The sequence below is a fragment of the Pseudomonas sp. 02C 26 genome, assembly GCF_002843585.1.
Taxonomy (GTDB): Bacteria; Pseudomonadota; Gammaproteobacteria; order Pseudomonadales; family Pseudomonadaceae; genus Aquipseudomonas; species Aquipseudomonas shirazensis.
In genome coordinates, this window is record NZ_CP025262.1 from 4,455,586 (window position 1) to 4,681,910 (window position 226,325).

The 226,325-nt window shown below is 61.5% G+C and carries 210 protein-coding genes, 1 other RNA gene, 7 pseudogenes and 1 riboswitch (1 of these 219 running past the window's edge); of the genes and pseudogenes, 97 read left to right on the forward strand and 121 right to left on the reverse strand.

Going from position 1 to position 226,325, the window contains the following annotated elements; translation table 11 throughout:
* Positions 1–142 precede the first annotated feature (142 nt).
* The 4 genes from dapB to grpE form a co-directional block, all read right to left on the reverse strand.
* The gene (gene dapB / locus CXQ80_RS20305) at positions 143–949 is read right to left on the reverse strand and encodes a 4-hydroxy-tetrahydrodipicolinate reductase (protein ID WP_101322167.1); all 807 of its coding nucleotides are present in this window, start codon (positions 947–949) and stop codon (positions 143–145) included.
* A 13-nt stretch (positions 950–962) separates the two neighbouring features.
* Positions 963–2,087 carry a molecular chaperone DnaJ gene (dnaJ, locus tag CXQ80_RS20310; RefSeq protein ID WP_101322168.1) on the reverse strand — a complete coding sequence of 375 codons (1,125 nt, stop codon included), beginning with the start codon at positions 2,085–2,087 and terminating at the stop codon, positions 963–965.
* A gap of 213 nt (positions 2,088–2,300) precedes the next feature.
* Complete coding sequence (gene dnaK / locus CXQ80_RS20315; RefSeq protein WP_101322169.1) at positions 2,301–4,229, reverse strand: molecular chaperone DnaK; 1,929 nt, start codon at positions 4,227–4,229, stop codon at positions 2,301–2,303.
* 100 nt (positions 4,230–4,329) lie between these two features.
* Positions 4,330–4,884 (reverse strand): nucleotide exchange factor GrpE, encoded by a 555-nt coding sequence (grpE, locus tag CXQ80_RS20320; protein WP_101322170.1) that lies wholly within the window; start codon positions 4,882–4,884, stop codon positions 4,330–4,332.
* Between the two features lie 193 nt (positions 4,885–5,077).
* On the opposite strand from grpE, the gene recN reads away from it, so the two are divergent.
* Positions 5,078–6,748 carry a DNA repair protein RecN gene (gene recN, locus CXQ80_RS20325; RefSeq protein ID WP_101322171.1) on the forward strand — a complete coding sequence of 557 codons (1,671 nt, stop codon included), beginning with the start codon at positions 5,078–5,080 and terminating at the stop codon, positions 6,746–6,748.
* Between the two features lie 175 nt (positions 6,749–6,923).
* Here the strand turns inward: recN and fur are convergent, their stop codons facing one another.
* Complete coding sequence (gene fur / locus CXQ80_RS20330; protein WP_101322172.1) at positions 6,924–7,328, reverse strand: ferric iron uptake transcriptional regulator; 405 nt, start codon at positions 7,326–7,328, stop codon at positions 6,924–6,926.
* A gap of 97 nt (positions 7,329–7,425) precedes the next feature.
* On the opposite strand from fur, the gene CXQ80_RS20335 reads away from it, so the two are divergent.
* Positions 7,426–7,956 carry an outer membrane protein assembly factor BamE gene (locus tag CXQ80_RS20335; RefSeq protein ID WP_101322173.1) on the forward strand — a complete coding sequence of 177 codons (531 nt, stop codon included), beginning with the start codon at positions 7,426–7,428 and terminating at the stop codon, positions 7,954–7,956.
* A 69-nt stretch (positions 7,957–8,025) separates the two neighbouring features.
* Here the strand turns inward: CXQ80_RS20335 and CXQ80_RS20340 are convergent, their stop codons facing one another.
* Complete coding sequence (locus tag CXQ80_RS20340; protein ID WP_101323113.1) at positions 8,026–8,460, reverse strand: type II toxin-antitoxin system RatA family toxin; 435 nt, start codon at positions 8,458–8,460, stop codon at positions 8,026–8,028.
* 163 nt (positions 8,461–8,623) lie between these two features.
* Here CXQ80_RS20340 and smpB point away from each other — a divergent pair, with 163 nt between their 5' ends.
* Positions 8,624–9,106 (forward strand): SsrA-binding protein SmpB, encoded by a 483-nt coding sequence (gene smpB, locus CXQ80_RS20345; protein ID WP_101322174.1) that lies wholly within the window; start codon positions 8,624–8,626, stop codon positions 9,104–9,106.
* Positions 9,107–9,265: 159 nt separating this feature from the next.
* Here the strand turns inward: smpB and CXQ80_RS20350 are convergent, their stop codons facing one another.
* A complete protein-coding gene (locus CXQ80_RS20350) occupies positions 9,266–10,033 on the reverse strand; it encodes an FCD domain-containing protein (RefSeq protein ID WP_101322175.1) in 768 nt (255 codons plus the stop codon).
* Between the two features lie 457 nt (positions 10,034–10,490).
* Between CXQ80_RS20350 and CXQ80_RS20355 the strand changes: the two genes are divergently transcribed.
* From CXQ80_RS20355 to CXQ80_RS25395, 19 genes and pseudogenes are all read left to right on the forward strand, one after another.
* Positions 10,491–12,161 carry a lactate permease LctP family transporter gene (locus CXQ80_RS20355; RefSeq protein ID WP_101322176.1) on the forward strand — a complete coding sequence of 557 codons (1,671 nt, stop codon included), beginning with the start codon at positions 10,491–10,493 and terminating at the stop codon, positions 12,159–12,161.
* Positions 12,162–12,230: 69 nt separating this feature from the next.
* Entirely contained in the window at positions 12,231–13,376 is a 1,146-nt protein-coding gene (gene lldD / locus CXQ80_RS20360; protein ID WP_101322177.1) for an FMN-dependent L-lactate dehydrogenase LldD, read from the forward strand.
* 75 nt (positions 13,377–13,451) lie between these two features.
* Complete coding sequence (locus tag CXQ80_RS20365; protein ID WP_101322178.1) at positions 13,452–16,262, forward strand: FAD-binding and (Fe-S)-binding domain-containing protein; 2,811 nt, start codon at positions 13,452–13,454, stop codon at positions 16,260–16,262.
* 352 nt (positions 16,263–16,614) lie between these two features.
* Positions 16,615–16,887, forward strand: a complete 273-nt coding sequence (locus CXQ80_RS20370) for a hypothetical protein (RefSeq protein WP_101322179.1) — start codon at positions 16,615–16,617, stop codon at positions 16,885–16,887.
* Positions 16,884–17,144 carry a DUF3077 domain-containing protein gene (locus tag CXQ80_RS20375; protein ID WP_101322180.1) on the forward strand — a complete coding sequence of 87 codons (261 nt, stop codon included), beginning with the start codon at positions 16,884–16,886 and terminating at the stop codon, positions 17,142–17,144. The genes CXQ80_RS20370 and CXQ80_RS20375 overlap by 4 nt, the downstream gene beginning before the upstream one ends.
* A gap of 105 nt (positions 17,145–17,249) precedes the next feature.
* Positions 17,250–17,543: a hypothetical protein gene (locus CXQ80_RS20380; RefSeq protein ID WP_101322181.1), complete on the forward strand. Its 294-nt coding sequence runs from the start codon at positions 17,250–17,252 to the stop codon at positions 17,541–17,543.
* 107 nt (positions 17,544–17,650) lie between these two features.
* Positions 17,651–18,042, forward strand: a transfer-messenger RNA (tmRNA) gene (ssrA, locus tag CXQ80_RS20385).
* A 187-nt stretch (positions 18,043–18,229) separates the two neighbouring features.
* Entirely contained in the window at positions 18,230–19,486 is a 1,257-nt protein-coding gene (locus CXQ80_RS20390) for an integrase domain-containing protein (RefSeq protein WP_101322182.1), read from the forward strand.
* Between the two features lie 947 nt (positions 19,487–20,433).
* Positions 20,434–21,414 carry an integrase domain-containing protein gene (locus CXQ80_RS20405; protein WP_101323114.1) on the forward strand — a complete coding sequence of 327 codons (981 nt, stop codon included), beginning with the start codon at positions 20,434–20,436 and terminating at the stop codon, positions 21,412–21,414.
* Positions 21,411–21,686: a hypothetical protein gene (locus CXQ80_RS20410; protein WP_101322184.1), complete on the forward strand. Its 276-nt coding sequence runs from the start codon at positions 21,411–21,413 to the stop codon at positions 21,684–21,686. The genes CXQ80_RS20405 and CXQ80_RS20410 overlap by 4 nt, the downstream gene beginning before the upstream one ends.
* Before the next feature lie 506 nt (positions 21,687–22,192).
* Complete coding sequence (locus CXQ80_RS20415; RefSeq protein WP_101322185.1) at positions 22,193–23,506, forward strand: restriction endonuclease subunit S; 1,314 nt, start codon at positions 22,193–22,195, stop codon at positions 23,504–23,506.
* On the forward strand, positions 23,506–24,711 hold the full coding sequence (locus tag CXQ80_RS20420; RefSeq protein ID WP_101322186.1) for an AAA family ATPase: 1,206 nt from the start codon (positions 23,506–23,508) through the stop codon (positions 24,709–24,711). The genes CXQ80_RS20415 and CXQ80_RS20420 overlap by 1 nt, the downstream gene beginning before the upstream one ends.
* Positions 24,712–24,838: 127 nt before the next feature.
* The gene (locus CXQ80_RS20425; RefSeq protein ID WP_101322187.1) at positions 24,839–26,446 is read left to right on the forward strand and encodes a type I restriction-modification system subunit M; all 1,608 of its coding nucleotides are present in this window, start codon (positions 24,839–24,841) and stop codon (positions 26,444–26,446) included.
* Between the two features lie 322 nt (positions 26,447–26,768).
* Positions 26,769–27,113 (forward strand): annotated as a pseudogene (locus CXQ80_RS25065) (transposase); the annotation flags it as partial.
* A gap of 273 nt (positions 27,114–27,386) precedes the next feature.
* A complete protein-coding gene (locus CXQ80_RS20430) occupies positions 27,387–29,786 on the forward strand; it encodes a class I SAM-dependent DNA methyltransferase (protein WP_101322188.1) in 2,400 nt (799 codons plus the stop codon).
* Entirely contained in the window at positions 29,779–31,080 is a 1,302-nt protein-coding gene (locus CXQ80_RS20435) for a restriction endonuclease subunit S (protein WP_101322189.1), read from the forward strand. The genes CXQ80_RS20430 and CXQ80_RS20435 overlap by 8 nt, the downstream gene beginning before the upstream one ends.
* Complete coding sequence (locus CXQ80_RS25070; protein WP_256585600.1) at positions 31,080–31,202, forward strand: hypothetical protein; 123 nt, start codon at positions 31,080–31,082, stop codon at positions 31,200–31,202. The genes CXQ80_RS20435 and CXQ80_RS25070 overlap by 1 nt, the downstream gene beginning before the upstream one ends.
* Positions 31,203–31,577: 375 nt before the next feature.
* A complete protein-coding gene (locus tag CXQ80_RS20445) occupies positions 31,578–34,595 on the forward strand; it encodes a type I restriction endonuclease subunit R (protein WP_101322191.1) in 3,018 nt (1,005 codons plus the stop codon).
* 1,249 nt (positions 34,596–35,844) lie between these two features.
* Positions 35,845–36,654 (forward strand): annotated as a pseudogene (locus tag CXQ80_RS25395) (HNH endonuclease).
* Positions 36,655–36,725: 71 nt separating this feature from the next.
* On the opposite strand, the pseudogene CXQ80_RS20460 reads toward CXQ80_RS25395, so the two are convergent.
* Positions 36,726–37,666: pseudogene (locus tag CXQ80_RS20460) on the reverse strand (helix-turn-helix domain-containing protein).
* A gap of 253 nt (positions 37,667–37,919) precedes the next feature.
* Here CXQ80_RS20460 and CXQ80_RS25400 point away from each other — a divergent pair.
* Positions 37,920–38,696 (forward strand): annotated as a pseudogene (locus CXQ80_RS25400) (CHASE3 domain-containing protein); the annotation flags it as partial.
* A 267-nt stretch (positions 38,697–38,963) separates the two neighbouring features.
* A pseudogene (locus tag CXQ80_RS25405) lies at positions 38,964–39,551 on the forward strand (methyl-accepting chemotaxis protein); the annotation flags it as partial.
* Between the two features lie 168 nt (positions 39,552–39,719).
* On the opposite strand, the gene CXQ80_RS20470 reads toward CXQ80_RS25405, so the two are convergent.
* On the reverse strand, positions 39,720–40,841 hold the full coding sequence (locus CXQ80_RS20470) for an endonuclease NucS domain-containing protein (protein WP_101322193.1): 1,122 nt from the start codon (positions 40,839–40,841) through the stop codon (positions 39,720–39,722).
* Positions 40,842–41,008: 167 nt separating this feature from the next.
* On the opposite strand from CXQ80_RS20470, the gene CXQ80_RS20475 reads away from it, so the two are divergent.
* Positions 41,009–41,821, forward strand: coding sequence for an HNH endonuclease (locus CXQ80_RS20475; protein ID WP_101322194.1), 813 nt, complete (start codon positions 41,009–41,011; stop codon positions 41,819–41,821).
* A gap of 53 nt (positions 41,822–41,874) precedes the next feature.
* On the opposite strand, the gene CXQ80_RS20480 is transcribed toward CXQ80_RS20475, so the two are convergent.
* On the reverse strand, positions 41,875–42,816 hold the full coding sequence (locus CXQ80_RS20480; RefSeq protein ID WP_101322195.1) for a helix-turn-helix domain-containing protein: 942 nt from the start codon (positions 42,814–42,816) through the stop codon (positions 41,875–41,877).
* Positions 42,817–43,467: 651 nt separating this feature from the next.
* On the opposite strand from CXQ80_RS20480, the gene CXQ80_RS20490 reads away from it, so the two are divergent.
* The 10 genes and pseudogenes from CXQ80_RS20490 (at position 43,468) to CXQ80_RS20530 (ending at position 53,359) form a co-directional block, all read left to right on the forward strand.
* On the forward strand, positions 43,468–44,526 hold the full coding sequence (locus CXQ80_RS20490; RefSeq protein ID WP_101322197.1) for a phenylacetaldoxime dehydratase family protein: 1,059 nt from the start codon (positions 43,468–43,470) through the stop codon (positions 44,524–44,526).
* Positions 44,527–44,619: 93 nt separating this feature from the next.
* Positions 44,620–45,486, forward strand: coding sequence for a transporter (locus CXQ80_RS20495; protein ID WP_101322198.1), 867 nt, complete (start codon positions 44,620–44,622; stop codon positions 45,484–45,486).
* Positions 45,487–45,522: 36 nt separating this feature from the next.
* Positions 45,523–46,047, forward strand: coding sequence for a group 1 truncated hemoglobin (locus tag CXQ80_RS20500; RefSeq protein ID WP_101322199.1), 525 nt, complete (start codon positions 45,523–45,525; stop codon positions 46,045–46,047).
* A 189-nt stretch (positions 46,048–46,236) separates the two neighbouring features.
* Entirely contained in the window at positions 46,237–47,751 is a 1,515-nt protein-coding gene (locus CXQ80_RS20505; protein ID WP_101322200.1) for an amidase, read from the forward strand.
* A 72-nt stretch (positions 47,752–47,823) separates the two neighbouring features.
* Positions 47,824–48,405: a nitrile hydratase subunit alpha gene (nthA, locus tag CXQ80_RS20510; protein WP_101322201.1), complete on the forward strand. Its 582-nt coding sequence runs from the start codon at positions 47,824–47,826 to the stop codon at positions 48,403–48,405.
* A 39-nt stretch (positions 48,406–48,444) separates the two neighbouring features.
* A complete protein-coding gene (gene nthB / locus CXQ80_RS20515) occupies positions 48,445–49,107 on the forward strand; it encodes a nitrile hydratase subunit beta (protein ID WP_101322202.1) in 663 nt (220 codons plus the stop codon).
* Entirely contained in the window at positions 49,104–50,360 is a 1,257-nt protein-coding gene (locus CXQ80_RS20520) for a GTP-binding protein (protein ID WP_101322203.1), read from the forward strand. Before nthB ends, CXQ80_RS20520 begins: the two co-directional genes overlap by 4 nt.
* Before the next feature lie 349 nt (positions 50,361–50,709).
* A pseudogene (locus tag CXQ80_RS25410) lies at positions 50,710–51,372 on the forward strand (PAS domain-containing protein); the annotation flags it as partial.
* Between the two features lie 30 nt (positions 51,373–51,402).
* Positions 51,403–51,657 (forward strand): annotated as a pseudogene (locus CXQ80_RS25415) (methyl-accepting chemotaxis protein); the annotation flags it as partial.
* 61 nt (positions 51,658–51,718) lie between these two features.
* Positions 51,719–53,359, forward strand: coding sequence for an AMP-binding protein (locus tag CXQ80_RS20530; RefSeq protein ID WP_101322205.1), 1,641 nt, complete (start codon positions 51,719–51,721; stop codon positions 53,357–53,359).
* A gap of 155 nt (positions 53,360–53,514) precedes the next feature.
* On the opposite strand, the gene dctA is transcribed toward CXQ80_RS20530, so the two are convergent.
* The gene (gene dctA, locus CXQ80_RS20535) at positions 53,515–54,822 is read right to left on the reverse strand and encodes a C4-dicarboxylate transporter DctA (protein WP_101322206.1); all 1,308 of its coding nucleotides are present in this window, start codon (positions 54,820–54,822) and stop codon (positions 53,515–53,517) included.
* A 103-nt stretch (positions 54,823–54,925) separates the two neighbouring features.
* On the reverse strand, positions 54,926–56,095 hold the full coding sequence (locus CXQ80_RS20540; RefSeq protein WP_101322207.1) for a mandelate racemase/muconate lactonizing enzyme family protein: 1,170 nt from the start codon (positions 56,093–56,095) through the stop codon (positions 54,926–54,928).
* A 100-nt stretch (positions 56,096–56,195) separates the two neighbouring features.
* Here CXQ80_RS20540 and CXQ80_RS20545 point away from each other — a divergent pair, with 100 nt between their 5' ends.
* Together CXQ80_RS20545 and cysC are read left to right on the forward strand one after the other, a co-directional pair.
* The gene (locus CXQ80_RS20545) at positions 56,196–57,083 is read left to right on the forward strand and encodes a LysR family transcriptional regulator (protein ID WP_101322208.1); all 888 of its coding nucleotides are present in this window, start codon (positions 56,196–56,198) and stop codon (positions 57,081–57,083) included.
* A gap of 120 nt (positions 57,084–57,203) precedes the next feature.
* Positions 57,204–57,767, forward strand: coding sequence for an adenylyl-sulfate kinase (cysC, locus tag CXQ80_RS20550; protein ID WP_256585601.1), 564 nt, complete (start codon positions 57,204–57,206; stop codon positions 57,765–57,767).
* Positions 57,768–57,809: 42 nt separating this feature from the next.
* Here cysC and CXQ80_RS20555 read toward each other — a convergent pair whose 3' ends face one another.
* From CXQ80_RS20555 to CXQ80_RS20610, 12 genes are all read right to left on the reverse strand, one after another.
* The gene (locus CXQ80_RS20555; protein ID WP_101322210.1) at positions 57,810–59,306 is read right to left on the reverse strand and encodes a TolC family protein; all 1,497 of its coding nucleotides are present in this window, start codon (positions 59,304–59,306) and stop codon (positions 57,810–57,812) included.
* Positions 59,307–59,358: 52 nt separating this feature from the next.
* Positions 59,359–67,263, reverse strand: coding sequence for an Ig-like domain-containing protein (locus CXQ80_RS20560; RefSeq protein WP_101322211.1), 7,905 nt, complete (start codon positions 67,261–67,263; stop codon positions 59,359–59,361).
* A 127-nt stretch (positions 67,264–67,390) separates the two neighbouring features.
* Complete coding sequence (locus tag CXQ80_RS20565) at positions 67,391–67,975, reverse strand: phage tail protein (protein WP_101322212.1); 585 nt, start codon at positions 67,973–67,975, stop codon at positions 67,391–67,393.
* A gap of 61 nt (positions 67,976–68,036) precedes the next feature.
* The gene (locus tag CXQ80_RS20570; protein WP_101322213.1) at positions 68,037–68,525 is read right to left on the reverse strand and encodes a GNAT family N-acetyltransferase; all 489 of its coding nucleotides are present in this window, start codon (positions 68,523–68,525) and stop codon (positions 68,037–68,039) included.
* 173 nt (positions 68,526–68,698) lie between these two features.
* Positions 68,699–69,682, reverse strand: coding sequence for a sulfotransferase family protein (locus CXQ80_RS20575; RefSeq protein WP_101322214.1), 984 nt, complete (start codon positions 69,680–69,682; stop codon positions 68,699–68,701).
* Positions 69,670–70,470, reverse strand: coding sequence for an aspartyl/asparaginyl beta-hydroxylase domain-containing protein (locus CXQ80_RS20580; RefSeq protein WP_101322215.1), 801 nt, complete (start codon positions 70,468–70,470; stop codon positions 69,670–69,672). Before CXQ80_RS20580 ends, CXQ80_RS20575 begins: the two co-directional genes overlap by 13 nt.
* 27 nt (positions 70,471–70,497) lie before the next feature.
* Positions 70,498–72,594: a biotin/lipoyl-binding protein gene (locus tag CXQ80_RS20585; RefSeq protein ID WP_178080797.1), complete on the reverse strand. Its 2,097-nt coding sequence runs from the start codon at positions 72,592–72,594 to the stop codon at positions 70,498–70,500.
* On the reverse strand, positions 72,591–73,904 hold the full coding sequence (locus CXQ80_RS20590; RefSeq protein WP_101322217.1) for an efflux RND transporter periplasmic adaptor subunit: 1,314 nt from the start codon (positions 73,902–73,904) through the stop codon (positions 72,591–72,593). Before CXQ80_RS20590 ends, CXQ80_RS20585 begins: the two co-directional genes overlap by 4 nt.
* On the reverse strand, positions 73,901–74,683 hold the full coding sequence (locus CXQ80_RS20595; protein WP_101322218.1) for an efflux RND transporter periplasmic adaptor subunit: 783 nt from the start codon (positions 74,681–74,683) through the stop codon (positions 73,901–73,903). The genes CXQ80_RS20590 and CXQ80_RS20595 overlap by 4 nt, the downstream gene beginning before the upstream one ends.
* Positions 74,684–75,036: 353 nt before the next feature.
* Positions 75,037–76,434 (reverse strand): GABA permease, encoded by a 1,398-nt coding sequence (gabP, locus tag CXQ80_RS20600; protein ID WP_101322219.1) that lies wholly within the window; start codon positions 76,432–76,434, stop codon positions 75,037–75,039.
* Between the two features lie 508 nt (positions 76,435–76,942).
* Positions 76,943–78,310 carry a glucarate dehydratase gene (gene gudD / locus CXQ80_RS20605; protein WP_101323115.1) on the reverse strand — a complete coding sequence of 456 codons (1,368 nt, stop codon included), beginning with the start codon at positions 78,308–78,310 and terminating at the stop codon, positions 76,943–76,945.
* 24 nt (positions 78,311–78,334) lie between these two features.
* Positions 78,335–79,684 carry an MFS transporter gene (locus CXQ80_RS20610; RefSeq protein WP_101322220.1) on the reverse strand — a complete coding sequence of 450 codons (1,350 nt, stop codon included), beginning with the start codon at positions 79,682–79,684 and terminating at the stop codon, positions 78,335–78,337.
* 326 nt (positions 79,685–80,010) lie between these two features.
* Between CXQ80_RS20610 and CXQ80_RS20615 the strand changes: the two genes are divergently transcribed.
* Positions 80,011–80,724: a FadR/GntR family transcriptional regulator gene (locus tag CXQ80_RS20615; RefSeq protein WP_101322221.1), complete on the forward strand. Its 714-nt coding sequence runs from the start codon at positions 80,011–80,013 to the stop codon at positions 80,722–80,724.
* 144 nt (positions 80,725–80,868) lie between these two features.
* Here CXQ80_RS20615 and CXQ80_RS20620 read toward each other — a convergent pair whose 3' ends face one another.
* The 4 genes from CXQ80_RS20620 to CXQ80_RS20635 all read right to left on the reverse strand — a co-directional run bounded on the left by CXQ80_RS20620 (position 80,869) and on the right by CXQ80_RS20635 (position 84,042).
* Positions 80,869–81,879, reverse strand: coding sequence for an NAD(P)-dependent alcohol dehydrogenase (locus CXQ80_RS20620; RefSeq protein WP_101322222.1), 1,011 nt, complete (start codon positions 81,877–81,879; stop codon positions 80,869–80,871).
* A gap of 40 nt (positions 81,880–81,919) precedes the next feature.
* Complete coding sequence (locus tag CXQ80_RS20625) at positions 81,920–82,510, reverse strand: HAD family hydrolase (RefSeq protein WP_101322223.1); 591 nt, start codon at positions 82,508–82,510, stop codon at positions 81,920–81,922.
* Entirely contained in the window at positions 82,507–83,376 is an 870-nt protein-coding gene (gene tesB, locus CXQ80_RS20630; protein WP_101322224.1) for an acyl-CoA thioesterase II, read from the reverse strand. The genes CXQ80_RS20625 and tesB overlap by 4 nt, the downstream gene beginning before the upstream one ends.
* A 96-nt stretch (positions 83,377–83,472) precedes the next feature.
* A complete protein-coding gene (locus tag CXQ80_RS20635) occupies positions 83,473–84,042 on the reverse strand; it encodes a GNAT family N-acetyltransferase (RefSeq protein ID WP_101322225.1) in 570 nt (189 codons plus the stop codon).
* A 126-nt stretch (positions 84,043–84,168) separates the two neighbouring features.
* Here CXQ80_RS20635 and CXQ80_RS20640 point away from each other — a divergent pair, with 126 nt between their 5' ends.
* Together CXQ80_RS20640 and CXQ80_RS20645 are read left to right on the forward strand one after the other, a co-directional pair.
* Positions 84,169–85,083 (forward strand): histone deacetylase, encoded by a 915-nt coding sequence (locus CXQ80_RS20640; RefSeq protein WP_101322226.1) that lies wholly within the window; start codon positions 84,169–84,171, stop codon positions 85,081–85,083.
* A gap of 152 nt (positions 85,084–85,235) precedes the next feature.
* The gene (locus tag CXQ80_RS20645; protein ID WP_101323116.1) at positions 85,236–86,474 is read left to right on the forward strand and encodes a TIGR03862 family flavoprotein; all 1,239 of its coding nucleotides are present in this window, start codon (positions 85,236–85,238) and stop codon (positions 86,472–86,474) included.
* Positions 86,475–86,520: 46 nt separating this feature from the next.
* Here the strand turns inward: CXQ80_RS20645 and CXQ80_RS20650 are convergent, their stop codons facing one another.
* From CXQ80_RS20650 to CXQ80_RS20660, 3 genes are all read right to left on the reverse strand, one after another.
* Complete coding sequence (locus tag CXQ80_RS20650) at positions 86,521–87,852, reverse strand: DEAD/DEAH box helicase (protein WP_101322227.1); 1,332 nt, start codon at positions 87,850–87,852, stop codon at positions 86,521–86,523.
* Positions 87,853–88,039: 187 nt separating this feature from the next.
* Entirely contained in the window at positions 88,040–88,519 is a 480-nt protein-coding gene (locus tag CXQ80_RS20655; protein WP_101322228.1) for an NYN domain-containing protein, read from the reverse strand.
* A 54-nt stretch (positions 88,520–88,573) separates the two neighbouring features.
* Positions 88,574–89,323 (reverse strand): DUF2076 domain-containing protein, encoded by a 750-nt coding sequence (locus tag CXQ80_RS20660; protein ID WP_101322229.1) that lies wholly within the window; start codon positions 89,321–89,323, stop codon positions 88,574–88,576.
* Positions 89,324–89,476: 153 nt separating this feature from the next.
* Here CXQ80_RS20660 and CXQ80_RS20665 point away from each other — a divergent pair, with 153 nt between their 5' ends.
* The 3 genes from CXQ80_RS20665 (at position 89,477) to CXQ80_RS20675 (ending at position 91,917) form a co-directional block, all read left to right on the forward strand.
* Positions 89,477–90,133 (forward strand): YciC family protein, encoded by a 657-nt coding sequence (locus tag CXQ80_RS20665; RefSeq protein WP_101322230.1) that lies wholly within the window; start codon positions 89,477–89,479, stop codon positions 90,131–90,133.
* 65 nt (positions 90,134–90,198) lie between these two features.
* Positions 90,199–91,296, forward strand: coding sequence for an endonuclease/exonuclease/phosphatase family protein (locus tag CXQ80_RS20670; RefSeq protein WP_101322231.1), 1,098 nt, complete (start codon positions 90,199–90,201; stop codon positions 91,294–91,296).
* 108 nt (positions 91,297–91,404) lie between these two features.
* Positions 91,405–91,917: a hypothetical protein gene (locus tag CXQ80_RS20675; RefSeq protein ID WP_101322232.1), complete on the forward strand. Its 513-nt coding sequence runs from the start codon at positions 91,405–91,407 to the stop codon at positions 91,915–91,917.
* Between the two features lie 10 nt (positions 91,918–91,927).
* Here the strand turns inward: CXQ80_RS20675 and hrpB are convergent, their stop codons facing one another.
* Complete coding sequence (gene hrpB / locus CXQ80_RS20680; protein WP_101322233.1) at positions 91,928–94,456, reverse strand: ATP-dependent helicase HrpB; 2,529 nt, start codon at positions 94,454–94,456, stop codon at positions 91,928–91,930.
* 116 nt (positions 94,457–94,572) lie between these two features.
* On the opposite strand from hrpB, the gene CXQ80_RS20685 reads away from it, so the two are divergent.
* Together CXQ80_RS20685 and CXQ80_RS20690 are read left to right on the forward strand one after the other, a co-directional pair.
* Positions 94,573–94,992 (forward strand): polyribonucleotide nucleotidyltransferase, encoded by a 420-nt coding sequence (locus tag CXQ80_RS20685; protein ID WP_101322234.1) that lies wholly within the window; start codon positions 94,573–94,575, stop codon positions 94,990–94,992.
* Between the two features lie 22 nt (positions 94,993–95,014).
* Positions 95,015–95,884, forward strand: coding sequence for a cation diffusion facilitator family transporter (locus CXQ80_RS20690; protein WP_101322235.1), 870 nt, complete (start codon positions 95,015–95,017; stop codon positions 95,882–95,884).
* A gap of 167 nt (positions 95,885–96,051) precedes the next feature.
* Here the strand turns inward: CXQ80_RS20690 and CXQ80_RS20695 are convergent, their stop codons facing one another.
* A complete protein-coding gene (locus tag CXQ80_RS20695) occupies positions 96,052–96,876 on the reverse strand; it encodes a DUF6515 family protein (RefSeq protein ID WP_101322236.1) in 825 nt (274 codons plus the stop codon).
* A gap of 390 nt (positions 96,877–97,266) precedes the next feature.
* On the opposite strand from CXQ80_RS20695, the gene CXQ80_RS20700 reads away from it, so the two are divergent.
* Together CXQ80_RS20700 and CXQ80_RS20705 are read left to right on the forward strand one after the other, a co-directional pair.
* Positions 97,267–97,743 carry an Lrp/AsnC family transcriptional regulator gene (locus CXQ80_RS20700; protein ID WP_101322237.1) on the forward strand — a complete coding sequence of 159 codons (477 nt, stop codon included), beginning with the start codon at positions 97,267–97,269 and terminating at the stop codon, positions 97,741–97,743.
* A gap of 55 nt (positions 97,744–97,798) precedes the next feature.
* The gene (locus CXQ80_RS20705) at positions 97,799–98,002 is read left to right on the forward strand and encodes a DUF2788 domain-containing protein (protein ID WP_101322238.1); all 204 of its coding nucleotides are present in this window, start codon (positions 97,799–97,801) and stop codon (positions 98,000–98,002) included.
* Between the two features lie 18 nt (positions 98,003–98,020).
* On the opposite strand, the gene CXQ80_RS20710 is transcribed toward CXQ80_RS20705, so the two are convergent.
* The 4 genes from CXQ80_RS20710 to CXQ80_RS20725 all read right to left on the reverse strand — a co-directional run bounded on the left by CXQ80_RS20710 (position 98,021) and on the right by CXQ80_RS20725 (position 103,952).
* Entirely contained in the window at positions 98,021–98,653 is a 633-nt protein-coding gene (locus CXQ80_RS20710; protein WP_101322239.1) for a pseudouridine synthase, read from the reverse strand.
* Between the two features lie 6 nt (positions 98,654–98,659).
* Positions 98,660–100,147, reverse strand: coding sequence for an AMP nucleosidase (amn, locus tag CXQ80_RS20715; RefSeq protein WP_178080798.1), 1,488 nt, complete (start codon positions 100,145–100,147; stop codon positions 98,660–98,662).
* 58 nt (positions 100,148–100,205) lie between these two features.
* Positions 100,206–101,858, reverse strand: coding sequence for an acyl-CoA dehydrogenase family protein (locus CXQ80_RS20720; RefSeq protein WP_101322241.1), 1,653 nt, complete (start codon positions 101,856–101,858; stop codon positions 100,206–100,208).
* A gap of 114 nt (positions 101,859–101,972) precedes the next feature.
* The gene (locus CXQ80_RS20725) at positions 101,973–103,952 is read right to left on the reverse strand and encodes a hybrid sensor histidine kinase/response regulator (RefSeq protein ID WP_101322242.1); all 1,980 of its coding nucleotides are present in this window, start codon (positions 103,950–103,952) and stop codon (positions 101,973–101,975) included.
* A gap of 264 nt (positions 103,953–104,216) precedes the next feature.
* On the opposite strand from CXQ80_RS20725, the gene CXQ80_RS20730 reads away from it, so the two are divergent.
* The 4 genes from CXQ80_RS20730 to CXQ80_RS20745 all read left to right on the forward strand — a co-directional run bounded on the left by CXQ80_RS20730 (position 104,217) and on the right by CXQ80_RS20745 (position 107,678).
* Entirely contained in the window at positions 104,217–105,014 is a 798-nt protein-coding gene (locus CXQ80_RS20730; protein ID WP_101322243.1) for a hydroxymethylpyrimidine/phosphomethylpyrimidine kinase, read from the forward strand.
* Between the two features lie 21 nt (positions 105,015–105,035).
* A complete protein-coding gene (thiE, locus tag CXQ80_RS20735; protein WP_101322244.1) occupies positions 105,036–105,659 on the forward strand; it encodes a thiamine phosphate synthase in 624 nt (207 codons plus the stop codon).
* Between the two features lie 15 nt (positions 105,660–105,674).
* Positions 105,675–106,958, forward strand: coding sequence for a glutamate-1-semialdehyde 2,1-aminomutase (gene hemL / locus CXQ80_RS20740; protein ID WP_101322245.1), 1,284 nt, complete (start codon positions 105,675–105,677; stop codon positions 106,956–106,958).
* 162 nt (positions 106,959–107,120) lie between these two features.
* Positions 107,121–107,678, forward strand: coding sequence for a tetratricopeptide repeat protein (locus CXQ80_RS20745; protein WP_101322246.1), 558 nt, complete (start codon positions 107,121–107,123; stop codon positions 107,676–107,678).
* A gap of 3 nt (positions 107,679–107,681) precedes the next feature.
* Here the strand turns inward: CXQ80_RS20745 and CXQ80_RS20750 are convergent, their stop codons facing one another.
* Positions 107,682–108,008: a DUF1820 family protein gene (locus CXQ80_RS20750; protein ID WP_101322247.1), complete on the reverse strand. Its 327-nt coding sequence runs from the start codon at positions 108,006–108,008 to the stop codon at positions 107,682–107,684.
* A gap of 208 nt (positions 108,009–108,216) precedes the next feature.
* Here CXQ80_RS20750 and CXQ80_RS20755 point away from each other — a divergent pair, with 208 nt between their 5' ends.
* The 4 genes from CXQ80_RS20755 to lnt are packed head-to-tail and all read left to right on the forward strand — an operon-like array spanning position 108,217 to position 112,061.
* On the forward strand, positions 108,217–109,209 hold the full coding sequence (locus CXQ80_RS20755; protein WP_101322248.1) for a PhoH family protein: 993 nt from the start codon (positions 108,217–108,219) through the stop codon (positions 109,207–109,209).
* On the forward strand, positions 109,202–109,690 hold the full coding sequence (ybeY, locus tag CXQ80_RS20760) for an rRNA maturation RNase YbeY (protein WP_101322249.1): 489 nt from the start codon (positions 109,202–109,204) through the stop codon (positions 109,688–109,690). The genes CXQ80_RS20755 and ybeY overlap by 8 nt, the downstream gene beginning before the upstream one ends.
* Positions 109,691–109,695: 5 nt before the next feature.
* Positions 109,696–110,535 (forward strand): HlyC/CorC family transporter, encoded by an 840-nt coding sequence (locus CXQ80_RS20765; protein ID WP_101322250.1) that lies wholly within the window; start codon positions 109,696–109,698, stop codon positions 110,533–110,535.
* 8 nt (positions 110,536–110,543) lie between these two features.
* Positions 110,544–112,061, forward strand: coding sequence for an apolipoprotein N-acyltransferase (gene lnt, locus CXQ80_RS20770; RefSeq protein ID WP_101322251.1), 1,518 nt, complete (start codon positions 110,544–110,546; stop codon positions 112,059–112,061).
* Between the two features lie 182 nt (positions 112,062–112,243).
* Here the strand turns inward: lnt and CXQ80_RS20775 are convergent, their stop codons facing one another.
* Together CXQ80_RS20775 and CXQ80_RS20780 are read right to left on the reverse strand one after the other, a co-directional pair.
* A complete protein-coding gene (locus CXQ80_RS20775) occupies positions 112,244–113,005 on the reverse strand; it encodes a YdcF family protein (RefSeq protein WP_101322252.1) in 762 nt (253 codons plus the stop codon).
* Positions 113,006–113,138: 133 nt separating this feature from the next.
* Complete coding sequence (locus CXQ80_RS20780; protein WP_101322253.1) at positions 113,139–113,453, reverse strand: hypothetical protein; 315 nt, start codon at positions 113,451–113,453, stop codon at positions 113,139–113,141.
* Positions 113,454–113,692: 239 nt separating this feature from the next.
* Between CXQ80_RS20780 and leuS the strand changes: the two genes are divergently transcribed.
* The 5 genes from leuS to CXQ80_RS20805 all read left to right on the forward strand — a co-directional run bounded on the left by leuS (position 113,693) and on the right by CXQ80_RS20805 (position 119,786).
* Positions 113,693–116,299, forward strand: a complete 2,607-nt coding sequence (gene leuS, locus CXQ80_RS20785) for a leucine--tRNA ligase (protein ID WP_101322254.1) — start codon at positions 113,693–113,695, stop codon at positions 116,297–116,299.
* Between the two features lie 61 nt (positions 116,300–116,360).
* Entirely contained in the window at positions 116,361–116,966 is a 606-nt protein-coding gene (gene lptE / locus CXQ80_RS20790; RefSeq protein ID WP_101322255.1) for an LPS assembly lipoprotein LptE, read from the forward strand.
* A 39-nt stretch (positions 116,967–117,005) separates the two neighbouring features.
* The gene (gene holA / locus CXQ80_RS20795) at positions 117,006–118,043 is read left to right on the forward strand and encodes a DNA polymerase III subunit delta (RefSeq protein ID WP_101322256.1); all 1,038 of its coding nucleotides are present in this window, start codon (positions 117,006–117,008) and stop codon (positions 118,041–118,043) included.
* 203 nt (positions 118,044–118,246) lie between these two features.
* Positions 118,247–118,411, forward strand: a complete 165-nt coding sequence (gene arfA / locus CXQ80_RS20800; RefSeq protein WP_101322257.1) for an alternative ribosome rescue factor ArfA — start codon at positions 118,247–118,249, stop codon at positions 118,409–118,411.
* A gap of 61 nt (positions 118,412–118,472) precedes the next feature.
* Positions 118,473–119,786, forward strand: a complete 1,314-nt coding sequence (locus CXQ80_RS20805) for a lytic murein transglycosylase (protein ID WP_101322258.1) — start codon at positions 118,473–118,475, stop codon at positions 119,784–119,786.
* 137 nt (positions 119,787–119,923) lie between these two features.
* On the opposite strand, the gene CXQ80_RS20810 is transcribed toward CXQ80_RS20805, so the two are convergent.
* The 13 genes from CXQ80_RS20810 to CXQ80_RS20870 form a co-directional block, all read right to left on the reverse strand.
* Positions 119,924–120,862 carry an LD-carboxypeptidase gene (locus CXQ80_RS20810; RefSeq protein WP_101322259.1) on the reverse strand — a complete coding sequence of 313 codons (939 nt, stop codon included), beginning with the start codon at positions 120,860–120,862 and terminating at the stop codon, positions 119,924–119,926.
* A 144-nt stretch (positions 120,863–121,006) separates the two neighbouring features.
* Positions 121,007–122,023 carry a lipoyl synthase gene (gene lipA, locus CXQ80_RS20815; protein WP_101322260.1) on the reverse strand — a complete coding sequence of 339 codons (1,017 nt, stop codon included), beginning with the start codon at positions 122,021–122,023 and terminating at the stop codon, positions 121,007–121,009.
* Positions 122,024–122,025: 2 nt separating this feature from the next.
* A complete protein-coding gene (gene lipB, locus CXQ80_RS20820; protein WP_101322261.1) occupies positions 122,026–122,673 on the reverse strand; it encodes a lipoyl(octanoyl) transferase LipB in 648 nt (215 codons plus the stop codon).
* Positions 122,673–122,948, reverse strand: a complete 276-nt coding sequence (locus CXQ80_RS20825) for a DUF493 domain-containing protein (RefSeq protein ID WP_101322262.1) — start codon at positions 122,946–122,948, stop codon at positions 122,673–122,675. The genes lipB and CXQ80_RS20825 overlap by 1 nt, the downstream gene beginning before the upstream one ends.
* Positions 122,949–123,022: 74 nt before the next feature.
* Positions 123,023–124,183, reverse strand: a complete 1,161-nt coding sequence (locus tag CXQ80_RS20830; RefSeq protein ID WP_101322263.1) for a D-alanyl-D-alanine carboxypeptidase family protein — start codon at positions 124,181–124,183, stop codon at positions 123,023–123,025.
* 217 nt (positions 124,184–124,400) lie between these two features.
* Complete coding sequence (locus tag CXQ80_RS20835; RefSeq protein ID WP_101322264.1) at positions 124,401–125,408, reverse strand: septal ring lytic transglycosylase RlpA family protein; 1,008 nt, start codon at positions 125,406–125,408, stop codon at positions 124,401–124,403.
* Positions 125,408–126,418 carry a lytic murein transglycosylase B gene (gene mltB, locus CXQ80_RS20840; protein WP_101323117.1) on the reverse strand — a complete coding sequence of 337 codons (1,011 nt, stop codon included), beginning with the start codon at positions 126,416–126,418 and terminating at the stop codon, positions 125,408–125,410. Before mltB ends, CXQ80_RS20835 begins: the two co-directional genes overlap by 1 nt.
* Before the next feature lie 17 nt (positions 126,419–126,435).
* A complete protein-coding gene (gene rodA, locus CXQ80_RS20845; protein WP_178080848.1) occupies positions 126,436–127,539 on the reverse strand; it encodes a rod shape-determining protein RodA in 1,104 nt (367 codons plus the stop codon).
* Positions 127,540–127,577: 38 nt separating this feature from the next.
* On the reverse strand, positions 127,578–129,467 hold the full coding sequence (gene mrdA, locus CXQ80_RS20850) for a penicillin-binding protein 2 (RefSeq protein WP_101322266.1): 1,890 nt from the start codon (positions 129,465–129,467) through the stop codon (positions 127,578–127,580).
* A gap of 17 nt (positions 129,468–129,484) precedes the next feature.
* Positions 129,485–129,952, reverse strand: a complete 468-nt coding sequence (rlmH, locus tag CXQ80_RS20855) for a 23S rRNA (pseudouridine(1915)-N(3))-methyltransferase RlmH (protein WP_101322267.1) — start codon at positions 129,950–129,952, stop codon at positions 129,485–129,487.
* 9 nt (positions 129,953–129,961) lie between these two features.
* Positions 129,962–130,384 carry a ribosome silencing factor gene (rsfS, locus tag CXQ80_RS20860; RefSeq protein ID WP_101322268.1) on the reverse strand — a complete coding sequence of 141 codons (423 nt, stop codon included), beginning with the start codon at positions 130,382–130,384 and terminating at the stop codon, positions 129,962–129,964.
* A 46-nt stretch (positions 130,385–130,430) separates the two neighbouring features.
* Entirely contained in the window at positions 130,431–131,123 is a 693-nt protein-coding gene (nadD, locus tag CXQ80_RS20865) for a nicotinate-nucleotide adenylyltransferase (RefSeq protein ID WP_101322269.1), read from the reverse strand.
* Complete coding sequence (locus CXQ80_RS20870) at positions 131,092–132,363, reverse strand: glutamate-5-semialdehyde dehydrogenase (protein WP_101322270.1); 1,272 nt, start codon at positions 132,361–132,363, stop codon at positions 131,092–131,094. The genes nadD and CXQ80_RS20870 overlap by 32 nt, the downstream gene beginning before the upstream one ends.
* Positions 132,364–132,637: 274 nt before the next feature.
* Here CXQ80_RS20870 and CXQ80_RS20875 point away from each other — a divergent pair, with 274 nt between their 5' ends.
* Positions 132,638–133,330 carry a DNA-3-methyladenine glycosylase gene (locus tag CXQ80_RS20875; RefSeq protein ID WP_101322271.1) on the forward strand — a complete coding sequence of 231 codons (693 nt, stop codon included), beginning with the start codon at positions 132,638–132,640 and terminating at the stop codon, positions 133,328–133,330.
* A 2-nt stretch (positions 133,331–133,332) separates the two neighbouring features.
* Entirely contained in the window at positions 133,333–134,649 is a 1,317-nt protein-coding gene (locus tag CXQ80_RS20880) for a bifunctional DedA family/phosphatase PAP2 family protein (RefSeq protein WP_101322272.1), read from the forward strand.
* A gap of 32 nt (positions 134,650–134,681) precedes the next feature.
* On the opposite strand, the gene CXQ80_RS20885 is transcribed toward CXQ80_RS20880, so the two are convergent.
* From CXQ80_RS20885 to CXQ80_RS20895, 3 genes are read right to left on the reverse strand one after another with little or no spacing between them, the layout of a single operon-like run.
* Positions 134,682–135,269 carry an LON peptidase substrate-binding domain-containing protein gene (locus tag CXQ80_RS20885; RefSeq protein WP_101322273.1) on the reverse strand — a complete coding sequence of 196 codons (588 nt, stop codon included), beginning with the start codon at positions 135,267–135,269 and terminating at the stop codon, positions 134,682–134,684.
* Positions 135,270–135,278: 9 nt separating this feature from the next.
* A complete protein-coding gene (locus CXQ80_RS20890) occupies positions 135,279–135,995 on the reverse strand; it encodes an LrgB family protein (RefSeq protein ID WP_101322274.1) in 717 nt (238 codons plus the stop codon).
* Complete coding sequence (locus tag CXQ80_RS20895) at positions 135,992–136,354, reverse strand: CidA/LrgA family protein (protein WP_101322275.1); 363 nt, start codon at positions 136,352–136,354, stop codon at positions 135,992–135,994. The genes CXQ80_RS20890 and CXQ80_RS20895 overlap by 4 nt, the downstream gene beginning before the upstream one ends.
* A gap of 146 nt (positions 136,355–136,500) precedes the next feature.
* On the opposite strand from CXQ80_RS20895, the gene CXQ80_RS20900 reads away from it, so the two are divergent.
* The 3 genes from CXQ80_RS20900 to CXQ80_RS20910 all read left to right on the forward strand — a co-directional run bounded on the left by CXQ80_RS20900 (position 136,501) and on the right by CXQ80_RS20910 (position 139,464).
* Complete coding sequence (locus CXQ80_RS20900) at positions 136,501–136,956, forward strand: MaoC family dehydratase (protein WP_101322276.1); 456 nt, start codon at positions 136,501–136,503, stop codon at positions 136,954–136,956.
* Positions 136,957–137,059: 103 nt separating this feature from the next.
* The gene (locus tag CXQ80_RS20905) at positions 137,060–138,793 is read left to right on the forward strand and encodes a C13 family peptidase (RefSeq protein ID WP_101322277.1); all 1,734 of its coding nucleotides are present in this window, start codon (positions 137,060–137,062) and stop codon (positions 138,791–138,793) included.
* Positions 138,794–138,819: 26 nt separating this feature from the next.
* Positions 138,820–139,464 carry an oxidoreductase gene (locus CXQ80_RS20910; RefSeq protein WP_101322278.1) on the forward strand — a complete coding sequence of 215 codons (645 nt, stop codon included), beginning with the start codon at positions 138,820–138,822 and terminating at the stop codon, positions 139,462–139,464.
* A gap of 28 nt (positions 139,465–139,492) precedes the next feature.
* Here CXQ80_RS20910 and CXQ80_RS20915 read toward each other — a convergent pair whose 3' ends face one another.
* The 4 genes from CXQ80_RS20915 to CXQ80_RS20930 all read right to left on the reverse strand — a co-directional run bounded on the left by CXQ80_RS20915 (position 139,493) and on the right by CXQ80_RS20930 (position 143,725).
* A complete protein-coding gene (locus CXQ80_RS20915) occupies positions 139,493–139,780 on the reverse strand; it encodes a YceK/YidQ family lipoprotein (protein WP_101322279.1) in 288 nt (95 codons plus the stop codon).
* Positions 139,777–140,406 (reverse strand): flavin prenyltransferase UbiX, encoded by a 630-nt coding sequence (gene ubiX / locus CXQ80_RS20920; RefSeq protein WP_101322280.1) that lies wholly within the window; start codon positions 140,404–140,406, stop codon positions 139,777–139,779. The genes CXQ80_RS20915 and ubiX overlap by 4 nt, the downstream gene beginning before the upstream one ends.
* Entirely contained in the window at positions 140,403–141,752 is a 1,350-nt protein-coding gene (gene mpl / locus CXQ80_RS20925) for a UDP-N-acetylmuramate:L-alanyl-gamma-D-glutamyl-meso-diaminopimelate ligase (RefSeq protein ID WP_101322281.1), read from the reverse strand. The genes ubiX and mpl overlap by 4 nt, the downstream gene beginning before the upstream one ends.
* A gap of 68 nt (positions 141,753–141,820) precedes the next feature.
* Positions 141,821–143,725 (reverse strand): sigma-54-dependent Fis family transcriptional regulator, encoded by a 1,905-nt coding sequence (locus tag CXQ80_RS20930; RefSeq protein ID WP_101322282.1) that lies wholly within the window; start codon positions 143,723–143,725, stop codon positions 141,821–141,823.
* 268 nt (positions 143,726–143,993) lie between these two features.
* On the opposite strand from CXQ80_RS20930, the gene CXQ80_RS20935 reads away from it, so the two are divergent.
* The 10 genes from CXQ80_RS20935 to CXQ80_RS20980 all read left to right on the forward strand — a co-directional run bounded on the left by CXQ80_RS20935 (position 143,994) and on the right by CXQ80_RS20980 (position 154,400).
* Positions 143,994–145,514, forward strand: coding sequence for an aldehyde dehydrogenase family protein (locus CXQ80_RS20935; RefSeq protein ID WP_101322283.1), 1,521 nt, complete (start codon positions 143,994–143,996; stop codon positions 145,512–145,514).
* 209 nt (positions 145,515–145,723) lie between these two features.
* Complete coding sequence (eat, locus tag CXQ80_RS20940; RefSeq protein ID WP_101322284.1) at positions 145,724–147,172, forward strand: ethanolamine permease; 1,449 nt, start codon at positions 145,724–145,726, stop codon at positions 147,170–147,172.
* 49 nt (positions 147,173–147,221) lie between these two features.
* Positions 147,222–148,616: an ethanolamine ammonia-lyase subunit EutB gene (locus CXQ80_RS20945; protein WP_101322285.1), complete on the forward strand. Its 1,395-nt coding sequence runs from the start codon at positions 147,222–147,224 to the stop codon at positions 148,614–148,616.
* Positions 148,617–148,624: 8 nt separating this feature from the next.
* Complete coding sequence (gene eutC / locus CXQ80_RS20950; protein ID WP_101323118.1) at positions 148,625–149,443, forward strand: ethanolamine ammonia-lyase subunit EutC; 819 nt, start codon at positions 148,625–148,627, stop codon at positions 149,441–149,443.
* Positions 149,444–149,551: 108 nt separating this feature from the next.
* Complete coding sequence (locus CXQ80_RS20955) at positions 149,552–150,016, forward strand: N-acetyltransferase (RefSeq protein WP_101322286.1); 465 nt, start codon at positions 149,552–149,554, stop codon at positions 150,014–150,016.
* Positions 150,017–150,237: 221 nt separating this feature from the next.
* Positions 150,238–150,885, forward strand: a complete 648-nt coding sequence (locus CXQ80_RS20960) for a DedA family protein (protein ID WP_101322287.1) — start codon at positions 150,238–150,240, stop codon at positions 150,883–150,885.
* 7 nt (positions 150,886–150,892) lie between these two features.
* Complete coding sequence (locus CXQ80_RS20965) at positions 150,893–151,708, forward strand: zinc-dependent peptidase (RefSeq protein WP_101322288.1); 816 nt, start codon at positions 150,893–150,895, stop codon at positions 151,706–151,708.
* 93 nt (positions 151,709–151,801) lie between these two features.
* Entirely contained in the window at positions 151,802–152,329 is a 528-nt protein-coding gene (ppa, locus tag CXQ80_RS20970; protein ID WP_101322289.1) for an inorganic diphosphatase, read from the forward strand.
* A 204-nt stretch (positions 152,330–152,533) separates the two neighbouring features.
* Positions 152,534–153,235 carry an XRE family transcriptional regulator gene (locus tag CXQ80_RS20975; RefSeq protein ID WP_101322290.1) on the forward strand — a complete coding sequence of 234 codons (702 nt, stop codon included), beginning with the start codon at positions 152,534–152,536 and terminating at the stop codon, positions 153,233–153,235.
* 268 nt (positions 153,236–153,503) lie between these two features.
* Entirely contained in the window at positions 153,504–154,400 is an 897-nt protein-coding gene (locus CXQ80_RS20980; RefSeq protein ID WP_101322291.1) for an alpha/beta hydrolase, read from the forward strand.
* A 20-nt stretch (positions 154,401–154,420) separates the two neighbouring features.
* Here CXQ80_RS20980 and CXQ80_RS20985 read toward each other — a convergent pair whose 3' ends face one another.
* Positions 154,421–155,410, reverse strand: a complete 990-nt coding sequence (locus CXQ80_RS20985) for a zeta toxin family protein (protein WP_101323119.1) — start codon at positions 155,408–155,410, stop codon at positions 154,421–154,423.
* A gap of 156 nt (positions 155,411–155,566) precedes the next feature.
* A riboswitch (FMN riboswitch) is annotated at positions 155,567–155,708 on the forward strand.
* Between the two features lie 79 nt (positions 155,709–155,787).
* On the opposite strand from CXQ80_RS20985, the gene ribB reads away from it, so the two are divergent.
* Positions 155,788–156,438, forward strand: a complete 651-nt coding sequence (gene ribB, locus CXQ80_RS20990) for a 3,4-dihydroxy-2-butanone-4-phosphate synthase (RefSeq protein WP_101322292.1) — start codon at positions 155,788–155,790, stop codon at positions 156,436–156,438.
* 60 nt (positions 156,439–156,498) lie between these two features.
* On the opposite strand, the gene CXQ80_RS20995 is transcribed toward ribB, so the two are convergent.
* The 3 genes from CXQ80_RS20995 to CXQ80_RS21005 are packed head-to-tail and all read right to left on the reverse strand — an operon-like array spanning position 156,499 to position 160,184.
* Positions 156,499–157,692: an SGNH/GDSL hydrolase family protein gene (locus CXQ80_RS20995; RefSeq protein WP_101322293.1), complete on the reverse strand. Its 1,194-nt coding sequence runs from the start codon at positions 157,690–157,692 to the stop codon at positions 156,499–156,501.
* A 1-nt stretch (position 157,693) separates the two neighbouring features.
* Positions 157,694–158,794, reverse strand: a complete 1,101-nt coding sequence (locus CXQ80_RS21000; protein ID WP_101322294.1) for an SGNH family hydrolase — start codon at positions 158,792–158,794, stop codon at positions 157,694–157,696.
* Entirely contained in the window at positions 158,781–160,184 is a 1,404-nt protein-coding gene (locus CXQ80_RS21005) for an MBOAT family protein (RefSeq protein ID WP_101322295.1), read from the reverse strand. Before CXQ80_RS21005 ends, CXQ80_RS21000 begins: the two co-directional genes overlap by 14 nt.
* Positions 160,185–160,439: 255 nt before the next feature.
* On the opposite strand from CXQ80_RS21005, the gene CXQ80_RS21010 reads away from it, so the two are divergent.
* From CXQ80_RS21010 to CXQ80_RS21025, 4 genes are all read left to right on the forward strand, one after another.
* Entirely contained in the window at positions 160,440–160,682 is a 243-nt protein-coding gene (locus CXQ80_RS21010) for an exodeoxyribonuclease VII small subunit (protein WP_101322296.1), read from the forward strand.
* Entirely contained in the window at positions 160,679–161,566 is an 888-nt protein-coding gene (gene ispA / locus CXQ80_RS21015; protein WP_101322297.1) for a (2E,6E)-farnesyl diphosphate synthase, read from the forward strand. Before CXQ80_RS21010 ends, ispA begins: the two co-directional genes overlap by 4 nt.
* A gap of 121 nt (positions 161,567–161,687) precedes the next feature.
* Complete coding sequence (gene dxs / locus CXQ80_RS21020; protein ID WP_101322298.1) at positions 161,688–163,583, forward strand: 1-deoxy-D-xylulose-5-phosphate synthase; 1,896 nt, start codon at positions 161,688–161,690, stop codon at positions 163,581–163,583.
* A gap of 45 nt (positions 163,584–163,628) precedes the next feature.
* Positions 163,629–165,506 (forward strand): TonB-dependent receptor domain-containing protein, encoded by a 1,878-nt coding sequence (locus CXQ80_RS21025; RefSeq protein ID WP_101322299.1) that lies wholly within the window; start codon positions 163,629–163,631, stop codon positions 165,504–165,506.
* Here the strand turns inward: CXQ80_RS21025 and CXQ80_RS21030 are convergent.
* From CXQ80_RS21030 to nrdR, 12 genes are all read right to left on the reverse strand, one after another.
* Positions 165,478–166,293 carry a cobalamin-binding protein gene (locus CXQ80_RS21030; RefSeq protein ID WP_101322300.1) on the reverse strand — a complete coding sequence of 272 codons (816 nt, stop codon included), beginning with the start codon at positions 166,291–166,293 and terminating at the stop codon, positions 165,478–165,480. The two genes, CXQ80_RS21025 and CXQ80_RS21030, sit on opposite strands and share 29 nt — an antisense overlap.
* A complete protein-coding gene (locus tag CXQ80_RS21035; protein ID WP_101322301.1) occupies positions 166,293–166,712 on the reverse strand; it encodes an MFS transporter in 420 nt (139 codons plus the stop codon). Before CXQ80_RS21035 ends, CXQ80_RS21030 begins: the two co-directional genes overlap by 1 nt.
* Complete coding sequence (gene ribA, locus CXQ80_RS21040; RefSeq protein WP_101322302.1) at positions 166,709–167,326, reverse strand: GTP cyclohydrolase II; 618 nt, start codon at positions 167,324–167,326, stop codon at positions 166,709–166,711. The genes CXQ80_RS21035 and ribA overlap by 4 nt, the downstream gene beginning before the upstream one ends.
* Before the next feature lie 124 nt (positions 167,327–167,450).
* The gene (locus CXQ80_RS21045; protein WP_101322303.1) at positions 167,451–168,200 is read right to left on the reverse strand and encodes an ABC transporter substrate-binding protein; all 750 of its coding nucleotides are present in this window, start codon (positions 168,198–168,200) and stop codon (positions 167,451–167,453) included.
* A gap of 14 nt (positions 168,201–168,214) precedes the next feature.
* Positions 168,215–168,718, reverse strand: coding sequence for a phosphatidylglycerophosphatase A (locus CXQ80_RS21050; RefSeq protein WP_101322304.1), 504 nt, complete (start codon positions 168,716–168,718; stop codon positions 168,215–168,217).
* Positions 168,715–169,680, reverse strand: a complete 966-nt coding sequence (gene thiL, locus CXQ80_RS21055) for a thiamine-phosphate kinase (RefSeq protein ID WP_101322305.1) — start codon at positions 169,678–169,680, stop codon at positions 168,715–168,717. Before thiL ends, CXQ80_RS21050 begins: the two co-directional genes overlap by 4 nt.
* 18 nt (positions 169,681–169,698) lie before the next feature.
* Positions 169,699–170,199, reverse strand: a complete 501-nt coding sequence (nusB, locus tag CXQ80_RS21060) for a transcription antitermination factor NusB (RefSeq protein ID WP_101322306.1) — start codon at positions 170,197–170,199, stop codon at positions 169,699–169,701.
* Positions 170,196–170,672, reverse strand: a complete 477-nt coding sequence (ribE, locus tag CXQ80_RS21065; protein ID WP_003255395.1) for a 6,7-dimethyl-8-ribityllumazine synthase — start codon at positions 170,670–170,672, stop codon at positions 170,196–170,198. The genes nusB and ribE overlap by 4 nt, the downstream gene beginning before the upstream one ends.
* A gap of 90 nt (positions 170,673–170,762) precedes the next feature.
* Positions 170,763–171,854, reverse strand: a complete 1,092-nt coding sequence (gene ribBA / locus CXQ80_RS21070) for a bifunctional 3,4-dihydroxy-2-butanone-4-phosphate synthase/GTP cyclohydrolase II (protein WP_101322307.1) — start codon at positions 171,852–171,854, stop codon at positions 170,763–170,765.
* An 18-nt stretch (positions 171,855–171,872) separates the two neighbouring features.
* Positions 171,873–172,538 carry a riboflavin synthase gene (locus CXQ80_RS21075; RefSeq protein ID WP_101322308.1) on the reverse strand — a complete coding sequence of 222 codons (666 nt, stop codon included), beginning with the start codon at positions 172,536–172,538 and terminating at the stop codon, positions 171,873–171,875.
* Between the two features lie 43 nt (positions 172,539–172,581).
* A complete protein-coding gene (gene ribD, locus CXQ80_RS21080; protein ID WP_101322309.1) occupies positions 172,582–173,712 on the reverse strand; it encodes a bifunctional diaminohydroxyphosphoribosylaminopyrimidine deaminase/5-amino-6-(5-phosphoribosylamino)uracil reductase RibD in 1,131 nt (376 codons plus the stop codon).
* Between the two features lie 2 nt (positions 173,713–173,714).
* A complete protein-coding gene (gene nrdR / locus CXQ80_RS21085; protein ID WP_101323120.1) occupies positions 173,715–174,179 on the reverse strand; it encodes a transcriptional regulator NrdR in 465 nt (154 codons plus the stop codon).
* 105 nt (positions 174,180–174,284) lie between these two features.
* Between nrdR and CXQ80_RS21090 the strand changes: the two genes are divergently transcribed.
* Genes CXQ80_RS21090 through trxA form a run of 3 tightly spaced genes read left to right on the forward strand, consistent with a single transcriptional unit; the run spans position 174,285 to position 176,316 of the window.
* The gene (locus tag CXQ80_RS21090; RefSeq protein ID WP_101322310.1) at positions 174,285–174,737 is read left to right on the forward strand and encodes a YbaY family lipoprotein; all 453 of its coding nucleotides are present in this window, start codon (positions 174,285–174,287) and stop codon (positions 174,735–174,737) included.
* Positions 174,738–175,397 carry a methyltransferase gene (locus CXQ80_RS21095; protein WP_101322311.1) on the forward strand — a complete coding sequence of 220 codons (660 nt, stop codon included), beginning with the start codon at positions 174,738–174,740 and terminating at the stop codon, positions 175,395–175,397.
* Positions 175,398–175,428: 31 nt separating this feature from the next.
* Positions 175,429–176,316 carry a thioredoxin gene (gene trxA / locus CXQ80_RS21100; RefSeq protein ID WP_101322312.1) on the forward strand — a complete coding sequence of 296 codons (888 nt, stop codon included), beginning with the start codon at positions 175,429–175,431 and terminating at the stop codon, positions 176,314–176,316.
* A 171-nt stretch (positions 176,317–176,487) separates the two neighbouring features.
* Here the strand turns inward: trxA and CXQ80_RS21105 are convergent, their stop codons facing one another.
* Complete coding sequence (locus CXQ80_RS21105; RefSeq protein WP_101323121.1) at positions 176,488–176,826, reverse strand: hypothetical protein; 339 nt, start codon at positions 176,824–176,826, stop codon at positions 176,488–176,490.
* Positions 176,827–176,958: 132 nt separating this feature from the next.
* On the opposite strand from CXQ80_RS21105, the gene CXQ80_RS21110 reads away from it, so the two are divergent.
* From CXQ80_RS21110 to CXQ80_RS21130, 5 genes are all read left to right on the forward strand, one after another.
* Positions 176,959–177,528, forward strand: coding sequence for a DUF2796 domain-containing protein (locus CXQ80_RS21110; protein ID WP_101322313.1), 570 nt, complete (start codon positions 176,959–176,961; stop codon positions 177,526–177,528).
* Positions 177,529–178,239, forward strand: coding sequence for an ATP-binding cassette domain-containing protein (locus CXQ80_RS21115; protein ID WP_101322314.1), 711 nt, complete (start codon positions 177,529–177,531; stop codon positions 178,237–178,239). It abuts the gene before it with no gap.
* Positions 178,239–179,504 carry an ABC transporter permease gene (locus tag CXQ80_RS21120; protein WP_101322315.1) on the forward strand — a complete coding sequence of 422 codons (1,266 nt, stop codon included), beginning with the start codon at positions 178,239–178,241 and terminating at the stop codon, positions 179,502–179,504. Before CXQ80_RS21115 ends, CXQ80_RS21120 begins: the two co-directional genes overlap by 1 nt.
* Before the next feature lie 9 nt (positions 179,505–179,513).
* Positions 179,514–180,056: a DUF3299 domain-containing protein gene (locus CXQ80_RS21125; protein WP_101323122.1), complete on the forward strand. Its 543-nt coding sequence runs from the start codon at positions 179,514–179,516 to the stop codon at positions 180,054–180,056.
* 106 nt (positions 180,057–180,162) lie between these two features.
* Positions 180,163–180,846, forward strand: a complete 684-nt coding sequence (locus CXQ80_RS21130; RefSeq protein WP_101322316.1) for an OmpW family outer membrane protein — start codon at positions 180,163–180,165, stop codon at positions 180,844–180,846.
* 49 nt (positions 180,847–180,895) lie between these two features.
* Here CXQ80_RS21130 and CXQ80_RS21135 read toward each other — a convergent pair whose 3' ends face one another.
* The gene (locus tag CXQ80_RS21135) at positions 180,896–182,089 is read right to left on the reverse strand and encodes an MFS transporter (protein WP_101322317.1); all 1,194 of its coding nucleotides are present in this window, start codon (positions 182,087–182,089) and stop codon (positions 180,896–180,898) included.
* 100 nt (positions 182,090–182,189) lie between these two features.
* Between CXQ80_RS21135 and CXQ80_RS21140 the strand changes: the two genes are divergently transcribed.
* Positions 182,190–182,657, forward strand: coding sequence for a helix-turn-helix domain-containing protein (locus tag CXQ80_RS21140; RefSeq protein ID WP_101322318.1), 468 nt, complete (start codon positions 182,190–182,192; stop codon positions 182,655–182,657).
* Between the two features lie 14 nt (positions 182,658–182,671).
* On the opposite strand, the gene CXQ80_RS21145 is transcribed toward CXQ80_RS21140, so the two are convergent.
* Both CXQ80_RS21145 and CXQ80_RS21150 read right to left on the reverse strand, forming a co-directional pair.
* Complete coding sequence (locus tag CXQ80_RS21145; RefSeq protein WP_101322319.1) at positions 182,672–183,604, reverse strand: NAD-dependent epimerase/dehydratase family protein; 933 nt, start codon at positions 183,602–183,604, stop codon at positions 182,672–182,674.
* A complete protein-coding gene (locus tag CXQ80_RS21150) occupies positions 183,597–184,481 on the reverse strand; it encodes a sugar nucleotide-binding protein (RefSeq protein WP_101322320.1) in 885 nt (294 codons plus the stop codon). Before CXQ80_RS21150 ends, CXQ80_RS21145 begins: the two co-directional genes overlap by 8 nt.
* Positions 184,482–184,655: 174 nt before the next feature.
* On the opposite strand from CXQ80_RS21150, the gene CXQ80_RS21155 reads away from it, so the two are divergent.
* On the forward strand, positions 184,656–185,495 hold the full coding sequence (locus CXQ80_RS21155; RefSeq protein ID WP_101322321.1) for an alpha/beta hydrolase: 840 nt from the start codon (positions 184,656–184,658) through the stop codon (positions 185,493–185,495).
* Positions 185,496–185,501: 6 nt separating this feature from the next.
* Here the strand turns inward: CXQ80_RS21155 and CXQ80_RS21160 are convergent, their stop codons facing one another.
* Complete coding sequence (locus tag CXQ80_RS21160; RefSeq protein WP_101322322.1) at positions 185,502–186,314, reverse strand: helix-turn-helix transcriptional regulator; 813 nt, start codon at positions 186,312–186,314, stop codon at positions 185,502–185,504.
* A 177-nt stretch (positions 186,315–186,491) separates the two neighbouring features.
* Here CXQ80_RS21160 and CXQ80_RS21165 point away from each other — a divergent pair, with 177 nt between their 5' ends.
* Positions 186,492–187,934 (forward strand): sodium:alanine symporter family protein, encoded by a 1,443-nt coding sequence (locus CXQ80_RS21165; protein WP_101322323.1) that lies wholly within the window; start codon positions 186,492–186,494, stop codon positions 187,932–187,934.
* A gap of 71 nt (positions 187,935–188,005) precedes the next feature.
* Positions 188,006–188,995, forward strand: coding sequence for an asparaginase (locus CXQ80_RS21170; RefSeq protein ID WP_101322324.1), 990 nt, complete (start codon positions 188,006–188,008; stop codon positions 188,993–188,995).
* 57 nt (positions 188,996–189,052) lie between these two features.
* On the opposite strand, the gene CXQ80_RS21175 is transcribed toward CXQ80_RS21170, so the two are convergent.
* Positions 189,053–189,973, reverse strand: coding sequence for a LysR substrate-binding domain-containing protein (locus CXQ80_RS21175; protein ID WP_101322325.1), 921 nt, complete (start codon positions 189,971–189,973; stop codon positions 189,053–189,055).
* A 119-nt stretch (positions 189,974–190,092) separates the two neighbouring features.
* Here CXQ80_RS21175 and CXQ80_RS21180 point away from each other — a divergent pair, with 119 nt between their 5' ends.
* Genes CXQ80_RS21180 through CXQ80_RS21195 form a run of 4 tightly spaced genes read left to right on the forward strand, consistent with a single transcriptional unit; the run spans position 190,093 to position 193,433 of the window.
* A complete protein-coding gene (locus CXQ80_RS21180; protein ID WP_101322326.1) occupies positions 190,093–190,986 on the forward strand; it encodes a sugar phosphate isomerase/epimerase in 894 nt (297 codons plus the stop codon).
* Complete coding sequence (locus CXQ80_RS21185) at positions 190,983–191,762, forward strand: SDR family NAD(P)-dependent oxidoreductase (protein ID WP_101322327.1); 780 nt, start codon at positions 190,983–190,985, stop codon at positions 191,760–191,762. Before CXQ80_RS21180 ends, CXQ80_RS21185 begins: the two co-directional genes overlap by 4 nt.
* 45 nt (positions 191,763–191,807) lie before the next feature.
* Positions 191,808–193,118, forward strand: coding sequence for an MFS transporter (locus tag CXQ80_RS21190; protein WP_224785599.1), 1,311 nt, complete (start codon positions 191,808–191,810; stop codon positions 193,116–193,118).
* 30 nt (positions 193,119–193,148) lie between these two features.
* A complete protein-coding gene (locus CXQ80_RS21195) occupies positions 193,149–193,433 on the forward strand; it encodes a YciI family protein (RefSeq protein WP_101322328.1) in 285 nt (94 codons plus the stop codon).
* 124 nt (positions 193,434–193,557) lie between these two features.
* Here CXQ80_RS21195 and CXQ80_RS21200 read toward each other — a convergent pair whose 3' ends face one another.
* The 3 genes from CXQ80_RS21200 to CXQ80_RS21210 form a co-directional block, all read right to left on the reverse strand.
* Positions 193,558–194,007 carry a hypothetical protein gene (locus tag CXQ80_RS21200; RefSeq protein ID WP_101322329.1) on the reverse strand — a complete coding sequence of 150 codons (450 nt, stop codon included), beginning with the start codon at positions 194,005–194,007 and terminating at the stop codon, positions 193,558–193,560.
* Between the two features lie 209 nt (positions 194,008–194,216).
* On the reverse strand, positions 194,217–194,783 hold the full coding sequence (locus tag CXQ80_RS21205) for a single-stranded DNA-binding protein (protein WP_101322330.1): 567 nt from the start codon (positions 194,781–194,783) through the stop codon (positions 194,217–194,219).
* A gap of 9 nt (positions 194,784–194,792) precedes the next feature.
* Positions 194,793–196,187: an MFS transporter gene (locus CXQ80_RS21210; protein ID WP_101322331.1), complete on the reverse strand. Its 1,395-nt coding sequence runs from the start codon at positions 196,185–196,187 to the stop codon at positions 194,793–194,795.
* Positions 196,188–196,316: 129 nt separating this feature from the next.
* Between CXQ80_RS21210 and uvrA the strand changes: the two genes are divergently transcribed.
* Positions 196,317–199,151, forward strand: a complete 2,835-nt coding sequence (gene uvrA, locus CXQ80_RS21215; RefSeq protein WP_178080799.1) for an excinuclease ABC subunit UvrA — start codon at positions 196,317–196,319, stop codon at positions 199,149–199,151.
* Positions 199,152–199,225: 74 nt separating this feature from the next.
* Here uvrA and bfr read toward each other — a convergent pair whose 3' ends face one another.
* The 36 genes from bfr to rpoB form a co-directional block, all read right to left on the reverse strand.
* Positions 199,226–199,690, reverse strand: coding sequence for a bacterioferritin (gene bfr, locus CXQ80_RS21220; RefSeq protein ID WP_101322333.1), 465 nt, complete (start codon positions 199,688–199,690; stop codon positions 199,226–199,228).
* 161 nt (positions 199,691–199,851) lie between these two features.
* Positions 199,852–201,291 (reverse strand): catalase, encoded by a 1,440-nt coding sequence (locus CXQ80_RS21225; protein WP_101322334.1) that lies wholly within the window; start codon positions 201,289–201,291, stop codon positions 199,852–199,854.
* Positions 201,292–201,461: 170 nt separating this feature from the next.
* Positions 201,462–201,848 (reverse strand): 50S ribosomal protein L17, encoded by a 387-nt coding sequence (rplQ, locus tag CXQ80_RS21230; RefSeq protein ID WP_003255451.1) that lies wholly within the window; start codon positions 201,846–201,848, stop codon positions 201,462–201,464.
* Between the two features lie 42 nt (positions 201,849–201,890).
* On the reverse strand, positions 201,891–202,892 hold the full coding sequence (rpoA, locus tag CXQ80_RS21235; RefSeq protein ID WP_003255452.1) for a DNA-directed RNA polymerase subunit alpha: 1,002 nt from the start codon (positions 202,890–202,892) through the stop codon (positions 201,891–201,893).
* 22 nt (positions 202,893–202,914) lie between these two features.
* Positions 202,915–203,535: a 30S ribosomal protein S4 gene (gene rpsD, locus CXQ80_RS21240; RefSeq protein WP_101322335.1), complete on the reverse strand. Its 621-nt coding sequence runs from the start codon at positions 203,533–203,535 to the stop codon at positions 202,915–202,917.
* A 15-nt stretch (positions 203,536–203,550) separates the two neighbouring features.
* Entirely contained in the window at positions 203,551–203,940 is a 390-nt protein-coding gene (rpsK, locus tag CXQ80_RS21245; RefSeq protein WP_012270237.1) for a 30S ribosomal protein S11, read from the reverse strand.
* A gap of 30 nt (positions 203,941–203,970) precedes the next feature.
* Positions 203,971–204,327 (reverse strand): 30S ribosomal protein S13, encoded by a 357-nt coding sequence (rpsM, locus tag CXQ80_RS21250; RefSeq protein WP_101322336.1) that lies wholly within the window; start codon positions 204,325–204,327, stop codon positions 203,971–203,973.
* Positions 204,328–204,458: 131 nt separating this feature from the next.
* Positions 204,459–204,575: a 50S ribosomal protein L36 gene (gene rpmJ / locus CXQ80_RS21255; RefSeq protein ID WP_011531897.1), complete on the reverse strand. Its 117-nt coding sequence runs from the start codon at positions 204,573–204,575 to the stop codon at positions 204,459–204,461.
* A 28-nt stretch (positions 204,576–204,603) separates the two neighbouring features.
* Positions 204,604–205,935, reverse strand: a complete 1,332-nt coding sequence (secY, locus tag CXQ80_RS21260) for a preprotein translocase subunit SecY (protein ID WP_101322337.1) — start codon at positions 205,933–205,935, stop codon at positions 204,604–204,606.
* Complete coding sequence (gene rplO, locus CXQ80_RS21265; protein ID WP_010220318.1) at positions 205,936–206,370, reverse strand: 50S ribosomal protein L15; 435 nt, start codon at positions 206,368–206,370, stop codon at positions 205,936–205,938.
* Between the two features lie 3 nt (positions 206,371–206,373).
* A complete protein-coding gene (rpmD, locus tag CXQ80_RS21270) occupies positions 206,374–206,553 on the reverse strand; it encodes a 50S ribosomal protein L30 (RefSeq protein ID WP_101322338.1) in 180 nt (59 codons plus the stop codon).
* The gene (gene rpsE / locus CXQ80_RS21275; protein ID WP_003255465.1) at positions 206,553–207,053 is read right to left on the reverse strand and encodes a 30S ribosomal protein S5; all 501 of its coding nucleotides are present in this window, start codon (positions 207,051–207,053) and stop codon (positions 206,553–206,555) included. Before rpsE ends, rpmD begins: the two co-directional genes overlap by 1 nt.
* A gap of 3 nt (positions 207,054–207,056) precedes the next feature.
* A complete protein-coding gene (rplR, locus tag CXQ80_RS21280; RefSeq protein WP_029614571.1) occupies positions 207,057–207,407 on the reverse strand; it encodes a 50S ribosomal protein L18 in 351 nt (116 codons plus the stop codon).
* Positions 207,408–207,417: 10 nt separating this feature from the next.
* A complete protein-coding gene (gene rplF / locus CXQ80_RS21285) occupies positions 207,418–207,951 on the reverse strand; it encodes a 50S ribosomal protein L6 (RefSeq protein ID WP_003255469.1) in 534 nt (177 codons plus the stop codon).
* 12 nt (positions 207,952–207,963) lie between these two features.
* The gene (gene rpsH, locus CXQ80_RS21290; protein WP_101322339.1) at positions 207,964–208,356 is read right to left on the reverse strand and encodes a 30S ribosomal protein S8; all 393 of its coding nucleotides are present in this window, start codon (positions 208,354–208,356) and stop codon (positions 207,964–207,966) included.
* A 203-nt stretch (positions 208,357–208,559) separates the two neighbouring features.
* Entirely contained in the window at positions 208,560–208,865 is a 306-nt protein-coding gene (gene rpsN / locus CXQ80_RS21295; protein ID WP_101322340.1) for a 30S ribosomal protein S14, read from the reverse strand.
* Between the two features lie 13 nt (positions 208,866–208,878).
* The gene (gene rplE, locus CXQ80_RS21300; RefSeq protein ID WP_101322341.1) at positions 208,879–209,418 is read right to left on the reverse strand and encodes a 50S ribosomal protein L5; all 540 of its coding nucleotides are present in this window, start codon (positions 209,416–209,418) and stop codon (positions 208,879–208,881) included.
* A gap of 20 nt (positions 209,419–209,438) precedes the next feature.
* Complete coding sequence (rplX, locus tag CXQ80_RS21305) at positions 209,439–209,753, reverse strand: 50S ribosomal protein L24 (RefSeq protein WP_003255476.1); 315 nt, start codon at positions 209,751–209,753, stop codon at positions 209,439–209,441.
* An 11-nt stretch (positions 209,754–209,764) separates the two neighbouring features.
* Positions 209,765–210,133, reverse strand: a complete 369-nt coding sequence (gene rplN / locus CXQ80_RS21310; protein WP_011063774.1) for a 50S ribosomal protein L14 — start codon at positions 210,131–210,133, stop codon at positions 209,765–209,767.
* 23 nt (positions 210,134–210,156) lie between these two features.
* Positions 210,157–210,423 (reverse strand): 30S ribosomal protein S17, encoded by a 267-nt coding sequence (rpsQ, locus tag CXQ80_RS21315; RefSeq protein WP_101322342.1) that lies wholly within the window; start codon positions 210,421–210,423, stop codon positions 210,157–210,159.
* 2 nt (positions 210,424–210,425) lie between these two features.
* Complete coding sequence (rpmC, locus tag CXQ80_RS21320; RefSeq protein ID WP_002555481.1) at positions 210,426–210,617, reverse strand: 50S ribosomal protein L29; 192 nt, start codon at positions 210,615–210,617, stop codon at positions 210,426–210,428.
* A complete protein-coding gene (gene rplP, locus CXQ80_RS21325; RefSeq protein ID WP_009397508.1) occupies positions 210,617–211,030 on the reverse strand; it encodes a 50S ribosomal protein L16 in 414 nt (137 codons plus the stop codon). Before rplP ends, rpmC begins: the two co-directional genes overlap by 1 nt.
* 12 nt (positions 211,031–211,042) lie before the next feature.
* A complete protein-coding gene (rpsC, locus tag CXQ80_RS21330; RefSeq protein ID WP_003255481.1) occupies positions 211,043–211,729 on the reverse strand; it encodes a 30S ribosomal protein S3 in 687 nt (228 codons plus the stop codon).
* A gap of 13 nt (positions 211,730–211,742) precedes the next feature.
* Entirely contained in the window at positions 211,743–212,075 is a 333-nt protein-coding gene (rplV, locus tag CXQ80_RS21335; protein WP_003103908.1) for a 50S ribosomal protein L22, read from the reverse strand.
* 11 nt (positions 212,076–212,086) lie between these two features.
* Entirely contained in the window at positions 212,087–212,362 is a 276-nt protein-coding gene (gene rpsS / locus CXQ80_RS21340) for a 30S ribosomal protein S19 (RefSeq protein ID WP_002555486.1), read from the reverse strand.
* A 16-nt stretch (positions 212,363–212,378) separates the two neighbouring features.
* Positions 212,379–213,203 (reverse strand): 50S ribosomal protein L2, encoded by an 825-nt coding sequence (gene rplB / locus CXQ80_RS21345; RefSeq protein WP_101322343.1) that lies wholly within the window; start codon positions 213,201–213,203, stop codon positions 212,379–212,381.
* A gap of 14 nt (positions 213,204–213,217) precedes the next feature.
* Complete coding sequence (gene rplW, locus CXQ80_RS21350) at positions 213,218–213,517, reverse strand: 50S ribosomal protein L23 (protein ID WP_010220306.1); 300 nt, start codon at positions 213,515–213,517, stop codon at positions 213,218–213,220.
* Complete coding sequence (gene rplD, locus CXQ80_RS21355) at positions 213,514–214,116, reverse strand: 50S ribosomal protein L4 (RefSeq protein ID WP_101322344.1); 603 nt, start codon at positions 214,114–214,116, stop codon at positions 213,514–213,516. Before rplD ends, rplW begins: the two co-directional genes overlap by 4 nt.
* A 12-nt stretch (positions 214,117–214,128) precedes the next feature.
* Positions 214,129–214,764, reverse strand: a complete 636-nt coding sequence (gene rplC, locus CXQ80_RS21360; protein WP_101322345.1) for a 50S ribosomal protein L3 — start codon at positions 214,762–214,764, stop codon at positions 214,129–214,131.
* Positions 214,765–214,845: 81 nt separating this feature from the next.
* Positions 214,846–215,157 (reverse strand): 30S ribosomal protein S10, encoded by a 312-nt coding sequence (gene rpsJ, locus CXQ80_RS21365; RefSeq protein WP_003186070.1) that lies wholly within the window; start codon positions 215,155–215,157, stop codon positions 214,846–214,848.
* Between the two features lie 142 nt (positions 215,158–215,299).
* Positions 215,300–216,493 (reverse strand): elongation factor Tu, encoded by a 1,194-nt coding sequence (tuf, locus tag CXQ80_RS21370; protein WP_101322346.1) that lies wholly within the window; start codon positions 216,491–216,493, stop codon positions 215,300–215,302.
* A gap of 31 nt (positions 216,494–216,524) precedes the next feature.
* Positions 216,525–218,672 (reverse strand): elongation factor G, encoded by a 2,148-nt coding sequence (gene fusA, locus CXQ80_RS21375; RefSeq protein ID WP_101322347.1) that lies wholly within the window; start codon positions 218,670–218,672, stop codon positions 216,525–216,527.
* A 30-nt stretch (positions 218,673–218,702) separates the two neighbouring features.
* Positions 218,703–219,173: a 30S ribosomal protein S7 gene (gene rpsG / locus CXQ80_RS21380; protein ID WP_008089143.1), complete on the reverse strand. Its 471-nt coding sequence runs from the start codon at positions 219,171–219,173 to the stop codon at positions 218,703–218,705.
* Positions 219,174–219,279: 106 nt separating this feature from the next.
* Positions 219,280–219,651, reverse strand: a complete 372-nt coding sequence (gene rpsL / locus CXQ80_RS21385; protein ID WP_003257088.1) for a 30S ribosomal protein S12 — start codon at positions 219,649–219,651, stop codon at positions 219,280–219,282.
* Between the two features lie 211 nt (positions 219,652–219,862).
* Complete coding sequence (gene rpoC, locus CXQ80_RS21390; protein ID WP_101322348.1) at positions 219,863–224,062, reverse strand: DNA-directed RNA polymerase subunit beta'; 4,200 nt, start codon at positions 224,060–224,062, stop codon at positions 219,863–219,865.
* Between the two features lie 64 nt (positions 224,063–224,126).
* On the reverse strand, positions 224,127–226,325 hold the 3' portion of the coding sequence (rpoB, locus tag CXQ80_RS21395) for a DNA-directed RNA polymerase subunit beta (protein WP_101322349.1). 1,875 nt of this gene lie beyond the right edge of the window; the window shows 2,199 of its 4,074 coding nt (coding positions 1,876–4,074); the start codon falls outside the window, past its right edge — the gene reads right to left on this strand; the stop codon is at positions 224,127–224,129.

Below are 226,325 nucleotides of genomic sequence, written 5' to 3' on the forward strand. Positions count from 1 at the left end.
CTACCGCGCATGTGTCGAAAATGCACACCAATGCGACAGGCACTTTAATTCCGAGTTGGACCCTTCGCGGATAAACCCGCTCCCACCGGGATCGCTGTGGGAGCGGGTTTACCCGCGAAGCAGACGCGGCCGACCTTACTGATCAGTGCAGTTCGAGCACATCCTGCATGTCGTACAAACCTGGCGCACGCCCGTCCAGCCACAACGCTGCACGCACCGCGCCCTTGGCGAAGGTCATGCGGCTCGAGGCCTTGTGGGTGATCTCGACGCGCTCGCCATCAGCGGCAAACAGCACCGTGTGATCGCCCACGATGTCACCCGCACGCACGGTAGCAAAACCAATGGTCTTGCGATCACGCGCGCCGGTCTGGCCTTCACGGCCATACACCGCCACTTCCTGCAGATCACGACCCAGCGCCTGAGCAACCACTTCACCCATGCGCAGCGCGGTACCCGACGGTGCATCGACCTTGTGCCGGTGATGCGCTTCGCTGATCTCGATGTCGACCTCGTCACCCATCACCCGGGCAGCGATGTCGAGCAGCTTCAGGCACAGGTTGACGCCAACACTGAAGTTGGCAGCAAACACGATCGGGATGTCTTTACCGGCTTCGGCCAGCAGCAGTTTCTCTTCTGCCGAGAACCCGGTCGTACCAATGACCATGGCCTTGCCCGCCTTGCGGCAGAACGCCAGGTTCTTCAGGGTCACCGACGGGTGCGTAAAGTCGATCAGCACGTCGAACTCATCGGCGACCTTGGCCAGGTCACCCGAGATGGTCACACCGATCCGACCCTGCGCCGCCAATTCGCCTGCGTCAGCGCCGACCAGCGAGCTGTCGGGCTTGTCGATGGCGGCCGTGAGGCCGGCGCTTGGCGCCTGTTGCTGCACAGCCTCGACGAGGATCTTGCCCATCCGCCCTGCTGCACCCATTACCGCAATACGTCGCATAGCCTGTTCCTTGTCAGAGATCGCCGAAGAAGCGCTTCACACCCTCGAACCAACCGTTGGCCTTGGGCGAATGGGAGCTGTCACCTTCGAGCGAGTCACGCAGCTCTTCGAGCAGCTCACGCTGACGACGGCTGAGGTTGACCGGGGTTTCCACCGCGACCCGGCACAGCAGGTCACCAGCACCACCGCCACGCACCGGCGCGACGCCCTTGCCACGCAAGCGGAACTGCTTGCCGGTCTGGGTGCCTTCAGGGATCCTCAGTTTGACCCGACCATCCAGAGTCGGCACTTCCAGCTCGCCACCCAGGGCGGCATCGGTGTAGCTGATCGGTACTTCGCAGTACAGATGCTTGCCGTCACGCTGGAAGATCGCGTGCTCACGCACGTTGATCACCACATACAGGTCGCCAGTCGGGCCGCCATGGGCACCCGCCTCGCCTTCGCCGGACAGGCGAATGCGGTCGCCGGTATCGACCCCAGCCGGGACCTTGACCGACAGCGTCTTGTACTCTTCGACACGGCCTTCGCCGTGGCACGAACCGCACGGGTCGGTGATGATCTTGCCCTGGCCATGGCAGCGCGGGCAGGTCTGCTGCACCGAGAAGAAGCCCTGCTGCATGCGCACCTGGCCGATACCGCCACAGGTCGGGCAGGTCGACGGGGTCGAGCCCTTCTTCGCACCACTGCCGTCGCATGGCTCGCAGTTGACCAGCGTCGGTACACGGATGTTGACCGTGGTGCCGCGCACGGCTTCTTCCAGGTTCAGCTCGAGGGTGTAGCGCAGGTCGCTGCCGCGTGCGGCGCCACCACGGCCACCACCCCGGCTGCCGCCGAAGAAGTCGCTGAACACATCACCAAAGATGTCGGAGAAGTTGGCGCCACCGAAGCCTGCACCGCCGCCACCCATGCTTGGGTCGACACCAGCGTGACCGTATTGGTCGAACGCTGCGCGCTTGCTCGCATCAGACAGCACTTCGTAGGCCTCGTTGGCCTCCTTGAACATGTCTTCGGATTCTTTGTCGCCCGGGTTACGGTCCGGGTGGTACTTCATCGCCAGTCGGCGGTAGGCCTTTTTGAGGTCACCTTCACTGGCGCCGCGCTCGACCCCCAGGACCTCATAATAATCACGCTTGGACATAGGTCATTTGCACTCTTGTGGGCGTTCGGCAAAGCTCTGCGCGTTCCGCGCCGTGCCGCCAGCACCTGCCGCTACACATGACTCATGCGCCCTGACAGATGCTGTAAAAATTCTCGTATTCCAGACACACCAACGCGGGAGCAAGCCCCCGCGCGGCGACATCCTACCAGCTCAACACCAAGCGGCGCTGAGCTGGCCGACAACTAGCAGGGATTACTGCTTGTTGTTGTCTTTCACTTCTTCGAACTCGGCGTCAACCACGTCATCGTGCTTGGCTTCCGGCTCGGCTTGCTGCTGGGCGCCGCCCTGAGGCTGTTCAGCCGACTGCTCGGCGTACATCTTCTGAGCAACTGGTGCGGAGACCTTGGACAGCTCTTCGACCTTGGCATCGATGGCAGCTTTGTCGTCGCCTTTGACAGCGGCTTCCAGAGCAACCACGGCAGCTTCGATCGCGGTTTTTTCTTCCGCGGTCACTTTGTCACCGGCATCCGCGACCATTTTGCGAGTCGAGTGGACCAGCGCGTCACCCTGGTTACGGGCAGCGGCCAGTTCTTCGAACTTGCGGTCTTCCTCGGCGTTGGCCTCGGCGTCACGCACCATGCGCTCGATCTCTTCGTCGGACAGACCGGAGTTGGCCTTGATCACGATCGACTGAGTCTTGCCGGTAGCCTTGTCTTTCGCGCCGACGTGCAGGATGCCGTTGGCGTCGATGTCGAAGGTCACTTCGATCTGTGGCACACCACGTGGTGCTGGTGGAATGTCGGCCAGGTCGAATTTACCCAGCGACTTGTTCTGACCAGCCTGCTTACGCTCACCTTGCAGCACGTGAATGGTCACGGCGTTCTGGTTGTCGTCGGCAGTCGAGAACACCTGCGACTTTTTGGTCGGGATGGTGGTGTTCTTCTCGATCAGCGCAGTCATCACGCCGCCCATGGTTTCGATACCCAGGGTCAGCGGGCTGACGTCCAGCAGCAGTACGTCTTTGACGTCGCCGGCCAGTACCGCGCCCTGGATAGCTGCGCCCATGGCAACGGCTTCGTCCGGGTTGACGTCTTTACGTGCTTCTTTACCGAAGAAATCGGTAACCAGCTTCTGGACCAGCGGCATACGGGTCTGGCCGCCGACCAGGATCACGTCGTTGATCGCGCCAACGTCGATACCGGCGTCTTTCAGAGCGATGCGGCAAGGCTCGATGGTGCGCTGCACCAGGTCTTCAACCAGCGATTCCAGCTTGGCGCGGGAAATCTTCACGTTCAAGTGCTTAGGACCGGTCGCATCTGCAGTGATGTACGGCAGGTTGACGTCGGTCTGCTGGCTCGAGGACAGCTCGATCTTGGCTTTTTCAGCGGCTTCTTTCAGGCGCTGCATCGCCAGCGGGTCACCTTTGAGGTTCATGCCGCTTTCTTTCTTGAACTCGTCGACGAGGTAGTCGATCAGGCGAATGTCGAAGTCTTCACCACCGAGGAAGGTGTCACCGTTGGTGGCCAGTACTTCGAACTGGTGCTCGCCGTCGACTTCGGCAATTTCGATAACCGAAACGTCGAAGGTACCGCCGCCCAGGTCATAAACGATCACGGTGTGATCGCCCTTGGCCTTGTCCATACCGTAAGCCAGCGCAGCTGCGGTTGGTTCGTTGATGATACGTTTTACGTCCAAACCTGCGATGCGGCCGGCGTCTTTGGTGGCCTGACGCTGGCTGTCGTTGAAGTAGGCCGGAACGGTGATGACCGCTTCGGTAACTGGCTCGCCCAGGTAGTCTTCGGCGGTTTTCTTCATCTTTTTCAAGATTTCAGCCGAGATTTGTGGCGGTGCCATTTTCTGGCCGTTTACTTCAACCCAGGCGTCGTTGTTGTCAGCCTTGACGATCTTGTACGGGACCATCTGAATGTCTTTCTGCACGACTTCTTCGTCGAAGCGGCGACCGATCAGACGCTTTACCGCGTACAGGGTGTTGTGCGGGTTGGTGACTGCCTGGCGCTTGGCCGACTGACCGACGAGGATTTCGCCGTCGTTGGCGTAAGCGATGATCGAAGGGGTAGTACGCGCGCCTTCGGCGTTCTCGATAACCTTGACGTTACCGTTTTCCAGGATGGAGACGCACGAGTTGGTGGTCCCCAGGTCGATACCGATGATTTTGCCCATGTTAACTCTCCCGAAACTGAATTAGCTGGCAGCGGCTACATTGGCCAACTGCGGTAATACTTGAATGCTTGACACTAAGATGGGGTCACCCAAACAGATTTCAAGCCTGTTCGTTGATCGAAGGTTGCGCTGCCGCAGGCGCCTTGCTGACCACCACCATGGCGGGGCGCAGCAGACGGCCGTTGAGCATATAGCCCTTCTGGAACACCTTGAGCACGCTGTTCGGCTCTACCTCGGCGCTCTCTTGCATGGCCATCGCCTGGTGATGTTCGGCGTTGAACGGTTCACCGTGCGGGTCAATGGCTTCGAGGTTGTAGCGCTTGAGGGTGTCGCTGAACATCTTCAGGGTGAGCTCGATACCATCGCGCATTGGCTTGATGGTTTCGTCGTCGGCGCTGGACAGTTCCAGGCCGCGCTCGAGGCTGTCGATTACCGGCAGCAGGTCGCTGGCAAACTTCTCCAGGGCGAACTTGTGCGCTTTCTCGACATCCTGTTCGGCCCGACGACGCACGTTCTGCAGGTCGGCAACGGCGCGCAGGGATTGATCCTTGGCCGCGGCCAGCTGCTCCTCGAGCACCTGAATACGGGTACCGAGATCCTCAGAACCTGCTTCTTCGGTGTTTGGGGTGTTTTCGTCCAGCTGTTCGTCAGCCATTGGGTATCTCCTCCGCAATTTCTGTTGTGCGAGCCTTGCTCGCTCCGTTGACGGCTATATGGGGTCGGAAAAATCAGCTTCAAGGGCTGAGGCGGTTTTCCATCGGCGCGAAAGCAATCTACCAATGGATATTGTCAGGCAGGCAAAAAGCACTGTATAAATATCCAGACCTGACCTTTCGGGAGCCGCCCTCATGCTGGTGCACCTGTCCATCCACAACTACGCCATCGTCGAACACCTGGACCTCGAGCTGTCTCGCGGCATGAGTGTGATTACCGGTGAAACCGGCGCGGGCAAATCGATCATGCTCGACGCCCTCGGCCTGGCCCTGGGCGATCGCGCCGACAGCGGCGTGGTCCGCCCCGGCGCCGACAAGGCCGACATCCTCGCCACCTTCGACCTGGTCGACATTCCCGAGGCCAGCGTCTGGCTGAAAGAACGCGACCTCGACGGCGAAGGCCTGTGCATCCTGCGCCGGGTGATCACCGCCGAAGGCCGCAGCCGTGGCTATATAAATGGCACGCCCTGCCCGCTCGGCGACCTCAAGGCCCTCGGCGAACTGCTGATCGACATACACAGCCAGCATGAGCACCAGTCGCTACTGAAAACCGACACTCACCGCCGCCTGGTCGACGAGTACGCCGGTGCCAGCGACCTCTCGCGCCAGGTGCAACTGGCGGCGCAGCGCTGGCGGCAAACCCGCCAGGAGCTGGAGCGGCTGTCCAACTCCGGCGACGAACAACGCGCCCGGCAACAGCTGCTGAGCTATCAGCTGGAAGAGCTGGACAACCTCGCCCTCGGCGAAAACGAGCTGGAGCAACTGGAGCAGGAGCACAAGAGCCTGACCAACGCCGAAGCCCTGTTCGGCATCTGCCGCCAGGTCATCGATCAATGCAGCGAGAGCGACTCGGGCAATGTGCTCAATGCCCTGACCGCCAGCCTCAACCGCCTCAGCGCGGTGACCGGCGGGCCGAAGGCGCTGGACGAAGCGGCGACCATGATTGCCAGTGCGCAGATCCAGGTCGAAGAAGCGGTCGGCGAGCTCAATCGCTTCCTCGACAACTTCGACGCCGACCCGATGCGCCTGCAAGCGCTGGAAGAGCGCCTCGATACTATTTATACGCTAGCGCGCAAACACCGCGTGCACCCGACCGAACTGCCGCACCTGCAACAGCGTTTGATGGAAGAGCTTGAAGGCCTCAACGCCAGTGACGAGTCACTTGAGCGCCTGGGTGAAGAGCTGGCCGCCTATGCCCAGCACTATCAAACCAAGGCCCGGGAACTCAGCGCCCTGCGCAAACAGGCGGCTGCGCAACTGGCCACAGCGGTCGAGCAGGAAGTGCAGCGCCTCGGTATGCCGGGTGGGCGTTTCTGTATCGAGCTGAACCCGTTTGAAAGTGCCGAGCCTTCGCCGCATGGCCTGGAGCAGATCGAACTGCTGGTCAGTGCCAACCCAGGGCAGCCGCTTAAAGGTTTGGCCAAGGTAGCCTCCGGTGGCGAGCTGTCGCGGATCAGCCTGGCGATTCAGGTGATCACTGCGCAGACCTCGCGCATCCCGACTCTGGTGTTCGACGAAGTGGACGTCGGTATCGGCGGGCCCACGGCGGAAATTGTCGGCCAGTTGCTGCGCCGACTTGGCGAACGCGGGCAAGTGCTGACCGTGACCCACCTGCCACAGGTGGCGGCGCAAGGGCATCATCATCTGTTTGTGCACAAGGTGCGTGACAGCGAGACCACGCACACGGCGGTGGCCAGTCTCGGCAAGCGTGAGCGGGTTGAGGAAGTGGCGCGGATGTTGGGCGGGATCGACCTGACCAAAGAATCGCTGGCGCATGCGCGCAAGATGGTCGTTACCAGCAAATAAGTGATTGGGGCCGCTGCGCGCCCCTTTCGCGACACAAGGCCGCTCCTACAGATGACCGTGTGCTTTCTGTAGGAGCGGCCTTGTGTCGCGAAAGGGCCGCAAAGCGGCCCCAAAAACACAACTGGCGGGCACGACCTCGAAAGATCGCCCCGCCAGCCGTCAACGATCTAAATCGTTACCGCTTCTTACGCACATAAAGAACCAGATTATGGTCCACGAGCTCAAAGCCATGCTCGGCCACGATCTCTTTCTGGCGCTTTTCGATTTCCGAATCGAAGAACTCGATGACTTCGCTGGTCTCCACGTTGACCATATGGTCGTGGTGACCGCCATCCGCCAGTTCAAACACCGCGTGGCCGCCGTCGAAGTTATGACGAACCACCAGGCCCGCTGCTTCGAACTGGGTCAAAACCCGGTAAACAGTGGCCAGACCGACGTCCTCGCCAGCCTCCATCAGCGCCTTGTAGACATCCTCGGCACTCATGTGTCGCTGCTCGGTAGAATCGAGCATCTGAAGGATCTTAACTCGAGGCAGTGTCACCTTGAGACCAGCTTTACGTAGTTCGCTATTTTCAACCATGGTCAGCTTTCTCGCCGATGCTGCTTCGCAGCTTCTCTTAATACGGGTATGATCGGGGTTTACGTTGTCCAGCCAAGATAGTGGAAGTCGCCCACCGATGCAAAAGTCCAAGCTCTTGCTAACCAGCCTCACCCTAGTGGGACTGCTCGCACTCGCCGGTTGCTCGTTTCCCGGGGTTTACAAAATCGACATCCAGCAGGGCAATGTCGTCACGCAGGACATGATAGACCAATTACGCCCGGGAATGACCCGTCGGCAAGTAAGGTTTATCATGGGCAACCCGCTGATCCAGGATACTTTCAACACCAACCGTTGGGATTATCTCTACAGCTTGCAGCCTGGTGGCGGTAAACGTCAGCAAGAGCGCATGAGCATCTTCTTCAATGAAGGTGATCAGCTGGTCAGTCTGTCCGGTGACTTCATGCCTGGCGTCAGCCGAGATCAAGAGATCCTCGGTGGCAGCGGTGATACTACCGTCAGCCCGGACGCTCAGCCTGGCCAACCCACCCAGCCAGAAGAAAAACCAGCTCGTCGCGGCTCGACCGAAGAATCGATCCAACGCGAAATCGACACCATCGAAGCCACACCGGTGCCGACTCCAGCTCCGCTGGATACCAATCCGCAGTAAGCAGATTGGCTCCAAGAAAAAGCCCGAACCTAGGTTCGGGCTTTTTTATGCCTGCGCTTTGCCAAATCGTCAGCCGTTGAGCTGCTTGGCACGCTGGCAGAAAGCATCGACCAGAGTATTCGCGGCCTGGTTGAACAGCGGCCCGAGGGTGGCGCGCACGATCGGCCCGGCATAATCAAACGACAGGTCGAGGCTGATCTTGCAGGCCTTGTCACCCAGCGGCTTGAACACCCACACGCCGTGCAACTGGCTGAACGGGCCTTCTTCAAGGTTCATCTCGATCGACTGCCCAGGCACCAGCACATTGCGCGTAACAAAGTGCTGGCTAAGCCCGCCTTTAGCCACTTCCAGCTTGGCGCGCATGCTCGTCTCGCTGCTCTCGAGCACCGTCGAGGCCGAGCACCACGGCAGAAATTCTGGGTAGCTGGCGACGTCGTTGACCAGGTCATACAGCGCCTGGGCAGGGTACGGCAGCAGGGCAGAGCGTTGAATATGGGTAGTCATCCAGGCATCGATTCCAAGGCTGGGCGGCAGCACTTCGCAGCTCACCGAAAACAGGTTCTGTGGGTTACACAGTGTGTCCATTGTCCGGGATTCACCCGGCAGGCTCAAGCGCACCGAAAACCCCGTAGCCGACAACGCCATGACTGCCTATAATGCGGCCCCTATGGCTAAGCAAAAGAAACATCCGACCGGGACCATCGCGCAGAACAAGAAAGCGCGTCACGATTACTTCATCGAACACAAGTTCGAGGCCGGGCTGGTCCTGTCCGGTTGGGAAGTAAAAAGCCTGCGGGCCGGTAAGGCACACCTGACTGACAGCTACGTGCTGCTCAAGGACGGTGAAGCCTGGTTGTTCGGTTGCCACATTGCGCCGCTGACTGCCGCCAGCACCCACGTCATCGCCGACCCGATCCGCACCCGTAAACTGCTGCTGAACAAGCGCGAGCTTGAGCGCGTGCACGCTGCCGTGGCGCAGAAGGGCTACACCTGTGTGGCCTTGTCGCTGTACTGGAGCAAGCACCTGATCAAGTGCGAAATCGCCCTGGGCAAGGGCAAGAAGGAATTCGACAAGCGCGACACCGAGCGCGAACGCGATTCCAACCGCGAGATGCAGCGGGCTGTGCGCAACAAAGGCAAGGAAGACTGATTCCTCGTTGATTTGTGGTGGCTGCTTTGGGGCTGCTTTGCAGCCCTTCGCGGGCAAGCCCGCTCCCACAGGGCACTAAGCTGCACTCAGATACCTGTGGGAGCGGGCTTGCCCGCGAAGGGCCGCAAAGCGGCCCCAGCCATCTCAAGCCAAACCCCATCACCGCCCACTGCGCCGCTCCGCCCGCGCCACCCGATGCGCCTCCTCCTGCGCCTCTTCGAGCACCTCCTGCACATACAGGATATGCCGACTCGACACCTCCCGCGCCTCCTCAGCCCTACCCTCAACAATCGCCTGATACAGCTCGCGATGCTGCCCAATCAACATATCCCGCGTCTCGCTACGCTGCTGATACATCCCGCCAATGTTGGTCACCACATTGCGCTTGAGCAAATCAAACAAGCCACGAATGGTGTGCAGCAACACCGCGTTATGGCTCGCCTCGGCAATCGCCAGATGGAACCGCGCATCCGCCGCGCCCTCCTCCGCCCGGCTCACCTCGGCCTTGCGTGAATAACAATCCTGCAGCTCATCAAACGCCGCCTTGAGCCGCTCACGGTCAGGTTCGGTCGCCCGCTGCGCCGCATAAAACGCACACGACGCCTCCAGCGTATGGCGAAACTCGAGCAAGTCCCGCTGCGCCTCCGGGCTGTGTTCAAGCAGCTGCAGCAGCGGGTCACTGAAGGTTGCCCCCAGCGACGCCGCCACATAATTGCCGCCACCCTGGCGACTCACCAGCAGCCCCTTGGCCACCAGCTTCTGGATCGCCTCGCGCAGCGATGGCCGCGACACGCCGAACTGCTCGGCCAGGGCGCGCTCGGCCGGCAGGCGCTCACCCGAGGTCAAAGTACCTTCAAGGATCATTCCTTCCAGGCGCTCGACAATGTCGTCGGACAGGCGCCGTTGGCGAACCTGATCAAAAACCATCACTTACTCTCCACAAACCCTCGCACACACAGCGAGGCCTACTATTTTGGCCTATCCAGGCTGCGCTCACACGTATCAGTTGCGTAATAAAAGCTGGGTATTCGTATGCCGCGCTGGCTTTGATCCTGGCGAGCATTGCCGGGGGCGCTTTGCGCCCCTTTCGCGACACAAGGCCGCTCCTACAGTTGACCGCGCTGTCTTGGCGTTGCGCGGTCGGCGTAGGAGCGGCCTTGTGTCGCGAAAGGGCTGCAAAGCAGCCCCAGCACCCTCAAGACAAACGCAACGCCCAAAAACACCCCAACCCCAAGCCGTTCATCGACATTCCACCAAAGTACAAGCCGAGACAAATTGACACAGGCCCAGCTGCGCTTTTAACCTAGCATCCGCACATTGTAAATTGGTCTTACCAATTACCCAGTGCCAGTGCTGACCAACAACAATTAGGGGCCAACCCATCATGCAAACCTGGCAACAAATCTATAGCCCATTGGGCAGTCTTGGCCTGTCCGCGCTGGCGGCAGTGATCCCGATCGTATTCTTCTTCCTCGCCCTGGCCGTATTCCGCCTCAAAGGCCACGTGGCCGGCAGCATCACCCTCGGCCTGTCGATCCTGGTCGCCATCTTTGCCTTCAACATGCCGGTCGACATGGCCCTGGCAGCTGCCGGCTATGGCTTCCTCTACGGCCTGTGGCCAATCGCCTGGATCATCGTTGCCGCGGTGTTCCTGTACAAACTGACGGTCAAGAGCGGCCAGTTCGAAGTGATCCGCAGCTCGGTGCTGTCGATCACCGACGACCAACGCCTGCAAGTGCTGCTGATCGGCTTCTGCTTCGGCGCCTTCCTTGAAGGTGCCGCCGGCTTCGGCGCACCGGTGGCGATCACCGCTGCCCTCTTGGTCGGCCTGGGCTTCAACCCCCTCTACGCCGCCGGCCTGTGCCTGATCGCCAACACCGCGCCAGTCGCCTTCGGCGCGCTCGGCATCCCGATCATCGTCGCCGGCCAGGTGACCGGCATCGACGCCTTCCACATCGGCGCCATGACCGGCCGCCAACTGCCGCTGCTGTCGCTGTTCGTGCCGTTCTGGCTGGTGTTCATGATGGACGGCCTGCGCGGCGTCAAAGAAACCTGGCCTGCCGCCCTGGTCGCCGGCCTGAGCTTCGCCGTGACCCAGTACTTCACCTCCAACTACATTGGCCCAGAACTGCCCGACATCACCTCGGCGCTGGCCAGCCTGATCTCGCTGACCCTGTTCCTCAAAGTCTGGCAGCCAAAACGCTCGATGGCCGTGGCCCAGGGCAGCGTCGGCGCCGCCGTGGTGCAGTCCAGCGGCAGCCAGCCAACCCCGTACAGTTTCGGTGAAATCTTCAAGGCGTGGTCGCCGTTCCTGATCCTCACTGTGCTGGTAACGATCTGGACCCTGAAGCCATTCAAGGCCGCGTTCGCCCCCGGCGGCGCGATGTACAACTTCGTCTTCAACTTCGCCATCCCGCACCTCGACCAGCTGGTAATCAAGACCGCGCCGATCGTTGCAGCCCCCACCGCCATGCCAGCGGTGTTCAAGCTCGACCCGGTCTCCGCCACCGGCACCGCGATCTTCCTCTCGGCACTGATCTCGATGTGGGTCCTGAAGATCAACTTCAAAACTGGTATTACCACTTTCAAAGAAGTGCTGTGGGAGCTGCGCTGGCCAATCCTGTCGATTGGCATGGTGCTGGCGTTCGCCTTCGTCACCAACTACTCCGGCATGTCCTCGACCATGGCCCTGGTCCTGGCCGGCACTGGCGCGGCGTTCCCGTTCTTCTCGCCGTTCCTCGGTTGGCTGGGCGTGTTCCTGACCGGCTCGGACACCTCGTCCAACGCCCTGTTCAGCTCGCTGCAAGCCACCACCGCACACCAGATCGGCGTCAGCGACACCCTGCTGGTGGCGGCCAACACCAGCGGCGGCGTGACCGGCAAGATGATCTCGCCACAATCGATTGCCGTGGCCTGCGCCGCGACCGGCCTGGTTGGCAAGGAATCGGACCTGTTCCGCTTCACCGTCAAGCACAGCCTGTTCTTCGCCACCATCGTCGGCGTGATCACCCTGGTGCAAGCCTACTGGCTCACCGGCATGCTGGTTCACCACTAAAGTGACAGGGGCCGGGCGCACTCGACTGCGCCCGGCAGCCACCCCTCACCACCTTTGCAGCGAGCATCCATGATCATTTCTGCCTCCACCGATTACCGCGTCGCGGCCCAGCGCAAGCTGCCACCGTTCCTGTTCCACTACGCCGACGGTGGCGCCTACGCCGAATACACCCTGCGCCGCAACGTCGACGACCTGGCCAGCATCGCCCTGCGCCAACGCGTGCTCAACAACATGTCCGAACTCAACCTGCAGACGCAGCTGTTCGGCGAAACCCTGAGCATGCCGGTCGCCCTCGCCCCGGTCGGCCTGACCGGCATGTACGCCCGCCGCGGCGAAGTGCAGGCCGCCCGCGCCGCCGCCGCGCACGGCATCCCCTTCACCATGTCGACCGTGTCGGTGTGCCCGATCGAAGAAGTCGCCCCGGCGATCGACCGGCCGATGTGGTTCCAGCTGTATGTGTTGAAAGACCGCGGCTTCATGCGTAACGCCCTTGAGCGCGCCAAGGCCGCCGGCGTTAAAACCCTGATCTTCACCGTCGACATGCCCGTCCCCGGCGCGCGCTACCGCGATGCCCACTCCGGCATGAGCGGCGCCAACGGCCCGATGCGCCGCGTGCTGCAAGCCATGACTCACCCACAGTGGGCCTGGGACGTCGGCGTGATGGGCCGCCCGCACGACCTGGGCAACATCTCCACCTACCGCGGCAACCCCACCGGCCTGGCCGACTATATAGGCTGGCTGGGCAACAACTTCGACCCGTCGATCTCGTGGAAGGACCTCGAGTGGATCCGCGAATTCTGGGACGGCCCGATGATCATCAAAGGCATCCTCGACCCGGACGACGCCCGTGATGCGGTCAAGTTCGGCGCCGACGGCATCGTCGTCTCCAACCACGGCGGCCGCCAGCTCGACGGCGTGCTCTCCAGCGCCCGCGCGCTGCCGGCGATTGCCGATGCGGTCAAAGGCGACATCAAGATCCTCGCCGACTCCGGCATCCGCAGCGGCCTCGACGTGGTGCGCATGATCGCCCTCGGCGCCGACAGCGTGCTGATCGGCCGCGCCTTCCTCTGGGCGCTGGCCACCCACGGCGAAGCCGGGGTGAAAAACCTGCTGGCCCTGTTCGAAAAAGAAATGCGCGTGGCCATGGTGCTGACCGGCGCCAAGTCGATCAGCGAAATCAGCCGCGACTCGCTGGTCCGCGAACTGGGCGCCTGACGCGCCCTACCCCACACCGCCTGATTGCCCGGGGCACGTTGCGCCACAGATGCGACGGCCCCGCGAGGAGATTGCATGAGCCTGCCTGCCGCGTTCCTCAGAGATGCCGAGCGCCTGATCCCCGCCAACCGCCGCTTCAGCGACCCGACCTCGACCCTGGCCTTTGGCACCGACGCCAGCTTTTACCGGCTGATCCCCCAGCTGGTAGTGCGCGTCGAATCGGAAGACGAAGTGGTCGGCCTGCTGCAACTGGCCCAGCGCGAACGCGTGCCGGTGACCTTCCGCGCCGCCGGCACCAGCCTGTCTGGCCAGGCTCTCAGCGACTCGGTGTTGATCGTGCTCGGCGACAGCTGGAACGGCAAGGAAATCCGCCGCCACGGCGAGCAGATCCGCCTGCAACCCGGCGTCATCGGCGCCCAAGCCAACGCCTGGCTAGCCCCGTTCGGGCGCAAGATCGGCCCCGACCCGGCCTCGATCAACGCCTGCAAGATCGGCGGCATCGTCGCCAACAACGCCAGCGGCATGTGCTGCGGCACCGCGCAAAACACCTACCACACCCTCGCCGGCCTGCGCCTGGTGCTGGCCGACGGCACCCGCCTCGACAGTGAAGACCCGGCCAGCGTCGCCGCCTTTGAGCAAAGCCACGCTACATTGCTAGCCGAGCTGGCCCGACTCGGCCAGGAGACCCGCGCCAATACTGAACTGGCTGCGCGAATCCGCCACAAGTACCGCCTGAAAAACACCACCGGCCTGTCGCTCAATGCCCTGATCGACTACGACCAGCCGCTCGACATTCTCCAACACCTGCTGGTCGGCTCCGAAGGCACCCTCGGCTTTATCAGCGCCGTGACCTACGACACCGTGCTCGACCACCCGCACAAAGCCTCGGCGCTGATCGTCTTCCCCACCGTAGAAAGCTGCTGCAAGGCCGTGACCGTGCTCAAGAGCCAGCCGGTGTCCGCCGTCGAACTGCTCGACCGCCGCAGCCTGCGCTCGGTCCAAGATAAACCCGGCATGCCGGTGTGGGTCCGCGCCCTGTCGGACAACGCCTGCGCCCTGCTGATCGAATCCCGCGCCGCCAGCCAGACGCTGCTGCACGAGCAACTCGGGCTGATCATGGCGTCGATTGCCGAGTTCCCGCTGGAGCAGAAGGTCGACTTCAGCGAAGACCCGACCGTGTACAACCTGCTGTGGAAAATCCGCAAAGACACCTTCCCCGCCGTCGGCGCCGTGCGTCAGACCGGTACTACAGTAATCATCGAAGACGTCACCTTCCCCGTCGAAGTCCTGGCCGAAGGCGTTAACCGCCTGATCCAGCTGTTCGACAAACACGGCTACGCCGAGGCGATCATTTTCGGCCACGCCCTGGAAGGCAACCTGCACTTCGTCTTCACCCAAGGCTTCAACAACGCCGCCGAAGTCGCCCGCTACCAGGCCTTCATGGACGACGTCGCGCAACTGGTCGCCGTCGAATTCGGCGGCTCGCTCAAGGCCGAGCACGGCACCGGCCGCAACATGGCGCCCTTCGTCGAGCTGGAATGGGGCAAAGACGCCTACCAACTGATGTGGCAACTCAAGCGCCTGCTCGACCCCAACGGCATCCTCAATCCCGACGTGGTGCTCAGCGAAGATCCGGACATCCACCTGAAAAACCTCAAACCGCTGCCCGCCGCCGATGAAATCGTCGACAAGTGCATCGAGTGCGGTTTCTGCGAACCGGTGTGCCCGTCCAAAGGCCTGACCCTCAGCCCCCGCCAGCGCATCGTCATGTGGCGCGACATCCAGGCGAAAAAGCGCGCCGGCGAAGACGTGCGCGAGCTGCTGCGCGACTTCCAGTACCAGGGCATCGACACCTGCGCCGCCACCGGCCTGTGCGCCCAGCGCTGCCCGGTCGGCATCAACACCGGCGAGCTGGTGAAAAAGCTGCGTGGCCAAGCCGCCGACCACGGCAAAACCGCCGACTGGCTGGCCGACCACTTCCAGGCCGCCCTGCGCGGCGCCCGCTTCACCCTCGCCGCCGCCAACGGCGCCCGCAAACTGCTCGGTGCCCCCCGCCTCGCACGTCTCAGCGCCTCATTAAGTAAAGCCAGCAACGGCCGCCTGCCGCAGTGGACCAGCGCCATGCCGCAGCCGCTGCGCGCCATCGACTTCGGCCCGGCCAGCAACGACGCCCGCCCCCGCGTGGTGTACCTCGCTGCCTGCGTGTCGCGGGTGATGGGCCCGGCCTACGCCGACCGCGAACAAAGCTCGCTGCTGGACAAAACCCAACGCCTGCTGGAAAAAGCCGGTTACCAGGTGGTATTCCCGGAAAACGCCGACAGCCTCTGCTGCGGCCAGCCATTTGCGTCAAAAGGTTACGCCGAGCAGGCCGAACACAAACGCCAGGAGCTGATCAACGCCCTGCTGTTGGCCACCCGCGGCGGCCTCGATCCGGTGTACTGCGACACCAGCCCGTGCACCTTGCGCCTGGTGCAGGACCTGGGCGAAACGCGGCTCGACCTGTACGACCCGGTGCGCTTCATTCGCACCTTCCTGGTCGACCGGCTGGAGTTCACTCCGCAGGAAGAGCCGGTGGCCGTGCACGTCACCTGCAGCACCCAGCACCTCGGTGAAAGCCAGGCGCTGATTGACCTGGCGCGGCGTTGCAGCAAGGAGGTGGTGATCCCCGAGGGGATTCATTGCTGTGGGTTTGCCGGCGACAAGGGCTTTACCACGCCGGAGCTGAACAGCCATGCGCTGCGCAGTTTGAAGGATGCGGTGCAGTACTGCAGCGAGGGGATTTCGACCAGCCGCACGTGTGAAATCGGGCTGTCGAGCAACAGCGGGATCGACTATCACGGGTTGGTTTATCTGGTGGATCGGGTGACTCGGGCGCGGGTGATCTGAATTTAGGTTTGGCGGTGTCTGGTTGCGGGTTTTCCGTAGGACATTTCCGAACCTGAAACCAAATGCTTCTAAACCGGGGCTCTTGGGAATTATCCTACGAGCGCTAACGCCGTTTCGCTGTTGTTGATCTTGGCCATCAGGGCTAATTTCCTCCGGTCGTCTTTTAGGCGATTTGGGTGTGAGAGCCCTGTGTCCGGAATCCCGCAGCGCTGCTATGGCAGCTGTGCGTGGGCAGGCTTCTGCCTGGCCGGTATGATCCTGGGCCCGGTCTCTCACCCCGCGTACGGCTGCCACCCTTGTCCTGTGAGAGGGATGCTGGAGGTAGCTCCTGTAAATGCCCGGGAGTTACATCATGAAAAAGTTAGTCCCCGATCCACCCCGCTTCAGAATGCTCAACAATCCATTCTTCTCGCTTCATACCGACCTTCCAACGCCTGACGCCCTCGCCCACTCCAGCGAATTGTTACGCGGTGTGATCGAAACCATCGACGAGCACTGCCGCCATCACGCCGGCGAGCCCGGCCTGAACATGCTCAGCAACGCCGCCCACGCCGCCGAAACCGCCCGCGCCCTGGTCGAACACGTGATGCGCCGAGCGACCGCAGAAGCAGGAGCGCCGCAATGACCCACGACCTCGACAGCTGGACCACCGTCGGCACCGAAACCTGCCACGACCTCTACCGCATCAAGCCCGGCGTTCACGTCGAGCGAGCCTTCCAGGAGCTGTCCGCGCTGTTGAGCATGGTCCGCCACCTCACCCAGCAAGCCGACAGAAACGACGACCCCGTCGCCCTCGAAGCCGCCCGCTACCTGAGCGCTCTAGCTCGGGCACTCGGCACCGACATAGAAAGTGGCAAAGCCCTACGCGACGCGATCCAATAACGACAGCCATGTCAGCAGGCCAGCATTTGCATTGAACCCTCGCGGAAACCGCGCAGTCCATCTTTACAGGCCCGCCTTCCAGAGGCCTTCCAGAAGGAGACACCCATGAAAGGTACTGCGCTTTCCGCTCTCTTCGCGGCTGCCACACTGCTGGCCTCGCCAGCGTTTGCTGCCGACGACCTCTGCGCGATCAACCTGCAGAAAATCGACGACAGCATGGCCACAGCCGGCGCCACCTCCGAAGGCCTCGACAAAACCCTGACCGAGCACGTCGACAAAGCCAAGGCCGCCCAGGCCAGCGGCGACACCAAAGAATGCATCACCATCACCAGCAAAGTGCTCCAGCGCCTTGAAAAAACCGACAAAGGCAGCGGCACCGCTGGCGGCAGCGGGACCTAAGCAACACGCGGCAAACGGACGACGGCACCCGCAGTCGACGTCGTCCGCATAAAGGCGTATACTCCGCCTTGCGTGCTGAAAAGCACGCTCAGCTCTAGAGCTGAGTTGGGGCCGATTAGGATTCGACGCCGGTCGCGAAACTCTAGGTGCATGCCGAGTTGGTAACAGAACTCGTAAATCCACTGTTGCAACTTTCTATAGTTGCCAATGACGAAAACTACGAGGGTTACGCTCTCGCTGCGTAAGCAGCTGAGCCCGCTCTCCTGGTAGCTTCGGCTCCAGCAATCACTAGGGGATGCCTGTAAACCCGAAGTGATTGTCATACAGAACAGGATCGTCGTGTAGCACGTTGGGGGCAAAGCGACTAAAACTTACCCAACTCGTCCAAAGCACCCTGCCACTCGGGCGGCTGCGGATTAACTTAGTTGAGATGGCTACGCATGTAGTACCGACAGCGGAGTACTGGCGGACGGGGGTTCAAATCCCCCCGGCTCCACCAAATGATCAATCAAAGACGTCCACGGACGTCTTTTTTTGTGCCTGAAAGCCAGTAAATACAAGGCTTCCAGCGCTTTTGCGGTCTTTCAAGAGTTTTTGAGTTCCAGCCATTCGGGTATTCCAGGCGGTATTCCAGCTCACCCAGTGCTAATCTTTGGAATACCGAATCAGTGCTTGAGGACAATCTCATGCCTGCTCAAAACCTCCGCCTCTCCGATCGACAGCTCAAGGGAGTCAAACCGGCGTCCAAGGATTACGTCCTTACTGACGGTGACGGTTTGCAGCTCCGAGTACGCAGCAACGGCTCATTGCTGTGGAATTTCAACTACCGCGAACCGGTGACCAAAAAGCGCATCAACATCGGCTTCGGGACCTACCCCGAACTGTCACTGGCGAATGCACGAAAGATGGCAGTCGATGCCCGCGAGCTGCTCGCCCAGGGCATCGATCCGAAGGTGCAGCGCAATACGCTGAATGAAGCCAAGCGCGCAGAAACGGAACACACCTTCGAGAACGTGGCCACCGCCTGGTTCGAGCTCAAGAAAGACTCGGTCACCCCTGCCTACGCCGAGGACATCTGGCGGTCGCTCACGCTGCACGTGTTCCCCGATTTGAAGACGACACCACTCACCAAAATCACCGCGCCGATGGTGATCGCATTGCTTCGCCCAATCGAAGCGAAAGGCAGCCTGGAGACGGTCAAGCGTCTTAGCCAGCGGCTAAACGAGATCATGACCTACGGCGTAAACTCCGGCCTGATCTTCGCCAACCCGCTCACCGGCATCAGGGCAGTATTCAAGAAGCCCAAAAAAGAGAACATGGCTGCGCTTCCGCCCGAAGAACTCCCCGAGCTCATGCTGGAGATCGCGAACGCCAGCATCAAACGCACCACCCGCCGCCTGATCGAATGGCAGTTGCACACGATGACTCGCCCCGCCGAGGCGGCGACTACTCGCTGGGCAGACATCGAATTTGAAAGGCATGTCTGGACAATCCCAGCAGAGCGGATGAAGAAGCGCCGCCCACACACCATTCCGCTGAGTGATCACGCTGTCGCACTGTTGGAGTCACTGAAGACGCACAGCGGCCATCGCGAATACGTCTTCCCGGCCGATAGAAATCCACGCACCCACGCCAATAGCCAGACCGCCAACATGGCGTTGAAACGTATGGGCTTCCAGGATCGGTTGGTCAGCCACGGCATGCGCTCGATGGCGAGCACCATCTTGAATGAACATGGCTGGGACCCGGAGCTCATTGAAGTCGCACTGGCGCACGTCGATAAGGACGAGGTACGCAGCGCCTACAACCGAGCCGACTACATCGAGCGCCGACGCCCGATGATGGCTTGGTGGAGTGAGTACATCCAGAAAGCCGCCACCGGCAGCCTTCTCGCCTCAGCATACGGGCAAGTCAGAGACAAGAACGTGGTGCCGATCCGCTAGCGCTATATAGGCGCAATAACAGCAGCGACAACAACTGAGCGTTCAAGATTCAGGGAAAGCAGCCTCGTTTATCCGCTTGTCAGCGCGGGTCCATCCAAACAGGGCTGCAAAGCCGCCCTGTTTGGATGGACCTCACTTTGAAGAGCTAAAAGCCACGACGTTGTCCGGGATTTACCATGGAATTCCACCAATGGATAAACGCTTTTCACCGTCCCCAAGAGCACTGAGTTTCGACCCTTGACCGGGTTTATCCACAGGCGTAGAACTGGCCGTGCAAGCGCTGTCGATGACAGCACCCCAGGCGGCCCGAACCTTAAAGGCCACGCCGCTCTCGCGGTGGTTCTCCCCAAGGGCGATTAGCATTCGGCAGCTCGCCCGGTCACTACCCATGTGATGGATGCTCTTACACATATAGCGCTCGTGCGCCAGATACTCCATACCTCGCTGCCCTGCAGCAACCTATCCACTTGGCCGAATATTGCGCCAACCTGTGCCCGTCTCTTTCTTCTGGAAAGAGACGGACACTTCTACCACTGCTGCAGCCCCCATCGCACAGGGCTTTGCTGCATTCACCCTCGTGACAATCGGCGTGACAAACGCCGATGTCACCAGCAACAACCATGTAGATGATGGTGCCGCAGACCAGGGAAAGGACTGCACCTGACTGACAGTCAGGCATGCCCCGGTCATCGCATTGCTGCGTTCACCCGGCTCAGGATCTTCAGGCGCTGGTTTAGTCAGCCAGCACTGCCTCCACCCGCCCACCGGCAACGGTGTTAAGGAGGCCAGATCATGAGATGCCCTAGCTCCCGGACGTAAGGAGCCGCCAGTCCCGCGTAGAGGACATTCCCCACAGGTCGCAGGGGCCTTGATCCCTGATAACACTCAGCATTCTTGGCGGGATGACGTGGGGCGAGGGTCGGAGAACGGAAGATGAGGTGACCGACATGGCATTGGTGGGCAGACGCGATGGCCGCAATTGCGGCTACGGCAGGCAATTGAGCTACGCAGGTCCGCAAGCGCTGAAAGACATGTTCGGCGGTGGCCACTACGGCACGGTCAAGGCGCACAGTGATCGATGGTTGGCATTCGTGAGGTGGTGCCGCTCCGAACAGGGGCCTGGCATCAATGATGCGCGGCAGATTGATCGGAAGGTGCTGGTCGGCTATGCAGCGTATCTGCGTGACCTGGTTAGCCGCGGCGAGCTCGCCGTCAGCACCGCACAAAACCGCCTGTCCAGCGTTAACAGGACCATGGCGGCGCTTCGCGGTGATCAGTGCGTGAAATTGCCAAGTCCGAGCAAGGCGTTGGGCATGCAGCGCACCGGGGTTCGTCACTCGGTGCCGCAGGGACAAGATCGCGAACAGGTTAAACAGATCGTCGATGCGCTTTGCCGGCATCATCAGCTACGAGCCGCTGCGATTCTTCTGTTGGCGCGAGCCACCGGCATGCGCTTGCGTGAGGCCATATTGGCTGACCTGCCACGGCTAATCCGTGAAGCTAACGATCTAGGTAGGATTAATATACAGGATGGCACCAAGGGTGGCCGCACCGGTGCCTCGACACCGCGGTGGATCGCGGTGGATGACCATGTTGGAGGTGCACTTACGTTTGCACGACAGGTGTCGCCTGCAGGTAGCCGCAACCTAATAGCGCCACACGAAAGCTATCTGAATGTTCTGCAAGAAATCATTCGCCCTGCGCGGGACATCCTCCATGGGCACAACCTCAAAGGCTTCCATGAGCTACGAGCGGCGTACGCATGTGAGCGCTACGAGCAGATAACCCAATACCCCGCGCCTATCAACAGCGGCCAATGTTGCCAGGTAGATCGGAACCTTGATCGTGAGGCCCGGTGGCAAATCAGCTATGAACTGGGACACGGTCGGATCGACGTGATCGCCGCGTACATTGGAGGGCGATCATGAGTAAACCTTTCGATATGGAACTGTTCTTGACGGGCATTCTGACCGGGTCGCAGGCAACGCGGAAACGGCATTTGCGCCAGGCAACGATCATGCAGGCTGGAATCGCGAAGCGCTGGCAACGAGAAACACCTTGGGCTTGGCAGAGAAAGCACGTGGCTTGGTTTCTGGAGCATCGCTTAGATCAGCACAGTGAAGCGACGCGGTATTACTTTTTGCTGAGCGCGCGTCTGCTCGCTCGCCGCTTGAAAAAAACATGGGAGTTCAATCTTTAGCGTGGATAGAGCTTTTGCGAGCCCTAAACGTCAAGCAATCGACCCATTACACTCAGCCATGGAAGAAAGAACCGGCAAAGCAGGCGGTTGCTTTAGCTCAATACCCATCTGCACACGTACCACTTCATCCTTGGTAAATTGATGCCGCTTTCAATGACGGATCCAAACATACAAGCTCTGGTTGCAGACCTCCAAGAACGAATGGGTTGGCCAGTGGGTAAAATGACCATCCTTAGCTCACGAATGCATCCAAGATGCTTTCAGTTACGCGTAAAGGGCGCACGAACGGAGTGGGCTACCCTAAGCGGTTAGTTTAGGGTGATTTTCTGCACAGCAGGCCTAATCAGCAGCGTTCTTTTTCAATAGGTACGTGGAAATTTTCCAGAGTCATGTTTTACTACAGGTCTCGTCTGATCCGCCTCAGGTAGTAGGCACCCAGATGAGAGAATCGCCACCTCGTCTCACGCAGGTCGCACAAGGTCGCGAAATTTCAGGACTCAGCGCGAATGAGTAAACCAAATACAACGAACGGCAACGAAAAAGCCAAAACTATACGTACTCCGAAATTACGATTTCCTGAGTTTAGGAATTCGAAGGGGTGGAAAAAGACAGAGCTCAGGATGATTGCCGACCCTGTTTTAGACAAAGCTAGTTCTGGCGAGAAGAATAACACCCTGAGTCTCTCTTCTGATAACAGCATAGTGCTTCAAAGTGAAATACTGGAAGGCAATGAGGCAAATAAATACTCCGAACGCTATATTAAAGTTATTCGCGATGACTTTATTTACATCGACAGAAACACAAGACTGCCTTTCTCAGGCACTATAAAAAGATTATCCAATCACTCTGTCGGATTAGTCCCTTCAGCTTACAAGTGCTTCCGCTTTCATGCAAATGAACACCCAAACTTTTGGGAGGGGTATTTTGAATCAGGCGCGCACAAAACTCAACTTACTAGACTTGCAAGCAGAGGTGCTGGGGAGGGGCAACTTAAAATTCCAGCCAATAAATTTTTCGCCTTAAACATATGGCGCCCGTGCGAATCGGAACAGAAAAAAATCGCGGACTGCCTGAAGTCATTGGAAAGCCTAATTTCGGCTCAATCTCAGAAAATAAAGGTGCTCAGAGTCCATAAGATCGGTCTGACCCTGCAGCTATTTCCACGCAAAGGTGAATCCAAGCCTCGGTTACGCTTTCCAAAATTCCAGAATACCGGCGAATGGAAAAAACTCCCATTCATCAGTGTAATGAAGGTAATTTCAGGAAAAGAGTTCAAGCCATCTGAGTACTCATCCGAGGGAATTAGATTAATACAATCCAAAAATATTGGATATAGCTCATTAAGTTGGAGCGATGATTCCTTTCACCTTCCTATGACCTACGCAGACAAGCATCCTGAATTACTACTACACGCTAATGACATTGCCTTTGCGCTCTATCGACCAATACGTGATGAAGAAATAAAGATCACCAAAATTAGCAAAAGTTATGAGAAATCTATTCTCAGCCACCATCTAGCCAAGTTGGAAATCATAACCGATTTACTTTATGCAAATTTTGCATTTCATTTTTGTCGACATTTCTTATCAGATTACGCACAAAGCAACTCTATCGGCCTCGGACAGACTAGGATATCGCTAAGGGAATTGAATAAACAGAGCATTACACTCCCATCGTTGCCCGAACAAATATGCATTGCAGGCTGCCTAGACTCACTCGACAATTTAATCATTTCGAACACACAAAAGCTTGAATCTATGAAAAAACATAAGGCGGCGCTTTTACAAAAGCTTTTCCCGTGGTCGGATGAGGCAAATTAATGAATAAACCGTTAGCACAATCAAACTTCAGATCTCTGAAATCGCTGGCCAGAAAGTTGCGCAAGGATTTGACAGGAGTTCGAGGAAGAAAAAAAGCAGGCGCACGAAAAGCACCCGCACCAATAAAAGGAAACGACTTTGTTCTGCTTTTTGCTCACAACGGCGTAGGCAAGACTCGTTTATCCATGGAATTTAAAGATCTTGGAAAAAAAGAGGACAAGAGAGACACCCTATACTTCAACGCTTTCACTGAAGACCTTTTTGACTGGGATAACGATTTCGACGAGGATAGAGAAAGAAGAATAAAATTCAAATCCCACTCTCAGTTCTTTAATGGGCTTGATGGCATTGGCATTGAAAGTCGAATTCGCCCCCACTTACACCGCCATACTGACTTTGATTTCACAATAAACTACGACGATGCAGAGATTAGCTTTTTTCGAGAAGAAATCATCGCAGGCAAAATCGAGACCCTTGAAGATATAAAAATATCACGTGGGGAAGAAAATATTTTTATTTGGTGTTTTTTTCTCGCCATACTTGAACTGGCCAGCTTAGCCGAACCAGGAGACCCATATTATTGGGTGAAATTTGTTTACATTGACGATCCTATTTCATCCCTTGACGAACACAACACAATTGCTGTTGCCTCCGGACTTTGCGCCCTTTTAAAAGAAGCCAGAAGCAATATAAAAATTATAATATCCACACACCACGGACTATTCTTTAATGTTCTTTTCAATGAACTTAAAGGGAAAAATGAGAAATCCTCTCGAAATGAGGATATCAGGAAAAAATCTTATATCCTGAACCGTCCCAATAAGTCCCAAAGCTACACGCTCCAAGACACAGGAGAGTCTCCATTCCTGAATCATGTAGCATCATTGCTAGAATTGCAGGCTGCAGCAAAGTCAGGCAACATTTCGCAGCACCATTTCAACTCTCTTCGAAGCATCTTAGAGAAAACGGCTATATTTTTCGGCCGACAGCATATATCTACTTGCTTTGATGGCAACCCAAATAAAAATTTATATGTCCGCTTCTTAAATATCCGCAGCCATTCAAAGTACTCCGTCTTTGAACCCGAGGCTCTGAGTCGCTCTGAGAAAAGAATGTTCCGAGATATTCTTAGCACATATATTAATCTCCACCCGTTCAACACAGCACTATTCCCGAAGTCACTAGCAACAGGCCCTGCAACATGATCGTCTCGAATGTCTACCAAATCCCTTTTTTTGTTCTGAGTCTCACTATAGCCAAGCACTCAAAATCACACCTTTCGCTCCCCTTTCATCGAGAAACCCTGATACCCTACCTACCAGGAGGTGAAAAATGACAGAATCAAATAAAACAATGCTTGGCAAGAGCCTCTGGAGCATTGCCGACCAACTTCGCGGACTAATGAACGCAGACGACTTCCGAGATTACATACTTTCACTCTTTCTCCTGCGTTACTTGTCAGACAATTATGAAAATGCAGCGAAGATAGAGCTTGGCGAGGATCACCCAAAAGTCGAAGATAAAGACTTTTGCGCACCACTTACGCTTTGGTACGCCAACAACCCGGAAGGTATTACCGAATTCGAAAACCACATGCGCAAGAAAATCCATTATGTGTTGCACCCGCAATACATATGGAGCAACATTGCGAACATGGCTCGAACTCAAAAAATCGAACTTCTCAGCACACTGCAAGGTGCCTTCCAATGCATTGAGCTTGAATCTTTTGAGCACACATTCCAAGGCCTATTTACAGCAATCAACCTCGACTCTGAAAAACTAGGCCGCACTTACGCTGAACGTAATAATAAACTATCTATCCTCATTCAGAAAATTTCTGAAGCACTAGCTGAGTTCTCCACTGACATCGATACATTTGGTGATGTGTATGAGTACTTGATAGGGCAGTTTGCCGCAGCTTCAGGTAAGAAAGCTGGTGAGTTCTATACACCACAGCATATTTCCGACATCCTTTCTTCCATTGTTACACTCGACAGCCAGGACCCCAAAAGAGGGTCAATACAGAGCTTGGGAAGTGTGATGGACTTTGCCTGCGGCTCTGGCTCGTTGCTGCTTAATATACGAAAACACGTCAAATCACGTCATACCGGAATTATATACGGACAAGAAAAGACCCTTACCACCTATAATTTAGCGCGCATGAACATGCTAATACATGGACTACATGACACTGAGTTTCAAATTCACCATGGCGATACATTGGCGAATGACTGGGCCATACTGCGGGAGATGAACCCCGGAAAGAAACCAGCTTTTGATATCGTAGTTGCTAATCCGCCCTTGAGCCTCAGGTGGGAGCCAACCGATTCCCTAAACGAAGATATACGCTTCAAAAACTATGAAGTCCCCCCTAAATCTTCCGCAGATCTTGCTTTTCTGCTGCATGGACTTCATTATCTAAAAAATGAAGGTGTGATGGCAATCGTTCAGCCCCATGGCGTCCTCTTCCGCAGCGGTGCCGAGGAGCGTATTCGGACTAAACTGCTGAAAGATGGCCACATTGATACGGTAATTGGGCTACCCTCAAACCTCCTTTATTCTTCAGGCATCCCAGTTTGCATTTTGATCCTTAAGAAATCTACTCGCCCGGATGATGTACTTATTATCGATGCCACTGAAAGCTTCGTTAAAGGCAAGCGACAGAATCAGCTATCCCACGAGCAAATAACCAAAATTATTGACACTTATAGGTTCCGTAGGGAAGAGTCCCGCTATGCCCGCAGAGTTACGATGGAGGAAATCAAGGAGAATGGCTATAACCTTAACATTTCTCGTTATATAAGCACGGCCAGTATCGAAGCCGAGGTTGACTTACAAAGCGTAAGTTGCGAACTAGCAACCCTGGAAAAAACCATTAAATCGGCCAGAGACAAACATAATGCTTTCCTTAAAGACCTAGGACTTCCGCCATTAGCTTGAATTTAAAAATAGCAGGCTATAAGTCCCGTCGAGCTGCCTCTCTTCAAGCAAGTGGCCCAAGACCTCAACCTTGCAAAAAAGGGCGTAGCAATTCGCTACGGTAATTGAGGCGTGCAGTTTTATGAATAACTAATCGTAATATTTTACCGAGGATGCCTGCGGCAGGCATTTCCAATGCGTGGTGCACACCACGCATAAAGCTCTCTGGCGGAGGCCGGAAGGCTGTCAGGTTCTAACTCCATCCAGCTAATGACCTACGCAATATTACTTAGCCCAGATTCTAGCTCGCGTAAGTAGGTAAAGTCGATCAAAGACAAGATTCGTAGCCCAACGCGACCTGATGTCTAACGGATCAGCCACGGCCGAGCCCTCGGCTACAACCAGATACGCTGGGTGCGGTGAAGTGCTTCCTCGATGATTAGACTGTGCCATTCGACAACAACCAGGTTGAGAACCAGGGACGGCCATGGGCACTGGGACGCTCCAACTAATCCTTTGCCAGACCGTTATGCCGCGGTAAACGGTCGACAGCAATCAAGAGCTTGATTTTGTAGGCAGGGAAGAATGAACACTATAAGTATGCCAGTTTAAAGGCTGTACTGACCCTGCCGACGCAGCGGGCCAAGGTGATCGTGAATTGCTACCGCATGAGCGGGTGCCGATGTGACTCGCGCAGGAGAGTTGGGCGGACGCTTACGATCAGCCATTGCACGCAATCGCAGATAGTTGATCGCAAAATCGCTCCTCTCGGCTCAAGCCCCTCCAACACCTTGTCACGAACGTCGTCTCCACTGTCGCCTGCCGGACTGCCCCCGCTTGCATCTCCGCTGCCAAAAACGCGGCTGCATTGGTTAAGATGCGCTCCCTAGCTTGTGCATGGGTGCGGTACAGCCGCCCTAGCAGCGCTGCCATTCAGCGCTTTGATTCGGAGTATCTACAGTTGAACCACGCGGTCCACAACAAACTGGTTTCATTTATCTGGTCGATCGCCGACGACTGCCTGCGCGATGTGTATGTGCGCGGAAAATACCGTGACGTCATCCTACCCATGGTTGTGCTGCGCCGGCTCGATGCCCTGCTAGAGGCCAGCAAGGCCAAGGTGATGGAAGAGCTGGCCTTTCAGCAACGTGAAATGAGCCAGACCGAACTGGACGACAGCGCCCTGCGTGCCGCTTCCGGTTATGTGTTCTACAACACCAGCAAGTGGACGCTAAGCCAACTGCAGAAGACCGCCACCAACAATCAGCAAATCCTCCTGAGCACCGTTGAGGAATACCTCGACGGCTTTAGCGACAACGTTAAAGACATCATCCGGCGCTTCAATCTCAAGTCGCAGATGCGCCATATGGCCAGCAAAGACGTGCTGCTTGACGTACTGGAAAAATTCACCTCGCCCACCATCAACCTCACCCCGCACGACAGCGAAGACCCACAAGGCAACCGCCTGCCAGCCCTGAGTAACCTGGGCATGGGCTATGTGTTTGAAGAGCTTATCCGCAAGTTCAACGAGGAGAACAACGAGGAAGCCGGCGAGCACTTCACCCCGCGCGAAGTGATCGAGCTGATGACCCATCTGGTCTTCGACCCGATCAAGGACCGCCTGCCCACCGTGATGACCATCTACGACCCGGCCTGCGGCAGTGGCGGCATGCTTACCGAGTCGCAGAATTTTATCGAAGAAAAATACCCTGACTCGACCATCCAGCGTGACATTCACCTCTACGGCAAAGAGATCAACGACGAGACCTATGCCATTTGCAAGTCGGACATGATGATCAAGGGCAACAATCCTGCCCACATCCGCCCCGGCTCCACCCTTTCGGTGGACGAATTCGCCGGCAGCCGCTTCGACTTTATGCTGTCCAACCCTCCATACGGTAAAAGTTGGGCCAGCGAGCAGAAATTCATAAAAGACGGCGGCGACGTGATCGACCCGCGCTTCAAGGTCAGCCTCGCAGACTATTGGGGAAACACCGAGCTGCAGGAGGCCATCCCCCGCTCCAGCGACGGCCAGTTGCTGTTTCTAATGGAAATGGTCAACAAAATGAAAGCTCCCGGCGACAGCGGCCTCGGCTCACGCATCGCCTCGGTGCATAACGGCTCCAGCCTTTTTACCGGCGACGCCGGCGGTGGCGAGAGCAATATCCGCCGCCACCTGATCGAAAACGATCTGCTCGATGCCATCATCCAGTTGCCCAACAACCTGTTTTACAACACCGGCATCACCACCTATATCTGGCTGCTCTCCAGCAACAAGGCGGCGCAGCGCCGAGGCAAAGTGCAACTGATCGACGCCAGCTTGCTTTACCGCAAACTGCGCAAAAACCTCGGCAACAAAAACTGTGAGTTTGCCCCCGAGCATATCGAGCGGATCACCAAAACCTACCTCGACCTGGCCAGCCTCGACCGCCCGGCCGGCGGTGATGGCATTGCCGCGCAAGTGTTTGATAACCGCGACTTCGGCTACCACAAAGTCAGCATCGAACGGCCAGACCGGCGCAAGGCGCAGTTCAGCGCTGAGCGCATCGAAGCCCTGCGTTTCGACAAGGCCCTACGCGAGCCCATGCAGTGGATACACCGAGAGTGGGGCGAGGCGGTGTATCAGGACGCTACCTTGGCCACCCATGAAAAAGCCATCCTCGCCTGGTGTGAAGACCAAGGCCTTGAGCTCAATACCAAGCAGCGTAAAAAGCTGCTGAACTTGGAGACCTGGGCCAAGCAGTCGCTGCTGGTCACAGTGGCCAACTACCTGATGCAGGCCATCGGCAGTGAGGAATATGACGACTTCAACCTGTTTACTAAACGGATGGACAAGGCGCTTAAACAACTTAGCAAAGAGGCTGGCATCAAGCTCGGTGCCAGCGAGCGCAATCAGGTGCTCAATGCAGTGAGCTGGTACGACGAAAGCGCCGACAAGGTTATCCGTAAAGTGGAGAAATTCGATCGCGCCCAGTTGGCCGCACTGCTGCAGCGGCTGGACTGCAGCGAGGCCGAGCTGTCCGATTTCGGTTATTACCCCAATGGCAAGGCCGGCGAGTTCATCACCTACGAATCCAACAGCGACCTGCGCGACAGCGAAAGCATCCCGCTGGCTGATTCTATCCATCGCTTCTTCAAAGCAGAAGTGCAGCCCCATGTTGCAGAAGCCTGGATCAATCTGGAGTCGGTAAAGATCGGCTACGAAATCAGTTTTAATAAATACTTCTACAAGCATCAGCCGCTGCGCAGTATGGAAGAGGTGGCACGGGAAATTGTAGCGCTGGAGCAGCGGGCGGAGGGGTTGATTGCGGAAATTCTTGGTATTAGCTTGAAAGAAATATCGGGTGCAACCAATGTTTGAAGCGCAAACCCTCGCTCAGGATAAATACACTAACTATAAACACTCTAGCATTGAGTGGCTATATGATATTCCTCACCACTGGAAGGTAGTGCGATTTAAATTTTTATCCTCCATAACAACTGGAAGTAAAAACACGGAGGATAAAGTAGATACTGGAATCTACCCTTTTTATGTGCGCTCGCAAACCCCCGAACTGATTAACTCCTATTCATTTGATGGCGAGGCAATTCTGACTGCGGGTGACGGCGCGGGTGTTGGAAAGGTCTATCATTATGTTAATGGAAAATTTGATTTTCACCAGCGAGTCTACAAGTTCAGCAATTTTAAGCATACCGCTGGAAGATTTTTATTTAGGTACCTGCAATCAAATTTCTTTAAAGTGGCAACTTTGGGAGAGGCCAAGTCTACCGTTGACAGTCTCAGACTGCCTTTAATCCAAGACTTTCCAGTCTGTTTCCCCGAGGATGAAGCCGAGCAAGCTAGAATTATCGAGTTTGTGGATCTGAAGTCAGAGCAAATAGAGCAAACGATCCGACTTAAGGAACGTCAGATTGAATTGCTTAAAGAGCGCAAGCAGATACTGATCCACCGTGCGGTGACCCATGGTCTTAATCCGCACGCCCCCATTCGGGATTCCAGTATCGAATGGATTGGCGAAATTCCGGCGCATTGGAGTATTCTGGCTAATCGCGCGTTGTTCCGTGAGCGGGTCGAGCCCGGACGAGAGAACTTGCCTTTGTTGTCGATTTCCATCCATTCCGGCGTATCCGAAGAAGAAATCTCCGAAGAAGAGAACGTTCGTGGTCGTGTAAAGATTGAAGATAAATCCAAGTACATCTGTGTGCACCGAGGCGATATTGCCTTCAATATGATGCGCGCCTGGCAAGGGGCGATTGGTGCGGTAAGTGTGGATGGAATGGTCAGCCCCGCGTATACAATTGCAGTGCCCAGTCCTAGCCTTGATGCCCGGTACTTCGAGTACCAGTATCGCACTGCCGGTTTTATCCAGCAGATGGACCGTTACTCCAAGGGCATTACAGATTTTCGCAAACGGCTCTACTGGGATGGTTTCAAGCAATTGATAAGCCTTGTTCCTCCGATTGAGGAACAGCGTGCCATCGTCGAGTTTATCGAGCAGGCCATGCTCAAGCAGAACGCTACCGTCACGCTGCTGGAACAACAAATCACCAAGCTCATAGAATACAAAGCCACTTTGATCAACAGCGCCGTCACCGGCAAGATCAAGGTGCCGGGCGTGGTGGAGCCGGATACCCAAGATAGGGAGTTGGCTTGATGGGTGCCCAGCAGCTCCTGCAGCGTTTGCTCGAGGCCGGCGGTGAAAGCGAGGTGTTGGATTTTAAGGATGTCAAGAACGGCTATGACTCACCAAACTCGGTAAAAACTTATAAGTCCTGAGCAACGAGGTCCAGCCCATAAGATCAAAAATCTGCTGCTCGCCTTGAAAAAACCAGGAGTCATCGAACCTATGGGCAAGCTTTGGCAAATTTCTAAAGGCAGATTACCTGACATTTTTCGAGGCCATGGGGCGGGTTTGGTGCAGACAAATAATGCCCAGTGGCATGGCATGAACTCATTTGACTGGACAGATGCGCTAGGCGAATATCCCAAGTTGTTAGACATTCCGCAGGCTTTCGGCCTGCTCTGTTAATAGTTGTGTTGTCAGGTGGGTAGCGGCGAATTTTGCTCCGTCCTCTGGATAGTGTTAGACATTTGCATCCCGCGCCGGCTCGCCTGGCAGAGATGAGAAAGAATAGGCACAAGGAAGCCGGCATGGTAAGCAAGACCAACGAACAGGCGCTGGAAGCTAGCATCGAGAAATACCTGACCGGCACTTGCCTGGAAGAGCAGGCAGTGGTAGCTGACAGCGCAGTGCCCGTGACGGCGGGCCTCAACCACGGGTATCAACTGGGCCTAACTCAGGATTTCAATGCCCGCTATGCCTTGGATAGCCGTTGCTTGTGGCAGTTTCTTGAGGCCAGCCAAGGCGATGAGTTGGAGCGTTTCAAGCAGCGCTACGATGATTGGGATTTGCGCATCCTCGAACGCTTCGACCGGCTGGCGAAGAAGTACGGCGCGCTGCACATGCTCAAGCGCGGCCTGGCAATCGACGATGTGCACTTCAACCTAATGTATCCCGCGCCGCTTGCCAGCAGTTCGGAGCGGATCAAACAGCAGTTTGAGGCCAATATCTTTAGCTGCACCCGCCAGGTGCGGTACTCCGCGAGTAATCCGCTGGAAGAGATCGACCTGGTACTATTTATCAATGGCTTGCCTTTCGCCACGCTGGAACTGAAAAACCCATGGACGGGCCAGAACGCCCGTTATCACGGGCAAAAGCAGTACAAACAGGACCGCGACACGAGTCAGCCGCTGCTGCAATTCGGCCGCTGCCTAGTGCACATGACGGTAGACACCGACGAGGTCTACATGACTACCAAGTTGGCTGGTGTCGCGACCTTCTTCTTGCCATTCAACAAGGGCCATAACCACGGGGCCGGCAATCCGCCCAACTCCGCCGGGCACAAGAGTTCCTACCTGTGGCAGGATATTTTCAGCCGAGGAAGTGTGGCCAACATCATCCAGCACTTTGTGCGCCTGGATGGCAGCAGCAAGATGCCACTCGCCAAACGTACGCTGTTTTTCCCGCGCTACCACCAACTGGATGTGGTGCGCCGCCTAGTGACGCATGCCAGCCAGCATGGTGTGGGTCAGCGCTACCTGATCCAGCACTCAGCCGGCTCGGGCAAATCGAACTCCATCACCTGGACTGCCTATCAGTTGATAGAAACCTATCCGGCTTCGCTGGAGGTTGTCGGCGCGCGCGCTCTAGATGTGCCGCTGTTCGACTCGGTGATTGTGGTGACTGACCGCCGCCTGCTGGACAAGCAATTGCGCGAGAACCTACGCGAGTTCTCCGAGGTGAAAAACATCATCGCTCCGGCGCTGAAGTCCTCTGACCTCCAGCGGGCACTGGAGCAGGGAAAAAAAATCATCATTACCACCATCCAGAAATTCCCGGTGATCGTGGATGGCATCGACGACATGGCCGGCAAACGCTTTGCCGTGATCATCGACGAGGCACACAGCTCGCAGGACGGTAGCAGCCACGGCACGATGAACAAGGTGATGGGCGGCGACGAGCAAGACGACACTCAGGAGAAGATCCTCAGCGCCATCAAGAACAGCAAGATGCGCGGCAATGCCTCGTACTTTGCCTTCACCGCCACGCCGAAGAACAGCACGCTGGAGAAGTTCGGCGAGCAGCAGGCCGATGGCCGCTTCGCGCCCTTCCACCTGTACTCGATGAAGCAGGCCATTGAAGAGGGCTTTATCCTCGATGTGCTGGCCAACTACACCACGTACCGCAGCTACTACGAAATTCAGAAGTCCATCGAGGACAATCCGCTGTTTGACACGCTGAAAGCACAGAAGAAGCTACGCGCCTATGTCGAACGCGACCAGCAGACCATCGACGTTAAGGCTGAGGTGATGCTGGAGCATTTTATTGAGCAGGTGGTCACGCCGAAAAAGCTTAAGGGTCAGGCCAAGGGTATGGTCTTAACCCAAAACATCGAAGCCGCCATCCGTTATCACAAGGCCATCAGCCGCTTGCTGGCAGCGCGCGGCAACCCGTTCAAGGCGCTAATTGCCTTCTCCGGCGAAAAATTGGTTGATGGTATCGAGTACACCGAAGCCGGTATCAACGGCTTCGCCGAAGCGGATACGCGAGACAAATACGACACCGACGAATACCGATTGCTGGTGGTGGCCAACAAGTACCTGACAGGCTTTGATCAGCCTAAGCTGTGTGCCATGTACGTGGACAAGAAACTGCAGTACGTACTCGCTGTGCAAGCCCTGTCGCGCCTTAATCGTGCCGCGCCGAAGTGGGGCAAGAAGACTGAAGACCTGTTCGTTCTGGATTTCTTCAATCAGGTGGACGACATCAAAGCCTCTTTCGACCCGTTCTACACGGCCACCAGCCTGTCCGGAGCAACGGATATCAATGTGTTGCACGAACTCAAGGACCAGCTGGACGAGGTCGGCGTCTACGAGTGGCCGGAAGTAGAGGCATTTGCCACGCAGTATTTCGACAACGTCGATGCTGAAAAGCTGGCTGTGTTGATAGATATCGCCGCTGAGCGTTTCGACGTAGAACTAGAGCTAGAGGATGAGGACAAGGTCGACTTCAAGATCAAGGCCAAGCAGTTCGTGAAGATCTACGGCCAGATGGCTTCGATCATGCCGTATGAGATTGTGGCCTGGGAAAAGCTGTTTTGGTTCCTCAAGTTCCTGATCCCGAAACTCAAAGTGCAGGACAGAGACTCCGACGAAATCGACGCTCTGCTTAACTCGGTTGACCTCGCGTCCTATGGACTGGAACGGGTCAAGTTGAACCACAGCATTGCGCTGGATGACACGGAAACCGAGCTGGATCCAGCGAACCCAAATCCGCGTGGAGTACATGATGTTGAGCAGGAAAAAGACCTGCTTGACCAAATCATCCAGAGCTTTAATGAGCGTTGGTTCCAGGGCTGGGGCGTGACCACGGAAGAAAAGCGTGTGAAGTTCCTGAGTATTTTAAAGGGCATTCAGGAACATCCGGACTTTGAGCCAAAGTACCAAAAGAGCCGGGACGAAGACCATCGTACACTGGCGTTCGAGAAGATTTTTGAAGAAGTGATGCTGATACGCCGCCGCCAGGACCTAGAGCTTTACCGGCTGGTAGCCAGTGATGAAGCGCTCAAATCTTCGTTGCAGCAGAGCATGAGGGGCATGCTGGGCTGAGATATGTGCAAGCTGGATGTGTCTAAGTATTTCCAGTCCATACGGCTAACGCCGACACGCCCCTTCGCTTGGAGCTTTAACCCCGAAGCTCTGGCGGGGCGTAACTCAAAAATGACCGTCCATCGAAAACCAGACCACGCAGCATTCCAGCGGGTATTCCAAGGAATTTATCGGATCAATTATTAGCCAATAAAAACAGCAGGCTACAAAGCCCTTTCAAATTATCCCGGCTCATGACATGAGTACGTGGAAAATCATGAATGCTTGGCTGTGACCCGACAGCGATTTGTAGCCCAGACATCAAGCGCAGTGCTTCACCACATCATCACCCATAGGCCCTCTATTAAACCCCGGAAATCGCTGTTTCAACCTGTCAATCGTCCAACGCCACTTCGATGTAGTCGGTCAACATACCGTATCCTGATTACCAAACATTCCAATCTCTCGCACAGCCTGCTCAGTCAGCACGGTTTGCAGCCACTTAACCAGCACAAAATAGTCACAGCGCTCCGGGTCATCAGCATTACTCTGCGTGACATTGAGCGCGTGTCGCCGCTTCAAGCACCGGCCGCTCCTGCCCGTTCTGCAACACCGTGAAGTCTTTAGCGGGAGTAGACGTGCCATCTACAAGCCCAACACCCATATACCCCTGCGAAGGGAGGTTCACCCAGACACGGTCACCTGGGGAGAACAGTTGCAGAGTCTTGCTGTACCACGCCCCTCCACCACCAGAAATAAATCCGAACTCGACGGCATCGGCCCATGATCGCGAGGTGGAGTCGCCAAATGAGCTGCGGAACTCACCGCTCCACGGCTCACTATGGCGCTCACTGGGGGTCACCGCATTGACTTGGTTTGCCCGGGATCGAGTAACCAAAATCCACTCAGATGCGCCCGCCATGCCAGTGCTTTCCTGTCTGCCGATCAGTATCCATTAATTAGAGAGAATGCTTGGGGTGTTGATGATCATCTCCTCCAGCAGCAATTCGCTGGGCAGTCAGCTTGGGTGCAGTTTGTTGGGCGTCAGGTCGACGGTCGAGATGTATGTTTTGATCGACACGCGTGGAGGTTTGCTTAGCACTACACGATAGCGGGCTGACAGGTCGTCGACAACTTCGGCCCGCGTCGTAGCCAGATCCTCGCTGGCCACGGCATAAGCAGCAGCGGCAGGATTACGAGCCGATCCGAAAAATCTGTAGAACGCCTCCTCTTTTGATAGGCTTTTTGCCATCAGTCTAGCGGAAATGGAATACCCGCCGTCATCGTCGAAAACGACACATCGCAGTGGGAAGACCAGACTGGCACCGTCTACCATTTTCCTAAGTGTTAACAGAACGTGCTGGTTCAGGGCGCGGAAGCGATCTATTACAAAGGGCGCATTCAAAATAAGACCTTTGGATCTGCGCGTCTCAGCAACGCTCCGCACTACTTTGCCAAGGCAAGTATCGGCAGGGTGTACCCACCCTGATAAAGGCAGCACGAAGGGCGACCTGTTTGCGCTAATCGAGGACTTCACCCCATTCATACAATCCGTTGCTGCAAAGGTTGACGGTGGATACCTCGAAACCATTCCCAGCAGTCGCCTCAGTAACTACTGGCGAGACGGCGTGCGGCCTATTTCCGTCGCTGATTACGATGCCATTCTGCATCGGGCTGAGCTTCAGCCAATCACGAGTGTCAGGCCGCCGAATCAAGCGCAGAAAGTGATTCGCTGATATTCGAATCAGCCAACGAGGGCAGCAAGCAGAGCTACTTCGGCACTCGATATGAACGACGAAAAGATTTAAGGCTTAAGGCCATCGCCATCCATGGCCTTGAGTGCAAAGCGTGCGGATTTAATTTTGAGGATGCCTACGGGGAACACGCCAAGGGCTTCATTCATATCCACCATGTCGTACCGATTTCGGACTTTGGTGGCGAAAAAGCTGTTAATCCCGAAACGGATCTTGTGCCCCTCTGCGCTAACTGCCACGCAGTGGTCCATCGCAAACGGGAGATGACTTTGAGCATCGATGAGCTCAAGGCAATGCTGCGCGGCCATTGGGTAAATGCGATATAGACACTGTCACTCAGCGCAGTGCATCAGGCATCCCAGCCCACAAGGCGTAGCGCCGACCGCGATCTTTCGGCTCAGGCGCCGTTGCGCGGCAACAAAGTATGCGGCGCCACCCTAAACGCCTTCCGAAACGCATGACTAAAATGCGAAAAATCCGAAAACCCAAACTCCAACGCCGCCTGCGACACACTCCTAACCTGCCCACACTCAATCGCCGCCCGGCTAGCATTCAGCCGCTCCTTCCAAATCTCCGCCACCGGCGACTTCTGATGCCGAGCAAACGCCCGGGTCACTGTCCGCGTGGACACATGATGCGCCACCGCAATCGTCTCAATCGACAACTCCGGCTCAGTCAAATGCCGCTGTATGTAGTTCATGATCCGCCCATACAAATCCAGCTCTTGATGGGTGGTCTTGAGGTCTTGCAGTTCCAGGCTGAGCACCAGCAAATCAATGATGGTGTTGGAGTAGCGCCGGGAGATGCCTTCATCCTGCAGCAGCGCGACTGAGCTGGCCGCCTGGCCGATCATCTGCCGCAGGGGGATCACGCCGGGGCGGGTTTCGTCGAGCACCAGCGCGGTGAAGTCGCCGATGCGCGGCAGGCGTTGCGCGAGCAGTGGGCGGGGGATGCGGATCAGGTGGTTTTCGGTACCACCGAGGCTGAAGCGGAACGGTTGGGTTGCGTCGTAAAGAAACAAATTGCCGGCGCTGAGGCTGGCTTTGCGGGTGTGTTGTTCGATTTCGCCGTAGCCGCCGTGGGTGAATCCGAGCCAGATATCTTCGGCGGGGTCGCTGCGCAAATGCTGCTCGGAGCGCACCCAGTGGTGCAACGGCGACGACAGCGTGGTGATGTCCAGGGGGCCAATTCCGCTGACCTGCAGCGCACCTTCGAAATCTCTCTGCGACGAGGGTTTGCTGTCTGCCGACAGGCAATGATGGCAGACCACTTCTCGCCAGTAATCAAAGCGGCGAGCGGTGATACGGCAAGGGTGGTGTAGTGGCTGGTCTCAGCCATGATGGCGCTCACCTTGACGCAACAACTTGAGAGAACGGGGCACTGTTACCGTTTGTGGGGCAGGCAATATGAATCGCCCCGAAGGTCCTATGGACGAGGCAAATCCGATACGAAAAATTGTACAAAGAACTTTCTCTGTACAACACACTCATACGGATTGATATCAAAACGTCACTATGCAAACGCTTCCCGCATTCCCATGCGTGGCAGCCCGCGTAGCACCCCCGCCAGGCCTTGAAAGGTAACACCCGCAATGTTCGACAATTTCAGCATTTCAAAAAAGCTGTACACCGGTTTCGGTCTGGTCCTGATCATAATTGCAGTCCTGGTGCTTTCTGCCTTACGCGGCTTCGACCAGGTCAGCAGCAGCGTCAAACGCAACATCCACAGCTACGACGTGCTCAACCGTTCACACACCATCCTGAACAGTCTCGTCGACATCGAAACCGCCATGCGCGGCTTTGCTCTGACTGGGCAAGACAGCTTTCTTGAGCCGATGCTGAAAGGTGAGGAGGCCTTCGCCAACTCGCTTGCGCTGGTCAAAAAAGCGACTCAGGACAACCCAGAGCAGCAAGCGCGGTTGGACCGCCTGCAGGTGGTTTACCAGCAGTGGCTGCAGCAGGACATGCTGGCCGCCATCACATTGCGCCGAGAAATCAACGCTGATCGCGCCCCGCTGACCAGCCTCATCAGCCAAATCAGCTCAGGGCAAGCCAAAGCCAAGATGGATGCAATGCGTGCAGTCATCACCGAGTTTCAAGATTCAGAAAAAGCGCTTCAAGAAGAACGCAGCACCCTCATGGACGACTCCAAATCCACGGCATTTACCATTCTGGTAGTTGGTGGGTTGGCCGCAGCGATCCTGGCAATACTGATAGCAACGCTGCTCACCAAGACCATTACCGGACGCTTGAGCCAAGCGGTCACCCTCGCTCGCAACATTGCTGATGGGCGCTTGGACAACAAGATAGAAGTTGCAGGCAACGACGAAGTGAGCACGCTTCAACAAGCCTTCCAGGCCATGCAAGACCGCCTACGCGCCATGATTCGCGAGATTGGCATCAGCGCGGAACAACTGGTGGGTGCAGCCGACAATATCTCGACCGCATCGCTGCAGCTGTCGACCTCAGTTCAAGAGCAATCCCACTCGGCGTCGTCAATGGCTGCCACCGTTGAGGAACTGACGGTGAGCATCAACCACGTTTCCGACAACGCCGTCGAAGCGCATGCCCAGTCCAGCGAGTCAGGCCGCCAGTCCAGTGAAGGCGGCAGCGTTATTCAAGAGACCCTGGAGCGCATGAACCTGATCGCGCAAACCGTAGAGGCCTCAGCATCGCAAATCAGCGACCTCGACAATCATGCTGAGCAAATCAGCAGCATCGTCAGTGTGATTAAAAGCATTGCGGACCAGACCAACCTGCTTGCACTAAATGCCGCGATTGAAGCCGCTCGAGCGGGCGAGCAGGGTCGCGGGTTTGCTGTCGTCGCCGACGAAGTCCGCTTGTTGGCACAGCGCACCGGCAACTCGACCCAAGAGATCACCGAGATGGTGAAAAGGATTCAACTGGGTACTCGTGATGCTGTGCAACAGATGGAGGTCGGTGTTACCCAGGTGAAAGGCGGCGTCGATATGGCGCAACGAGCGGGTGATGCGATCGTCGGCATTCGTCAGTCTTCGGGTGACGTGGTTCGCATGGTTGATCAGATCTCTCTGGCCCTACGTGAACAGACTGCAGCCAGCCAGGACGTGGCTCGCAATGTTGAACGGATTGCGCAGATGTCACAGCAGAATAGCCAGGCGGTGGAGCAGACCACCGAAACTGCTGGCACGTTGCAGCAGTTGGCCCAGGGCCTGCACAGGCAGGTGAGTGTGTTTAGGCTTTGAGTAATTAAGAGTATGTGCGTCTGAGGAGATAGCTTCGAACCTAGCTGGGCATGGCATGGCTACATTATTCCCGCCCTGCCCTGTTGGTGCTGTGCATCGCGATGTAGCTGGGGGAAAATCCCCCGGCTCATGTGACGATTAATACGCAGGCGACCTGCTGCCCAGACGTCAACCCCCATGCTCCGGTACTGCGGCATCTGCAGCCGCGCTGTCAAAGCCTGGAAACCGTTGCTTCAACCGCTCAATCGTCCAACGCCACTTCGGCGTAGTCGGCCTGCACACCGTATTCTGATTCCCAAACATCCCAATTTCCCGCACCGCTTGCCCAGTCGGTACAGTCTGCAGCCATTTAACCGGCACGAAGTAGTCACAGCGCTCCGGGTCATCAGCATACTCCGCGTGATACTGAGCACGTGTCGCCGCTTCCAGCACTGGCCGCTCCTCCCCGTTTTGCAGCACCGTGAAATCTTTAGCAGGTGTAGACGTGCCGGTGACAAGGCCGACGCCCACATACCCTTGCGATGGGATGTTCACCCAGACACGGTCGCCTGGAGACAGGAGCTGCAGAGTCTTGCTGTACCACGCTCCTCCACCACCAGAGATAAAGCCGAACTCGACCGCATCAGTCCATGAGCGTGAGGCGGAGTCGCCAAATGAGCAGTAGAACTCCCCATTCCAAGGCTCGCTATGCCCCTCGCTAGTGGTCACCGCATTGACTTGAGTTTGAACAGGATCGAGCAGCCAAGACCGACTCAATAACTGCTGCTCGCCCATCTGGAAAACCTGGAAGCAGAGTACGTTAATTGGGATGTCTCGCTTGCTGAGGTATTCCACAATGCGTTCGCTGCTGGCGTCCAGTTCGGTGGCGACGATGATCAGCTGGTGGCTTTGATTCAAATCGTCATCGTCTAAAGCACGTCCAAAGCGCGTGAGAAAGTCTGCATACAGGCTATGTCCCGGGCGGAAGCGTTGATAGATCGCGGCGATTTCGTTTTCTCGTAGGCCCTCAACCCAGACGGCGTAATCAAGCGCTTGAGCAACAACCTCGCGGGGGGTGCGATCGCGTTTGAGCTCAATCAGCACAAGGCTGCCGTCCGGGGCAATCGCCAGCAGGTCGATGCGCCCGCCCATGCCGGTGCTTTCTTGCCTACCGATCAGCATCCATTCATCAGAGAGGATGCTTGGCGAGTTGATGATCATCTCCTCCAACAGCAGCTCGCTGGGCAATCGACTTGGGCGCAGCTTGTTGGGCATCAGGTCGACCGTCCAGATGTCTGTTTTGATCGGCACGCGTGGAGTCCTCAGAGGTTTGCTTAGCGCTACACAGTAGCGGGCAGAAAGGTTGCCGACAATTGCGGCAGGCGTCGCTGCGGGAGCGACTACAAGTTCGCCTGAAAATCCTGTAGGACGATTCCTCTTTTTGATAGGCTTTTTGCCATCAGCCTAGAGGAAATGGAATGCCGGTCGTCATCGTCGAGAACGACACATCGCAGTGGGAAGACCAGACGGGTGCGGTTTACCACTTCCCCAAGCGCTACCAGAAATGGCTAGCTCAGGGCACCGAGGTGATCTACTACAAAGGCCGCATCCGGGACAAAGCCTTCGCATCTGCCCGCCTCAGCAACGCGCCGCACTATTTCGCTAAGGCACGTGTTAGCAAGATATATCCGGACAAGAAGAGTACCAAGGGTGACCTATATGCCCTGATCGACAGCTACATTCCATTCGAACATCCCATCCACACAAAAGTCGATGGCGACTACTTAGAGACCATCGCCCCCCCGCGCATCCGCCCGAAAAATTACTGGCGGGCCGCAGTCCGTCCCATTTCCAGGTCCGACTACGACGCGATTTTGAGCCACGCCACGCTTCTGCCTCCGCCGGTCGACGAGACCGCTGAGCCGAACGGTGAAGGCGATCCATTTATGTTCAAGTCAGCCAACGAAGGCAGTAAGTCGACCTACTTTGGTACTCGATATGAGCGTCGAAAAGACCTGAGAGTGAAAGCCATCGCCATCCACGGCCTTGAATGCAAAGCCTGCGGATTCGACTTCGAAAGGGCTTACGGCGAACACGCAAAGGGCTTCATTCATGTCCACCACGTGGTGCCGATTTCGGACTTTGGCGGAGAGAAAGCCGTTAACCCTGAAACCGACCTTGTCACTCTCTGCGCTAATTGCCACGCAATGGTCCATCGCAAAAGAGATTTGACGCTAAGCATCGATGAACTCAAGGCGATGCTGCGTGTGCGCTGGGTAAGTGCGCAGTAGAGCATCCAACGCCGGGTTTGCCGTGCCCTCCCCCTGCTCGCCCCCCCGAAACCTCACCCCCCACTCTTCGGCAACAACGTATGCGGCGCCACCCCAAACGCCTTCCGAAACGCATGACTAAAATGCGAAAAATCCGAAAACCCAAACTCCAGCGCCGCCTGTGAAACACTCCTCACCTGCCCACACTCAATCGCCGCCCGGCTAGCATTCAGCCTTTCCTTCCAAATCTCCGCCACCGGCGACTTCTGATGCCGAGCAAACGCCCGAGTCACTGTCCGCGTGGACACATGATGCGCCACCGCAATCGTCTCGATCGACAACTCCGGCTCAGTCAAATGCCGCTGTATGTAGTTCATGATCCGCCCATACAGATCCAGCTCTTGATGGGTGGTCTTGAGGTCTTGCAGCTCCAGGCTGAGCACCAGCAAATCAATGATGGTGTTGGAGTAGCGTCGGGAGATGCCTTCATCCTGCAGCAGCGCGACTGAGCTGGCCGCCTGGCCGATCATCTGCCGCAGCGGAATCACGCCGGGGCGGGCTTCGTCGAGCACCAGTGCGGTGAAGTCGCCGATGCGCGGCAGGCGTTGGGCGAGCAGTGGCCGGGGGATGCGGATCAGGTGGTTTTCGGTACCACCGAGGCTGAAGCGGAACGGTTGGGTTGCGTCGTAAAGAAACAAATTGCCGGCGCTGAGGCTGGCTTTGCGGGTGTGTTGCTCGATTTCGCCGTAGCCACCGTGGGTGAATCCGAGCCAGATGTCTTCGGCGGGGTCGCTGCGCAAATGCTGCTCGGAGCGCACCCAGTGGTGCAGCGGCGACGACAGCGTGGTGATGTCCAGGGGGCCAATTCCATTGACCTGCAGCGCACCTTCGAAATCGCTCTGCGACGAGGGTTTGCTGTCTGCCGACAGGCAATGGTGGCAGACCACTTCTCGCCAGTAATCAAAGCGGCGTGCGGGTGAAACGGCAAGGGTTGTGTAGTGGTTGGTCTCAGCCATGATGGCGCTCACCTTGATGCAACAACGGGAGAAAACGGGGCACTGTTACCGTGGGTGATACAGGCAATAAACACGCCAGCGGGTTGTGTTGGCGCGAGAGTGTCTACTGCGTGATTGCGCAAACGTGTGGCTGTTAACAGCGTCAACTTCTCTCCCCATTTCAGGGCAAAAGTCCTGTTTTACGTAGTGCGCCGCACCCTCTTGGTTCGTGCTCAAGCGGGTGTTTTGGTGCTGTCTTTTCCAACCAAACGGTTGTCCTTGCGAACAAAGCGGGGCTGGTGAGTCCTGCCTAACTTTGACCTTACGGCAAATCAGCAAACCGTGCCGATGAGGTGAGCCCATGCGATTCGAACAACAACAGCAGGTGGCAGATGAGTTGAGGTGGCTGCATATGCGTGACCTGGCGCCTGAGGAGTTTTTGTCTTGGGTGCTTGAGTGGGGGGGATGTGCGGTGCGGGCTCGGTTGGGGAGGGGCTTGCTTAATGCCATCGCTCTGAAAGCGAAAAATCGGGTTTGGTTTGAGTGCGTTGGGGGCTGCTTTGCAGCCCTTTCGCGACACAAGGCCGCTCCTACACGGACCGCGTCCAACAGGGCTGCTGTTCGGAGGAGTACTGAGCGTGTGCCTGAAATTAAAATAATGAGGAGCCTGTGATGGAGTCTGCAATCGACAAACACCTCAAGTGCCCGCGCACGTTGTCGCGCCGGGTGCCTGATGATTACCAGCCGCCCTTCCCGATGTGGGTGGGCCGTGCTGATGAGCAGTTGACTCAGGTGGTGATGGCTTACCTGGGCGTGCAATACAAAGGTGACGGCCAGCGTGAACAGGCCTTGCAGGCGATGCGTGACATCGTTGCCAGCTTCAGCCTGGCCGACGGCCCGCTGACCCACGACTTGACCCACCACACCGACAACAGCGGCTACGACAATCTGATGATCGTCGGCTACTGGAAGGACGCCGGGGCTTATTGCCGTTGGGTGCGTTCGGCCGAGGTGGAGGGTTGGTGGAGTTCGCCGCAGCGCTTGAACGACGGCCTGGGTTATTACCGTGAGATCTCTGCGCCGCGGGCAGAGCAGTTCGAGACGTTGTATGCGTTTCAGAGCGACTTGCCGGGCGTTGGCGCGGTGATGGACAACACCAGTGGCGAGATCGAAGAGCACGGTTACTGGGGCTCGATGCGCGACCGTTTCCCGGTGTCGCAAACCGACTGGATGAACCCCAACGGCGAGCTGCGGGTGGTGTCTGGCGACCCGGCCAAGGGCGGTCGGGTGGTGGTGGTCGGCCATGACAATATCGCTTTGATTCGCTCGGGCCAGGACTGGGCCGCGGCGGAGGCGGCGGAGCGTTCGTTGTACCTGGATGAGATCTTGCCGACCTTGCAGGACGGCATGGACTTCTTGCGCGATAACGGCCAGCCGTTGGGCTGTTACAGCAATCGCTTCGTGCGCAATATCGATGCGGACGGCAACTTCCTCGACATGAGTTACAACATCGGCCACTGGCGCTCGGTGGAAAAACTCGAACGCTGGGCGGAATCACACCCGACTCATTTGCGCATCTTCGTGACCTTCTTCCGGGTGGCGGCGGGGCTGCAGAAGTTGCGCCTGTACCACGAAGTGTCGGTATCGGATGCGAGCAGCCAGGTGTTCGAATACATCAACTGCCACCCGCACACGGGCATGTTGCGTGACGCGCAAGTAAACACCAACTAACAACCGAACTCCACGTTTAGCCCTGCACCTGCCGTTATTACGGCAGCGGGGCTCTTTTTGCCCGAATTTGGGCTCAAAATAAGGACTTGGTCCATGAAACAGCTCCGTTACCTGATGCTCGCGGTGGCCGCACCGTGCCTGTCTGCCCAAGCGGTTGAAGTTGCGCCGGGGGATTATGAAGTGCTGCCGGTGGGTGCAACCATCGGTGTGGTTTATTACCAGCACTCCACCACCGACAGTCTTTACGCCCAGGGTCACAAGGCCAGTTCGGACTTCAACTTGACCTCCAATGTCGGCATCTTGCGTTTGCTGCATGTGTACAAATTGACCGACCGACTGACCATCGAGCCGCAGTTTCTGTTGCCGTTCGGCCATGTCTCCAGCGGCGGTGACGCTTCGGCCCTTGGCAGCGCCAGCGGTATCGGTGACCTGACCCTGACCGCGCCGCTCAAGTACCGCCTCAACGAAGCCAACGACACGGTCGGCGCTACGGTTTATCTGGTCGCACCGACGGGCAACTACGACCGCAAAGACGGGCTCAACCTGGGCGAAAACCGCTGGAAGGTCGACTTGCAGGCGGCGTACATCAAGCACTTCGGTGAGAAGTGGGCAGTTGACATGGTGGGTGATGCGATCTGGTACGGCGACAACGACGACTTCGGCGCCAACTCGGTCCGACGTGAACAGGATACGTCCTACGCAGCGCAGTTGATGGGGCGCTACATCATCGACCCGGGCACGTCACTGGCCCTTGGTTTTGGCCACACCTGGGGCGGCGAAAACAAAGTCGACGGCAGCAACCAGGACGACCGCGGCGAGACCACCAACTTCCGCGTCACCGCGACCAAGTTCTTTACTGCTCAGGACCAACTGCAGATGCAACTGGGGCGTGACCTCGCGGTAGAAAACGGCCCGAAAGAAAACTTTCGCCTGAACCTCAGGTACGCCCGGGTCTTTTAACCGTCTGCCGATCCTCAGCTGAAATGGAGCATCCACATGACTGACCGAAACGCTTCCACCGAGCAACAACCTTCGCTGTACACCCGCCTGGGCGGCTACGACGTGATCTACCAGTTCGCCGGCGCGGTATTGCGCAAGACCATGGGCCACCCGGCCATTGGGCATATCTGGGCGCATATGTCCGAGTCGACCTTTCAGAAAGAGCACATCAACTTTGTCGACTTCCTCTCCCAGCACTGGGGTGGCAGCGCCAAGTACCGCGGCCGCGACATGGTCACCGCACACCGCGGCATGGGCCTGACCGAGGTGCACTGGCAAGCCACGCTGGATTGCCTGGAGGAGTGCTACAACGACTACGACCTGGCGCCGGAGCTGCGCAAGGAGGTCAACGATTTTCTGGTCAAGTTCAAACCTGCGGTGATCGGCAGCCCGTCCTACCGCGACGTGGTGCTGGCCAACCCTGAGATGGACCCAGCCAAGGGCATGAAGAGCGTCGGCGTGGTCTGGCCCGCACGCGGCGAAGCAGCGGCACAGGCCGCAGTACCCAAGCTCGAGTCGTAACACCGCTCGGCCACCTAGATGAGGCTCAGCACCTGGCGCAAGGCAGTCCTTCTCAACCAAGCGACTGTCCTGCTCAACCAAGTGCCGGCCACGCGCTGGCGCTAGCTTAGTAGCAGGCCCAGCCGCGGCGGGCCTCTCGCACAGCCATTTGCCAGGCCCTGAGGCCTGGCATCGGAAACAGGACACACCATGGCCATCACCCGCCCGACGCTCGAACAACTGCAGGCCCTCGCCGCGCGCCTGCATCTGCAGCTGACACCCGAGCAAGCCAGCGAATACCTGGCGCTCATGCAGCCCAGCCTGGACGCCTACGACCTGGTCGACGAGCTGCCCGATTTCACCCCGCTGGTGCGCTACGAGCGCACCGCCGGTTATCGCCCGTCCAGCCGCGAAAACCCGCTGAACGCCTGGTACTACCGCACCGAGGTGATGGGCGCCAGCTCCGGCAAGCTGCTCGGTAAAACCGTTGCCCTGAAAGACAACATCTCCCTGGCCGGCGTACCGATGATGAACGGCGCCGCGCCGCTGGCCGGCCATGTACCGGCGTTCGATGCCACCGTGGTCACCCGTTTGCTCGACGCCGGGGTGACCATCCTCGGCAAGGCCACCTGCGAGCACTACTGCCTGTCCGGCGCCAGCCACACTTCGGACCCGGCGCCGGTGCACAACCCTCTGCGCCCGGGCTTCAGTAGTGGTGGCTCGTCGTCGGGCAGTGCGGCGCTGGTGGCGGCCGGCGAAGTCGACCTGGCGGTGGGCGGCGATCAAGGCGGTTCGGCGCGTATTCCTGCGGCGTGGTGCGGCATTTATGGCCTGAAGCCGACTTTCGGCCTAGTGCCGTACACCGGGGTGATGGCGGTCGAGGCGACCTTCGACCATGTCGGCCCGATGACCAGCAATGTGCGCGACAACGCGCTGATGCTGGAAGTGATGGCCGGCGCCGATGGGCTCGATCCCCGCCAGGGCACGCCTGAAGTCGACGCTTACAGCCACTACCTTGATCGTGGTGTGCGCGGCTTGCGCATCGGCATCCTCAAGCAAGGCTTCGAGCTGGCCAACCTCGACCCGCGGGTTGCCAAATCGGTGCGCAGCGCCATCACTCAGTTCGAAGCGTTGGGCGCGGTCGTCGAGGAAGTCTCGGTGCCCGAGCACACCCTGGCCGGCACATTGTGGGGCCCGATCGGCTGCGAAGGCCTGACCATGCAGATGATGCACGGCAATGGTGCGGGGTTTAACTGGAAGGGGCTGTACGACGTCGGCCTGCTCGACAAACAGGTCGGCTGGCGCACCCAGGCCGACGCCCTCTCGCCGTCGCTCAAGCTGTGCATGCTGGTCGGCCAGTTTGGCCTCGACCACTACCACGGCCGCTACTACGCCAAGGCGCAGAACATCGCCCGCTTCGCCCGTGCCGGTTACGACAAGGCACTGGAGCAATACGACCTGCTGGTGATGCCGACCGTGCCGATCATCGCCCAGCCGCTGCCAGCGGCGGATTGCTCGATCACCGAGAACGTCTCGCGGGCATTGGAAATGCTAGGTAATACCGCCGCCCAGGACATCACTGGCCACCCGGCCATGTCCATCCCCTGCGGTTTGGTTGACGGCTTGCCCGTTGGGCTGATGCTGGTTGGCAAGCATTACGCCGAGGGCACTATTTACCAGGCGGCGGCGGCATTCGAAGGCGCGGTGGACTGGCGCACGCTGTAGCGCAAGCGACCAGCGCCACAGCCCCGAACAACAATTAGATCAACAACCGTGTTGAACGAGAGGAGTAATCCCATGACGGCAACCTCAACCCCGGGTGAGCGGGCACGGGCACTGTACGCAGTGCTGAAGAACAAAGACCTGATCCCCGAAGGCTACATCGAGCAGCTCACCCAGCTGATGGAACACGGCTGGAGCCCGGACAACGGCGCGCGCATCGTCGCCAAGGCCTGGGTCGATCCGGCCTTCCGCGAGCTGCTGCTCAAGGATGGCACTGCCGCCTGCGCGCAGTTCGGTTTCACCGGGCCGCAGGGCGAATACATTGTCGCCCTGGAAGACACCCCGCTGCTTAAAAACGTGATCGTCTGCAGCCTGTGCTCCTGCACCAACTGGCCGGTACTGGGCCTGCCGCCCGAGTGGTACAAGGGCTTCGAGTTCCGCGCGCGGCTGGTACGCGAGGGGCGCACGGTACTGCGCGAGCTGGGCACCGAGTTGCCGGAAGACGTGGTGATCAAGGTCTGGGACACCAGCGCCGAAAGCCGTTACCTGGTGCTGCCACAGCGGCCAGCGGGCTCCGAGCACATGAGCGAAGAGCAGCTGCGCCAACTGGTGACCAAGGACGTGCTGATTGGCGTCGCCCTGCCGCGTGTCGGCTGAGCAACGCGCCCAACCCCCTACCCTTGCGGAGTGTTCAAAATGGATGGCTTTCACGATCTCGGCGGTTTCCAGGGCTTTGGCAAAGTGCCCCACCGCATCAACAGCCTCAGCTACAAGCAGGTGTTCAAGCAGGACTGGGAGCACCTGGCCTACAGCCTGATGTTCATTGGCGCCGACCACATGGGCAAGTTCAGCGTCGACGAAATCCGCCACGCCGTGGAGCGTATCGATGTGCGCCAGCATGTCGGCACCGAGTACTACGAGCGCTATGTCATCGCCACCGCCACCCTGCTGGTCGAGACCGGCGTCATCACCCAGGCCGAACTGGATGAGGCCCTCGGCTCGCACTTCAAGCTGGCCAACCCGGCCCATGCCCAAGGCCGCGAAGCGATCACCGGGCGCCCGCCGTTCGAAGTCGGCGACCGAGTCATCGTGCGTGATGAATACGTCGCCGGGCATGTGCGCATGCCGGCCTATGTACGTGGCAAGCAAGGCGTGGTGCTGCACCGCACCACTGCGCAGTGGCCGTTCCCGGATGCGATTGGCCACGGCGACCGCAGCGCGGCGCATCAACCGACCTACCACGTCGAGTTCCGGGTAAAGGACCTGTGGGGCGACGCCGCCGACGATGGCCTGGTGGTGGTCGACCTGTTCGAAAGCTACCTGGACAAAGTCGACAGCCCGCGAGCGGTGCACGCATGACTGCCGGCGTCCAGGCAGGCCGACTGCCGGTGACGGTCCTTTCCGGCTTCCTCGGCGCAGGCAAGACCACTCTGCTCAACCATATCCTGCGCAATCGCCAGGGTTTGAAAGTGGCGGTGATCGTCAACGACATGAGCGAGGTCAACATCGACGCCGCCGAGGTGCAGCGCGATGTAACGCTGCACCGTGGCCAGGACGAGTTGATCGAGATGAGCAACGGCTGCATCTGCTGCACCCTGCGCGCCGACCTGCTCGAGCAGATCAGCGCGCTGGCGCGCCAGCAGCGTTTCGATTATCTGCTGATCGAGTCCACCGGTATTTCCGAGCCGATGCCGGTGGCCGAGACCTTTGCCTTTCTCGACACCGAGGGTTTCAGCCTCAGTGAACTGGCGCGGCTGGATACCTTGGTCACCGTGGTCGATGCCAGCCAGTTTCAGGCCCTGCTCGACTCGCCGGCAACCGTCGAGCGGGCCGACGCCACTGCGCCGCGGCGCCCGTTGGCTGACCTGCTGATCGAGCAGGTCGAGTACGCCAACGTGATTCTGGTGAACAAGTGCGACCTGATCGACGACAAGCAATACCAGACGCTGCGGGCGGTGCTGGCCGGGCTCAACCCCGGCGCGCAGATCCTGCCAATGGTCGCTGGCAATGTTGAACTGTCCACCATCCTCGGCACCCAGCTGTTCGACCTGCCCAGCCTGGCCGCCGCGCCCGGTTGGATGAAGCAGATGGACGCCGACGACACCCCGGCCGCCGAGTCGGACACCTACGGCGTGACCTCGTGGGTCTATCGCGAGCGTGCCCCGTTTCACCCGCAACGCTTGCTCGAATTTCTCTCCCGCCCCTGGAGCAATGGCCGCCTGCTGCGCAGCAAGGGCTACTTCTGGCTGGCCAGCCGCCACCGCGAAATAGGCCTGCTGGTGCACAGCGGCAGGCAGTTCCAGTGGGACTACGTCGGCCACTGGTGGAACTTCATCGACCCTTCGCAGTGGCCGCAGGACAAGTACCGCCTGCAAGGGATCATGGCCAAGTGGGACAGCATCGTCGGCGATTGCCGGCAGGAGCTGGTGTTCATTGGCCAGGACCTGGACACCGCAACGTTGCAACGCGAGCTCGACCACTGCCTGTTGAGCGCAGACGAAATCGCTACCGGCCCGTCGGCCTGGCCAGCACTGCCCTGGGCGAACGCCTTCGACAGCCTTGCCTTGTCGACCAGCCAGACGCCGCCATTACCGGCTGCTGCCGCTATCTAGTTGGAGATGTAGCATGCTGTTTTTCAATCGCACCAGCCGCTGGGTACTGGCCCCACTCGCCGACCGCCTCGACCAGCCCGATCAGCCGAGTACGCCGCTGTCATCGCGCAACCCGCTGCTGCGGCGCATCCTTACCGGCGTCGAGCAGTTGCTGCAGGAGCGGCGCACGCTCAAGGAGCAGGCTCGCGAACTTGCCGCGCAGGTGAGCCAACTGCAACAGCGCCTGGCTGAGCGCGACGAACAGGCGCAGCAGTTGCAAGCGCGCTGGACGCTGGTCACCGAAGGCGCCGATGAGTTGTTCTGGCAACTGCATATGCCTGCCTCAGGCACGCCTGCGCCAGACTGCGCGATGGAGTGGACGGGCTCGGCCGCGATCCATGCACCGCATCTGCCTGAGCTGGGCCAGTGGCACGAACAGCTGCATCCGGCTGATCGCCACGCCCATCAGCAAGCCCTCGCCCGGCACCTCGCCGACCGCAGCGGGCGCACACCGTTTGCACTGGACCTGCGCATGAAATTCACCGCCGGCGGCGACTATCGCTGGTGCCGGCTCAGCGGCAGTTCGCTGCGTGACGCCAACGGTGTTGCCATCGCCACGGCGGGCACCCTGCGGGACATCCACGAGCAACAGTTGCACATCCAAGAGCTTGAGCTGGCCGCCGAGCGTTTCGACATTTCCCGCGAAATGCTCCACGACGGCCTGTGGGATATCGAAGTGGTCGCCGGCGACCCGGCCAACCCGAGCAACACCATCTGGTGGTCGTCGCAGATGCGCAGGCTGCTCGGCTGCAGCACCGTCGAAGAATTCCCCAACACCCTGGAAAGCTGGACCTCCCGCCTGCACCCCGACGACAGCGCCCGCGCCATCGCGGCGTTTGTCGCCCATGTCGATGATCGCAGCGGCAACACCCCGTTCGATGTCGAGTATCGCCTGCGCCACCAAAGCGGCGCCTACCGCTGGTTCCGCGGCCGCGGGCAAACCCGGCGTGCTGCGGATGGCGCGCCGTTGCGGGTAGTTGGGGCTATAACTGATATCCATGCCCGCCATGAAGAAAGCACCATCCGCGAGGCGCAGGCGCAACAACACCAGGTGATGCAGGAGACCCTCGGCAAACTGACCCACATCGTCGCCACCATCCAGGGCATCGCCAGCCAGACCAACCTGCTGGCCTTGAACGCCGCCATCGAAGCGGCCCGGGCAGGCGAAGCCGGGCGTGGCTTTGCGGTGGTGGCCGACGAGGTGCGCAAGCTGGCCACGCGCACCAGTCAGGCAACGCAACAAGCAGCGCAGATGATCGACAGCTAACCCAGCGCCAGCGCGGCGTTAAAGATTCCAAACAATAACAATCAGGTACTTTATGCGCGATTACGACTCAGCAGTGACCTCCTTCAATTACCACCAGTTGGCCGCGCAAGACCTGCACGGCGAGCTGGCCGCGATGAACGCCTGCATCGAATGCTGTGACCGCCACGCCTACAGTGACGCCGTGGCGTTGTACTGCGAAACCCGCGATGGCCGTGCTACCCAGCACACCTTCAGCGAGCTGCAGATTCAGGCCTCGCAATTCGGTAACTTCCTGCGCAGCCAAGGCGTCAAGCCCGGCGACCGCGTCGCCGGGCTGATGCCGCGCACCGCTGAGCTGTTGATTGCCATCCTCGGCACCTGGCGCATCGGCGCGGTCTATCAGCCGTTGTTCACCGCGTTCGGCCCCAAGGCCATCGAACAACGCCTGAGCTGCTCGAAGGCGCGCTGGCTGCTCACCGACCCGCACAACCGCTCCAAGCTCGACGAGATCGCCGACTGCCCGAACATCATCGTCGTTGGCGCCGACCGGCTGGACCTGGACGACTTCGATTTCTGGGACGTGCTGTCCCAACATTCGGCTGACTGCCCGCCGGCGCTGCTCGACGGCAACGCGCCGTTTCTGCTGATGTGCACCTCCGGCACCACCGGCCCGGCCAAACCGCTGGAAGTGCCCCTGCGCGCCATCCTCGCGTTCAAGAGCTATATGCGCGACGCGATCGAGCTGCGCGACGACGACCGCTTCTGGAACCTCGCCGACCCCGGCTGGGCCTATGGCCTGTACTACGCCGTTACCGGCCCGCTCGCCTGCGGCCAGGCCACGCTGTTCTACGACGGCCCGTTCTCGGTCGAAAGCACCAGCCGCCTGATCAACAAATACGCGGTCAGCAACCTCGCCGGCTCACCCACCGCGTACCGCTTACTGATCGCCGCGGGTGCTGAATTCTCCGATGCCATACGCGGCAAACTGCGCGCCGTCAGCAGTGCCGGCGAGCCGCTCAATCCGCAGGTGATCCGCTGGTTTGCCGAAGAGCTTGGCGTGGTGATTCACGACCACTACGGCCAAACCGAAGTCGGCATGGTGCTGTGCAACCACCACGGCCTCAGCCACCCGATCCGCGAGGGCTCAGCGGGTTACGCCGTGCCGGGTTGTCGCATCGTGGTGCTGGATGAACAGCGCCGCGAGCTGCCACCCGGTCAGCCGGGCGTGCTCGCAGTCGACCGCAAGCGCTCGCCGCTGTGCTGGTTCGACGGCTATTACGGCATGCCGACCAAGGCCTTTGTCGACCACTATTACCTGAGCGGCGATATCGTCGAGTTGAATGACGACGGCAGCATCAGCTTTGTCGGCCGCAACGACGACGTGATCACCACCTCCGGTTATCGCGTCGGCCCGTTCGATGTCGAGAGCGCGCTGATCGAACACCCGGCGGTGGTTGAAGCCGCCGTGATCGGCAAGCCAGACCCGCAGCGCACCGAGTTGATCAAGGCGTTTGTAGTGCTGCACAGCGGTCATGTTCCTAGCCCTGAGCTTGCCGAAGTGCTGCGCCTGCACGTACGCAACCGCCTGGCTGCGCATGCCTATCCACGTGAGATCGACTTCGTCGAGCAACTACCGAAGACCCCGAGCGGCAAGTTGCAGCGGTTTATTCTGCGTAATCAGGAAATCGCCAAGCAGCAAACCGTCGTGAGCTGAACTCCAGGTATAAAGCGGTCGGCGTAGGAGCGGCCTTGTGTCGCGAAAGGCCAGCGCAGCTGGCCCGGCGATGTTAGCGGCGAAGCTAAGGGTTTGGGGCCGCTACGCGCCCCTTTCGCGAAACAAGGCCGCTCCTACACACACACGCGTGCGGCTTACTTCTGCGCCAGCAGGGCTTTCCTCGCCGCGTTCTCTTCCTTCATCGCAGCAATCTCGCGCTCACACGCTGCCACATCAAACGAGTTGTCCCACTTGGCAATCGCAATCGTACCAATCCCATTGCCAATCAAGTTGGTCACTGCCCGCGCCTCGTTCAGGAAGCGGTCAATCCCAAGCAGCAACACCAGCCCTACCAACGGTATCGAATGAATCGTGGTCAACGTCGCCGCCAGCGTCACAAAGCCAGCCCCCGCCACCCCGGCCGAGCCTTTCGAGGTCAGCAGAAACACCCCGAGCAAGATCATCTGATCCATGAACGTCAGCGGCGTATTGGTCGCCTGGGCGATGAAGATCGCCGCCATGGTCAGATAGATGCAAGTGCCGTCAGCATTGAAGGTATACCCGGTCGGCAACACCATCCCCACCACCGACTTCTTGCAGCCTAGCTTCTCCAGCTTGACCATCATCCGCGGCAGCACGGCTTCGGTTGAGCAGGTGCCGAGGGTGATCAGGATCTCATCCTTGAAGTAACGCAAGAACATCATCAGCGGCATGCCCGACCACCGGGCCACAGCGCCGAGCACCACCACGATGAAGATCAGCGTGGTGATGTACAGCGCGACCAGCAACTGCCCAAGCGAGAGCAAGGTGCCAATGCCGTACTTGCCGATGGTGAACGCCATGCCGGCACCGGCGCCGAGCGGGGCCAGGCGCATGACCATGGCGACGATCTTGAACAGACCCTGCAGGAACAGGTCGATGGTGTTGATCAGCGGCTTGCTGGTTTCGCCCATCTGCACCAGCGCCACACCCATCAATACCGAGAGCAGAATGACCTGCAGCATCACCCCATTGGAGAACGCGCCGACGAAAGTGCTCGGGATGATATTGAGGAAGAAGTCGACGGTGCCGCCCTGCTCGCTGGCAGCCTGGCTGTACTTACTGATGGCACTGCCATCGAGGCCGGCGGCATTGATGTTCATGCCTTCGCCGGGTTTGACCAGGTTGACCACGATCAGGCCAACGACCAGGGCGATGGTCGAGAGGATCTCAAAGTAGATCAGCGCCTTGACGCCGATGCGGCCGACTTCCTTGATGCTGCCCATCTTGGCGATGCCGACCACGACGGTGCCGAAGATGATCGGCGCCAGCAGCATCTTGATCAGTTTGATGAAGCCGTCGGCAAACGGCTGCAGCTTGGCGCCGATGTCGGGCACGAAGTAACCGATGGCGGCGCCGATGACGATGCCGATCAGCACTTGCACGTAGAGCTGGCTGTACCAGCGGGACTTGGACGTTTCCACGAATGCACCTCATTTTATTGTTGTGATGGGCGTGTGGCGTGGCGTCGGCGGGCGACGCCGGCGGCTGCGGTCTCTGTCGCGAGACCGCAGCGCGGGGGGTGGCTCAGCCCTCGCCCAGTTCGCGCATGACGGCGTACAGCGCGGACTTGGCTTCAAAGCCCACGCCTGGGATGTCCGGCAGGCCGACATAGCCGTTTTCAACCTGGATGCCATCGGCAAAGCCGCCGAATGGCTGGAACACGTCGGGGTAGGATTCGTTGCCGCCCAGGTGCAGGCCGGCAGCGATGTTCAGCGACATCTGGTGGCCGCCGTGGGGCACCACGCGGCGCGATGACCAGCCCAGGTCTTCCATCACTTTGAGGGTGCGCATGTACTCGACCAGGCCATACGACAGCGCGCAGTCGAACTGCAGGTAGTCGCGGTCGGGGCGCATGCCGCCGTGGCGCAGCAGGTTGCGTGCGTCCTGGTGCGAGAACAGGTTTTCGCCAGTGGCCATCGGCAGTTCGTAGTGGTTGGCGAGTTCGGCTTGCAGGGCGTAGTCGAGCGGGTCACCGACTTCCTCGTACCAGAACAGGTTGTACTTCTTGATCGCCTCGGCATAGGCGATACCGGTCTGCAGGTCGAAGCGGCCGTTGGCGTCGACCGCCAGGCGCTGGCCATCGCCAACCACTTCGAGCACGGCTTCGATACGGCGGATGTCTTCGTCCAGCGGCACGGCGCCGATCTTCATCTTGACCACGTCGTAGCCGCGGTCGAGGTAGCTCTGCATTTCGGCTTTGAGCTTGGTCTGGTCTTTACCGGGGTAGTAGTAGCCGCCGGCGGCGTAGACCCACACCTTGTCGTCGGCAACGCCATTGCGGTAGCGGTCAGCCAGCAGGCGGTACAGCGGTTTGCCTTCGATCTTGGCGACGGCATCCCACACGGCCATGTCGATGGTGCCAACAGCAACCGAGCGCTCGCCGTGGCCGCCGGGCTTCTCGTTGGTCATCAGGGTTTTCCAGATGGCGAACGGGTCGAGGTTGTTGTTCTCGTGGTCGATCAAGGTCTCCGGGTCGGCTTCGGTGATGCGCGCGAGGAAGCGATCGCGCATCAGCGCGCCCTGGCCGTAGCGGCCGTTGGAGTTGAAGCCGTAGCCGATCACTGGTTTGCCATCGCGAATCACATCGGTGACCACGGCGACCACCGAGCAGGTCATTTTCGAGAAGTCGATGTAGGCGTTGGCGATGGGCGAGGCAATCGAAACGGTTTTTTCACGAATGTCGACGATGCGCATGGCGGGGTTCCTGTTGTTGTTTGTGGCCCCACGTTAGGCGTTGCGAGGGTACCCGCCCAATGCTATTAATGCCGGACCCTATGCACAGGAGGCATGGCCCTTGGAACTGGTTTGGCTGGAGGATCTTTCCGCGTTGGCGGAGTACGGCAGCTTCGTCCGCGCCGCCGAAGCACGCCACGTTACCCAGCCGGCGTTCAGCCGTCGGGTGCGGGCGCTGGAGAACTGGATGGGCGTGCAACTGTTCATCCGCACCCCTCAGGGCGCGACCCTGACCGACGCCGGCCGGCAGATCCTGCCCAGCGCCCAGGACGCCGCCCGGCGCCTGTACCGCATGCGCACCGAGGCCCAGGAAGTGGCCGGCATGGCGGCCAAGTCGCTGCACTTTGCCGCCACCCATTCGCTGTCGTTCACGTTCTTTCCGAAGTGGCTGCGCAGTGCTGAAAACGGCGCGCCGATCGAAGCGGTGCAGCTGCATTCGGACAGCATGGCGGTGTGCGAGCAGATGCTGATCCATGGCCAGGTGCAGTTCATGCTCTGCCACCGCCATCCCGATGTACCGCCGCTGCTGGCACCGGACCAGTTCGTCAGCAAGAAGGTCGGCGAGGATGTGCTGGTGCCGCTGGCGAGTGCCTCGGCCAACTTTGGCACCTCACCCGAGGCGCTGCCTTATCTGGCTTACACCCATGAGTCGGGCCTGGGGCGCATCGTTGCCCACCGCTTGCGCGGCAAGGAGGAATACCTGCACCTGAAGCCGCTGTTCAGCAGCCACCTGGCGGCGGTGCTGATGTCGATGGCGCTGGAGAGCAAAGGCGTGGCCTGGCTGCCGCGCAGTTTGACCGAACAGGAAGTGACCGATGGCCGCCTGGTGCGGGCGCTGGATGAGAGCTGGGATATTCCGCTGGAGATTCACCTGACCCGGCCAACCGGGCCGATCAGTCAGTCGGCGCAGGAGTTCTGGGGGAAGCTGGCAGATCAGGCTGGGGCTTGAATGGCCTGCAGATCCCGCACTGCATGCGGGTGCTGCCTCAGCCAGCAATTGCTCTGCCACCGCCAACTCAGCAATAGTTCAGTAAACTCAGCATGCTCACCGGGAATGGAATCCAGCCAAGTGCAAACTGTCGCCACACCCCCTGCTGCTACCCCCCGCCGCCACCCCGGCGCGGTGATCTGGCTAACCGGCCTCTCCGGCGCCGGCAAGTCATCCTTGGCCACCGCCCTCGCCGAACAACTGACCGCTCGCGGCTACGGTTGTTACGTTCTCGACGGCGACGCCCTGCGCACTGGCCTTAATGCCGACCTGGGCTTCTCCCCCGCCGATCGCAGCGAAAACGTGCGCCGTGCCGGTGAGGTGGCGGCGTTGTTCGCGGATGCGGGGCTGATCTGCATCGCAGCGTTCATCTCACCCTACCGAGCAGATCGGGCGGCGGCGCGGCGGGCGTGCAAGGCGGGCTTTCATGAGGTGTATCTGAGCGCGGATCTGCAAGCGTGCGAGGGGCGTGACCCGAAGGGTTTGTATCGGCGGGCGCGGGCGGGCGAGCTGCCGGCGTTTACCGGGATCGATGCGCCGTATGAAGCGCCCGAGCAGCCGCAGTTGCAGTTGCAGACGGGCGCACAAACGCTTGGCCATTCGGCCGACCGCTTGCTGGCTTACGTGCTTGAAGCTTTGGTTTGAGGCTGGCTGCAACCCTGCGCGGGCAGGGTTGCAGGCCGGGCCTTACAGGCCGGGGGTGATGTCGCCTTGCTGCCAGCGGCTTTCATTGCTGCTGAGGGCCTGGGCGATGTCGGTCAGCGAGTCCGAGCGCAGTTTGGTTGGCAATGGGTCGAGGCCGGCGCTGGCGAAGACCTGGCCGTAGCTGTTGCGCAGCTCGGCGTAGGCGAGGTCGCGGCGCAGGTCGGCTTGCAGGGCATTCAGCTCGCCCTGGATCAGCTCCAGTTCACCGATGCCTTGGGCCTGATGGCGGTTGCGCAGTTGCTCGACGATCTGCCCATCCAGCGACACCAGTTGTTGGCTGGTGGCGAACTGGCGGCGAGCTTCGTTGTAGTTGGCGTTGGCCACGTACAGCTGGGCGAGCACGGCCATCGACATGGCCTGACGGCGGGCTTCGACCACTTGTTCGCCGGCCTTGGCGACGTTGATCGCGGCGGGCGCGGAGATCACGTTGAACAGGTTCCAGGTGATCTTGACGCCGTAGTCGGCCCAGCTCTGATTGCTCAGGAAGCTGTTGCTGTCGTAGTGGCCGCCGGCCGAGAACTCGAGGCCGGGGAGCATGCGCAGCATCGACTTGCGCACTTCGGCGGCGCTGATGCGCGCCTGGTAGTCCTGCTCGCGCAATTCAGGGCGCGAGGCCAGGGCTTGCTGTTCGAGGGTGGCGAGGTCGACCTTGAGCTCGGGCACGCTGTAGTCGTTGCTGGCGGCCAGGGTCAGTTTGCTGCCGGGCGCCAGGTTGATCAGAGCACCGAGCTCGGTCTTGGCCAGCGACAGCGCGCGGCGCTGTTCTTCGAGCTGGCGGGTGGCTTCGATCAAGGCGCGCTGATAGTTGAGCGTGGCGATCTGATCGCCCAGGCGCTGTTCGCCCAATTGCTGGCTGTTGGCCTTGGCCTGGTCGACGCGCGCCATCAGCGCGTCGATCTGGGCCAGCAGGCGTTCGGCGGCAACGGCACGCCAGTACGCCGAGCGCACATCCTGAATGATGGTCTGGACCACCTTGCGCCGGCGCTCCTGCACGATCAGACGCTGGTCGCCCTGCTGCTTGGCGTTGACGTAGCTGACGCCAAAGTCGAGCACGTTCCAGACCATGGTCAGATCCGCCACATCGCGGTCGCGGTCCTGTGAGGTGGACGGTTCCAGGGACTGGGTATTGGTGAGAATACTCTGGCTGCTGGAGGCGCTGACATTGCTGCGCCCGGCGTAGCCTGCCGACATGGCCATGCGTGGCAGCATGTCGAAGGTGGCGAGGTCGACCTGGCGCTGGGCCAGGGCTTCTTCCATGATTTTCAACCGTGCTTCAAGGTTGTACTTGACCGCGCGCGCCATGGCTTCGTGCAAGGTCAGTGGGCCTTGCAGGGCCTCCTGATTCTTGAACATGCTGGCCAGGTCGGACTTGGCCCGCTGCTCGCTGACGCCCGGCTCGATCGGCTGGGTCTTGACTGCGCAGCCGGTCACCGCCAACGCTAGAACACTTACCGCAAAAAACCTCGATGCTTTGCTCATCCCTGTCCGCCCCCTGGTACGGCACATATGAATCCTATGACTGCTTGCCCGCTCACACCTGAGGTACGCGTGCGTTGATCTGCCCCAGCGCCTGCGCCAGTTCCCTGGTCGGGCGTTGTTGATTGTCGGTGATGCCTTGCAACTGTTGGCCCAGGCTTGGTGCCGAGGTCATGCCCCTGCCCGCCCCGCCTTCGCCGCCCTGGCGCCACGGCTTGCCGCCGCTGAGTTCGTACTGGCCGCCGTCGTCGGGCATGGTCTTGCTGAAGATGCTGGCCAGGCTGCTGCTGCCGAACGCGTTGCCGTCGCTGCCGGCCAGGCCGAATACACCGCCAATGGCCGACGCGCCGCTGCTGCTGCTGGCGAATACCTGCGCCAGGTAGCTGGGCGCCAGCGCGCCGTTGTGGATAAAGATACTGCCCAGCGTGGCTACGCCGTTGCCCAGGGTCGGCACCTCGAACAGCGGTGCTGGCAGCAGCGGCGAGCGTGCGTCCATCGACGTCGCCAGCGGCACCTGCGGCACCAGCAATGGCTGCGCAGGTGCCAGCGGGCTGACCCCGGCGTTGGCGCGGAACTCGGGGTCGCCGTCGTTGGCGACCATGCTCTGGCCCTGGCTGCTGAAGCCGCCGCTGATCGGGTTGCCGGCGTTATCGGTAATCGTGCCGGCCGTGCCGTTGAGCGCCAGCGCCAGGCTGCCGGAGCCGCCCGTGCCGATAACATTGACCTGCCAGGTACGCGCATCGATCTGCACCAGCGACTGCAGGCTGCCGCTGGCGTTGCCGGTGGTGAGCAGGCTGAAGTCGGACAGTTGCACGCCGTTGACGGCTTCGCTGAAGGTCACGGTAAAGCTCATGCTGCCCGGCGCCGAAGGCGCGGCGACGATCGACTCGACCTGCGGCGCATCGGTATCGACGGTCACGCCGCTGCTGTCGGCGACATTGTTCAGGGCCAGTTGCATGGCGTTGCCGGCGGCATCGCGCAGGCTGCCACCGTTGCTCGACAAGCCGACCACCTGAATGCCGTTGGCGTCGTTGTCGCCGGCTTGCACGGTGTACTGGAACACCAGCGTCGAGCTACCCGAGCCGGCGACATAGTTGGCGAATACGGTGCGCCCGCCGATATCCAGCGCCAGCTGCGGCGTGCCGTTGACCAGCACGGTTTCGCTGGTGTTGACCACGAACGACAGGTTGTCGCCGGCGCTGTAGGTAACCCCGACCGGGACCGTCACGCCAGTGGTGACTGGCGCCACACGGTCGACGTTGTAACCCCCGCCGGTGATGCCGCCGCTGAGGGCGTTGCCGGCCTGATCGGCAATGCCGCTGGCAGCGCCGTTGAGGTTCAAGCTCAGGTTGCCGCTGCCGCTGATGCCACTAACGGTGACCACATAGGTGTTCGCATCCAGGCGTTGCAGACTGCTCAACGTGCCGCTGGCGTTGCCGGTCGCGAGCAGGGCGAAGTCGGCCAGGTCGACGCCGTTGACCGCCTCGCTGAAGGTCACGGTGAAGCGCACGCTGTCGGGGGTGTTCGGTGAACTGTCGACGCTGCTGACGGCTACGGTCGGCGCGCGACTGTCGACCGCAAAGGCATTCGAGACGCTGCTGCCAACGCCGCTGTTGCCAGCCTGATCGGTCACGCCGGCGTTGTTCAGGCTGACCAGGTTGCTGGCGGCCTCGACGCCTGCGGTGGGGGTCAAGGTTGCGGTCCAGGTAATCCCGCCGTCGCTGCTGGACAAGTTGGTAAGTGCGCCATTGGTGACGCTGAAGTCAGCCAGCGTCAACCCGCTTACGGGCTCGTTGAAGGTGATCGTGACCAGGCTGCTCTCACCACCGGTCAGCGCGCCGTCGGCGACCACTATGGTTGCGTTGGGGCGCACGGTGTCAATGCTGAACGCCGGCGAAGCGCTGCTGCCGGTGCCGCTGTTGCCTGCCAGGTCGGTGTAGCGGCTGTTGTCCAGGCTGATCAGGTTGCCGGCTTGCTCGACATTACTGGCGGGAGTGAACGTCGCCGTCCAGGTCACGCCGCCATCGCTGCTGGAAAGGTTGCTCAGTTGGCCATTGCTGACGCTGAAATCATCCAGCGTCAAACCGGTCACCGCTTCGCTGAAGGTGATGGTCACCTGCGAGGTCTGCCCTGCCATCAGTACCGAGTCGGAAAGGACGATGGTCGAGGTCGGGCGCTGGGTATCGACGGCGAAGGTATTCGAGTCGGTACTGCCGATGCCGCTGTTACCGGCCTGGTCGGTGACCCCAGCGTTGTTCAGAACAACGACGTTGCTGGTGTTGGCGATGTTGCTGGTCGGGGTCAGGGTGGCAGTCCAGGTAACCCCGCCATCGCTGCTGCTCAAATTGCTCAGCAGGCCAACGGTGACGTTGAGGTCGGCGGTGGTAAAGCTGCTCACCGCTTCGCTGAAGGTGATGGTGACGGTCGACGTTTCGCCGATGCTCAAGGCGTTGTCCGCGACTACGATAGTGGCGGTCGGGCGTTGGGTGTCGATGGCGAAACTGTTCGAGTCGGTGCTGCCGATGCCGGTATTACCGGACGCCCCCATCACACCGGTGTTGTCGAGGGTAATCAGGTTGGTACTGTCATCGACGTTGCTCGATGGCGTGAACGTGGCTGTCCAGGTAATACCTCCATCACTGCTGCTGACAGTGCTGAGCGTACCGTTGGCAATGCTCAAGTCGGCATTGGTGAAGCCGCTCACCGCCTCGCTGAAGGTGATTGTGACCAGGCTGGTTTCGCCGACCGCCAAGGCCGTGTCGGCAACCACGATGGTTGCCGTCGGCAGCACGGTGTTGACGGTGTAGTTAGGCGAGTTGGTCGTGCCAGTACCGCTGTTGCCGGCCAGATCGGTGATACCGCTGTTGTTCAGGGTGATCAGGTTGGTGCCGTCCTGCACCTGCAGCGTCGGCGTGAACAACGCCGTCCAGGTGATGCCGCCGTCGCTGCTGGTTACATCGCTGAGGGTGCCGTTGGCCACGCTCAGGTCATCGTTGCTGAAGCCGTTCACCGCTTCGCTGAAGGTGAAGGTCACCAACGTGCTCTCGCCAGCGCTCAGCGCCGTGTCGGCCATGCTGATCACCGCAGTCGGGCGCTGGGTATCGACAGCGAAGGTGTTCGAGTCGGTAGTGCCGCTGCCGTTGTTGCCGGCCAGGTCGGCAACGCCAGTGTTGTCCAGAACAATCACATTGCTGGTGTTGGAGATGTTGCTGTCGGGGGTCAGGGTGCCAGTCCAGGTCACCCCGCCATCGCTGCTGATGAAATTGCTCAGCTGACCAACGCTGACACTCAGATCGGCCCGGGTAAAGCCGGTCACCGCCTCGCTGAAGGTGACGGTGACGGTCGACGTTTCGCCGACGCTCAGGGCGCTGTCAGCGACCACGATAGTCGCAGTCGGGCGGTGGGTGTCGATGGCGAAATTGTTCGAGTCGGTGCTGCCGATGCCGGTGTTACCGGACGCCCCCGTCACACCGCTGTTGTCCAGCGTGATCAGGTTGCTGCTGTCCTCGACATTGCTTGTCGGGGTCAGTATCGCGGTCCAGGTGATGCCGCCATCACTGCTGCCGAGCCCGCTCAGGCTGCCGTTGGCAACGCTCAGGTCGGTGAGGGTAAAACCCGCCACCGCCTCGCTGAAGGTGATTGTGACCAAGCTGGTTTCGCCGACCGCCAAGGCCGTGTCGGCAACCACGATGGTGGCCGTCGGCAGCACGGTGTTGACGGTGTAGTTAGGCGAGTTGGTCGTGCCAGTACCGCTGTTGCCGGCCAGATCGGTGATGCCGCTGTTGTTCAGGGTGATCAGGTTGGTGCCGTCCTGCACCTGCAGCGTCGGCGTGAACAACGCCGTCCAGGTGATGCCGCCGTCGATGCTGGTTACATCGCTGAGGGTGCCGTTGGCCACGCTCAGGTCATCGTTGCTGAAACCGTTCACGGCCTCGCTGAAGGTGAAGGTCACCAACGTGCTTTCGCCAGCGCTCAGCGCGGTATCGGCCATGCTGATCACGGCAGTCGGGCGCTGGGTGTCGACGGCAAAGCTGTTCGACGCGGTAATGCCGATGCCGCTGTTGCCGGCCTGGTCGACGACGGCAGAGTTGCTCAGGTAAATGAAATTGACAGCGCTGGATACGTTGCTGGCTGGGGTCAGAGTTCCGGTCCAGGTGACCCCGCCATCGCTGCTGGTGAAGCTACTCAGCACGCCACCCGTGACAGACAGGTCAGCCTCGGTGAAGTCGATCACCGCCTCACTGAAGGTGACCGTAACGATCGAGGTTTCGCCGATGCCCAAGAGGTTGTCAGCGACCACGACAGTCGCGGTCGGGCGCTGGGTATCGATGGCGAAGCTGTTCGAGTCGGTGATGCCAATACCGGTGTTGCCCGCCTGGTCGCTGACTCCGCTGCTGTCCAGGCTGATCAGGTTACCGGTGCTGGTGATATCTGCGTCGGGGGTGAAGGTCGCCGTCCAGGTAACGCCGCCGTCGCTGCTGCTGACGCTGCTGAGCGAACCGTTGGCGACGCTCAGGTCAACGTTGCTGAAACCAGTCACGGCTTCGCTGAAGGTAATGGTGACCAGGCTGGTTTCACCGGCCCGCAGCGCCGTATCAGCAACCACAATGCTGGCGGTGGGCCGTGCCGTGTCGACGCTGTAGGCCGGCGACGGTGCCGAGCCGGTGCCGGCGTTGCCGCTCAGATCAGCAACCCCCGCCAAGTTGACGCTGACCACATTGGCGACGCTGGTCGAGTCTGCGGTCGGGGTCAACAGCGCGGTCCAGGTGATGCCGCCGTCGCTGCTGCTCAGACCACTCAAGGCGCCGTTGGAGACACTCAGGTCGGCCAGGGTGAAGCCGCTCACGGCCTCGCTGAAGGTGATGGTCACCACGGCGGTCTGGCCCGCGAGCAAGCTGCTGCTGGAGAGGCTCACCACTGCCGTCGGACGCTCGGTATCGATGGCGTAATTATTCGACTCGGTAGTACCGACGCCGGCATTGCCGGCGGCGTCGGTGACCCCTGCGTTATTCAGGGAAATCAGGTTGCTGCTGTCGGTGGTGGCGCTGCTGGGCGTGAGCGTGGCGGTCCAGGTGATGCCACCGTCGCCGCTGCTGAGGTTGCTCAATACGCCGTTGGCCACCGTGAAGTCGCCAACGGTCAGGCCGCTGACCGCCTCACTGAAGGTGATGCTGACCAGGGTGGTTTCACCGGCCAGCAAGGTGCTGTCGCTGACAACGATGGTTGCGGTTGGCGGCACGGTCTCGCGCACGGCAACCACGACGTTGGCGACGCTTGAGGTCGCGCCGTCACCATCGCTGACGGTCACGCTGAGCGTGCGGCTCGCCTGGCCAATCGCATTGCTGGCATTGCTGTTGTCGTAGGTCAGGTTGCGCACCAGCGCTTCGACCGCAGCGGCGTTGGCATTGGCGTTGAGGCTGACGACCAGATTGCTACCGCCGGTACCGCCGCTGAGCGTGCCGATCACGGTGCCGCCGTAGCTGACGCTGCTGCCACTGACGCCGATCTGGCCGGCACCGTTGCCTTGGTTGCGAATCGCCAGGCGATCTTCGCCCGGCGCGGCATTGCCCGAGACCGACACGGTCAACGCGCCACCGGCAAAATCGGTCGAGTCGCTGTCGCTCACCGTAGCGTTACCGCCGGCGTCAATCAGCACCGCGCCGCCACCTTGAGTGAAGGCGGCACTGTCGCCGTTGAGGTTGCCGATCACCGGCGCCGCATTCAGCGGCTGCACCACCACCAGCGCGGTGCGCGCGGTGCTGCCCATGTCATCGTTGACCCGCACTGTCACGCTGCGAGTGCCTGCGGTATAGGCCGGCGTGCTGTTGCTGTACTGCACTGCGGCCAGCACGGCGCGGTACTGGGCCAGCGTGGCGACACCGCTGAGGGCCAGTGTCGAGGTGCCCGAGCCGGTCACGCTGATGCCGTAGCTGGCAGCGGTAGCGAGCTGGCCGGCGCTGAGCAGCAGCACTTCGCTGTTGCCATCGAGGCTGCCGCTCAAGCTAAGGCTGGCCCCGCTGACCTGGGTGTCGCCGTCGCTCTGGGTGATGACGATGTTCGGCAGCAGCGTCACCGCGCTGCCGTTGAAATCGACGCTGCTGTCGTTACCGCCTGTAGTGCTGTCGAGGTCGACCAGCGGTGCGCTGTCGTACAGCACCTCGTAGGCACCGATATCCACCGCGCCGCCGCGCGGGCGCTCGAAGCCACGCAGGTCGGTGGTGGGGGCGCCCGCACTGGTGCCCTGGTTGATCGCATTGCTGGCGCTGGCCGCCAGGCGCAGGTCGCCATTGGCGGCGTCGACGAAGTTGACGGTGGTGCCAATCAGGTTGGTGGTGTTGGTGTAGGCGGTGCCAGCTTGCAGATTGGCATCAACGCTGTTGACCGTATTGCCGCTGATGATGGTGTTCTGCACGGCGATCAGGCCCGTCGCAGTTCCCGTCCAGCCGAGGCCGGCGCTGCTGATGCCGCCCGCGCCGGTATAGGTAAAGACGTTGTTGGCAATGGTGCTGTTGACGATCTGCACCGCGGCCGAGTTCAGGATCAGGATCCCCCCTGAAGCTACTGTGCCGCCGCCGGCATGGGTACCACTGTTGTTGTAGATCGCAACGTTCTCGAGCACATAACTACCGGTGCCGGCCAGCCGCACCAACGAGCTCATGGCGGTTGCCCCAACGATCGTGCTGCTGTTGTCGTGCAAGGTGCTGTTGCGCAGCGTGATGGCGGTGCCCACCGCCGTGGTGGAGTTGATCACGGTGCCCGAGTTGTTCTGGAAGTTCGAGTCTTCAACCGTCAGCGCGCCGCCGTTGGCACGCAGGACGCCGCCGTTGATGTTTCCGGAAAACCCGCGAAAATCCAGATTGCGCACCGTCAGTGCGCCGGAATTAATGGCGAGGCCGGAGGACTCCAGCGCGTCACGCGAGCCGTTGTTGTTGACGTCACCACTGAGGATGATGTCGCCGACGCCGTCGCCGTCGACATCACCGTTGATGGTGATCGTGCTGGTCACGGCCAAGGCGGTCGCAGATGACCAGCGAATGGTCTGGCCCTTGAGGTCCTGGTGGAAGACGATAATGTCACTGCCGCTGCCGGCCGCTGAGCCATCCACCGAGACATCGCCGTTGGCGGCCTGGATGGCCTCGGCGAGCGAGACCTTGCCGTTGACCACAGTCGACGAAGCATCGGTGTCGGTGACGGTGATGGTTGCCAGCGAGGTAGTAAACGCCGACAGGTCGCCGCGCTGTACGCCAACCCCGCTGGCGACTGCGCCAGCGACGGTTTCCAGCTGCCAATCCTCACCGGCACGGTTGCCGGTGGAATCATTCGAGGCGCCGACATCGGCGCCGGTCAGGCGCGACACTTCGTTGACGAACTGCTGGCCCTCGGCGCCTGCGCCGGTATTGCAGGCGAAGAAGCGCACATCACCGCCTTCCGCCAGGCTGGCACCGATGCGCGCCAGGTCGGCCGCATGGGCGTCTAGCTGATTGGTCCAGATCGCATCGCCGGCCAGGTAGATATAGCCCGCGTCGCCATGGCTGATGATATCGATCGAGGCAATGTCCTTGCGCCCGTCGAGGTAGTCGGCGATCTGCTTGAGGCCGTCCTTGCTGTTGTCCAGCACTACCACTTCGACGCCTTCGGGCAGGCCGGCGATCAGCTTCTGGTAATCGCTGACCGCCGAGTCGATGAACACCACTTCATGGCCGCCGGCGACATCCGCCGATGCGGTGGCCGGCGCTGCTGTGGCAGGTGCGGGGTCATGCTCGCTGGCGGCATCCTGGCTGCTGGCCGGGTCGTGCCCCGCGGCAGCGGCTGCGGCTTCGACGGCCAGCGCCGCTTGGTCGGCAACCACCGGCACCGAGGCGTCGAACATCATGCGCGGTTCGAGGGCCTGAATCAGGCTCGGCGAACTCACGGAAACGGTAGGTGGGGTGGTGCGCGTGCCGCGTTTCCAGAATGCCATGATGTCCTCGCTCAGCCTTGTGCTGGTGTTTCCAGCCGGCCTCCTGACGAAAACCGGCAATGTCCTTGGGAAGTTAAGGGCGCCTGCCGCAGCACCCTTGCTGCGGCAGGCGCCGTACCAGCCGGGCTTAGTTGCGCGACGGGAAAATACCTTCGGTCGCAATGATCATGCTCACGCCCAGATAAGGGTCGCGCAAGCTGACCGGGATCGAAGCGCCGCCAATCGTGGCCACCCCGGACAGTGGCGCCTGGAACGGTGCGAGCGTGGTCGTGGCGGCGCTTTCGCTGTAGATACTCACATTCACACCACTACCGTCGGCATCCACCGATTTGGCCAGCACACGGTTCGTCGCAGGCAGGTTGCTGTCAGCGTCACCGTTGGATACCGGCACAGCAACTGTGGCTCTCACCGCAGCCAGGTTGACTGCCATCGGCGGGAAGTTGTTCGCGGTGAGGCTCACCGATTCGCTGCCCGCTTTTTCGCCGATGTCGACGCCAGCCAAGCCAGGGCCTTGGCCGGTGCCGATCGGCGAACGACCGCGCAAGTCGGGCAAGCCGAAGGTGTTTACACCGTCGCCACCGTAAGCGGTGCCCAATAGAGAGAACAACGCCGTGTACTGCCGAATTGGCAGCAGTTGCCCCTGGCAGAATGCCCAGCCACGTGGCGCGAAATTGCCGGCAAACATTCTGACTTCACCAAGAAACGGATCCATTTACTGCGCTCCTTTGACTGCATGGGAAACCCGGGCCAGATGGCCCGCAAACAATGATTACTTACGCTGCGCTGAGCAAAGGTTGGCGCTGCATGTGCAGATACAAGCCGTCATCCGCGCTCGCTTGAAAACCGTGACGCAGGTACAGCCGCTGTGCCGGATTGCCGGCCAGCACTTGCAGGCTGACGAGCAAGCCGCTGGCATCGGCGCGGGCCAGCCATTGGCCGAGCAGCCGGGTACCGATGCCCTGCCCTTGCCAGGCCGGCAGCAAACTGATGTCGATGATGTGCAGCTGGGCTGCGCTCCAGTGCAGATAAGCGCGGCCGACAGGTTCACCAGCCGCCTCGATGATCATCTGCTGGGCGTCGCCATAGTGGCTTTGGTAGTGCTGCTGCTGAGCCGCGAATTGCTGGGCAACAAAAGCCTCGACCGCAGCCGCTGGCCAGCCCAGCTGGGCCATTTCAGCCGAGCGGGTGTGCGCGTACAGAGCACTCAGGAACGCCAGGTCGGCGTCCACACGCGGACGAAGAGAAACCTCGGGCGATGACATGGCGGGATTGCTTCCGTGCAATGTTTCCCCAAGCCGGGGCGCGCTTCCATGATGGACTGTCAGACAATATGGGCGGCAGCGTAGCCGAACTGCCAGCCCGCCTGCTAGCGCAGAAGAAGCCAAATGCCACTATTTTATCAAACGCCTGTATGAGGCCTTTTTGACACCTTGTTTCAGCTGCGCTGCAAGCGAATGGATTCCAAGGAAATATACGCTTCAGCCGCCCAGCGAGTGACCGCCTGACGTACCTCGGGGCTGGCGTCATCCCGCTTGCGCTGGCTGTCCGCCACGAAGGCCATGTACGGCTGCTTGGCATCGAATGCGGCAGTCTGCTGCAACTGCGCGTGGTCCTCGGCAGTGACCGCGAACAGCGGCGCGAGTCGCCCCCAACAGGCGTGCGGCAGCTCGTTGTAGTTGACCGCGACCGCACCGTGGCGCTGGCACAGCTCAAGGCCCGCGCACAGCACTTCGGCGATCATCCGGCAGGTGTACTGCAGCGGGTCCAAGCCTGCTGCGTCCGGCAGCAGTTGATCCAGCGCGGTCACGCCGAGCAGGCCTGGCACCCGCTGCATGCCGGCCTGACGCATCTGCGAAACGACGATTTCCAAGGGGTCGCGGTAGAGAAAAATCCTTGGTGTGTCTGGGTACAACGTGCACAGTTGCGCGCCCTCGAACACGTTCCAGGCATCCAGCTTGATCAGCAACTGCTGCTCGTCACCGCGGCGGCGCTGGCCATAGGCAGACAACAACGCCGACAGCGCGCGCGGCTGCCAGGCGCTGGCGTCGGCATCCACAAGATGCGCGCGCAGCAGGTTGTCCAGCGGTGGCGGCTCTGACAGCACGATGTTGCGCTCAAGCCCCGCCAGCAGTTGTGCGATCAGCGTCGAGCCACACCGCGAGGCATGAAACACCAGCGCGCTGGGACCGATGCCCGGGCTGCGCTGCTGCCAGTCGAGCAACGCCTGGAGGCCGGTTTCGCGGCGAAACGCCTGGTTGAACGGCAGGCGCAGCGCGGCATCGACGTCGTCACGCAAAAACGGTCTGGTCAGGCGCTGCTGGCCAAACCAGCACCAGTCAACCCGCCACTCGCCGGCGCGCTGCCAACTGCGGATCGGCAGCCAGCCGGTAAAATCCAGTTCGGGGTTCACACTCGCCATTGGTCGTTCCATGCTTGTTTGCCCTGGCGCATCGCGCTGCGCACGTCTGCCTCGGCGAAATACAGGCCCGCTGCGGCGCCCATCTGCCGGGTTTGTTCGATGAATGCCTGCGGCTCGGTCAGCGCCTGCAGGCTCGCGGCCAGCTCGGGCCGCGCCGTCAGCAGCAGGCGGAACTGAGCAAAGGCTTGCCCGGCGCGACTCGCCTGCAACTGCGGAGTTTGCTCAAGGCCTTGCTCGATCAGGCTGAGCAAGGCTGGCGTTGGCTCGCAGTCGAGGACCAGATTGATCCGCTCAGCCTCGCTGCTGTTATCCACCCGATGCGGCCGCGACAGGTCAAGGAACCAGCATTCACCGGGCTGCATCGGTACCTGCTGGTCATCGAGCAAAAACTCCACCCCGGCCGGGCTGAGTAACGGTACATGCAGGCGCAGGCAGCCGTCGGGGCGGCCAAGGTCAGGGTCGCGGTGCTCATGAATCCGCGCGCCCGGCCCCAGGCGCAGCAACCGCGCCGCGCGCAAATCACTGCCCAGGCTTTCGCGCAGGCTATGCCAGGCGGGCTCGTGCTGCCAGGTCTGCTGCTGCACCGGCGCACCGGCACCGGGCGCCAGCGGCAGGTGCGCATCGGCGGCGGCGATCAGGTCGATGCCACTCCAGTCACCCTGGTGATAAGCGGTGTTGAAGTGGCCTCGCCAGAGGCCACTGTCGACTTGCGCCAGGGCCTGCAACAGCGCCGCCAGATCTACCGCCAGCGGCAACCGCGAACACAGGGGCAGCGGGACTTCAGGCATGGTCACTCCTTACCGTTGAGCACAACTCTAGAAACCGCTTTCGCGCACACCCAGCGCTGCCAGGCGTCGCCACAGACCACCGAGCAACGACTCGCCAGCACCCTCCAGCACCACCACGCCGCGCCGTGGCTGGTCGACTTCCGCTATGTCACTCAGCGGGCTCAGGCGCACGCCATATTGGGCCTGGACCGGCTCGGCGCGGTGCTGAGCGTCGCGGCGTACGGCAATCGGGCCGTGATGATCGGAGGTGAGCGCTTCAAGCTCGACATAGCTAACGCCGGTGGCGTCGATTGTGTCCAGACGCACCTCGATAGCCGCCCGCGCCGGATCATCGGCAATGAAGCGCCCGGTGCTGCCAGGCGCGACCCGCCACAGCGAGGCTTCGGCCAGATAACCCCGCAAGCGCACGCCAGGCTCGACGATTCGGCCGAGGGTCTGGCTCGGGCTGAGCCACAGCCCGGGCGTCAACTCAGGCGGCAGGTCGCGCATTACCCCCGCTTGCGGCGCGCGGATCTGCAGGCGCTCGCGCTGAGCCGCCAGGCCGCGGTACTCGGCGACCGCCTCGGCCAGTTGCTGCTCCAGAATGCCCGCATCACCTGCGGTTTCGCTGCGGCTGGCCTGACGCCGTGACAGCAACTGCAGAATCTCGATTTCCCGGCGTACGATCACCTGCCGTGAATCCAGATCGGGCGACTCCAGTTCCAGCAGCAACTGGCCTTGGCTGACTACCTGGCCATCCTGCACATGCAGCGCGGTCAGGCGGGCGGCGACCGGCGCGTGCAATGCCGAAGTTCGTGAGGCTTCCAGCACTGCCGGCACTTCGACTGCGGTGCGCCACGGCAGCAACAACACCGCCAGCACGGCCAGCGAACCGGCGCCTAACCAGAACAACTTGTGCGGGGTCGCCTGAGCGCGCCGCTGCCACCAGTGGCGCAGTTCTTTGTACACCGGCAGGCCGATGAACCAGACCAGCTCTACCGCCATCAGAAATATCCCCAGCACCTTGAAGAACAGGTGATAGACCGCCAGGGCGATACCAAAAAACAGCACTGCGCGCCAGACCCACGAGCAGTAGCCCCACACCAGCAAACGTCGGCGCATCAACGTCGGCCACGGCTCCGGCGCAGGGTCGCCGTAGCCGAACAGCGTCTCGCGCAGCTGCCAGCGGCACAATGCAAACGAGCGGTTCTGCAGGTTCTCCACGCCCCACAGGTCGCTGACCAGAAAATATCCATCAAAGCGCATGAATGGGTTCAGGTTGATCAGCAAAGTGGTCACCCAGGTTGCAGTGGCCAGCATGAATGCCGCCGTGCGCGCCGGTCCGTCCGGCAGCAACGACCAGGCCAGCAGGGCCAACACTGCCAGCACCAGTTCGGCAAACACGCCACCGGCATCGATCAGCAAGCGCGAGCGACGGTCACTGACCCGCCAGGCATCGCTGACATCGGTGTAGAACATCGGCAGCAACACCATGAACGCCAGCCCCATGCTCTGCACTCGACAGCCCGCGCGCTTGGCCATGAACGCATGGCCAAATTCATGCAGCAGCTTGGCGAACGTCAACGCCACGCCAAACGCCAACACCCCGCCGAAGCTGAACAGGTGCGGAAAGGTCGCGATAAATCGCGACCAGTCACGCATCACCAGAAACAGGCCGAGGATGAACAGCAGCGGCAGGCAATAGCGCAGGATCCAGCCACCATTACGCTCAAGCACTGGCCAGGCACGACTGAGGAAAGCATCCGGACGCCACAGCGGGATGCGGAAAAACAGGTACTGGTGCAGCACCCGGGTACCCAGGCTCTGCCGGCTACCGGCGGCCTTGAGGCCATAGCTGGCGCGCTGGCGCGGGTCGAGTGCGGCGATCAGGTCGTGCTGGCCAAGAAATGTCAGCAGCTCTTCCAACAAACCTTCCTGCAGGGGGATCCCTGGCTCGGCATTGGCCGCTGCCAACACCCGCTGCGGATCACCCAGCGCCCAGTGCCGCAGCAACCGCACCGCCGGGCTGCCCAACTTGAAATAACGTCCGCGCAGCGGGTCGGCCAGGGTCCATTGCGGCGCGCCATCGAACGCCGGGGCGGCCGCTGACAGCTGCAGGTCTGCACGCAGCGCCGGCAGCATCAAACACCCAGCCCTTGGCGCAGCGCGGCCAGCGGTTTACGCAGCAGGTAATACACCAGCGGCGCCCGCGCGCCATAAAGCTTGGCCGTGCCGCGCAGGCCAATGCGCGGCGGGCTGTCGGCAAAACTGGCATCCAGCCGATAGGCCAGTTGTCCGGCGGCGGTCAACTGCGCTTCATAGGCCGCACGTTCCAGGCTGGCGACGTGACGCTGCAACGGGTCACTGTCGAGAAACAGCGCCACTTCAGCGCCGGGCTGCAACGCGATGGCATCGCCCACCGGCAGCTCCATACGAAGCTGCGCCTGATTGGGGTCGGCAATCTGCATCAGCCGTTCACCGGTTTGCACCGGCTTGCCAGTCCAGCGCTCGGCATCGGCAAATACCGCGATGCCGGCGCGTTCGGCGCGAATCTCGCTGCGCGCCAGCAGTTGCCGGGCATAGTCGAGCTCGGCGCGTTTCTGCTCTACCCGCGCGGCGAGCAGATCGAGGCGGGCATTGGACTGCGCATCGGAGAACGCACGCTGGGTGCTGGCCTTGAGCTCAGCCTCGGCCACGTCCAGCGAGCGCTCGGCGACATCGGCCTGGGCCTTGAGGGTGGTAGCGTCGAGCCGCGCCAACAGCTCGCCCGCCTCCACCCGCTGGTTGGGTTTGACCAGGATCTCGGCCACCACCCCATCCAGCGGCGCGGCCACCACACGGCCGCCCAACGGCACCACTTCAGCGGGGGCCAGCACGGCCTGGCGCACCGGTACCAGTAGCACCAGCAAAGCTGCGCCAAGCACCATGGCAATGCGCCGCCGTGGCCAGCGCAGCCGCCACGGCTTGCCCGGGCGCAACGCCAACCAGGCATGCGCGTATGTCTCGGCCAATTGCCCGAGCAAGGTCAGCTCGGCCTCGCTGAACGGCTGCTCGCGGGCCAGCCACAGGCCACCGAAGGTTTCCCCCTGGCGATCGTTCAGCGGTAACCAGCAGGCGTGGGCGGCTGACAGCGCCTGCCACTCACCGACCGTCTGCTCGTCCAGCTCAGCCGGATCAACCGGCCCGGCCTCGGCGCCACGGCTGTGCAAGCTGGCGGCGGCGCGCTCGACGAACGCCACGAACGGCGCGTTGGCCTCGACCACGCTGATGCCGGTCAGCGCCTGCACCTTGCCCGCGATCAACAGCGCGGCATGGCGAAAACCAAACAAGGCCTGGCCATCGTTGACCATGGTGAAGCCCAGCTGCTCGGCCGTGGCCGCCTGCCGGGCCTGGCGCTGCAAGCCGAGAAATACAGCGAACGCGCGCTCGACAGCGCCGCCCGCCGCCGCGGTCATTGCAGCTCCGCGAAGTGCGCCGAACCGCTCATGCCCGCCAGCAACCCGGGGGCCTGTTGCGGCAATGTGCCGATCAGCAGCAAGGTCTGGCTGCCTTCATCGATGCGCGCGCCAACCCGCTTGACCTGAGCCTGCAGCGGCTGGCCGGTTTCATCGGGGACGAACTCAAAGGCTTGTCCAGGCTTGAGCCGGCCGAGCCAGCGCGACGGCACCAGCAACTGAATTTCCAGCGAGCGGTTGTCGACCACTTCCAGTAGCGGCGTGCCGCTGGCGACGCTTTCGTGCGGCTGGGCGCGGCGCTGCACTACCCGGCCATCGAACGGCGCGGTGATCACGCAGCGTTTGACCTGCACCTGGTAGACCTGCGCCTCGGCCTGCGCCTGCGCTTGCTTGGCTTCGGCCAACGACACGGCAAACTGGCCGACCGACTTCAGCGCGGCCAGTTGCTTGTTGTGATTGAGTTCTTCGCGGGCGGCGCGCACCGCAGCCTGGGCGGCATTGAGCTGGGCCTGGTAGGCGCTGCAATCGAAGCGCGCTAGCACACTGCCCTTTTGAAAGGCTTCGCCGTCAGCGTAGGGCATCTCGACGATGCGCCCGGCCAGTTCGCTCGACAGCACCGCCTGGTCGCGCGCCCTGAGCACGCCGCGGGCGCTGGCCGGTGCCGCTTGCGCAGTGGCCTGGGGCGCGTCCAGCAGCGGATCTTTTGCAGGTTCGCTGGCCAGCGCCGGCACCAGATACAACATACCCATAACCACGGCCAATCCAGCAGCACGACGCATGTTGCGCACTCCATTGCGAACTCAGTGCGCGGAGTGTACGAAAAAAGTGATGGCACGGATACATCACGGCCATCGACTCTTTACGCCTGTTATCAGGGCAACTGCGATGAAGATGATCAACAGCCAGGTCAGGTCCGGGGGCAATCGCCGCATGAGTTCTGGGTGCAAGCTGAGGGCACTGACAAAGCCGCTCCAGACCGCGCACAGCAATGCCATGCACGGATCCCTGTAGGAGCGGCCTTGTGTCGCGAAAGGGTCGCGTAGCGGCCCCAAATTTTCCGCTTCGCCGCCAACATCGCCGGGCCAGCTGCGCTGGCCTTTCCGACCGGTCCGGCGCTCCGGCAAAGCCGCTCCTACAGGGGCAGCGCCTTGGCTGCGGCGGTGCGGGCGTGGCCGCGGGTAGTGATGATGCCAAGGAACGAGATGGCAATTGCCAGGCCCAGGGTTGCCGACACTTCAGCGCGGTGCTCGGGGGTGTACATCATCACGCTCAAGGCCGCGGCGATGAAGATGATCACCAGCCAGGTCAGGTACGGGAACAGCCACATGCGGAACTTGAGCTCGGTGTTCTCCCGCTCCAGGCGGCGGCGCATGCGCAACTGCGAGATGGCGATGACCATGTACACCAGTAGCGCGATGGCCCCGGAGCTGGCCAGCAAGAACTCGAACACACCGGCCGGAGCGAAGTAATTGAGGATGGCGATCGCCGCGCCGATCAAGGTGCTGCCGAACACAGCGGCACGCGGCACGCCGACCTTCGAGGTGTTTTTCAGCAGAGCCGGGGCGTCACCGCGTTTGGCCAGCGAATACATCATCCGTGAGGCGATGTAGATCGACGAGTTCATGCAGCTGGCCACGGCGACCAGCACCACGAAGTCGACCATGAACGCAGCGTTGGGGATGTTCATGATTTCCAGGGCGCGCTGGTACGAGCCTACCACCGCCAGTTGCGGGTCATTCCACGGCACGATCGAGATGATCACGAAGATCGACAGGATATAGAAGGTGCTGATCCGCCAGATCACCGAGCGGGTGGCCTTGGCGATGTTGCGCGACGGGTCGCTGGACTCGGAGGCGGCGATGGTTACGGCCTCGGTGCCGATAAAGCTGAACATCACGGTGATGAACGCGCCGATCACGGCCGACCAGCCTTTTGGTGCGAAGCCGCCGTACTCGTCTACCAACGTGCTGAGGCCGCTGACTTCGCGGTTGGGCAACCAGCCCAGCAACGCAGCAAAGCCCAGCCCGATAAAACCGAGGATGGCCACGACCTTGAGAATGGCAAACCAGAACTCGAACTCGCCGTACTTGGCCACGCTGAACAGGTTGGTGCCGGCCAGCAGAATGATCGAGGCCAGGGCAAAGATCCAACTGTCCACCTGTGGGAACCAGGCGTTGAGCACATGCCCGGCGGCAAGGGCCTCGATGGGGATCACCAGGACCCAGAACCACCAGTACAGCCAGCCGATGGTGTAGCCGGCCCAGCGGCCGATGGCCTGGTCGGCGTAGGTTGAAAACGAACCGGTGTCGGGGTGCGCGACGGCCATTTCGCCGAGCATGCGCATCACCAGCACCACCAGGGTACCGGCAACGAAATAAGAAATGATGGTGGCTGGGCCGGCTGCCGCAATGGCATGCCCGGAGCCGACGAAGAGCCCCGCTCCGATAATGCCGGCGATGGACAGCATCGTGACGTGACGGGGTTTGAACCCTTGCGCGAGGTTACTTCCAGCAGATCCCACGGTGTTCATTGATCTTGTTCTCTTTTTGCTGACACAAGGAAGGACGGGCAGGCGTAGGCGAAAATAATCTCCTTCGAATACAAGGGGGTAGGCACATTTCTTGTGCTCTTGGCGGGACGTTTTACACGCTTTGCAGAGCAGCGCGCCAGCTCGAATGCACATCCATTTAACCGGGCCAGAGCGGCTGGAAATTATGCGAGACCGCCTTGCAGGTGCGCGATCACGACAGCGGATATCGAATCGCGGCAAATGTCGTGAATGGCATATCTGATTGCGCCATGGCGCGCTGGAGGGGTAGCAACGGACAGGGTTTTCTGTCGGGTACAGCCGTGGATTACCGATGATGCGGGGTCTGTGTAGGAGCGGCCTTGCCGGGGCGCCGGACCGGTCGGAAAGGCCCGCAAAGCGGGCCCGGCGATATCGGCGGCGAAGCTCAGATCTGGGCCCGCTACGCAGGCCTTTCGCGACACAAGGCCGCTCCTACACAGACCGCGTCGCTGGAATGCTACACGGTCTTCTAGCGCACCAGGCAAGGCCGCTTGTTATCAAACTTCCAGCCCGGAATCAGGTACTGCATTGCCACCCCATCATCCCGCGCACCCAAACCCATGTTGCGATAGCACTCATGCGCCTTGGCCAACTGATCTTCATCCAGCTCCACCCCCAACCCCGGTCGCGCCGGCACGCGCACATGGCCATCGATAATCCGCAGCGGCTCACGGGTCAAACGCTGGCCGTCCTGCCAGATCCAGTGAGTATCAATTGCCGTGATTTCCCCCGGCGCCGCGGCCGCGACCTGAGTGAACATTGCCAGGGAAATATCAAAGTGGTTGTTCGAATGCGAACCCCAGGTCAGGCCCCAGTCATGGCACATCTGCGCGACGCGCACCGAGCCTTGCATGGTCCAGAAGTGCGGATCGGCCAGCGGGATATCCACCGACTGCAGCTGGATCGCATGGCCCATCTGCCGCCAGTCGGTGGCGATCATGTTGGTCGCGGTCGGCAGCCCGGTGGCGCGGCGGAACTCGGCCATCACCTCACGCCCGGAGTAACCGTTTTCGGCACCGCAAGGGTCTTCGGCGTAGGCCAGCACATGGTGCTGGTCACGGCACAGGGCAATCGCTTCCTTGAGTGACCAGGCGCCGTTGGGGTCGAGGGTGATGCGCGCTTGCGGGAAGCGTTCGGCCAGGGCGGTAACCGCTTCGATCTCGTCCTCGCCGCGCAATACCCCGCCCTTGAGCTTGAAGTCGCTGAAGCCGTAACGGGCCTTGGCGGCCTCGGCCAGGCGTACGATCGCTTCTGGGGTCATGGCTTTTTCGTGGCGCACGCGCAGCCAGTCGTCATCGGCATCGTGTTCGTTACGGTAGGCCAGATCGGTCTGCTGGCGGTCGCCGATGTAGAACAGGTAGCCGAGCATCTTCACCGCATCGCGCTGCTGGCCTTCACCGAGCAAGGCGGCGATGGGCACGCCGAGGTGCTGGCCGAGCAGGTCGAGCAGCGCTGACTCGATGGCCGTCACCGCGTGTACGGTAATGCGCAGGTCGAAGGTTTGCAGGCCGCGGCCGCCGACGTCGCGCCCGGCAAAGGTCTGGCGCATGGCGTTGAGCACGCGCTGGTAATGGCCGATGGGCTGGCCGACTACCAGGCTGCGGGCGTCTTCGAGGGTCTGGCGGATGGTCTCGCCACCAGGTACTTCGCCCACGCCGGTGTTGCCGGCGCTGTCGCGCAGCACGACGATATTGCGCGTGAAGTACGGGCCATGGGCGCCGCTGAGGTTGAGCAGCATGCTGTCGTGGCCGGCTACCGGCACCACGCGCAAATCGGTGACCACGGGGGTGCCATTGTGAGCCTGGGTGGCGTTCAAGGTGTCTGCTGGGTTATGCATAGTCATTATTGTTGTCCTGCCGGGTCAGTGGGTCTGGCTCAGGGCCGACTGCGGTTTGAGGTCATTGGGCGTGTTGGCCTTGGGGCCGGTGCGCACGAAGAACACCACGATCGCCGCCAGTACCGAGGTCACCGCCAGGCCATACAGGCCGCCCTGGATCGAGCCGGTGTGCTGCTCGAGCAAGCCGAAGGTGGTTGGCGCGACAAAGCCGCCGAGGTTGCCGACCGAGTTGATCAAGGCGATCACCGCCGCGGCGATGCGCGCATCCAGGTAGCCCTGCGGGATCGGCCAGAACAGCGCCGAAGCCGACTTGAAGCCGATGGCGGCAAAGCACACCGCGACAAAGGCGAACACCGGGCCACCGGTGGTGGACATGAACATGCCGATGGCGGCGATGATCAGCGCCGCGGCGACCCACGCTTGCTGGAACTTCCAGCGGGCAGAACCGGCGGCAAAGGCATACATGGCGATGATCGAGATCAGCCACGGGATCGAGTTGAAGAAGCCGACCTGGATGTCGGACAGATCACCCATACGCTTGATGATGCTCGGCAGCCAGAAGGTCGCGGCGTAAATGGTCAGCTGGATGCAGAAGTAGATGCCGCAAAACAGCAGAATCTGCCGGTCCTTGAGCAGGCGCCAGGCCGAGGTCTTGACCACCCCGCTCGCCTCGCGCTCACGCTGCTCGCGGTCGATGGTCTCGACCAGCGCGTCCTGCTCGGCACGGCTCAGCCACTTGGCGTCGTGGGGTTTGGAGTCGAGCCAGAACCACACCACAAAGGTCAGGCACACCGAGGCCATGCCTTCGATGAACAGCATCCATTGCCAGCCATGCATGCCGAAGCCCTGAATCTGCATGAGCATGCCGGCCAACGGCCCGGAGATCAGCGAGGCGACTGCCGAACCACTGAGGAATATCGCAATCGCCTTGCCACGCTCAGCCGCAGGCAACCAGCGGGTGAAGTAATAGATCACCCCCGGGAAGAACCCCGCCTCGGCCACGCCAAGCAAAAAGCGCAGCACATAGAACTGGGTTTCGGTCTGGACGAAGGCCATGGCGGTTGCCACCAGGCCCCAGGTGAACATGATGCGGGTCAGCCACACACGGGCGCCGACGCGCTGCAGGAGCATGTTCGACGGCACCTCGAACAAGGCGTAGCCGATAAAGAACAGCCCGGCGCCAAAGCCGTAGGCGGCGGCGCTGATGCCGAGGTCGCTCTCCAGGTGCGGGCGGACGAAGCCGATATTGACGCGGTCCAGGTAATTGACGATGAACATGATGACGAACAGCGGCAGGACGTGGCGTTTGACTTTGGCCACGGCGCTGGTCAACACGTCGTCACGCCGTGCGGACGGAGCGAGGGTGTCGTTCACTGCAGAATCTCCCACTAATTGTTTTTGTGCGGGTCGATGGCGGTCACGGCGGCGGGCAGCGCGCTTGGTTGTCTGACATGCCAATGGAGGCCAGAATAGGCCTCACGCAGTTGTACGACAAGATGCTGAACGGTTAGCAAAAAGCGAAATACAAGCTTATAAAGTGAATAAAATCGGCAAAAATAATGAATAGGGTTTAAACAACGACAGCACCTGTCTGATTTTTGCCGATGAAAATAATTTGAAATTTCAACTTGTCAGACAAGCTCTGGTGCTAATCTCGCCGCGAGCCCCTGGCACTTGTCTGAACCGTTGCGGAGCCGCCCATGACCGCCCCCGAAGCCATCGATCCCCCGCGTAAACGTGGCCACAGCCGCGCCCATGATCTGGTCTCGAGCCTGACCCAGCAGATTCTGCTCGGCACCTTCAAGCCCGGCGACAAGCTGCCCTCGGAAAACACCCTGGTACGCGAGCACGCCGTCAGCCGCACCGTGGTGCGCGAGGCGTTATCCAAGTTGCAGGCTTCCGGCCTGGTCGAGCCGCGCCATGGCATTGGCACTTTCGTTATCGAACGCCAGGCACAAAGCGGCCTGCGCGTCGGCGCCGAAAGCGCAGCCAGCGTGCGTGATCTGCTGGAATTACGGATTGGTCTGGAAGGCCAGGCTGCGGCGTTGGCCGCGCTGCGCCGAACTGACAGCCAGTTGCAGCGCATGCGCCAGGCACTGGATGACCATCAGGACCTCGCCGCCGCCGGCGACAGTTGCATCGAACCCGACCGGCGCTTTCACCTGCTGATCGCCGAGGCCACCGGCAACCTGTATTTCAGCGAGACCATGGCGCAACTGGGCAGCGGCTTGATCCCGCGCAACCGCATGGCCGCCGATGAGCGCTCGGGCGCCAAGCTGGCCCGGCATGCCTACCTGGCCAACCTGGAACATGAGGCGATCCTCAATGCCATCCGCCGGCAGGACCCGGATGCGGCGCGGGCAGCGATCTGCCTGCACCTGTCCAACAGCCGCGACCGCTTGCTGCCCGAGTGAAGAGTCGGGGACGCCGGGGGCGCTTCGCGCCCCTTTCGCGACACAAGGCCGCTCCTACAGGTGACCGCGTAAGTCGTTGGTACGCGGTCGTCTGTAGGAGCGGCCTTGTGTCGCGAAAGGGCTGCAAAGCAGCCCCCAACGTCCTCAAAACGTCAGGCAGATCTTGCCGAAGTGGCGATTGCTTTCCTGATGCTGAAACGCCTCGACGATCTGTTCCAGCTCGAAGTGCTTATCAACCACCGGCCGCAAGCCATTGGCGTCGATAGCGCGAACCATCGCCTGCTGCTGCGCGCGGCTGCCGACCAGCACGCCTTGCAGACGAATCTGCCGCACCAGCGCCTGCACCAATGGCAACTGCCCGGCGACGCCGGTAAGAATCCCGATCAGCGAGATATGCCCGCCAATCCGCGCCGCGATCATCGACTGCTCAAGGGTGGCCGGGCCGCCGACTTCGATCACATGATCGACGCCGCGATTGTCAGTCAGCTTGCGCACCTGCTCGCCCCAGGCTGGGGTGCTGCGGTAGTTGATGACATGATCGGCGCCCAGCGCCTTGAGCCGCTCCAGCTTGGCATCGCTGGATGAGGTGGCGATCACCGTAGCGCCGGCCAGCTTGGCGAACTGCAGAGCAAAGATCGACACACCACCTGTGCCCTGCACCAGCACGCTATCGCCGGGTTTGAGCTGATCATCGGCCATCAGTGCACGCCAGGCAGTCAGCCCTGCCGTGGTCAGGGTAGCGGCCTCGGCATGGCTGTAGCCACTGGGCGCATGGGTGAACGAGGTCGCGCGCGCAGTAACCTGCTGGCGCGCATAGCCATCGATACCATCGCCAGGCACGCTGGCAAAACCCTCGACCAGCGGCTGGCCGTCGAGCCAGTCGGGGAAGAACGTGCTGACCACCGCATCGCCGACCTTGAACTCGGTGACGCCCGCGCCCACCGCCGTCACTTGCCCAGCGCCATCGGCCATCGGAATGCGCCGCTCGCTCGGCCCCCACATGCCGCTGACCACGGCAAAGTCATGGTAGTTGAGCGAGCTGGCGTGCAGGCGCACGCTGATCTCGCCGGCCTGCGGCGCGGCAGCCTCGCAGGTGCCGATCTGGACGTTGGCGTAACCGCCGCCGGGCTGAACGTAGATGGCCTTGCTGGTCATGGCAGCTGTTCCTCTGTGAGTGGTTGGGGGGCTGTGCAGCTTAGCCGAGCATCGCCTGCAGCTGGCGGCAGTCGGCGGCGTGCCAGTCGGTCAGCTCTGGCCAGGGGTTGTCCGGCAGGTTGACCAGTACCGTGCGTGCGCCCGCGGTGCGGCCACATTCCAGGTCGATGCGGTAGTCGCCGACCATCACCAGCTCGCTGGGGTCGACGTCCCAGGCCTGGGCGATTTTCAGCAGGCCGTCGGGGCTTGGCTTGGGCGCGGCTTCATCGCGGCCGAGCACCAGCTCCTTGGCAAAGCAATCGGCCAGGCCGATGGCCTCGAGGGTGACGTGGGCCAGCTCGCGGGCATTACGGGTGAGGATCGCCAACTGGCAACCACGCCCGGCCAGCTCGCGCACCAGCTCGACCGCGCCCGTTGCGGCAGTCGACGCCACGGCCAGGTCACGCTCGTGTTCGAGCAACCAGGCGTGCTTGGCTTCGGCCTCGGCAGCAGGCAAGGCGGCCAGATGGGTAAGAATATCGTCCTCGGGCGGAATGCCCAGCGCTACCCGGATGGCGGCAAAATCATGCACCGCCACGGTCAGCGTGCCGTCCATGTCGAACACCCAGTTGCGTACTGTCGAGAGGCTCATGACCAGTCCTTGCGATGGCGAATCAGGCCTTCCTGGGCCGACGAGGCAACCAGTTGCCCGGCGCGGTTGTAGATGCTGCCGCGGCAGAAGCCACGGGCGTTGCCGGCCCACGGGCTGTCGGTGGCATACAGCAGCCAGTCATCGGCGCGCAGGTCACGGTGGAACCACAGCGAGTGGTCGAGGCTGGCAATCTGCATGTCCTTCTGCCACACCGACTTGGCATGGGGCAGCAGCGCGGTGGTCAGCAGGCCAAAGTCGGAGGCGTAGGCGAGCAGGTATTTGTGCAGCGCGGGCACGTCCGGCAGGCTGCCGCTGGTACGGAACCAGGCGTATTTGACCGGGTCGCCGGGCTTGGGGTTGAACGGGTCGCGCTCGGTTACCGGGCGCACTTCGATCGGCCGATCACACAGCACCTTGTCGCGGATGCGCTCGGGCAGTTGCTCGGCCATGGCGCTGGCCAGTTCGACTTCGCTGGGGAGGTTTTCCGGGCCGACCACATCGGGCATCTGCGCCTGGTGCTCGAAGCTTTCTTCGTCGTACTGGAACGAGGCGCTGCAGGTAAAGATGGTGTGGCCTTTCTGGATCGCAGTCACCCGACGGGTGCTGAAGCTGCCACCGTCACGCACGCGATCAACCGAATAAACCACCGGCAGGCTGGCATCGCCCGGGCGCAAGAAATAGCCATGCAGCGAATGCACATGGCGGGCGTCTTCGACTGTCTGGCTGGCAGCCGACAGCGCCTGGCCGAGCACCTGGCCGCCGTACAACTGGCGAAAGCCCAGGTCCTGGCTGCGGCCACGGAACAGGTTTTCCTCGATCGCTTCAAGGCTCAACAGGTCGACCAGGTCGTCCAACACGTGGCTCATGGGGGTGTTCTCCTAGCTAGGCAGCACGGCGCTACAGCATTTTTGAAAGACAAGATGATACAGAATTTGTCATCAGCGCTACGCATGCAGCGCCATTCAGCCGTGCAGGGTGTCCTGCCAGTGGGCGCGATCGATGCGGTACAGCACATGCCGGCGCAGCGGGTCATCGGCGGCAAGCTTGGGGTGGTCGAAGCTGCCGTCGAGGTCCTGCTGCATGCCGATGGCCTGCATGACCTTCTGCGACGCCAGGTTGCTCTCGCTGGTGAACGACACCACCTGCTCCAGACGCAGCTGGGCGAAGGCGCAGCGCAGGCAGGTCCAGGCCGCTTCGCTGGCAAAACCCAGGCCCCAGTGCCGGCGGGCCAGGCGCCAGCCGATTTCCACCGCCGGGGCGAACGGCGCGTCGAAGTTGACGTTGAGCAGGCCGGTCATGCCGATGAACGCGCCGGTGTCCTTGCGCTCCAGCGCCCACAGGCCGTAGCCGTATTCATTGAAGTGACCGCGCACCCGGCCGATCAGCGCAGCGGCCTCGACCCGGCTCAACGGCGCCGGGAAGTAACGCATTACCTGCGGGTCGGCAGACATCGCGGCAAACTCGGCGAGGTCTTCGTCGTGCCACTGGCGCAAGATCAGGCGGGCGCTCTCAAGTTTGGGGATCAGCGTCATCAGCCAGCTCCGAAAAGGTCGTATCGCATCTTACAGGGTAGGCCCAGCAACGCGGCGGCGCCCGGCAATAGCCCAACGGCCACCGGAGCTGGCACTATCCACACACATCTCTAGTGCGATCCCATCATGCCGTTGCCGCTGATCTACCACGACGACTACAGCCCGGAGTTTCCCGCCGAGCACCGCTTCCCGATGGACAAGTTTCGCCTGCTGCGCGACCACCTGATCGACAGCGGCCTGACCCGCGACGAAGATTTGCTGCGCCCCGGTATCTGCCCCAACGACATCCTCGCGCTGGCCCACGACCGCAGCTATATCGAGCGCTACATGAGCGGCGAGTTGTCCCGCGAGGACCAGCGCCGGCTTGGCCTACCCTGGAGCGAAGCGCTCGCCCGGCGCACCGTGCGGGCGGTCGGTGGCTCGCTGTTGAGCGCCGAGATGGCCCTGCGCGACGGCGTCGCCTGCCACCTCGCCGGCGGTACTCATCATGCCCACTACGACCACCCGGCAGGCTTTTGCATCTTCAATGACCTGGCGGTGATCAGCCGTTATCTGCTGGAGGCCGGGCGCGTGCACCGGGTGCTGATCTTCGACTGCGACGTGCATCAAGGCGACGGCACCGCACGCATGCTGCAAGACACGCCAGAGGCGATCACCGTGTCGCTGCACTGCGAGCAGAACTTCCCCGCGCGCAAGGCGCAGAGCGATTGGGACATCCCGCTGCCGCGGGGCATGGGCGACGCCGAGTACTTACAGGTGGTGGATGACGCGCTCAACTATTTGCTGCCGCTGTACCAGCCCGATCTGGTGCTGTACGACGCCGGAGTGGATGTGCACAAGGACGACGCGCTGGGTTACCTGCAACTGACCGACGAAGGCCTGGCGGCACGCGATGAAAAGGTCCTGCGGCATTGCCTGGGGCGGGATATCCCGGTGGTCGGGGTGATTGGTGGCGGCTACAGCAAGGACCGCCTGGCCTTGGCCAAGCGCCATGGCATCCTTCATCACACTGCAGCGCGTGTCATCAGTTGTTCACAATGACTGTGGAACCGCCTGTGGATAACCTGCTGGCAACCCGCTGCAGGCCTCTAGCTATATGGCCTGCAAAGCACTGATCATTTTTTGACCAGTGCTTGCGAAAGCGTGCTTGGGGTAGAATGCCGGCTCTTTTCCACAGCCCGTTGCCGCCGACCATGTCTGATCTTCACCCTGCTCGCCCTCCTCTGGTTGCCGTTATCGGTGCCGGCCCCGCCGGGCTGATGGCCGCCGAAGCCCTGGCGGCGTCGGGCGCAGCGGTGCAGGTGTTCGACGCCATGCCGTCGGTGGGGCGCAAGTTTCTCCTGGCGGGCGTTGGCGGGATGAACATCACCCATTCCGAGCCCTACCCCGCGTTTGTCGGCCGCTATGCCGAGCGCAGCCGCGAGATCGACGCGCTGTTACGCGACTTTGATGCCGACGCGCTGCGCCAGTGGATACATGATCTCGGCATCGAGACCTTTGTCGGCACCTCCGGGCGGGTGTTCCCCACCGATATGAAAGCCGCGCCGTTGCTGCGCGCCTGGCTCAAGCGCCTGCGCGACAGCGGCGTAGTTATCCACACCCGGCATCGTTGGTTGGGCTGGAATGCCGAGGGCGCGCTGCGGATAGCTTATCCACAGGGCGAACTGAGCGTACAGGCTGATGCCGTGGTGCTGGCGCTGGGTGGCGGCAGTTGGGCACGGCTTGGTTCGGACGGCGCCTGGCTGCCATTGCTGGCAGAGCGGGCTGTGGATATCTCGCCATTGCAGCCGAGCAACTGTGGTTTTGAAGTAGCAGGCTGGAGCGAACTGCTGGTGGGCAAGTTTGCCGGGGCACCGCTGAAGAACATCGCTCTGGCCATGCCCGGCAGCCCGCCGCGCAAGGGCGAATTCATCCTCACCGCCCAAGGCGTCGAAGGCAGCCTGGTGTATGCCTGGTCGGCGCCGGTACGGGAGGCGATCAACCGCGAGGGCCGCGCTACCCTGCTGCTCGATCTGCTGCCAGACAAGCCTGTGGACAAAATCGCCCAGGCCCTGGCCAAGCCACGTGGCTCGCGCTCGATGGCCAAGCATCTGCACAGTCAGTTGGGCATCGATGGCGTGAAGGCGGGGTTGTTGCGTGAGCTGACCGATCAGGCCACGTTTGCTGACACGCAGGCACTGGCGGCGGCGATCAAGGCGCTGCCGATCGAGCTGGTACGCACGCGGCCGCTGGACGAGGCCATCAGCAGTGCCGGTGGGGTGCGTTTTACTGGGCTGGATGAGGGCTTGATGCTGCGTCAGCTACCGGGGGTGTTCTGCGCTGGCGAGATGCTCGACTGGGAGGCGCCGACGGGCGGCTATCTGCTCACGGCGTGCTTTGCCAGTGGCTTGCGTGCGGGCAAGGCTGCGGCCGAGTGGCTCAACGCCCGCTGATGGAGAGTCGAGCCGAACGCAGGGTCTGCGCTCGGCTCTGATCAGCTTACGGCTTGCGCTTGCGCGGGCCACCGTTGAAGCTCGGCACCTTGCGCACGGCTTTCACCGCTGGCTTGGCGTCGGCCGAATCAGTGCTGTCCATCCATTTGCCCAGACCACGCTTGGCGCTGTTTTCCTTGGGCTTCTTGGGCTTTTTCGGTTTCTTGATCACTTGCCCGCTGGCGTCGGTCAGCGGCACCCGGTGCTCGGGGATGAAGTCCGGTTCTTCGTGGCGCGGCAGGGTCTGGCGGATCAGCGTTTCAATCGCCGAGAGCATCTGCACTTCATCGGCGCATACCAGCGAAATCGCCTCGCCTTTGTTGCCGGCCCGGCCGGTACGGCCAATCCGGTGCACGTAGTCTTCGGCGACGATTGGCATGTCGAGGTTGACCACCAGCGGCAGGTCGTCGATGTCCAGGCCACGGGCGGCCACGTCGGTAGCAACCAGCACCTGAATCTCGCGGGCCTTGAAGGTATCCAGCGCGCGCTGGCGAGTCGCTTGCGGGCGATCGCCGTGGATGCCGTCGGCCACTACGCCTTCGGCGAGCAGGCGCTCGACCAGGTGATCGACACCGTTACGGGTCTTGGCAAACACCAACACCTGCTTCCAGCGCTGCTTGCGCAGCAGGTAGCAGAACAGGTCGGCCTTGCGCTTCTTGTCGACCGGCACCAGCCACTGTTTGACGGTATTGGCAGCGGCGTTGCGCGGGCTCACTTCGATGCTCAGTGGGTCGTTCAGGGCAAGGCCTGCGAGCATGCGGATCTGCTCGGAGAAGGTCGCCGAAAACAGCAGGGTCTGGCGCTTGCGCGGCAGTGCGGCGTACACCGATTGCAGTTCTTCGGCAAAGCCCAGGTCGAGCATGCGGTCGGCTTCGTCGAGCACCAGCATCTGCACCTGGCCGAACTTGACCGCTTTTTGCCGGAACAGGTCGAGCAGCCGGCCTGGGGTCGCCACCAGCAGATCGACACCACGGCGCAGGCGCATCATCTGCGGGTTGATGCTGACCCCGCCGTACACGGCATAGGTCGAGACCGGCAGGTTTTCGGCGTACTGCTGGACGTTGGCATGGACCTGCTCGGCCAGCTCGCGGGTCGGCACCAGGATCAGTGCGCGGATCGAATTGCTGGCGACCTTCTCACCTTCCAGCGCCAGCCGCTGCAACACCGGCAGGGCAAAGCCTGCGGTCTTGCCGGTGCCGGTCTGGGCGGCGGCCATCAGGTCGCGGCCAGCCAGCACGGCGGGGATGGCCTGGGCCTGCACGGGCGTCGGGGTGGAGTAGTCGCGCTGCTGCAAGGTGCGCAGCAGCGGTTCGATCAGGCCGAGTTGGGCGAAATTCATTTCAATACCGTCAGGGGGGTTCAGCGAAGGCGGCAGTTTAACCTGAGATACGTCCCTGTAGGAGCGGCCTTGTGTCGCGAAAGGCGCGCGCAGCGGGCCCAGGATCTGTGCAGCACCACAGAATGGCGGGGCCGCTGCGCGACCCTTTCGCGACACAAGGCCGCTCCTACAGAGGGATCGCGCAGGGTCAGTGGCGCAACAACAGATGCCCCTCGATCGGCACATAGCGGCTGGCCGCGCGTATCAACGACAACGCCGTCAACCCCGGCGTGCCATACACCACTGCTTCTACCCCGTGACGCTGAATCGCCCGCTCCAGCAGCAGATCAAAGTCACCATCGCCAGACGCCAGCACCACCTGGTCGACCCGGCTGGCCGCTTCGATCACATCCAGGGTAATGCCGACATCCCAATCGCCCTTGGCCGAGCCATCGCTGCGCTGGATATACGGCTTGAGGCGCACCTCGAAACCGAGGTTGCGCAGAATCTGCTGAAACTGCTGTTGCTTGCTGTCGCCGCGATCAATTGCATAGGCCACCGCTTCGACAATGGTGCCTTCGCGACTCACTTCGGCCCACAGCGCTGCATAGTTGAAGTGGCAGCCGTGGGCCTGGCGGACGGTGTAGTAGAGGTTCTGCACGTCGGCGAACAGCGCGATTTTTTTCATCCAGGCCTCGGCTGAGCGGGCAGGCGCCCGCAAAGCTGAGCAGTATGCCAGCTGTCAGACGAAGCTGTCGTCGTCGCTGAAGAAGCCGCCATCGTCGCTGCCGTAGTCAGTGTCGGCGTAGCCGCCCTGGTCAGCGCCGTAGCCACCGTTGTCGGCCACCTGCTGCTGCGCGCCCTGGTCCTGCCAGCCGCCGCTGTCACTGGCCGGCGCTGGTTCTTCCTTGATCACCTCGACCACTTCGTCTGGCTGCGAGTTGTGGTGGAACATGCTGCTGATGCCCTGCGCCAGCAGCACGCCACCGGCAACTCCGGCTGCCGTCTGCATGGCCCCACCGAGAAAACTCGACGCACCCGAGCGGGCCGGCGCGGCGTTTAACGCCGACTGCTGCTGCGGTTGCTGGGCTGGTGGTGGCGCGTTGTACGCAGCAGGCGCAGGGTCACGCCAGCCACCGCCGGCGCTTGTCGGTGCTGCCGGGCGCTGCGGCTGCGGATCAGGGCTGCGGCTACCAGCACCAAAGATGCTCGACAGGAAGCCACCGCTGTTGGTGTTGCTGCGGGTCGCATCGACCTGGGCGCGGGCCTGCTTCAGCTCGGCCTCCAGCTGCTTGTTCTTTTCATCCAGCTGCTTGAGCGCAGCCTCCTGCACCAGGATCGCCTGGGCCATGTAGTACGGCGCCGCAGGTTGCGTGCGCAGGTGCGCTTCGATGCAGGCCTGGGCTTGGGCATCGCGCGGCTGGTTGGGGTCTTCGGCTTGCTTGATACGGCCAAACAGGCCATCGATCAGCGATTGTTCTTCGGTATTCATGCTTACCTCACGCGCTGGGCGGGACATCGGATGCGTCAAAGATGGGGGGTGGCGGCGCGGGATTCAATCGGCGCACGGGTGAAACTTTTTTCAGCAAGGGCCGGAGTGGGCTAAAGTTACGCCCCTGCTATTACTGCCATGCGATGTTGACTGATGAATCCGCTGAGCGTTCTGCGCGACTCCCTGTACTTTTTCCGCCGCCACCTGGCGAGCATCGTCCAGCTCTGCCTGCCGTTGATCGTGCTCGAGGCACTGGCCACCCAACTGCTCTATCGCCAGCTCGGCGACAGCGCCTCGCCGGTCTACGGCATGCTTGTCAGCCTGCTGCTGTACCCGCTGTACAGTGCGGCGCTGATCCTCTACCTGGACACCCGCAGCCAAGACCAGCACATCGCCAAGCGCGATCTGTTCGCCCGCGCCGTGCAGCTGTGGCCGCCGCTGGCCTTGCTGATCATGATCAGCACCTTGTTGATCATGGCCGGCCTGGCACTGTTCGTGTTCCCCGGCATCTGGATCATGATCAACCTGGTGTTCGCCGAGTACCTGCTGGTGCTGCGCGGCATGCCGTTGATGCAGGCCATGCGCGAAAGCGCGCGGATGACTACCGGCCATTTCATGCGCATTCTGGTCTGCGTGTTCGTTTCGCTGGCACCGGCATGGTTGCTCGATGGCCTGTTGCTGATGGCCTTCCCCGACCCCGCCGGCGGCGTGCAATTGGCCATGGACAGCCTCAGTGGGCTGCTGCAGTTGTTCAGCAGCGTGGTTCTGTTCCGCATCTTCATGCTGCTTGAGGCCAATGCTGGCGCCTGAGCCACGCTGACACGGCGCCACCACCTTGGGTATGCTGGCGCCATTCGCACCGACAAGCCGAGCCGATGATCCGACTACTGCGCAACGTCCTGTTGTTGATTTTCCTGGCGCTGGCCTTGCTTTGGTTGCTGGCCAACCATCTGGGCTGGCAACCTGCCCCGCGTGAAGCGCTACCAGTCGCCTGTCAGAACCCGGCGCCACTCTTGCAAGCCGGCCAGCCGCTGAAAGTGATGAGCTGGAACGTGCAGCACCTGGCCGGCAAGCGCTATGTGTTCTGGAACGACCAGGGCCAGGGCAGCGATACCCGCGCCACCGCGGAAGACCTGGCGTTCACCCTCGATGAGGTTGCGCGGGTGATCCGTGCCGAGCAGCCTGATGTGGTACTGCTGCAGGAGCTGGACAAAGACGCCAAGGCCAGCGATTACCAGGACCAGCTCGGCCTGCTCCACGAGCGTCTGGCCGACCTCTACCCGTGCAGCGTGCAGAGCTATCAGTGGCAGGCTGGCTTTGTCCCCGACCGGCATATCTTCGGCAGCGTGGGCCGCACCCTGGCTACCCTCAGTCGCTACTCGATCGCCAAGGCCGAGCGCCTGCAACTGCCCAATGACGTGAGCGGCCCGCTGAGCCGGCTGCTCGAGCAGCAACCGGCGTTGCAGGTCAGCTATCTGCCGTTGAGCGACGGCAGCCGGCTGGCGGTGCTCAACACCCAGCTGTCGCCCTACCGCGCCGGCAGCGACCTGCAAAGGCGGCAGATGAACCACGTCAGCAAGGTCGTCGACCGCCTCGAAAGCCAGGGTACGCCGTGGCTGCTCGGCGGCGACTTCAAGCAGTTGCCGCTAGGCCAGTATCGCCGCCTGCCGCCTGCCCAGCGTGGCAGCTACGCCCCGGACAGCGACCTGCACCTGCTCTGGGACAAGTACCCGATGATCCCCAGCAATGCTGAAGCCAGCGGCGCCGAGCGGGCACTGTGGCTGACCCACTTCCCCAACGACCCGGCCCTCAGCGGGCCCGATCGCAGTGTCGACTTCATCTTCCATAGCCCGCGCCTGCTGCGCTTGCAGGCCTATGTGCTGGGCAACGGCACCGAGCAGATATCCGATCACCTGCCCGTACGCGCCGACCTCGCCATGCCTGAGCCGCAGCGCCCGCCTCGGGGTGAATGAGCACAGCCAGGAAAGGCTTCAGCCTCCGTTGAGCTGAGCTCGCAACCTAAGGTGTAACGCCGCCCGGAACCGTGCGGCCCATACCCTAGGCACTGCGAGGCACACTCCATGAACCCAAGCATCATCGATACATACGCCAATTCATTTCGCGCCAGGCTGTATCTGCATGAAGAGGGTCGAAATACGCCACTGCGGCTGAGCCAGCCGAACGATAAGTTCTCTTGGGGCGTGAGCCCAGAAAACGACTGGCTGCAAACGGGGGGCAATGAACCTTCATTGATCATCTCCTTCGACTACCACTCCATGGAAGACAACCGCTTGCACTATCACTTGCACATCCCTGGCCGGAGCAAGCAAGTCCCCGGCCCGCAGGTACCGCGCAGACTGGGAGTCAGCACGAGCGGCTATCTGGGCTTCTACTGGATCGCAGAGGTGACCGATTACTGGAAAATTGAACCCCTGCAAGAGACCGACGAAGGCCTGCTGTGTCATCTGCGCGACCACCTCGGACACAGAGTCGGTACCTTGGAAGACACTCCCCATCACCAACCTGGCCGGTTCAACTACCTGAATATCAGCGAAAGTGAGATCGCCACCTTCCTCCTGCAAAAAACCAGCTAGCCCTCACTGCTCAGGTCCCTCGCGGTTTGACCCGCGCGGTGGCCTGCGCGATCAGCGGATCATCAGGCCAGTAGTGCTTGGGATAACGGCCTTTAAGGTCTTTCTTCACCTCGGCATAAGTCATGCGCCAAAAGTTGGCCAGATCCTGGGTCACCTGCACTGGCCGGCGTGCCGGCGACAGCAGGTGCAGCTTGACCTGCTGGCGGCCCTGGGCGATGCGTGGGGTGTCGGCCAGACCGAACAGCTCTTGCAGGCGCACCGCCAGAATCGGCGGTGTCTCGCTGTAGTCCAGGCGGATGCTCGAGCCGGAAGGCACATCCAGATGCTGCGGCGCCCACTCTTCCAGCCGCTGCGGCAGCGGCCAGGGCAGCAGATTGCGCAGGATCGACGACAGATCCAGTTGGGCGAAATGGCTGAGCCGCGAGACTTTGCCCAGATACGGCTGTAACCAATCTTCGAGGCTGTCGAGCAGGGCCTGGTCAGACAGATCGGGCCAGTCGCTGGCGCCGTTCTGTGCCATATCAAGCTGGCGCAGCAGAGCCACCCGCGCTCGCCACTGGCGCAGCTCCGGGGTCCACGGCAACAAGGCCAGGCTCTTGCGTCGGACCAGCCCGAGCAGCGCCTGCGCGCGGGCTTCATCGTTGAGCCCCGGCAGGGCTTCACGGCTCAGCACCAGCTCACCGACCTTGCGCTGGCGCTCGGCGCGCAGGACCTGCTCGCGCTCATCCCAGTCGAGCAGGTCGAGGGTTTGCACCTGTTCGGCGAGCACGCCGTCGAACAACTCAGGGTCGAACTCGGCAGCCAGATAGATCCGTTCTTCACGCTGGCCCTGGCGGCTGCCGAGGTCGGCAATCACCAGCCACGGGCACTTCATCAGCCCATCGACCTCGGCAAACAACGCTGCGCGACCATTGGCCAGACGGTACTCGGCACTGCCTTCACGGCGCTGTTGGGCAACCCGGTCTGGATACGCCAGCGCCAGCAGTGCACCGAGCCAGCGTGGATGCTGCGGGTCGACGACCGGCGTCTGCGCGCTGCCACGCAGCAGACCGCGGTATTGGCGCGCCAACTGGCGGGCACGCTGCACGCCGCCTTGCGCACCGCGCACTGCTTTGCTCTGGCCGCTGAGCAGTGCCAGCCGGCTGTGCAGATCAGCGCCGCCACCGCGCTGGATGTCACGCTCGCCCAGCAGCGCGGCGACGTCACAGGCCATTTCGCTCAGGCCCAGCTGCTGACCGCGCAGCAACAGATGGGCGATCCGTGGATGCGCGGGCAGTTCGGCCATGGCCTGGCCATGACTACTCAGGTTGCTGCGGCTGGCCGGTTTGAAGGCGCCAAGCCGGGCCAGCAGGTCTTGCGACTGGGCGTAGGCAGCGGCAGGCGGCTGGTCGAGCCAGCTCAACTGGTCCGGGCCCACGCCCCAGCGCGCTAGTTGCAGCGCCAGCCCGGCCAGGTCGGCCTGGAGAATTTCTGCGGTGCCGTGGGCGGCCAATTGTTCATGCTGCGCTTCGGACCACAGCCGGTAGCACACGCCCGGCTCCAGCCGCCCTGCCCGCCCGGCGCGCTGGGTGGCGCTGGCGCGGGAGATGCGTTGAGTGTCGAGGCGGGTCATGCCGCTGCCCGGGTCAAACCGCGGCACCCGCGCCAGGCCGGCGTCGATCACTACCCGCACGCCATCGATGGTCAGGCTGGTTTCGGCAATGTTGGTCGCCAGCACCACCTTGCGCTGGCCGCTGGCAGGCGGCTCGATGGCGGCGCGCTGGGCGTTCAGGTCAAGCTCGCCGTGCAGCGGGCAGAGGATGATGTCGGAGCGCTCGCCGACGGCTTCCTGCAAGCTTTGATGGACTCGGCGGATCTCGGCCTGGCCGGGCAGAAACACCAGCAGGCTGCCGCTTTGATCGGCCAGCGCCTGCAGCACGCAGTCGACCACCCGCGGCTCGACGAACTCACCCGGCTGCATCGGCCGGCCCCACTGGATCGTTACCGGGTGCATGCGGCCCTGGCTGCTGACCACCGGAGCGTCGTCGAGCAGGCGCGCCAAGCGCTCGCCTTCGAGGGTTGCCGACATCAAGAGGATTTTCAGCGCTGGCTCGTCGCGCAGCAGCGCCCGCCCGTTGAGGGTCAGCGCCAGCGCCAGATCGGCGTCCAGTGAGCGCTCGTGAAACTCGTCGAAAATCAGCAGGCCTACACCTTCCAGCGCCGGGTCCGACTGCAGCCGGCGGGTCAGGATGCCTTCGGTGACCACTTCGATGCGGGTGTTCGGCCCGACCTTGCTGTCCAGCCGAATCCGATAGCCGACCGTTTCCCCGACCTGCTCGCCCAGCTCGCTGGCGAGCCGCTCGGCTGCGGCCCGGGCGGCCAGCCGGCGTGGCTCGAGCATGATGATGCGCTGGCCGGCCAGCCACGGCTCGTCGAGCAGGGCCAGCGGCACGCGGGTGGTCTTGCCGGCGCCGGGCGGCGCTTCCAGCACGGCTTCGTGGCGCGCGCTGAGCGCCTGGCGCAGGGCGGGCAGTACGGCATCGATTGGTAATGAAATCATGGTGGTCCTCGAACGAGGCGCCGAGTATAACGGCGAACCGGGCGAGGCCCGATAGGTCATACTATCGGCAGCAGGCCGCTGGCCTGTTTCGTTGCGATTTTCCATCGGAGATTTACATGCGCATTCATTCCCGCGTCATCGGTGGCGCCCTGGTTGCCACCCTGCTGACCCAGCTGACGGCCTGCGGTACGTTGTTCTATCCAGATCGCCGTGGCCAGATCGAAGGCAAGGTCGACCCGGTGATCGTCGCCCTCGATGCCATCGGCATTCTGTTCTACGTGATCCCGGGCTTGATCGCCTTTGGTGTCGACTTTGCCACTGGCGCGATCTACTACCCCGGCGGCACCACCGCCCAGGTCGACCCGGCCAAGCTCAAGCCGGCGGTGAATGCCGATGGCAGCATCGACAACAGCAAGCTGCAGGCTATTCTCGAAAGCGAACTGGGCCAGCGCCTGCCGCTCAACGACCCGCGCCTGATCCAGCACCGCGGCAGCGTCGAGCAGTTGGCCAGCTACGGCCTGATCCCGGCCGCCTGACACTTCGCAGGATGCTCAACGCATGACGCCCACTGCCGAACAGCAACGCTTGCTCCGCCTGGCCACTCGCGCTTCGCTGGCTGTGGCCTGCATTCTGGTGGTGAGCAAGGCGATTGCCTGGTGGCTGAGCGACTCGGTCAGCCTGCTGGCCGGGCTGACCGACTCGGCGCTGGATGCGGTGGCCTCGCTGCTCAACTTGCTGGCAGTGCACTACGCCCTGCGCCCGGCCGACGACGATCACCGCTTTGGCCATGGCAAGGCCGAAGCGCTGGCCGGCATGGCCCAGGCCCTGTTCATCGGCGCCAGTGCGGTGCTGATCGGGGTGCAGGCGGTGAGTCGCCTGCAATCACCGCAGCCGCTGGGTGATACGGCGGCCGGTATCGGTGTGATGGTGTTATCGCTGGTGCTGACCGTGGCCCTGCTGGCGCTGCAGCGCAAAGTGATCAAGGCCACCGGCTCGACCGCAGTGCGTGCCGATTCCCTGCATTACCGCTCCGACCTGTTGCTCAACGGCAGCATCCTGCTGGCGTTGCTGCTGGCCGGTTATGGCTGGCCGCAGCTGGACGCGCTGTTCGGCCTGGGCATTGCCTTGTATATCCTCTGGAGTGCAGTGCAGATTGCTCGGGAAAGTACGGCGATCCTGATGGACAAGGAGCTGCCCGGCGATGTGGCCGAGCAGATGCTGGCGCTGGTCACGGCCATCCCCGGGGTGCTCGGCGCGCATGATCTGCGTACGCGCGTGTCCGGCAGCTACTGGTTTGTGCAACTGCACCTTGAGCTGCCCGGCACGCTGTCACTGCATGATGCCCATGAGCTGTGCGTGCAAGCCTCGGCAGTGATCCGCGAGCGCTACCCACAGGCGGATGTGATGGTGCATGCCGACCCGCTGTGATGTCAGTCAGGAAGCCAGGGGGCGCTCTGCGCCCCTTTCGCGACACAAGGCCGCTCCTACAGGGACCACGTAACGCCTGGCTTGCGCGGTCAACTGTAGGAGCTGCCTTGTGTCGCGAAAGGGCTGCAAAGCAGCCCCCGACATATTCGAATCAGAAACGAGCGCTATCAGTTGATGCTGTACCCACGCCCACTCAAACACGCCCCAAGCGAGCGCCGATACAGGTCGGCGACATTTGCCGCCGGCGCATAGCTGGCCTGGGCCGGATCAAAGCCGGACTGCTCGACAGCCCAGCGATGGCACTGATAGCGGTCCTGATCCTGCTGCTGTTGGTTTTGCCCGTAGCTTGGGTAAGCGACCACGTCATAACCACTGCTGGCCTGCAACGGCGGCACCGGTTGGCTGACCGGTGGATTCACCACCACGTACTCGCGACTGTCGGCCAGGTATTGGTAGTAGGTGTCAGCGACCAGAAAGAACAGCGCACCGCCGCGCCAGACTTCTCGCGCATACGGCGGCAGGTAACCGACGCGCACGCCGTAAGGTGGGCGCACCACTACGTAGCGCGGTCCCTGCGGCTGATACCAGTAGCCACCGGAGTAGAAATAATCGCGGCCGCGATAGGGCACTTTCCAGTGCTGCTCAGGGAAGCGGTCGATCGCCTGCCCGGGGTGGTACTGCGGGCCTGGCCCCCAACCGTTGCCGTGACCATCGGGGCGACCTGACCAGTTGTCACCGGGGCGCTGACCGGGGCCGCCCGCCTGCCAATGGCGATTGTCGGGGCCACGGCGCGGGATGTCCTGGTAATAACCCTGACGGGGTTGCTCGGTCTGGCGTACTTCATCCCGAGAATTCAATGACGAGCCGGAACTACCGCCGCCATTCGGGTCTTGTGGCCCACGGCCATCGCCAGGCCCTTGCGCCTGCACCGCGGCGCTGATAGCCATTGCCAGCACACCTACCCCTGCCAACTGCCAGCCGCGCGACCTCATGGTATTCCTCTCGACAAGTAAAACCGCAACTGCCGCCAGTTTACCGCGCAGCATGCGTGGGCAGATGAAAATCCAGCCATAAAAAAGGGAGGCCAAGTGGCCTCCCTTTGCAATTGTCGTCCGTGCTCGGCACTTGTGGCGCCGGCTCACCTCACCCCGTCTGGTAGACAGAGCGTAGCCCGGGGGCCGGCTGATCGTGTTGATCGCGGGCCGCGAGCGGCCTCCTGGGCCGGTCGCCGTGGACTGATGTCCGGGCAGTGATTCTGTTGATAAAGATACCGGCCAGAGCCCGGCACAGGATTGCGAAGATTGCTCAGATAAATAGCACTTGCGCAATTTTTAACCCTGGATTGATAATTCGCCGCAATCCGAACAGAAAAGGCCCCTTTCATGAGCAAGCTCGACCGCTACGACCTGAGCATCCTTGCCGAATTGCAGCGCGATGCGCGCATCTCCAACCAGGAACTGGCCGAACGCATCGGCCTGTCGCCCTCGCCGTGCTCGCGTCGGGTCAAGCAACTGGAAGACGACGGCTACATCTCGCGCCAGGTTGCACTGCTGGACCGCAAGAAGCTCGGCCTGAGCCTGACCGCCTATGTTTTGATCGGCATGGATCGGCATACTCCTGAGCGTTTCGAGACGTTTGAAGCCGCCGTGCGCAGCCTGCCGCAGGTGCTCGAGTGCAGCCTGGTGACTGGTATGGACGCCGACTATCAACTCAAGGTGGTGGTGCCGGACATGGACCATTACCAGAAACTGCTACTGGGCAGTCTGACCCGCATCGAAGGCGTTACCAGCGTGCGTTCCAGCTTTGTGCTCAACCAGGTTCTGGCCAGCACCGAGCTGCCATTGACCCACCTGCGTTAACAGCTGAGGGGCCCGGGCGTATACTCCGCCGCTTGAGCCTGCCTGGAGCGCACAGATGGATCCTGAAAAATTCGAAGAATGGATGATGATCATCCTGGTGACCATTCTCATCGGTTTCATGGGATTCATCGTCTGGGACCTGGCGAAAAAATCCAAGGCAGGCCGCTTCGGCACGCTGATCCTGTTCTTCGTGCTCGGCCTGGGCGTGCTCGCGTTCATCATCAAGAGCGTGGTGGTGGGAATGATCGAGGGCGTCTGACGCACACGCCCTGCTCAGCTACAGCTTGGGCGGTGCGTCGCGCCAGCAGCCCTGATCCAATCCGTCCAACGTCCAGTCGCCGATCTTCACCCGCACCAGACGCAAAGTCGGCAAGCCGACCGCAGCGGTCATGCGCCGCACCTGACGGTTGCGCCCTTCACGGATCACCAGCTCCAGCCAGGCCGTCGGCACGCTCTTGCGAAAGCGCACCGGCGGCTCGCGTGGCCACAACTGCGGCTCGGCCAACAGCCGTGCCTCGGCTGGCAAGGTCATGCCGTCATTGAGCTCGACGCCCTGGCGCAAGCGCTGCAATTGCTCCTCGCTGGGCTCACCTTCAACCTGGACCCAGTAGGTCTTGGCCAGCTTGTGCTTGGGGTCGGCAATCCGCGCTTGCAGGCGACCGTCGTTGGTCAGCAACAGCAAGCCTTCGCTGTCGCGATCCAGACGCCCGGCGGGATAGATCCCGGGGATATCGATGAAATCCTTGAGGGTGGCGCGGCCGTCGCCGTCACTGAACTGGGTCAGTACGTCGAACGGCTTGTTGAACAGCACCAGGCGCGGCTCGGCCGGTGGCGCCTTGGCCGGCCGGCGGGGGCCGGCAGGCCGCGGCGCTGGGGTGCGGCGCGGCTTGGAACGGGGTGGCAGGGGCATGGATCCTCAGCGGAACGGCGGCTCATCGAAGCTGCGCAGTTTACGCGAGTGCAACGAATTGAGCTCGGTACGCAGCAGATCCAGCGCGGCGATGCCGATTTTCAAGTGCTGGCTGACCGCGCGGTTGTAGAACGCATTGGCCGAGCCTGGCAGCTTGATCTCGCTGTGCAGGGGTTTGTCCGAGACACACAGCAAGGTCCCGTAAGGCACCCGCAGGCGATAACCCTGGGCGGCGATGGTGCCGCTTTCCATGTCGACCGCCACCGCTCGCGAAAGGTTGATCAGCGGCCGTTCCTGGGCCCAGCGCAGCTCCCAGTTGCGGTCGTCGTAGGTCAGCACGGTGCCGGTGCGCAGGCGTTTTTTCAGCTCGTCGCCGCGCTCGCCGGTGACTTGCGCCGCCGCTTCCTGCAACGCCATCTGCACCTCGGCCAGGGCCGGGATAGGAATGTTCGGCGGCACCACTCGATCGAGAATGCCGTCGCGGCGCATGTAGGCGTGGGCCAGCACGTAATCGCCGATGGTCTGCGACTGACGCAGGCCGCCACAGTGGCCGATCATCAGCCAGCAATGCGGGCGCAACACGGCCAAGTGGTCGGTGATGTTCTTGGCATTGGACGGGCCGACGCCGATGTTGACCAGGGTCACACCGTCGCCATCGGCGGCGATCAGGTGATAGGCCGGCATCTGGAAGCGGTGCCAGACCACGCTGGCCACCAGCGCCTGAGTCTCACCTTCGTTCAGGCCTTTTTCGATGACCACGTTGCCGGGCAAGACCATGCGCACAAAGCGCGGGTCGTCACGCAGCTGCTCAAGGCCATGGGCGATGAACTGGTCAACGTAGCGGTGGTAGTTGGTCAGCAGGATCCATGGCTGCACATGGCGCCAGTCGCTGCCGGTGTAGTGCACCAGGCGGCGCAGCGAGAAGTCCACGCGGGCGGCGTCGAACAGCGCCAGCGGCAGATTGTCGGCATTGCTCCAGTCCCACAGGCCGTCGGCGATATCGTCGGTGGCAGCCGACAGGTCGGTGCTGGGGAACACCCGCGCCAGGGCGGCGGCGGTGATGCCGGTGCCGGCCAGTTCATCGCCCTGCTCGACCACGTACGGGTAGGGGATGTTCTGCTCGCTGACGCCGACTTCCACGGTCACCGTGTAGTCGTGCATCAGGGGCCGCAACTGGTCGAGCAGGTAACTGCGGAAGGCTTCAGGCTGGGTCACGGTGACGCTGTAGGTGCCAGCGACCTGGACCTTGCCATAGGCACGGGTGGTGGCCGCGACTTCGCCGTTGCTGTAGTAGGTCAGGCGCAAGGCTGGGTAGCGGTACAGGGCGCGCTCTTCGGCGTCCGGTTCGGTGCGGTCCTTGAGGTAACGCTTGAGGGCCTGACTGAGGGCACCGGTGGCCTGTTCATGCAGGGCCGCCAGACGGTCGACGGCCTGTTCGGGGGTATCAACGACTACAAACGCTTGGCTCACGCTGGGCTTCCTGTTTTCTGTCATGCGTGCAGCCATCTTGCCTTGCTTCGGTAGCAAATACACCCCTGCGGATGCATTAGCCTCAGCACGGCCACGGCGGCGTCGCCCGCGCGACCAGCGCCTGCACGTCGACACCGCGCGGCAACCCGCCGTAGACCCTGCCCGAGCCGCCCAGGCGGCTGGCGATGAAGCCATCGCTGACCTGCGCATTGCCCGCTTCGAGGAGTAGTTTGGCCTGCACCGCCAGGGCAATGTCTTCGCTCAGCTGACGGGCGCGGTACTGGATGTCACTGGTGTCGGCCAAGGCGCTCTTGAGCCTGGCAATATGCACCGCCAGCCGCGGTTCGCCGTGGCCATCGCCCAGCTCGGCGAACAACGCGTCCTGAATACCGGGCTCCTTGCTCAGTGCACGCAGCACATCCAGACACTGCACATTGCCCGAGCCCTCCCAGGTCGAGTTGACCGGCGCCTCGCGGTACAACCGCGGCAGGATACTGTCTTCAACGTAGCCCGCGCCGCCCATGCATTCCGCCGCTTCGTTGATCATCGCCGGGGCGCGCTTGCAGATCCAGTATTTGCCTACCGCAGTCATCAACCGGGCGAAATGCGCCTGCTGCGGATCTTCGAGCTGGTCCAATGCCTGGCCCATGCGCAGGCTCAGCGCCAGCGCGGCCTCGCTTTCCAGGGCGAGGTCGGCGAGGACGTTCTGCATCAAGGGTTGCTCGCCCAGTAGGCGCCCACTGACCTGGCGATGGGCGCAGTGGTGCGCGGCCTGGGTCAGCGCCTGGCGCATCAGCGCGCTGGAGCCGACCATGCAGTCGAAGCGGGTCATCGCCACCATTTCGATGATGGTCGGCACGCCGCGGCCCTCTTCGCCGATCATCCACGCCAGGGCGCCGCGCAATTCGATTTCGCTGGAAGCATTGGAGCAGTTGCCCAGTTTGTTTTTCAGGCGCTGGATATAGAACTGGTTGCGGCTGTCATCGGGGCGATGGCGCGGCAGCAAAAAGCAGCTCAAGCCTTTGTCGGTCTGCGCCAGGGTCAGAAACGCATCGCACATCGGCGCCGAGCAGAACCACTTGTGCCCGACCAGCTCGTACGCCTGGCCGGGGCCACCGGCGCCGACCGGATAGGCCCGCGTGGTGTTGGCGCGCACGTCGGTGCCGCCTTGCTTTTCGGTCATGGCCATGCCGAGGGTGACACCGCCCTTGTGCCGGTCGCCGACATTGCGCGGATCGTAGTCGCGGGCCAGCAGCTTGGGCAGCCAGTACTCGGCAAGCTCCGGCTGCACACGCAGCGCAGGCACCGCGGCAAAGGTCATGGTCAGTGGGCAGCCGGTGCCAGCTTCAGCTTGCGAGTGCAGATAGGTCAGCCCGGCGCGGGCAACATGCGCACCAGGCTGCGGCGCGGCCCAGGGCAAGGATGGCAAGCCATGCTCGACAGCAGTGCGCATCAACTGGTGATAGGCCGGATGAAATTCGACCAGGTCGATGCGATGGCCATAGCGGTCGTGGCTGTGGAACTCGGGCTTGTGCGCGTTGGCCAGAAACCCCGCCGCCATCAGCGGCCCACCGGCCAGCGCGCCATAGCTGTCCAGCTGCGCCTGCGCCCAGCCGGCGCCAAAGCGCTGTGACCATTGCTGCAACGGCAGATCGAGCCGGTACAGGTTGGCGCCATCCAATGAAGGCGGCTGGTTGCTGACCTGGTGAGTCTCGGCGTACTGGTGCAGGTTCATGGGCGCGCTCCTGGTGCCGTGCTGGCCTTGGACTGCCAGTGAAGCACCGTTGCGCGGTCAGTCAAAGTGACGAATCGGCCTATCGCGGCGGCGCTTTACGACAACGCCGCGCACTCAGAACCTGGCAACGCGGCCCGGCGGCGCCTGAACCTGGGCCGCGCTCAGGTTCAGGGTCAGTTCGAAACGGCTGCCCAGTCCGCGGGTCGACTCATGCGACAGGCTCGCTTCAAGCAAATCGCCCAACTGCCGGCAGATCGACAGGCCGATGCCCAGCCCGCCATAGCGCCGGGTCATCGAGCCATCAACCTGGAAGAAGCGCTGATAAAGCGTGGCCTGATCAAGGTCATCAAAACCAATGCCGCTGTCACTGACGATAAACGACAGCGCCAGGCTGTGCGGGCCAACCCGGCGGCCACGGACCTTGATCATCACCCCACCCTGCTCGGTGAACTTCAAGCCGTTGTCGACCAGGCAACGCAGGCAGCGCATCAGCTTTGGCGCATCGCCGACCAGCTCGTCGGGCAGGTCGGCCGGGATATCCAAACTCAGGTACAGGCCTTTGCTCAAGGCCAGCCCGGCAAAGCTGGCGCGCAGTTCCTGCAACTCGCGGCGCAGGTTGAACGGCAAGGGATGCGCACGCAGCCTGCCCGCCTGCAGTTCGCTCAGGATGAGGATGTCGTCGACCATCACCATCATGTCTTGGGCGGAGCGTGTGGCGGTGTGTTGGTACTGGCTGAGTTCGCTGTCCATCGGCAGGGTCTGCATCAGCTGCAGCGAGCCGATCACGCCGTTCATCGGGGTGCGCAGCTCGTGGGTCACGGTCGACAGGAACTCGTCCTTCAAACGGTTGCTGCGGGCCAGTTGCTGGTTGAGCTGCTCCAGGGTCTGGCCGGTGTCGCGCAGGGTCTGCGCCTGCTGCTCGCGCAAGCTGTTGATGCGATCGGCCAGAGCCAGCGACAGCAAGGCGACTTCCAGCGCGGAGCCGAGCTGGCTGGCGTACATGGTAATGAACACGTTGGGCAGATAGCCCAGCACCATCAAGGTATTGACCAGCCCGCCGAGCAAAAACGCCGACCAGGCGATGATGAACCAGCGCGCCACCCGCAGCCCGCGCCACCAGGCATACAGCCCGGCGCTGAAGATACTCACGGTGAACAGCAGCGCCAGCACCGTGGCCATGCGCAGAGCCACGCCGTAGCGCAGGGTCACCGCCAGCACCATGACCAGCGCGCCGCCGAGCATCAGCACTTGCAGCAGCCGGTCGAAGCCGCGGCTGAGCAGGCCCATCTGCAGGAAGTGGCGGGCAAACTGGCAGCCGAACAAGCCTGCGGCACCGATGAACAGCGGTGTCGCCGCGTTTGCCCACCACGGGCTGTCCGGCCAGAAATACGCCACTCCGGCGCCGTTGACCGACACCTGGTACAAGCCGAACGAGGCTATATAGAGGATGTAATAGAGGTAGCTGACGTCGCGCACACTGATGTAGATGAACAGGTTGTACACCAGCATCACCAGCAACACGCCATAGATCATCCCCAGCACATACAGGCGGGTAGGCTGATCTTCCATGTAGGCATTCACCGACCATAGCGTCAGCGGCGCCTGAACCGAGCCTTCGCTCTGCAGGCGCAGATACACCGTGGTCGGCTGGCCGGGCTGCAGTGGTAGTTCGAACAGGTAGTTGTTCTGCTGGATTTGCCGGCTGGCATACGGCAGGGCATCACCGGTGCGCTGCGCCAGCTTGAAATGGCCGCGGGCGTCGGCCAGGTACAGCTCGAGGTGATCGAGCGGCGGGTAAGCGAGCTCCAGCAGCCATTGCCGGGCGGCCTGGCTGGCCGGCGCGACGTAGCGCAGATCAAGGCGCAGCCAGAACACCGAGTTGGAATAACCGGCGTTGAGCACGTCTTCTTTATGGGTGACAAAACGCTCGGCAAATTCCGCCGAGCTGACCTCGGCAATGGTCGCACTGGCCGTGCGGTCCTCATACACCTGCATGATTTTGCCTAGCGGCAGATGCCGGGTCGCGTCGTCAAAATCCACAGCTGCGGCGAGCACGGGCAAGCAGCCCAGCAAGATGATCAGCAAATAGCGCATTACAGCCCCAGCATGGCCCTTTCGGTTGCGTCGCGTTGGCCCCCTTTCCCTTTGAGGCGACGTAATCCGGTAGGGCCCGTTATCGAATTATTTGTGCACTCTAGCATAGCCATCAGTGATGGCGATCAAGTCCGCATGATTTCGACCGAACAGCTCTAGCACGCCATTTACAGGCGAAATAACCGTCCCATCCCGAGCAACGCCCTGCACTATCGACACGCGGGGCGCTTCGCCGAAATAGGTTTGGTGGTAAGCTCGCCGACCATGAATATCTACAGCTCCCGCCCCGTTGTCCTCTGTCTCTCCGGCCACGACCCCAGTGGCGGCGCCGGCTTGCAGGCAGATATCGAAGCCCTGATCGCCCAAGGCTGTCACGCCGCGCCCGCCGTGACCGCTCTGACCGTGCAGGATACCGTCAACGTCTCCGACTTCCGCGTGCTCGACCGCGAGTGGGTGCTGGCCCAGGCCAACGCCGTACTCAACGACTCGCAGGTGGCGGCGGTGAAGCTGGGCATGCTCGGCTCGATCGAAATGGTCGACACCGTGGCCGAGCTGCTGGCAGCGCACCCGCACCTGCCGCTGGTCTGTGACCCGGTACTGCGCGCTGGCGGCGGTGGTCGGCTGGGCAGGGATGAGGTCGGCTATGCCGTGCGCGAACGGCTGTTGCCGCTGGCGACCATCGCCACGCCCAACCTGCCCGAGGCACGCATTCTCGCCGAGCTGCCCGAAGGCAGTGCCGACGAGTGCGCAGCCAAGCTGCTGCCGTTCTGCAAAAACCTGTTGATTACCGGCGGCCACGGTGACGAAGACGCCATTCATAACCGCCTGTACAGCCGCGATGGCAGCAGCCAGACCTGGCTCTGCCAGCGCTTGCCGGGCAGCTATCACGGTTCCGGTTGCACCTTGGCCAGCGCCCTGGCCGGTCGCCTGGCCCTTGGCGAAGAACTGCAAAGCGCCGTACGCAGCGCCCTCGACTACACCTGGCGGACTCTGCGCGACGCCGAACAACTGGGCCGTGGCCAATTCGTGCCGCGCCGCCTGCCGCTGGATTTCTGCTCCTGAGCTACGCACACGAGGCCTGACATGAAGCTACGCGGTCTGTACGCGATCACCGACAGCCAGCTGCTCGCTGGCCGCTTTGAATCCCATGTAGAAGCGGCGCTGGCCGGCGGTGTGCGCCTGCTGCAGTACCGCGACAAGAGCGACGATGCGGCCAAGCGCCTGCGCGAAGCCGAAGCCTTGAAGGTGCTCTGCGAGCGTTACGGCAGCCAACTGATCATCAACGACGACGCCGAGCTGGCCGCGCGCCTGGGCGTCGGCGTGCACCTGGGCCAGACCGACGGCCCGCTGATGCCTGCCAGAGCCTTGCTCGGGCGCAATGCAATCATCGGCTCGACCTGTCACGCTCAACTCGAGCTGGCCGAGCAGGCCGCCCGTGAAGGCGCCAACTATGTCGCTTTCGGGCGCTTTTTCAACTCCGTGACCAAACCCGGCGCGCCGGCTGCCAGCCTGGAGTTGCTGGCACAGGCCCGTGCCACGGTGAAACTGCCGATCGCCGTGATCGGCGGCGTCACCCTCGACAACGCCCCGGCATTGATCGACCACGGCGCCGACCTGCTGGCCGTCATTCATGGCCTGTTTGCGGCTGACGACGCCCACGAAGTCACCCGCCGGGCCCGCGCGTTCAACGCGCTGTTCGCTTCCTGAATTCGAGAGAAAACCATGTCCCGTTCCGAACTCCTTTTTGCCCAGGCCCAGAAGCACATCCCCGGTGGCGTCAACTCGCCGGTGCGTGCCTTCAAGAGCGTCGGTGGCACGCCGCTGTTCTTCAAGCACGCCCAGGGCGCCTATGTCATCGATGAAGACGACAAGCGCTACGTCGACTATGTCGGCTCGTGGGGGCCGATGATTCTCGGCCACAGCCACCCGGACGTGCTCGACTCGGTGCGCAAGCAACTCGAGCATGGCTTGTCGTACGGCGCGCCGACCGCGATGGAAACCGAGATGGCCGACCTGGTCTGCTCGCTGGTGCCGTCGATGGAGATGGTGCGTATGGTCAGCTCCGGCACCGAAGCGACCATGAGCGCCATTCGCCTGGCCCGTGGCTACACCGGCCGCGACGCTATCATCAAGTTCGAAGGCTGCTACCACGGCCACTCCGACAGCCTTCTGGTCAAGGCCGGCTCCGGCCTGCTGACCCAGGGCGTGCCGAGTTCGGCGGGGGTCCCGGCAGACTTTGCCAAGCACACCCTGACCCTGCCGTTCAACGACCTCGCCGAAGTCGAAAAGACCCTCGCCGAAGTCGGCCAGAGCGTCGCCTGTATCATCGTCGAGCCGGTTGCCGGCAACATGAACTGCGTACCGCCGGCGCCGGGCTTTCTTGAAGGCCTGCGCGAGCAGTGCGACAAGCATGGCGTGGTGTTGATCTTCGACGAAGTGATGACTGGCTTCCGGGTATCGCTGGGCGGCGCTCAGGGTCATTACGGCATCACCCCGGACCTGTCTACCTTCGGCAAGATCGTCGGTGGCGGCATGCCGGTCGGCTGCTTCGGCGGCAAGCGCGCGATCATGGAATGCATCGCCCCGCTCGGCCCGGTGTACCAGGCCGGTACCCTGTCGGGTAACCCACTGGCCATGGCCGCCGGCCTGACTACCCTCAAGCTGATCAGCCGTCCGGGCTTCCACGATGAGCTGAGCCGCTTCACCAGCAACCTGCTCGACGGCCTGCAACAGCGCGCCGATGCTGCGGGCGTGCCGTTTGTTACCACTCAAGCGGGTGGTATGTTCGGCCTGTACTTCACCGGCGCGGACGATATCGTCACCTTCGACGACGTCATGGCCAGCGACACCGAGCGCTTCAAGCGCTTCTTCCACCTGATGCTGGAAGGCGGTGTGTACCTGGCGCCAAGCGCGTATGAGGCTGGTTTCACCTCGATCGTGCATGGCGATACCGAGCTGAAAATCACTTTGGATGCGGCCGAGCGGGCGTTTGCCAAGCTGAAGTAAATCAGCGCGGCTGAGGGCCTTTTCGCGGCGGTCCGCCGCGAAAAGGCCCCCGCAGACCCACCTTCAACAGAAAATCGAGTAAAACTTTGTAAGGTTGGCGCTGCTTATCCCATAATGTGCCACCAGAGACATCGGACAGCTTGCAGAGGTAAGTCGATCCCCATGAACCGCACCGGCCGCGCCCTGACCCTGGGCTGCCTGTTGCTCCTTCAGCCCCTGCTGGCCTTGGCAGAGGGCGGTAACTCGTTGCTGATTCCAGCGACGGGCCGCTGCACTCTCAACGTTCAGCCAGAGGACCTGCAGAACGCCCTCAAGGCGTGCGAGCACACTGCCGAGTCTGGGGATGCCCAGGCGCAGTACGAGCTGGGCGAGTTCTACTACAGCGGTAACGGCGAGCAAGCCGCACGCGACCTCAACAAAGCCCTCAACTGGTTCCAGCAAGCCTCGTTGCAAGGCCATGCTCAGGCCCAGTATCGGCTTGGCTCGATGTTCTTCCATGGTGAAGGGGTCAAGGCCAACAATGTCCAGGCGTACATTCTGCTGAAGATGGCCGCGGTCAACGGTGCCGAGGATGCCCTCGACCTGGCTGACGAAGTCACCGAGCAGATGCCCCGCGACGAACTCGAGCACGCCACCCAGGTGCTCGGCCAGATCTTCCGCAAATACCTGCTCGAACTGCAGAACGCCGAGGGCCGCAGCCCTTTCGCCCCGCTGCCGTAAGGATTATTTGGTAGGTATTGGCATCGGGAACGGCATCACGTTGCCGGTGATCTTGGCTTCGCTGATCTTCGCTGTACCCAACCGCTCGACTTCATCGATGCGCACGATCGAGTGCATCGGCACGAAGCTGCGGATCACTCCCTCAAACTGGGCCTTGAGCTTTTCTTCGCTCGGATCGACCACCACCTGGGTGCGCTCGCCGAAGACGAACTCTTCGATTTCGAGAAAACCCCAGAGGTCGCTCTGGAAGATCTGCTTGGCATACATTTCAAAGACCTGCCCCTGATTGAGGAAGATCACTTTGTAGATCGCGGGTTCGCTTTTGCTCATGATCGGCGTATAGGCACACTGGTCTGAAAATGGCCCGCATCATAGCAGAGCCCGGCCCACTGCGAGGCCTCACATGGCGCCGACGGCGGGTCAATTGGTCGGCAAAAGCGCCTGCACCGACCCTTGATCGTTTCAGTGCTTTCGCCACTGTCAGACAAGGGTTATTCTTGAGTTCACCTCTATAGCCGGCGAGCGGCCTAAAACGACCTTGAACGCACCCATAGAACCCCATCGTTTCATCCTCGAACCCTTCGAGGCCCATCGTTTCGCCAACCTGTGTGGCCAGTTCGACGAGCACCTGCGGCTCATCGAGCAGCGTCTGTCCATCCAGATCCGCAACCGCGGCAACCAGTTCGAACTGGTCGGCGAACCCAAGACCACCTCCGCTGCCGAACAGCTGCTGCGCCGTCTCTATCGTGAGACCAAGGCCACCGAGCTGTCGCCGGAAACGGTCCACCTGTATCTGCAGGAGTCGGCGGTCGAACACATCGCCAATCCGGCGGTCAACGAGGTCAGCGTTTCGCTGCGCACGCGCAAGGGCAAGATCACCCCGCGCGGTGCCAACCAGCAACGCTACGTCAAAGAGATCCTCGCCAACGACATCAACTTCGGTGTTGGCCCGGCCGGTACCGGCAAGACCTACCTGGCCGTAGCCTGCGCAGTCGATGCGCTGGAGCGCGAACAGGTGCGGCGCATCCTGCTGGTGCGTCCGGCGGTCGAAGCGGGCGAAAAGCTCGGTTTCCTGCCCGGCGACCTGTCGCAGAAGATCGACCCGTACCTGCGTCCGCTGTACGACGCTCTCTACGAAATGCTCGGTTTCGAGCATGTGGCCAAGCTGATCGAGCGTCAGGTCATCGAGATCGCGCCGCTGGCGTACATGCGCGGTCGCACCTTGAACAACAGCTTCATCATCCTCGACGAAAGCCAGAACACCACGCTCGAGCAGATGAAGATGTTCCTCACCCGGATCGGCTTCGGCTCGACCGCGGTGATCACCGGTGACATCACCCAGGTCGACCTGCCACGCGGCACCAAGTCGGGCCTGACCCATGTCATCGATGTGCTCAAGGACGTGCAGGGCATCAGCTTTACTCACTTCCAGTCCAAGGACGTCGTGCGTCATCCATTGGTGCAGCGCATCGTCGAGGCCTACGACCGTTTCGAGAGCCGCCAGGCCGAGGCACCCGCACGCGATGCTTGAACTCGACCTGCAACGGGCTACCGATGCGGCCAGCCCTGATGACGCCGACTTCCGCCGCTGGTGTGAGCTGGCCTTGCGCCAGCGCACTGCCGATTCGGAAATGACCATTCGCCTGGTCGATGAAAGCGAAGGCCGTGAGCTCAATCACACCTACCGTCATAAAGATTACGCAACCAATGTGTTGTCATTTCCTGCCGACGTCCCCGACGAACTGCTCGATATTCCCCTGCTGGGCGATCTGGTGATCTGCGTGGCCGTGGTCGAGCGCGAAGCGGCCGAACAGGGCAAGGCACTTGAAGCACACTGGGCACACCTGGTTATCCATGGTTGCCTGCATCTGCTTGGCTACGATCACATCGATGATGACGAAGCCGAAGAGATGGAAGCACTGGAACGAACATTGCTGGCAGAACTGGGTCACCCTGACCCGTATGCCGACGACCACCTCCCTACTACCGACATCAGCAAGGAACACGAGTAACCGCCATGAGCGAAGACCGATCGAGCAACGGGCAAAAGTCCTGGCTGGGCAAACTGACCCAGGCTTTTGCCCATGAGCCGAAAAACCGCCAGGAGCTCCTCGAGCTGCTGCGCGAAGCCCATCAGAACAAGCTGCTCGACAGCGAAGCGCTGACCATCGTCGAAGGTGCAATTCAGGTCGCCGACCTGCAGGTACGCGACATCATGGTGCCGCGCTCGCAGATGATCAGCATCAAGGCCAGCCAGACCCCGCGCGAGTTTCTGCCGTCGGTGATCGATGCCGCGCACTCGCGTTATCCGGTGGTCGGCGAAAGCCATGACGATGTGCTCGGGATCCTCCTGGCCAAGGATCTGCTGCCGCTGATCCTTCAGGAGAACGGCGACAGCTTCAACATCAAGGACCTGCTGCGCCCGGCCACCTTCGTGCCGGAGTCCAAGCGCCTGAATGTGCTGCTGCGCGAGTTTCGCGCCAACCACAACCACATGGCCGTGGTGATCGACGAATACGGCGGCGTCGCCGGCCTGGTCACCATCGAAGACGTGCTTGAGCAGATCGTCGGCGACATCGAAGACGAACACGATGTCGAGGAAGACAGCTACATCAAGCCGCTGCCAAGTGGCGACTTCCTGGTCAAGGCGCTGACGCCGATCGAGAACTTCAACGAGTTCTTCGACAGCGAGTTCTCCGATGACGAGTTCGACACCGTCGGCGGCCTGGTGATGAGTGCCTTCGGTCACCTGCCCAAGCGCAACGAAACCACCGAAATCGGCGCGTATCGCTTCCGCGTGCTCAACGCCGACAGCCGCCGCGTGCACTTGCTGCGCCTGACCCCGATTAGCCGTTAAGGAACACCATGCGTTGGATCACCCGCCCCGGCTGGCCCGGTAACCTGCTGGCCATGGCGGCCGGCGCGTCTACCCTGCTGGCCCTGTCGCCGTTCGACCTGTGGCCGCTGGCCCTGCTTGCCGTCGGCCTGTTCTACGCTGGCCTGCGCGAGCTGAGCCCACGCCAGGCCATGGGTCGCGGCTGGTGCTTCGGCTTCGGTCTGTACGGCGCCGGCACCAGCTGGATCTACATCAGCATGACCACCTACGGCGGCGCCTCGCCGTTGTTGGCGGTACTGCTGCTGGTGGCATTCTTTGCCGCCATTGCCTGGTTCTTTGCCCTGCCCGCCTGGCTCTGGGCGCGCTGGCTGCGCCGGAACGAAGCGCCGCTAGCCGACGCCTTGTGCTTTGCCGCGCTGTGGCTGCTGCAGGAGGCCTTCCGCGGCTGGTTCCTGACCGGCTTCCCGTGGCTTTATTCCGGTTACAGCCAGCTGCATGGCCCGCTGGCCGGCCTCGCGCCGCTCGGCGGGGTGTGGCTGATCTCGTTCGCCCTGGCCCTCAGCGCTGCATTGCTGTGCAACCTGCACCGACTGCGCGCACGCCCGGCATTCATGGCAGTTGGCGCACTGTTGCTGGTGGCGCCATGGGTACTCGGCATGGCCCTCAAGGACCACGCCTGGACGCGCCCTGCCGGCGAGCCGCTGAGCGTCGCCGCCGTGCAAGGCAATGTCGAGCAGGACCTGAAGTGGGACCCAGCACACATCGACGCGCAACTGGCGCTGTACCGCGACATGAGCTTTACCTCCAAGCGAGTGGATCTGCTGGTCTGGCCCGAGACGGCCGTGCCGGTCCTCAAGGATCAGGCCCAGGGCTACATCGACGTGATGGGACGCTTTGCCGCCGAGCGCAACTCGGCCTTGATTACCGGGGTACCGGTGCGCGAAGTGGTGCATCAGCAACGGCGCTACTTCAACGGCATCACCGTGACCGGTGAAGGCGATGGCACCTACCTCAAGCAGAAGCTGGTGCCGTTTGGCGAGTACGTGCCGCTGCAGGACATGCTGCGCGGGGTGATCGAGTTCTTCAATCTGCCGATGTCGGACTTCGCCCGCGGCCCGGACGACCAGGCGCTGCTGCAGGCCAAGGGTTATCAGATCGCCCCGTACATCTGCTACGAAGTGGTCTACCCCGAGTTTGCCGCCAGCCTGGCGGCGCGCAGCGATCTGCTCCTGACCATCAGCAACGACACCTGGTTCGGCACCTCGATCGGCCCGCTGCAGCACCTGCAGATGGCGCAGATGCGTGCGCTTGAAGCGGGCCGCTGGATGATCCGTGCGACCAACAATGGCGTTACCGCGCTGATCGACCCGTTTGGCCGCATCACCACGCAGATCCCGCAGTTCCAGCAGGCGATCCTGTATGGCGAAGTGGTGCCGATGCAGCAACTGACGCCCTACCTGCAATGGCGCTCGTGGCCACTGGCGATTGTTTGCCTGCTGCTGATGGGCTGGGCGTTGGCCGCCAGGCGCATAGCCAAAACCGTGTGAGCAAACCGCGCAACACCTGCCTGCGCGGCCCCCTGTAGGAGCGGCCTTGTGTCGCGAAAGGCCCGCAAAGCGGGCCCGGGGATCTCGGCGGCGAAGCTGAAATCTGGGGCCGCTACGCAGCTCTTTCGCGACACAAGGCCGCTCCTACAAGGGGCGGTGTAATGAGCGGAAGGCGCATTGCCTCAGTAGAACAGCCGATAACCGATCATACCCGCCACCTCATTGAGCAATTGCCCGCTCTGCCAGACTGCTCTGCTTTCAGGCAGCAGCCCGGCAAACGGCCGCGCATGATCCTGGCCGAGGAAGCCCACCGGCGCCGGCACTACCTCGAAGCCCGCCTGCTCGAAGCTCCAGCGCGAGCGCTGCATGTGCCAGGCCTGGGTCACTACCACCACCCGGCGAATGCCCAACGGCTGCAACAGTTGCGCGCTCATCTGGGCGTTTTCCCAGGTGGTACGGCTGGCCTGCTCCTGCCACTTCACCGTAACGCCAAAGTCATCGCGCAGCCGATCGGCCATCAACTGCGCCTCGCTGGGCGGGGTACCGTAGTGCAAGCCACCGCTGGTCAATACCGGCAAACCAGAGGCCTTGGCCAATTGCGCGGCGTAGCGCATGCGCTCCAGCGCGTGCCCGGTAGGCTGATCCTGACCACCCCAGGCAGGATCGCCGCGCTCGCGGCCGGCACCGAGTACCACGATCGCATCTGCCCGCTGGGCCAGCCCCGACCACTGCGCCAGGCTCAGCGGCGTTTCGGTTTCCAGCTGGCGCGCGACCTGCTCCACCACCAGCGGCAGGCTCATCAGCCATAAACCGCCCAGCCCCAACGTAAAGCAGGCAAATGCCAGCCGCGGCCGGCGCTTGCGCAACCACCACGCGGCCAGCAGCAAGATGAACAGCAAGCCAGGCGGCATCAGCCACTGCTTGATAAAGAATCGAATAGGCATTGCCTGCACCTCCTGTGAAGGCGTGCAGACTAAGAGGATCGACACCGAGCGACAAGTAGCGCCCGGCGCCGATCATGCTATGTAGATGATTGAACCGGCGCGCGGCGTTTTGCGCGCCAGCAGGCCAGCACGGCTACCGATGCGGCAGCGTCCTGGATCTGACCGGGGCGACGGAGCGCTTCCTGTCCTTGAGCCAGATGATCTTGGCTGAGCTCGGCTCCGCTGGTTTGACCGCAGCGGCGCTGGCAATGCGGCTCTCTGGAAAGATCTCCAGATAGGCCTTGATCACTTCGAACTCTGCGGGGCTCAGGCCACGCAACTCAAGTTCCGCTGGCATCTCGTCGCGCAATCGCACCGCCGTGCGGGCAGCTTCCAAGGCCAGCCCAAGGCGGTCGATCAAGCGTTCATACAGCTCCGGTTTGCTTGCGGGTAACTGCGACTCTCCCATCCGTTCACCTCATTGAAGATAACGATATCTCCCCCCACACCTGAGCTTAGCGGCGTTGTGCAAAGCAGCAGAGCGCTGCGACCAACGGCCCCCGGCGCCGCTGCGGGCCAATTGGGTTTCCCACGATACACAGCGCTCATGTATGCTACGGCGTTCACTCTCACCGACACCGGAGTGCCGGATGCAGCGAGGTTCCGCTGCCGGGAACAAGGTCTTCTCTCTCTCAGCCAAAAGTAGCCATGCACGAACAATACACGCCCCGTGACATAGAAGCCGCCGCCCAGAAATCCTGGGACGAGCAACAATCGTTCGCTGTTACCGAACAGCCAGGCAAAGACACTTTCTATTGCCTATCGATGTTCCCGTACCCGAGCGGCAAGCTACACATGGGCCACGTGCGCAACTACACCATTGGTGACGTGATCGCGCGCTACCAGCGCATGCTCGGCAAGAACGTGCTGCAGCCGATGGGCTGGGACGCCTTCGGCATGCCGGCGGAAAACGCCGCGATGAAGAACAACGTCGCCCCGGCCAAGTGGACCTACGAAAACATCGACTACATGAAGACCCAGCTCAAGAGCCTGGGTCTGGCCATCGACTGGTCGCGTGAAGTCACCACCTGCAAGCCGGACTACTACCGCTGGGAACAGTGGCTGTTCACTCGTCTGTTCGAAAAAGGCGTCATCTACCGCAAGAACGGTACGGTCAACTGGGACCCTGTCGATCAGACGGTACTGGCCAACGAACAGGTTATCGACGGCCGTGGCTGGCGTTCGGGCGCGCTGATCGAAAAGCGCGAAATCCCGATGTACTACTTCCGCATCACCGCATACGCAGACGAGCTGCTGGAAAGCCTCGACGAGTTGCCGGGCTGGCCTGAACAGGTCAAGACCATGCAGCGCAACTGGATCGGCAAGTCGCGCGGGATGGAAGTGCAGTTCCCCTATGACCAGGCAAGCATTGGTCATGCCGGCGCACTTAAAGTCTTCACCACCCGCCCCGACACGCTGATGGGCGCGACCTACGTCGCCGTCGCCGCTGAGCACCCGCTGGCTACCCAGGCTGCCCAAGGCAACCCGGCGCTGCAGGCGTTCATCGACGAATGCAAAGGCGGCAGCGTTGCCGAGGCCGACATGGCCACCCAGGAAAAGAAAGGCCTCGCCACGTCGCTGTTCGTCGAGCACCCACTGACCGGTGAGAAACTGCCGGTCTGGGTCGCCAACTATGTGCTGATGCACTACGGCGACGGCGCTGTCATGGCGGTGCCGGCCCACGACGAGCGTGACTTCGAGTTCGCCCAGAAGTACTCGCTGCCGATCAAGGCCGTGGTGCGCACCAGCGCTGGCGACGAAGTCGGCAGCACCTGGGAAGCCGCCTACGGCGAGCACGGCACCCTGATCAACTCCGGCGCCTTTGACGGCCTCGACTTCGCTGGCGCGTTCGACGCCATCGAAGCCGCGCTGATCAGCAAGGAGCTGGGCAAATCGCGCACGCAGTTCCGTCTGCGCGACTGGGGCATCAGCCGCCAGCGCTACTGGGGCTGCCCGATCCCGATCATCCACTGCCCATCGTGCGGCGACGTGCCGGTGCCGGAAGACCAACTGCCAGTCACCCTGCCAGAGAACGTCGTACCCGATGGCGCCGGCTCGCCACTGGCACGCCTGCCTGAGTTCTATGAATGCAGCTGCCCCAAGTGCGGCGCTGCGGCCAAGCGCGAAACCGACACCATGGACACCTTTGTCGAGTCGTCCTGGTACTTCGCCCGTTACGCCTCGCCGAACTACGAAGGTGGCATGGTCGACCCGAAAGCGGCCAACCACTGGCTGCCAGTCGATCAGTACATCGGTGGCATCGAGCACGCCATCCTGCACCTGCTGTATGCGCGCTTCTTCCACAAGCTGATGCGCGATGAAGGCCTGGTCACATCGAACGAGCCGTTCAAGAACCTGCTGACCCAGGGCATGGTTGTTGCCGAAACCTACTACCGCGTAGCCAGCAATGGCGGCAAGGACTGGTTCAACCCGGCTGATGTCGAGCTGGAGCGCGACAGCAAGGCCAAGGTCATCAGTGCTCGCCTCAAGACCGACGGCCTGCCGGTGGAAATCGGCGGCACCGAGAAGATGTCCAAGTCGAAGAACAACGGCGTCGACCCACAGTCGATGATCGACGTCTACGGCGCCGACACCTGCCGCCTGTTCATGATGTTCGCCTCGCCGCCGGACATGAGCCTGGAATGGTCCGATTCCGGCGTTGAAGGCGCAAGCCGCTTCCTGCGTCGCGTCTGGCGCCTGGCCCAGGCCCATGTGAGCCTCGGCTTGCCGGGCAAGCTGGACACTGCGGCACTGGATGACGGGCAAAAGGCGATCCGCCGCGCGATTCACGTGGCGATCAAGCAAGCCAGCAGCGATGTTGGCCTGCACCATAAATTCAACACTGCCATCGCCCAGGTGATGACCGTGATGAACGTGCTGGAAAAAGCCCCGACCGCTACCGCCCAGGACCGTGCCCTGCTGCAGGAAGGCCTGGAAGCAGTCACCCTGCTGCTGGCACCGATCACCCCGCACATCAGTCATGCGCTGTGGCAGCACCTGGGCCACAGCGAGGCGGTGATCGACGCCACCTGGCCGAGCGTGGATGAGAGCGCCCTGGTGCAAGACAGCGTGACACTGGTGGTACAGGTCAACGGCAAGCTGCGTGGTCAGGTCGAAATGCCCGCCACTGCCAGCCGCGAAGAAGTCGAAGCTGCGGCGCGCGCCAACGAAAACGTGGTGCGCTTCACCGACGGCCTGACCATTCGCAAGGTCATCGTGGTTCCAGGCAAACTGGTCAACATCGTCGCCAACTGATGGCAACGCTCGCCCGCAGGCACTGCGGGCGAGCGGAATCGGCCCACAAGGGAGCTTCAACATGATCAAACGCAATCTGCTGGTAATGGGCCTGGCCGTCATGCTCAGCGCCTGCGGTTTCCAGCTGCGCGGCACCGGCACTACCGAGCTGACCATCAAGGAACTTGATGTCAGCGCGCGTGACGCCTACGGCCAGACCGTTACCCAACTGCGCCAGGTACTTGAGCGCAGCGGCGTCAGCCTGCGCAGCGGTGCGCCGTATCGCCTGTCGCTCGACAACGAGCAGCAGACCCAGCGCGCAGTCACCTACAGCAGCGGCAGTCGCTCGGCCGAGTACGAACTCACCACCGTGCTCAACTACAGCATCAACGGCCTGAACAACGTGCCGTTGCTAAGCGACAAGCTCGAAGTGCGCAAGATCTACGTGCGTGACGGCGACAACATCACCGGTTCCGACCAGGAAGGCACCCAGACCCGCGACGAGATGCGCCGTGATCTGGTCCAGGCCATGGTCGTACGCCTGCAGATGCTGACCCCAGCTCACCTCGACGAACTGCAGCAGCAAGCGGATCAACGTGCCAAGGCTGAAGCCGAAGCCGCCGCAGCCGCGCAGCGCTATCGTGACGAAACCCCGCAGCAGTCGCCACTGGAAATCCCGGGCACCTAAGCCCGTGCGGGGCACCGCCAGGTGCCCCGACCTCTGCTCATGAAGCTCGCCCCCGCCCAACTCAACAAGCATCTGCAAGGTACTCTTGCGCCTGTCTATATCGTCAGCGGCGATGACCCGCTGCTGTGCCAGGAGGCCGCCGACGCGATTCGCGCCGCCGCCCGCCAGCAGGGTTTTGACGAGCGCCAGGTGTTCAGTGCCGATGCCAACTTCGACTGGGGTACGCTGCTGCAAGCCGGTGCCAGCCTGTCGCTGTTCGCCCAGCGGCGCCTGCTCGAGCTGCGCCTGCCCTCGGGCAAGCCTGGTGACAAGGGCGCGGCGGCGCTGATCGAGTACTGCTCGCGGCCCGCTGAAGACACTTTGCTGTTGATCAGCCTGCCCAAGCTCGACGGCAGTGCGCAGAAAACCAAATGGGGCAAGGCGCTGGTCGAGGGCAGTCAATGCCAGTTCATCCAGATCTGGCCGATCGATGCGCAGCAATTGCCGCAGTGGATCAATCAGCGCTTGGCCCAGGCCGGGCTGTCCGCCCAGCGGGATGCGGTCGACCTGATTGCGGCGCGGGTCGAGGGCAACCTGCTCGCAGCCGCCCAAGAGATCGAAAAGCTCAAGCTGCTCGCCGAAGGCAACCAGATCACCGTCGAAACCGTGCAGAGCGCGGTGGCAGACAGTGCTCGCTTCGATGTGTTTGGCCTGGTCGATGCCATTCTCAAAGGCGATGCGACCCATGCCCTGCGCATGCTTGAAGGCCTGCGCGGCGAGGGCGTCGAGCCCCCGGTGATTCTCTGGGCGCTGGCCCGCGAGCTGCGCCTGCTGGCGGGTATCGCCTTGCAGTTCAGCCAGGGCATCCCGCTCGACAAAGCCTTCAGCCAGGCGCGTCCGCCTGTCTGGGACAAGCGCCGGCCACTGGTCAGCAAGGCCCTGCAACGGCTGTCGGCGCAGCGCTGGGCGCAGTTGCTGCAGGATGCTCAGCGTATCGATGCGCAGATCAAGGGCCAGGCGCCTGGTTCGCCTTGGACGGGGTTGACGCGGTTGGCGCTGTTGATGGCTGGACAGCGATTGGTATTGCCTTCGGAATAGCCGGGGCCGCTTTGCGCCCCTTCGCGGGTGAACCCGCTCCCACAGGTACGGCGGCGCTGCAAAACACTGTGGGAGCGGGTTCACCCGCGAAGGGCCGCAGAGCGGCCCCAACAATCTCGACCATATACACAATCAATTGGCCCCACCCCGCGCCAAGCCCTAAAGTCCGCCCCGCACACCCACCCAAGCCGGGGAACCCCGCCATGAGCAAAAAGCCGCAAAAGCACCGCCCCAACAAAGCCAAGTCGATCATTGCCCAGCCGCTTTTTCGCAGCCGCCAGGAGCAACCAGACAAGGGCAAAGGCAGCTACCGCCGCGAAGCCTTCCAATCGAGAGATTGGGAGGTTTCTTACTTTTTGGCCGCATGAAAGCATCCAGCGCGCAGGCATGATATGGTCGCTACCTGACCTGTAATTCCTGGATCTGTGCATGTCCCTCAGTCTGTTCCCACGCTGGCAGCCACGCCAGCTGATCGCGGCCTCCAGCCTTATCCTGCTGGTCGCCTGTGCGGAAAAACCTACCGCCGCCGACGCCGTGCCACTGGCTCCTGCCCAGCCCGCACCGGTGGTTACCCTGCCCACCAGCAACGCCGACATCAACGCTGAAATCCAGCCAGTGCAGAGCTTTGCCCAGTGGCAGGCCGGTTTCCGTCAACAAGCGTTGCAGGCCGGCATTGATGCCGGGCTGTTCGACCGCGTGTTTGCCGGTGTCACGCCGGACATGGACGTGATCAAGGCCGATCGCAGCCAGCCCGAGTTCAGCCGCCCGGTGTGGGAATACCTCGACGGCGCGCTGTCGCCGCTGCGGGTGCGCAACGGCAAGAAGCTGCTGGAACAGAACGCCGAGCTGCTCACGCGCCTGGAACAACGCTATGGCGTGGACCGCCAGGTGCTGGTGTCGGTGTGGGGCATGGAGAGCAACTTCGGCCAGTTCCAGGGCAGCAAATCGGTAATCCGCTCGCTGGCGACCTTGGCCTATGAGGGCCGCCGCCCACAGTTTGCCCAGGACCAGCTGATCGCGGCGTTGCAGATCCTGCAGAACGGCGACATTCAGCCTGAGGCCATGCGTGGCTCGTGGGCCGGGGCGATGGGCCAGACCCAGTTCATCCCGACCACCTACAACACCCATGCCGTCGACTTCGACGGCGACGGCCGCCGCGACATCTGGAACAGCACAGCCGATGCCCTCGCATCGACCGCGCATTACCTGCAAAGCTCGGGCTGGAAGCGTGGCCAACCGTGGGGCTTCGAAGTCCAGGTGCCGGCCGATTTCGACTTCTGGATCGCCGATGGCGCCCAGCGCAAGACCGTCAGTGAATGGCTGCAACTGGGCGTCAAGCTGCCCAATGGCACCCAGCTGCCAGCGGGCAGCAATCAACTCTCGGCGGCGCTGCTGCTGCCGGCCGGCGCACGTGGCCCGGCGTTCCTGGTGCTGGACAACTTCCGCGCCATTCTCAAGTACAACAACTCGTCGTCCTACGCGCTGGCGGTAAGCCTGCTGGGCGATCGTTTCTCCGGTTGGGGCTTCATTGCCGGCAGCTGGCCCAAGGATGACTTGCCATTGAGCCGCAGCGAGCGCATCGAGCTGCAGAACCTGCTCAATGCGCGCGGCTATGACGCGGGCAATGCCGACGGCATCATCGGCGCCAATACCCGCAAGGCCATCCGTACCGCTCAGCAGGCGCAGAACATGCCCGCTGACGGCTACCCGACGCACAAGCTGCTCGAGAGTTTGCGTCAGTAGTGAGATTGCCGGGGGCTGCTTCGCAGCCCTTTCGCGACACAAGGCCGCTCCTACAGGGACCGCGTGAAATTGACGTGCGCGGCCAACTGCAGGAGCGGCCTTGTGTCGCGATAGGGGCGCGAAGCGCCCCGGCAATCTCAAGCCCTGAACAAATCCTGCTGCAGCACCAGTGTCTGCATGTCGCTGTCGAGCCGCACCTGAGCGCCAAGCGGCAGGCACAGGTTCGGATCGCAATGGCCACTGCGCCAGCCGGCCAGTACCGGCACATCCAGCGGCGCAAAAATGTCCTGCAACAGCGGCGTCATGGCGGCCACGGTAATCCCGGCGAAATCCCCCACCAACACCCCACGCACGCCCTGCAGCTTGCCTGCCAGGCGCAGTTGCGTGAGCAGCCGGTCAACCCGGTACAACGGCTCGTTGACGTCTTCGATAAACAGAATGGCGCCGTCGGTGTCGATCTCCCCAAGTGTACTCAGCGTCGCGCCGAGCATCGACAGATTGCCGCCCAGCAGGCGCCCGCTGGCAACGCCTGGCAGCACTGTGGTCAAGGGATAAGCATGGGGATGGACGAGTGCATCGCCCTGCCCCACTTCACCGCGCAATTGCCGCAGCAGCGAGCTGACTGTCGGTTCAAGCTTGCCGCCCAGCAGGTCGGCGTTGAGCATGCCACCGTGAAAACTGACCAACCCGCAGTAGCGGTTGATCGCGGTGTGTAGCGCGGTGATGTCGCTGTAGCCAATCAAGGGTTTGGGGTTGCGGGCAATCAGCTCGAAATCGATCTGGTCGAGCAGGCGCATGCTGCCGTAGCCGCCGCGCATGCACAGAATGGCGTCCACCTGCGGATCGGCGAATGCAGCATGCAGGTCATCCAGCCTTTGCTGGTCAGTGCCGGCCAGATAACCCTGGCTGCTGCTCACGCTGGGATATAGCCGGCACCGATAGCCACGCTCGTTGAACCACTGCTGGGCCTTGTCGGCATCCAGCCGCGCCGGCCCTGCGGGGGCAATCACCGCAAAACAGGCATTCGCTGCCAGCTTTCGCGGCAATAGTGAACCTAGGTGTTCAGCACAGTCCATCCAGCAACTCCTTGAAAGCATTTGCAGATCAATGGGCAGCAACAATGGGCCAGCCCGAGATCGTTGCCCACAGGGTACAGATCCCCCAACAAAAATGCCGATGGCACCTCCCGGCGCGCATCGGCATTGGCCCAGCGGATCAGCTTACAGCTTGATCTTGGCTTCGTGCGCCTGCTGGTCAGCGTGGTACGAGGAACGCACCAGCGGCCCGGAGGCGACGTTCTTGAAGCCCATCTTGTGGCCTTCTTCAGCGAACCAGGCAAAGGTGTCCGGGTGCACGAAACGCTGCACCGGCAAGTGACTGCGCGATGGCTGCAGGTACTGGCCGAGGGTCAGCATGTCGATGTCATGCTCGCGCATGCGCTGCATCACTTCGATCACTTCTTCGTCGGTTTCGCCCAGGCCGAGCATCAGGCCAGACTTGGTGGGTACGTGCGGCACCAGTTGCTTGAACTTCTGCAGCAGGTCCAGCGACCAGTCGTAGTCCGAACCCGGACGCGCGGCCTTGTACAGGCGCGGTACCGTTTCCAGGTTGTGGTTGAACACATCTGGCGGCTCTTGAGCGGTGATCGCCAGGGCCACGTCCATGCGCCCGCGGTAGTCCGGCACCAGGGTCTCGAGCTGCACGCCCGGGGACAGCTTGCGGATCTCGCGAATGCAGTCGGCGAAGTGCTGGGCACCGCCGTCACGCAGGTCGTCGCGGTCTACCGAGGTGATCACCACGTACTTCAGACGCAGGTCGGCGATGGCCACGGCAAGGTTCATCGGCTCGTCGGCATCCAGTGCTTTCGGCCGGCCATGGCCGACGTCGCAGAACGGGCAACGACGGGTGCAGATGTCACCCATGATCATGAAGGTGGCGGTACCACCCGAGAAGCACTCACCCAGGTTCGGGCACGAGGCTTCTTCGCAGACGCTGTGCAGCTTGTGCTTGCGCAGCAGTTGCTTGATACGGTCGACTTCCGGCGAAACCGGGATGCGCACGCGGATCCAGTCAGGCTTCTTCGGCAGCTCGTCGGTAGGGATGATCTTTACCGGGATGCGCGCGACCTTGTCGGCGCCACGCAGCTTGACCCCGGCTTCGACCTTCTTCGGCGCCGGGCGCGGGGTCACGTCATGGGTGGTGATCAGGTTCGGCACGGCTTCTTGCACAGTTGTCATATTCAGTCGATTCCGCCCGTAAGGGTCGTCTGCTCAGCATAGTCGAGGTGCTTGACCAGCTGTCCACGCAGCCTTGTCCTGACCTCGGTGAGTTCGATCGGACCTGCCAGATCACGCAGCTGGGTCATCGCCAGCCCCGCATAGCCGCAGGGATTGATTCGGCGGAATGGCGCAAGGTCCATGTCCACGTTCAGAGCAAGGCCGTGAAAGGTACGGCCGTTGCGGATTCGCAAGCCGAGCGAGGCGATCTTGGCCCCGTCAACATAGACTCCGGGCGCATCGGCCTTGGCCGCCGCCACAACGTCATAACTGGCCAGCAGATCGATCAGGCTGTTTTCGATCCGGGTAACCAGTTCACGCACGCCAAAACCAAGCCGGCGCACATCAAGCAACAGGTAAGCCACCAACTGCCCGGGGCCATGGTAGGTCACCTGGCCACCGCGGTCGCTCTGCACCACCGGGATATCACCCGGCACCAGCAGGTGCTCGGCCTTGCCGGCCTGGCCCTGGGTGAACACCGGCGGGTGCTCGACCAGCCAGACTTCGTCCAGGCTGTCGGTACCACGCTGCTCGGTAAAACGCCGCATGGCCTCCAGCACCGGTTCATAGGGCTGCAGGCCAAGCTCGCGGATACCGAGGCTGGCCGGCATCAGAGCACCATTTTCACAATGCCGGTAGCACGCAGGGCGCTGTTGATGTCGTGCAACTGGTCTTCGCTGGTCGCCACGATGTGCAATTGCACGGTGGTGTACTTGCCTTCCTTGCTCTGGCGCTCGGCCAGGGTCGACATGTCGACCTCAGCGTGTTTCTTCAAAATCTCGATGACCGTGTTCTTGAAATTGACCACGGTATCGCCGATCACCTTGATTGGGTAATCAGCGCAGGGGAATTCGATCTTGTGCGACTTGACGTCAGCTTCGCTCATGCGGAAACGGCCTCGTAAGCCGTGGCAACAACAACGCTCCCGCCGGATTGGCGGGAGCGTGGCAGGTCACGTTATCAGTTGAACAACCCGTAGAAGAATAGACGAATGCTATCCCACATACGGCGCAAGATACCACCTTCCTCAACGCCGTCGAGGGCGATCAGGTCGGCGCTGTGAACCACTTTCTCGTCAAGTTTGACTTCGACTTTACCGATCACGTCACCTTTGGCGATGGGCGCGGTCAGCTGTGGGTTCATGGTCATCGAGGCGGCCAGGCGCTTCAATTGACCTTTAGGCATGGTCATGGTCAGGTCGTTGGCCAGACCGGCCTTGACCTGGTTGGTCGCGCCTTTCCATACCGGCGCCTGAGTCAGCTCGGTGCCCTTCTGGTAGAAGGTCTGGGTTTCGAAGAAGCGGAAGCCATAGGTCAGCAGCTTTTGCGTTTCGGCGGCACGCGATTGCTCGCTGTTGGTACCGAACACCACGGCGATCAGGCGCTGGCCATCACGTACGGCGGAGGCGACCATGCAGTAGCCGGCTTCGTCGGTGTGGCCGGTTTTCAGGCCATCGACGGTCTTGTCACGCCACAGCAGCAGGTTGCGGTTGGGCTGCTTGATGTTGTTCCAGAAGAATTCTTTCTGCGAGTAGATCGCATAGTGAGCCGGGTCTTCGTTGATGATCGCGCGAGCCAGCAGGGCCATGTCGTGGGCCGACGAGTAATGCTCGGGGTGCGGCAGACCGGTCGGGTTCATGAAGTGGCTGTTGCTCATGCCCAGATCGGCAGCAGTCTTGTTCATCATGTCGGCGAAGGCATCTTCGCTGCCGGCGATGTGTTCGGACAGAGCGACCGAGGCATCGTTGCCCGACTGGATGATGATGCCGTGCAGCAGGTCGCTGACGGTTACCTGGCTGCCTACCTTGATGAACATCCGCGAACCGCCGGTACGCCAGGCGTTTTCACTGACGGTAACCGGGTCGTTCTCGCCGATCTGGCCACGACGAATGTCGAGGGTGGCGATGTAGGCGGTCATCAGCTTGGTCAGGCTGGCTGGCGGCAGGCGCTCGTCACCGTTGTTTTCGACCAGCACGTTGCCGCTGGACGCGTCCATGAGTACGTAGGACTTGGCTGCCAGCTGTGGTGGGGCTGGCATCATCTGCTCTGCTGCAAAGGCAGCAGGGGTGATCATCAGCAGGACAGGCAGGCAAAGTCGTTTGGCAAGGTTGGTGATGTTCATCCGTCTCTCGAAAATCGCTAATGGTCTGATGTTCCGTGGGCTCGAAGCCCAACGCCCAGTCAGTCTAGTTATGTGAGCTGCGTGGCAGCCCAGGAGCCTGGCGCGGGGCCTGGCGGGGCAAAAACGGCCATTGTACATGGCCGCGCCGGGCAATTCATGACAAAACGGACAGCCCGGCGCCCACTTCAGGCCGCAGCGGGCGCCGTGAGTTCCGCGTTCAGTCGGTGACCAGCTTGGCCTGGCCGAGATTGGCCAGGCGCACGCTGTCTTGAGTCTGCTGCACTTCACCCTGGCTGCTCATCGGCCCCAGGCGCACGCGGTGCAGGGTCTGCTGGTTACGCACGATCGAGCTGATGAACACCGGTGCGCTGACCATGGTGCTCAGTTTCGAGCGCAGCAGCTCGGCGGCATCCGGGTTGGCGAAGGCGCCGACCTGGAGGAACATGCCGCCAGTGTTGCTCGGCACGCTGTTGCTGGCGATCTGCACCGGCACCACGGCAGCGGCATGCTGCTGCGCTGGCGGTGTCCACTTCTCGACCTTGCCGGTGCTGGCGGGCAGCGGCTGCGTCTGCGCGACCTGCGGCTCTTTCAGCACCAACGGCGCCTGCTGGCCGCGCTGGGCCCACCACTGCTGCGGGTCGATGCCTTCAACGCGCACCCGCGCGGTGCCGGTTTCGGCGTAACCGAGCTTCTTGGCGGCGGCGTACGACAGGTCGATGATCCGGTCCGAATAGAACGGGCCGCGGTCGTTGACCCGCAGGATCACGCTGCGCTGGTTGTCGAGGTTGGTCACCTTGACGTAGGCCGGCAACGGCAGGGTCTTGTGCGCCGCGCTCATGCCGTACAGGTCATAGACCTCGCCGTTGGCGGTGTTCTGACCGTGGAACTTGGTGCCGTACCACGATGCAGTACCCTCGGCGCGGTAGTTGCGCGACTCCTGGATCGGGTAATAAGTCTTGCCCAGCACCGTGTACGGGTTGGCCTTGTAGTTGCCGGTGTGCACGGTCGGGGTGGCGTCGGGGATCTTGTTGACGTCGACATCCCACCATGGCGCGCCGTCTTTATGCGCGCGGTTGATGTCCAGGCCCGGCTGCGAGCGGATGACGTTGCCACCCGCACCGCTGCTCTTGGGTGCAGGCCGGCTCGATGAGCAACTGACCAGGACCGCACTGATGGCGATGCAGGTCAGCAGTTTGAAGGAATGAGTAGTAAACAATCCGCGCATTACTTGACGCCCCGTGCAATGACCAGCTGTTGCGAAAGCTGATGCACGGCCATGGCGTACATCACACTGCGGTTGTAACGCGTGATCGCATAAAAGTTCTTCTGGCCCATCCAGTATTCAGGGCCGTTGTCGCCTTCCAGTTTGAAGGCGGTGACCGGCAGATCATCGCGCAGCGCATCATTGCTCGACCAGCCCAATGCGCGCAATTCGGCGACGGTCTTGACCGGCTCGATGCCGCTGGTCAGGCCTTCGTCGGCACGCTCGCCGCGCACCTGGGCGCGGCTGACCACGCCTTCCCCGGCAACCCAGCCGTGGCGCTTGAAGTAGCTGGCGACACTGCCGATGGCGTCATCCGGGTTGTTCCAGATATTGATATGGCCGTCACCATCGAAGTCCACTGCGTAGGCGCGAAAGCTGCTCGGCATGAATTGCGGCAGGCCCATGGCGCCGGCGTACGAGCCTTTCAGGGTCAGCGGGTCGAGCTGCTCTTCACGGGCCAGCAGCAGGTACTCGCGCAGCTCCTTGCGGAAGAATTCAGCCCGCGGCGGGTAGTCGAACCCCAGCGTCGACAGGGCATCGATCACCCGGTAGTTGCCGGTGTTGCGACCAAAGAAGGTTTCCACGCCAATGATCGCCACGATCACCTGGGCCGGCACGCCGTATTCCTGCTCGGCACGCGCCAGGGTTGCCTCGTGCTGGCGCCAGAAGTCGACACCACGGGCGATGCGCGCATCGGTGAGGAACATCGGCCGGTATTCTTTCCACGGCTTGACCCGCTCCGCCGGACGCGAGATCGCGTCAAGAATCGACTGCTTGCGCTGCACCTCGCGGAACACGCCCATCAGCTGTTCGCCGGCAAAGCCGTGGTCGCGGGTCATTTCGCCGACAAACTCGGCCACCTGCGGCGAGCCGTCGTAGTCGCCGGCACTGGCCTGCTGGACTGCGCCGAGCAGGCCCATCGCGCCGATCCACGGCGCCCAACGGGCCGCCCAGCTACGCACTGCTTGCATGAAATTGTTCACCTTATTCAAACTTGCGCGATCCATTTGCGGTGGGTGTGGATCGACATCAGAACGCCAAACGCTGACAGCAGCGTCACCAACGAAGTTCCGCCATAGCTAATGAAGGGCAGCGGCACCCCCACCACCGGGAGCAAGCCACTGACCATACCAATATTGACGAACACATAAACAAAGAAGGTCATCGTCAGGCTGCCCGCGAGCAGCTTGCCGAACAGGGTCTGCGCCTGTGCGGTGATGACCAGGCCGCGGCCGATCAGCAGCAGATAAACGATCAGCAGCATGCAGATGCCGACCAGGCCGAATTCCTCGCCGAGCACGGCGATGATGAAGTCGGTGTGGCTCTCCGGCAAAAAGTCCAGGTGCGACTGCGTACCGAGCAACCAGCCCTTGCCGAATACCCCGCCGGAGCCGATCGCGGCCTTGGACTGGATGATGTTCCAGCCAGTGCCGAGCGGGTCGCTCTCAGGATCGAGGAAGGTCAGCACGCGCTGCTTCTGGTAGTCGTGCATGACAAAGAACCACATCGCCACCGCCACCGGCACTGCCGCGGCGATCACACTGATGATCCAGCGCCAGCGCAGGCCACCCATGAACAGCACGAACGCGCCGGAAGCCAGGATCAGCAGCGCAGTACCCAGGTCCGGCTGGCGCACGATAAGAATGAACGGCACGCCGATCAGCACCAGGCTGATCGCCACATGCTTGAGATCAGGCGGCAAGGTGCGCTTGGACAGGTACCAGGCCAGGGTTGCCGGCATGATGATCTTCATGAATTCCGAAGGCTGGAAGCGGATCACTCCGGGGATGTTGATCCAGCGCGTGGCGCCCATGGCGTTGTGACCCATGACGTCGACCACCACCAGCAGCAGCACCCCGGTCAGGTACGCCAGCGGCACCCAGCGGGCCATGAAGCGTGGCTCGAGCTGGGCAATGATGAACATCGAGACCAGGCCGATGCCGAACGAGGTCGCCTGCTTGCTCAGCAGGTCCCAGTTCTTGCCGCTGGCCGAATACAGCACGAACAGGCTGCCGGCGGCGAGGGTCAGCAGAATGATCAGCAGCGGGCCGTCGATGTGGATGCGCTGAAGAAAGCTCGCGCGCCGACGCATGACGTCTTCGCTGGAGAGCATGCGATCAAAATTGTTAATCACTGGGCCTTTTCCTGAGCGACGGTGGCGGGAGCGAACTCGGTTTTTAACTGGCCGTTGGCGTCGAGCAGCCAGGCGTCCATGATCTGGCGCATCACCGGCGCCGCCACGCGGCCACCAGCCTCGCCGTTCTCGATCATCACCGAGACGACGATCTTCGGATCGTCAGCCGGGGCGAAACCGACAAACAGGGCGTGGTCACGGTGACGCTCCTGGACTTTGTTGCGGTCATACTTCTCGCCCTGCTTGATCGCCACCACCTGAGCAGTACCGCTCTTGCCGGCGATGCGGTACTGCGCGCCGGTGGCAGCCGCGCGGGCGGTGCCGCGGGCGTTGTGCATCACCTGCTCCATGCCGTGGGTGACCTTGGCCCAATCGGACGGGTCACGCAGGACGATGTCCTCGATCGGGTTTTCGTCGACCGGCGGCTGGCCCTCGATGGTCTTGGCCAGGTGCGGGCGGAACCACTTGCCCTTGCTGGCGATCAGTGCGGTAGCCTGGGCCATCTGCAACGGCGTGGTCTGCATGTAGCCCTGGCCGATGCCGAGGATCAGCGTTTCGCCCGGGAACCACGCCTGGCGGCGGGTGGCGCGCTTCCACTCACGGGTCGGCATCAACCCGGAGGATTCCTCGAACATGTCCAGCGACACGCGCTGGCCGAGGCCGAACTTGTTCATGTAGGTCGACAGGCGATCGATGCCCATCTTGTGCGCAAGATCGTAGAAGTAGGTGTCATTGGAACGCATGATCGCCAGGTCAAGATCAACCCAGCCGTCACCGGTGCGGTTCCAGTTACGGTATTTGTGGTCGTAGTTGGGCAACTGGTAATAGCCCGGGTCGAACACCCGGCTGCCGGCTGTCACGACACCGCTGTCGAGGCCGGCGATGGCCACTGCGGGCTTGATCGTCGAACCGGGTGGATACAGCCCGCGCAGGACCCGGTTGAACAGCGGCCGGTCGATCGAATCGCGCAGGTCAGCATAGGCCTGAAAGCCAATGCCGGTGACGAACAGGTTGGGGTCGAAGCTTGGCTGGCTGACCATCGCCAGTACTTCACCCGAGCGTGGATCAAGCGCCACGATAGCGCCACGCCGACCACCCAGAGCCAGCTCGGCGGCTTCCTGCAGTTTGATGTCCAGGCCCAGCACGATGTCCTTGCCGGGGATCGGGTCGGTGCGCTTGAGCACGCGCAGCACGCGGCCGCGGGCGTTGGTCTCGACCTCCTCGTAACCGACCTGACCGTGCAGGGCATCTTCATAGAAGCGCTCGACGCCGGTCTTGCCGATATGGTGGGTGCCGCTGTAGTTGACCGGATCAAGGGTCTTCAGCTCTTTCTCGTTGATCCGCCCGACATAACCGACCGAGTGGGCAAAGTGCGCACCTTGCGGGTAATGCCTGACCAACTGCGCAGCCACTTCCACGCCCGGCAACCGGAACTGGTTGACGGCGATCCGGGCGATCTGGTCTTCGCTGAGCTCGAACAGGATCGGCACGGGCTCGAATGGCCGCCGACCCTGCTTCATGCGCTTCTCGAACAGGGCACGGTCGTCCGCTGTGAGTCCCAGCACCTCGACGATGGCGTCCAGCACCTCTGGCCATTTGCCGGCGCGTTCGCGGGTCATGGTCAGGCTGAAGCTGGGCCGGTTGTCGGCGATGATCACCCCGTTGCGGTCGAAGATCAGCCCGCGGGTCGGCGGGATCGGCTGCACATGCACCCGGTTGTTCTCCGACAGCGTCGAGTGATAGTCGTACTGGATGATCTGCAGGTAGTACAGCCGAGCAATCAGCACACACACCAACAACATGATCGCCACAGCGCCGACCACGACGCGGTTGCGCACCAGACGGGCGTCTTTCTCGTGGTCTTTGAGGCGGATCGGCTGCGACATCGGGCGGGCTTACAGGCTCATTTGTGGTAGGGATGCCCGGACAACACGGTCCAGGCGCGGTAGATCTGTTCGCCGATCAGTATCCTTACCAACGGGTGCGGCAAGGTCAGCGGCGACAGCGACCAGCGCTGTTCGCTGCGCGCACACACCTCAGGCGCCAGGCCTTCCGGCCCACCCACCATCAAATTCACCGTCCGCGCATCCAGGCGCCAGCGATCCAGCTCGACCGCCAACTGCTCGGTGCTCCACGGCTTGCCGTGGACTTCGAGGGTGACGATGCGTTCGCCGGGCTGAACCTTGGCCAGCATGGCCTCCCCCTCCTGACGAATCAGGCGAGCCACGTCGGCGTTCTTGCCCCGGGTGTTCAGCGGGATTTCCACCAGCTCGAGCGGCAACTCAGCAGGGAGGCGCTTGGCATATTCATGCCAGCCTTCCTCGACCCACTTGGGCATGCGCGAGCCGACCGCGATCAATCGCAGACGCACGGCGCTTCCTTATTGCTTGTTGAGCTTGTCGAAGTACTCGTTGGCGCCGTTCTCGGAGCTGTGGTGCTTGCCATCGGCAGCACGGCTCTGCTCGGCACCCATCCACAGGCGCTCGAGGTCGTAGAACTGACGCGCAGCGGCGGTCATCATGTGCACGATGACGTCGTTCAGGTCGAGCAGCACCCAATCGCTTTCGCCTTTGCCTTCTTCGCCCAGCGGCATGACGCCCTTGGCTTTGACCAGCTCGCGAACCTTGTCCAGCATCGCGTTGATCTGGCGATTGGAGGTACCGGTAGCGATGATCATGTAGTCGGTCAGGCTGTGCTTGTCACGCACGTCGATCACCTGGATATCCAGGGCCTTGACCTCTCCCAGCGCTTCCTTGGCCACTTCGACCAGTTCTTCGGCAGTGATGTCGTTTTGCTTCTTCATAGTTACTCGTTCAACTCGTTTTGAATGAGGCGCCCCAACGGCGCCCTCAGTTGGACCCACGATATAGATCGTGCGCCTCTATGTAGGCCAGTACTGCATCCGGCACCAGAAACCGTACCGACTTGCCGCTGGCCAGCAGCTGTCGGATTTGCGTGGCCGACACCGCAAGCGGGGTCTGCCAGACGAACGAAATGTGACCCGCCGGGCCGGACATGGCAGTGGGATCGCTTTGCGAGCGCGCAGCCAGCAGGTTGCGCAGCTCGTCTGGTGGTTCGACATCCGCATCCGGGCGTTGCAGCACCAGGATGTGGCAATGTTGGAGCAATTCTTCCCAGCGGTGCCAGCCCGGCAGGCCGCAGAACGCGTCCCAGCCCAGGACCAGAAACAACTGGTCATCGCCGCCCAGCTCGGCCCGGATCGATTCCAGGCTGTCGATGGTATACGACGGTTTGTCACGGCCCAGCTCGCGCGCATCGACGCTCAGGCAGTCAACCCCGCTGACCGCGCTCTGCACCATCGCCAGGCGCGCCTGAGCGTCTACCTGTGGCGTGTCGCGGTGCGGCGGGCGGGCGTTGGGCAGCAGGCGCAGCTCGTCCAGGCCCATCAGCTCGGTCACTTCCAGCGCACTGCGCAGGTGGCCGATATGAACCGGGTCGAAGGTACCGCCGAAAATGCCGACGCGCCGCACTGCAGGGGCCTGATTCAACTCAGCTCGGCTCCTGGCCGCGCAGCTGGCCATCGCCAATCACTACGTATTTTTCGCAGGTCAGGCCTTCGAGGCCGACCGGACCACGCGCATGCAGCTTGTCGGTGGAAATACCGATCTCGGCACCCAGGCCATACTCGAAGCCGTCGGCAAAGCAGGTCGGGGTGTTGAGCATGACCGACGCCGAGTCGACCTCGGCGATGAAGCGCCGGGCCTGACCCTGGTGTTCGGTAATGATCGAGTCGGTGTGGTGCGAGCCGTAGTGATTGATGTGCTCGATGGCCTGCTCGAGGCCGTCGACCACGCGAATCGACAGGATCGCGTCGAGGTATTCGGTGTGCCAGTCGTCTTCGCTGGCAGGTGCTGCCTGGATGATCGCCCGGGCGCGCTCGCAGCCGCGCAGCTCGACGCCATGTTCCTGGAAGCGCCGGGCCATTTCCGGCAGGAAGTCTGCAGCAATGGCCTGGTCGACCAGCAAGGTCTCCATGGCGCCGCAGATACCGTAGCGGTAAGTCTTGGCGTTGAAAGCAACGCGCCAGCCCTTGTCGAGGTCGGCGTGCGCGTCGATGTACACATGGCAGATGCCATCGAGGTGCTTGATCACCGGTACGCGGGCATCGCGGCTGATCCGCTCGATCAGGCCACGGCCGCCACGCGGGACGATCACGTCGACGAACTCGGGCATGCTGATCAGTGCACCGACCGCTTCACGGTCGGTAGTTTCCACAACCTGCACCACTGCCGCTGGCAAACCTGCGGCAGCCAGGCCGCGCTGGATGCAGGTGGCAATCGCGCGATTGGAATGAATCGCCTCGGAGCCGCCACGCAGAATGGTCGCGTTACCCGACTTCAGGCACAGGCTGGCAGCATCGATGGTCACGTTCGGCCGCGACTCGTAGATGATCCCGATCACGCCCAGCGGCACGCGCATCTTGCCGACCTGAATGCCCGACGGGCGGTAGCTCATGTCACGCACGGCGCCGACTGGGTCGGGCAGGCTGGCCACCTGGCGCAGGCCGGTGATCATGCCGTCGATACGAGCAGGAGTCAGCGCCAAACGATCGAGCAGCGCCGCTTCCAGACCATTGCTGCGGCCATTGGCGAGGTCCTGCTCATTGGCGGCAGTGAGCTCGGCGCGGGCGGCGTCCAGCGCATCGGCAGCAGCCTGCAAGGCACGGTTCTTCTGTGCGGTGCTGGCGCGGGCGATCACGCGCGAGGCCTGGCGGGCAGCGCGACCCAGGCGGGTCATGTAGTCAAGAACGGACTCAGTCATGGGCTCGGTGTCTTGGCGAAAGGGGAAATCGGCTGATTATAACTGGCGGGCACCGGTACGCCCAGCGGCGGGTGGCGGATGGTAGAAGATGACGAGGTTAATGGACAGGAAAGATGTAACCTGGCTTGACCAAAATGCTACGTGCGAGGTCTGAAGGCCCCGTGGTTGCTGGGCGCCAGCGGTTCGCGCCGGCAGGCAGCCATCTGCAGCAGCGTTCAGCCTCGATTAAGCGATTAATTGCTATGATCGCGCCATTCAATCATGAACAGCCAGCATGCCAGACCCAGCCCCCTGCCCGGCCCGCGCCCTGCCAGACAGCTTTTTCGACCGTGATGCCCAGACCCTGGCCAAGGCGCTGCTGGGTAAAGTCATTCGCCACCGTCAGGGCGACCTGTGGCTGGCTGCGCGGATCATCGAAACCGAAGCCTATTACCTGACCGACAAGGGCAGCCACGCCTCGCTGGGCTATACCGAAAAGCGCAAGGCGCTGTTTCTCGACGGCGGGCACATCTATATGTACTACGCCCGCGGCGGCGATTCGCTGAACTTCAGTGCCCATGGCCCGGGCAATGCGGTGCTGATCAAGTCAGCCTACCCGTTCACCGACGCGCTCTCGGACGCCAACAGCCTGGCCCGGATGCAACTGAACAACCCCGATGCCAGCGGCCAGTTGCGCCCACCCGAGCGCCTTTGCGCCGGGCAGACCCTGCTCTGCCGCGCGCTGGGCCTGAAGGTGCCGCACTGGGACGGCCAGCGCTTCGATCCGCAGGCGCTGTATGTCGAGGATTGTGCGCTGGCAGTGCCGCAGATCATCCAGTGCGCTCGCCTGGGCATTCCCCATGGCCGCGACGAGCACCTGCCGTACCGCTTCGTCGATGCTCAATTCGCCCGTTTCTGCACACGGAACCCGCTGCGTCGGGGCCAAGTCGAAGGCCGGGACTACTCAACTCTCGTACAAGGAAGCTGACCATGGGCCAATGGCTCGACAGCCTGACCGGCTGGCTCAGCGCCAATCCACAATGGCTTGGCGTGGCAATCTTCGTGGTGGCCTGTGTCGAATGCCTGGCGATTGCCGGGATCATCGTGCCGGGCACGGTATTGCTGTTTGCCGTCGCGGTGCTGGCCGGCAGTGGCGAATTCACCCTGGGCGAAACCCTGCTGCTGGGCTTTGCCGGCGGCTTGCTCGGGGATGCGATGTCCTATGCCATCGGCAAGTATTTCCACCAGAACATCCGGCGCTTGCCGCTGATCCGCCATCACCCGGAGTGGATCGGCCGCGCCGAGACCTACTTCCAGCGCTATGGCATCGCCAGCCTGCTGGTGGGGCGCTTTATCGGGCCGTTGCGGCCGATGCTGCCGATGGTCGCCGGCATGTTCGACATGCCGTTGCCGCGCTTCATTGCGGTGAGCCTGGTGGCCGGCGCCGGCTGGTCGGTGGCTTATCTGCTGCCTGGCTGGGCGACCGGCGCGGCGATGCGCCTGCCGCTGCCGGAAGGTTTCTGGCTGGATGCAGGGATCATCGCCGGCACCTTGGCCGTATTGATCGGCCTGAGCCTGAGCAGCAGCATTCGCGACCAGCGCCACGGGACCCGGCTGATCGCCGGGATGAGTTTTCTGGCGCTGGCCGGGGTGTTTCTCGGCTGGCCATTCCTGCATGAGTTCGATCAGGGCGTGATGACTCTGGTGCAGGAGCACCGCAGCCAGGCGTTCGACGGCATCGTGGTGATCGTCACCCGCCTGGGCGACTTCCGCACTCAACTGTTCCTCGGCGGCTTGCTGACCGGCCTGCTGTTGCTGGCCCGGCAATGGCGCCATGCGGTCTTCGCCGGCAGCGCCCTGATGGGCACCGCGATTGCCAATGGCACGCTGAAATGGCTGTTTGCCCGAGCCCGACCAGAAGTGCTCAGCGACCCGCTAACCACTTACAGCATGCCCAGCGGGCACAGTTCGGCCTCGTTTGCGTTCTTCCTGGTGATGGCGGTACTGGCCGGCCGCGGGCAACCGCCGCGGATGCGCCTGACCTGGATCATGCTCGGCTGCATCCCGGCGCTGTCCATCGCCCTGTCGCGGGTCTACCTGGGCGCGCACTGGCCGACCGATATCCTTGCCGGGGCCCTGCTGGCCTGCTGTATCTGCGCCCTCAGCCTGACCCTGGTGCAGTGGCGCCAGCCTTTGACGGCGCTACCGCTGCGGGTGTGGTGGCTGATCCTCCCGGCGTGCGTGGCATTGCTGGCGTTTTTTGCCCTGTACGCCCTGCCCCACGCACTACTGCGCTATCAGTACTGAGTGTGAAGGAGCGCCTGGCCAGGCGCTCCTGATCAGGCAAACAGCTCGCCTTGCATGCGCTCGAGCAGCGATTGAATCGCGGCCAGGCGCTGCTGCGGCGAGTCCATCGCCAGCAGCTCGAGCTTGTCTTCTTCGATAAACGGCAGCAGGTAGGCCAACTGGTTGGCCAACGCCTGGCGCCCCTCGGCGCGCGGCATATCCAGCGCCGCGACCATTGGATGCTCACCCAGGGCCAGCAGCAGCGCCACTAGGTCATCATCTTCCTCGCTCAAGGCGCTGTCGGCGCTGTCGGCCAGCCAGTTCACCTCGGCCAGCAGCAGTTGGTCTTTCTGCACGTTGGTCTGGCCGACCTCGAAGCGGCGCACGCCCTCGACGCGAATGCCCAGCAGGCCGTTGTCCTGCTGTTCGAAGTCGCGGATCAGCGCTTCGCAGCCAATCGGCGCAACGCCCATTGGCGCCTTGCCGACCTGCTCGCCCTCGAGGATGCACACCACGCCAAAGCCAGCGCCCTGCTTCATGCAGCGGCCGATCATGTCCAGGTAACGCGCCTCGAAGATCTGCAGATCGAGCATGCACCCGGGAAACAGCACGGTGTTGAGCGGAAACAGCGGTAGCGTCATGTTCAATCCTCAAGCCACCAGGCTAACCGCCAACGGCAGGAATACCGCCGTGGCCACACCCATCAAACTCATCGCCAGCGCCGCAAAGGCGCCGCATTCGTCACTTTCCTGCAGGGCCACCGAGGTGCCTACCGCATGTGCGGTAATCCCCAGCGACATTCCCCGCGCCTCGGCGCTGTGCACACCACAACGGCTGAGCAGCGCCGGGCCGAAAATCGCCCCGATCACCCCGGTGATCAACACGAACACCGCCGCCAGCGCGGCCACGCCGCCGATCTGCTCGGCCACCAGCATGGCAATCGGCGAGGTCACCGACTTGGGCGCCATGGTCATCAGGATCATGTGCTCGGCACCGAACCACCAACCCAGCAGCACACAGGCACCAGTGGCGAACACCCCTCCGATTACCAGCGTAGTAAAGGTCGGCCAGAACAACTGGCGAATCCGCCGCAGGTTCAGATACAGCGGCACCGCCAGCGCGACCGTGGCCGGGCCAAGCAGGATATTCATGATCTCGGTGCTCTTGCGGTACTCGCTGTAATCGATGCCGCACAGCAGCAGGATAGTGATCACCACCACCATCGAGACCAGCACCGGCTGCAAAAAGATCCAACGGGTCTTCTCGAAGGCCGCCAGCACCAGCTGGTAAGCACCCAGGGTGATGCCGATGCCAAACAGCGGATGGTGCACTACGGCATCCAGTGCGCCTTGCCAATCGAGGATCATGGGTGCTCCTCCGGCTTGCTCTGGCGCTGGATCAGCTTCTGCATCAAGACGCCGACGAATACCAGGGTCAGCAGGCAAGACAGCACCAACGCGCCGACGATGGCCCAGAAGTCAGCAGCAATGTCTTTGGCATAGACCATCACCCCAACGGCAGGCGGCACCAGCAGCAACGGCAGGTAACGCAACAGGCTGGAGGCCGCTTCGTTCAACGGTTTGCCGACTTCGCCGCGGGCGATGAGAAATACCAGCAGCAGCAGCAGGCCGATGATCGGCCCAGGCAGAATCGGCACCAGCAGGTGATTGAGTGCCGTACCCAGCAACTGAAACAACACCAGCCAGGTCAATCCACGCAACAGCATAAGCTTCTCCTTGGGGCATGGCGGCCATTATAAACACGCGTGGCCGGGCGCGTGGCCAGCACATGGTTGCTTGACCGCGCGCTGCCAACATGATGATCTTGCACGCGCGTACCACTTGAGCAGACACGACAACCTGGAGAGTCACGATGCCCTATGTACCTGTTGCAGCGCTTTCGCAGTATGTTGGTAAGGAACTGGGACGTTCCGCCTGGCTGACCATCGATCAGCAACGCATCAACCTGTTCGCCGAAGCCACTGGCGATTTCCAGTTCATCCACGTCGACCCGGAACAAGCCAGCAAGACTCCGTTCGGCAGCACCATCGCCCATGGCTTTCTGACCCTGTCGCTGATCCCCAAGCTGATGGAAGACATCCTCGTGCTGCCCGAGGGCATGAAGATGATCGTCAACTATGGTCTGGACAGCGTGCGCTTCATCCAGCCAGTCAAGGTCGACAGCAATGTGCGTCTCAAGGTCGAGCTGAAGGAAGCGACCGAGAAAAAGCCTGGCCAGTGGCTGCTGAAGATCCTCGCTACCCTGGAAATCGAAGGGGAAGACAAGCCGGCTTATATCGCCGAGCCGTTGACCCTGTGTTTCGTCTGAGCCACTGACGGGGCTGCCACGCGGCCCTGCGATTGCTGGCTGGGCACTGTCTCAGCCCACGCATTGTGCGGCATACTCGGCACATCTATCGCCGAGATCCGCCATGCGTGTACTGCTGCCCCTCGCCCTCACCGTTCTGCTTGCTGCCTGTGGCGACGGCGAACCACTGTCGCCGCCAGACGCCCGCCTGCCTGACGGTGGCCGCTACCGCGGCCAGGTGGTCAATGGCCTGCTGCAGGGCGAGGGCCGCATCGACTACCCCAATGGCAGTTGGTACGCCGGCACCTTCGCCAACGGCCAGTGGCATGGCCAGGGCGAATGGCATGGCAGCAACGGCGAGGTCTACCGCGGCCAGTTCGCCAGCGGCCTGTTCGAGGGCCTGGGCGAGCTGACCACGCCCGGCAGCCACTACTCAGGCACCTTCAAGCATGGCCGGCGCGACGGTGAAGGCACCCTCAAGCAGAACGATCAGGTCTACCGTGGCCAGTTCAAGGACGACCAGTACCATGGCGCCGGCGAGCTCAAGTTGACCGACGGCAGCCAGTACCAGGGCCTGTTCGCCAAGGGCCAGCCGAACGGCGCCGGGGTGCGCAGCGATGCCAGCGGCAATCAGTTCAGTGGCTACTTCGTCGATGGCCAGCTGCAAGGCAGCGGCACTTACGACAGCGCCGATGGCGAGCAGTACATCGGCGAATTCAAGGACAACCGCCTGCAAGGCCGCGGCCGCTTCGAAAACGCCGACGGCGACGTCTGGATCGGTGAGTTCAGCGATGGCTCGCTGGACGGCCAGGGGGAGCTGCTGGGCAGCGATGGCAGCCGCTACAAGGGCGGCTTTCGCAACTGGCGGTTCTCGGGCGAAGGCCGCCTGCACCTGGCGGACGGCAGCCAGTACATCGGCGGTTTTATCGACGACGCCTACCAGGGCCATGGCCGCCTGATCCACGCCGACGGCCGCATCGAGGGCGGCTACTGGGTCAAGGGCGTGCGTGTGCGCGACGAACAGAGCAAGCTGCTGCCCGACCCGCTCGACCTGGCCCTGCTCAATCAGGGCAAGCTGCTCAAGGATGCGCTGGCCCAGGTGCCGCCATCCAAGGCGCCGATCCAGCTGTACAGCCTGGTGCTGGCCGGCGATGGCCAGCAAAGTGTGTTCATGCGTGAAGCCGACTATGTCAGCAACATGCTCAAGGTGCGCTTTGGTGCCAGTGGCCAGATCACCCTGGTCAACCACCGCGATCACCTGGCCGATCGGCCAATGGCCACCCGCCAGAACCTCACCCGCGCCGCCACAACCCTGGCCGAGCGCAGCGGCCCGGAAGACCTGATCTTCATCTACCTGACCAGCCACGGCAGCGCCGATCACCAGCTGGTGCTCGACCAGCCGCGCCTGCAACTGGCCGATCTCTCCGCCGATGAGCTGGCCAGCGCCCTCGCGCCGCTCAAAGACCGCGACAAGGTGGTGGTGATCTCGGCCTGCTACTCCGGCGGTTATATCCCGCCACTGAAAGATGAGCGGACCCTGATCATGACCGCCGCGCGCCCGGACCGGGTGTCATTTGGCTGTTCGGAAGAGGCCGACTTCACCTATTTCGGCGACGCCCTGTTCGCTGAAGCCCTGAACCAGACCGACGATTTGAAACAGGCGTTTGAACTGGCGCGCGCCAGCGTTGCCGAACGGGAACGTAGGGAAGGTTTCGAGGCCTCTGAACCGCAGCTGTGGGCGCCGCCCGCAGTACTGGCACACTGGCAACGGCTGCGCCAGCAGCAGGCCGAAGAAGCCTTGCGCAATGAAGCTCAGACAGCCGCACCGCCGCAGGCAAAACCACCTGCCAGGCGCTAAGCTGTGTGTAACAAGGGAGAGACATCATGTACTTGACGCCTCAGCATGTCCTGATCGCCGGCGCTACTGGCCTGACAGGTGAACACCTGCTTGACCGGCTGCTCAATGAACCCACCATCAGCCGCGTGCTGGCGCCAACGCGCCGGCCGCTGGCAGAGCATCCTCACCTGGAAAACCCGGTCGGCGACCCTGCGGTGTTTCTGCCGCAACTGGGCGGCCGAGTCGATATCGCCTTCTGCTGCCTGGGCACTACCATCAAGCAGGCGGGCTCGGAGTCGGCGTTTCGCGCTGTCGATCTGGACATGGTGGTGGCCTTCAGCAAACGTGCGCGGGAAATGGGTGCACGCCATCTGCTGGTGGTCAGCGCCATTGGCGCAGACCCCAAGTCCTCGGTGTTCTACAACCGGGTCAAAGGCGAAATGGAAGAGGCGCTGAAAGCGCAGGACTGGCCACAGCTGACCATCGTGCGGCCATCGCTGTTGCTCGGTGAGCGGATTGAACCGCGCCTCGCCGAGCGCCTGGCCGCGCCGATTGCCCGGCTGCTGCCTGGCAAGTACGGTGGCATCGAGGCGTGTACCCTGGCCCGGGCATTGTGGCGCCTGGCGCTGGAAGAAGAAGACGGTATCCGCGTGATCGAGTCGGACGAACTGCGCAAACTGGGTAAAAACTAAGCAATTGCCGGGGGCTGCCCCGGCAATCTCACAGCCCACCTGATGCGTTGAAGCCCACGCCAAGTGCAGTCAGCAACGACAGCGGCAGCAACAGGGTATCGAGCAGCGCGCTGCCGGGCAGGTCCAGCGCCGGATAAGCCGGGGCTTGCGCTCCAAAGCGATCCGCAGGGCAGCAGCCACCCTTCATCACATACCAATCCAGACGGGTGCCGGCGTATACCACCGGCGCCCCAGGCTTGTTCGCATCCAGCGTACGCACGGTGGCGCAGCCGCCCAGCGAAGTAGCGACCAGCAAGGCCAGCAGAGCCCGCCTCAATCATCCACTCCGTAGTGATGCTCGCCCCAGCGCGGCAGCATGTCCTGAGGGATGTTCAGCAGGTTGAGAATCCGCGCGACGACAAAGTCGACCAGGTCATCGATGGTCTGCGGCTGATGGTAGAACCCAGGCGCTGCAGGCAGAATCACCGCGCCCATCTGCGACAGCTTGAGCATATTCTCCAGGTGAATGGTCGAGAACGGCGCCTCACGCGGCACCAGAATGAGCTGGCGGCGCTCCTTCAAAGTGACGTCGGCGGCACGCTCGATCAGGTTGTTGCAGGCACCTGTGGCAATCGCCGACAAGCTCCCGGTCGAGCACGGCACCACGACCATGGCCGCAGGCGCGCCGGAGCCGGACGCAACCGGTGACATCCAGTCTTCCTTGCCGTACACGCGAATCTGCCCGGCGGCAGCGCCGGTGTATTCGGTGAGGAAGGTCTGCATCGCCTGCGCCTTGGGCGGCAGTTGCACATCGGTCTCGGTGGCCATTACCAGCTGGGCGGCCTTCGAGATCAGAAAATGCACCTCGCGGTCTTCCCGTACCAGGCAATCGAGCAGGCGCAGGCCGTATTGCGCGCCGGAGGCGCCGGTCATGGCCAGGGTAATGCGCTGCGGGCCGTTCACTTCAAGGCCTCGGCCAGCTTGCCGTGCAGGCCGCCAAAGCCGCCGTTGCTCATGATCACCACATGGGTCCCGGGGCGCGCCTGGCCCTTGACCCGCTCGATGATCGCCTCAAGGCTGTCGGCGACAATCGCCGGCACTTTGCACTGCGCAGCAGTCGCGGCGAGATCCCAACCGAGGTTGGCCGGGGCATACCAGATCACCTGGTCGGCATCGTTGACGCTCTCGGGCAGGCCGTCGCGGTGCGCGCCGAGCTTCATCGAATTGGAACGGGGTTCGATCACGGCAATCACCGGCGCCTCACCGACCTGCTTGCGCAGGCCATCAAGGGTGGTGGCAATCGCGGTCGGGTGGTGAGCGAAGTCATCGTAGATGGTCACGCCCTGTACTTCAGCAACCTTCTCCATGCGCCGCTTGACGCTCTTGAAGGCATTAAGTCCGTCGATGGCCATCGCCGGAACGACGCCGACATGACGCGCCGCAGCCAGCGTCGCGAGGGCATTGGCAACGTTGTGCTGGCCAGTCATCGGCCAATTGACGGTGCCCTGCACCACGCCTTCGAACAGCACTTCAAACTGCGAGCCGTCGGCGCTGAGCAGGCGCGCCTGCCACTGCCCGCCAGCACCGGTGGTCTGCACCGGAGTCCAGCAGCCCATGCCGATCACCCGCTCCAGGGCTTGCTCGGTGGTCGGATGAATGACCAGCCCTTCACTCGGGATGGTCCGCACCAGGTGATGGAACTGACGCTCGATGGCGGCCAGGTCGGGGAAGATATCGGCGTGGTCGAACTCAAGGTTGTTGAGGATCGCGGTACGCGGGTGGTAATGGACGAACTTCGAGCGCTTGTCGAAGAAGGCGCTGTCGTATTCGTCGGCTTCGATCACGAAGAACGGCGTATCGCCGAGACGCGCCGACACCGAGAAGTTCTGCGGCACGCCACCAATGAGGAAGCCCGGGCTCATGCCCGCATGCTCCAGCACCCAGGCGAGCATGCTGCTGGTGGTGGTCTTGCCATGGGTGCCGGCGACAGCCAGGACCCAGCGGCCTTGCAGCACATGGTCGGCCAGCCACTGCGGGCCGGAAACATACGGCAGGCCTTTGTTCAGCACATATTCGACTGCCGGGTTGCCACGCGACATGGCGTTGCCGATCACCACCAGATCAGGGGCTGGCTCCAGCTGCGCCGGGTCATAGCCCTGGATCAGCTCGATGCCCTGGGCTTCGAGCTGGGTGCTCATCGGCGGATAGACATTGGCATCGGAGCCGGTGACCCGATGGCCGAGCTCTTTCGCCAGCACGGCCAGGGAGCCCATGAAAGTACCGCAAATACCGAGAATATGAATGTGCATGATCGACCTCGCAAAACGTCGAGGCAGGGTAGCCCAGGGCGCGCCAATTCGCACCCGCTGATTCAGCTTCAACTGACTCGGGTGATGCCGTGTCTGCGCAGTTTGCGATACAGGGTGTTGCGGCTGATGCCCAGGTGGCTGGCGACGTGGGTCAGGTGCCAGCGCAGTTGTTCAAGGGTGGCCAGCAGCGCTTCGCGCTCGGCATCGGCCAACGGCGCGGCCACGCTGGTATTAGCCGTTGCCGGAGCGGTGCGGGTGATGATCGCCGGCAGGTCAGCCAGACCGATGCGCCGATCGTCACACAGCGCCACCAGCGTACGCAGCACGTTGCGCAGCTGGCGCACGTTACCGGGCCAGGCGAAGGCCAGCAGCGCCTCACGCGCCGCCGGCGCCAGCTCAAGCGGCTGGCCATCGGCCTCCTGCGCCAGGATGAAGTCGAGCAACTGGCCCTTGTCGCTACGCTCGCGGACTGCTGGCAAGGGCACTTCGAGGCCGTTGAGGCGGTAGTAGAGGTCTTCGCGAAAACTGCCCTGCTCGACCCGCTCGAGCAGATCGCGGTGGGTGGCGCTGATGATGCGCACATCCACGGCCTGCGCCTCGCCGCCGATGGGCACTACCTGGCGTTCTTCCAGCACGCGCAGCAGGCGCGTCTGCAAGGCCAGCGGCATGTCACCGATCTCGTCCAGCAGCAAGGTGCCGCCATCCGCCTGGAGCAGCTTGCCGCGCATGCCTTCCTTGCGCGCGCCGGTAAAGCTGCCGCCGCGATAACCGAACAGCTCGCTCTCGATCAGGCTCTCCGGGATCGACGCGCAGTTGATCGCCACAAACGGCTTGTGCCGGCGCTGGCTGGCCTGGTGCACCGCCTGGGCAAAGGCCTCCTTGCCGCAGCCGGTTTCACCACGCAGCAGCAATGGCACATCGCGCTCGAACACGCGCAGGGCGCGGCCAAAGTCGGTTTTCAGGGCCGGGTCGAGCAGGCAGATCTGCGCTGCTGGCGCCACCACCGGCAAGGGCTGCGCGGCGGGCACGGCCCAGGCCGCTACCGGTGCCTGCCCGCGCAGGCTGGCATAGACCTGACGGCCATCGCGGGTGTGCAGGGGCCAGGCGGTACTGCCCTGCGGCGTCGCGCGGCCGAGCAACTCGTCGAGGTTGCAGGCAAAGAACATATCGATCGGTTTGCCCAGCACGCCACTGCGAATGCTGCCCAGCAGGTTCAGCGCGCTCTGGTTGGCCGCGCTGATCCGGCCATCGCCATCAAAGGCAAGCAAGCCTTCACTGAACAGCCCGACCGACTCTGCCTGCAGGTGAAAACGCAGCAGCCATTGGTGCTGGTAGTGGCGCAGGAAGTAGCAACTCTCGATCATCTTCGCCGACAGGTTGACCAGCGCCATGGTGTGGAACTGGCTCTGACGCGACACGTCGGCCCGCGCCGAGGACACGTCGAGCACCGCCAGCAGTTCGCCGTGCGGGTCGAATACCGGGCTCGCCGAGCAGGTCAGGCCGGTGTGGCGGCCACGAAAGTGTTCATTCTGATGAATGGTCAGCGCCTGGCGCTCGACCAGGCAGGTGCCGATGCCGTTGGTGCCCTCGCTGGCTTCGCTCCAGTCCGCCCCCAGCCACAGCCCGGCGCGCTCGAAGATGCGCCGCTCGGTGGGCGCCGTGACGCAGTTGAGGATCACCCCGTGGGCATCGGTGAGCAGCACCGCATGGCCGGCGCCAGAGAGCTGCTGGTGCAGGCTGTTCATCTCGCCGTCGGCAATGTGCAGCACCTGTCGCAGGCGCTCGCGGGTCTCCAGCAGGCGCCCATGCTCAAGCACCACCGGCGCCTGGCTGCGCGCAGGATCAAGGTGGTAGTCCTCCAGGCAACGCAGCCACGAGCGGGCAATGGAAGGGTCGCTGGCCGGGCCGTTGCCTTCACCGCGGGCGGTGGTCAGGACCTGCTGGGCATGCTGGCTGAACGTGGTGTTCTGCATTTGTTGTTGGACTCCGCAGATACAGTCTGTGGCCAGCATCCTCCACCCGGCAAGCCTTTGCAATGGTGCGCTGGCGTGGCCGGCACAGGCTGTACCGCCAATGGTACAAAGTGTCACCCAGCGCGTGCCAGCCCTGGCACAACGCCTGGCCATGACGCCCGCAGCACTGGGCCAAGCCCTTGATCTACAAGGCCTGGCAGGCGCTGGCCCGACCTTTGCTCTACGCTTGATAACTCCCTAACAAACATAACTAACCAGGAGAGACACCATGCGTTACGCACATCCCGGTACCGACGGCGCCAAGGTCAACTTCAAGCGTCAGTACGGCAACTTCATCGGTGGCGAGTTCGTAGCTCCGGTCAAAGGTCAATATTTCGAAAACACCTCGCCGGTCAACGGCAAGCTGATCGCTGAATTCCCGCGCTCGACTGCCGAAGACATCGACAAGGCGCTGGACGCCGCCCACGCTGCTGCCGATGCCTGGGGCCGCACTTCGGTACAGGATCGCTCCAACGTACTGCTGAAGATTGCCGACCGTATCGAGCAGAACCTCGAGCTGCTGGCCATCACCGAAACCTGGGACAACGGCAAGCCGATCCGCGAAACCCTCAACGCCGACATCCCGCTGGCAGTCGACCACTTCCGCTACTTCGCGGGCTGCATTCGTGCCCAGGAAGGCGGCGCTGCCGAAATCAATGAAAACACCGTGGCCTATCACATCCACGAACCGCTGGGCGTGGTCGGCCAGATCATCCCGTGGAACTTCCCGATCCTGATGGCCGCGTGGAAGCTCGCCCCGGCCCTGGCTGCCGGCAACTGCGTGGTGCTCAAGCCCGCCGAGCAAACCCCGCTGGGCATCACCGTGCTGGTCGAACTGATCGGCGACCTGCTGCCACCTGGCGTGCTCAACGTGGTGCAGGGCTATGGCCGTGAGGCTGGCGAAGCGCTGGCGACCAGCAAGCGCATTGCCAAGATCGCCTTCACCGGCTCGACCCCAGTGGGTTCGCACATCATGAAGTGCGCTGCCGAGAACATCATCCCGTCCACCGTCGAACTGGGCGGCAAGTCGCCGAACATCTACTTCGAAGACGTCATGCAGGCCGAGCCGAGCTTTATCGACAAGGCCGCCGAGGGCATGGTGCTGGCATTCTTCAACCAAGGCGAAGTGTGCACCTGCCCATCGCGGGCGCTGGTCCAGGAGTCGATCTATCCGCAGTTCATGGAAGCGGTGCTGAACAAGGTCAAGCAGATCAAGCGTGGCGACCCGCTGGACACCGAGACCATGATCGGCGCTCAGGCCTCGCAGCAGCAGTTCGAGAAGATTCTCTCCTACCTGGACATCGCCCAGGCCGAAGGCGCCGAGCTGCTCAGCGGCGGCAAGGTGGAAAAACTCGAAGGCGCCCTGGCCACCGGCTATTACATCCAGCCGACCCTGCTCAAGGGCAACAACAAGATGCGCGTGTTCCAGGAAGAAATCTTCGGCCCGGTGGTCAGTGTCACCACCTTCAAGGACGAAGCTGAAGCGCTGGCGATTGCCAACGACACCGAGTTCGGCCTCGGCGCCGGGGTCTGGACCCGCGACATCAACCGCGCCTACCGCATGGGCCGTGGCATCAAAGCCGGCCGGGTATGGACCAACTGCTATCACCTGTACCCGGCGCACGCCGCGTTTGGTGGCTACAAAAAGTCCGGGGTTGGCCGCGAAACGCACAAGATGATGCTCGATCATTATCAGCAGACCAAGAACCTGCTGGTGAGCTACGACATCAACCCGCTGGGCTTCTTCTAAATACGCCCGGGGCTGCTTTGCAGCCCTTTCGCGACACAAGGCCGCTCCTACAGGCGACTGTGGGAGCGGGCTTGCCCGCGAAGGGCCGCAAAATGGCGATGACACACCACACCCCCAGAGCAGCAACCGCTCTGGCGCGCTTCATGCAAGACAAATCACCAAGTGGCCGCACTCCCTTCGGCCCCCAAAAAAAATAACTGGTGAATCCAATGCCAAGCGATCATCCCGCCGGTACGCCGGCTACTTCTTCCGTCGATTTCGAAAAGGTCGGCTCCGACTATTTCCAGCAACGCGAACTGAAAAAAGGCGCCGCCGGCTGGGTCCTGCTGGTCGGTCTCGGGGTCGCCTATGTGATCTCCGGTGACTACGCCGGCTGGAACTTCGGCCTGGCCCAAGGCGGCTGGGGCGGCATGTTCCTCGCCACCTTGCTGATGGCGACGATGTACCTGTGCATGTGCTTCTCGCTGGCCGAACTGTCGTCGATGATCCCTACCGCCGGCGGTGGCTACGGCTTTGCCCGCAGTGCGTTCGGCCCGTGGGGCGGTTTTCTCACCGGCACCGCGATCCTGATCGAGTACGCCATTGCCCCCGCGGCGATTGCGGTGTTTATCGGCGCCTACTGCGAGTCGCTGTTCGGCATTGGCGGCTGGATGATCTACCTGGCCTTCTACATCATCTTCATCGGCATCCACATCTTTGGGGTCGGCGAGGCATTGAAGCTGATGTTCATCATCACCGCGGTGGCAGCGATTGCCCTGGTGGTGTTCCTGCTCGGCATGGTGCCCCATTTTGATGCGGCCAACCTGTTTGACATCGCTCCAACCAACGCCGCCGGCGCCAGCAGTTTCCTGCCGTTTGGCTACCTCGGTGTGTGGGCGGCAATCCCCTATGCGATCTGGTTCTTCCTCGCGGTCGAAGGCGTGCCGCTGGCTGCCGAAGAAACCAAGAACCCGAAACGTGACCTGCCGCGTGGCCTGATCGGCGCGATGCTGGTGCTGCTGGCGTTTGCCCTGCTGATTCTGGTGATCGGCCCGGGCGGTGCCGGCTCGGAAGCGCTGAAAGCCTCGGGTAACCCGTTGGTCGAAGCACTGTCGAAAGCCTACGGCGGTTCGACCTGGATGGGCGGCTTCGTCAACCTGGTCGGCCTGGCCGGTTTGATCGCCAGCTTCTTCTCGATCATCTATGCCTACTCCCGGCAGATCTTCGCCCTGTCGCGCGCCGGCTACCTGCCGCGCAAGTTGTCGCAGACCAACAAGAGCAAGGCGCCGGTGCTGGCCCTGATCATCCCGGGCATCATCGGTTTCGCGCTGTCGCTGACCGGTCAAGGTGATCTGCTGATTCTGGTCGCGGTTTTCGGCGCGACGCTGTCGTATGTATTGATGATGGCGGCGCACATCACCCTGCGTATCCGCCGGCCGAAAATGGACCGCCCGTACCGCACCCCGGGCGGCATCTTCACCTCGGGCGTGGCGCTGGTGCTGGCCTGCGTGGCGGTGATTGCCGGGTTCCTGGTCGATCCGCGAGTGGTAATTGGCGCTGCGGTGATCTATGCAGTATTGATTGCCTACTTTGCGTTCTACAGCCGTCACCACCTGGTAGCGGGCACACCGGAAGAAGAGTTCGCTGCGATCCAGAAGGCCGAAGAGGCCTTGCACTGATTGCCGCTATGCGCCGCAGGCCCTGCCTGCGGCGCTCTGGAGAGTCTGTATGGCAAGTTTCGTACACACGGTAGGCCATCTGGTCTACCGCTTCGACAGCCTCAAGGAAGTCATGGCCAAGGCCAGCCCGGCCCGCTCCGGTGACTTCCTCGCCGGAGTCGCCGCCGAAAATGACGGCGAACGCGTCGCCGCGCAGATGGCCCTGGCCAATATCCCCCTCACGCACTTTTTAAGCGAAGCGCTGATCCCCTACGAAGAGGACGAAGTTACCCGACTGATCATCGACAGCCACGACGCTGAGGCCTTCGCCCCGGTCAGCCACCTGACCGTCGGCGGCCTGCGCGACTGGCTGCTCGGCGAGCAGGCCGATGAAGACAGCCTGCGCGCCCTCGCCCCTGGCCTGACCCCGGAAATGGCCGCGGCGGTGTCGAAGATCATGCGGGTACAGGACTTGATCCTGGTCGCGCAGAAGATCCGCGTAGTCACTCAGTTTCGCGGCACCATGGGTTTGCGCGGACGCCTGTCGACCCGCCTGCAGCCCAACCATCCGACCGATGAGCCAGCCGGGATCGCCGCGAGCATTCTCGACGGCCTGCTGTACGGCAACGGCGATGCGATGATCGGCATCAACCCGGCCACCGACAGCATTTCGTCGATCTGCGCCATGCTGGAAATGCTCGATGCGATCATCCAGCGCTACCAGATCCCGACCCAGGCCTGCGTGCTGACCCACGTCACCACCTCGATCGAGGCGATCAACCGCGGCGTGCCGCTGGACCTGGTGTTCCAGTCGATCGCCGGCAGCGAAGCGGCCAACGCCAGCTTTGGCATCAACCTCAATGTCTTGCAGGAAGGCTACGAAGCCGGCCTGTCGCTCAAGCGTGGCACCGTCGGGCAGAACCTGATGTATTTCGAGACCGGCCAGGGCAGCGCGCTGTCGGCCAACGCCCACCATGGCGTCGACCAGCAAACCTGCGAAACCCGCGCCTACGCCGTGGCGCGCCACTTCAAGCCGTTTCTGGTCAATACCGTGGTCGGTTTCATCGGCCCGGAGTACTTGTACAACGGCAAGCAGATCATCCGTGCCGGCCTCGAAGACCACTTCTGCGGCAAGCTGCTCGGTGTGCCGATGGGTTGCGACATCTGCTACACCAACCACGCCGAAGCCGATCAGGACGACATGGACACCCTGTTGACCCTGCTGGGGGTCGCCGGGATCAACTTCATCATGGGCATCCCCGGTTCCGACGACATCATGCTCAACTACCAGACCACCTCTTTCCACGACGCCCTCTACGCGCGCCAGACCCTTGGCCTCAAGCCCGGGCCGGAATTCGAAGCCTGGCTGGAGCGCACCGGCATCTTCACCCAGGCCGATGGCCGCATTCGCTTTGGCGACAACCTGCCGCCCGCTTTCCGCCAGGCCTTGGCGCAGCTCGCATAGGGATGACCATGGATCAGCACACACCAACCACCGACAACCCTTGGCTGGCCCTGCGCAGCCTGACTCCGGCGCGCATCGCCCTGGGCCGCAGCGGCATCAGCCTGCCGACCAGCGCCCAGCTGGATTTCCAGTTCGCCCACGCCCAGGCCCGCGATGCCGTGCACCTGCCGTTCGACCACGCCGGGCTGCGCAGTCAGCTCAGCGACCGCGGCCGCGAAAGCCTGCTGCTGCACAGCGCAGCCAGTGATCGCGACCAGTACCTGCAGCGCCCTGACCTGGGTCGACGGCTAAATGAAGCCTCGGTCGGACAACTGCGCGAGCACGTAAAGGCCAACCCCGGCGGGGTCGATCTGGCTATCGTCGTGGCCGATGGCCTTTCTGCGCTGGCGGTGCATCGGCATACCCTGCCGTTTCTCAGCCGCTTTGAAGAGCAGGCCGCAGCCGATGGCTGGAGCAGCGCACCGGTGGTGCTGGTCGAACAAGGCCGCGTCGCGGTCGCCGACGAGGTCGGCCAGCTGCTCGGTGCACGCATGACGGTCATGCTGATCGGCGAACGACCGGGGCTGAGCTCGCCCGACAGCCTGGGCCTGTACTTCACCTTCGCGCCCAAGGTCGGCCTGACCGATGCTTATCGCAACTGCATCTCCAACGTGCGTTTAGAGGGGTTGAGCTACGGCATGGCCGCGCATCGCCTGTTGTATCTGATGCGCGAAGCGTGTCGGCGCCAGCTGTCGGGCGTGAACCTCAAAGACGAAGCCGAGGTACTGAGCCTCGACTCGTCAGACCCCAGCGCAAAACGCGGTAACTTTTTGCTCGGCGAACAGTAGTTATCACTGCTGGCGGCTGGATTGCGCTTCGCGCCTGCTTTGGGGCAGCATGGGCGCGAACGTTGTCGGCAACCTGTCGTTTGCCTAAATGGACTCTGAGGGCCGTACATGCGCATCATCAAGGCAACCCTGGCACATCTCGACCTGCTCAACCCATTGTTCGTCAAATACCGCGAGTACTACGGGCAACTGCCCTACCCGGACAGCTCACGCAGCTTTCTCGAAAAGCGCCTGCGGCTGGAGGAGTCGGTGATCTATCTGGCCTTCGCCGATGACGATGTCGACGACAGCAAGCTGCTGGGCTTCTGCCAGCTGTATCCAAGCTTCTCGTCGCTGTCGCTCAAACGTGTGTGGATCCTCAATGACATCTATGTCGCCGAAGATGCCCGGCGAATGCTGGTAGCCGACCACCTGATGCGTGAAGCAAAGAAGATGGCCAAGGAAACCAACGCCGTGCGCATGCGCGTATCGACCAGCACCGACAATCAGGTCGCCATGAAAACCTACGAGTCTATGGGCTTTCGCGAGGACACCGAGTTCAAGAACTACACCCTGCCGATCAACTCGGATTGATCGCGCTGTGGCAGCGGCGTGCAGCCGCTGCTGCAGACACCAGCGCCACGGCCTTTGCCGCCGGCCGGTAATCCGCCGCTACAATCTCCCCGGGCACGATCCCAGCTTGTCCGTATAATCCCTTTTTTACATGTGTGAAAGTTTACCTACGCTCACACATGCGTAGCCGATTTCCGTCTTTGCGCGCCCGTTGTCGCGGGTCAAGAACACAGGTGCTGTACATGGATTTCAACCCGCTTGACCTCATCCTGCATCTCGATGCCTACCTTGATCTGCTGGTGAACAACTACGGCCCGTGGATCTACGCCATTCTCTTCGCGGTGATCTTCTGCGAGACCGGGCTGGTGGTGATGCCATTCCTGCCGGGCGACTCGCTGCTGTTCATTGCCGGTGCAGTGGCGGCCGGTGGTGGCATGGACCCGGTGCTGCTGGCCGGCCTGTTGATGGCCGCAGCGATCCTCGGCGACAGCACCAACTACGTGATAGGCCGCACGGCCGGTGAACGTTTGTTCAACAAGCCCAACTCGAAGATCTTCCGCCGCGACTACCTGCAGCGGACCCATGATTTCTACGACAAGCATGGCGGCAAGACCGTGACCCTGGCGCGCTTCCTGCCGATCCTGCGCACCTTTGCGCCGTTTGTCGCCGGCATCGCCCATATGCACTACCCGCGTTTCCTGACTTTCAGCGTGGCCGGTTCGCTGCTCTGGGTCGGCGGCCTGGTCACCCTGGGCTACTTCTTCGGCAACGTGCCGTTCATCAAGCAGCACCTGTCGCTGATGGTGGTGGTGATCATCGTCCTGTCGCTGGTGCCGATGCTGCTCGGCCTGCTGCGTGGCCGCTTCGGTCGCGCGGCCAAGGCGCACTGATCGGCCCATGTGGTCGTTACGCGCCTGGCGGCGCCGGCGCACCCTGGCGCGCTACCCAATCGATGCGCAGTTGTGGCAGGCCGTGCGCCAGCGCCTGCCGGTGCTCGATGGCATAACCGCCGAGGAAGACCACTGGCTGCGTGAGGCCTGCGTGCTGTTTCTGCATGCCAAACACCTGACCTGCCTGCCCGGGGTCGAACTGGATGACGAGCAGCGCCTGCTGCTCGCCGCCCAGGCGCAACTGCCGTTGTTGCACCTGGGCGACCTTGACTGGTATCAGGGTTTTCACGAGATCATCCTCTACCCCGACGACTTCAAAAGCCCCCAGCGCCACCGCGATGCCAGCGGCGTCGAGCACGTCTATGACGGCGAGCACAGCGGCGAAGCCTGGCAACAGGGGCCGGTCATTCTGGCAATGGACGGGGTACTCGCCGGTGGCGGCTGGGAGGCCTACAACCTGGTGATCCACGAGCTGGCACACAAGCTCGACATGCTCAATGGCGATGCCAACGGCCTGCCGCCACTGCACCACGGCATGCACGTCGGCGACTGGTCGGCTGCGATGCAGACTGCCTACGACGACCTCAACCGCCAGCTTGATGCCAACCCGGATGCCGAGACCGCAATTGACCCGTATGCCGCGGAGAATCCTGCAGAGTTTTTCGCCGTCACCAGCGAATACTTCTTTAGTGGGCCTGACCTGCTACAACAGGCGTATCCGCAGGTCTATCAGCAATTGGTCCAGTTTTACCGGCAGGACCCGCTGGCCCGCCTGACCCGGCTGCAGGCCGAAGATCCGCAGTATTGCGCCAGTCAGCCCTGAGCTGGCCACACATCAGGCAGGGCGTGGCGTGCACTGGCGGAATATGCCTATAATCGCCGCCAATTTTCTGAACAGACACGGGGGCCCTGCCCAATGAGCTACAGCAAGATTCCGGCTGGCAAAGACCTGCCGAACGACATCTACGTCGCCATCGAAATCCCGGCTAACCACGCCCCGATCAAATACGAGATCGACAAGGACAGCGACACCCTGTTCGTCGACCGTTTCATGGCCACCCCGATGTTCTACCCGGCCAACTACGGCTTCATCCCCAACACCCTGGCCGACGACGGTGATCCGCTCGACGTGCTGGTCGTGACGCCGTACCCGGTAGCGCCAGGCTCGGTCATCCGCGCCCGTCCGGTCGGCGTGCTGAACATGACCGACGATGGCGGCGGCGACGCCAAGGTCATCGCTGTCCCGCACGACAAGCTGTCGCAGCTGTACGTCGACGTCAAAGAGTACACCGACCTGCCAGCGCTGCTGATCCAGCAGATCGAGCACTTCTTCGCGAACTACAAAGATCTCGAGAAGGGCAAATGGGTCAAGATCGAAGGCTGGGCCGGCGCCGATGCCGCACGCGAAGCGATCACCAAATCGGTTGCTGCCTACAAGGGCTGAGCCGAACACGTCTGAGCGGTGATGCCGTTCAGACCATGTGTCTAGGGGCGCTTTGCGCCCCTTTTCATGCCTGCTCTTCCCTGCTGCAGACTCCCTCGCACAAAATCCGTCCTAGGATCCTTCCTACAAACCCTCTGTTTTCCCACAACAAAATCAAACCCTCAGTTCATTTTCCTGCCGCTCTGCCCCCGTTAAACTTCGCCCATGACGACATCCGGCGACCGCCTCAAGGCACTCCTGCAAGAATGCGACCTGACCCCTTCCGATTTCGCCGCCCAGCGTTGCGTTACCCCCCAGCACGTCAACAATTGGTTCAAACGCGGTGTGCCTCTGGCACGCATGGACGAAATGGCCGATCTGTTCTGCGTGCACCGGCGCTGGCTGATGAACGGCGTAGGGCCCAAATACCACAGTGCCATCCTGCGCCAGAGCGGCGTCTGCGCCGAGGCAGTGCACCAACCCACCTCGCTGCTCGACCTGGACGGCCGGCTGCTGCGGATCTCCCTGTACCGGCTGCACGGCAACCAGCTGTCACCTGACATGCAGGGCCACCTGACCCTGCCGGCACAATCTCTGGAAACCCTCGGCGTGTTCCCTCAGCGAGCGATCTGCATGCTCATGCCCGCCGGCAACATGGCGCCGATGATCCCGCAGGACGCGATCATTGCCATCGACCGCGGCAGCACCCATGTAGTCGATGGCCAAACCTATGCCCTGCTGCACAACGGCCAGCTCAAGGTGCACAGTCTCAGCCTCGAGCACGACGACACCCTATGCCTGCACAGCCATGACCAGCGTAACTACGCGGTCGAGCGCTACACCTTCGCGCAACGTCAGGAGCAAGGGCTGGAAATCATCGGCTGGGTATTCCACTGGTCATATTTCAACCAGCGGGCCAGCTCCTGAAATACCCCGTGCAATTTTTTGCTGGGCATCGGCTGCCAGCCCTAGTATGCTTCGGCCCACATTACGCCCCACACCGGCCCAGGCCGCGTTGCAGAGGGCTCGGCGACGCCTGACACAGCCGTCTGCCTTCTTTTCATGGCCCTTGAGGTCATACCGTTTAAGGCGGTTGCGGCTTACCAAAAATGAGCCAAGATCGTCCCCGAGAAGCCGGCCACAAGCCGGCTTTTTAATGCCCGCAATTCACCCGCCCTCCCGCAGGTAGCCCATGATGAAAATCGTCCCGCTGCTGATTACCCTCCTGTTCGGCCCCGTCGTCATTGGCCAGACGCTTGCAGCGCCTCCTGCCCGCGAGCAGACGGTCGATTCGAGCTGGCTGCAAAGCGATAGTCAGGCCTATCGCTTCAGCACCTTCAGGCTGGACTCCGACGATGGCAAGCGCCACTACCAATTGTGGGTCGGCCAACCCGACAGCCCGGCCCCGGCTGCCGGCTACCCGGTGCTTTGGATGCTCGACGGCAATGCAGCGATGGCTGTGCTGCAACCGGGGCTGTTGGAGAAACTCGCCAACGGACAAGCCCCACTGCTGGTAGCCGTGGGTTATCAGGGTGAGCAACGCATTGACCGAAACGCGCGTAGCTTCGATTACACGCCTACGGTTACTGGCTTGACCGAACAGCTCGACCCGCTAACGGGCCTGCCCAGCGGTGGTGTCGACGCGTTTCTGGACCTGCTCAGCCAGCGCATGCGCCCGCTGGTCGCCAGTGTCGCGCCAATCGACATCAACCGGCAGACGCTGTGGGGCCACTCCTACGGCGGCCTGGCGGTCCTGCATGCGCTGTTCACCCGCCCAGGCGAGTTCAGCCACTACGCAGCCGCCAGCCCCTCGCTGTGGTGGCATGACGGTGCGATTGTGCGCGAGGCACAAGGCCTGCAGCAGCGCCTGGGTCAGGCTCGACCTTCCCTGCTGCTGATGCGTGGCACAGCCGAACCAGCCAGTCCGCGTGGACAGCAGCAGGCAGATGCCGAGCGGCCGATGCGTGAGCTGGCGACCGAGCTTGGCCAGGTAAACGGCCTGCACGTCTCTTACCAACGCTTCGATGACCTGAGCCACGGAGCAATGCTGCCTGCATCGCTCGCGCATCTGCTGGAAACGCTTTCAAAGTAATCAGCAGGCGGTGTGCTGCGTTATGGATGGACGTACTTGAGCACATACATGGACAAGGCGCGGAACACCTCAGCCGGAATCGCGGGCATCAGCAGGTGGGCTTTGGCCAATGTAGCGCAACACTTTTGAACCATTTTCTGGCGCACCTCTTCGCTTATCAGCCCAGCGTGAACGACTTGCGCATACTGCAGATAAGCGCATGGGGAGTTGGCCTGAGCATTGCGCAGGATGCCAAACTTAACGCCCAGATGTGGCACCTGAGCGAACGGCTGGCCCTTGAAGTCCGCCTGCGGCGTGAGCTCTGCATAGCTGTCGCAGGTACTGTGGCAGAGCACTTGGCGCTCCATGTTGGTCGGCAGGTCGCGCTGGTAGAGCGTGATTTCCGAGCCGGGCACTTGAGTGCAGGCATTCTCGAAGGCATCCAGAATCGCCTTGGCGTTGAACTGCGCCTCCTCGATCTGGGTCAATGACACCACTCGTTCAAGCTCGCTGGTTTCGATGCTTTTGACCACTCGATCAAGCGTTGCCCAATGGCTGAGTTCCTTCTGGCAGGCGATCATATGGACCTCGAAACGGTAGCCCGCTGCCGTTGCCGCCGGTGGAAAGCTGGCAAATTCGATGTTATCCAGCGCCGACTCCATGATGATGTTGTACTTGTTGGCAAAGGCGTACGCGAACACTTTTGCGCCCAGTGCCCAGATGAACTTTTCGGTGTGCTCGTACACATGGAGCACACCCTGCGCCTGCATCTGCGCGTACCTGGGGTGCAACTCACGAAACGCCGGCAGGTATAGGCGTACGTAGTTTTCGTAGGACCCACTGGGTAGCAGGGTTTTTTCCAGCAGGAAGGTTTTGCCCGAGCCCTGCGCACCGGCGACGATCAGTATTTTCGGGCTCGGCAACTGGTGGTCGTCAGGGTCGAAATCACGTTGTACGTCGAACAGCGTCACGCTGAGTTGATCGAACGCTTTCTGCACATCGTCATCGCTGAATGGGTATTGACTGGTCATGCGCGTGCGCTCCTTGAGGATCAGCCCGATGTCGGGCGGGTCGATAGGCTGCAGCACGCTCGCCAGGCTGAGGCGGTAAATAATTGCCACCGCCGACTACGGCGAAAGTCGCAGAGCCGGCGCTTGCCAGCCCGGTGCCTCGGTGCTGTATGCTGAGCCGGTCTTCAGGGCGGGGTGCAAGTCCCCACCGGCGGTAAATCGAAAGATGAGCCCGCGAGCGCCCCGACCCGGTCGGGGGACAGCAGATCTGGTGAGATTCCAGGGCCGACGGTCATAGTCCGGATGAAAGAAGGCGTTTGGCAGGGGCCATCAGGTGCCCCTGCGCGCGCGTTTTGTTCGCCCCGAGACGTTCATCGATTTTTCACGAGGAGCGTTTCATGTCACCCAAGCACCAACAGCAATTCCCCAATGTTGCCGCCGCACTGGCTGCATTCCAGGCAGGCCGTCCGGTCCTGTTGCTCGACGACAATGACCGCGAGGACGAAGCGGACATCATTGCCGCCGCCGAAAACATCTCGCTGCAAACCATGGCCATGATGATCCGCGATTGCAGCGGTATCGTTTGCCTGTGCCTGGACGAAGCCACGGTCGACGCGCTCGAGCTGGCGCCGATGGTGAAGAACAACCAGGCCCGCCATGGCACCGGTTTCACCGTCACCATCGAGGCGGCCGAGGGCATCACCACTGGTGTTTCTGCGCATGATCGGATCACCACCATTCAGGCGGCTTTGAGCTCGAGCGCCGAACAGCGCCATATCGTCAGCCCGGGCCATGTGTTCCCGCTGCGGGCGCGCAATGGCGGCGTACTGACCCGCCGTGGTCACACCGAAGGCACGGTCGACCTGGCGCGCCTGGCCGGGCTGCGGCCGGCCGGCGTGCTATGCGAACTGATGAACCCGGATGGCAGCATGGCCCGCGGCGAGCAGGTGGCCTTGTATGCGCGTGAAAACAGCATGCCGATGCTGACCATCGAGGAGTTGGCCCAGTACCGCGTGGCGCTGACCCAGCTGGAAGCCGTCGCCGTCTGATCGCAACCTGACGCGGGGCGAGCCGGTATCTGCGGCCTGCCCCGTGCCAGCCTGAGCGCGCTAGCGCAAGCCTAGCGGACCTTTCAGGAACTGGTACAAGCCCGCCGCACTCTTGCGATAGCCATCTGCGGTCAGGTGCACCAGATCACCCCGCGCCAGCCCCCGTGCCTGCCAGATTGCAATCGAGCACGGCCCACCCATGTAACCCTGCCAATCCCAGAACAACGCTTTGTGCTTCTGCGCCAGCTGACGCTGGATGCGCACAACTGCGGCCAATGGCTGCGGCTGCCGTGCGGCACAGCTGCGCGCCTTGCGCTGTTTGATCGAGTCCGGCGGGCCGACCAGCAGGATCGCGCTGCGCGGCATGTCCTGCCGCAAGCGCGTCAGGGTGGTGTCCAGTTGCGTCTGGTACAGCGCCAGATCGAGGGTGTCGTCAAACGCCTCGTTGGTGCCGTAGGCGAGGATCACCAGGTCGGGGCGCAGCGCCTTGAGGCTGTCTTGCCAACCTGGCTGCCACTTGTCGACCACCTCCAGGCGGGCGCCGTTGATACCCAACGCCGACAAGGTCACCCCGCTGTTCTTCTGCCCTTGGATGTACCAGCCACCGAGCAGTACGCCCTGGCTGGGCTGCAAGCTCATCTGCACGGGCAAGCCGAGGTTGGGGAAGGCCGGGCTCAGTTGCCACTTGCCGGCGGTGGCCGGGAGCATGCGCCGCTGCGTGCCATTGGCCACCAGCGTGCTGTTGCTGGCTGCCTGGTACAACGCAGAGATGCGATAGCGCTGGTGGTCATCATCACGCGCTTTGAGGGTGACCAACGGCTGCGCCGCTTGCGGGATGGACAAGTAACCACCCAACGGAAACTGGCTGCTCTGCTGGTTGCGCGCCGACACCAGCGTCCACTGCCGCGGCTCGCTGTTGATGATCACCCGGTCATGGCGGATGCCGGGCACGGCGGTGGCCGGCACCAGGCCAATGCCACCGTCACCGTAACGCGCCTGCAGCAACCGGCGCAGCTCGCCGCTGAACAAGTCTGCAGCGGTATGCGAGTCGCCCAGCTGGACAATCGCCACCGGCGCTCGGCCGGCGTTGCGCAGCTTGCCCGCGAGCAGGCTGACGTTGCCGTCCCGGGTCGGGCTGGGGTTTTTTGCCTGTTTGACCGGCTGCGGCTGTGGCGGCGCGGTTACGCCAGCGCTGCAGCCTTGCATGCTGCTGATCAACAGGGCCAGGCCCAGCAAGTGACGCCATGGGCGCATATCAGTGTCCTGTAACGGTCAGGCCAGCAAAACTGATCAGCGACAGTACCTGTGCAGCGATCATTTTCTGGCCGGTAATGGTGAAGTGCACACCGTCGTCGTAGCGCACCTTGACCCGCTTGCCTTCCGGCGTTTGCACGGTGAAGGAGAACTGTTCGTCGGGGTAACCCAGAAACGGGTTGGCGGACACGAAGTGCTGGCCGAACAGCGCCGTCTGTTGTTGGTACAAGCCACTCAGGTAAGCCATTGCAGCAGACAGCCGCGGCTGGTTCATGTTCGGTGGCCCGACCCAGATTACCTGCACATTTCGCGCACGGGCCTGTTCGAGGATAGCGTCGATCCGGGCACGGTAGGCCAGCTCCCATTCCGCTGACTTGAAGCGCAGGAACGGCTTGCCCTTGCCTTGCGGCATGTCCCAAGGATCGTTGGGGCCGAGGAACACCACCATCAGGCGGATGTTCGGCTCCCGCGCCAGCGTGTCGGCGACGGTTTGCGGCCAGTTGAAAAAGCCCGGATAAGCCAGGCCGGTACTCTGCCGGCTGAGGTTGACGGTGTTGATCTGGTAACGCTTGCGCAGGCTGTTGGCCAGGTGGGGGGCGACCCCTTGCATCAACGAGTCACCGACCAGAAACACCTGGTCACCGGCGGCCAGGACCACGCTGCTGGCGGTTTGCGCCAATGGCACTGGCGCCTGCTGGATAACCGGCAGCGGCGCACTTGCGCCAGGCTCGGCCACCCTGTGCAAAGGCTCGGGCCTGGCCGCAGGCAGCGGTTGTTCAAGATCGACGGTCACCACCGGCATGCTCGGCGCCAGCACGGTTGTGGCTGGCGCCGCGACCCCCTGCTTGTCGCTCTCCAGACTGGCGATGAAACTGTCGCGCGCCGCGCCCAACGCTGTGGTCAGGCTGGCCCCTAAGCGCCAGGCCGGCGCTTGCCCAACCAGCGGCAGCTCGCAGCTCTGGTGATATTTTTGTTGGCAGTAGAGCTTGATCGAGTCCTGGTTGAGCCAGAACAAGATGCCCATCACCACCACGATCGCGTAAAGCGCCTTGGCCGCGTCCAGCTGCACGCGCAGCAATTGCCCTGAATTAGAAGCTGGCATAGATGAACCCCGGTACGCCCGACTGCGAGGCGAAGATGATCAACGACACGAACAGCGCCAACGGCACCGGGTACAACTGCCACGGCAGGCGTTGGCTGGCCGCCAGGCTGCGCTCGAGCAGCTTGAGCAACTGCGGATAAATGGCCAGATACAGCACGCAGGCAAGGATCAGCACGCCGCTGGACGAGTTCAGCCCGGCCAGGCTGACATGGGCGATATCCGCCAGCATCTCCAGGGCGCCGTCGAGGGTCGGGCTGCGGAAGAAGATCCAGGCAAAGGCCACGTAGTGGAAGGTCAGCAAGCGCGCCAGCAAGCCCGCCCCGGGCACCTTGGCGAAGCCCGGCGCCGATTGTGCGAACAGCTTGTAGATCGCCAGGCCAATGCCGTGCAGCGCGCCCCAGATGAGGAAGTTGGCGCTGGCGCCGTGCCACAAGCCGGACACCAGCATGGCCAGCAACATGTTCAGGTTGCCGCGCCAGGCGCCCTGGCGGTTGCCGCCCAGCGGGATATAGACATAGTCACGTATGAACCGCGACAGGCTGATATGCCATCGTCCCCAGAATTCCTTGAGATTGTGCGCAGCGTAGGGTGCTGCGAAGTTGTCCGGCAGGCGGAAGCCCAGCAGCAGGGCAATGCCGGTGACCAGATTGGTGTAGCCGCTGAAGTTGAAGTAGATCAGCAGGCCGTAGCCATACACGCTCAGCAACACCTGCTCGGGGCTGGCACTGCCCGGAGTGTCGAACACCGGATCGACCCACTCGCTGCCAAGCCAGGCGCTGAGGAAGAACAGCTTGACCACCGCCATGGCGATCAGCCCCAGCGCCCGTTGCGGCTCCAGCACCTGACGCATCGCCTCGGGGCGAATCTGCGGCAGCATGTGCAGGGCCCGATTGACCGGGCCGGCCACCAGGCTTGGGAAAAACGCCAGATACAGGGCAAGGTCCAACGGCGCCGCCGTGCTCAGCTCGCGACGGTTGATCGAGACCAGGTAACTGACCGAGTGAAAGGCATAGAACGACAGTCCGATCGGCACCAGCAGTTCGACGATTGGCAACGACACATAAAGGCCCAGCGCAGCCAGGGCGTTTTGTGCGCCGCTGACAAAGAACTCCTGATACTTGAATAGATAGAAGCAGCCCAACACCAACGTCAGCAGCAAACCGCTGATGAACCAGCGCCCGGGATAGCGCGCCGCGAGCAGCCCGAGGGCGTACACCAGCACGCTGTAACCGAGCAGGATATACAGCGACTGCAGGCTGAAGCTGGCCACCAGGCCATAGCTCGCCGCCAACAGCAGTGCGTTCTGCAGACGCAGGCTCCAACACAGGCTCCAGTAGAGCAGGAAGAACAACGCAAAGCAGAGGCCAAATTCGATCGAAAGGAAGCTCACAACGTAGTCCGTTACGTGACGTGGAGAGAGGGGCGGTAAAGCACCGGAATAGAGCGCGCGGGATTATGTCAGAGGGACCAGAGGGCGACAATTGGACAAGTCTGTAAAACGCAAGATGAGCACACCAAGGTAAATGCTACAAAATGCGACAGCATTTATTGCATGCCAGTAGGTCCGCTCACGCCCGTCGAATTTGCTCCGCATGCCTGCCTCTGCTAGTGTCGCGCCGTTAAGATCGCCACCGAGACCGTCGCCATGGCCCGCAAAAAAACCTCCATCGATTTCGAGCAATCCCTCGCCGACCTGCAAACCCTGGTCGAGCGTCTGGAGAACGGTGAACTGTCGCTGGAAGAGTCGCTGGCCGCCTTCGAGCAAGGCATCGCCCTGACCCGTGACTGCCAGGGCGCGCTCGCCCAGGCCGAACAAAAGGTGCAGATTCTGCTCGAGCGCGACGGCGAACTTGCCGCGCAGCCGTTCGACGCCGAGCCCGAAGCATGATCAAAGCCTATCAGGCCAGCTGCCAGGCCCGCGTCGACGCCGCCCTCGAACCGCTGCTGCAAGCGCCTGCCGAACAATTGCAGCGCCTGTATGCGGCCATGCGCTACAGCGTGATGAACGGCGGCAAGCGCGTGCGGCCATTGCTCGCCTATGCCGCCTGCGAAGCCTTCGGCACGCCGGCCGAGCAAGCCAACGGCGCAGCCTGTGCGGTCGAGCTGATCCACGCTTATTCGCTGGTTCATGATGACCTGCCGGCGATGGACGATGACGACCTGCGCCGCGGTCAGCCGACCACCCACAAGGCGTTTGACGAAGCCTGTGCGATTCTTGCCGGCGACGGTTTGCAGAGCCTGGCCTTCACCGCCCTGCTCGACCCGGGCCTGAGCCCGCAAGCCGATTCGATCCGCCTGGCCATGGTGCAAACCCTGGCCAACGCTGCCGGCCCTGCCGGCATGGTCGGCGGCCAGGCCATCGACCTCGGCTCGGTCGGGGTCAAGCTGGATCAGCAGGCGCTGGAATACATGCACCGGCACAAAACCGGTGCCTTGATCGAAGCCAGCGTGCGCCTTGGCGCCCTGGCCAGCGCCCGCGCCGATCAAGCACAGCTGGATGCATTGCAGGTGTATGCACGCGCGGTTGGCCTGGCCTTCCAGGTGCAGGACGACATTCTCGATGTCGAGAGCGATACCGCGACCCTGGGCAAACGCCAGGGTGCTGACATAGCTCGTGACAAACCAACATACCCGGCCCTGCTGGGGCTGGACGCAGCCAAAGCCTATGCCGGCGAACTGCGTGACCAGGCCATGGCGGCGCTGAGCGGCTTTGCCGAGCACGCCGAACCCCTGCGTGCGCTGGCCCGCTATATCGTCGAGCGCCGCCACTGACAGTACTGGCAGTACCCGCTCGCGTTGCAATGGCAGCGCGGCGGCTGAACCTGTGTGAATGGGCAGTTTGCCGAACAATGGGGTAAACTGCCGGGTCTTCAAACCTATAACGACTCGCCTGATGCCCACGACGTTTCAAGAGATCCCCCGCGAACGCCCGGCCACTCCGCTGCTGGACCGCGCCGACACGCCCGCCGGCCTGCGCCGGCTGGCCGAAGCCGACCTGGAGAACCTGGCCGACGAGTTGCGCCAGGAGTTGCTCTATACCGTAGGCCAGACCGGCGGGCACTTTGGTGCCGGCCTCGGTGTGATCGAGCTGACCGTAGCCCTGCACTACGTGTTCGATACCCCTGATGATCGTCTGGTCTGGGACGTCGGCCATCAGGCCTATCCGCACAAGATCCTCACCGGCCGTCGCCAGCGCATGCTCAGCCTGCGCCAGAAGGACGGCATCGCCGCCTTCCCGCGTCGCTCCGAGAGCGAGTACGACACCTTTGGCGTGGGCCATTCCAGCACCTCGATCAGCGCTGCGCTGGGCATGGCCATCGCCGCCCGCCTGCAAAACAGCGCGCGCAAGTCGATTGCGGTGATCGGTGACGGCGCACTGACCGCCGGCATGGCCTTCGAGGCGTTGAACCACGCCCAGGAAGTCAACGCCGACATGCTGGTGATCCTCAACGACAACGACATGTCGATCTCGCGCAACGTCGGTGGCTTGTCCAACTACCTGGCCAAGATCCTCTCCAGCCGCACCTATGCGAGCATGCGCGAAGGCAGCAAGAAGGTCCTCTCGCGCCTGCCCGGCGCCTGGGAAATCGCCCGCCGTACCGAAGAGTACGCCAAGGGCATGCTGGTCCCTGGCACCCTGTTCGAAGAGCTCGGCTGGAACTACATCGGCCCGATCGATGGCCACGACCTGCCGACCCTGATCGCCACCTTGCGCAACATGCGTGACCTCAAGGGCCCGCAGTTCCTGCACGTGGTGACCAAGAAGGGCAAGGGTTTCGCCCCGGCCGAGGTCGACCCGATCGTCTATCACGCCATCACCAAGCTCGAACCCGCCGACAAGCCAGTGGTGCCGCAGCAAGCCAGCGGGCCGAAGTACTCGGCAGTGTTCGGCCAGTGGCTGTGCGACATGGCGGCTGCCGACCCGCGGCTGGTGGGTATCACCCCGGCGATGAAAGAAGGCTCCGACCTGGTTGCGTTCAGCGAGCGTTACCCCGAGCGCTATTTCGACGTAGCTATCGCCGAACAGCACGCGGTGACGCTGGCTGCCGGCATGGCCTGTGAAGGCGCCAAGCCGGTGGTGGCGATCTACTCGACGTTCCTCCAGCGTGGCTACGATCAGCTGATTCACGACGTGGCCGTGCAAAACCTCGATGTGCTGTTCGCCATCGACCGCGCCGGCCTGGTCGGCGAAGACGGCCCGACCCACGCTGGCGCTTACGATCTGTCGTACCTGCGCTGCATCCCCGGCATGCTGGTGATGACCCCGAGCGACGAGAACGAGCTGCGCAAGATGCTCAGCACCGGCTACCGTTACAACGGCCCGGCTGCCGTGCGTTACCCTCGCGGGACCGGCCCGAACACGCCGATCAGTGCCGACCTCGAGCCCATCGAGATCGGTAAAGGCGTGGTTCGCCGCCAGGGCAAAACCGTGGCCTTACTGGTGTTCGGCGTGCAACTGAGCGAAGCCCTGCAAGTGGCTGAAAAGCTCGATGCGACCGTGGTCGACATGCGTTTCGTCAAACCACTGGACGAGGCCCTGGTGCTGGAACTGGCGGCCAACCACGAGCTGCTGGTGACCATCGAGGAAAACGCCATCATGGGCGGCGCTGGCGCTGCGGTTGGCGAATTCCTCAGCCGCGAAGCGGTGCTCAAGCAATTGTTGCACCTGGGCCTGCCAGATACCTACGTCGAGCACGCCAAACCTGCGCAGATGCTGGCTGAATGTGGGCTGGACGCGGCTGGCATCGAAGCTTCGGTGCGGGCCCGGATGGTCAAGCTCGGCTTGTGATTGCTGGGGCCGCTTTGCGGCCCCAAAGCGCCGTACGGAACCGTCATGAAACTCGCAACCCTGGCCACCCTCCTCTCCCTCCCCAGCACCCTGCTCGCCGCCGAGCCCAGCCGCGATGACGCCCTGAAGCTGCCAGACGTACTGATCAGCGCCAGCCGCCAGGTCGAATCGCGCACCAGCACCGCCGCCGCCAATACCGTGTTCACTCGCAGCGACATCGACCGCCTGCAACCCTCCAGCGTGACTGACCTGCTGACCCGCGTGCCCGGGGTGCAGGTTGCTCCCACCGGCGGACGCGGCAGCCTGCCCGGGATATTCATCCGCGGCACCAAGGCCGCCCAGAGCCTGGTACTGGTCGATGGCGTGCGCATTGCCAATGCCACCTCCGGCGACAGCGGCCTACAGTTTCTCGACATCGATCAGATCGAGCGCATCGAAGTGCTGCGCGGCTCGCGTTCGGCGGTGTACGGCAGCGATGCCATCGGCGGAGTCATTCAGATCTTCACCCGGCGCAGCAGCGGCCCCGGCCTGCAGCCACGTCTGCGCGTTGCGGCCGGCAGCAACCAGACCTGGCAGCGCAGTCTGGGCTTGTCTGGGGGCAGCGACGCGACCCGCTTCAACCTTGGTGCCAGCCTCGACGAAACCGCCGGCATCGACTCGACCGGGCCGTCGCTGGCCAGAGATGGCGACCATGATGCCTACCGTAACCGTTCGCTCAACCTGAGCCTCAGCCACACGTTCAACGAGCGCTTCGAGGCGGGCCTGAACCTGCTCGACAGCCAAGGCCGCAGTGAATACGACAACCCGTTCGGCCGTTATGACTTCGCCAGCGGCCAGACCTTCGGCCAGCAGCCCTACACCGACTTCAACGTCAGCAGCCTGGGCAGCTATTTCGATGCACAACTGAGCGATGTTTGGCATTCGCGCCTTGAGCTGGCACACAGCGAGAACCGCGACGACAAACGCGACAAGTTCAGTGACGAGCGCTTTGTGTTCAACACCTACCGCGACCAACTGACCTGGCAGAACGACCTGACCCTGAGCGAGCAGCACGCGCTGCTGCTGGGTGGTGACTGGTATCAGGACCGCGTGCACGCCAACACCGAGCTGGATCAGGACAGCCGCTGGAACCGTGCCGCATTTGTGCAGCATCGCTATCAGGGTGAGCACTTCTCCAGCGAGCTTGGCGTGCGCCGTGATCAGAACCAGCAGTTCGGCGGCCAAACAACCTGGAGCGCCAGCCTGACGTTACCGGTCAATCAGGCCAACGATGTGCTGCTGTCCTACAGCGAAGGCTTCCGCGCGCCGACCTTCAATGACCTGTATTACCCGTCGTACAGCAATCCCGACCTCAAGCCTGAGCATTCCAAGACCGTCGAGCTGCAGTGGCGCAGCCAGCTCGGCAGCGACAGCCAACTGGAGGCGTCGCTGTACCGCACCGAACTGAGCGATGCGATCATCTTTGGCCAGGGCTCGATCCCGCGCAACGTTGCCAGCGCTCGGATCAACGGTGCCGAACTCGCCCTCAAACAGACGTGGGGTGCCTGGCACAGCCAACTCGGCCTGGCCATGATCGACCCGCGTGACCGCGACAGCGGCCACACCCTCGCCCGCCGCGCGCGCCGCACGCTGAGCCTGGAGCTGGACCGCCAGTACGAGCGCTTCGGCGTGGGCGCCAGCTGGCAAGCCGTCAGCAGCAGCTTTGATGACGAAGCCAACCGCAACAGATTGGCCGGCTATGGCTTGCTCGGCCTGCGCAGTAGCTGGGCCGCGAGTGATGAACTAAAGCTGGAGCTGAAGCTGGATAACCTGTTCGACAAAGGCTACAGCCGCGCGCTCTACAGCTACGACAACAGCGCCTACGCCTACCGCGAAGAAGGCCGCCGCTGGCTGTTCAGCGCGACCTGGACGCCGGCATTGTAGCGTCGAGCAAGGCGCACAGCTTGGCGGTAGCTTCGATCATCTGCCCGCTTGGGCGCTCCAAACCGTTGTCCGGCAGTACCAGCAGGTGACCGCCAGCCGTGGCCTTGAGCTGCGGCCAGGCCCGCCAGCTCGCCAGTTGCGCCTGGTCGCCCGCGACAATCACATCAGGGTTGCGCGCCAGCACCGACTCCACACCAACCAACGGCGCCGGCTGCGGCAGGTCGGCGAACACGTTGCGCGCGCCACATACACTCAGCGCATCGCTGACGATCTGCTTGCCGCCCAAGGTATACAGCGGCTTGTCCCAGACCTGATAGAACACCGTCAGCGGCAGCTCGCGATGGTAGCGTTGCCGCAGCGCTTGCAGGCGCTGGCGCAAGCCCGCCGCGTAGCGCTGGCCCTGTTCGGCCCGGCCGATACGGCTGGCGATGGCTTCGATGTGGCTGAGCAACTGCTCGAGCGTGGCCACTTCGCCATCGTAGCTGGCGATGCCCAGCCGGCGCAGTTGCTCGCGCTGGGCGGGGGCCACGGCGCCGGGCCACAACAACAGCAAGTCCGGCCGCAGGCTGAGCAGGCGCTCCATGTCCAGTTGGCCCTGGCGACCCACCGACGGCAGCTGACGCAGCGCCGCTGGCCGCTCGCCGCCGTCGAGCACGCCCACCAGCAGGTCATCGGCGTGCAGTTCGAGCATGATTTCGCTCATCGACGGCGCCAGGCTGACCACCCGCAGTGGCTCGGCGGCAACGGTGCTGCCGAGCATCAGCAGCAGGCAGCAGAGCAGCCGCATCAACCCAGCTGACGCGGGATGCGATAGAGGTACAGGATCACCACGGTGGACAACGCCAGCAGCACCTGGGGCACTGCCTCCAGCCCGACCAGCACCGACAGTGCGGCGACCCAGGCGGGGATGCAGGCGTACAGCATGGCCAGGCGGCGTACCCGCGCCAGCTCGATCCAGGCCGCGGGCTCTTCGACGCTGCCGAGCACCTTGCTGGTGTGGATCAACGCGCGCTTGTACGCGGCAAACCGAGCGAGGCTAAGAAACATGGTCGCGGCACCGGCGATGAACAGCGGCATCGCCAGCACCGGAATCAGGCCGTCACCGCCGCCAAACGCCCAGGCCATGATCGGCAGCGGCAGCAAGCCCAGTGCCAGGTACTGCCACCAGGTCAGGGCCAGCCGTCGCTTGACCTCGCTGCGGGTCACGCCTGCGGCACCTCACCCTGGTGCTCGGTGCCCATCATGTGGCCGAGCTTGCCGGCCTTGGTGGCCAGGTAGTGGCTGTTGTGCGGGTTGTGACCGGTGTGCAGCGGCACGCGTTCGGCAACGTTGATGGCCATGGCAGTCAGCGCCTTGACCTTGCGCGGGTTGTTGGTCATCAGGCGCAGCGACTTGACGCCCAGGTGCTCGAGCATCGGCAGGCAGATGCCATAGTCGCGCTGGTCGGCGGCAAAGCCCAAACGCTCGTTGGCCTCGACCGTGTCGGCGCCGCCATCCTGCAGCTCGTAGGCGCGGATCTTGTTCAACAGGCCGATACCGCGGCCTTCCTGACGCAGGTACAACAGCACGCCGCGGCCTTCGCGGGCAATCGCCTGCAGCGCAGCTTCAAGCTGCGAACCGCAGTCGCAGCGCTGGCTGAACAGCGCATCACCAGTCAGGCACTCGGAGTGCAGACGCCCGAGCACCGGCTCGCCATCAGCGATATCACCCAGGCTGAGCACTACGTGCTCGCGGCCCGTGGCTTCGTCAAGAAAGCCATGCATGGTGAAGGTCGCAAAAGGAGTCGGAAGTTTCGAGGCGGCAACAAAGACGACGGGCACGTTGTGCTCCTGATTAGTAACTTGGAATTTCACGTGGGCCGATTGTATCAGCAGGCTGACAAGCGTGCGCACGGTGAATACCGTCGGTTAAGATCGAAAGGTTCGATGCTTAGCGAGGATGTGCTCAGCGAGGCTGGCTGTCGGCAGTGAACGGATAGGGCTGCTTCCACTTCTTGAAGACCGCTTCCAGCTCGCCGCTGCGCACCAGTTGCTGCATGCGTTGGTCAAACAGCTCACTCAGCGCCTTGCCTTGCTCATTGTGAGCAAAGGCAAGATAGAGCGGCAATTCTGCTATATGAGTGCGGCGAAAGCTGTCCGGCTTGGGCGCCTGGGCCTGGACGTACTCGACTTCTGTGAGTGAATCGACATAGAAGTCGACCCGGTTATGCTCGAGCATCGGCAGAATCCCTTCGCGGCGCTGGATTTCCCTGAACTCATGAACATTCGGCAAGTAACTGCCGTAGTCGTAGCCGCGCACCCAGGCCAGGCGATAGTCGCCGATATTGGCGGGGGTCGGCACGGGCTTGCTGGTCAGGCCCAGCGCATAGATATGATCGACATCGAAGTGCCAGCGCGGGTAGAGGTTGTCGTCGCTCTCCTGCTTGTAGGAGCCGACCCAGGCATCCGCCTCGCCACGTTTGACCAGGCCAATGGCACGGCTGTAAGGCGCGCTCTGGATGGACACCTTGACCCCGGCGGGCTCGAACACCTGGCGCAACACATCCCACGCCAGGCCAGTGCCGTCGGCGTTGGTGTAGTCGAGCCAGTCTTCACTGACCAGATGGATCTGGCCCAACTGAGGCTTGTCGCTGGCGTTGGCAACAGCGCCGCCAAGCAGCATCAGCAACAGCAGCACCGTCGTCCTTAACCCCATCTGCCACTCCCGTATCAGGCTACCGCCCAAACTAGAACCTGCATGCCCAGCCAGGCGAACACACCGGCGAGGATATCGTCGAGCATGATGCCGAATCCACCATGCACATGTTTGTCGATCCAGCGAATCGGCCACGGCTTGAGGATGTCGAAGAAGCGGAACATGAGGAACCCGGCCAGCAACCACTGCCAACCCTCCGGCACCAGCCACAGGGTGATCCACATGCCGACCATTTCGTCCCAGACAATGCCTTCATGGTCGTGAACGCGCAAGTCGGTGGCGACCTTGCCGCACAGCCAGAAGCCGAACAGCATGGTCATACCCAGCAGCAGCCAGTAGCCCCAGTCGGGCAACATCTGCCACAGCGGAATGAACGGCAGCGCCACCAGCGAGCCCCAGGTGCCGGGGGCCTTGGGCAAAGTGCCGGAACCGAAGCCAAAGGCGATGAAGTGCCACGGGTTGCGCCAGACCGAAGGCGGAACGAACTCCGCAGGCACCTGATTGGGGTGGTCGGTCACGGTGTCTCCCTAAAATGTTGATAGCCGCGTTGTCGCGGGGTGATGTCCTGGCCGTGTTCGTCGCGCAAAATCACGCCTTCGCCAGCCACTGCCCGGCCGATGACATGCACCGCCAGGCCAGCGTCGCGCAGCGCGGGCAGTTGCTGCGGGGGCAAGGTGAACACCAGGACATAATCGTCGCCACCGGTCAGCGCCGCCTGGCGGGCTGCCGCTGGCCCTGAAAAAGCCACTAGAGCAGGTGACACTGGCACCTGGGCCAGGTTCACCTCGAGCGCCAGCCGGGATGCCTTGGCGATATGACCGCAGTCGGCCAACAAGCCATCGGAGATATCCAGCGCCGCGGTGGCCTTGCCGCGCAGGGCCTGGCCCAAGGCAAACTGCGGCGAAGGTGACCAGTACTGTGCCAGCAGCGGCGCACTGATCTCGACCGCCGCTTCGCGCTCGCCCAGCACCAACGGCAAGGCGCCGGCGGCATTGCCCAGCTCGCCGCCCACACAGAGCAAGTCACCCACCTGCGCGCCCGAGCGCAGCAGGGCCTGCCCGGCCGGAACCCGGCCAAACACAGTCATGGTGATACTCAGTGGGCCGCGGGTGGTGTCGCCGCCAATCAGGCTCAGGCGGCAATGTCGCGCCATGCGATCGAGGCCTTCGGCATACGCCTTGAGCCACTGTTCGCTGACCTCGGGCAAGGTCAGCGCCAGGGTAAAGCCGACGGGCGTGGCACCCATGGCTGCCAGGTCACTGGCCGCTACGGCCAGCGAGCGCTGGCCCAGTAGCGAGGGGTCGCAGGCGTGCGGAAAATGCACGCCGGCGACCAAGGTATCGGTAGACACTGCCAACTGCGCGGCAGCCGGCAGGTCAAGCAGGGCACAGTCGTCGCCGATCCCCAACGCGACACCTTCGCCGCCCTGCGCACAGGGCGCGGCGGCGAAGTAATGACGGATCAGCTCGAACTCACCCATGACTGGTCAGCGCCGCAATCAGCGCTTGAACGCCTTGACTTCCGCTTCACGGACCTGCGGCGCCAGCTTGTCGAGTACACCGTTGACGAACTTGTGGCCGTCGGTGGCGCCGAAGATCTTGGCCAGTTCGACGCCTTCGTTGATCACGACCCGGTAAGGTACGTCAACGCGCATCAGGAACTCCCAGGTGGACAGGCGCAGAACCGCCAGTTCAACCGGGTCGAGCTCTTCCAGCGGGGTGTCCAGGCAAGGCTTGAGCGCGGCATCGATGTCGTCTTTCTTCGCCGGAACCCCGTGCAGGATCTCGCGGAAATAAGCGCCGTCGATGTCGGAGAAATCGTTGTCGACGCGGAACTGCGCCTCGATTTCATTCAGCGATTGCTTGGCCATGTGCCACTGATAAAGCGCCTGGGTCGCGAGCTTGCGTGCTTCGCGACGCTTGGCGCTTTTCGATGGTTTGCCAGCATCCGCAGGTTTTGGATCGCGCGGGTTGAAACGATCGCTTTCGTCGCTAATCACTTGGCCTCCAACTGCGCCAGCAGGCTGACCATTTCCAGTGCGGACAGGGCAGCTTCAGCGCCTTTGTTGCCGGCTTTGGTGCCGGAACGTTCGATGGCCTGCTCGATCGAGTCGACGGTCAGTACGCCGAATGCGACTGGCACACCGAACTCCATCGACACCTGGGCCAGGCCCTTGGTGCATTCGCCCGCAACGTATTCGAAGTGCGGAGTACCACCACGGATCACGGCGCCCAGGGCGATGATCGCGTCGTAAGCGCCCTGCTGGGCGACTTTCTGTGCAACCAGCGGGATTTCGAAGGCGCCAGGAGCACGGATGATGGTGATGTCGCTTTCGCTGACGCCATGGCGTACCAGCGCATCAACGGCACCGCTCACCAGGCTTTCGACGACGAAGCTGTTGAAGCGGCCAACCACCAAAGCATAGCGACCTTTGGGGGCGATGAAGGTACCTTCGATGGTCTTCAGGGTCATTGCGGTGTTCTCATTTTAAAGAGCGAGGCCGCCCTAGGCGGCCTGCAGGAGGGTTTGGACACGAGCGTCAGGGCGATTGGCGCGCCTGTGTCACTCAGAGGGCACGTATTCTACAACTTCCAGATCGAATCCGGATATCGCATTGAACTTCATCGGCGAGCTCATCAGGCGCATCTTGCGCACACCGAGGTCACGCAGGATCTGCGAACCGGCGCCAACCGTGCTGTAGGTGCTCGGCGTCTTGACCTGGGTTTCGCCGGCGCTTTCGCGGATATGCGCCAGCACCACGTCGCCATCGAGCGGGTGACCGAGCAGCAGCACTACGCCGCTGCCGGCCTCTGCCACGGCGCTCATGGCGGCGCGCAGGCTCCAGCGGCCGGGCTGTTTGACCATCAAGAGGTCGCGCAGCGGGTCCATGTTGTGCACCCGCACCAGGGTCGGTTCTTCGGCGCAGATCTTGCCCAGGGTCAATGCCATGTGCACATCGCCTTCGACCGAATCACGGTAGGTGACGAGGTTGAACTGGCCCAGTTCGCTGTCCAGTGGCTGCTCGGTGACCCGCTGAACGGTACGTTCGTGGATCATGCGGTAGTGGATCAGGTCGGCGATGGTGCCGATCTTCAGGCCGTGCTCGGCGGCGAACACTTCCAGCTCGGCGCGACGCGACATGGTGCCGTCGTCGTTCATCACTTCGCAGATCACCCCGCTCGGCTCGAACCCGGCCATGCGCGCCAGGTCACAGGCCGCTTCGGTGTGGCCAGCGCGGGCCAGGGTGCCGCCAGGCTGGGCCATCAGCGGGAAGATGTGGCCAGGGCTGACGATATCGTCTGCCTTGGCATCCTTGGCTGCCGCGGCCTGCACGGTGCGCGCACGGTCGGCTGCGGAAATCCCGGTGGTGACGCCTTCGGCGGCTTCGATCGAGACGGTGAACTTGGTGCCGAAGCCCGAGCCATTGCGTGGCGCCATCAGCGGCAGCTTGAGGGTCTCGCAGCGCTCGCGGCTCATCGGCATGCAGATCAGGCCACGGGCGTGCTTGGCCATGAAGTTGATGTGCTCGGGCTGGCAGCACTCGGCGGCCATGATGATGTCGCCTTCGTTCTCGCGGTCTTCGTCATCCATGAGGATGACCATCTTGCCTTGGCGGATGTCTTCGACCAGCTCTTCAATACTGTTGAGCGCCACGCGGCACCCCCTTCTCGATCAGGATTTCAGGTAGCCGTTGGCGGCCAGGAAGCTTTCGGTGATGCTACTGCCCTTGCTCGGTGCGGCAGCCTTGTCACCCAGCAGCAGACGCTCCAGGTAACGGGCCAGCAGGTCGACCTCAAGGTTCACCCGACGCCCGCTGCGGTAGTCGGCCATGATGGTTTCGGACAGGGTATGCGGCACGATGGTCAGCTCGAATTCGGCGCCATCGACCTCATTGACCGTCAGGCTGGTGCCGTCGACGGTGATCGAGCCCTTGTGGGCAATGTACTTGGCCAGCTCCTTGGGTGCGCGCACGCGGAACTGGATCGCGCGGGCGTTATCGCTGCGCGAGATGATTTCGCCGACGCCGTCGACGTGGCCGCTGACCAGGTGGCCGCCCAGGCGGGTGGTCGGGGTCAGGGCTTTTTCCAGGTTGACCGGGCTGCCGCTTTTCAAATCATTGAACGCGGTGCAGTCGAGGGTTTCACGGCTGACGTCAGCCCAGAAGCCGTCGCCAGGCAGTTCCACCGCAGTCAGGCAGACGCCATTGACGGCAATGCTGTCGCCCAGTTTGACGTCACCCAGGTCGAGCTTGCCGGTCTGGACGTAGACACGCACGTCACCGCCCTTGGGGGTCAGGCTGCGGATGGTGCCGATCGATTCGATGATGCCGGTGAACATTGGGTTCTCCTCGGAAACTGGGCGGCGTTGGGCCAGCCGGGCATTATACGCCGGCGGCCGGTTGGGGGATGGCTGTGACTCGCCAGTCATCGCCCACCGCGCGCATTTCGGTGATTTTCAGTCGCGGCGCTTCGCTCATCTTCGCCAGCGGCCAGTCCAGCAGTGGCCGGGCCTGGGAGCCGAGGAAGGTGCCGGCGACAAATAATTGGTATTCGTCGATCAAACCGAGCTGGGCAAACGCGCCGACCAGGCCAGCCCCCGCCTCCAGCAGAATCTCGTTGGCCCCACGCGCCGCCAGGGCGCTGAGCAGGGCTGGCAGATCCACCCGGCCATCGGCGCCGGGCAACTGCAGCAGCTCATGGCCGGCCTCAGCATAGCGTGGGTCAGCGGCGGCGCCGGTGACCACCAGTACCTGCCCGGCCTGGAACAAAGGCGCAGTCAGCGGCAGGCGCAGGCGGCTGTCGATCAGCACCCGCAGCGGTGGCCGTGACAAGGCCAGGGCGGTGGTATCAGGGTCCAGGCCCAGCTCGCCGCCGCGCACGGTCATCCGCGCGTTGTCGGCCAGCACACTGCTGGCGCTGGTCAGCACCACGCTGGAGCGCGCACGCAGGCGTTGCACCGCTGCGCGGGCGGCAGGGCCGGTAATCCACTGGCTTTCACCACTGGCCATGGCGGTGCGTCCGTCCAGGCTCATCGCCAGCTTGGCGCGGACGAACGGCAGGCCGTGCTCCATGCGTTTCAGGAAGCCGGAATTGAGCGCACGCGCTTCTTGCTCGAGCACGCCACTGACAACCTCGATACCGGCCTCGGCCAGGCGCCGCAGACCTCGCCCGGCAACTTGCGGGTTAGGGTCCTGCATGGCGGCGACCACCCGGGCCACCCCGGCCTTGACCAGCGCTTCGGCACACGGCGGGGTGCGCCCGTGGTGGCTGCACGGTTCAAGGGTGACATAGGCGCAGGCGCCCTGGGCGCGCTCGCCGGCCTGGCGCAGGGCATGCACTTCGGCGTGCGGCTCGCCGGCGCGCACATGCCAGCCCTCGCCGACCACCTCGCCATCACGCACGATGACGCAGCCAACGCGCGGATTGGGATGGGTGCTGTACTGGCCTTTGCGGGCCAGTTGCACGGCCAGGGCCATGTAGTGGGCGTCGAGAATTGCGGTCGGGCTGGGCATGTTTACTCTTTGCCCGGCTGGCGCGCCAGGCGGTCGATTTCTTCGCGGAATTCGTCAAGGTCCTGGAAACGCCGGTAGACCGAGGCAAACCGAATGTAGGCGACTTCGTCGAGTTGACGCAGCGCCTCCATGACCAGCTCACCGACCACCAGCGACTTGACCTCGCGCTCGCCGGTGGCGCGCAGCTTGTGCTTGATCTGCGCCAGCGCTGCTTCCAGGCGCTCGACGCTGACCGGGCGCTTTTCCAGCGCGCGCTGCATGCCGGCTCGCAGCTTGTCTTCGTCGAATGGCTGGCGGGTGCCGTCTTGCTTGATCAGCCGCGGCAGTACCAGTTCGGCGGTTTCGAAGGTGGTGAAGCGCTCGCCGCAGGCGACGCATTCGCGCCGGCGACGCACTTGTTCGCCCTCGGCGACCAGGCGCGAGTCGATGACCTTGGTGTCGTTGGCACCGCAAAAGGGACAGTGCATGGTGGCAGGCAACAAAAAAAGGGAGGGCCATGGTAGCGCATCCGACTGGCAAGACAAGCCAAAGGGGTTACCATCCACTCAAATCTGCCCCTGAAGGACTTCTCCATGCACTTTCGAGCGCTCGTCGTGCTCTGCCTCGCTGGCCTGATGACGGCCTGCAGCAGCGATAAACCTAAAAACCAACCAGTGCCCGCAACGCCGGCGCCGAAAACGGTGAAAAAGGCCCCGGCGCTCGGCCCGCTGCCGGCTTATCAACGGGAAATCAGCGGCAGCCTGCAAGACGTGCCAGCGGGTGCCGAGGTCGAGCTGGCATTGCTGGTAATCGACGAACGTGATCGCCCGCAGCGGCTGCTGGCCAGCAGCACCCTGACCGGTACCGGTCAGGACCTGCCCTATCAACTGAGCTTCAACCCGGAAGCATTCCCGGCCGGTGCCCGCGTCGAGTTGCGCGGTCGCGCCAGCCGCTCGGGTCAGTTGATCATGCACCTGCCGCCACAGCGCATCGTCCAGGCTACGAGCCAGGCCACCGGCCCGCTGCGCTTCGAGAAAGCCCCGTAAATGGCGCCAGTGCAGTTGCAGCATGCGCTCAGCGGTCTGATCGGCGAAGCGCAGCTGGTTGCCACTGCGCTGCCGGAGTGCGCGCTGAAACTGTGGCTGCTCGACGCCGACAACATGCACCGCGCATTCACCCGCGAAGAGACCCAGCGCATCCTCGATGAGCCGCCGTACTGGAGCTTCTGCTGGGCCAGCGGCCTGGCCATGGCCCGCTACCTGGCGGCCAATCCACAGTGGGTCGAGGGCATGCGCGTGCTCGACTTTGGCGCCGGTTCGGGCATTGCCGGGATCGCCGCAGCGCGGGCGGGTGCTGTCGAGGTGGTTGCCTGCGACCTTGATCCGCTGGCCTTGGCTGCGTGCCAAGCCAATGCTGCGCTGAACCAGGTCGAGCTCGGTTACAGCAGTGATTTTTTTGCCGAAGCCGACCGCTTCGATCTGATTCTGGTGGCTGATGTGTTGTACGACCCGGCCAACCTGCCGTTGCTCGATGGTTTTCTCAGCCGTGGCCGCCAGGTGCTGGTGGCCGACTCGCGGGTGCGCAATTTCAGCCACCCGCTGTACCGTCAGTTGGACGTGCTCGAAGGCTTGACCCTGCCCGACCTGGCCGAACCGCACGAATTCCGCCGGGTCAGCCTGTACCACGCCAGCCGCGAGCCTTTATAGTGGTGTCATTCAGAGATTTGCGAGAGTTGCGATGAGCCAAGCCCCCGATACCAACGCCCTGCCGTACATTTTCGATGCTACCGACGCCAACTTTCAGCAGTTGGTCATCGAGAACTCCTTCCACAAACCGGTGCTGGTGGATTTCTGGGCCGAGTGGTGTGCGCCATGCAAGGCGCTGATGCCGTTGCTGGCCAAGATAGCCGAGGGTTATCAGGGCGAGCTGTTGCTGGCCAAGATCAACTGCGACGTCGAGCAGCAGGTGGTTGCCCAGTTCGGTATCCGCAGCCTGCCAACCGTGGTGCTGTTCAAGGACGGTCAGCCGGTCGACGGCTTTGCCGGTGCGCAGCCCGAATCGGCGATTCGCGCCCTGCTCGAGCCGCACGTGCAGATGCCTGCCGCGCCGACTGCCTCGCCACTGGAAGAAGCCAAGGCGCTGTTTGCCGAAAGCCGCTTTGCCGAGGCCGAAGCGACCCTCAAGCTGTTGCTGGGCGAAGACAACAGCAATGCCGAGGCGTTGATCCTGTACGGCCGTTGCCTGGCCGAGCGTGGCGACCTGAGTGAAGCTGAGGCCGTGCTGGGTGCGGTCAAGAGCGACGAGCACAAGGCAGCGCTGGCCGGCGCCAAGGCGCAGCTGACCTTCCTGCGCCAGGCCGCCAGCCTGCCGGAAGCCGCCGAGTTGAAGAGCCGTCTGGCGCAGAACCCTGAGGACGACGAAGCCGCTTATCAGCTGTGCATTCAGCAGTTGGCGCGCCAGCAGTACGAAGCGGCGCTGGATGGGTTGCTCAAGCTGTTCCAGCGTAATCGGGGTTATGAAAGCGGATTGCCGCACAAGGCGCTGTTGCAGGTGTTCGAGCTGCTCGGCAATGAGCACCCGCTGGTTACCGCGTATCGGCGCAAGTTGTTTGCCTTGATGTATTGAGGCGCATATCGGCCCGACGGTCTGCGGGGCCGCACAGATCCTGGGGCCGCTGCGCGGCCCTTTCGCGACACAAGGCCGCTCCTACAGGCCGGCGGTGAGCCATGAGCAACTCGGTCGCCTGTAGGAGCGGCCTTGTGTCGCGAAAGGCCAGCGTAGCTGGCCCACTATGCTTCAACCGATCCAGTGATAAACAGGCGCATCCCCCGCGCTTTCCACCCTCACCTCAGCACTGTGACGCAAACGCACCAGCAGCCGCTTGCCCGCCGCCGTGCTGCCGGTCAACTGCTCCAGTTGCTCAAGTAATTCTGGCCCAGTCATCTGTCCGGCCACGCGCAAGGCTTCGCGCGCAGCTTGCCACTGGTCATCGTTCTGCCGCACCGCGGGTGCCGGCGTTGCCTTTTCCACCGGCGCAGCCAACTCCACCTGACGCCCAAGCTGCGCCCATTCCGCCGGCTCCAGCTCGATGGTCAGGTCCACCGGCCACTCGCCGATCGTTCCTCGTATTCTCACCTTGGCTTCCTCGCTCACAATTGCCTGGCGCCCATGCTCCCACGACATGAAACCTTCGCCAAGCGGCTGGCACTCGCCAGAAAAACTGTTATAACATTACCAAATAATTCGCCCTGCTCTCTGGAGTTGACCATGCGCCGTCTGTTGCTTGCACTGCCCTTCGCCCTGCTGCCCCTGGCCGTGGCGTATGCCCACGATGAGCATGATCACGATCACGATCACGACCACACCGCGCTGGGCGCCCATGAACACGGCGTGGCCAAACTCGACGTAGTACTGGATGGCAACACCCTCGAGCTTGGCCTGGACAGCCCGGCGATGAACCTGGTGGGCTTTGAACACGCCGCCAGCAGCGATGCCGACAAGGCCAAGGTAGCCAGCGTACGCCAGCAACTGGAGCAGCCGCTGCAGCTGTTGGGTCTGGCCAAGGACGCTGGCTGCAGCATCGACGCGCAGGAGCTGCAAAGCCCGCTGTTCGACGCACCAGCAGCCGCTGCCGGCAAAACCGAGAAACACGCCCACAGCGATATCGAAGCGCACTATCAGTTCACCTGCAGCAACCCGAGCAAACTCGCCAGCATCGACCTCGCGCCGCTGTTCAAGGCTTACCCGGCGATGCAGAAGATCAACGTGCAGTTGATTGGCCCTAATGGCCAAAAAGGCCTTGAAGCAACGCCGACCACTGCGACGGTCGCGTTCTGAATGAGCCAGGCGTTGATCGAACTGCGTGATCTGCTGTTCGCCTGGCCCGGCCAGGCGCCGCTGCTGGATATCCCGCAGTTTCGCCTGGAAGCGGGCGAAGCGCTGTTTCTCAAGGGCCCCAGCGGCAGCGGCAAGACCACCCTGCTCGGCCTGCTTGGCGGTGTGAACCTGCCGGCGCAGGGCAGCGTGCGCCTGCTCGGTCAGACCTTGGCCGAGCTGGGCCAGGGCGCGCGCGATCGCTTCCGCGTCGATCACACCGGCTACATTTTTCAGCAGTTCAACCTGCTGCCGTTTCTGTCGGTGCGGGAAAACGTCGAACTGCCTTGTCGTTTTTCTGCCAGCCGCGCCGAGCGTGCCCGCCAGCGCCATGGCAGCGTCGATCAGGCCGCCACGCAACTGCTCGCGCACCTGGGCCTGACTGACCCGGCAATGCTCGCGCGGCGCGCCGATAGCCTGTCGATCGGCCAGCAGCAACGAGTAGCCGCGGCCCGGGCGCTGATCGGCCAGCCGGAGTTGGTGATCGCCGACGAGCCAACCTCGGCGCTCGATGCCGACACTCGCGAAGCCTTTATCCGGCTGCTGTTCGACGAATGCCGCGCTGCCGGCTCCAGCCTGTTGTTCGTCAGCCACGACCAGAGCCTGGCGCCGCTGTTCGATCGACACCTGTCACTGGCCGAACTCAATCGCGCCGCCGCGCCCCGGGAGGCCTGATGTACCTGCTCCGCCTTGCTCTGGCCAGCCTCGCCAACCGGCGCTTCACGGCCTTTCTTACCGCCTTCGCGATTGCCCTGTCGGTCTGCCTGCTGTTGGCCGTAGAACGGGTCCGCACCGAAGCCCGCGCCAGCTTTGCCAGCACCATCAGTGGCACCGACCTGATCGTCGGCGCCCGCTCGGGCTCGGTCAATCTGCTGCTGTACTCGGTGTTTCGCATCGGCAACGCCACCAACAACATCCGCTGGGACAGCTATCAACACTACGCCAGCGACCCGCGGGTGAAGTGGGCGATCCCGATTTCGCTGGGCGACTCGCATCGCGGCTATCGGGTGATGGGCACCAGTACCGATTACTTCAGCCACTACCAGTACGGCCGGCGCCAGCACCTGGAACTCAGCCAGGGCCGGCCGTTTGCCGATAACCCGTTCGACGTGGTGCTGGGCGCCGAAGTCGCCGAGGCACTGCACTACAAACTCGGCGACAAGCTGGTGCTGGCCCATGGCGTAGCGGCGATCAGCCTGGTCAAACACGATGACAAACCGTTCACTGTGGTCGGCGTGCTCAAACGCACCGGCACCCCGGTTGACCGCACCCTGCACATCAGCCTGGCCGGCATGGAGGCCATTCACCTCGACTGGCACAACGGCGTACCGGCTCGCGGCGCCGGCCGCATCAGTGCCGAGCAAGCGCGCGGCATGGACCTGCAACCGACTGCGATCACCGCCTTCATGCTTGGCCTGAACAACAAGATCGCCACCTTCAGCATGCAGCGCGAGATCAATCAGTACGCCAACGAGCCGTTGCTGGCGATTCTCCCGGGCGTGGCCCTGCAGGAGTTGTGGAGCCTGATGGGGACCGCCGAGCAAGCCCTGTTCGTGGTGTCGTTGTTTGTCGTGCTGACCGGTTTGATCGGCATGCTCACGGCGATTCTGACCAGCCTCAACGAGCGCCGCCGGGAGATGGCCATTCTGCGCTCGGTGGGTGCTCGGCCCTGGCATATCGCCGGCCTGCTGGTCCTCGAAGCGCTGGCGTTGGCGGTAGCCGGTATCGTCGCCGGGCTTGGCCTGCTGTATGCCGGCATCGCTCTGGCTCAGGGCTACGTGCAGGCCAACTATGGTTTGTACCTGCCACTGGCCTGGCCGAGTAGCCATGAATGGACGCTGCTGGCTATCATCCTCGGCGCAGCGTTGCTGATGGGCAGCGTGCCGGCCTGGCGTGCCTATCGGCAGTCATTGGCTGATGGTCTGTCGATTCATTTGTGAGTGATTACCATGCGTCTGCCCCGCCTTAGCGCTCAGTTCCCGCGCTGCCTCATGCTACTGGTGCTGCTCTTCAGCTCGCCGATGTGGGCGGCTGAGCCGCGCGAGCTGGATTGGCCGGCATTGATCCCCGAAGGCGCGCCAGTGCAAGCCCCGCAGCTGGCGCCGCTGCACGACCTGTCGCAGATCGGCAACGCGCTGGCGGCCGAGTCCGCGCCGCCAGTACCACAGCAATCGGCCAATGCTCCGGTGGTGCAGGCGCTGGACAATCAGCAGGTCAAGCTGCCGGGCTATATCGTGCCGCTGGAAGTCAGTGAAGAAGGCCGTACCACCGAGTTTTTGCTGGTGCCGTATTACGGCGCCTGCATTCACGTGCCGCCACCGCCGTCGAATCAGATCGTGCATATTTTCAGCGAGATGGGCGTACGCGTCGAAGACCTGTACCAACCGTACTGGATCGAAGGGCGTATGCAGGTCAAAGCCAGCAGCAGCGAGCTGGCTGACGCCGGATACCAGATGGAAGCCGAAAAAATCTACGCCTACGAACTGAAATAAGCCCGCAGGACGGCTATGCCGCGCTTCGTTGAGCTGGGTCAAACATTTGGTTTAAGCGCCTCCGTACCATTAGGCCATTGATTACCAATGTCCTTTCGGAGCTTCCATGAACAAGTCCTTGCTCGGCGCCTCGCTCGTCGCCCTGGCCCTCGTTGCGCCTGCTGCCCACGCTCACCAGCCGGGTGATTTCATTGTCCGCGCCGGCGCCATCACCACCGCGCCCAACGAAAGCAGCGGCGACTTGCGCTTCGACGGCAACAAGGTAGCCGGCACCAAGGCAACCCTGACCAGCGACACGCAGCTGGGCCTGACCTTCGCTTACATGCTCAGCGATCACATCGGCGTCGAGCTGCTGGCGGCCACGCCGTTCCAGCACACCGTTGGCGTCAAGGGCCTGGGCGGCGGCCTGGATGGCAAGCTGGCCGACATCAAGCAACTGCCACCGACCCTGTCGCTGCAGTACTTCCCGATGGACCCAGCCTCCAAGTTCCAGCCGTACGTAGGCGTGGGCATCAACTACACCCTGTTCTTCGATGAAGACCTGAGCAGCGCGCGCAAGCAGCAAGGCTTCAGCAACTTGAAAATGCAGGACTCGATCGGCATCGCCGGCCAGGTCGGCATGGACTACATGATCACCGACAACGTGCTGGTCAACGCCTCGGTCTGGTACGTCGACATCGACACCAAAGCCACCGTCGACGGCCCTGCCGCACTGGGCTACAGCAAGACCAAGGTCGACGTTGAAGTCGATCCATGGGTGTACATGGTCGGTATTGGCTACAAGTTCTGATCGTTGCTGCATGACAAAGCCGTTGCCATCAGGCAGCGGCTTTTTGCTGTCAGCGCTGGCCATTGCCTGTTTGCCAGCGCAGATACAGCCAATAAATCAAGGCCAGTGCGCTGAACCCCGCGCCCACTGCGCACACGGCCATCCAGCCCCAGCGCGCATAGACCCAGCTCGCCGCTACCGCCCCCACCCCGCTGCCCAGCGAATAACAGCACATGTAGGCCCCGATCAGGCGGCTGGCCATCTCACTGCGCCCTTTCAGCAGCAATGTCTGGTTGGTGACGTGCACCGCCTGGACGGCAAAATCGAGCATTACTACGCCCAGCACCAGCGCCAGCAATGAGTATTCAAGAAAGGCCGTGGCTACCCACGACAGCAGCAACAGCAGCAAGGCCACGCCTGTGGTTCGCTGCGCGTGGCCCTGGTCAGCCAGACGCCCGGCACGTGACGCTGCCATCGCACCGGCGATTCCGGCCAGGCCAAACAGGCCGATCTGGGTATGGCTCAGCGCCAGCGCTGGTGCGCTAAGCGGCAGTACCATTGCACTCCACAGCACGCTGAAAGCGGCGAAGGTCAGCAAGGCCAACAGCCCACGCTGGCGCAACAGCCGATCGTGTCGATACAGACCGACAACCGACGCCAGCAATTGCCGATAGCTGGCGCTGCGGGCGCCTGGCTGCGCGCTCGGCAACTTGCGCCAGAGCAGCAAAGCCATCAACAGCGCCAACCCGGCAGCAACGAAATAGACGCTGCGCCAGCCGGCAACGTCGGCGAACGCACCAGCCACCAGTCGCGCCAGCAAGATGCCCAGCACCACGCCGCTGGTGACCTGGCCGACCACGCGCCCCTGCTCCTGCGCTGTCGCCAAGGTCGCGGCATGCGCCACCACCACCTGCACAACGACCGCCAGCAGCCCGACCAGGCTCATCGCCAGCAGCAATACGGCCCAGTCCTGCGCCAGCCCGACCGCCAGCAGCGCCGCGGCCGAGAGCAGCAATTGACAGACGATCAAGCGCTTGCGCTCGAACAGATCGCCCAATGGCACGACCAGCAACAGGCCAACCGCATAGCCGGCCTGAGTCGCGCCGACGACCAGCCCGACCTTGCCCGTTGCCACCCCCAGGCTGGTCGCCATCGACTCGAGCAACGGTTGAGCGAAATACACCGAGGCCACAGCCAGTGCACAGGTCACGGCAAGCAACAGAGTGAGTGAGCGGGGAAGTGGCGCAGGGCTGAACGCGGTCATGGCAGGCACTCGACAACTGGTTTCATATTGAAACCACTTACTGGCTTTCTAGCAAATGTGGTTTTAATCTGCAACCAGATAAACAAGCGAGGTTTTCGCCATGCTGGACCCGATCAACGACCAATGCCCCGTGGCACGCGCGCTGCTGGTGCTCGGTGATCGCTGGGCGCTGATGATTCTGCGTGATGCGTTCGATGGCCTGCGCCGCTTCAGCGAGCTGCAGAAGAGCCTCGGCCTGGCGAAGAACATCCTCTCCTCGCGCCTCAAGCTGCTGCTAGAAGCCGGCTTGCTGACCCTGCAACCCGCCTCGGATGGCAGCGCGTACAAGGAGTACGTGCTAACCGACAAGGGCCGCGCGGTGTTTCCCATCGTGATTGGCCTGCGCCAGTGGGGCGAGCAATTTCTATTCGAAACCGGCGAAACCCGCTCGCAACTGCTCGACAGTGCCCACGGCCAACCTTTGCAGACACTGCAGGTGCAAGCCGGGGATGGCCGCGTGGTGGGGCCGGACGATTGCCTGCGGCGGGTGGTGCGGCATGGGGTGAAGCCAGGTCGCGGGTCAAGCTGACCCGCGCGCGATGCTTAGCCCCTGCCCAACAGCTTGGCCAAACCTTCGACCATCGGCGTTGGTTGAGGGAAGTCGAAGCGTGCCAGCAAGCGCGCGTTGTCGGCGCGGGAGTGGCGGATGTCGCCCGAGCGGGCTTCGCCGTAGCTGATTTCCGGCAGGCTGCCAATGACGTCGCGCAGCGCGGCCAGTAGCTGATTCAGCGAAGTGGCCTGGTTCAGGCCGATGTTCACTGCGCCCTCTTCCACCTGCGGTTGCTCGAGGGCCTGGACCATGACCTGGACCAGATCACCAACATAGAGGAAGTCGCGAGTCTGCTCGCCGTCGCCAAATACCTTGATCGGCAAGCCTTGGGTAGCGCGCTCGCTGAAGATGCTGATCACCCCGGAATACGGCGAGGACGGATCCTGGCGCGGGCCGAAGATGTTGAAGAAGCGGAAGATCACCGGCTCCAGGCCATGCTGGCGGCGGTAGAAATCCAGGTACTGCTCGCTGGCAAGTTTGTCCACTGCGTAAGGCGTCAGCGGCGCCTTGGGGGTATCTTCGGCAATCGACTGGCCTTCGCCATTGTTGCCATACACCGCGGCGCTGGACGCAAACAGCACCCGACGCACGCCATTCAGGCGCATGGCTTCGCAGACATTCAGCGTGCCGATGAAATTGCTCTGGTGGGTTTTCACCGGGTCATCCACCGAGGCCTGCACCGAGGCCACGGCAGCCAGATGCACAACGGCGCGGCAGCCAGCGGCAGCACGGGCGACCAGAGCGGCGTCGGCGACATCGCCTTCGATCAGCTCCAGGCCGGGATGCTGCAACTGCAGGTTGGCGCGCTTGCCGGTGGACATGTCGTCAAGGATACGCACCGCATAGCCTTTGCCCAGCAAGGCGTCGGACAGGTGCGAGCCGATGAAGCCCGCGCCGCCGGTGATCAGAATAGGGGCGTCAGCCATGTCGGTAGAATCGGTCCAGTAAAGGCGCCAGGCCCGAGCGCCAGGCGCGCGGCTTGATGCCGAAGGTATGAAGGATCTTCTTGCAGGCCAACACCGCGTTCTGCGGCTCTTCGCTGGCGTCCGGCCGCGCGGCGTGAGCCTGGGCGGTGGGTGCCTGCACTGCGAGCTGGCGCCATTGCTGTGCTTCGGCAAGGATCGCCTGGCCCAGCGCCAGCGGCGTGGTCGCCTCGTTGCCGGCGTAGTGATAGGTGCCCCACAGCGGCGCGGCGCAGTCGAGTTGCTTGAGTACCGAGAGGATGACCCGGGCCGCATCGTCCACTGGCGTCGGATTGCCGCGGCGATCGTCCGCCAGGAGCAATTCCTGCGGCTGCTCGGCGCGGGTCAGGAAGCGCCCGAGGGTGCCATCGATGCTCTCGTCCAGCACCCAGCCAAAGCGCAGCAGCACATGCTGCGGGCAAGTTGCGCGCACGCTCTGCTCGACCCGCCACAGCGCCTGGCCGCGGCTGCCCAGGGGCACCGGCTCGTCCTTTTCGCTGTAGGCAGTGGCCCGCGAGCCATCGAACACGCGATAGCTGGAAGGTTGCACAAGGATCATTTCGTGGTGCTGGCACAGCTCGGCCAGGCGCTCGACTGCGCGCTCTTGCTGGGCGAGGCGCTGTTCGCTGACCGCCTCGGCCTGGAACCAGTCGAAGTAATAGGCGAGGTTGATCACCACGTTGGGGCGGTGTTCGTCCAGCAGCAGGGTCAGGCTGGCCGGATCCCAGCCGTTGTCCGGCGGACGCGGCGCCAGGAATCCGATGTCTTCCTCGGCCCCGAGACGAATCAGCGCTTGCCCGAGGGCATTGCCACCACCCAACAGCATCAGGCGCATACGCATAGGGTAAAAAAGTCCGCTCAGATCGTTGGAAGAAAAAGCATTTTGCGGTTTCCGACAGGGGAAGTCCAACGCCTGCTGGATTGCGGCGTTGCTCGGCACTGCAGTAGCGCACTTCGCAAGGCTGTTATCGACCTATACTGAGCGCGCCATTCCCTGCTCAGCGCGAAGGTCCAAATGCCCACCGAATCCATCGCTGCACACCGTTCGACCTGGCAGTACGACGAGGCAGCGCCCGGCGCAGAGCGGTTCATCGAACAGTCATTCGACGGCTATCGGCAGCAGGCACGACTGCTGGTGCCCGATGTTGCACACGCCCCGCCCGCCTTTATCGTCGGTGGCGCACGCTCGGACTTCACCCGCCTCAACCCGTTGCTGTATCGCCTGCAGGCGCAGGGCATCGGCTCGCTCAGCGGTAACCTGTCCGGCCACAGCCTGGCCAGCCAACCGGGCGCCGCCGCGCCGTCGCTGCACACCAATCTGCACGAGGCACTGAGCTTTCATCAGCATATCGCCGAGCAGTGCCATACCCTGATCGGCCATAGCCTTGGTGCAGCCATTGCGCTGAAGATGGCCGCGCAGTTGCCAAGCATCTCCAAACTGGTGCTGATCTGCCCGGCGGTTTACCCGGACGCGGCGCACCAGGCGCCATTCGGCCCGGCGTTCACCGCAGCGATTCGCCAGCCGTTCGCCTTTCTGCAATGTGACAGCTATGAATTCTTGCGCACCTTTACCGGCCAGGTATTGCTGGTGATCGGTGAGTACGACGGGCTTAATTCGCGTGCTTATGGCCAAGGCGCGGGGACCTCGGCGGGGACGCGCTGGGTGTCTGGCGTGCAGCGCTACAGCCCGATCCCGGAAGAAGTCACCCATACCCTGCTGCGCTCAGTGCCGGCGCCACATGTCGAGTGCCTGCTGCTGACCGACTGCGACCACGGCATCGCCGCTCACCTGCGAGACAATCCGCAAGTCGCCGACCAGGTGGCAGAGGTGACCGCAGCGTTCATTCGCGGTTGAGGTGGCCTACTCGATCTCGAACAGGCCGTTGCTCAGCGGGCCGACGCTGAGGCGCTCGCGCACGTCATCGTCGATGCGCGGATCATCCGGGCGGTACAGCTTGACCTGCCGGTAGGCATTGATGCGGTTGATCTCCTCGCCGAGAAACTCCCAGACCACGCGGGTACAGGCCGGGTTGCGCCGGTCGCCGCTGGAGACTCCGGTCTTGAGCCCGTTCAAGCGGGTAATGCGGCTCTTGAAGCTGGGGATGAGGATGGTCTGGCTCATCTCGTTGAGGGTGAGTGATTCGTAGTCGATCAGGAACATGCGGTCCTGCAGCTGGAACGCCGCACCAAGGTAGCGGCAGCGCACCTCGGCATGCAGGTCGGTGGCGCTGCTGCGCTCCTGGCGTTCCTGGCGCTCGAACAGAAAGCTGCCGCGCTCCTCCCGCAAATGCACCAGCGACACCAGAATGGTACCCGGCACCGACATGCAGTTGGAGTATTCGAAGTAGTAGCCGCAATAGCGCGAGAGATTGCCGGCATGCGCATGCAAAGGCTTGAACAGCTCACTGATGGGGTCGTTCAACGGCCCGTTCTGCTCCGAAGGAATGCGCGCACCTATCAGCCGGGCAAACTGCTCGGGCGGCAAATTCAGCTCGTAATCCTCGACCCCGAAGAAATCGCCGATGCGCTTGAGGTTGTAGGCCGTCGGACGGCTCTGCCCGCTCAAATACTTGTTGAACTGGGCACGGTTGATCGACAGCTGCCGGCAAACCTCGGAGATAGAGCGGTAGTGGCTACAGGCCAATTTCAGGTTGCTAGCGAAATGATCGCTCATGTACGAGGTCCAGCTGATGCGAGTGATGCAAGCATAGCATCAAGTAGCGCCAACTGAGAGCAACCCGCGAAATTGTAACGACTCTTGTCATGGCCAACCATGCGCCCAACGAAAAGCGGCGCGTCGTTGCCGCCGCTGGTCATTCCACGCGAAGAATAAGAATCGAGGTCATTTGCCATGCTCGAAGTACTCAACGATTTCCTTTCGGGGAAGCTGCTCATCGTCCTTATCGTCGGACTTGGTAGCTACTTCACCCTCCGCTCGCGGTTCGTCCAGTTCCGTCACTTCGGCCACATGTTCGGTGTGTTCAAGGAATCCCTGCGTGGCCAGGCTGGCCAGCTGAGCTCGTTCCAGGCACTGATGCTGAGCCTGGCCGGCCGCGTTGGCGCCGGTAACATCGCCGGTGTCGGCATCGCTGTGACCCTCGGCGGCCCAGGCGCTGTGTTCTGGATGTGGGTGACCGCGCTGGTTGGCATGTCCAGCAGCTTCTTCGAATGTACCCTGGCCCAGGTGTACAAGCGCGCCGATGGCGATGGCCTGTACCGTGGCGGCCCGGCGTACTACATCTTGCATGGCTTGAAATTCAAGCGCATGGCGGTGGTGTTCTCGCTGCTGTTGCTGGTGACCTACGGCTTCGCCTTCAACGGCCTGCAGTCGTACACCGTGACCCACTCGCTGCAAAATGCCTTCGGCTTCCCGCCGCAGCAGACCGGTATTGCCCTGGCAGTGCTGCTGGCGATCGTCTTCCTCGGTGGTATCAAGCGTATTGCTTCGGTGTCCGACCTGCTGGTACCGGTCAAGACTCTGGCCTACATCGGCGTCACCCTGTATGTGATCGGCAGCCAGATCGAGCACGTTCCAGCGATGCTGGAAACCATCTTCAAAAGCGCCTTCGGCCTTGACCCTGCATTCGGCGGCCTGCTCGGCAGCGCGATCGTGATGGGCGTCAAGCGTGGCGTGTTCGCCAACGAAGCGGGCCTGGGCAGTGCGCCCAACGTTGCTGCCGTGGCCGCGGTCAAGCACCCTGGCGCACAGGGCGTTGTGCAGGCGTTCAGCGTGTTCCTCGACACCTTCGTGATCTGCACCTGCACCGCACTGCTGATCCTGCTGTCGGGCTTCTACACCCCAGGCTTCGAAGGTGACGGCATCGTCCTGACCCAGAACTCGCTGGCCGCTGTAGTCGGTGACTGGGGTCGTCTGTTCGTCAGCGTCGCGCTTTCGCTGTTCGTCTTCACCTGCATCCTCTACAACTACTACCTGGGCGAAACCAGCCTGCAGTTCCTGACCCGCAAGCGTTCGGTGCTGATGGGCTACCGCGGCCTGGTCCTGGCGCTGATCGTATGGGGTTCGGCGCAAGACCTGTCGACCGTGTTCGCCTTTGCCGACATCACCATGACCTGTCTGGCCTTCGTCAACCTGATCGCCCTGACCCTGCTGTTCAACATCGGCCTGCGGGTCATGCGTGACTACGATGTGCAGCGCAAGGCTGGCATCAAGCAGCCAGTGTTCGATTCGAGCAAGTTCCCTGACCTGGACCTGGACCGCAACGCCTGGCCAGTTCCGGCAGCCGCTGAAACAACCGCTGACAACACCGTCGGTCAGGTTCAGACCCAGCGCTGATATCCTCCCCTGCCAGCCGCCCCGTTCGCGGGCGGCTGCTTCTCTCTCCGCTCATCGTTACGGAATGCGCCATGCGTGCAGTCAAGAATCTTCTCGTCCTCTATACCGGTGGCACCATCGGCATGCTCGAAACACCCCAGGGCCTGGCCCCGGCGGGCGGCTTCGACGTGCGCATGCGCGAGCATCTGGCGCAACTTGACGATGCTCCGCAGATACAGTGGACACTGCGTGAAATGAACCCACTGCTGGACAGCGCCAACATGCAGCAAGCCAACTGGCTGGCCATGCGTGACGCGATTGTCGAAGCGGTGGAACGTGACGGCCACGACGGCGTGCTGGTGCTGCACGGTACCGATACGCTGGCCTACACCGGTGCAGCCCTGTCGTTCGTGCTGCTCGGCTTGCCGGTGCCGGTGCTGCTGACCGGTTCGATGTTGCCCGCCGGCGCGCCAGACAGCGACGCCTGGGACAACCTGATCGGCGCCCTGCGCCTGCTCGAAAGCGGCATCGAGGACGGCGTGCAGCTGTACTTCCACGAGCAGTTGCTGCACGGCTGCCGCGCCTCCAAGCTGCGCAGCGAGGCATTCGACGCCTTCGCTGCCCTGCCCCGTCATCGCGACAGCGAGCGCGCGCCAGCCATCCCGGCTGTGCTCGACTATCGTCAGGTGCGCCATCCGGTAAAGCTGGCGGTACTGCCGGTGTTCCCCGGCCTGCAGGCAGAACACCTGCGCGGCCTGCTCGACGGCGGCGTGCAAGGGTTGGTGCTGGAGTGCTACGGCAGCGGCACCGGGCCGTCCGACGACCAGGCCCTGCTGGATGTGCTGCATGACGCCCACCAAGGCGGCGTGGTGATCGTTGCGATCAGCCAGTGCCCGGTCGGCTCGGTGGTATTTGACACCTATGCCGCCGGTAGCCGGCTGCGTGACACTGGCCTGATCAGCGGCGGCGGCATGACCCGCGAAGCGGCGCTGGGCAAGTTGTTTGGCTTGCTTGGAGCGGGGCTGGATGCGCAGGCGACGGAGCATTGGTTTGCGCTGGATCTGTGTGGGGAGCGGGCTTGAAGGCCTGATTGCCTAAAGAGAGCATCGGCAGCTTCAGATTCGCCGCCGATGCCCGCTCTAGCGCTGAGCAGAGCGGGCGGTACACCACTGCCGAAGCATCCCGGCAAACATCTGCGCTACGTCAGACAGCGGCCGATCAGTCGCTGAAGTAAGGCCAATGGGTGCGCGCAGCAGGGAACTGCTGAAAGGCAATTGCTGCACCAGCCCCAAGCGCAGATCCAGGTCGATCACCCCGCGTTGCACAAACCACACGGCGTCATAGTCGTGGACGTATACCCGAGAAAATGTCTCGCTCAGCGATTCCTGAATCTGAAAGCGTTGAACTCCACCACTGCTGAGCAGGAAGTTGTCGATGCTGGTTCGCACCAAGGTACCTTGCGGGGATGCCAGCAGTACGTGCGCGCGCAAATCATCCAACTGCAGTTGCTCGCGCTGGGCCAGCGGGTGTCCCGTGCGCACCACCAGCAGCAAATCCTCTTCATATAACGCCTCGAACATCACTCCGAGCATGTCTCGACCAATCAGCCGTCCGACGATCAGATCGAGTTCGCGGGTGCGCAGCTTGCCCACCAGGTAGTCATACATACCGGATTCCACGCGAACCTGTACATGCGGGTAGCGCTCGCGCATCTGCGCCACCACGGGTGCGAGCATGTAGCCCGCAGCTGTCGGCAACGCTCCAACCTTGAGAATCTGCGGTGCCGGCGCAGCCGTCTGGCCTTCGTCCATGGCCAACCGAAAGCTGGCCATGGTCTGCGCTGCGTGTTTGTTGAAGGCCTCACCGGCCTGGGTCAACTGCACACCCTTACGCCCGCGCAGCAGCAACTGCACATCCAGCTCTTGCTCTAGCTCCTTGAGGCTTTTCGATACGGCTGAAACAGTGATGTGCAGCAGCTTGGCGGCAGTGACCAGGCTGCCAGCGCTGACCACGGCAAGAAACACCCGAAAGTGGCGCAGGTTGATGGCATTAAGGTGCATGACTGGCTCCTTGTTCAACCCACAAGTTAACCAAGTGCTGATTTTATATCAATTTATTCAACAAAAAGTTTGCTCTAGCATCGACCTATCCACACGGAACCGATAACCAGGGCAATCATATGATTTCAACCTCACCGCCACGGCTCGGCGCGTCCAGCGCATCTTTGCCAAGCCTGGCTCCCGAAGCCTTGGTTGAGCAACTGGCCGAGCACGGCTATCAAGGCGTTGAGTGGCGCGTTGCCGATACCTCTGGCCTGGACTTTGCTCGCGCCTGGGATGCCCGCAGCAACAATCGCTGCACCATCGCCCCGACAGTACACGCGGTCGAGGACATCTACCGGCGCTGCCAGGCCGCCGGCCTGGAAATCTTCTGCCTGAGCCCTTACCTGGCGGTTGGCGACACTGACCAGGCGCAGCACATGATCGACCTCGCCGCTCGGGCAGGTCAGGCTCGCTTGCGCTTATGGGCACCTGGCTACGTGGATGAGCGCTATCCGGCGGCCTATGCGCGCATGCGCCGCTTCCTTGACCAGATCCTGCCACTGGCCGAACAGGCCGGCGTGCGTCTGGCGCTGGAGGTGCATCAACGCACCATCTGTTCCAGCCCTTCGCTGGCCATGCGCGTGGCGGAACATTACCCCGCCGAGCGGTTAGGCATCATTTATGACCTCGGCAACCTGGCCATCGAAGGCCGCGAGGATGTGCAGATGTCGCTCGACCTGATGGGTGCGCATCTGGCCCATGTGCAGGTCAAGAACGTCGCGTACCAACCACTCGGCCCCGGCCAAGGCTGGCAGTGGCAATGGTGCCCTCCCGATGAAGGCGTACTGCCGCTGCCGGCAATGCTCGCCACCCTGCGTGCCAACGGCTTTGCCGACTGGATTTCGGTAGAAGATTTCGATGCCCGCCACAGTGACCTGCACAAGCTGCGGCGTAACCGCGACCTGATCGGCCGCTACCTGAACCTGACACCTTTCGTCCCTGCTGCCAGCCAAGAGGTACCTTGCCAATGAACACTTCCACCGACCCGCGTCGGGTTGCCTTGGTCACCGGCGCCGCTGGCGAACTGGGCCGGGCCATCTGCGCTCGCTTGAGCCAGGACGGCCTGGACCTGGTCGCGGCGGACCTCGACCTTGAGGCAGCGCAGAACCTGGTCGCGCAACTGCCGTTGTCCCCGGGTCAGAGAGCGTTGGCAGTGCACGCCGATCTCGGCGATCCGGCCTCCATCGCTACCTTGGTGGAGCATGTTGGGGCTGCCTTTGGCCGCATCGATGTCGTGGTGAACAACGCAGCGGTCAATCACCGCGGCTCGATCTACGATTTCGACGTCGCCAAGTGGGATCACATGATGGCTGTCAACCTACGCGGTCCGGCCCTGCTGTGTCAGCAGGTTGCACCCTACTGGCAGCGGCAGAACAGCGGCAGAGTGATCAATATGGTCTCGCGCTGCTGGGTGGCCGGCGGCCCACCGGCCTATGTCGCCTGTAAGGCGGGCCTGGTCGGGTTGACCCGCTCGATGGCTCGCGAGCTGGCGCCACACAACGTCACCGTCAACGCCATCGCGCCTGGACTATTGCCCTCGGCTTTCACGCTCGATGGCCGTGATGCCGATAGCTTCGAGCAGATGGCCCAGGGTTCGATCAACAGCACACCCTTGAAGCGCCTGACCACGCCCGAGGACATTGCGGGCACCACTTCATTCCTGGCCTCGAGAGATGCCGCTTTTATCACTGCCGAGGTGATTCACGTCTGTGGAGGCAGCCAATTGGCGCCGTTCGGCAGCCGCTGACCTGTTGCAAGCCCCGTTCACCACAATTACAAGAAAGGCTAACCCATGCAAACTCACGCGACCGACAATCGGCGCATGGCCCGCAGAGCTGCATTCGGCAGTTTTCTGGGCAGTGTCGTCGAGTATTACGACTTTTTTATCTACGGCTCTGCTGCCGCGCTGGTCTTCAGCACGCTGTTCTTTCCCTCGTCTGACCCGATGGCGGGGACGTTGGCAGCCCTGGCCACGTTCGGCGTCGGTTACCTGGCCCGGCCCGTAGGCGCGCTGGTCTGCGGCCACCTTGGCGACCGCTTCGGGCGTAAACAGGTACTGATGATGACCCTGATGCTGATGGGCATCGCTACGTTCACCATCGGCCTGCTGCCCACCTACGCCAGCATCGGCGCATGGGCGCCAGCGTTGCTGGTGCTGTGCCGCCTGCTGCAGGGCTTTTCTGCTGGCGGCGAGCAGGTCGGCGCCAGCCTGCTGACCATGGAGCACGCTCCGGGCAAGAGCAAATCGTTCTACACCAGCTGGCTGATCAATGGCGCATCGATGGGCTCGATCCTCGCCACGTCAGTATTCATCCCACTAACGATGCTGAGTGAGGAACAGTTGCTGAGCTGGGGCTGGCGGATCCCGTTCCTGCTCAGTGCAGTAATGGTCATCATCACCTGGATAATCCGCCGCGGCGTCGAAGAAAGCCCGGAATTCAAAGCCAGTAAAGCCAAGCCAGAACACTTGCCTGTCGCTGATCTGTTCCGCCATGAAGGGCGCGCCTTCATCATTGTGTTCTGCTGCGCCCTGATCTGCTCGGTGTCGTCGCTGGTGATGATCTTTGGCTTATCCTGGGCGACCAACAATCAGGGGGTCGAGCGCGCGTCGATGCTCACGGCCATTGCCGCGAGTCAGGCCGTCGCCCTCCTCTGCCAACCGCTGTTCGGCCTGCTGGCTGACCGCATCGGCCGCAAGCGTATCTTCACCCTGGGCGCGTTCGCCTGCAGCGCTGGAGTGTTCTTGTTCCTGTGGTCGATCACCACCGGGAACATCGGCCTGATCATGTTTAGCACCGTGCTGCTCAAATCTGTGCTCTACAGTGCGCCGAATGCACTATGGCCATCCTTCTATGCCGAGATGTTCAGCATCCGTGTGCGCTATACCGGGGTTGGCCTGGCGACCCAACTGAGCTTCATCATCGCCGGCTTCTCACCAAGCATTTGCTATGCGCTGATGGCTGATAACCACGACTGGTTGCCGGTAGCCTGCTTCATTGGTGGCCTTGCACTGATTGCGGCAATTGCTGCGCTGGTATCGCGGCCAGCGGGCGAAGCCGCTCCTGCGACGCATCAGCCGATGCAGCAACACGCGCGGCACTAAGCCGAAAACCCAACCTTCAGGAACTGAACCATGCAATTTGCGCTTATCGCCTACGATTATGACGATGCCCTTGAACGCCGCCTGCAGTGCCGTGAAGAGCATGTGGCGCGCTTGCACGCGCTGGCCGCCAGTGGCAATTTCCTTGGCGGCGGAGCACTGCTCAACACCGAGGGCAAGATGATCGGCTCCAACGTGCATGTCGCTTTTGAGTCCCGCGCCGCACTCGATATCTGGCTGCAGAGTGAACCCTACCTTGAGCAGAAGGTGTGGGAAAAGGTCGAAGTGCTGGAAATCAAGCGACTGCAGATTGGTTGAAGCTGATCGGCAGTGTGTTTGAAGTCTAAATTACATGAGCCCAAAAGGCCCTCGGCGCGTTGCAGCGCTGGGGGCCTTCGCTACTCCAGACAAGCGCGGGATTCCAAGACGCTCAGCAAGCGAATCATTGATTCAATGTAATCTCAAATTTATCTTCACCCAGGTGAGTGATCTTGACGGTATTAGACACATCCTGACCGTCTTCAGACTTTAACTGATAGTTGGCCTGCAAATAGGACTCGCAGGTCATGATTTCCTTCGAACCCAACTTGCTGCCCACAGCCATGCACACACTACCAATCGTTGCGATAGGCCCCGGATAGATCTGTATATACTCGAATAACGTCGGCCCAGCCATGCTGTTATACGTTATGGTTTCCGGGCCGAAGATCATGGTGATGACACCGATGGCTGTCACGAGAAAGCCCACGCCTACCAACAGCCAGTAGGCATACACTGCGCCGCCCTCCTCAGCGTTGACGTATGCCTGATAGGCATCGACAAAGCCGGTAACGCAATACTCGCTTTGCGAGTCTTTGATTGTAATTCGACTTGAAGAAATGATGTCCTGCATGGGCCCGCTCCTTGAAAAAGCGGATTGTACTTAATAAATTCGGGCATTGATTACCAAGCAAGCAACCTCAGAAACTTCCTACACTAAAAGTTATCTTTGAAGCACACCTGCAACTTTCACTAACAAACCATCGAAACATTGACATCGAGTCAATAAAAAAGCCCGCAGCATAAGATGCTGCGGGCTTTTTATTACGACAAGACTATTGATTAAAACGGAATATCGTCATCAAAGCTGTCGAAGTCAGCCGCCGGCTGTGGCGCTGGCTGTTGCGGCGCCGGGCGCTGCTGAGCCTGCTGCGGGCGTGGTGCCTGCTGACGCGGTGCCTGCTGCTGTGGCTGCTGGTTGTACTGCTGTGGCTGACCACCGCCCTGGTTGTAGTTGTTACCACCACCCTGGTTGTACTGATCACCGCCGCCTTGTTGGTTCTGCGGACGGCCGCCGAGCAGCTGCATGGTGCCTTGCATGTCGACGATGATTTCAGTGGTGTAGCGCTTGATGCCGTCTTTTTCCCACTCGCGGGTCTGCAGCTTGCCCTCGATGTAGACCTGGGAACCCTTGCGCAGGTACTCACCGGCGATTTCGGCAACTTTGCCGAACATCGACACACGGTGCCACTCGGTACGCTCGACCTTCTGACCGGACTGCTTGTCGGTCCACTGCTCGCTGGTGGCCAGGCTCAGGTTGGTCACGGCGTTACCGTTGGGCAGGTAGCGGACTTCGGGATCCTGACCACAGGTACCGACCAGAATGACTTTGTTAACCCCACGGGCCATAACGTTCTCCTAGGCTTCGCACGCCGATGAGGCTGGATTTACCAGACGCTCGAGGGTCGCACGGTCCAAAATTTTCGTATCCAGTTTGATATAGATGGCGGCTTCTTCTGCCACCACCACGGCGTCGGTCACACCCGGCACGGCCATCAGGCGTTCGGTCAACCCGGCTTCCCGGACCGCCTCAGGCGTCAGTGGCATGCGCAGGCTGGTCACATAGGGCGGCTCGTTCATGTTCAAGGCGACGACCAACCACACAGCACACAGCAGCGCACAACCGACGAACACCATGCCCAGACCACCATGCTGGAATAACCAGCCACCGATGATTCCTCCCAGCGCGGCACCGAGGAACTGGCTGGTGGAATAAACCCCCATGGCCGTTCCCTTGCCGCCGGCGGGCGACACCTTGCTGACCAGCGAAGGCAAGGATGCCTCCAGCAGGTTGAAGGCAGTAAAGAATATCACGGTGCCGATCACCAGTCCGTGCAAGTTGTCAGCCCACTGCCAGAAGAACACCTCGACCAGCAGCAGAACGCTCACCGCACCGAGCAACACACGCTTCATCTTGCGCTTTTTTTCGCCGTAGATAATGAACGGCACCATTGCAAAAAATGAGACGAACAACGCGGTCAGGTATACCCACCAGTGTTCTTCCTTGGGCAGGCCGCCGCGCTCGACAAAGGCTAAGGGCAGCGCAACGAAGCTGGCCATGAGGATCGCATGCAGGACGAAAATACCCACGTCCAGGCGCAGAAGGTCCGGATGGCGCAGGGTTGGGCCGATGGCCTTGCGCGCCACCCCCGACTCGCGGTGCTGCAGGGTGCTGTGCGCATGCGGCACGAAGAAGGCCACCAGCAGGATGCCGACCAGGGCAAGTCCTGCAGTCGCGAGGAACAATCCCGACAAACCAAAGGCGCGCGTCAACAATGGCCCCACAACCATTGCCACGGCAAACGACAAACCGATGCTCATGCCGATCATGGCCATGGCCTTGGTCCGGTGCTGTTCTCGGGTCAGGTCGGAGAGCAGCGCCATGACCGCTGCCGAGATCGCCCCGGCGCCCTGCAGAATGCGCCCGGCGATCACGCCCCAGATCGAGTCGGCCTGGGCTGCCAGCACACTGCCGAGGGCGAAGATGATCAGCCCAAGGTAGATCACCGGGCGCCGGCCGATGCGGTCGGAGATCATCCCGAACGGGATCTGCAGCACCGCCTGGGTCAGGCCGTAGGCACCGATGGCCAGGCCGATCAGCGCAGGCGTGGCGCCGGCCAGGTCCATGCCGTAGGTGGCAAGTACCGGCAGCACCATGAACATGCCCAGCATACGAAAGGCAAAGACCAGGGCCAGGCCACCGGCGGCGCGAGTCTCGCTACCACTCATGCGCTCGTTGTGGGTGTCGTGCATGGATAAACCTCGTGTGAACCGGCGGCGATTCTATCAGTCCCACGCCTTGACGGCATATACGCGACGCTTTGCCGCGTAATGGCAGCGCGCCGTATACTTCTATGTTTATGCCCGCCAAGCGAGGCCGCAGTGGACAAGATTCTGATTCGTGGGGCACGTACCCACAACCTGAAGAACATCGACCTGACCCTGCCCCGGGACAAGTTGATCGTGATCACCGGTTTGTCCGGTTCCGGCAAGTCATCGCTGGCTTTCGACACCCTCTACGCCGAGGGTCAACGCCGTTATGTCGAGTCGTTGTCGGCTTACGCCCGGCAATTCCTGTCGATGATGGAAAAGCCCGACGTTGACACCATCGAGGGCCTTTCCCCGGCAATCTCGATCGAGCAGAAATCAACCTCGCACAACCCGCGCTCCACGGTCGGCACCATTACCGAAATCTACGACTACCTGCGTCTGCTGTATGCACGGGTAGGAACCCCGCGCTGCCCGGACCATGACATCCCGCTGGAAGCGCAAACGGTCAGTCAGATGGTCGACCTGGTGCTCGAGCAACCTGAGGGCAGCAAGTTGATGCTGCTGGCGCCGGTCATCCGCGAGCGCAAGGGCGAGCACCTGGCGGTGTTCGACGAGCTGCGCGCGCAGGGCTTTGTGCGCGTGCGGGTCAACGGCAAGCTGTACGAGATGGACGAGCTGCCGACCCTTGAGAAACAGAAAAAACACAGCATCGATGTCGTGGTCGACCGTTTCAAGGTCCGCAGCGACCTGCAGCAGCGCCTGGCCGAGTCGTTCGAGACAGCGCTGAAGCTGGCTGACGGCATTGCCCTGGTCGCGCCGATGGACGACGAGCCCGGCGAAGAAATCATCTTCTCTGCGCGCTTTGCCTGCCCGGTCTGCGGCCATGCCATCAGCGAGCTGGAACCCAAGTTGTTCTCCTTCAACAACCCGGCTGGCGCGTGCCCGACCTGCGATGGCCTGGGCGTGAAGCAGTACTTCGACACCAAGCGCCTGGTCAACACCGAGCTGACCCTGGCCGAGGGCGCGATCCGTGGCTGGGACCGGCGCAACGTGTACTACTTCCAGATGCTTGGCTCGCTTGCCGCGCATTTTGGCTTCAGCCTGGAACAACCGTTCGCTGAACTGGCAGCAGAGGATCAAAAGATCATTCTGCAGGGCAGCGGCAAGCAGAACGTCGACTTCAAATACCTGAATGACCGTGGCGATATCGTCAAGCGCTCGCACCCGTTTGAAGGCATCGTGCCGAATCTGGAGCGACGTTACCGCGAGACCGAGTCGGCCACGGTGCGTGAAGAGCTGGCCAAGTTCCTCGGTACGCAACCATGCCCGGACTGTCGCGGCACGCGCCTGCGCCGTGAGTCGCGGCATGTATGGGTTGGCGAGAAGACCCTGCCAGCGGTGACCAACCTGCCGATTGGCGATGCCAGCACCTACTTCAGCGAGCTGACCCTGACCGGTCGCCGCGGCGAGATCGCTTCGAAGATCCTCAAGGAGATTTGCGAGCGTCTGCAGTTTCTGGTCAACGTCGGCCTCGATTACCTGACCCTGGATCGCAGTGCCGACACCCTCTCCGGCGGCGAAGCGCAGCGTATTCGCCTGGCCAGCCAGATCGGCGCGGGCCTGGTCGGCGTCATGTATATCCTCGACGAGCCTTCGATTGGCTTGCATCAGCGCGATAACGACCGCTTGCTCGGCACGCTCAATCACTTGCGCGACCTGGGCAACACGGTGATTGTGGTGGAGCACGACGAGGACGCCATTCGCCTGGCTGACTACGTTGTCGACATCGGCCCGGGCGCTGGTGTACATGGTGGCCAGATCGTTGCCGAGGGCACGCCACAGGAGGTCATGGACCACCCTGATTCGCTGACCGGTGCCTACCTGTCCGGGCGCAAGAAGATCGCTGTGCCGGCCAAGCGCACCCCCCGTGACAAGAAGCTGTCGCTCAAGCTCAAAGGCGCGCGTGGCAACAACCTGCAGAACGTCGATCTGGAAATACCGATCGGCTTGCTGACTTGCGTGACCGGTGTCTCCGGGTCGGGCAAGTCGACGCTGATCAACAACACGCTGTTCCCGCTGGCGGCGACTGCGCTGAACGGCGCTACCAGCCATGAGGCCGCCGCACACAGCAGCATGGACGGCCTGCAGCATCTGGACAAAGTGGTCGACATCGACCAGAGCCCGATTGGCCGCACCCCACGCTCCAACCCGGCGACCTATACCGGCATCTTCACGCCGGTGCGCGAGCTGTTTGCAGGGGTGCCCGAGTCGCGTGCGCGCGGTTATGGTCCGGGACGGTTCTCGTTCAACGTCAAGGGCGGCCGCTGCGAAGCGTGTCAGGGCGATGGCCTGATCAAGGTCGAGATGCACTTCCTGCCGGACATCTACGTGCCCTGCGACGTGTGCAAGAGCAAGCGCTACAACCGCGAGACGCTGGAGATCAAGTACAAAGGAAAGAACATCCACGAGGTGCTGGAAATGACCATCGAGGATGCCCGCGCATTCTTCGATGCAGTGCCGGCGCTCGCGCGCAAGCTGCAGACGCTGGTGGATGTCGGCCTGTCGTACATCAAGCTTGGTCAGTCGGCCACGACCCTCTCCGGGGGCGAGGCGCAGCGGGTCAAGCTATCCCGTGAGCTGTCCAAGCGCGATACCGGCAAGACGCTGTACATCCTCGATGAACCGACTACCGGTCTGCACTTCGCCGATATCCAGCAGTTGCTCGATGTACTGCACCGCTTGCGCGATCACGGCAACACCGTAGTGGTGATCGAACACAATCTGGACGTGATCAAGACCGCCGACTGGCTGGTCGACCTCGGCCCGGAGGGCGGCTCCAAGGGCGGCCAGATCATCGCGGTGGGTACGCCTGAAGAGGTGACCAAGATGAAGCAGTCGTATACCGGCCACTACCTCAAGCCGTTGCTGGAGCGTGACCGGGCGTAAGCCTACAAAAAAGCCCCCGGTAGCGAGCTACCGGGGGCTTTTTTACAACCATGCAGCCCGTTACGGCAAGCTGATTACATCTGCGATTGCAGGTAGTTCTGCAGGCCGATGACCTTGATCAGACCCTGCTGCTTTTCCAGCCAATAAGTGTGATCTTCTTCGGTATCTGCCAACTGCTGACGCAGGATGTCGCGGCTGATGTAATCCTTGTGCGTTTCGCACAATTCAATGCCTTTGCACAACGCTGCGCGCACCTTGTACTCGAGGCGCAAGTCGGCTGCGAGCATTTCCGGCACAGTGGTGCCCACGTCCAGATCATCCGGACGCATGCGCGGGGTGCCTTCCAGCATGAGAATGCGGCGCATCAGGGCGTCGGCGTGTTGCGCCTCTTCTTCCATTTCATGATTGATGCGCTCGTAGAGCTTGGACAAGCCCCAGTCTTCGTACATGCGCGAATGAATGAAATACTGATCACGTGCTGCCAGCTCGCCGGTGAGCAACGTGTTGAGGTAATCGATTACGTCCGGGTGACCTTGCATCGCCCTGGTTCTCCATGTGAAAGCGCTATGTGCATAGTGTGAACCAGGACTGCTGCAAGGTCACTGAAAAACGCGCAATAACATGCAAAAAAACGCCTAAACAGTAGTGATATTCATTGAAAAACCGCCCAAATGAGGGCGGTTCTACTTATCATTCCGACTCAGGCGAGATTCAGCCCCAACGCCTTGGCAATTCCTTCGCCGTAGGCTGGATCTGCCTTGGAGAAGTGCTGCAACTGGCGCATCACCACGACTGCGCTGACACCTGCCATGGTGCCGGCAATATTGTTGATCAGCAGTGCTTGTTGCTCAGGGCTCATCAAGCGGAACAAGGCGCCGGCGTGGCTATAGTAATCGCCGTCCTCACGGTGGTCGTGACGATCGGCTGCGCCGGTCAGGGCAAGCGCCGGCTCGGCATGCTGCGGCGACTGCTTGGGCGCATCGCTGTAGCTGTTCGGCTCGTAGTTAGGCGCACTGCCATAGCTACCGGAAGCCATAGCGCCATCGCGCTGGTAGCTGTGCACCGGGCTGCGAGCGGCGTTGACCGGCAGATGCTGGTGATTGGTGCCTACGCGGTAGCGGTGCGCATCGGCATAGGCAAACACACGCCCTTGCAGCATCCGGTCTGGCGACAGGCCGACACCTGGAACCATATTGCTCGGGCCGAAGGTGGCTTGCTCGACTTCGGCAAAGTAGTTGAGCGGGTTGCGGTTGAGCTCAAGCACGCCAACCTCGATCAACGGGAATTCCTTCTGCGACCAGGTCTTGGTCACATCGAAAGGATTCTCCGCTCGATTGGCTGCCTGCTCCTCGCTCATGACCTGAATGCACACAGTCCAGCGCGGATAGTCACCGCGTTCAATCGCCTCGAACAGGTCACGCTGGGCGTAATCAGGGTCAGTACCCGCCAGACGCGCTGCTTCGGCCGGTGCCAGGTTCTTGATGCCCTGCTGAGTCTTGTAGTGCCATTTGACCCAGGTGCGCTCACCGCTCGCGCTGATCAGGCTGTAGGTATGGCTGCCGAAGCCGTGCATGTGACGGTAGCCGTCCGGGATACCCCGATCAGAGAACAGGATCGTGACCTGGTGCAGCGCCTCAGGCGAATGCGACCAGAAGTCCCACATCATCTGGGCGTTCTTCAGGTTGCTCTGCGGATGGCGCTTCTGCGTGTGGATGAAGTCAGGAAACTTCAGGGGGTCGCGTATGAAGAACACCGGGGTGTTGTTGCCCACGATGTCCCAATTGCCTTCCTCGGTGTAGAACTTGAGCGCGAAGCCACGCGGGTCACGTTCGGTGTCAGCCGAGCCGCGCTCGCCACCTACGGTGGAGAAGCGCAAAAAGGTCTCGGTTTGCTTGCCAACCTTGTCGAACAGCTTGGCGCAGGTGTAGCGGGTGATATCGCGGGTTACGGTGAAGGTACCGTAGGCGCCCGAGCCCTTGGCGTGTACACGGCGCTCAGGAATGTTCTCGCGGTTGAAGTGGGCGAGTTTTTCCAGCAGGTGGAAGTCGTCGAGCAGCAGCGGGCCGCGAGGGCCGGCCGAACGGGAATTCTGGTTGTCAGCTACAGGTGCACCGCTGGCGGTGGTAAGAATCTTGCTCATGGGCTCTCCTTGACGGTCTTGATCTGCCGTTTGTCGGCTTGCGGACAGTATCGGGGAGCGGCATGACAAGAGCTAATTCATTGATCGAGTTGAGGCGATAGGAATTAACAATAATTACAGAAACAAAAAACCGGGCACTAGGCCCGGTTTTTTGTAGCAGACAGAACGTCTTACTCGGCAGCTTCTACAGCACCACCGACTGGACGATCAACCAGCTCGACGTACGCCATAGGCGCGTTGTCGCCAGCGCGGAAACCGCACTTCAGGATACGCAGGTAGCCGCCCTGACGGGTGGCGTAGCGCTTGCCCAGATCGTTGAAGAGCTTGCCAACAGCGGATTTCGAACGGGTACGGTCGAAAGCCAGACGACGGTTGGCTACGCTATCTTCCTTGGCCAGGGTGATCAGCGGCTCGGCAACGCGGCGCAGTTCCTTGGCTTTTGGCAGAGTAGTTTTGATCAGCTCGTGCTCGATCAACGACACTGCCATGTTCTGGAACATAGCCTTGCGGTGAGAGCTGGTACGGCTCAGGTGACGTCCACTTTTACGATGACGCATGATTCATTCCTTACCAAACACTACGTTCGGTGATTACGACGATCAGGCAGTCGCCTTGTCGTCCTTCTTAAGACTTGCAGGCGGCCAGTTGTCGAGGCGCATGCCGAGGGACAGACCACGGGAAGCCAAAACGTCCTTGATTTCAGTCAGGGACTTCTTGCCCAGGTTAGGAGTTTTCAACAGCTCTACTTCGGTGCGCTGAATCAGGTCGCCGATGTAGTAGATGTTCTCCGCCTTGAGGCAGTTGGCAGACCGTACGGTCAGTTCCAGGTCGTCAACCGGACGCAGCAGGATCGGATCGATCTCGTCTTCCTGCTCGACCACTACCGGCTCACTGTCACCTTTGAGATCCACGAACGCGGCCAGCTGCTGTTGCAGGATGGTCGCGGCACGACGGATTGCCTCTTCTGGGTCCAGAGTACCGTTGGTTTCCAGATCAATGACCAGCTTGTCCAGGTTGGTACGCTGCTCAACACGGGCGTTTTCGACCACATAGGCGATACGACGCACCGGGCTGAACGAAGCGTCCAGCTGAAGACGGCCAATGCTGCGGCTTTCATCTTCGTCAGTCTGACGAGAGTCGGCCGGCTCGTAACCGCGACCACGAGCTACAGTGAGCTTCATGTTCAGGGCGCCGTTGGACGCCAGGTTCGCGATTACGTGATCGGGGTTGACGATCTCGACATCGTGATCCAGCTGAATATCGGCAGCGGTAACCACCCCCGAACCCTTTTTCGACAAGGTCAGCGTAACTTCGTCACGACCGTGCAGTTTGATAGCCAGGCCTTTCAGGTTCAACAGGATTTCAATTACGTCTTCCTGTACACCTTCGATCGCGGAGTACTCATGGAGTACGCCATCGATCTCGGCCTCGACTACTGCACAGCCAGGCATGGAGGACAACAGGATGCGGCGCAGCGCGTTGCCCAGGGTATGGCCGAAACCACGCTCGAGAGGCTCGAGCGTAATCTTGGCGCGGGTCGGACTGACTACCTGCACATCAATGTGGCGGGGAGTCAGGAACTCATTTACCGAAATCTGCATGGATGCACCTATTTTCTAGCCCTTACTTGGAGTAGAGCTCGACAATCAGGTTTTCGTTGATGTCGGCAGACAGGTCGCTGCGAGCAGGAACGTTCTTGAAAACGCCCGACTTTTTAGCAGCATCCACGTCTACCCACTCAACGCGGCCGCGCTGAGAGCACAGTTCAAGGGCTTGAACAATGCGCAGCTGGTTCAGCGATTTCTCACGAACCGAGACCACGTCACCCGGACGAACTTGGTAAGATGGAATGTTTACAGTCTTACCGTTGACGCTGATCGCTTTGTGCGAAACCAGCTGACGCGACTCGGAACGAGTCGAGCCGAAGCCCATACGGTAAACGACGTTATCCAGACGGCACTCGAGCAGTTGCAGCAGGTTCTCACCAGTTGCGCCTTTTTTCGAGGCTGCAGCTTGGTAGTAACCGCGGAACTGACGCTCCAGAACACCGTAGATACGACGGACTTTTTGTTTCTCGCGCAGCTGGGTACCGTAGTCGGACTGACGGCCACGGCGCTGGCCGTGGATACCTGGGGCTGCTTCGATGTTGCACTTCGATTCCAGAGCGCGAACGCCGCTCTTCAGGAAAAGGTCAGTGCCTTCACGGCGAGACAGTTTGCATTTTGGACCAATGTAACGTGCCATTTATCTGTCTCCTGATTACACGCGACGCTTCTTCGGCGGACGGCACCCGTTATGCGGGATTGGCGTCACGTCGGTGATGCTGGCGATCTTGTAGCCGCAGCTGTTCAAAGCACGAACGGCGGACTCACGACCTGGACCTGGACCCTTGACGTTTACGTCGAGGTTTTTCAGACCGTATTCCAGCGCAGCTTGACCAGCTCGTTCAGCAGCAATCTGAGCTGCAAACGGGGTGGATTTGCGCGAACCACGGAAACCCGAACCACCGGACGTTGCCCAGGACAAAGCATTGCCCTGACGGTCGGTGATGGTCACGATGGTGTTGTTGAAAGACGCGTGGATGTGGGCGATGCCATCAACCACTGTCTTTTTGATTTTTTTACGAGGACGAGCAGCAGGTTTTGCCATGTCTATTTTCCTGTCGATTCGCTGGTGCGATTACTTGCGGATCGGCTTACGCGGGCCCTTACGGGTGCGTGCATTGGTCTTGGTGCGCTGACCGCGAACCGGCAGACCTTTACGATGGCGCAGACCGCGGTAGCAGCCCAGGTCCATCAAGCGTTTGATCTTCATGTTGATGTCACGGCGCAGATCACCTTCAGTGGTGAACTTGGCGACTTCGCTACGCAGCGTTTCAATCTGCTCGTCGCTCAGATCCTTGATCTTTGCGGCTGGGTTAACCCCAGTGTCTGCACAAATCTTCTGTGCAGTTGTGCGACCGACACCATAGATGTAGGTCAGCGAGATAACAGTGTGCTTGTTATCTGGAATGTTGACGCCTGCAATACGGGCCATTCAGTGGGACTCCAATTGACAGCTACCTACGCCCCGGAAGCCAAGAAATAGGGCGCGAGATAATATCGCTGTAGAAACAATTAATCAACCCAGCAGCGCACTAGCTGCTGGGCTTGTAGCGCGGATCACACTCAGCCTTGGCGCTGCTTGTGACGCGGTTCCGCGCTGCAAATTACTCGCACGATACCTTCGCGGCGAATAATCTTGCAGTTACGGCACAGCTTTTTCACCGATGCACGAACTTTCATGACCAACTCCTCGAACCTTAGGGGCCTGTCAGCGCAGCAAGCTGCTGCCGCCATAGCCTTTCAGGTTGGCTTTCTTCATCAGGGATTCGTACTGGTGCGAAACGAGGTGGGATTGTACTTGGGACATGAAGTCCATCACAACCACTACCACGATCAACAACGACGTCCCGCCGAGATAGAACGGCACGTTTGCAGCCACCACAAGGAACTGGGGCAGAAGGCATACGGCCATCATGTAAAGAGCACCGAACATGGTCAGACGAGTCAGAACGCCATCAATGTAGCGCGCCGACTGCTCACCAGGACGGATACCCGGAATAAAGGCACCGGACTTCTTCAGGTTTTCCGCTACGTCTTTCGGGTTGAACATCAACGCTGTGTAGAAGAAGCAGAAGAAAATGATCCCTGCACTAAACAGCAAAATGTTCAACGGCTGACCAGGAGCGATCGACTGCGAGATGTCTTGCAGCCAGCCCATACCTTCGGACTGACCGAACCAGGCACCCAGCGAAGCCGGGAACAGCAGAATGCTGCTGGCGAAAATAGCCGGGATTACCCCTGCCATGTTCACCTTGAGCGGCAAGTGGCTGGTCTGCGCAGCAAAGACCTTGCGGCCCTGCTGACGCTTGGCGTAGTGAACGGCGATTCGACGCTGACCACGCTCAATGAACACCACAAAACCGATAATCGCTACTGCCAGCAAACCGATAGCGACCAGGGCGAAAATGTTGATATCGCCTGTGCGCGCAGACTCGAAAGACTGCCCGATTGCTCTCGGAAGACCGGCAACGATACCCGCGAAAATCAACATCGAGATACCGTTGCCCACACCGCGCTCGGTAATCTGCTCACCCAGCCACATCATGAACATTGCGCCTGCCACGAAGGTGGAGACGGCAACCACATGGAAGCCAAGGCTTGCAGAGAACGCCACGCCCTGGTTGGCCAAGCCAATGGACATGCCAATCGCTTGAACCAATGCCAGGATTACAGTGAGGTAGCGGGTGTACTGGCTGATCTTGCGACGGCCAGCTTCACCTTCCTTCTTCAACTGCTCCAGCTGTGGGCTGACAGCGGTCATGAGCTGCATGATGATCGATGCCGAGATGTACGGCATGATCCCCAGTGCAAAGATGCTCATGCGCTCCAGCGCACCACCGGAAAACATGTTGAACAAGCTAAGAATGGTCCCCTCATTCTGTCGAAACAGATCCGCCAGACGGTCCGGGTTGATGCCAGGCACCGGGATATGCGCACCTATCCGATAGACGATGATCGCCATGAACAGAAAGCGCAGACGAGCCCAGAGTTCCGACATCCCGCCCTTACCGAGCGAAGAGAGAGCACCTTGCTTAGCCATTTATTCCTCGAATTTGCCGCCAGCTGCTTCGATAGCCGCACGCGCACCTTTGGTGGCTGCGATGCCCTTGATGGTAACTGCGCGAGTGACTTCGCCAGACAGCATGATTTTCACACGCTGTACGTTCTGGTTGATCACGTTGGCATCCTTCAAGGATTGCACGGTGACAACATCGCCTTCCACTTTGGCCAGCTCGGACAGACGCACTTCTGCGCGGTCCATGGCTTTCAGCGAAACGAAGCCGAATTTCGGCAGACGACGGTGCAGCGGCTGTTGACCGCCTTCGAAGCCCGGAGCGATGGTGCCACCGGAACGGGAGGTCTGACCTTTGTGGCCGCGGCCACCAGTCTTACCCAAACCGCTACCGATACCACGACCCGGACGATGCTTCTCGCGACGGGAACCCGGCGCTGGACTCAGATCATTGAGTTTCATCGATTAACCCTCGACGCGCAGCATGTAGTAAGCCTTGTTGATCATCCCGCGATTCTCGGGAGTATCAAGTACTTCTACGGTGTGACCAATGCGACGCAGACCCAAGCCTTTAACACACAGTTTGTGGTTAGGCAGACGGCCGGCGGTGCTTTTGATCAGCGTGACTTTAACGGTGGCAGCCATTAGAAGATCTCCTCAACGCTCTTGCCGCGCTTGGCAGCAATGGATTCAGGAGATTGCATGGCCTTCAGACCCTTGAAGGTGGCGTAAACCACGTTCACTGGGTTGGTAGAACCGTAGCACTTGGCCAGAACGTTCTGGACACCAGCAACTTCCAGGACAGCACGCATGGCGCCGCCAGCGATGATACCGGTACCTTCGGAGGCAGGCTGCATGTAAACCTTCGAGGCGCCGTGGGCGGCCTTGGTGGCGTACTGCAGAGTGGTGCCTTTCAGGTCAACCTGAATCATGTTGCGACGGGCAGCTTCCATGGCTTTCTGAATCGCGGCTGGTACTTCGCGCGATTTGCCACGGCCGAAGCCTACACGGCCCTTACCATCACCAACCACGGTCAACGCGGTGAAGGTGAAGATACGGCCGCCTTTGACGGTTTTGGCTACGCGGTTAACTTGAACCAGCTTCTCGATGTAGCCTTCGTCGCGCTTTTGATCGTTATTTGCCATAACTTAGAACTCCAGCCCGCCTTCACGAGCAGCATCAGCCAGCGCTTTGACGCGGCCATGGTACTTGAAGCCGGAACGGTCAAAGGCAACTTGAGATACACCGGCGGCTTTCGCGCGCTCAGCTACCAGCTTGCCAACCTTAGTGGCCGCGTCGATGTTGCCGGTGGCGCCATCACGCAGGTCTTTGTCCAAGGTAGAGGCGCTTGCCAGAACCTTGCTGCCGTCGGCCGAGATGACTTGGGCATAAATGTGCTGCGAGGAGCGGAACACGCACAAACGCACGGCTTCGAGCTCGTGCATTTTCAGGCGTGCTTTGCGAGCGCGACGCAGTCGAGTAACTTTTTTGTCGGTCATTTGCTAGGCCCTACTTCTTCTTGGCTTCTTTACGACGGACGACTTCGTCCGCGTAACGCACACCTTTGCCTTTGTACGGCTCTGGTGGACGGAAGTCGCGGATTTCAGCGGCCACCTGACCTACCAGCTGCTTGTCGATGCCCTTGATCAGGATATCGGTCTGGCTAGGCGTTTCAGCGGTGATGCCGGCTGGAAGCTCGTAGTCTACTGGGTGAGAGAAGCCCAGAGCCAGGTTCAGGACGGTGCCCTTGGCCTGAGCCTTGTAACCAACACCGACCAGCTGGAGCTTGCGCTCGAAGCCTTGGCTTACGCCTTGGACCATGTTGTTCACCAGAGCGCGGGTAGTACCGGCCATGGCGCGAGCTTGCTGGTCACCATTGCGAGCGACAAAACGCAGCTCACCAGACTCTTCGGTAACTTCAACAGACGAATGAACGTTCAGTTCGAGAGTGCCCTTGGCACCCTTCACCGAAAGCTGTTGGCCGGCGAATTTGACTTCGACACCGGACGGCAGCTTTACGGGGTTCTTAGCGACGCGAGACATGCTTATCCCCCCTTAGAACACTGTGCACAGAACTTCGCCACCAACACCGGCGGCACGTGCAGCACGATCCGTCATCACACCTTTGTTGGTGGAGACGATAGACACGCCCAGACCGCCACGAACTTTCGGCAGATCTGTAACGGCCTTGTACTGACGCAGGCCTGGTCGGCTGGCGCGCTTCAGCTCTTCGATGACCGGACGGCCTTCGAAGTACTTCAGCTCGATCGACAGGGAGGGCTTGACTTCGCTGCTTACCTGGTAACCAGCGATGTAACCTTCGTCCTTCAGAACTTGGGCAACCGCAACCTTCAGAGTCGAAGAAGGCATGCTTACGACGGACTTTTCAGCCATCTGGGCATTACGGATGCGAGTTAGCATGTCCGCTAACGGGTCCTGCATACTCATGGGCTAGATGCTCCTGATACAAGAATTATTAGCCTCTCGGCTATCACAACCACCCAAGCACCCAGGACAAAAGACCCGGGCTCGGGTGAGCCGATCATTCTAGACACAACCTAGAAACGAAACAAGCCCCATATAGGGGCTTGTTTAGAAGCGAGGTCACCGGCGGTCGGAAGATTGCTCCCCTTCCGCCAGAACCCTGGCGCTTACCAGCTGGCTTTAACCAGACCTGGTACGTCACCACGCATTGCAGCTTGACGCAGCATGTTACGGCCCAGACCGAACTTACGGTATACACCGTGAGGACGGCCGGTCAGGCGGCAACGGTTGCGCAGACGAGCGGCGCTGGCGTCACGCGGCTGCTTTTGCAGTGCGACGACGGCGGCATAACGCTCTTCTGGCGATGCGTTCAGGTTGACGATGGTCGCTTTCAGCTCGGCACGCTTTTTGGCGTACTTGGCTACCGTGAGCTGACGCTTCAGCTCGCGGTTTTTCATGCTCTTCTTGGCCATTTTCCTACTCCAATCAGTTGCGGAACGGGAATTTGAATGCACGCAGCAGAGCGCGGCCTTCGTCATCCGAACGAGCAGTGGTGGTCAGGGTAATGTCCAGACCGCGCAGAGCATCGATCTTGTCGTAGTCGATTTCCGGGAAGATGATCTGCTCTTTCACGCCCATGCTGTAGTTGCCACGACCATCGAAGGACTTGGCATTCAGGCCGCGGAAGTCGCGAACCCGAGGCAGGGAGATCGCCAGCAGGCGGTCCAGGAACTCGTACATACGGTCACGGCGCAGAGTAACTTTAACGCCGATCGGCCAACCTTCACGAACCTTGAAACCCGCAATCGACTTGCGAGCGAAAGTCACGACCGGCTTTTGACCGGTGATCTTTTCCAGGTCGGCTACAGCGTTTTCGATGACTTTTTTGTCACCGACAGCTTCGCCCAGACCCATGTTCAGGGTGATCTTGGTTACGCGTGGAACTTCCATCACGTTCGCGAGCTTAAGTTCTTCCTTAAGCTTGGGAGCGATTTCGTTCCGGTAAATCTCTTTGAGTCGTGCCATTGTCTTCTACCTAGCAGTGTTCAAGCATCAACCGCTTTCTGGGTCGACTTGAAGACACGAATTTTCTTGCCGTCTTCAACCTTGAAGCCAACGCGGTCAGCCTTGTTGGTTTCACCATTGAAAATGGCAACGTTGGAAGCGTGCAGAGGCGCTTCTTTCTCGACGATACCGCCCTGTACGCCCGCCATCGGGTTAGGCTTGGTATGGCGCTTGACCAGGTTTACACCACCGATGACCAGACGGTCGTCAGCGAGAACCTTCAGCACCTTACCGCGCTTACCTTTGTCTTTGCCGGCGATCACGATGATCTCGTCGTCACGACGAATCTTTTGCATGTCGGATCTCCTTAGAGCACTTCAGGGGCGAGCGAGACGATCTTCATGAACTTCTCGTTGCGAAGTTCACGGGTCACTGGCCCGAAGATGCGAGTGCCGATCGGCTCTTGCTTGTTGTTCAGCAGAACAGCAGCGTTACCGTCGAAACGAATGATGGAACCGTCAGCGCGACGTACACCATGACGGGTACGTACGACTACGGCGGTCATCACCTGGCCTTTTTTGACCTTACCGCGCGGAATTGCTTCCTTGACGGTTACTTTGATGATGTCACCGATGCCGGCGTAACGACGGTGGGAACCGCCGAGCACCTTGATGCACATGACGCGACGAGCGCCGCTGTTATCGGCCACATCGAGCATGGATTGAGTCTGAATCATAAAATTTCTCCGACCCCTAGCCCTTAGACTTCAACAGCGCGTTCGAGGACTTCAACCAGTGCCCAAGACTTGGTCTTGGCCAGCGGACGAGTTTCGCTAATGGAAACCTTGTCGCCGATTTTGCACTGATTGGTTTCGTCGTGCGCGTGCAGCTTAGTCGAACGCTTAACGTATTTACCGTAGATCGGGTGCTTTACGCGACGCTCGATCAGAACGGTGATGGTCTTGTCCATTTTGTCGCTGACGACACGGCCAGTCAGCGTACGGACGGTTTTTTCAGCTTCAGCCATGATCACTTACCTGCCTGCTGGTTGAGCACAGTTTTCACGCGAGCGATGTCACGCTTAACTTGCGAGAGCAGGTGCGACTGCCCCAACTGGCCAGTTGCTTTCTGCATACGCAGATTGAACTGGTCGCGCAGCAGGCCGAGCAGTTGCTCGTTCAGCTGCTGTGCCGATTTTTCACGAAGTTCATTCGCTTTCATCACATCACCGTCCGCTTAACAAAGGAGGTGGCGAGTGGCAGCTTTGCAGCAGCCAAGGCGAATGCTTCGCGCGCCAGCTCTTCAGAAACACCCTCGATCTCATACAGGACTTTGCCTGGCTGGATCTGGGCAACCCAGTATTCCACGGAACCCTTACCTTTACCCATCCGCACTTCAAGAGGCTTCTTGGTAACCGGCTTGTCCGGGAACACACGGATCCAGATCTTGCCGCCACGCTTAACGTGACGAGTCAGAGCACGACGTGCAGACTCGATCTGGCGAGCGGTGAGGCGACCGCGGGCGACAGCTTTCAAGGCGAACTCGCCGAAGCTGACTTTGCTACCGCGCAGTGCCAGACCACGGTTGTGGCCGGTCATCTGCTTGCGGAATTTTGTACGCTTAGGTTGCAACATTTGGCGTACCCCTTACTTAGCAGCTTTTTTACGAGGCGCTGGTGCTTGTGGTTTCAGCTCTTCTTGGCGACCACCAATTACTTCGCCTTTGAAGATCCAAACCTTCACACCGATCACACCATAAGTGGTGTGAGCTTCGTAGGTGTTGTAGTCGATATCAGCACGCAGGGTGTGCAACGGCACACGACCTTCGCGATACCACTCGGTACGAGCAATCTCGGCACCGCCGAGACGACCGCTCACCTGGATCTTGATGCCCTTGGCACCAATACGCATGGCGTTCTGCACGGCGCGCTTCATAGCACGACGGAACATTACGCGGCGCTCCAGCTGCTGAGCTACGCTTTGCGCAACCAGCATGGCGTCGAGTTCCGGCTTGCGGATCTCTTCGATGTTGATGTGCACAGGCACACCCATCTGCTTGGTCAGGTCCTGACGCAGCTTCTCAACATCTTCACCTTTCTTCCCGATAACGATACCTGGACGAGCGGTGTGGATGGTGATGCGTGCAGTTTGGGCCGGACGATGGATATCGATACGGCTTACGGACGCGCTTTTTAGTTTGTCTTGGAGGTACTCACGAGTTTTCAGATCCTTCAACAGGTAATCTGCGTAAGTCGCGCCATCTGCATACCAGACGGACGTGTGCTCCTTGACGATTCCCAGGCGAATGCCAGTGGGATGTACTTTCTGACCCATCTGATCGACTCCGTTACTTGTCCGCAACCTTGACAGTGATATGGCAAGACCGCTTGACGATGCGATCAGCGCGGCCTTTGGCACGCGGCATGATGCGCTTCAGCGAACGCCCTTCGTTGACGAAAACGGTGGAGACCTTCAGGTCATCAACGTCTGCGCCTTCGTTGTGTTCGGCGTTGGCAACGGCCGACTCGAGGACTTTCTTCATGATTTCAGCGGCTTTTTTGCTGCTGAAGGCCAACAGGTTGAGCGCTTCGCCCACCTTCTTCCCGCGGATCTGGTCGGCGACCAAGCGGGCTTTCTGGGCGGAGATTCGAGCGCCCGACAACTTAGCGGCTACTTCCATTTCCTAACCCCTTAACGCTTGGCTTTCTTGTCAGCCACGTGCCCGCGATAAGTGCGGGTACCGGCGAACTCGCCCAGTTTGTGGCCGACCATGTCTTCGTTCACGAGAACTGGGACATGTTGACGACCGTTATGTACCGCGATGGTCAGACCGACCATTTGTGGCAGGATCATCGAACGACGCGACCAGGTTTTCACCGGTTTGCGATCATTCTTTTCCGCCGCCACTTCGATCTTCTTCAGTAGGTGAAGATCGATAAAAGGACCTTTTTTCAGAGAACGTGGCACTGTCGTATCCCTCTATTTACTTGCGACGACGGACGATCATTTTGTCGGTACGCTTATTACCACGAGTCTTCGCACCCTTGGTTGGGAAGCCCCATGGCGATACCGGATGACGACCACCGGAGGTACGACCTTCACCACCACCATGTGGGTGGTCAACCGGGTTCATGGCAACACCACGAACGGTTGGGCGAACGCCACGCCAGCGTTTGGCACCAGCTTTACCCAGCGAACGCAGGCTGTGCTCGGAGTTCGAGACTTCGCCCAGGGTCGCACGGCACTCAGCCAGGACTTTACGCATTTCACCAGAGCGCAGACGCAGGGTCACGTAGACACCTTCGCGAGCGATCAGCTGAGCCGAAGCACCAGCGGAACGAGCGATCTGTGCACCTTTACCCGGCTTCAGTTCGATGCCGTGAATGGTGCTACCTACTGGGATGTTGCGCAGCTGCAGGGAGTTACCGGCCTTGATTGGGGCCAGCGAACCTGCGATCAGCTGATCGCCAGCGCTCACGCCTTTAGGGGCGATGATGTAGCGACGCTCACCGTCTGCGTAGCACAGCAGGGCGATGTGAGCAGTACGGTTTGGATCGTATTCGATACGCTCGACAGTGGCTGGAATGCCATCTTTGTCGTTGCGACGGAAGTCGACCAGACGGTAATGCTGCTTATGACCACCACCCACATGACGTGTAGTGATACGGCCATTGTTGTTACGACCACCAGACTTCGATTTCTTCTCGAGCAGCGGTGCGTGAGGAGCGCCTTTATGCAGCTCCTTGTTGACCACCTTGACCACGAAACGGCGGCCAGGGGAAGTCGGTTTGCATTTAACGATTGCCATGATGCACCCCTTCCTTACTCAGCACTGCTGCTGAAATCGAGATCTTGGCCTGGCTGAAGGGAGACGATCGCCTTCTTCCAGTCATTACGCTTGCCCAGACCACGTGCGGTACGCTTGGTTTTACCCAATACGTTAACAGTCGACACGTTTTCGACTTTTACGCCGAACAGGCCTTCGACAGCTTTCTTGATTTCCAGCTTGGTTGCATCGGTAGCAACCTTGAATACGAACTGGCCTTTCTTCTCAGCCAGAACGGTAGCCTTCTCGGAAACGTGCGGGCCAAGGAGGACTTTAAATACGCGTTCCTGGTTCATCCCAGCAGCTCCTCGAATTTCTTCACGGCCGACACAGTGATCAACACTTTGTCATAGGCGATCAGACTGACCGGATCGGAACCTTGTACGTCACGAACGTCGACGTGCGGCAGGTTACGAGCAGCCAGGTACAGGTTCTGATCAACAGCGTCCGATACGATCAGGACGTCAGTCAGGCCCATGCCATTCAGCTTGTTCAGCAGATCTTTGGTCTTTGGCGCTTCAACAGCGAAGTCCTGGACAACGACCAGACGGTCGGTGCGCACCAGCTCAGCGAGGATGGAACGCATTGCTGCGCGATACATCTTCTTGTTGAGCTTCTGCGAGTGGTCCTGAGGACGAGCTGCGAAGGTGGTGCCACCGCCGCGCCAGATCGGGCTACGGATGGTACCAGCACGAGCACGGCCAGTGCCCTTCTGACGCCATGGGCGCTTACCGCCACCGGATACGTCGGAACGGGTCTTCTGCTGCTTGGTGCCCTGACGGCCGCCGGCCATGTAGGCCACGACTGCTTGGTGAACCAGCGTCTCGTTGAATTCGCCACCGAAGGTCAGTTCGGAAACTTCGATCGCCTGAGCGTCATTTACGTTAAGTTGCATGTCAGTTTCCCCTTAACCGCGAGCCTTGACAGCTGGACGTACAACCACGTCGCCGCCAGTAGCGCCAGGAACGGCACCCTTGATCAGCAGCAGGTTGCGTTCAGCGTCTACGCGAACTACTTCCAGGGACTGCACAGTAACGCGCTCGGCGCCCATGTGACCGGACATTTTCTTGCCCTTGAACACACGACCAGGAGTCTGGCACTGGCCGATGGAACCCGGAACACGGTGCGATACGGAGTTACCGTGGGTGTTATCTTGGCCACGGAAATTCCAGCGCTTGATGGTACCGGCGAAGCCTTTACCTTTCGACTGACCGGTGACGTCTACCAGCTGGCCTGCAGTAAAGAGTTCAGCTTTGATCAGATCGCCAGCCTGGAAATCGCCTTCTTCAAGACGGAACTCCCAAACACCGCGACCAGCGGCAACGTTCGCCTTAGCGAAGTGACCTGCTTGAGCAGCAGTCACACGCGAAGCACGACGCTCGCCTACAGTGATTTGCACTGCACGGTAGCCATCAGTTTCTTCGGTTTTGAACTGGGTGACGCGATTCGGCTCGATCTCAACGACCGTGACCGGAATGGAGACACCTTCTTCGGTGAAAATACGGGTCATACCGCATTTACGACCGACTACACCAATAGTCATGTTGTAAACCTCATGAGTGTACGGGGCTTTCACCCGCTATGGCCGCCCATTTCAGAGCGTTACACGGTTAAGACCGAAGTCTTAGCCGAGGCTGATCTGTACTTCCACACCTGCCGCAAGGTCCAGCTTCATCAGCGCATCAACGGTTTTATCCGTTGGCTGGACGATGTCCAGAACGCGCTTATGAGTGCGGATCTCGTACTGGTCACGCGCGTCTTTGTTGACGTGCGGGGAGACCAGAACGGTGAAACGCTCTTTGCGAGTAGGCAGTGGAATTGGACCACGCACTTGTGCACCAGTACGTTTCGCGGTTTCCACGATTTCCTGGGTGGATTGGTCGATCAGGCGATGGTCGAAAGCCTTCAACCTGATACGGATTTGCTGATTTTGCATTGGATTTCAGACTCCAGGCTGTTCCCAACGGACGCACTACGCCCGCTAAAAGGAGGCGTGATTCTATAGACGGCCTCATTTTGTGTCAACCCAATAAAAAAGGCCCCCGCTGAGCGGAGGCCTTTTTCAACCGATCGAGTGATTACTCGATGATTTTGGCTACGACGCCGGCGCCGACGGTACGACCGCCTTCACGGATAGCGAAGCGCAGACCGTCTTCCATTGCGATGGTCTTGATCAGAGTGACTTCCATCTGGATGTTGTCACCTGGCATTACCATCTCAACGCCTTCCGGCAGCTGGCAGTTACCGGTCACGTCAGTAGTACGGAAGTAGAACTGAGGACGGTAGCCTTTGAAGAACGGAGTGTGACGACCGCCTTCTTCTTTCGACAGAACGTAAACTTCTGCGGTGAACTTGGTGTGCGGCTTGACCGAACCTGGCTTGACCAGAACCTGGCCACGCTCAACGTCGTCACGCTTGGTACCACGCAGCAGAACGCCACAGTTCTCGCCAGCACGACCTTCGTCGAGCAGTTTGCGGAACATTTCAACACCGGTGCAGGTGGTGGTGGTGGTGTCACGCAGACCAACGATTTCCAGGGCGTCTTGAACGCGGACGATGCCACGCTCGATACGACCGGTAACAACGGTACCACGACCCGAGATCGAGAATACGTCTTCGATTGGCATCAGGAACGGCTTGTCGATAGCGCGCTCTGGCTCTGGGATGTAGCTGTCCAGAGTTTCTACCAGTTTCTTGACGGCAGTGGTGCCCATCTCGTTGTCGTCTTTGCCTTCCAGAGCCATACGAGCCGAACCGATGATGATCGGAGTGTCGTCGCCTGGGAAGTCATAGGTGGACAGCAGGTCGCGAACTTCCATCTCGACCAGTTCCAGCAGCTCAGCGTCGTCTACCAGGTCAGCCTTGTTCAGGAAGACCACGATGTACGGAACGCCAACCTGACGGGACAGCAGGATGTGCTCACGGGTTTGTGGCATCGGACCATCGGCGGCCGAGCAAACCAGGATAGCGCCGTCCATCTGCGCAGCACCGGTGATCATGTTCTTCACATAGTCAGCGTGACCTGGGCAGTCGACGTGAGCGTAGTGACGGATCTTCGAGTTGTACTCGACGTGCGCGGTGTTGATGGTGATACCACGCGCTTTCTCTTCTGGAGCCGAGTCGATCTTGTCGAAGTCAACAACAGCCGAACCGAAAACTTCGGAGCAGACGCGAGTCAGAGCAGCAGTCAGAGTGGTTTTACCGTGGTCGACGTGACCGATGGTGCCAACGTTGACGTGCGGAAGGGAACGATCAAATTTTTCTTTAGCCACGACAGTGAACTCCTAGCCTAAAGGGGCTGAATCAGCCTTGTTTTTTAACGAGAGCTTCGACGATGTTCGACGGAGCTTCGGCGTATTTGGAGAATTCCATGGAGTAGCTCGCGCGACCCTGAGACATGGAACGAACGTCGGTCGCATAACCGAACATTTCCCCGAGCGGCACTTCAGCACGGACAACCTTGCCGGAGACCGAATCATCCATACCCTGGATCAGACCACGACGACGGTTCAGGTCACCCATCACGTCACCCATGTAGTCTTCTGGGGTTACAACTTCGACCTTCATGATCGGCTCGAGAACCACGCCACCGCCCTTCTGGGCCAGTTGCTTGGTTGCCATCGAAGCAGCGACCTTGAACGCCATTTCGTTGGAGTCGACGTCATGGTACGAACCGTCGAATACCGTGGCCTTGAGGCCGATCAGAGGATAACCGGCAACGACGCCGTTTTTCATCTGCTCTTCGATACCCTTCTGGATCGGGGCGATGAATTCCTTAGGAATCACACCACCAACGACTTCGTTGGTGAACACCAGACCTTCGGTGATGTTGCCTTTGTCGTCCACGTCCGGCTCCGAGAAACGGATCCAGCAGTGACCGAACTGACCACGACCACCCGACTGACGAACGAATTTACCTTCGATCTCAACGTTGGACTTGGTGATCTTCTCGCGGTACGAAACCTGCGGCTTGCCGATGTTGGCTTCGACGTTGAACTCGCGCTTCATGCGGTCAACGAGGATGTCCAGGTGCAGCTCACCCATACCCGAGATGATGGTCTGACCGGTTTCTTCATCGGTCTTGACGCGGAACGACGGGTCTTCCTGAGCCAGTTTGCCCAGTGCGATACCCATCTTTTCCTGGTCCTGCTTGGTTTTCGGCTCAACAGCAACCGAAATTACAGGCTCCGGGAAGTCCATACGCTCGAGGATGATCGGCTTGTCGGCGTTGCACAGGGTGTCACCAGTGGTGACGTCCTTCATGCCGATCAGAGCAGCGATGTCGCCTGCGCGTACTTCTTTGATCTCTTCACGCTGGTTGGCGTGCATCTGCACCATACGACCAACGCGCTCTTTCTTGCCCTTGACCGAGTTGATCACGGAGTCGCCCGAGCTCAGGAAGCCCGAGTAGACGCGCACGAAAGTCAGAGTACCAACGAACGGGTCGGTGGCAATCTTGAACGCCAGAGCCGAGAACGGCTCGTCGTCGGAAGCATGACGCTCGTCGTAGTCGGCGTCGACCAGCTCTTCTTTCGACTTCTCGATCAGATCAGGGTGAATACCTTTGATCGCCGGGATTTCGGTAGGAGCAGGCAGGAACTCGATTACGGCGTCCAGAACCAGGGGAACGCCCTTGTTCTTGAACGAGGAACCGCAGACAGCCGGAACGATTTCGCCAGCCAGGGTGCGCGCGCGCAGACCGGCCTTGATTTCTTCGACGGTCAGCTCTTCGCCTTCCAGGTACTTGTTCATCAGCTCTTCGCTGGACTCGGCAGCAGCCTCGACCATTTCGGAGCGATACTTCTCAGCCAACTCGAGCATGTCGGCAGGAATTTCTTCCTCGCGCGGCGAAGTGCCCTTGTCGTCATCGTTCCAGTAGACAGCTTTCATCTTGATCAGGTCGACCTGACCCTGGAAGTTGTCTTCCGAACCGATTGCCAGCTGGATCGGAACCGGGGTGTGACCCAGGCGGTTCTTGATCTGGCCGATAACGCGCAGGAAGTCAGCGCCTGCACGGTCCATCTTGTTCACGTAGACAACACGTGGAACGCCGTACTTGTTGGCTTGACGCCATACGGTTTCGGACTGTGGCTCAACGCCGGAGGTACCGCAGAACACAACGACCGCGCCGTCGAGTACACGCAGCGAACGCTCAACTTCAATGGTGAAGTCAACGTGGCCAGGGGTATCGATGACGTTTACGCGGTAGTTGTCGTACTGACCGGTAGAACCCTTCCAGAAGGTGGTAACGGCAGCGGAGGTAATGGTAATACCCCGCTCCTGCTCCTGCACCATCCAGTCGGTGGTCGCGGCGCCGTCATGCACCTCGCCCATCTTGTGGCTCAGGCCTGTGTAGAACAGGATCCGCTCGGTAGTGGTAGTTTTGCCCGCATCGACGTGCGCGCAAATACCAATGTTACGGTAGCGGTTAATTGCTGTAGTACGAGCCATAAAGCCCTCGCAAAATGATTGATGCTTGAATTAGAAGCGGTAGTGCGAGAATGCTTTGTTGGCTTCAGCCATACGGTGCACGTCTTCACGCTTCTTGACTGCAGCACCTTTGCCTTCAGCAGCATCCAGCAGCTCGCCAGCCAAGCGCAGAGCCATGGACTTCTCGCCGCGCTTGCGGGCGTAGTCTACGAGCCAGCGCATTGCCAGAGCGTTACGACGGGATGGACGAACTTCGACCGGAACCTGGTAAGTGGCACCGCCAACACGGCGGGACTTTACTTCGACCAGCGGAGCGATGGCGTCGAGAGCTTTCTCGAAGATTTCCAGGGGATCGCTGTTCTTGCGTTCTTTGACCTTGTCCAGCGCACCGTAAACGATACGCTCGGCAACGGCCTTCTTGCCGCTTTCCATCACGTGGTTCATGAACTTCGCGAGGATTTGCGATCCGTATTTTGGATCGTCCAGAATCTCACGTTTTGCTGCTACACGACGTCTTGGCATGATAAGCCCTCAAACGGTCTTCAGGTTAGCCCGGGACCTGGGTCTACGACCCCCGCCCGACCTTACTCTTATCGACTGAAAAAATTGATTATGTGCAAACGGCCGATTACTTCGGACGCTTGGTACCGTACTTCGAACGACCTTGGTTACGACCTTTGACGCCGGAGGTATCCAGGGAGCCGCGAACGGTGTGGTAACGAACACCTGGCAAGTCTTTTACACGGCCGCCACGGATCAGGACGACGCTGTGCTCTTGCAGGTTGTGGCCTTCACCGCCGATGTACGAGGAAACCTCGAAACCGTTGGTCAGACGCACACGGCATACTTTACGCAGTGCCGAGTTAGGTTTTTTCGGCGTGGTGGTGTACACACGGGTGCACACGCCACGACGTTGCGGGCAGTTCTGCAGCGCAGGTACGTCGGATTTCTCGACGGTACGCTTACGCGGCTGACGTACCAGCTGGTTGATAGTTGCCATCTACTAGCTCCACTGATTGTCTTGCGACGCTATTGTCTTGCAAGAAAGCCTAAAATTGACGAGACGGAGCCTCACCAAATTTAAGGGTACAAAAGTCTAAAGAGGTTCTTGCACCCAGTCAAGACAAGGCCCCGGCCCTCCCCGCCCGGTGATCGGTAACATTGCATGTCACCAAGCACCGCGGAGAGGGGCCGGGGCCCCGCCCTGTTACTTAATTACCGCTGGAATTCAACGCTTCGGTCAGTGCGGCTTCCACCTCACTGGCACTTACGCGCAGCGGTTTGTCGGCATCACGGCGACGCTTGCGCTCGCTGTGGTAAGCCAGACCGGTACCGGCCGGGATCAGACGGCCGACGACCACGTTCTCTTTCAGGCCGCGCAGGTAATCGCGCTTGCCGGTTACCGCCGCTTCGGTCAGTACACGGGTGGTTTCCTGGAAGGAAGCCGCCGAGATGAACGATTCGGTGGACAGCGAGGCCTTGGTGATACCCAGCAGCACACGGGTGAACTTGGAGATGAACTTGTCATCGGCTGCGAGACGCTCGTTCTCGACCAGCACGTGAGTCAGTTCCATCTGGTCACCCTTGATGAAGCTGGAGTCGCCCGACTCGGCAATCTCGACCTTACGCAGCATCTGACGCAGGATGGTCTCGATGTGCTTGTCGTTGATCTTAACGCCTTGCAGACGGTAAACGTCCTGGATCTCGTTGACGATGTACTTCGCCAGCGCGCTGACACCCAGCAGACGCAGGATATCATGCGGATCGCTTGGACCGTCGGAGATAACTTCGCCGCGGTTGACCTGTTCGCCTTCGAAGACGTTCAGGTGGCGCCACTTCGGAATCAGCTCTTCGTACGGATCGCTACCGTCGGTCGGAGTGATGACCAGACGACGCTTGCCTTTGGTCTCTTTACCGAACGCGATGGTACCGCTGACTTCCGCCAGGATCGACGCTTCTTTCGGACGACGTGCTTCGAACAAGTCGGCAACACGTGGCAGACCACCGGTGATGTCACGGGTCTTCGACGTTTCTTGCGGGATCCGCGCGATAACGTCACCAACACCGATCTGGGCACCGTCAGCTACACCTACCAAGGCGTTGGCCGGCAGGAAGTACTGAGCAGGTACGTCGGTACCTGGCAGCATCAAATCCTTGCCATTGGCGTCGACCATCTTGATGGCCGGACGGATTTCCTTGCCAGCGGCAGGGCGATCCTTGGCGTCCAGGACTTCAATGTTGGTCAAACCAGTCAACTCGTCAGTCTGACGCTTGATGGTGATGTTTTCTTCCATGCCCACGAAGGTCACGGTACCTTTCAGCTCGGTAACGATCGGGTGGGTGTGCGGGTCCCACTTGGCGACGATTGCGCCTGCGTCGACCTTGTCACCTTCCTTGACCGAAATCACGGCGCCGTAAGGCAGCTTGTAGCGCTCACGCTCACGACCGAATTCGTCGGCAATGGCCAGCTCGCCGGAACGCGATACAGCAACCAGGTTGCCGTCAGCACGCTCTACCTGCTTGAGGTTATGCAGACGAACCATACCGCCGTTCTTCACCTGGACGCTGTCGGCAGCCGAGGTCCGGCTGGCAGCACCACCGATGTGGAACGTACGCATGGTCAGCTGGGTACCCGGCTCACCGATGGACTGGGCAGCGATTACGCCGACCGCTTCACCGATGTTTACCTGGTGACCGCGAGCCAGGTCACGACCGTAGCACTTGGCGCAGATACCGAAGCGAGTTTCACAGCTGATCGGCGAACGAACGATAACTTCGTCGATGCTGTTGAGCTCAATGAACTCAACCCACTTCTCGTCGACCAGGGTACCGGCCGGAACGATGACATCGTCGGTGCCAGGTTTGAACACATCACGGGCGATTACTCGACCCAGTACGCGCTCGCCCAACGGCTCGACCACGTCGCCGCCTTCGATGTGCGGAGTCATCAGCAGGCCTTGATCGGTGCCGCAATCGATCTCGGTAACCACCAGATCTTGTGCCACGTCGACCAGACGACGAGTCAGGTAACCCGAGTTCGCAGTCTTCAAGGCGGTATCCGCCAGACCCTTACGAGCACCGTGCGTCGAGATGAAGTACTGCAGAACGCTCAGACCTTCACGGAAGTTCGCGGTGATCGGCGTCTCGATGATCGAGCCGTCCGGCTTGGCCATCAGACCACGCATACCGGCCAACTGACGAATCTGAGCTGCCGAACCCCGAGCACCGGAGTCAGCCATCATGTACATCGAGTTGAAGGACTCTTGGTCGACTTCGTCGCCATTGCGGTCGATGACTTTCTCTTTCGAGAGGTTGGCCATCATCGCCTTGGAGACTTCGTCGTTCGCCTTGGACCACAAGTCGATGACCTTGTTGTACTTCTCGCCCTGGGTTACCAGGCCGGAGGCGTACTGGCTCTCGATTTCCTTCACTTCTTCGGTGGCAGCACCGATGATGCGGGCTTTTTCGTCCGGGATAACGAAGTCGTTAACACCGATCGAAACGCCGGAAATGGTCGAGTAGGCAAAGCCGGTGTACATCAGCTGGTCAGCGAAGATAACGGTCTCTTTCAGACCAACCACGCGGTAGCACTGGTTGATCAGCTTGGAGATCGCCTTTTTCTTCATTGGCTGGTTGACCACGTCGTACGACAGACCTGGTGGTACAACCTGGAACAGCAGGGCACGGCCGACAGTGGTGTCGACGATACGGGTGTTCTTGACGCTGCCGCCATCACGGTCGTTCACGGTTTCGTTGATACGAACCTTGATCTTGGCGTGCAGGGCAGCTTCGCCGGCGCGGAATACCCGGTCGACTTCCTGCAGGTCAGCGAAGACGCGACCTTCGCCCTTGGCGTTGATGGCTTCACGGGTCATGTAGTACAGACCCAGTACGACGTCCTGCGACGGAACGATGATTGGCTCACCGTTGGCTGGCGACAGAATGTTGTTGGTGGACATCATCAGCGCGCGCGCTTCGAGCTGGGCTTCCAGCGTCAGCGGCACGTGCACGGCCATCTGGTCACCGTCGAAGTCGGCGTTGTACGCAGCACAGACCAGCGGGTGCAGCTGGATAGCCTTACCTTCGATCAGTACCGGTTCAAACGCCTGAATGCCAAGACGGTGAAGGGTCGGTGCACGGTTGAGCAGTACGGGGTGTTCGCGGATCACCTCGGCGAGCACGTCCCAGACCTCTGGCAGCTCGCGCTCGACCATCTTCTTGGCAGCCTTGATGGTGGTCGCCAGACCACGCATTTCCAGCTTGCCGAAAATGAACGGCTTGAACAGCTCGAGAGCCATCTTCTTCGGCAGACCGCACTGGTGCAGTCGCAGGGTCGGGCCTACGGTAATTACCGAACGGCCGGAGTAGTCCACGCGCTTGCCGAGCAAGTTCTGACGGAAGCGACCTTGCTTACCTTTGATCATGTCAGCCAGCGACTTCAGCGGACGCTTGTTCGAGCCAGTGATGGCGCGACCGCGACGGCCGTTGTCGAGCAGGGCGTCGACCGCTTCCTGCAGCATGCGCTTTTCGTTGCGCACGATGATGTCCGGAGCCGACAGGTCAAGCAGACGCTTGAGACGGTTGTTCCGGTTGATCACGCGGCGGTACAGGTCGTTCAGGTCGGAGGTCGCGAAGCGGCCACCATCCAGTGGTACCAGCGGACGCAGGTCCGGCGGCAGTACTGGCAGAACGGTCAGGACCATCCACTCAGGCAGGTTGCCCGAGCCCTGGAAAGCTTCCATCAGCTTCAGGCGCTTGGACAGCTTCTTGATCTTGGTTTCCGAGTTGGTTTGCGGAATTTCTTCGCGCAGGCGGCCAATCTCGTGCTCCAGGTCGATAGCGTGCAGCAGCTCGCGAACAGCCTCGGCACCCATGCGGGCATCGAAGTCATCACCGAACTCTTCCAGCGCTTCGAAGTACTGCTCGTCGTTGAGCAGCTGACCCTTCTCCAGGGTGGTCATGCCCGGGTCGATAACGACGTAGCTCTCGAAGTAGAGAACGCGCTCGATATCACGCAGGGTCATGTCCATCAGCAGGCCGATACGGGACGGCAGCGACTTCAGGAACCAGATGTGGGCGACTGGCGAGGCCAGTTCGATGTGCGCCATGCGCTCACGACGAACCTTGGCCAGGGCGACTTCAACGCCGCACTTCTCGCAGATCACACCACGGTGTTTCAGGCGCTTGTACTTACCGCACAGGCACTCGTAGTCCTTGACTGGGCCAAAGATCTTGGCGCAGAACAGGCCGTCACGCTCAGGTTTGAACGTACGGTAGTTGATGGTTTCCGGTTTTTTAACTTCACCGAACGACCACGAACGGATCATCTCAGGCGACGCGAGGCCGATGCGAATGGCATCGAACTCTTCGACTTGACCCTGGTTTTTCAGCAAATTCAGTAGGTCTTTCAAGGCCTTTCCTCCTGGCGGAGCAAGGAGCGGGCTGTTACAGCCCCGCTCCCATTCGCGTCACGTGTTATTCGGTTTCCAGATCGATATCGATACCGAGCGAACGGATCTCTTTGATCAACACGTTGAAGGACTCGGGCATGCCCGGCTCCATACGGTGATCGCCATCCACGATGTTTTTGTACATCTTGGTACGGCCGTTCACGTCGTCCGACTTCACTGTGAGCATTTCTTGCAGAGTGTACGCCGCGCCGTATGCTTCCAGCGCCCAGACTTCCATCTCCCCGAAACGCTGACCACCGAACTGCGCCTTACCACCCAGCGGCTGCTGGGTAACCAGGCTGTACGAACCAGTGGAACGCGCGTGCATCTTGTCGTCCACCAAGTGGTTCAGCTTGAGCATATACATGTAACCAACGGTCACCGGACGCTCGAACTTGTTGCCGGTACGGCCGTCGAACAGCACCATCTGGCCGCTTTCTGGCATGTCAGCCAGTTTCAGCATGGCCTTGATTTCGCTTTCCTTGGCACCGTCGAAGACTGGAGTAGCCATAGGCACGCCTTTCTTCAGGTTGTGCGCCAGAGCAAGGATCTCAGCGTCGGTGAAGTCTTCCAGGCTTTCCTGACGACCGCCGATCTCGTTGTAGATCTCGGTGAGGAAGCTGCGCAGCTCAGTGGCTTTGCGCTGCTCTTCGATCATCCGGTCGATCTTCTCGCCCAGACCTTTGGCCGCGAGGCCGAGGTGGGTTTCGAGGATCTGCCCGACGTTCATACGCGATGGTACGCCCAGCGGGTTCAGTACGACGTCTACCGGAGTACCGTTGGCGTCGTGCGGCATGTCTTCGACCGGCATGATCACCGAGACCACACCTTTGTTACCGTGACGGCCGGCCATCTTGTCGCCCGGCTGAATGCGGCGGCGGATAGCCAGGTAGACCTTGACGATCTTCAGTACGCCCGGTGCCAGATCATCGCCCTGCTGCAGCTTGCGCTTCTTGTCTTCGAACTTGTCGTCGAGCAGACGGCGACGATCGACGATGTAGGCCTGGGCCTTCTCGAGCTGATCGTTGAGCGCGTCTTCTGCCATGCGCAGTTTGAACCACTGGCCGTGCTCCAGACCGTCGAGGACCTCGTCGCTGACCACGGTGCCTTTTTTCAGGCCCGCGCCACCGTCGACAACCTGGCCGTTCAGCGCCGAGCGCAGACGCTCGAAGGTTGCGCCTTCAACGATGCGGAACTCTTCGTTCAGATCCTTGCGGATCTCGTCCAGCTGGGTCTTCTCGATGGACAGGGCGCGGCTGTCGCGCTCAACGCCGTCACGAGTGAAGACCTGCACGTCGATGACAGTACCTTTGGTGCCGGTTGGCACGCGCAGGGAGGTGTCTTTAACGTCGCTGGCTTTTTCACCGAAGATTGCACGCAGCAGTTTTTCTTCCGGAGTCAGTTGGGTCTCGCCTTTCGGCGTGACCTTGCCGACCAGGATGTCGCCAGCGCCGACTTCAGCACCCACGTAAACGATACCGGCTTCGTCCAGTTTGTTCAGTGCAGCTTCACCCACGTTCGGGATGTCTGCAGTGATTTCCTCAGGCCCAAGCTTGGTGTCACGCGCCACACAGGTCAGTTCCTGAATGTGGATAGTGGTGAAGCGATCTTCCTGAACCACGCGCTCCGACAGACAGATGGAGTCTTCGAAGTTGAAGCCGTTCCACGCCATGAACGCGATGCGCATGTTCTGACCCAGAGCCAGCTCACCCATATCGGTGGACGGACCGTCAGCCATGATGTCATGACGCTTGACCACATCACCCTTGCTGACCAGCGGACGCTGGTTGATGCAGGTGTTCTGGTTCGAGCGGGTGTACTTGGTCAGGTTGTAGATGTCGACACCGGCTTCACCGGTTTCAACTTCGTCATCTGCAACGCGAACCACGATACGGCTGGCATCGACCGAGTCGATAACGCCGCCACGGCGAGCCACGACGCAGACGCCGGAGTCACGGGCAACGTTGCGCTCCATGCCGGTACCTACCAGCGGCTTGTCGGCGCGCAGGGTTGGTACAGCCTGACGCTGCATGTTCGAACCCATCAACGCACGGTTGGCGTCGTCGTGCTCGAGGAACGGAATCAGCGACGCTGCAACCGAAACTACCTGCTTCGGCGAAACGTCCATCAGGGTGACGTCTTCCGGCGCCTTGACGGTGAATTCGTTCAGGTGACGCACTGCTACCAGTTCGTCGATCAGACGCTTGTCTTCGCTCATGGTGGC

What these genes read in the sequence shown, in the direction of transcription:
- dapB (WP_101322167.1), bottom strand. Translation starts at nt 949, where the DNA reads ATGCGACGTATTGCGGTAATGGGTGCAGCAGGGCGGATGGGCAAGATC.
- dnaJ (WP_101322168.1), bottom strand. Translation starts at nt 2,087, where the DNA reads ATGTCCAAGCGTGATTATTATGAGGTCCTGGGGGTCGAGCGCGGCGCC.
- dnaK (WP_101322169.1), bottom strand. Translation starts at nt 4,229, where the DNA reads ATGGGCAAAATCATCGGTATCGACCTGGGGACCACCAACTCGTGCGTC.
- grpE (WP_101322170.1), bottom strand. Translation starts at nt 4,884, where the DNA reads ATGGCTGACGAACAGCTGGACGAAAACACCCCAAACACCGAAGAAGCA.
- recN (WP_101322171.1), top strand. Translation starts at nt 5,078, where the DNA reads ATGCTGGTGCACCTGTCCATCCACAACTACGCCATCGTCGAACACCTG.
- fur (WP_101322172.1), bottom strand. Translation starts at nt 7,328, where the DNA reads ATGGTTGAAAATAGCGAACTACGTAAAGCTGGTCTCAAGGTGACACTG.
- CXQ80_RS20335 (WP_101322173.1), top strand. Translation starts at nt 7,426, where the DNA reads ATGCAAAAGTCCAAGCTCTTGCTAACCAGCCTCACCCTAGTGGGACTG.
- CXQ80_RS20340 (WP_101323113.1), bottom strand. Translation starts at nt 8,460, where the DNA reads ATGACTACCCATATTCAACGCTCTGCCCTGCTGCCGTACCCTGCCCAG.
- smpB (WP_101322174.1), top strand. Translation starts at nt 8,624, where the DNA reads ATGGCTAAGCAAAAGAAACATCCGACCGGGACCATCGCGCAGAACAAG.
- CXQ80_RS20350 (WP_101322175.1), bottom strand. Translation starts at nt 10,033, where the DNA reads ATGGTTTTTGATCAGGTTCGCCAACGGCGCCTGTCCGACGACATTGTC.
- CXQ80_RS20355 (WP_101322176.1), top strand. Translation starts at nt 10,491, where the DNA reads ATGCAAACCTGGCAACAAATCTATAGCCCATTGGGCAGTCTTGGCCTG.
- lldD (WP_101322177.1), top strand. Translation starts at nt 12,231, where the DNA reads ATGATCATTTCTGCCTCCACCGATTACCGCGTCGCGGCCCAGCGCAAG.
- CXQ80_RS20365 (WP_101322178.1), top strand. Translation starts at nt 13,452, where the DNA reads ATGAGCCTGCCTGCCGCGTTCCTCAGAGATGCCGAGCGCCTGATCCCC.
- CXQ80_RS20370 (WP_101322179.1), top strand. Translation starts at nt 16,615, where the DNA reads ATGAAAAAGTTAGTCCCCGATCCACCCCGCTTCAGAATGCTCAACAAT.
- CXQ80_RS20375 (WP_101322180.1), top strand. Translation starts at nt 16,884, where the DNA reads ATGACCCACGACCTCGACAGCTGGACCACCGTCGGCACCGAAACCTGC.
- CXQ80_RS20380 (WP_101322181.1), top strand. Translation starts at nt 17,250, where the DNA reads ATGAAAGGTACTGCGCTTTCCGCTCTCTTCGCGGCTGCCACACTGCTG.
- CXQ80_RS20390 (WP_101322182.1), top strand. Translation starts at nt 18,230, where the DNA reads ATGCCTGCTCAAAACCTCCGCCTCTCCGATCGACAGCTCAAGGGAGTC.
- CXQ80_RS20405 (WP_101323114.1), top strand. Translation starts at nt 20,434, where the DNA reads ATGGCATTGGTGGGCAGACGCGATGGCCGCAATTGCGGCTACGGCAGG.
- CXQ80_RS20410 (WP_101322184.1), top strand. Translation starts at nt 21,411, where the DNA reads ATGAGTAAACCTTTCGATATGGAACTGTTCTTGACGGGCATTCTGACC.
- CXQ80_RS20415 (WP_101322185.1), top strand. Translation starts at nt 22,193, where the DNA reads ATGAGTAAACCAAATACAACGAACGGCAACGAAAAAGCCAAAACTATA.
- CXQ80_RS20420 (WP_101322186.1), top strand. Translation starts at nt 23,506, where the DNA reads ATGAATAAACCGTTAGCACAATCAAACTTCAGATCTCTGAAATCGCTG.
- CXQ80_RS20425 (WP_101322187.1), top strand. Translation starts at nt 24,839, where the DNA reads ATGACAGAATCAAATAAAACAATGCTTGGCAAGAGCCTCTGGAGCATT.
- CXQ80_RS20435 (WP_101322189.1), top strand. Translation starts at nt 29,779, where the DNA reads ATGTTTGAAGCGCAAACCCTCGCTCAGGATAAATACACTAACTATAAA.
- CXQ80_RS25070 (WP_256585600.1), top strand. Translation starts at nt 31,080, where the DNA reads ATGGGTGCCCAGCAGCTCCTGCAGCGTTTGCTCGAGGCCGGCGGTGAA.
- CXQ80_RS20445 (WP_101322191.1), top strand. Translation starts at nt 31,578, where the DNA reads ATGGTAAGCAAGACCAACGAACAGGCGCTGGAAGCTAGCATCGAGAAA.
- CXQ80_RS20475 (WP_101322194.1), top strand. Translation starts at nt 41,009, where the DNA reads ATGCCGGTCGTCATCGTCGAGAACGACACATCGCAGTGGGAAGACCAG.
- CXQ80_RS20480 (WP_101322195.1), bottom strand. Translation starts at nt 42,816, where the DNA reads ATGGCTGAGACCAACCACTACACAACCCTTGCCGTTTCACCCGCACGC.
- CXQ80_RS20490 (WP_101322197.1), top strand. Translation starts at nt 43,468, where the DNA reads ATGGAGTCTGCAATCGACAAACACCTCAAGTGCCCGCGCACGTTGTCG.
- CXQ80_RS20495 (WP_101322198.1), top strand. Translation starts at nt 44,620, where the DNA reads ATGAAACAGCTCCGTTACCTGATGCTCGCGGTGGCCGCACCGTGCCTG.
- CXQ80_RS20500 (WP_101322199.1), top strand. Translation starts at nt 45,523, where the DNA reads ATGACTGACCGAAACGCTTCCACCGAGCAACAACCTTCGCTGTACACC.
- CXQ80_RS20505 (WP_101322200.1), top strand. Translation starts at nt 46,237, where the DNA reads ATGGCCATCACCCGCCCGACGCTCGAACAACTGCAGGCCCTCGCCGCG.
- nthA (WP_101322201.1), top strand. Translation starts at nt 47,824, where the DNA reads ATGACGGCAACCTCAACCCCGGGTGAGCGGGCACGGGCACTGTACGCA.
- nthB (WP_101322202.1), top strand. Translation starts at nt 48,445, where the DNA reads ATGGATGGCTTTCACGATCTCGGCGGTTTCCAGGGCTTTGGCAAAGTG.
- CXQ80_RS20520 (WP_101322203.1), top strand. Translation starts at nt 49,104, where the DNA reads ATGACTGCCGGCGTCCAGGCAGGCCGACTGCCGGTGACGGTCCTTTCC.
- CXQ80_RS20530 (WP_101322205.1), top strand. Translation starts at nt 51,719, where the DNA reads ATGCGCGATTACGACTCAGCAGTGACCTCCTTCAATTACCACCAGTTG.
- CXQ80_RS20540 (WP_101322207.1), bottom strand. Translation starts at nt 56,095, where the DNA reads ATGCGCATCGTCGACATTCGTGAAAAAACCGTTTCGATTGCCTCGCCC.
- CXQ80_RS20555 (WP_101322210.1), bottom strand. Translation starts at nt 59,306, where the DNA reads ATGAGCAAAGCATCGAGGTTTTTTGCGGTAAGTGTTCTAGCGTTGGCG.
- CXQ80_RS20560 (WP_101322211.1), bottom strand. Translation starts at nt 67,263, where the DNA reads ATGGCATTCTGGAAACGCGGCACGCGCACCACCCCACCTACCGTTTCC.
- CXQ80_RS20565 (WP_101322212.1), bottom strand. Translation starts at nt 67,975, where the DNA reads ATGGATCCGTTTCTTGGTGAAGTCAGAATGTTTGCCGGCAATTTCGCG.
- CXQ80_RS20570 (WP_101322213.1), bottom strand. Translation starts at nt 68,525, where the DNA reads ATGTCATCGCCCGAGGTTTCTCTTCGTCCGCGTGTGGACGCCGACCTG.
- CXQ80_RS20575 (WP_101322214.1), bottom strand. Translation starts at nt 69,682, where the DNA reads ATGGCGAGTGTGAACCCCGAACTGGATTTTACCGGCTGGCTGCCGATC.
- CXQ80_RS20580 (WP_101322215.1), bottom strand. Translation starts at nt 70,470, where the DNA reads ATGCCTGAAGTCCCGCTGCCCCTGTGTTCGCGGTTGCCGCTGGCGGTA.
- CXQ80_RS20590 (WP_101322217.1), bottom strand. Translation starts at nt 73,904, where the DNA reads ATGACCGCGGCGGCGGGCGGCGCTGTCGAGCGCGCGTTCGCTGTATTT.
- CXQ80_RS20595 (WP_101322218.1), bottom strand. Translation starts at nt 74,683, where the DNA reads ATGCGTCGTGCTGCTGGATTGGCCGTGGTTATGGGTATGTTGTATCTG.
- gabP (WP_101322219.1), bottom strand. Translation starts at nt 76,434, where the DNA reads ATGAACACCGTGGGATCTGCTGGAAGTAACCTCGCGCAAGGGTTCAAA.
- gudD (WP_101323115.1), bottom strand. Translation starts at nt 78,310, where the DNA reads ATGCATAACCCAGCAGACACCTTGAACGCCACCCAGGCTCACAATGGC.
- CXQ80_RS20615 (WP_101322221.1), top strand. Translation starts at nt 80,011, where the DNA reads ATGACCGCCCCCGAAGCCATCGATCCCCCGCGTAAACGTGGCCACAGC.
- CXQ80_RS20620 (WP_101322222.1), bottom strand. Translation starts at nt 81,879, where the DNA reads ATGACCAGCAAGGCCATCTACGTTCAGCCCGGCGGCGGTTACGCCAAC.
- CXQ80_RS20625 (WP_101322223.1), bottom strand. Translation starts at nt 82,510, where the DNA reads ATGAGCCTCTCGACAGTACGCAACTGGGTGTTCGACATGGACGGCACG.
- tesB (WP_101322224.1), bottom strand. Translation starts at nt 83,376, where the DNA reads ATGAGCCACGTGTTGGACGACCTGGTCGACCTGTTGAGCCTTGAAGCG.
- CXQ80_RS20635 (WP_101322225.1), bottom strand. Translation starts at nt 84,042, where the DNA reads ATGACGCTGATCCCCAAACTTGAGAGCGCCCGCCTGATCTTGCGCCAG.
- CXQ80_RS20640 (WP_101322226.1), top strand. Translation starts at nt 84,169, where the DNA reads ATGCCGTTGCCGCTGATCTACCACGACGACTACAGCCCGGAGTTTCCC.
- CXQ80_RS20645 (WP_101323116.1), top strand. Translation starts at nt 85,236, where the DNA reads ATGTCTGATCTTCACCCTGCTCGCCCTCCTCTGGTTGCCGTTATCGGT.
- CXQ80_RS20650 (WP_101322227.1), bottom strand. Translation starts at nt 87,852, where the DNA reads ATGAATTTCGCCCAACTCGGCCTGATCGAACCGCTGCTGCGCACCTTG.
- CXQ80_RS20655 (WP_101322228.1), bottom strand. Translation starts at nt 88,519, where the DNA reads ATGAAAAAAATCGCGCTGTTCGCCGACGTGCAGAACCTCTACTACACC.
- CXQ80_RS20660 (WP_101322229.1), bottom strand. Translation starts at nt 89,323, where the DNA reads ATGAATACCGAAGAACAATCGCTGATCGATGGCCTGTTTGGCCGTATC.
- CXQ80_RS20665 (WP_101322230.1), top strand. Translation starts at nt 89,477, where the DNA reads ATGAATCCGCTGAGCGTTCTGCGCGACTCCCTGTACTTTTTCCGCCGC.
- CXQ80_RS20670 (WP_101322231.1), top strand. Translation starts at nt 90,199, where the DNA reads ATGATCCGACTACTGCGCAACGTCCTGTTGTTGATTTTCCTGGCGCTG.
- CXQ80_RS20675 (WP_101322232.1), top strand. Translation starts at nt 91,405, where the DNA reads ATGAACCCAAGCATCATCGATACATACGCCAATTCATTTCGCGCCAGG.
- hrpB (WP_101322233.1), bottom strand. Translation starts at nt 94,456, where the DNA reads ATGATTTCATTACCAATCGATGCCGTACTGCCCGCCCTGCGCCAGGCG.
- CXQ80_RS20685 (WP_101322234.1), top strand. Translation starts at nt 94,573, where the DNA reads ATGCGCATTCATTCCCGCGTCATCGGTGGCGCCCTGGTTGCCACCCTG.
- CXQ80_RS20690 (WP_101322235.1), top strand. Translation starts at nt 95,015, where the DNA reads ATGACGCCCACTGCCGAACAGCAACGCTTGCTCCGCCTGGCCACTCGC.
- CXQ80_RS20695 (WP_101322236.1), bottom strand. Translation starts at nt 96,876, where the DNA reads ATGAGGTCGCGCGGCTGGCAGTTGGCAGGGGTAGGTGTGCTGGCAATG.
- CXQ80_RS20700 (WP_101322237.1), top strand. Translation starts at nt 97,267, where the DNA reads ATGAGCAAGCTCGACCGCTACGACCTGAGCATCCTTGCCGAATTGCAG.
- CXQ80_RS20705 (WP_101322238.1), top strand. Translation starts at nt 97,799, where the DNA reads ATGGATCCTGAAAAATTCGAAGAATGGATGATGATCATCCTGGTGACC.
- CXQ80_RS20710 (WP_101322239.1), bottom strand. Translation starts at nt 98,653, where the DNA reads ATGCCCCTGCCACCCCGTTCCAAGCCGCGCCGCACCCCAGCGCCGCGG.
- amn (WP_178080798.1), bottom strand. Translation starts at nt 100,147, where the DNA reads ATGACAGAAAACAGGAAGCCCAGCGTGAGCCAAGCGTTTGTAGTCGTT.
- CXQ80_RS20720 (WP_101322241.1), bottom strand. Translation starts at nt 101,858, where the DNA reads ATGAACCTGCACCAGTACGCCGAGACTCACCAGGTCAGCAACCAGCCG.
- CXQ80_RS20725 (WP_101322242.1), bottom strand. Translation starts at nt 103,952, where the DNA reads ATGCGCTATTTGCTGATCATCTTGCTGGGCTGCTTGCCCGTGCTCGCC.
- CXQ80_RS20730 (WP_101322243.1), top strand. Translation starts at nt 104,217, where the DNA reads ATGAATATCTACAGCTCCCGCCCCGTTGTCCTCTGTCTCTCCGGCCAC.
- thiE (WP_101322244.1), top strand. Translation starts at nt 105,036, where the DNA reads ATGAAGCTACGCGGTCTGTACGCGATCACCGACAGCCAGCTGCTCGCT.
- hemL (WP_101322245.1), top strand. Translation starts at nt 105,675, where the DNA reads ATGTCCCGTTCCGAACTCCTTTTTGCCCAGGCCCAGAAGCACATCCCC.
- CXQ80_RS20745 (WP_101322246.1), top strand. Translation starts at nt 107,121, where the DNA reads ATGAACCGCACCGGCCGCGCCCTGACCCTGGGCTGCCTGTTGCTCCTT.
- CXQ80_RS20750 (WP_101322247.1), bottom strand. Translation starts at nt 108,008, where the DNA reads ATGAGCAAAAGCGAACCCGCGATCTACAAAGTGATCTTCCTCAATCAG.
- ybeY (WP_101322249.1), top strand. Translation starts at nt 109,202, where the DNA reads ATGCTTGAACTCGACCTGCAACGGGCTACCGATGCGGCCAGCCCTGAT.
- CXQ80_RS20765 (WP_101322250.1), top strand. Translation starts at nt 109,696, where the DNA reads ATGAGCGAAGACCGATCGAGCAACGGGCAAAAGTCCTGGCTGGGCAAA.
- lnt (WP_101322251.1), top strand. Translation starts at nt 110,544, where the DNA reads ATGCGTTGGATCACCCGCCCCGGCTGGCCCGGTAACCTGCTGGCCATG.
- CXQ80_RS20775 (WP_101322252.1), bottom strand. Translation starts at nt 113,005, where the DNA reads ATGCCTATTCGATTCTTTATCAAGCAGTGGCTGATGCCGCCTGGCTTG.
- CXQ80_RS20780 (WP_101322253.1), bottom strand. Translation starts at nt 113,453, where the DNA reads ATGGGAGAGTCGCAGTTACCCGCAAGCAAACCGGAGCTGTATGAACGC.
- leuS (WP_101322254.1), top strand. Translation starts at nt 113,693, where the DNA reads ATGCACGAACAATACACGCCCCGTGACATAGAAGCCGCCGCCCAGAAA.
- lptE (WP_101322255.1), top strand. Translation starts at nt 116,361, where the DNA reads ATGATCAAACGCAATCTGCTGGTAATGGGCCTGGCCGTCATGCTCAGC.
- holA (WP_101322256.1), top strand. Translation starts at nt 117,006, where the DNA reads ATGAAGCTCGCCCCCGCCCAACTCAACAAGCATCTGCAAGGTACTCTT.
- arfA (WP_101322257.1), top strand. Translation starts at nt 118,247, where the DNA reads ATGAGCAAAAAGCCGCAAAAGCACCGCCCCAACAAAGCCAAGTCGATC.
- CXQ80_RS20805 (WP_101322258.1), top strand. Translation starts at nt 118,473, where the DNA reads ATGTCCCTCAGTCTGTTCCCACGCTGGCAGCCACGCCAGCTGATCGCG.
- CXQ80_RS20810 (WP_101322259.1), bottom strand. Translation starts at nt 120,862, where the DNA reads ATGGACTGTGCTGAACACCTAGGTTCACTATTGCCGCGAAAGCTGGCA.
- lipA (WP_101322260.1), bottom strand. Translation starts at nt 122,023, where the DNA reads ATGACAACTGTGCAAGAAGCCGTGCCGAACCTGATCACCACCCATGAC.
- lipB (WP_101322261.1), bottom strand. Translation starts at nt 122,673, where the DNA reads ATGCCGGCCAGCCTCGGTATCCGCGAGCTTGGCCTGCAGCCCTATGAA.
- CXQ80_RS20825 (WP_101322262.1), bottom strand. Translation starts at nt 122,948, where the DNA reads ATGAGCGAAGCTGACGTCAAGTCGCACAAGATCGAATTCCCCTGCGCT.
- CXQ80_RS20830 (WP_101322263.1), bottom strand. Translation starts at nt 124,183, where the DNA reads ATGAACATCACCAACCTTGCCAAACGACTTTGCCTGCCTGTCCTGCTG.
- CXQ80_RS20835 (WP_101322264.1), bottom strand. Translation starts at nt 125,408, where the DNA reads ATGCGCGGATTGTTTACTACTCATTCCTTCAAACTGCTGACCTGCATC.
- mltB (WP_101323117.1), bottom strand. Translation starts at nt 126,418, where the DNA reads ATGCAAGCAGTGCGTAGCTGGGCGGCCCGTTGGGCGCCGTGGATCGGC.
- rodA (WP_178080848.1), bottom strand. Translation starts at nt 127,539, where the DNA reads ATGCGTCGGCGCGCGAGCTTTCTTCAGCGCATCCACATCGACGGCCCG.
- mrdA (WP_101322266.1), bottom strand. Translation starts at nt 129,467, where the DNA reads ATGTCGCAGCCGATCCGCCTCAAAGACCACGAGAAAGACGCCCGTCTG.
- rsfS (WP_101322268.1), bottom strand. Translation starts at nt 130,384, where the DNA reads ATGAAGAAGCAAAACGACATCACTGCCGAAGAACTGGTCGAAGTGGCC.
- nadD (WP_101322269.1), bottom strand. Translation starts at nt 131,123, where the DNA reads ATGGCCAGCTGCGCGGCCAGGAGCCGAGCTGAGTTGAATCAGGCCCCT.
- CXQ80_RS20870 (WP_101322270.1), bottom strand. Translation starts at nt 132,363, where the DNA reads ATGACTGAGTCCGTTCTTGACTACATGACCCGCCTGGGTCGCGCTGCC.
- CXQ80_RS20875 (WP_101322271.1), top strand. Translation starts at nt 132,638, where the DNA reads ATGCCAGACCCAGCCCCCTGCCCGGCCCGCGCCCTGCCAGACAGCTTT.
- CXQ80_RS20880 (WP_101322272.1), top strand. Translation starts at nt 133,333, where the DNA reads ATGGGCCAATGGCTCGACAGCCTGACCGGCTGGCTCAGCGCCAATCCA.
- CXQ80_RS20885 (WP_101322273.1), bottom strand. Translation starts at nt 135,269, where the DNA reads ATGACGCTACCGCTGTTTCCGCTCAACACCGTGCTGTTTCCCGGGTGC.
- CXQ80_RS20890 (WP_101322274.1), bottom strand. Translation starts at nt 135,995, where the DNA reads ATGATCCTCGATTGGCAAGGCGCACTGGATGCCGTAGTGCACCATCCG.
- CXQ80_RS20895 (WP_101322275.1), bottom strand. Translation starts at nt 136,354, where the DNA reads ATGCTGTTGCGTGGATTGACCTGGCTGGTGTTGTTTCAGTTGCTGGGT.
- CXQ80_RS20900 (WP_101322276.1), top strand. Translation starts at nt 136,501, where the DNA reads ATGCCCTATGTACCTGTTGCAGCGCTTTCGCAGTATGTTGGTAAGGAA.
- CXQ80_RS20905 (WP_101322277.1), top strand. Translation starts at nt 137,060, where the DNA reads ATGCGTGTACTGCTGCCCCTCGCCCTCACCGTTCTGCTTGCTGCCTGT.
- CXQ80_RS20910 (WP_101322278.1), top strand. Translation starts at nt 138,820, where the DNA reads ATGTACTTGACGCCTCAGCATGTCCTGATCGCCGGCGCTACTGGCCTG.
- mpl (WP_101322281.1), bottom strand. Translation starts at nt 141,752, where the DNA reads ATGCACATTCATATTCTCGGTATTTGCGGTACTTTCATGGGCTCCCTG.
- CXQ80_RS20930 (WP_101322282.1), bottom strand. Translation starts at nt 143,725, where the DNA reads ATGCAGAACACCACGTTCAGCCAGCATGCCCAGCAGGTCCTGACCACC.
- CXQ80_RS20935 (WP_101322283.1), top strand. Translation starts at nt 143,994, where the DNA reads ATGCGTTACGCACATCCCGGTACCGACGGCGCCAAGGTCAACTTCAAG.
- eat (WP_101322284.1), top strand. Translation starts at nt 145,724, where the DNA reads ATGCCAAGCGATCATCCCGCCGGTACGCCGGCTACTTCTTCCGTCGAT.
- CXQ80_RS20945 (WP_101322285.1), top strand. Translation starts at nt 147,222, where the DNA reads ATGGCAAGTTTCGTACACACGGTAGGCCATCTGGTCTACCGCTTCGAC.
- eutC (WP_101323118.1), top strand. Translation starts at nt 148,625, where the DNA reads ATGGATCAGCACACACCAACCACCGACAACCCTTGGCTGGCCCTGCGC.
- CXQ80_RS20955 (WP_101322286.1), top strand. Translation starts at nt 149,552, where the DNA reads ATGCGCATCATCAAGGCAACCCTGGCACATCTCGACCTGCTCAACCCA.
- CXQ80_RS20960 (WP_101322287.1), top strand. Translation starts at nt 150,238, where the DNA reads ATGGATTTCAACCCGCTTGACCTCATCCTGCATCTCGATGCCTACCTT.
- CXQ80_RS20965 (WP_101322288.1), top strand. Translation starts at nt 150,893, where the DNA reads ATGTGGTCGTTACGCGCCTGGCGGCGCCGGCGCACCCTGGCGCGCTAC.
- ppa (WP_101322289.1), top strand. Translation starts at nt 151,802, where the DNA reads ATGAGCTACAGCAAGATTCCGGCTGGCAAAGACCTGCCGAACGACATC.
- CXQ80_RS20975 (WP_101322290.1), top strand. Translation starts at nt 152,534, where the DNA reads ATGACGACATCCGGCGACCGCCTCAAGGCACTCCTGCAAGAATGCGAC.
- CXQ80_RS20980 (WP_101322291.1), top strand. Translation starts at nt 153,504, where the DNA reads ATGAAAATCGTCCCGCTGCTGATTACCCTCCTGTTCGGCCCCGTCGTC.
- CXQ80_RS20985 (WP_101323119.1), bottom strand. Translation starts at nt 155,410, where the DNA reads ATGACCAGTCAATACCCATTCAGCGATGACGATGTGCAGAAAGCGTTC.
- ribB (WP_101322292.1), top strand. Translation starts at nt 155,788, where the DNA reads ATGTCACCCAAGCACCAACAGCAATTCCCCAATGTTGCCGCCGCACTG.
- CXQ80_RS20995 (WP_101322293.1), bottom strand. Translation starts at nt 157,692, where the DNA reads ATGCGCCCATGGCGTCACTTGCTGGGCCTGGCCCTGTTGATCAGCAGC.
- CXQ80_RS21000 (WP_101322294.1), bottom strand. Translation starts at nt 158,794, where the DNA reads ATGCCAGCTTCTAATTCAGGGCAATTGCTGCGCGTGCAGCTGGACGCG.
- CXQ80_RS21010 (WP_101322296.1), top strand. Translation starts at nt 160,440, where the DNA reads ATGGCCCGCAAAAAAACCTCCATCGATTTCGAGCAATCCCTCGCCGAC.
- ispA (WP_101322297.1), top strand. Translation starts at nt 160,679, where the DNA reads ATGATCAAAGCCTATCAGGCCAGCTGCCAGGCCCGCGTCGACGCCGCC.
- dxs (WP_101322298.1), top strand. Translation starts at nt 161,688, where the DNA reads ATGCCCACGACGTTTCAAGAGATCCCCCGCGAACGCCCGGCCACTCCG.
- CXQ80_RS21025 (WP_101322299.1), top strand. Translation starts at nt 163,629, where the DNA reads ATGAAACTCGCAACCCTGGCCACCCTCCTCTCCCTCCCCAGCACCCTG.
- CXQ80_RS21030 (WP_101322300.1), bottom strand. Translation starts at nt 166,293, where the DNA reads ATGCGGCTGCTCTGCTGCCTGCTGCTGATGCTCGGCAGCACCGTTGCC.
- CXQ80_RS21045 (WP_101322303.1), bottom strand. Translation starts at nt 168,200, where the DNA reads ATGGGGTTAAGGACGACGGTGCTGCTGTTGCTGATGCTGCTTGGCGGC.
- thiL (WP_101322305.1), bottom strand. Translation starts at nt 169,680, where the DNA reads ATGGGTGAGTTCGAGCTGATCCGTCATTACTTCGCCGCCGCGCCCTGT.
- ribE (WP_003255395.1), bottom strand. Translation starts at nt 170,672, where the DNA reads ATGACCCTGAAGACCATCGAAGGTACCTTCATCGCCCCCAAAGGTCGC.
- CXQ80_RS21075 (WP_101322308.1), bottom strand. Translation starts at nt 172,538, where the DNA reads ATGTTCACCGGCATCATCGAATCGATCGGCACCATCCGCAGCCTGACC.
- ribD (WP_101322309.1), bottom strand. Translation starts at nt 173,712, where the DNA reads ATGCCCAGCCCGACCGCAATTCTCGACGCCCACTACATGGCCCTGGCC.
- nrdR (WP_101323120.1), bottom strand. Translation starts at nt 174,179, where the DNA reads ATGCACTGTCCCTTTTGCGGTGCCAACGACACCAAGGTCATCGACTCG.
- CXQ80_RS21090 (WP_101322310.1), top strand. Translation starts at nt 174,285, where the DNA reads ATGCACTTTCGAGCGCTCGTCGTGCTCTGCCTCGCTGGCCTGATGACG.
- CXQ80_RS21095 (WP_101322311.1), top strand. Translation starts at nt 174,738, where the DNA reads ATGGCGCCAGTGCAGTTGCAGCATGCGCTCAGCGGTCTGATCGGCGAA.
- trxA (WP_101322312.1), top strand. Translation starts at nt 175,429, where the DNA reads ATGAGCCAAGCCCCCGATACCAACGCCCTGCCGTACATTTTCGATGCT.
- CXQ80_RS21110 (WP_101322313.1), top strand. Translation starts at nt 176,959, where the DNA reads ATGCGCCGTCTGTTGCTTGCACTGCCCTTCGCCCTGCTGCCCCTGGCC.
- CXQ80_RS21115 (WP_101322314.1), top strand. Translation starts at nt 177,529, where the DNA reads ATGAGCCAGGCGTTGATCGAACTGCGTGATCTGCTGTTCGCCTGGCCC.
- CXQ80_RS21120 (WP_101322315.1), top strand. Translation starts at nt 178,239, where the DNA reads ATGTACCTGCTCCGCCTTGCTCTGGCCAGCCTCGCCAACCGGCGCTTC.
- CXQ80_RS21125 (WP_101323122.1), top strand. Translation starts at nt 179,514, where the DNA reads ATGCGTCTGCCCCGCCTTAGCGCTCAGTTCCCGCGCTGCCTCATGCTA.
- CXQ80_RS21130 (WP_101322316.1), top strand. Translation starts at nt 180,163, where the DNA reads ATGAACAAGTCCTTGCTCGGCGCCTCGCTCGTCGCCCTGGCCCTCGTT.
- CXQ80_RS21135 (WP_101322317.1), bottom strand. Translation starts at nt 182,089, where the DNA reads ATGACCGCGTTCAGCCCTGCGCCACTTCCCCGCTCACTCACTCTGTTG.
- CXQ80_RS21140 (WP_101322318.1), top strand. Translation starts at nt 182,190, where the DNA reads ATGCTGGACCCGATCAACGACCAATGCCCCGTGGCACGCGCGCTGCTG.
- CXQ80_RS21145 (WP_101322319.1), bottom strand. Translation starts at nt 183,604, where the DNA reads ATGGCTGACGCCCCTATTCTGATCACCGGCGGCGCGGGCTTCATCGGC.
- CXQ80_RS21150 (WP_101322320.1), bottom strand. Translation starts at nt 184,481, where the DNA reads ATGCGTATGCGCCTGATGCTGTTGGGTGGTGGCAATGCCCTCGGGCAA.
- CXQ80_RS21155 (WP_101322321.1), top strand. Translation starts at nt 184,656, where the DNA reads ATGCCCACCGAATCCATCGCTGCACACCGTTCGACCTGGCAGTACGAC.
- CXQ80_RS21160 (WP_101322322.1), bottom strand. Translation starts at nt 186,314, where the DNA reads ATGAGCGATCATTTCGCTAGCAACCTGAAATTGGCCTGTAGCCACTAC.
- CXQ80_RS21165 (WP_101322323.1), top strand. Translation starts at nt 186,492, where the DNA reads ATGCTCGAAGTACTCAACGATTTCCTTTCGGGGAAGCTGCTCATCGTC.
- CXQ80_RS21170 (WP_101322324.1), top strand. Translation starts at nt 188,006, where the DNA reads ATGCGTGCAGTCAAGAATCTTCTCGTCCTCTATACCGGTGGCACCATC.
- CXQ80_RS21175 (WP_101322325.1), bottom strand. Translation starts at nt 189,973, where the DNA reads ATGCACCTTAATGCCATCAACCTGCGCCACTTTCGGGTGTTTCTTGCC.
- CXQ80_RS21180 (WP_101322326.1), top strand. Translation starts at nt 190,093, where the DNA reads ATGATTTCAACCTCACCGCCACGGCTCGGCGCGTCCAGCGCATCTTTG.
- CXQ80_RS21185 (WP_101322327.1), top strand. Translation starts at nt 190,983, where the DNA reads ATGAACACTTCCACCGACCCGCGTCGGGTTGCCTTGGTCACCGGCGCC.
- CXQ80_RS21190 (WP_224785599.1), top strand. Translation starts at nt 191,808, where the DNA reads ATGCAAACTCACGCGACCGACAATCGGCGCATGGCCCGCAGAGCTGCA.
- CXQ80_RS21195 (WP_101322328.1), top strand. Translation starts at nt 193,149, where the DNA reads ATGCAATTTGCGCTTATCGCCTACGATTATGACGATGCCCTTGAACGC.
- CXQ80_RS21200 (WP_101322329.1), bottom strand. Translation starts at nt 194,007, where the DNA reads ATGCAGGACATCATTTCTTCAAGTCGAATTACAATCAAAGACTCGCAA.
- CXQ80_RS21205 (WP_101322330.1), bottom strand. Translation starts at nt 194,783, where the DNA reads ATGGCCCGTGGGGTTAACAAAGTCATTCTGGTCGGTACCTGTGGTCAG.
- CXQ80_RS21210 (WP_101322331.1), bottom strand. Translation starts at nt 196,187, where the DNA reads ATGCACGACACCCACAACGAGCGCATGAGTGGTAGCGAGACTCGCGCC.
- bfr (WP_101322333.1), bottom strand. Translation starts at nt 199,690, where the DNA reads ATGCAAGGTCACCCGGACGTAATCGATTACCTCAACACGTTGCTCACC.
- CXQ80_RS21225 (WP_101322334.1), bottom strand. Translation starts at nt 201,291, where the DNA reads ATGAGCAAGATTCTTACCACCGCCAGCGGTGCACCTGTAGCTGACAAC.
- rplQ (WP_003255451.1), bottom strand. Translation starts at nt 201,848, where the DNA reads ATGCGTCATCGTAAAAGTGGACGTCACCTGAGCCGTACCAGCTCTCAC.
- rpoA (WP_003255452.1), bottom strand. Translation starts at nt 202,892, where the DNA reads ATGCAGATTTCGGTAAATGAGTTCCTGACTCCCCGCCACATTGATGTG.
- rpsD (WP_101322335.1), bottom strand. Translation starts at nt 203,535, where the DNA reads ATGGCACGTTACATTGGTCCAAAATGCAAACTGTCTCGCCGTGAAGGC.
- rpsK (WP_012270237.1), bottom strand. Translation starts at nt 203,940, where the DNA reads ATGGCAAAACCTGCTGCTCGTCCTCGTAAAAAAATCAAAAAGACAGTG.
- rpsM (WP_101322336.1), bottom strand. Translation starts at nt 204,327, where the DNA reads ATGGCCCGTATTGCAGGCGTCAACATTCCAGATAACAAGCACACTGTT.
- rpmJ (WP_011531897.1), bottom strand. Translation starts at nt 204,575, where the DNA reads ATGAAAGTTCGTGCATCGGTGAAAAAGCTGTGCCGTAACTGCAAGATT.
- secY (WP_101322337.1), bottom strand. Translation starts at nt 205,935, where the DNA reads ATGGCTAAGCAAGGTGCTCTCTCTTCGCTCGGTAAGGGCGGGATGTCG.
- rplO (WP_010220318.1), bottom strand. Translation starts at nt 206,370, where the DNA reads ATGAAACTCAATGATCTGAGTCCAGCGCCGGGTTCCCGTCGCGAGAAG.
- rpmD (WP_101322338.1), bottom strand. Translation starts at nt 206,553, where the DNA reads ATGGCTGCCACCGTTAAAGTCACGCTGATCAAAAGCACCGCCGGCCGT.
- rpsE (WP_003255465.1), bottom strand. Translation starts at nt 207,053, where the DNA reads ATGGCAAATAACGATCAAAAGCGCGACGAAGGCTACATCGAGAAGCTG.
- rplR (WP_029614571.1), bottom strand. Translation starts at nt 207,407, where the DNA reads ATGACCGACAAAAAAGTTACTCGACTGCGTCGCGCTCGCAAAGCACGC.
- rplF (WP_003255469.1), bottom strand. Translation starts at nt 207,951, where the DNA reads ATGTCTCGCGTCGCTAAGAACCCCGTAAAGCTGCCGTCCGGTGTCGAA.
- rpsH (WP_101322339.1), bottom strand. Translation starts at nt 208,356, where the DNA reads ATGAGTATGCAGGACCCGTTAGCGGACATGCTAACTCGCATCCGTAAT.
- rpsN (WP_101322340.1), bottom strand. Translation starts at nt 208,865, where the DNA reads ATGGCCAAGAAGAGCATGAAAAACCGCGAGCTGAAGCGTCAGCTCACG.
- rplE (WP_101322341.1), bottom strand. Translation starts at nt 209,418, where the DNA reads ATGGCACGACTCAAAGAGATTTACCGGAACGAAATCGCTCCCAAGCTT.
- rplX (WP_003255476.1), bottom strand. Translation starts at nt 209,753, where the DNA reads ATGCAAAAGATTCGTCGTGACGACGAGATCATCGTGATCGCCGGCAAA.
- rplN (WP_011063774.1), bottom strand. Translation starts at nt 210,133, where the DNA reads ATGATTCAGACTCAATCCATGCTCGATGTGGCCGATAACAGCGGCGCT.
- rpsQ (WP_101322342.1), bottom strand. Translation starts at nt 210,423, where the DNA reads ATGGCTGAAGCTGAAAAAACCGTCCGTACGCTGACTGGCCGTGTCGTC.
- rpmC (WP_002555481.1), bottom strand. Translation starts at nt 210,617, where the DNA reads ATGAAAGCGAATGAACTTCGTGAAAAATCGGCACAGCAGCTGAACGAG.
- rplP (WP_009397508.1), bottom strand. Translation starts at nt 211,030, where the DNA reads ATGTTGCAACCTAAGCGTACAAAATTCCGCAAGCAGATGACCGGCCAC.
- rpsC (WP_003255481.1), bottom strand. Translation starts at nt 211,729, where the DNA reads ATGGGTCAGAAAGTACATCCCACTGGCATTCGCCTGGGAATCGTCAAG.
- rplV (WP_003103908.1), bottom strand. Translation starts at nt 212,075, where the DNA reads ATGGAAGTAGCCGCTAAGTTGTCGGGCGCTCGAATCTCCGCCCAGAAA.
- rplB (WP_101322343.1), bottom strand. Translation starts at nt 213,203, where the DNA reads ATGGCAATCGTTAAATGCAAACCGACTTCCCCTGGCCGCCGTTTCGTG.
- rplW (WP_010220306.1), bottom strand. Translation starts at nt 213,517, where the DNA reads ATGAACCAGGAACGCGTATTTAAAGTCCTCCTTGGCCCGCACGTTTCC.
- rplD (WP_101322344.1), bottom strand. Translation starts at nt 214,116, where the DNA reads ATGCAACTTAACGTAAATGACGCTCAGGCGATCGAAGTTTCCGAACTG.
- rplC (WP_101322345.1), bottom strand. Translation starts at nt 214,764, where the DNA reads ATGACTATTGGTGTAGTCGGTCGTAAATGCGGTATGACCCGTATTTTC.
- rpsJ (WP_003186070.1), bottom strand. Translation starts at nt 215,157, where the DNA reads ATGCAAAATCAGCAAATCCGTATCAGGTTGAAGGCTTTCGACCATCGC.
- fusA (WP_101322347.1), bottom strand. Translation starts at nt 218,672, where the DNA reads ATGGCTCGTACTACAGCAATTAACCGCTACCGTAACATTGGTATTTGC.
- rpsG (WP_008089143.1), bottom strand. Translation starts at nt 219,173, where the DNA reads ATGCCAAGACGTCGTGTAGCAGCAAAACGTGAGATTCTGGACGATCCA.
- rpsL (WP_003257088.1), bottom strand. Translation starts at nt 219,651, where the DNA reads ATGGCAACTATCAACCAGCTGGTACGTCAGCCGCGTAAGCGTACCGTC.